General features: G+C 63.2%; 165 protein-coding genes, 4 tRNA genes and 3 pseudogenes (1 of these 172 only partly in view). 89 read left to right on the top strand and 83 right to left on the bottom strand.

Features of this window, described 5'->3' with window-relative positions; all coding sequences use genetic code 11:
- Positions 1-13: 13 nt before the first annotated feature.
- Both ACIPZ5_RS14435 and ACIPZ5_RS14430 read right to left on the bottom strand, forming a co-directional pair.
- Positions 14-90: transfer RNA gene (locus tag ACIPZ5_RS14435), tRNA-Met, on the bottom strand.
- 137 nt (positions 91-227) lie between these two features.
- Positions 228-304 (bottom strand) — tRNA-Met (locus tag ACIPZ5_RS14430).
- 208 nt (positions 305-512) lie between these two features.
- On the opposite strand from ACIPZ5_RS14430, the gene dinB reads away from it, so the two are divergent.
- Positions 513-1,571: a DNA polymerase IV gene (dinB, locus tag ACIPZ5_RS14425; protein ID WP_165837361.1), complete on the top strand. Its 1,059-nt coding sequence runs from the start codon at positions 513-515 to the stop codon at positions 1,569-1,571.
- Positions 1,572-1,603: 32 nt separating this feature from the next.
- Here the strand turns inward: dinB and ACIPZ5_RS14420 are convergent, their stop codons facing one another.
- The 3 genes from ACIPZ5_RS14420 to ACIPZ5_RS14410 form a co-directional block, all read right to left on the bottom strand.
- A complete protein-coding gene (locus ACIPZ5_RS14420; protein WP_261942999.1) occupies positions 1,604-2,557 on the bottom strand; it encodes a hypothetical protein in 954 nt (317 codons plus the stop codon).
- A 20-nt stretch (positions 2,558-2,577) separates the two neighbouring features.
- A complete protein-coding gene (locus ACIPZ5_RS14415) occupies positions 2,578-4,293 on the bottom strand; it encodes a proline--tRNA ligase (protein WP_261943000.1) in 1,716 nt (571 codons plus the stop codon).
- A gap of 160 nt (positions 4,294-4,453) precedes the next feature.
- Entirely contained in the window at positions 4,454-5,728 is a 1,275-nt protein-coding gene (locus ACIPZ5_RS14410) for an OprD family porin (protein ID WP_400809295.1), read from the bottom strand.
- 739 nt (positions 5,729-6,467) lie between these two features.
- On the opposite strand from ACIPZ5_RS14410, the gene ACIPZ5_RS14405 reads away from it, so the two are divergent.
- Both ACIPZ5_RS14405 and ACIPZ5_RS14400 read left to right on the top strand, forming a co-directional pair.
- Positions 6,468-6,887 carry an HIT family protein gene (locus ACIPZ5_RS14405; protein WP_400809292.1) on the top strand — a complete coding sequence of 140 codons (420 nt, stop codon included), beginning with the start codon at positions 6,468-6,470 and terminating at the stop codon, positions 6,885-6,887.
- 1 nt (position 6,888) lies between these two features.
- Complete coding sequence (locus ACIPZ5_RS14400; protein ID WP_261943003.1) at positions 6,889-7,095, top strand: SlyX family protein; 207 nt, start codon at positions 6,889-6,891, stop codon at positions 7,093-7,095.
- A 39-nt stretch (positions 7,096-7,134) separates the two neighbouring features.
- On the opposite strand, the gene ACIPZ5_RS14395 is transcribed toward ACIPZ5_RS14400, so the two are convergent.
- Complete coding sequence (locus ACIPZ5_RS14395; RefSeq protein WP_343598626.1) at positions 7,135-7,728, bottom strand: cold-shock protein; 594 nt, start codon at positions 7,726-7,728, stop codon at positions 7,135-7,137.
- Positions 7,729-8,005: 277 nt separating this feature from the next.
- On the opposite strand from ACIPZ5_RS14395, the gene ACIPZ5_RS14390 reads away from it, so the two are divergent.
- The 18 genes from ACIPZ5_RS14390 (at position 8,006) to ACIPZ5_RS14305 (ending at position 21,557) form a co-directional block, all read left to right on the top strand.
- Entirely contained in the window at positions 8,006-8,479 is a 474-nt protein-coding gene (locus ACIPZ5_RS14390; RefSeq protein ID WP_261943004.1) for a Dps family protein, read from the top strand.
- A 150-nt stretch (positions 8,480-8,629) separates the two neighbouring features.
- A complete protein-coding gene (locus ACIPZ5_RS14385) occupies positions 8,630-8,956 on the top strand; it encodes a ribbon-helix-helix domain-containing protein (protein ID WP_313712051.1) in 327 nt (108 codons plus the stop codon).
- A 92-nt stretch (positions 8,957-9,048) separates the two neighbouring features.
- Entirely contained in the window at positions 9,049-9,270 is a 222-nt protein-coding gene (locus tag ACIPZ5_RS14380; RefSeq protein WP_060478852.1) for an FmdB family zinc ribbon protein, read from the top strand.
- A 94-nt stretch (positions 9,271-9,364) separates the two neighbouring features.
- Positions 9,365-11,140: an aspartate--tRNA ligase gene (gene aspS / locus ACIPZ5_RS14375; RefSeq protein WP_343598627.1), complete on the top strand. Its 1,776-nt coding sequence runs from the start codon at positions 9,365-9,367 to the stop codon at positions 11,138-11,140.
- A 109-nt stretch (positions 11,141-11,249) separates the two neighbouring features.
- Entirely contained in the window at positions 11,250-11,996 is a 747-nt protein-coding gene (locus ACIPZ5_RS14370) for a YebC/PmpR family DNA-binding transcriptional regulator (protein WP_261943007.1), read from the top strand.
- 140 nt (positions 11,997-12,136) lie between these two features.
- Positions 12,137-12,661, top strand: coding sequence for a crossover junction endodeoxyribonuclease RuvC (gene ruvC / locus ACIPZ5_RS14365; protein WP_343598628.1), 525 nt, complete (start codon positions 12,137-12,139; stop codon positions 12,659-12,661).
- 109 nt (positions 12,662-12,770) lie between these two features.
- On the top strand, positions 12,771-13,388 hold the full coding sequence (ruvA, locus tag ACIPZ5_RS14360) for a Holliday junction branch migration protein RuvA (RefSeq protein ID WP_027919956.1): 618 nt from the start codon (positions 12,771-12,773) through the stop codon (positions 13,386-13,388).
- Positions 13,385-14,431, top strand: coding sequence for a Holliday junction branch migration DNA helicase RuvB (gene ruvB, locus ACIPZ5_RS14355; RefSeq protein WP_085675673.1), 1,047 nt, complete (start codon positions 13,385-13,387; stop codon positions 14,429-14,431). The genes ruvA and ruvB overlap by 4 nt, the downstream gene beginning before the upstream one ends.
- 124 nt (positions 14,432-14,555) lie before the next feature.
- Complete coding sequence (gene ybgC, locus ACIPZ5_RS14350; RefSeq protein ID WP_343598629.1) at positions 14,556-15,008, top strand: tol-pal system-associated acyl-CoA thioesterase; 453 nt, start codon at positions 14,556-14,558, stop codon at positions 15,006-15,008.
- 2 nt (positions 15,009-15,010) lie between these two features.
- Positions 15,011-15,706, top strand: a complete 696-nt coding sequence (gene tolQ, locus ACIPZ5_RS14345) for a protein TolQ (protein WP_054883398.1) — start codon at positions 15,011-15,013, stop codon at positions 15,704-15,706.
- Positions 15,707-15,720: 14 nt separating this feature from the next.
- Positions 15,721-16,173, top strand: coding sequence for a protein TolR (gene tolR / locus ACIPZ5_RS14340; RefSeq protein ID WP_008090221.1), 453 nt, complete (start codon positions 15,721-15,723; stop codon positions 16,171-16,173).
- Positions 16,173-17,249, top strand: coding sequence for a cell envelope integrity protein TolA (tolA, locus tag ACIPZ5_RS14335; protein WP_085675676.1), 1,077 nt, complete (start codon positions 16,173-16,175; stop codon positions 17,247-17,249). Before tolR ends, tolA begins: the two co-directional genes overlap by 1 nt.
- Positions 17,250-17,266: 17 nt before the next feature.
- Positions 17,267-18,547 carry a Tol-Pal system beta propeller repeat protein TolB gene (gene tolB / locus ACIPZ5_RS14330; RefSeq protein WP_152955760.1) on the top strand — a complete coding sequence of 427 codons (1,281 nt, stop codon included), beginning with the start codon at positions 17,267-17,269 and terminating at the stop codon, positions 18,545-18,547.
- A gap of 55 nt (positions 18,548-18,602) precedes the next feature.
- The gene (pal, locus tag ACIPZ5_RS14325) at positions 18,603-19,100 is read left to right on the top strand and encodes a peptidoglycan-associated lipoprotein Pal (protein WP_023381906.1); all 498 of its coding nucleotides are present in this window, start codon (positions 18,603-18,605) and stop codon (positions 19,098-19,100) included.
- A gap of 6 nt (positions 19,101-19,106) precedes the next feature.
- Complete coding sequence (gene ybgF, locus ACIPZ5_RS14320) at positions 19,107-19,922, top strand: tol-pal system protein YbgF (protein WP_110637196.1); 816 nt, start codon at positions 19,107-19,109, stop codon at positions 19,920-19,922.
- Positions 19,923-20,081: 159 nt separating this feature from the next.
- Positions 20,082-20,729 (top strand): 7-carboxy-7-deazaguanine synthase QueE, encoded by a 648-nt coding sequence (gene queE / locus ACIPZ5_RS14315; protein WP_261943010.1) that lies wholly within the window; start codon positions 20,082-20,084, stop codon positions 20,727-20,729.
- 16 nt (positions 20,730-20,745) lie between these two features.
- Positions 20,746-21,420 (top strand): 7-cyano-7-deazaguanine synthase QueC, encoded by a 675-nt coding sequence (gene queC, locus ACIPZ5_RS14310; RefSeq protein WP_343598631.1) that lies wholly within the window; start codon positions 20,746-20,748, stop codon positions 21,418-21,420.
- 61 nt (positions 21,421-21,481) lie between these two features.
- Positions 21,482-21,557: transfer RNA gene (locus ACIPZ5_RS14305), tRNA-Lys, on the top strand.
- Positions 21,558-21,648: 91 nt separating this feature from the next.
- Here ACIPZ5_RS14305 and ACIPZ5_RS14300 read toward each other — a convergent pair.
- The 4 genes and pseudogenes from ACIPZ5_RS14300 to ACIPZ5_RS14285 all read right to left on the bottom strand — a co-directional run bounded on the left by ACIPZ5_RS14300 (position 21,649) and on the right by ACIPZ5_RS14285 (position 26,240).
- A complete protein-coding gene (locus tag ACIPZ5_RS14300; RefSeq protein ID WP_261943012.1) occupies positions 21,649-22,608 on the bottom strand; it encodes a cation diffusion facilitator family transporter in 960 nt (319 codons plus the stop codon).
- A 146-nt stretch (positions 22,609-22,754) separates the two neighbouring features.
- A pseudogene (locus tag ACIPZ5_RS14295) lies at positions 22,755-23,291 on the bottom strand (methyl-accepting chemotaxis protein); the annotation flags it as partial.
- A gap of 321 nt (positions 23,292-23,612) precedes the next feature.
- Positions 23,613-24,602 (bottom strand): annotated as a pseudogene (locus ACIPZ5_RS14290) (HAMP domain-containing protein); the annotation flags it as partial.
- Between the two features lie 285 nt (positions 24,603-24,887).
- Positions 24,888-26,240 (bottom strand): APC family permease, encoded by a 1,353-nt coding sequence (locus ACIPZ5_RS14285; protein WP_261943014.1) that lies wholly within the window; start codon positions 26,238-26,240, stop codon positions 24,888-24,890.
- A gap of 475 nt (positions 26,241-26,715) precedes the next feature.
- Here ACIPZ5_RS14285 and ACIPZ5_RS14280 point away from each other — a divergent pair, with 475 nt between their 5' ends.
- On the top strand, positions 26,716-28,227 hold the full coding sequence (locus ACIPZ5_RS14280) for a YdgA family protein (protein WP_400809281.1): 1,512 nt from the start codon (positions 26,716-26,718) through the stop codon (positions 28,225-28,227).
- A gap of 234 nt (positions 28,228-28,461) precedes the next feature.
- Positions 28,462-29,520, top strand: coding sequence for a quinolinate synthase NadA (gene nadA, locus ACIPZ5_RS14275; protein WP_261943016.1), 1,059 nt, complete (start codon positions 28,462-28,464; stop codon positions 29,518-29,520).
- Between the two features lie 90 nt (positions 29,521-29,610).
- Here nadA and ACIPZ5_RS14270 read toward each other — a convergent pair whose 3' ends face one another.
- Complete coding sequence (locus tag ACIPZ5_RS14270) at positions 29,611-31,047, bottom strand: M48 family metalloprotease (RefSeq protein ID WP_400809279.1); 1,437 nt, start codon at positions 31,045-31,047, stop codon at positions 29,611-29,613.
- Positions 31,048-31,165: 118 nt separating this feature from the next.
- On the opposite strand from ACIPZ5_RS14270, the gene ACIPZ5_RS14265 reads away from it, so the two are divergent.
- Both ACIPZ5_RS14265 and ACIPZ5_RS14260 read left to right on the top strand, forming a co-directional pair.
- On the top strand, positions 31,166-31,405 hold the full coding sequence (locus ACIPZ5_RS14265) for a sulfurtransferase TusA family protein (protein WP_012273752.1): 240 nt from the start codon (positions 31,166-31,168) through the stop codon (positions 31,403-31,405).
- A 19-nt stretch (positions 31,406-31,424) separates the two neighbouring features.
- Entirely contained in the window at positions 31,425-32,495 is a 1,071-nt protein-coding gene (locus tag ACIPZ5_RS14260; RefSeq protein WP_085675684.1) for an AI-2E family transporter, read from the top strand.
- A 34-nt stretch (positions 32,496-32,529) separates the two neighbouring features.
- Here the strand turns inward: ACIPZ5_RS14260 and ACIPZ5_RS14255 are convergent, their stop codons facing one another.
- Together ACIPZ5_RS14255 and ACIPZ5_RS14250 are read right to left on the bottom strand one after the other, a co-directional pair.
- Positions 32,530-33,003 (bottom strand): peroxiredoxin, encoded by a 474-nt coding sequence (locus ACIPZ5_RS14255; RefSeq protein WP_152954046.1) that lies wholly within the window; start codon positions 33,001-33,003, stop codon positions 32,530-32,532.
- An 11-nt stretch (positions 33,004-33,014) separates the two neighbouring features.
- Entirely contained in the window at positions 33,015-33,575 is a 561-nt protein-coding gene (locus ACIPZ5_RS14250) for a glycine cleavage system protein R (RefSeq protein ID WP_013973793.1), read from the bottom strand.
- 260 nt (positions 33,576-33,835) lie between these two features.
- On the opposite strand from ACIPZ5_RS14250, the gene dapA reads away from it, so the two are divergent.
- From dapA to ACIPZ5_RS14225, 5 genes are all read left to right on the top strand, one after another.
- On the top strand, positions 33,836-34,723 hold the full coding sequence (dapA, locus tag ACIPZ5_RS14245; RefSeq protein WP_261943020.1) for a 4-hydroxy-tetrahydrodipicolinate synthase: 888 nt from the start codon (positions 33,836-33,838) through the stop codon (positions 34,721-34,723).
- 15 nt (positions 34,724-34,738) lie between these two features.
- Positions 34,739-35,857 carry an outer membrane protein assembly factor BamC gene (gene bamC / locus ACIPZ5_RS14240; protein ID WP_079229333.1) on the top strand — a complete coding sequence of 373 codons (1,119 nt, stop codon included), beginning with the start codon at positions 34,739-34,741 and terminating at the stop codon, positions 35,855-35,857.
- Positions 35,858-36,616, top strand: a complete 759-nt coding sequence (locus ACIPZ5_RS14235) for an MBL fold metallo-hydrolase (RefSeq protein WP_343598635.1) — start codon at positions 35,858-35,860, stop codon at positions 36,614-36,616. It abuts the gene before it with no gap.
- Between the two features lie 29 nt (positions 36,617-36,645).
- On the top strand, positions 36,646-37,356 hold the full coding sequence (purC, locus tag ACIPZ5_RS14230) for a phosphoribosylaminoimidazolesuccinocarboxamide synthase (protein ID WP_003254733.1): 711 nt from the start codon (positions 36,646-36,648) through the stop codon (positions 37,354-37,356).
- Between the two features lie 91 nt (positions 37,357-37,447).
- Positions 37,448-37,537, top strand: a tRNA-Ser gene (locus tag ACIPZ5_RS14225).
- Positions 37,538-37,608: 71 nt separating this feature from the next.
- Here the strand turns inward: ACIPZ5_RS14225 and ACIPZ5_RS14220 are convergent.
- From ACIPZ5_RS14220 to ACIPZ5_RS14210, 3 genes and pseudogenes are all read right to left on the bottom strand, one after another.
- Positions 37,609-39,360, bottom strand: coding sequence for a hypothetical protein (locus tag ACIPZ5_RS14220; RefSeq protein WP_343598636.1), 1,752 nt, complete (start codon positions 39,358-39,360; stop codon positions 37,609-37,611).
- 473 nt (positions 39,361-39,833) lie between these two features.
- A complete protein-coding gene (locus tag ACIPZ5_RS14215) occupies positions 39,834-40,283 on the bottom strand; it encodes a DUF2846 domain-containing protein (protein ID WP_400809273.1) in 450 nt (149 codons plus the stop codon).
- Between the two features lie 125 nt (positions 40,284-40,408).
- Positions 40,409-40,531 (bottom strand): annotated as a pseudogene (locus ACIPZ5_RS14210) (lysine transporter LysE); the annotation flags it as partial.
- A 291-nt stretch (positions 40,532-40,822) separates the two neighbouring features.
- Here ACIPZ5_RS14210 and mqo point away from each other — a divergent pair.
- Positions 40,823-42,460: a malate dehydrogenase (quinone) gene (gene mqo / locus ACIPZ5_RS14205; protein ID WP_400809271.1), complete on the top strand. Its 1,638-nt coding sequence runs from the start codon at positions 40,823-40,825 to the stop codon at positions 42,458-42,460.
- 49 nt (positions 42,461-42,509) lie between these two features.
- Here the strand turns inward: mqo and ACIPZ5_RS14200 are convergent, their stop codons facing one another.
- From ACIPZ5_RS14200 to ACIPZ5_RS14180, 5 genes are read right to left on the bottom strand one after another with little or no spacing between them, the layout of a single operon-like run.
- Positions 42,510-42,953 carry a hypothetical protein gene (locus ACIPZ5_RS14200; protein WP_261943025.1) on the bottom strand — a complete coding sequence of 148 codons (444 nt, stop codon included), beginning with the start codon at positions 42,951-42,953 and terminating at the stop codon, positions 42,510-42,512.
- Positions 42,954-42,979: 26 nt separating this feature from the next.
- Complete coding sequence (locus ACIPZ5_RS14195) at positions 42,980-43,300, bottom strand: AzlD domain-containing protein (protein ID WP_261943026.1); 321 nt, start codon at positions 43,298-43,300, stop codon at positions 42,980-42,982.
- Positions 43,279-43,980: an AzlC family ABC transporter permease gene (locus ACIPZ5_RS14190; RefSeq protein ID WP_261943027.1), complete on the bottom strand. Its 702-nt coding sequence runs from the start codon at positions 43,978-43,980 to the stop codon at positions 43,279-43,281. The genes ACIPZ5_RS14195 and ACIPZ5_RS14190 overlap by 22 nt, the downstream gene beginning before the upstream one ends.
- Positions 43,977-44,459 carry a GNAT family N-acetyltransferase gene (locus tag ACIPZ5_RS14185; RefSeq protein ID WP_261943028.1) on the bottom strand — a complete coding sequence of 161 codons (483 nt, stop codon included), beginning with the start codon at positions 44,457-44,459 and terminating at the stop codon, positions 43,977-43,979. Before ACIPZ5_RS14185 ends, ACIPZ5_RS14190 begins: the two co-directional genes overlap by 4 nt.
- Positions 44,443-45,189 (bottom strand): 2OG-Fe dioxygenase family protein, encoded by a 747-nt coding sequence (locus ACIPZ5_RS14180; protein WP_261943029.1) that lies wholly within the window; start codon positions 45,187-45,189, stop codon positions 44,443-44,445. Before ACIPZ5_RS14180 ends, ACIPZ5_RS14185 begins: the two co-directional genes overlap by 17 nt.
- A gap of 202 nt (positions 45,190-45,391) precedes the next feature.
- Between ACIPZ5_RS14180 and ACIPZ5_RS14175 the strand changes: the two genes are divergently transcribed.
- Positions 45,392-46,261: a LysR family transcriptional regulator gene (locus tag ACIPZ5_RS14175; protein WP_343598640.1), complete on the top strand. Its 870-nt coding sequence runs from the start codon at positions 45,392-45,394 to the stop codon at positions 46,259-46,261.
- A gap of 129 nt (positions 46,262-46,390) precedes the next feature.
- On the opposite strand, the gene ACIPZ5_RS14170 is transcribed toward ACIPZ5_RS14175, so the two are convergent.
- Positions 46,391-46,726 carry a helix-turn-helix domain-containing protein gene (locus ACIPZ5_RS14170; protein ID WP_343598641.1) on the bottom strand — a complete coding sequence of 112 codons (336 nt, stop codon included), beginning with the start codon at positions 46,724-46,726 and terminating at the stop codon, positions 46,391-46,393.
- A 51-nt stretch (positions 46,727-46,777) separates the two neighbouring features.
- Here ACIPZ5_RS14170 and xenA point away from each other — a divergent pair, with 51 nt between their 5' ends.
- Positions 46,778-47,869, top strand: a complete 1,092-nt coding sequence (gene xenA, locus ACIPZ5_RS14165) for a xenobiotic reductase XenA (RefSeq protein WP_343598642.1) — start codon at positions 46,778-46,780, stop codon at positions 47,867-47,869.
- 278 nt (positions 47,870-48,147) lie between these two features.
- On the opposite strand, the gene ACIPZ5_RS14160 is transcribed toward xenA, so the two are convergent.
- From ACIPZ5_RS14160 to ACIPZ5_RS14140, 5 genes are all read right to left on the bottom strand, one after another.
- On the bottom strand, positions 48,148-49,395 hold the full coding sequence (locus ACIPZ5_RS14160) for an NAD(P)/FAD-dependent oxidoreductase (RefSeq protein ID WP_400809265.1): 1,248 nt from the start codon (positions 49,393-49,395) through the stop codon (positions 48,148-48,150).
- A 2-nt stretch (positions 49,396-49,397) separates the two neighbouring features.
- Complete coding sequence (locus ACIPZ5_RS14155) at positions 49,398-50,975, bottom strand: aldehyde dehydrogenase (NADP(+)) (RefSeq protein ID WP_400809263.1); 1,578 nt, start codon at positions 50,973-50,975, stop codon at positions 49,398-49,400.
- A 148-nt stretch (positions 50,976-51,123) separates the two neighbouring features.
- Positions 51,124-52,071, bottom strand: a complete 948-nt coding sequence (locus ACIPZ5_RS14150) for a dihydrodipicolinate synthase family protein (RefSeq protein WP_261943037.1) — start codon at positions 52,069-52,071, stop codon at positions 51,124-51,126.
- 43 nt (positions 52,072-52,114) lie between these two features.
- The gene (locus ACIPZ5_RS14145) at positions 52,115-53,041 is read right to left on the bottom strand and encodes a 4-hydroxyproline epimerase (RefSeq protein ID WP_400809261.1); all 927 of its coding nucleotides are present in this window, start codon (positions 53,039-53,041) and stop codon (positions 52,115-52,117) included.
- A gap of 23 nt (positions 53,042-53,064) precedes the next feature.
- Entirely contained in the window at positions 53,065-54,678 is a 1,614-nt protein-coding gene (locus ACIPZ5_RS14140; RefSeq protein WP_085675714.1) for an APC family permease, read from the bottom strand.
- 379 nt (positions 54,679-55,057) lie between these two features.
- Here ACIPZ5_RS14140 and ACIPZ5_RS14135 point away from each other — a divergent pair, with 379 nt between their 5' ends.
- Entirely contained in the window at positions 55,058-55,840 is a 783-nt protein-coding gene (locus ACIPZ5_RS14135) for an AraC family transcriptional regulator (RefSeq protein WP_261943040.1), read from the top strand.
- On the opposite strand, the gene ACIPZ5_RS14130 is transcribed toward ACIPZ5_RS14135, so the two are convergent.
- On the bottom strand, positions 55,828-56,715 hold the full coding sequence (locus ACIPZ5_RS14130; protein ID WP_400809257.1) for a LysR family transcriptional regulator: 888 nt from the start codon (positions 56,713-56,715) through the stop codon (positions 55,828-55,830). The two genes, ACIPZ5_RS14135 and ACIPZ5_RS14130, sit on opposite strands and share 13 nt — an antisense overlap.
- A 140-nt stretch (positions 56,716-56,855) precedes the next feature.
- On the opposite strand from ACIPZ5_RS14130, the gene moaB reads away from it, so the two are divergent.
- Positions 56,856-57,395 carry a molybdenum cofactor biosynthesis protein B gene (gene moaB, locus ACIPZ5_RS14125; protein ID WP_261943041.1) on the top strand — a complete coding sequence of 180 codons (540 nt, stop codon included), beginning with the start codon at positions 56,856-56,858 and terminating at the stop codon, positions 57,393-57,395.
- Positions 57,396-57,497: 102 nt separating this feature from the next.
- Here the strand turns inward: moaB and ACIPZ5_RS14120 are convergent, their stop codons facing one another.
- Together ACIPZ5_RS14120 and moaA are read right to left on the bottom strand one after the other, a co-directional pair.
- The gene (locus ACIPZ5_RS14120) at positions 57,498-58,397 is read right to left on the bottom strand and encodes a bestrophin family protein (protein ID WP_400809254.1); all 900 of its coding nucleotides are present in this window, start codon (positions 58,395-58,397) and stop codon (positions 57,498-57,500) included.
- 20 nt (positions 58,398-58,417) lie between these two features.
- Entirely contained in the window at positions 58,418-59,422 is a 1,005-nt protein-coding gene (moaA, locus tag ACIPZ5_RS14115; RefSeq protein WP_343598649.1) for a GTP 3',8-cyclase MoaA, read from the bottom strand.
- A 294-nt stretch (positions 59,423-59,716) separates the two neighbouring features.
- On the opposite strand from moaA, the gene ACIPZ5_RS14110 reads away from it, so the two are divergent.
- Positions 59,717-62,047 carry an FdhF/YdeP family oxidoreductase gene (locus ACIPZ5_RS14110; RefSeq protein ID WP_400809251.1) on the top strand — a complete coding sequence of 777 codons (2,331 nt, stop codon included), beginning with the start codon at positions 59,717-59,719 and terminating at the stop codon, positions 62,045-62,047.
- A 121-nt stretch (positions 62,048-62,168) separates the two neighbouring features.
- Here the strand turns inward: ACIPZ5_RS14110 and ACIPZ5_RS14105 are convergent, their stop codons facing one another.
- Positions 62,169-62,630, bottom strand: coding sequence for an Lrp/AsnC family transcriptional regulator (locus ACIPZ5_RS14105; RefSeq protein ID WP_261943045.1), 462 nt, complete (start codon positions 62,628-62,630; stop codon positions 62,169-62,171).
- A gap of 125 nt (positions 62,631-62,755) precedes the next feature.
- On the opposite strand from ACIPZ5_RS14105, the gene ACIPZ5_RS14100 reads away from it, so the two are divergent.
- Entirely contained in the window at positions 62,756-63,940 is a 1,185-nt protein-coding gene (locus ACIPZ5_RS14100) for a trans-sulfuration enzyme family protein (protein WP_400809248.1), read from the top strand.
- Positions 63,941-64,045: 105 nt separating this feature from the next.
- On the opposite strand, the gene ACIPZ5_RS14095 is transcribed toward ACIPZ5_RS14100, so the two are convergent.
- On the bottom strand, positions 64,046-64,282 hold the full coding sequence (locus tag ACIPZ5_RS14095) for a YdcH family protein (protein WP_400809246.1): 237 nt from the start codon (positions 64,280-64,282) through the stop codon (positions 64,046-64,048).
- A gap of 117 nt (positions 64,283-64,399) precedes the next feature.
- Between ACIPZ5_RS14095 and ACIPZ5_RS14090 the strand changes: the two genes are divergently transcribed.
- The 5 genes from ACIPZ5_RS14090 (at position 64,400) to ACIPZ5_RS14070 (ending at position 69,016) form a co-directional block, all read left to right on the top strand.
- Positions 64,400-64,765, top strand: a complete 366-nt coding sequence (locus ACIPZ5_RS14090; RefSeq protein WP_261943047.1) for a 5-carboxymethyl-2-hydroxymuconate Delta-isomerase — start codon at positions 64,400-64,402, stop codon at positions 64,763-64,765.
- A gap of 165 nt (positions 64,766-64,930) precedes the next feature.
- Positions 64,931-66,568, top strand: a complete 1,638-nt coding sequence (locus ACIPZ5_RS14085) for a phosphoethanolamine--lipid A transferase (protein ID WP_343598653.1) — start codon at positions 64,931-64,933, stop codon at positions 66,566-66,568.
- 89 nt (positions 66,569-66,657) lie between these two features.
- Positions 66,658-67,791, top strand: a complete 1,134-nt coding sequence (gene rnd, locus ACIPZ5_RS14080; protein ID WP_400809242.1) for a ribonuclease D — start codon at positions 66,658-66,660, stop codon at positions 67,789-67,791.
- Positions 67,788-68,081: a YcgL domain-containing protein gene (locus tag ACIPZ5_RS14075; RefSeq protein ID WP_261943050.1), complete on the top strand. Its 294-nt coding sequence runs from the start codon at positions 67,788-67,790 to the stop codon at positions 68,079-68,081. The genes rnd and ACIPZ5_RS14075 overlap by 4 nt, the downstream gene beginning before the upstream one ends.
- Before the next feature lie 2 nt (positions 68,082-68,083).
- Positions 68,084-69,016 carry a D-2-hydroxyacid dehydrogenase gene (locus ACIPZ5_RS14070; protein ID WP_400809238.1) on the top strand — a complete coding sequence of 311 codons (933 nt, stop codon included), beginning with the start codon at positions 68,084-68,086 and terminating at the stop codon, positions 69,014-69,016.
- Positions 69,017-69,127: 111 nt separating this feature from the next.
- On the opposite strand, the gene ACIPZ5_RS14065 is transcribed toward ACIPZ5_RS14070, so the two are convergent.
- The gene (locus tag ACIPZ5_RS14065; RefSeq protein ID WP_176507849.1) at positions 69,128-69,721 is read right to left on the bottom strand and encodes a nitroreductase family protein; all 594 of its coding nucleotides are present in this window, start codon (positions 69,719-69,721) and stop codon (positions 69,128-69,130) included.
- A 146-nt stretch (positions 69,722-69,867) separates the two neighbouring features.
- On the opposite strand from ACIPZ5_RS14065, the gene ACIPZ5_RS14060 reads away from it, so the two are divergent.
- Both ACIPZ5_RS14060 and ACIPZ5_RS14055 read left to right on the top strand, forming a co-directional pair.
- Positions 69,868-70,317 (top strand): YcgN family cysteine cluster protein, encoded by a 450-nt coding sequence (locus ACIPZ5_RS14060; protein ID WP_060510309.1) that lies wholly within the window; start codon positions 69,868-69,870, stop codon positions 70,315-70,317.
- A gap of 39 nt (positions 70,318-70,356) precedes the next feature.
- Positions 70,357-71,565: a hypothetical protein gene (locus ACIPZ5_RS14055; RefSeq protein ID WP_400809235.1), complete on the top strand. Its 1,209-nt coding sequence runs from the start codon at positions 70,357-70,359 to the stop codon at positions 71,563-71,565.
- A gap of 115 nt (positions 71,566-71,680) precedes the next feature.
- On the opposite strand, the gene ACIPZ5_RS14050 is transcribed toward ACIPZ5_RS14055, so the two are convergent.
- From ACIPZ5_RS14050 to ACIPZ5_RS14040, 3 genes are all read right to left on the bottom strand, one after another.
- On the bottom strand, positions 71,681-72,022 hold the full coding sequence (locus ACIPZ5_RS14050) for a DUF2892 domain-containing protein (RefSeq protein ID WP_400809232.1): 342 nt from the start codon (positions 72,020-72,022) through the stop codon (positions 71,681-71,683).
- Between the two features lie 368 nt (positions 72,023-72,390).
- Positions 72,391-72,861, bottom strand: coding sequence for an RNA methyltransferase (locus tag ACIPZ5_RS14045; protein ID WP_085675738.1), 471 nt, complete (start codon positions 72,859-72,861; stop codon positions 72,391-72,393).
- 74 nt (positions 72,862-72,935) lie between these two features.
- Positions 72,936-73,307, bottom strand: a complete 372-nt coding sequence (locus ACIPZ5_RS14040) for a YajD family HNH nuclease (RefSeq protein WP_023381762.1) — start codon at positions 73,305-73,307, stop codon at positions 72,936-72,938.
- 132 nt (positions 73,308-73,439) lie between these two features.
- On the opposite strand from ACIPZ5_RS14040, the gene ACIPZ5_RS14035 reads away from it, so the two are divergent.
- A complete protein-coding gene (locus tag ACIPZ5_RS14035; protein ID WP_400809230.1) occupies positions 73,440-73,718 on the top strand; it encodes a hypothetical protein in 279 nt (92 codons plus the stop codon).
- A 363-nt stretch (positions 73,719-74,081) separates the two neighbouring features.
- On the opposite strand, the gene ACIPZ5_RS14030 is transcribed toward ACIPZ5_RS14035, so the two are convergent.
- Positions 74,082-76,124: a S9 family peptidase gene (locus ACIPZ5_RS14030; protein WP_400809228.1), complete on the bottom strand. Its 2,043-nt coding sequence runs from the start codon at positions 76,122-76,124 to the stop codon at positions 74,082-74,084.
- 91 nt (positions 76,125-76,215) lie between these two features.
- Here ACIPZ5_RS14030 and ACIPZ5_RS14025 point away from each other — a divergent pair, with 91 nt between their 5' ends.
- Genes ACIPZ5_RS14025 through ACIPZ5_RS14015 form a run of 3 tightly spaced genes read left to right on the top strand, consistent with a single transcriptional unit; the run spans position 76,216 to position 78,038 of the window.
- Entirely contained in the window at positions 76,216-76,716 is a 501-nt protein-coding gene (locus ACIPZ5_RS14025) for an MFS transporter (RefSeq protein WP_400809225.1), read from the top strand.
- Positions 76,717-76,730: 14 nt separating this feature from the next.
- On the top strand, positions 76,731-77,504 hold the full coding sequence (locus tag ACIPZ5_RS14020; RefSeq protein WP_343599148.1) for a class II glutamine amidotransferase: 774 nt from the start codon (positions 76,731-76,733) through the stop codon (positions 77,502-77,504).
- A 9-nt stretch (positions 77,505-77,513) separates the two neighbouring features.
- Positions 77,514-78,038 carry a DUF2937 family protein gene (locus ACIPZ5_RS14015; protein WP_343599150.1) on the top strand — a complete coding sequence of 175 codons (525 nt, stop codon included), beginning with the start codon at positions 77,514-77,516 and terminating at the stop codon, positions 78,036-78,038.
- A 134-nt stretch (positions 78,039-78,172) separates the two neighbouring features.
- On the opposite strand, the gene ACIPZ5_RS14010 is transcribed toward ACIPZ5_RS14015, so the two are convergent.
- Entirely contained in the window at positions 78,173-79,084 is a 912-nt protein-coding gene (locus ACIPZ5_RS14010) for a LysR family transcriptional regulator (protein ID WP_313713120.1), read from the bottom strand.
- 129 nt (positions 79,085-79,213) lie between these two features.
- On the opposite strand from ACIPZ5_RS14010, the gene ACIPZ5_RS14005 reads away from it, so the two are divergent.
- Genes ACIPZ5_RS14005 through ACIPZ5_RS13990 form a run of 4 tightly spaced genes read left to right on the top strand, consistent with a single transcriptional unit; the run spans position 79,214 to position 82,886 of the window.
- Complete coding sequence (locus ACIPZ5_RS14005) at positions 79,214-80,500, top strand: MFS transporter (protein WP_027918667.1); 1,287 nt, start codon at positions 79,214-79,216, stop codon at positions 80,498-80,500.
- 9 nt (positions 80,501-80,509) lie between these two features.
- Positions 80,510-81,289: a 5-oxoprolinase subunit PxpA gene (locus ACIPZ5_RS14000; RefSeq protein ID WP_085675746.1), complete on the top strand. Its 780-nt coding sequence runs from the start codon at positions 80,510-80,512 to the stop codon at positions 81,287-81,289.
- Complete coding sequence (pxpB, locus tag ACIPZ5_RS13995; protein WP_343599154.1) at positions 81,286-81,972, top strand: 5-oxoprolinase subunit PxpB; 687 nt, start codon at positions 81,286-81,288, stop codon at positions 81,970-81,972. Before ACIPZ5_RS14000 ends, pxpB begins: the two co-directional genes overlap by 4 nt.
- Positions 81,969-82,886: a biotin-dependent carboxyltransferase family protein gene (locus ACIPZ5_RS13990; RefSeq protein WP_400809220.1), complete on the top strand. Its 918-nt coding sequence runs from the start codon at positions 81,969-81,971 to the stop codon at positions 82,884-82,886. Before pxpB ends, ACIPZ5_RS13990 begins: the two co-directional genes overlap by 4 nt.
- 160 nt (positions 82,887-83,046) lie before the next feature.
- On the opposite strand, the gene ACIPZ5_RS13985 is transcribed toward ACIPZ5_RS13990, so the two are convergent.
- The 3 genes from ACIPZ5_RS13985 to ACIPZ5_RS13975 form a co-directional block, all read right to left on the bottom strand.
- On the bottom strand, positions 83,047-84,225 hold the full coding sequence (locus ACIPZ5_RS13985) for a VWA domain-containing protein (protein ID WP_343599158.1): 1,179 nt from the start codon (positions 84,223-84,225) through the stop codon (positions 83,047-83,049).
- A 13-nt stretch (positions 84,226-84,238) separates the two neighbouring features.
- Positions 84,239-85,084, bottom strand: a complete 846-nt coding sequence (locus ACIPZ5_RS13980; RefSeq protein WP_023629931.1) for a MoxR family ATPase — start codon at positions 85,082-85,084, stop codon at positions 84,239-84,241.
- 227 nt (positions 85,085-85,311) lie between these two features.
- Positions 85,312-86,385, bottom strand: a complete 1,074-nt coding sequence (locus ACIPZ5_RS13975) for a DUF748 domain-containing protein (protein WP_261943066.1) — start codon at positions 86,383-86,385, stop codon at positions 85,312-85,314.
- Positions 86,386-86,519: 134 nt separating this feature from the next.
- On the opposite strand from ACIPZ5_RS13975, the gene cysK reads away from it, so the two are divergent.
- The 4 genes from cysK (at position 86,520) to ACIPZ5_RS13955 (ending at position 89,930) form a co-directional block, all read left to right on the top strand.
- Positions 86,520-87,494 carry a cysteine synthase A gene (gene cysK, locus ACIPZ5_RS13970; protein WP_261943067.1) on the top strand — a complete coding sequence of 325 codons (975 nt, stop codon included), beginning with the start codon at positions 86,520-86,522 and terminating at the stop codon, positions 87,492-87,494.
- Positions 87,495-87,666: 172 nt separating this feature from the next.
- Positions 87,667-88,602, top strand: a complete 936-nt coding sequence (locus ACIPZ5_RS13965) for an aspartyl/asparaginyl beta-hydroxylase domain-containing protein (protein WP_343599164.1) — start codon at positions 87,667-87,669, stop codon at positions 88,600-88,602.
- 165 nt (positions 88,603-88,767) lie between these two features.
- The gene (locus tag ACIPZ5_RS13960; RefSeq protein ID WP_177408485.1) at positions 88,768-88,932 is read left to right on the top strand and encodes a hypothetical protein; all 165 of its coding nucleotides are present in this window, start codon (positions 88,768-88,770) and stop codon (positions 88,930-88,932) included.
- A gap of 116 nt (positions 88,933-89,048) precedes the next feature.
- The gene (locus ACIPZ5_RS13955) at positions 89,049-89,930 is read left to right on the top strand and encodes a DMT family transporter (protein WP_343599166.1); all 882 of its coding nucleotides are present in this window, start codon (positions 89,049-89,051) and stop codon (positions 89,928-89,930) included.
- Between the two features lie 3 nt (positions 89,931-89,933).
- Here the strand turns inward: ACIPZ5_RS13955 and ACIPZ5_RS13950 are convergent, their stop codons facing one another.
- The 18 genes from ACIPZ5_RS13950 to ACIPZ5_RS13865 form a co-directional block, all read right to left on the bottom strand.
- Positions 89,934-90,392, bottom strand: coding sequence for a DUF4265 domain-containing protein (locus ACIPZ5_RS13950; RefSeq protein ID WP_400809213.1), 459 nt, complete (start codon positions 90,390-90,392; stop codon positions 89,934-89,936).
- Positions 90,393-90,485: 93 nt separating this feature from the next.
- On the bottom strand, positions 90,486-91,715 hold the full coding sequence (locus ACIPZ5_RS13945) for a hypothetical protein (protein WP_400809211.1): 1,230 nt from the start codon (positions 91,713-91,715) through the stop codon (positions 90,486-90,488).
- 248 nt (positions 91,716-91,963) lie between these two features.
- Positions 91,964-92,923: a PDR/VanB family oxidoreductase gene (locus ACIPZ5_RS13940; protein ID WP_400809209.1), complete on the bottom strand. Its 960-nt coding sequence runs from the start codon at positions 92,921-92,923 to the stop codon at positions 91,964-91,966.
- Between the two features lie 8 nt (positions 92,924-92,931).
- Entirely contained in the window at positions 92,932-93,966 is a 1,035-nt protein-coding gene (locus ACIPZ5_RS13935; RefSeq protein WP_343599174.1) for an aromatic ring-hydroxylating dioxygenase subunit alpha, read from the bottom strand.
- A 20-nt stretch (positions 93,967-93,986) separates the two neighbouring features.
- Positions 93,987-94,214, bottom strand: a complete 228-nt coding sequence (locus ACIPZ5_RS13930) for a recombinase-like helix-turn-helix domain-containing protein (protein ID WP_400809206.1) — start codon at positions 94,212-94,214, stop codon at positions 93,987-93,989.
- A 10-nt stretch (positions 94,215-94,224) separates the two neighbouring features.
- Positions 94,225-95,193: a VOC family protein gene (locus ACIPZ5_RS13925; protein WP_400809203.1), complete on the bottom strand. Its 969-nt coding sequence runs from the start codon at positions 95,191-95,193 to the stop codon at positions 94,225-94,227.
- Complete coding sequence (locus tag ACIPZ5_RS13920; protein ID WP_400809201.1) at positions 95,190-96,680, bottom strand: aldehyde dehydrogenase; 1,491 nt, start codon at positions 96,678-96,680, stop codon at positions 95,190-95,192. The genes ACIPZ5_RS13925 and ACIPZ5_RS13920 overlap by 4 nt, the downstream gene beginning before the upstream one ends.
- 9 nt (positions 96,681-96,689) lie before the next feature.
- Positions 96,690-97,493 carry an aspartate dehydrogenase gene (locus tag ACIPZ5_RS13915; RefSeq protein ID WP_400809199.1) on the bottom strand — a complete coding sequence of 268 codons (804 nt, stop codon included), beginning with the start codon at positions 97,491-97,493 and terminating at the stop codon, positions 96,690-96,692.
- Between the two features lie 10 nt (positions 97,494-97,503).
- On the bottom strand, positions 97,504-99,189 hold the full coding sequence (locus tag ACIPZ5_RS13910; RefSeq protein ID WP_400809196.1) for a thiamine pyrophosphate-binding protein: 1,686 nt from the start codon (positions 99,187-99,189) through the stop codon (positions 97,504-97,506).
- The gene (locus ACIPZ5_RS13905) at positions 99,182-99,979 is read right to left on the bottom strand and encodes an SDR family oxidoreductase (RefSeq protein ID WP_400809193.1); all 798 of its coding nucleotides are present in this window, start codon (positions 99,977-99,979) and stop codon (positions 99,182-99,184) included. Before ACIPZ5_RS13905 ends, ACIPZ5_RS13910 begins: the two co-directional genes overlap by 8 nt.
- Before the next feature lie 2 nt (positions 99,980-99,981).
- A complete protein-coding gene (locus ACIPZ5_RS13900) occupies positions 99,982-100,803 on the bottom strand; it encodes an IclR family transcriptional regulator (protein ID WP_343599188.1) in 822 nt (273 codons plus the stop codon).
- Complete coding sequence (locus tag ACIPZ5_RS13895) at positions 100,800-101,651, bottom strand: alpha/beta fold hydrolase (RefSeq protein ID WP_400809190.1); 852 nt, start codon at positions 101,649-101,651, stop codon at positions 100,800-100,802. Before ACIPZ5_RS13895 ends, ACIPZ5_RS13900 begins: the two co-directional genes overlap by 4 nt.
- 4 nt (positions 101,652-101,655) lie before the next feature.
- Positions 101,656-102,195, bottom strand: a complete 540-nt coding sequence (locus tag ACIPZ5_RS13890) for a cupin domain-containing protein (protein WP_343599192.1) — start codon at positions 102,193-102,195, stop codon at positions 101,656-101,658.
- 15 nt (positions 102,196-102,210) lie between these two features.
- The gene (locus ACIPZ5_RS13885; protein ID WP_400809187.1) at positions 102,211-102,972 is read right to left on the bottom strand and encodes an SDR family oxidoreductase; all 762 of its coding nucleotides are present in this window, start codon (positions 102,970-102,972) and stop codon (positions 102,211-102,213) included.
- Positions 102,972-103,745 (bottom strand): ABC transporter permease, encoded by a 774-nt coding sequence (locus tag ACIPZ5_RS13880; RefSeq protein WP_343599196.1) that lies wholly within the window; start codon positions 103,743-103,745, stop codon positions 102,972-102,974. Before ACIPZ5_RS13880 ends, ACIPZ5_RS13885 begins: the two co-directional genes overlap by 1 nt.
- A 14-nt stretch (positions 103,746-103,759) precedes the next feature.
- Entirely contained in the window at positions 103,760-104,752 is a 993-nt protein-coding gene (locus tag ACIPZ5_RS13875) for an ABC transporter substrate-binding protein (RefSeq protein WP_343599198.1), read from the bottom strand.
- Positions 104,753-104,781: 29 nt separating this feature from the next.
- A complete protein-coding gene (locus ACIPZ5_RS13870) occupies positions 104,782-105,618 on the bottom strand; it encodes an ABC transporter ATP-binding protein (protein ID WP_343599284.1) in 837 nt (278 codons plus the stop codon).
- 308 nt (positions 105,619-105,926) lie between these two features.
- A complete protein-coding gene (locus ACIPZ5_RS13865; RefSeq protein WP_343599200.1) occupies positions 105,927-106,829 on the bottom strand; it encodes a DMT family transporter in 903 nt (300 codons plus the stop codon).
- 240 nt (positions 106,830-107,069) lie between these two features.
- Here ACIPZ5_RS13865 and aceK point away from each other — a divergent pair, with 240 nt between their 5' ends.
- Positions 107,070-108,785 carry a bifunctional isocitrate dehydrogenase kinase/phosphatase gene (gene aceK / locus ACIPZ5_RS13860; RefSeq protein ID WP_400809183.1) on the top strand — a complete coding sequence of 572 codons (1,716 nt, stop codon included), beginning with the start codon at positions 107,070-107,072 and terminating at the stop codon, positions 108,783-108,785.
- A 48-nt stretch (positions 108,786-108,833) separates the two neighbouring features.
- On the opposite strand, the gene ACIPZ5_RS13855 is transcribed toward aceK, so the two are convergent.
- Both ACIPZ5_RS13855 and ACIPZ5_RS13850 read right to left on the bottom strand, forming a co-directional pair.
- Complete coding sequence (locus ACIPZ5_RS13855) at positions 108,834-109,190, bottom strand: hypothetical protein (RefSeq protein WP_400809180.1); 357 nt, start codon at positions 109,188-109,190, stop codon at positions 108,834-108,836.
- Between the two features lie 127 nt (positions 109,191-109,317).
- Positions 109,318-110,187, bottom strand: coding sequence for a DUF6279 family lipoprotein (locus ACIPZ5_RS13850; protein WP_400809177.1), 870 nt, complete (start codon positions 110,185-110,187; stop codon positions 109,318-109,320).
- A gap of 130 nt (positions 110,188-110,317) precedes the next feature.
- On the opposite strand from ACIPZ5_RS13850, the gene ACIPZ5_RS13845 reads away from it, so the two are divergent.
- Positions 110,318-111,154: a S1 RNA-binding domain-containing protein gene (locus ACIPZ5_RS13845; RefSeq protein WP_261943074.1), complete on the top strand. Its 837-nt coding sequence runs from the start codon at positions 110,318-110,320 to the stop codon at positions 111,152-111,154.
- Here the strand turns inward: ACIPZ5_RS13845 and ACIPZ5_RS13840 are convergent, their stop codons facing one another.
- Both ACIPZ5_RS13840 and ACIPZ5_RS13835 read right to left on the bottom strand, forming a co-directional pair.
- Positions 111,155-111,535 (bottom strand): hypothetical protein, encoded by a 381-nt coding sequence (locus ACIPZ5_RS13840; protein ID WP_060510375.1) that lies wholly within the window; start codon positions 111,533-111,535, stop codon positions 111,155-111,157.
- A gap of 174 nt (positions 111,536-111,709) precedes the next feature.
- The gene (locus ACIPZ5_RS13835; RefSeq protein ID WP_400809174.1) at positions 111,710-113,179 is read right to left on the bottom strand and encodes a nitrous oxide reductase family maturation protein NosD; all 1,470 of its coding nucleotides are present in this window, start codon (positions 113,177-113,179) and stop codon (positions 111,710-111,712) included.
- Between the two features lie 245 nt (positions 113,180-113,424).
- Here ACIPZ5_RS13835 and ACIPZ5_RS13830 point away from each other — a divergent pair, with 245 nt between their 5' ends.
- The 3 genes from ACIPZ5_RS13830 to def all read left to right on the top strand — a co-directional run bounded on the left by ACIPZ5_RS13830 (position 113,425) and on the right by def (position 115,238).
- Positions 113,425-113,604, top strand: coding sequence for a CsbD family protein (locus ACIPZ5_RS13830; RefSeq protein ID WP_261943076.1), 180 nt, complete (start codon positions 113,425-113,427; stop codon positions 113,602-113,604).
- Positions 113,605-113,751: 147 nt separating this feature from the next.
- A complete protein-coding gene (locus ACIPZ5_RS13825; protein WP_261943077.1) occupies positions 113,752-114,705 on the top strand; it encodes a YihY/virulence factor BrkB family protein in 954 nt (317 codons plus the stop codon).
- Positions 114,702-115,238 (top strand): peptide deformylase, encoded by a 537-nt coding sequence (gene def / locus ACIPZ5_RS13820; protein ID WP_261943078.1) that lies wholly within the window; start codon positions 114,702-114,704, stop codon positions 115,236-115,238. Before ACIPZ5_RS13825 ends, def begins: the two co-directional genes overlap by 4 nt.
- On the opposite strand, the gene ACIPZ5_RS13815 is transcribed toward def, so the two are convergent.
- Entirely contained in the window at positions 115,193-115,642 is a 450-nt protein-coding gene (locus ACIPZ5_RS13815) for a GNAT family N-acetyltransferase (RefSeq protein ID WP_400809171.1), read from the bottom strand. The two genes, def and ACIPZ5_RS13815, sit on opposite strands and share 46 nt — an antisense overlap.
- 275 nt (positions 115,643-115,917) lie before the next feature.
- On the opposite strand from ACIPZ5_RS13815, the gene ACIPZ5_RS13810 reads away from it, so the two are divergent.
- Positions 115,918-116,175 (top strand): DUF2790 domain-containing protein, encoded by a 258-nt coding sequence (locus ACIPZ5_RS13810; RefSeq protein ID WP_054885703.1) that lies wholly within the window; start codon positions 115,918-115,920, stop codon positions 116,173-116,175.
- A gap of 65 nt (positions 116,176-116,240) precedes the next feature.
- On the opposite strand, the gene ACIPZ5_RS13805 is transcribed toward ACIPZ5_RS13810, so the two are convergent.
- Positions 116,241-117,602 (bottom strand): PLP-dependent aminotransferase family protein, encoded by a 1,362-nt coding sequence (locus ACIPZ5_RS13805; RefSeq protein WP_400809169.1) that lies wholly within the window; start codon positions 117,600-117,602, stop codon positions 116,241-116,243.
- A 76-nt stretch (positions 117,603-117,678) separates the two neighbouring features.
- Between ACIPZ5_RS13805 and ACIPZ5_RS13800 the strand changes: the two genes are divergently transcribed.
- From ACIPZ5_RS13800 to ACIPZ5_RS13765, 8 genes are all read left to right on the top strand, one after another.
- Positions 117,679-118,644 (top strand): threonine dehydratase, encoded by a 966-nt coding sequence (locus ACIPZ5_RS13800; RefSeq protein WP_400809167.1) that lies wholly within the window; start codon positions 117,679-117,681, stop codon positions 118,642-118,644.
- A gap of 47 nt (positions 118,645-118,691) precedes the next feature.
- The gene (locus tag ACIPZ5_RS13795) at positions 118,692-118,946 is read left to right on the top strand and encodes a type II toxin-antitoxin system HicA family toxin (RefSeq protein ID WP_400809165.1); all 255 of its coding nucleotides are present in this window, start codon (positions 118,692-118,694) and stop codon (positions 118,944-118,946) included.
- Entirely contained in the window at positions 118,943-119,275 is a 333-nt protein-coding gene (locus tag ACIPZ5_RS13790) for a type II toxin-antitoxin system HicB family antitoxin (RefSeq protein ID WP_054885700.1), read from the top strand. Before ACIPZ5_RS13795 ends, ACIPZ5_RS13790 begins: the two co-directional genes overlap by 4 nt.
- A 74-nt stretch (positions 119,276-119,349) precedes the next feature.
- Positions 119,350-119,988, top strand: coding sequence for a LysE family translocator (locus ACIPZ5_RS13785; RefSeq protein ID WP_400809163.1), 639 nt, complete (start codon positions 119,350-119,352; stop codon positions 119,986-119,988).
- 138 nt (positions 119,989-120,126) lie between these two features.
- Positions 120,127-120,552 carry a nuclear transport factor 2 family protein gene (locus ACIPZ5_RS13780; protein ID WP_261943083.1) on the top strand — a complete coding sequence of 142 codons (426 nt, stop codon included), beginning with the start codon at positions 120,127-120,129 and terminating at the stop codon, positions 120,550-120,552.
- A gap of 43 nt (positions 120,553-120,595) precedes the next feature.
- Entirely contained in the window at positions 120,596-120,940 is a 345-nt protein-coding gene (locus ACIPZ5_RS13775; protein WP_261943084.1) for a YciI family protein, read from the top strand.
- A gap of 21 nt (positions 120,941-120,961) precedes the next feature.
- On the top strand, positions 120,962-121,447 hold the full coding sequence (locus tag ACIPZ5_RS13770) for an SRPBCC family protein (RefSeq protein WP_400809159.1): 486 nt from the start codon (positions 120,962-120,964) through the stop codon (positions 121,445-121,447).
- Entirely contained in the window at positions 121,447-122,685 is a 1,239-nt protein-coding gene (locus ACIPZ5_RS13765) for an RNA polymerase sigma factor (protein WP_400809157.1), read from the top strand. Before ACIPZ5_RS13770 ends, ACIPZ5_RS13765 begins: the two co-directional genes overlap by 1 nt.
- A 114-nt stretch (positions 122,686-122,799) precedes the next feature.
- Here the strand turns inward: ACIPZ5_RS13765 and ACIPZ5_RS13760 are convergent, their stop codons facing one another.
- The gene (locus tag ACIPZ5_RS13760) at positions 122,800-123,270 is read right to left on the bottom strand and encodes a MaoC family dehydratase (protein WP_313713095.1); all 471 of its coding nucleotides are present in this window, start codon (positions 123,268-123,270) and stop codon (positions 122,800-122,802) included.
- Positions 123,271-123,303: 33 nt separating this feature from the next.
- Positions 123,304-124,248, bottom strand: coding sequence for a lysophospholipase (locus ACIPZ5_RS13755; RefSeq protein ID WP_400809154.1), 945 nt, complete (start codon positions 124,246-124,248; stop codon positions 123,304-123,306).
- 212 nt (positions 124,249-124,460) lie between these two features.
- On the opposite strand from ACIPZ5_RS13755, the gene fadD2 reads away from it, so the two are divergent.
- Both fadD2 and fadD1 read left to right on the top strand, forming a co-directional pair.
- Positions 124,461-126,149 (top strand): long-chain-fatty-acid--CoA ligase FadD2, encoded by a 1,689-nt coding sequence (gene fadD2, locus ACIPZ5_RS13750; protein ID WP_400809151.1) that lies wholly within the window; start codon positions 124,461-124,463, stop codon positions 126,147-126,149.
- A 343-nt stretch (positions 126,150-126,492) separates the two neighbouring features.
- Complete coding sequence (gene fadD1, locus ACIPZ5_RS13745; protein WP_261943090.1) at positions 126,493-128,190, top strand: long-chain-fatty-acid--CoA ligase FadD1; 1,698 nt, start codon at positions 126,493-126,495, stop codon at positions 128,188-128,190.
- A 50-nt stretch (positions 128,191-128,240) separates the two neighbouring features.
- Here fadD1 and ACIPZ5_RS13740 read toward each other — a convergent pair whose 3' ends face one another.
- The 3 genes from ACIPZ5_RS13740 to ACIPZ5_RS13730 form a co-directional block, all read right to left on the bottom strand.
- Positions 128,241-129,548 carry an NAD(P)/FAD-dependent oxidoreductase gene (locus ACIPZ5_RS13740; RefSeq protein WP_400809148.1) on the bottom strand — a complete coding sequence of 436 codons (1,308 nt, stop codon included), beginning with the start codon at positions 129,546-129,548 and terminating at the stop codon, positions 128,241-128,243.
- A 30-nt stretch (positions 129,549-129,578) separates the two neighbouring features.
- Positions 129,579-130,943 carry a glutamine synthetase family protein gene (locus ACIPZ5_RS13735; protein ID WP_400809369.1) on the bottom strand — a complete coding sequence of 455 codons (1,365 nt, stop codon included), beginning with the start codon at positions 130,941-130,943 and terminating at the stop codon, positions 129,579-129,581.
- An 83-nt stretch (positions 130,944-131,026) separates the two neighbouring features.
- Positions 131,027-131,191 carry a hypothetical protein gene (locus ACIPZ5_RS13730; protein WP_400809146.1) on the bottom strand — a complete coding sequence of 55 codons (165 nt, stop codon included), beginning with the start codon at positions 131,189-131,191 and terminating at the stop codon, positions 131,027-131,029.
- Positions 131,192-131,475: 284 nt separating this feature from the next.
- On the opposite strand from ACIPZ5_RS13730, the gene hrpA reads away from it, so the two are divergent.
- Positions 131,476-135,381: an ATP-dependent RNA helicase HrpA gene (hrpA, locus tag ACIPZ5_RS13725; protein WP_400809143.1), complete on the top strand. Its 3,906-nt coding sequence runs from the start codon at positions 131,476-131,478 to the stop codon at positions 135,379-135,381.
- Positions 135,382-135,599: 218 nt separating this feature from the next.
- Entirely contained in the window at positions 135,600-136,721 is a 1,122-nt protein-coding gene (locus ACIPZ5_RS13720) for a beta-ketoacyl-ACP synthase III (protein ID WP_261943094.1), read from the top strand.
- Positions 136,722-136,924: 203 nt separating this feature from the next.
- Here the strand turns inward: ACIPZ5_RS13720 and ACIPZ5_RS13715 are convergent, their stop codons facing one another.
- Positions 136,925-138,169: a putative porin gene (locus tag ACIPZ5_RS13715; RefSeq protein WP_261943095.1), complete on the bottom strand. Its 1,245-nt coding sequence runs from the start codon at positions 138,167-138,169 to the stop codon at positions 136,925-136,927.
- Positions 138,170-138,430: 261 nt separating this feature from the next.
- Between ACIPZ5_RS13715 and ACIPZ5_RS13710 the strand changes: the two genes are divergently transcribed.
- Complete coding sequence (locus tag ACIPZ5_RS13710; RefSeq protein ID WP_400809139.1) at positions 138,431-139,558, top strand: GNAT family N-acetyltransferase; 1,128 nt, start codon at positions 138,431-138,433, stop codon at positions 139,556-139,558.
- A 124-nt stretch (positions 139,559-139,682) separates the two neighbouring features.
- On the opposite strand, the gene ACIPZ5_RS13705 is transcribed toward ACIPZ5_RS13710, so the two are convergent.
- From ACIPZ5_RS13705 to ACIPZ5_RS13690, 4 genes are all read right to left on the bottom strand, one after another.
- Positions 139,683-141,515, bottom strand: coding sequence for an ABC transporter ATP-binding protein (locus ACIPZ5_RS13705; RefSeq protein WP_261943097.1), 1,833 nt, complete (start codon positions 141,513-141,515; stop codon positions 139,683-139,685).
- 62 nt (positions 141,516-141,577) lie between these two features.
- Complete coding sequence (locus tag ACIPZ5_RS13700) at positions 141,578-142,135, bottom strand: peptidylprolyl isomerase (protein ID WP_261943098.1); 558 nt, start codon at positions 142,133-142,135, stop codon at positions 141,578-141,580.
- Entirely contained in the window at positions 142,129-142,941 is an 813-nt protein-coding gene (locus ACIPZ5_RS13695) for an alpha/beta fold hydrolase (RefSeq protein ID WP_400809135.1), read from the bottom strand. Before ACIPZ5_RS13695 ends, ACIPZ5_RS13700 begins: the two co-directional genes overlap by 7 nt.
- Positions 142,942-142,954: 13 nt before the next feature.
- Positions 142,955-143,878, bottom strand: a complete 924-nt coding sequence (locus tag ACIPZ5_RS13690) for a LysR family transcriptional regulator (protein ID WP_261943100.1) — start codon at positions 143,876-143,878, stop codon at positions 142,955-142,957.
- 48 nt (positions 143,879-143,926) lie between these two features.
- Here ACIPZ5_RS13690 and ACIPZ5_RS13685 point away from each other — a divergent pair, with 48 nt between their 5' ends.
- From ACIPZ5_RS13685 to ACIPZ5_RS13665, 5 genes are all read left to right on the top strand, one after another.
- Positions 143,927-144,241, top strand: a complete 315-nt coding sequence (locus ACIPZ5_RS13685; RefSeq protein WP_152953954.1) for a 3-phosphoglycerate kinase — start codon at positions 143,927-143,929, stop codon at positions 144,239-144,241.
- Between the two features lie 110 nt (positions 144,242-144,351).
- Entirely contained in the window at positions 144,352-144,951 is a 600-nt protein-coding gene (locus ACIPZ5_RS13680) for an FMN-dependent NADH-azoreductase (protein ID WP_400809131.1), read from the top strand.
- Positions 144,952-145,235: 284 nt separating this feature from the next.
- Complete coding sequence (locus ACIPZ5_RS13675) at positions 145,236-146,111, top strand: carboxylate/amino acid/amine transporter (protein WP_400809128.1); 876 nt, start codon at positions 145,236-145,238, stop codon at positions 146,109-146,111.
- 1 nt (position 146,112) lies between these two features.
- Positions 146,113-147,048, top strand: coding sequence for an AEC family transporter (locus ACIPZ5_RS13670; protein ID WP_400809126.1), 936 nt, complete (start codon positions 146,113-146,115; stop codon positions 147,046-147,048).
- 331 nt (positions 147,049-147,379) lie between these two features.
- Entirely contained in the window at positions 147,380-148,741 is a 1,362-nt protein-coding gene (locus ACIPZ5_RS13665; protein ID WP_261943103.1) for a cytosine permease, read from the top strand.
- Between the two features lie 53 nt (positions 148,742-148,794).
- On the opposite strand, the gene ACIPZ5_RS13660 is transcribed toward ACIPZ5_RS13665, so the two are convergent.
- Positions 148,795-150,096, bottom strand: coding sequence for a mechanosensitive ion channel family protein (locus tag ACIPZ5_RS13660; protein ID WP_400809123.1), 1,302 nt, complete (start codon positions 150,094-150,096; stop codon positions 148,795-148,797).
- A gap of 106 nt (positions 150,097-150,202) precedes the next feature.
- Here ACIPZ5_RS13660 and ACIPZ5_RS13655 point away from each other — a divergent pair, with 106 nt between their 5' ends.
- Positions 150,203-151,564 (top strand): DEAD/DEAH box helicase, encoded by a 1,362-nt coding sequence (locus tag ACIPZ5_RS13655; protein ID WP_261943105.1) that lies wholly within the window; start codon positions 150,203-150,205, stop codon positions 151,562-151,564.
- Positions 151,565-151,629: 65 nt separating this feature from the next.
- Here the strand turns inward: ACIPZ5_RS13655 and ACIPZ5_RS13650 are convergent, their stop codons facing one another.
- Entirely contained in the window at positions 151,630-151,902 is a 273-nt protein-coding gene (locus tag ACIPZ5_RS13650) for a hypothetical protein (protein WP_343599262.1), read from the bottom strand.
- 247 nt (positions 151,903-152,149) lie between these two features.
- Here ACIPZ5_RS13650 and ACIPZ5_RS13645 point away from each other — a divergent pair, with 247 nt between their 5' ends.
- Positions 152,150-152,545: a transcriptional regulator gene (locus ACIPZ5_RS13645; protein WP_261943108.1), complete on the top strand. Its 396-nt coding sequence runs from the start codon at positions 152,150-152,152 to the stop codon at positions 152,543-152,545.
- 106 nt (positions 152,546-152,651) lie between these two features.
- Entirely contained in the window at positions 152,652-153,578 is a 927-nt protein-coding gene (locus ACIPZ5_RS13640; protein WP_313711308.1) for a DMT family transporter, read from the top strand.
- Between the two features lie 67 nt (positions 153,579-153,645).
- On the opposite strand, the gene ACIPZ5_RS13635 is transcribed toward ACIPZ5_RS13640, so the two are convergent.
- Positions 153,646-154,815 (bottom strand): MFS transporter, encoded by a 1,170-nt coding sequence (locus tag ACIPZ5_RS13635; RefSeq protein ID WP_261943110.1) that lies wholly within the window; start codon positions 154,813-154,815, stop codon positions 153,646-153,648.
- 106 nt (positions 154,816-154,921) lie between these two features.
- Here ACIPZ5_RS13635 and ACIPZ5_RS13630 point away from each other — a divergent pair, with 106 nt between their 5' ends.
- Both ACIPZ5_RS13630 and ACIPZ5_RS13625 read left to right on the top strand, forming a co-directional pair.
- On the top strand, positions 154,922-155,815 hold the full coding sequence (locus ACIPZ5_RS13630; protein WP_343599270.1) for a putrescine utilization regulator PtrR: 894 nt from the start codon (positions 154,922-154,924) through the stop codon (positions 155,813-155,815).
- Between the two features lie 124 nt (positions 155,816-155,939).
- Positions 155,940-156,068 carry a PA1414 family protein gene (locus ACIPZ5_RS13625; RefSeq protein ID WP_308451135.1) on the top strand — a complete coding sequence of 43 codons (129 nt, stop codon included), beginning with the start codon at positions 155,940-155,942 and terminating at the stop codon, positions 156,066-156,068.
- Positions 156,069-156,244: 176 nt separating this feature from the next.
- On the opposite strand, the gene ACIPZ5_RS13620 is transcribed toward ACIPZ5_RS13625, so the two are convergent.
- Both ACIPZ5_RS13620 and speB read right to left on the bottom strand, forming a co-directional pair.
- Positions 156,245-157,624: a sodium:solute symporter gene (locus tag ACIPZ5_RS13620; RefSeq protein WP_261943112.1), complete on the bottom strand. Its 1,380-nt coding sequence runs from the start codon at positions 157,622-157,624 to the stop codon at positions 156,245-156,247.
- A 286-nt stretch (positions 157,625-157,910) separates the two neighbouring features.
- Positions 157,911-158,861 carry an agmatinase gene (gene speB, locus ACIPZ5_RS13615; RefSeq protein WP_261943113.1) on the bottom strand — a complete coding sequence of 317 codons (951 nt, stop codon included), beginning with the start codon at positions 158,859-158,861 and terminating at the stop codon, positions 157,911-157,913.
- 225 nt (positions 158,862-159,086) lie between these two features.
- Here speB and ACIPZ5_RS13610 point away from each other — a divergent pair, with 225 nt between their 5' ends.
- The 3 genes from ACIPZ5_RS13610 (at position 159,087) to ACIPZ5_RS13600 (ending at position 162,430) form a co-directional block, all read left to right on the top strand.
- Positions 159,087-159,980 carry a LysR family transcriptional regulator gene (locus ACIPZ5_RS13610; protein ID WP_027918723.1) on the top strand — a complete coding sequence of 298 codons (894 nt, stop codon included), beginning with the start codon at positions 159,087-159,089 and terminating at the stop codon, positions 159,978-159,980.
- A 124-nt stretch (positions 159,981-160,104) separates the two neighbouring features.
- The gene (locus ACIPZ5_RS13605) at positions 160,105-161,670 is read left to right on the top strand and encodes a methyl-accepting chemotaxis protein (RefSeq protein WP_400809116.1); all 1,566 of its coding nucleotides are present in this window, start codon (positions 160,105-160,107) and stop codon (positions 161,668-161,670) included.
- A gap of 163 nt (positions 161,671-161,833) precedes the next feature.
- Positions 161,834-162,430: a tRNA-uridine aminocarboxypropyltransferase gene (locus tag ACIPZ5_RS13600; RefSeq protein WP_400809114.1), complete on the top strand. Its 597-nt coding sequence runs from the start codon at positions 161,834-161,836 to the stop codon at positions 162,428-162,430.
- Positions 162,431-162,787: 357 nt separating this feature from the next.
- Here ACIPZ5_RS13600 and ACIPZ5_RS13595 read toward each other — a convergent pair whose 3' ends face one another.
- The 3 genes from ACIPZ5_RS13595 to ACIPZ5_RS13585 form a co-directional block, all read right to left on the bottom strand.
- Positions 162,788-164,140, bottom strand: a complete 1,353-nt coding sequence (locus tag ACIPZ5_RS13595; RefSeq protein WP_313711318.1) for an HlyD family type I secretion periplasmic adaptor subunit — start codon at positions 164,138-164,140, stop codon at positions 162,788-162,790.
- A 58-nt stretch (positions 164,141-164,198) separates the two neighbouring features.
- Positions 164,199-166,334, bottom strand: a complete 2,136-nt coding sequence (locus ACIPZ5_RS13590; protein ID WP_400809367.1) for a type I secretion system permease/ATPase — start codon at positions 166,332-166,334, stop codon at positions 164,199-164,201.
- A gap of 75 nt (positions 166,335-166,409) precedes the next feature.
- Complete coding sequence (locus ACIPZ5_RS13585; protein ID WP_261943117.1) at positions 166,410-167,783, bottom strand: TolC family outer membrane protein; 1,374 nt, start codon at positions 167,781-167,783, stop codon at positions 166,410-166,412.
- Positions 167,784-168,250: 467 nt separating this feature from the next.
- On the opposite strand from ACIPZ5_RS13585, the gene ACIPZ5_RS13580 reads away from it, so the two are divergent.
- Positions 168,251-172,398 carry the 5' portion of a retention module-containing protein gene (locus ACIPZ5_RS13580; RefSeq protein ID WP_400809112.1) on the top strand. The gene runs 3,724 nt beyond the window's last position, so only the first 4,148 of its 7,872 coding nucleotides appear in the window; its start codon is at positions 168,251-168,253; its stop codon lies beyond the right edge, outside the window.

The raw sequence follows: 172,398 nt of genomic DNA, 5'->3' as shown, positions 1-172,398 counted from the left end.
CTTTTCTCGAATCTGGTTGCGGGAGCCGGATTTGAACCGACGACCTTCGGGTTATGAGCCCGACGAGCTACCAGGCTGCTCCATCCCGCGCCTGTGGGATCGAATTCTACAGCGTAAGCTGTGAGTGTCAAGCGCTACTTGTTGATTTTTCTTGATTTTTCTTTTGCCGGTTAAAATCGAGACAAAAGAAAAATGCCACTGCGTTAACAGTGGCCTTTTCTCGAATCTGGTTGCGGGAGCCGGATTTGAACCGACGACCTTCGGGTTATGAGCCCGACGAGCTACCAGGCTGCTCCATCCCGCGCCTGTGAGATCGAATTCTACGGGTTTTCCTACCCATGTCAAGCTATATCGTGAAAAACCCTTTTTCGTTCAATCCCTTAGCGTCTATGCCTGGCTGCGGCTCAGGCGCGACGGGGCTTACAGGCCGATTATCGAAGCAGGCTGTCTCAGCGTCAGCAGCATGCGCTACTATCTGTATGAATTTACAGTGGTGGCCGTCATCAATGTCCTTGCGCAAGATCATCCACATCGACTGCGATTGCTTTTACGCCGCGATCGAGATGCGTGACGACCCGCGTCTGGCCGGTCGCCCCATGGCGGTGGGCGGTTCCCCGGATCGTCGCGGGGTGATTGCCACCTGCAATTATGAGGCGCGAGCCTATGGCGTGCGTTCAGCCATGTCGTCCCGGCATGCCCTCAAGCTTTGCCCTGACCTTGAGATCGTCAAGCCTCGCTTCGAAGCCTATCGGGAAGCATCACGGGAAATTCATGCGATTTTTCGTGACTACACCGAGTTGATCGAGCCGTTGTCACTGGATGAAGCGTATCTGGATGTCAGTGAAAGCCAGTGGTATGCCGGTAGCGCCACTCGCATCGCCGAGGACATTCGCCGGCGGGTTGCACGCACGCTGCATATCACGGTCTCTGCGGGGGTTGCGCCGAACAAGTTTCTGGCCAAGATCGCCAGCGACTGGCGTAAGCCAAACGGCATATTCGTGATTACCCCGGAGCAGGTCGAGGCCTTCGTTGCGGCCTTGCCGGTGGCCAAGCTGCATGGTGTGGGCAAGGTGACTGCGGACAAGTTGAACCGCCTGGGCATCGATACCTGTCTCGACTTGCGGGAGTGGTCGCGGCTGGCGTTGGCGCGCGAATTCGGCAGTTTTGGCGAGCGGCTCTGGGGCTTGGCACGGGGGATTGATGAGCGTGCGGTTCACAACGATAGCCGCAGGCAGTCGGTGAGCGTTGAAAACACCTATGACAACGACCTGCCAGACCTGGCCAGTTGCCTTGAACGTTTGCCTGAACTGCTCGAAAGCCTCAATGAGCGAATTGCCCGGATGGACAGCAGTTACCGCCCGGACAAACCATTCGTCAAGGTCAAGTTCCATGACTTCAGCCAGACGACCATGGAACAGGCGGGGGCGGGCAGGGACCTGGAAAGCTACCGTCAGTTGCTGCGCCAGGCGTTTGCCCGGGGTGGCAAGCCGGTGCGCTTGCTGGGGGTGGGGGTGAGGCTGCGGGATCTGCGCGGGGCGCACGAGCAGTTGGAGCTGTTTCCCGGCAATTGAAAAGGGGCCGCATGACGGCCCCTTCTTTATATCTACTGCACGCCAGGGTCAGCGACCAACCGGCCAGTGGCCTTGGTCAGTGCTGACAGGAATTCCTGTTGCAGCTCCGGATCGTTGCGGGTCAGCTCGATCAGGCTCTGCTCCATCTCGCTGGCTTCCTCCTCAAGGCCCAGCTCGGACAGGCGCTTGACCCTGTGCACCCACTGGCCGACGTCGTCATCTTCGAGGTCATCGAAGATCAGCTCATGGGCCTCACGCAGCTTGTTGCGCAAGGTGGCGCTGACCAGCAGGCTGGCATCGCCACGCACGCCGTTGTCCTCGTCGACAACCTGCATGTGCAGGGTACCGACGTGGTTCAGGTGCTGTTCCGAGAACGGGCTGTCCAGCAGGTTCAGGCGCAGCACGCCGTTCCTGTCGGTGGTCAGCTCGTGGGTCATCTTGCCAGCCTTGACTTCGACCAGTCGCTCGCTCCAGGGCACGCTGGTGAACTCTTCGCGCTTGTCCTTCTGCACTTCGCTGATGCCCGCCAGGTTCTGCTGGGCGCGGCCATTGGACGGCGTGTTCATGAATGGGTTGAGGCCATCCACGCCATAGCTGAGCCAGTCGTGGGTCATGCTCTGCGGCAGGTTGCCGAGGGCGAACACGTTGACCACGTTGGCGCCAATCCCGGCCACCACGGCTACCGCGCCCAGCGGGATCTCGTAGATCTCCCGCCACGGCTGGTAAGGGGTGTAGCGGTCATAGCGGCGGGTGACCTCGTATTCGGTGACCTCGAAACGCTTCTGCTCATGGATGCGCACACGCCGTTGCGGAAGCTCCATCACCTTCGGCTCGCCGACATCGATCTGCAGGGTGTGTTCGAGCAGCTTGCGCTCGACGCGCTCCTCATGATCGCTGCGCTGGGACATCTGGTTGGCGCAACCGCTGGCGAGCAGGGCGCCGCATAGTGCGGCGCCCCCCAGGGTAAAGGTACTTCGCTTGGACATGATTACTCGTGCATTGATTATCAGCGGCGAACGCGGGCCTGCAGGAAGGACAGCACTTCATTGAGCGGCAGCTGTTGGGCCTCCTGCTCGGTGCGGTGCTTGTACTCCAGATTGCCGTCGGCCAGGCCGCGGTCGCTGACGACGATGCGGTGTGGAATGCCGATCAGCTCCATGTCGGCGAACTTGATGCCGGGGCTGGTCTTCTTGTCGCGGTCGTCCAGCAGGACCTCGTAGCCGGCAGCGGTCAGCTCGGCGTAGAGCTTGTCGGTTGCCTCGCGCACCACGTCAGTTTCGTAACGCAGTGGTACCAGGGCAATCTGGAACGGTGCCAGGGCGTCGTTCCAGATGATGCCTTTGTCGTCGTAGCTCTGCTCGATGGCGGCGGCGACCACGCGGGACACACCAATGCCGTAGCAGCCCATGGACAGGGTGACCGGCTTGCCGTTCTCACCCAGGACCTGGCACTTGAGTGCCTCGCTGTACTTGGTGCCGAGCTGGAAGATATGGCCGACTTCGATGCCACGCTTGATCACCAGGGTGCCCTGGCCGTCCGGGCTTGGGTCGCCTTCGACGACATTGCGCAGGTCGGCAACCTGTGGAACCGGCAGGTCACGCTCCCAGTTCACGCCGAAGTAGTGCTTGTCGTCGATGTTGGCACCGATGCCGAAGTCGCTCATCAGGGCAACCGAGCGATCGATCACGATTTCCAGTGGCAGGTTCAGCGGGCCGAGCGAACCGGCACCGGCACCAATGGCTTCGCGCAGCTCGGCGTCGGTGGCCATGACCAGCGGATCGGCGACCTGTTCCAGCTTGGCGGCCTTGATTTCGTTGAGTTCGTGGTCGCCACGGACGATCAGGGCGACCAGCTTGCCCTCTTCGGCGCCGCGCACGATCAGAGTCTTGACGGTCTTCTCGATCGCCAGGCCGTGGTTTTCCACCAGTTGGGCGATGGTCTTGGCATCCGGGGTGTCGACCAGGCGCAGTTGCTCGGTAGGCGCAGGGCGTACCGTTTCACGCGGGATGGCTTCGGCCTTCTCGATATTGGCGGCGTAGTCGGAGCTGTCGCTGAAGATCACGTCGTCCTCGCCCGACTCGGCCAGGACGTGGAATTCGTGGGAGTAGCTGCCACCGATGGAGCCGGTATCAGCCTGCACTGGGCGGAAGTCCAGGCCCAGGCGAGTGAAAATGTTGGTGTACGCCTGGTGCATGCGGTCGTAGGTTTCCTGCAGGGAAGCCTGGTCGGCATGGAAGGAGTAGGCGTCTTTCATGATGAATTCGCGGCCGCGCATCAGGCCGAAGCGTGGGCGAATCTCGTCACGGAATTTGGTCTGGATCTGGTACATGTTGAGCGGCAGCTGTTTATAGCTGGACAGCTCGTTGCGGGCCAGGTCGGTGATGACTTCTTCGTGGGTCGGGCCGACGCAGAAGTCACGCTGGTGGCGGTCTTTCAGGCGCAGCAGCTCAGGACCGTACTGTTCCCAGCGGCCGGATTCCTGCCACAGCTCGGCAGGCTGGATGCTTGGCATCAGCACTTCCAGGGCGCCGGCGGCGTTCATTTCCTCGCGCACAACGTTCTCGACCTTGCGCATTACCCGCAGGCCCATCGGCAGCCAGGTGTACAGGCCGGAAGCCAGTTTGCGGATCATGCCGGCACGCAGCATGAGCTGATGGCTGATGACCACTGCGTCGGCAGGGGTTTCTTTCTGGGTGGCGAGCAAATATTGACTGGTGCGCATGGTTAGCCGTGTCGATTGCCTAAGACGTTGAAATAGCCCCGCATTGTACGGGGGCGAAACGAAGGCGTACAGAATGCCCCAGGGCGTGGCCGTTGTCAGCCAAGAAAAAGCCCGGCAAGTGTGCCGGGCTTTTTCAGGTGCGGGGCACTGCAAGCCAGGCTTACAGAATGCTCAGCGGGTACTCGACGATCAGGCGCAGTTCGTCGATCGAGCTCGAACCGTAGTAGACGCCATCGCTGGAGCGGTAGGTGGCCTGGCGAACGCGGAAGCTCAGGTCCTTGGCCGGGCCTTGCTGCAGCACGTACTTGATGTCCACGTCGCGTTCCCATTCCTTGCCATTGCTGGTGGAAGCGGTGTTGGCATCGCTACCACGCACGTAACGGGTCATGAAGGTCAGGCCAGGTACACCGAACTCGGCGAAGTTCAGGTCGTAGCGAGCCTGCCAGGATTTCTCGTCTTCGGCGTTGAAGTCGGAGCGGGCCACGGAGTTGGCCAGGAAGATGGTACCGCCACCGTCCACGCCATAACCGTAGTCGCCGTCACCGTGGACTTTCTGGTAGGCCAGGGTGAAGGTGTGTGCGCCGATGTTGTAGGCGCCCGACAGGCTGTAGGCCTGGTTGTCGAGCTTGGTCACGCCATCTTTCTCGGCGCGCTGCAGGCCTTGGCCATCGCTCTTGGTATCATAGATGTTGAAGTCGAACACCAGACCTTGTTTGTCCGAGAGCGGCAGCGCCCAGTTCAGGTTGGCGTAGTACTTGCGCCAGTAGTCTTCGACTTTGGAGTAGTACAGGCTGGTGGACAGGTTGTTGGTGAAGGCGTAGGTGCCGCCGATGACGTCGGCCTGCTTCAGGTGCAGGCTGTCATGGAAGGTCTGGGACTGGGCATTCAGCGCGGTGAAGTGACCGGCGTTGAGGGTCAGACCCTTGATTTCGTTGCTGGTGATCAGCGCGCCTTGAGCTACTTCTGGCAGCAGGCGGCTGTCATCGGTCGCAAGCACTGGCAGGGCAGTGAACTGGTCGCCGACTTTCAGCACGGTATCGGAGATGCGCAGTTTGACCGCGCCGCCGCCTTCGGAGAACTCGTCCTGCGCACGGCCGTCGGCGTCAGTCGGGAACTGGCCGGTGCTGTGGCGGCCTTTACCGCTGTCCAGTTTCAGGCCGAGCATGCCGATGGCATCGACGCCCACGCCGACTACGCCTTGGGTGAAGCCCGACTCGTAAGTGCCGAGGAAGCCGAGGCCGGTTTCTTCAACGCGGCTCTGGGTGCCTGGCTCGTTGTTACGGAAGTCGCGGCTGAAGTACAGCATGCGAGTCTTGACGTTCAGCTTGCTGTCTTCGAGGAAACCCTTGGATTCGTCCTGGGACGAGGCCACTGCCATCTGCGAGGTCCCTGCCGCAACGGCCAGGGCGATCATGCTCCACTTCATCACGCGCATCGTGATTTGCTCCTTTGGTTTTTAGGAAGAGTACCGCTGCGCCCAAGTCTTTTAGTTATATGGGGCAGCTCTTTCTTGTTATGTCGGCGGAAATGTATAGCACGCTGACTGTTCTTGGCGATATGGCAAAAATCATCCTTACGGGAACTTTATTGCCATGTCGCTTTCAGGTATTTCCATGTCGCAAATCACGTTCCGGTTAACCGGTTCGTACAACACCAGCGCTGTTCCATTGCCGTAACGGTTCTGTAACTACAGATTCCGCCTGCGGAAACTCCCTGGTGTATCCAATGTCGCTGTTGTTATTTGTCGCGTCACCCGGTTAATGCAGGTGTCGTGCCGACTTGGCGTGAAGGGAATGCAACAAGCGTGCTCAAAATTAACAACGGTTTATGAAATTTTCACAAAGCCTGCTGCCAGAGGTCGGAAAGTGCCGAAAATACGGGGCGGGACTTGTCTGATGGTGTGCCAGCTTCAATGCGCAGCTTAAAAGAAAAAGCTGCCATAAAAGTCAATGTGTTACCGACAACTGTTGATCCTGAGTCATTGATGTGGGTAGAAGCGTAGTGCTGCTTACTTTTGTGGCCTCATTTTGGTGCGAAAAGTAGCGCTGTGTTACCGCCGTTGTGCAAGGCGAAAGGAATCATGAGCTTAAAGCGTGCAGTGGAACGGCTGGCGCATGCTGGAGCGGGCGAAGCAGGGTATCCTTGGTGCATATGGTTATTGTTGGAGATTGATCGTGTTTGATATGGATTCGCGTTTGCAACAGGATTCCCTGGTGCTGGGTGACTTTCCGCTGTGCCGTCTGCTGCTCAGCAAGGACGCCAATTACCCGTGGTTCATCCTGGTGCCCAAGCGCGCAGGCGTTAGCGAGTTGTTCGACCTGAGCCAGGAAGACCAGGCGCAGCTGTGGAAAGAAACCACCTATCTGGCCGAAGCGCTCAAGCGCGAGTTCGCGGCTGACAAGATGAACGTTGCCACGCTGGGTAACGTGGTCAGTCAGATGCACATGCATGTGATCGTTCGCCACCAGGGTGATCCTGCATGGCCAGCGCCTGTCTGGGGCAAGGTGCCGGCTGTCGGCTACGCAGCGGGGCAGGTGGATGCCATTCGTCAGCGTATGCGTGAACTGCTGACTCACGATTACCAGGAGGCCTGACATGTCGCCGGAGTCGCGCATCATCGAGCTGGAAACCCGTCAGGCGTTCCAGGACGATACGATCCAGTCGCTGAATGATGTGGTGGTCGAGCAGGGTCGGGTCATCGAGCGCCTGCAGCTGCAGATGGCCGAGCTGATCAAGCGTTATGAAGAAATGGTCGGGCAGTACGGCAGTGAAGGGGAAGAGGCGCCGCCGCCTCATTACTGACAAGTGGCCGCCCTGGGGTTGCCCCAGGGCGGCGCAGGGTCAACGGCGGTTCACCGCGACCACGTCTTCGGCCTGCAGGCCTTTGTCGCGGTGCATCACCGAGAACTCCACGCGCTGGCCTTCGACCAGAATGCGGTGGCCCTCGCCGCGGATGGCGCGGAAGTGGACGAAGATGTCGTCGCCCGAATCGCGGGAAATGAAACCGAAGCCCTTGGAGGTGTTGAACCACTTCACGGTGCCGGTATCACGCTTGCCGGCTTCCAGTGGCGCACCTTGGCTGGCGCGAGCCTTCTTGACGCTGCGGGCGAAGCCGGCCACCAGGTGCAGGGCGACGGCCAGCGCGGCGCAGACCAGTGCCGCCAGGTTGCCCATTTCCGGGCGTGCCAGCAGGGTCAGGGTCTGCAGGACCACCGCCACTACCAGCAGGGCGCAGGCCAGGTATTGCAGCTGTTGCCGCGTACCGCGGTAATACAGTGGCACGACTGGGGCCAGCAGCAGGTTAAGCAGGCCGAGCAGGGCCAGATAGACCGCGTCGGGTTGCTGCAGGAAGGGTGTAGCATCGGGTTTGAGACTGGGCAGGAGCGATAGCAGCAAAGCCGCAACGCCCGTCACCAGATGGACGATCTTGAACATGGGTTGGCTCACAGTTGATAAGGCCGATCACAGGAAGAGCTGGCGGCACGGTGCGCATGAGGTGTAGAGCGCGAACACGTGGAGGCCAGCCTATGCACCCGGCAATGACAATCCGCACGGGTGGCACCGTGCCTATTTAACAGCAAAGGCGGGGGCTTCTCAAACCGCGGGCAGCACGCGCCGATGGCTTGCCCTGTGTCAGGGGCGCGTTGCGCCATGTACTGATACAGTGTGTCGGGCCCGCTTGATCATCAAGCCATATGGAAAGGGGAACTTCATGGCAATCGATATCGGTATCAATGAAGAAGATCGCAAGTCCATCGTCGAAGGGCTATCCCGCCTGTTGTCGGATACCTACGTGCTGTATCTGAAAACCCACAACTTCCACTGGAACGTCACTGGTCCGTCGTTTCGCACCCTGCACCTGATGTTCGAGGAGCAGTACAACGAACTGGCGCTGGCGGTCGACTCGATCGCCGAGCGAATACGCGCGCTGGGCTTTCCGGCGCCGGGCTCGTATGCCTTCTATGCGCGACATTCCTCGATCAAGGAGGAGGAGGGCGTTCCACACGCAGACGAGATGATCCGCCAGTTGGTGCAGGGGCAAGAAGCCGTGGTGCGCACAGCCCGCAGCATCTTCCCAGTGGTGGAAAAGGTCAGCGATGAACCGACCGCTGATCTGCTGACCCAGCGCATGCAGGTGCATGAAAAGACAGCCTGGATGCTGCGAGTGCTGCTCGACGGTAATTGATCGGCTAATCGCGTAGGACTTGTCCGAAGGCCCGGCTGAATCCGTTCCAGCCGGGCCCTTTCGTTTGTGCAGGAAGGCTTTGCCGCTGCTTTGGGCGCCTCGCTCAGCGCTTCATTGAGCCCCAGTTGATTGAACTGAGGAAGTGGCGCGATGCAAGCAATCAAGCGTGCAGTGAGAGTGGGGCACTGGCCTGGCAAGCAGTGCATAGACCCGTTCAAGGCCGATTTCGACATGTTGCAGACTCAGCCCGTATCGCGTTCGGTGCGGTTGAATGGTTTTTCCACTTGCCTGCGCCTTGAGGCGGTGTATTGGGGTATCCTCGAGCAGATTGCCGCAGCGAACCAGTGTTCGGTCAGCGCCGTGCTGTCCTATGTCGATCGCGAAGTGCACCTGCGTCAGGGCGGGGTGCGCAACTTCAGCGGGCTGATCCGGGTGATCTGTGTTGCCTGGTTGCGTGATCCTCCGGGCGCACGCTGATCGCCCGGCGGGCTGCGCAGTGTCGGTTAACCATATATAATCCCGCTTTTTGCTGCCCCGGCAGCCAGCGTTGTGGTTGACGAGAGACGTTCATGCCCCTTTATGACTATCAATGTGCTTCCTGCGATCACCGGATGGAGGTGCTGCAGAAGATCAGCGCCTCGCCGCTGACCGACTGCCCGGCCTGTCAGGCGCCGGCATTGAAGAAACTGCTGTCGGTCCCCGGTTTCCGCCTGAGTGGCAACGGCTGGTACGAAACCGACTTCAAGACCGGGGCGAAAAAGAACCTGGCCGGCGGCGACAAGGCCGACTGAGTTGAATTGCAGTAGCCGGGTCTTGCAGTATTAGCCCTTCGGGCGGCCAAGGCCTCTAACGAACACACGAATCACGAGAAGCGAAACCACCATCATGATGCGCAGCCATTATTGCGGCCAACTGAACGAGAGCCTGGACGGCCAGGAAGTCACCCTTTGCGGCTGGGTCCATCGTCGCCGCGACCACGGCGGGGTGATCTTCCTCGACATCCGTGACCGCGAAGGCATGGCCCAGGTCGTGTTCGACCCGGATCGCGCCGAAACCTTCGCCGCCGCCGACCGCGTGCGCAGCGAGTACGTCGTGCAGATCACCGGCAAGGTGCGCAAGCGCCCGGAAGGCGCAGTGAACGCCAACATGGCGTCCGGCGCCATCGAGATCCTCGGCTACCAGCTGAACGTGCTCAACGAAGCGGAAACCCCGCCGTTCCCGCTGAACGAATACTCCGACGTCGGCGAGGAAACCCGCCTGCGCTACCGCTTCATCGACCTGCGTCGTCCGGAAATGGCCGACAAGCTGCGCCTGCGTTCGCGCATCACCAGCAGCATCCGTCGCTTCCTCGATGAAAACGGCTTCCTCGACGTCGAAACCCCGATCCTTACCCGTGCCACGCCGGAAGGCGCACGTGACTACCTGGTGCCGAGCCGTACCCACGCAGGCAGCTTCTTCGCCTTGCCGCAGTCGCCTCAGCTGTTCAAGCAGCTGCTAATGGTTGCCGGTTTCGACCGCTACTACCAGATCGCCAAGTGCTTCCGCGACGAAGACCTGCGTGCAGACCGCCAGCCGGAATTCACCCAGATCGACATCGAGACCAGCTTCCTCGACGAAGCCGAGATCATGGGCCTCACCGAGAGCATGATCCGCAAGCTGTTCAAGGAAGTGCTGGATCTGGAATTCGGCGAATTCCCGCACATGACCTTCGAAGAGGCCATGCGCCGCTACGGTTCCGACAAGCCTGACCTGCGTATCCCGCTGGAACTGGTCGACGTTGCCGACCAGCTGAAAGATGTCGACTTCAAGGTCTTCGCCGGCCCGGCCAACGATCCGAAGTGCCGCGTCACCGCCCTGCGCCTGCCAGGCGGCGCCAGCATGCCGCGCAGCAAGATCGACGAGTACACCAAGTTCGTCGGCATCTACGGTGCCAAGGGCCTGGCCTACATCAAGGTCAATGAGCGCGCCAAGGGCGTCGAAGGCCTGCAGTCGCCGATCGTCAAGAACATCCCTGAGGCCAACCTCAACACCATCCTCGACCGCGTAGGCGCTGTCGACGGTGACATCGTGTTCTTCGGTGCCGACAAGTTCAAGGTCGTCAGCGAAGCCCTGGGCGCGCTGCGTATCCGCCTGGGCCACGACTTCGAGCTGCTGACCTGCGAGTGGGCGCCGATGTGGGTCGTCGACTTCCCGATGTTCGAAGAAAACGAAGACGGCAGCTTCACCGCGCTGCACCACCCGTTCACGGCGCCGAAGTGCACCCCGGAAGAGCTTGAGGCCAACCCGGCCACGGCCCTGTCCCGTGCTTACGACATGGTCCTGAACGGTACCGAGCTCGGTGGCGGTTCGATCCGTATTCACCGCAAGGAGATGCAGCAAGCGGTATTCCGCCTGCTGGGCATCGAAGCGGCGGAACAGGAAGAGAAGTTCGGCTTCCTGCTCGACGCCCTGAAGTTCGGTGCACCGCCTCACGGTGGCCTGGCCTTCGGCCTGGACCGTCTGGTCATGCTGATGACCGGCGCCCAGTCGATCCGTGAAGTGATCGCCTTCCCGAAAACCCAGAGCGCCGCGTGCGTGATGACCCAGGCTCCTGGCATGGTCGACGCCAAGGCCCTGCGCGAGCTGCACATTCGTCTGCGCGAGCAGACCAAGGTCGAGTAATCGACCCCGGGCGCATCCCGGCGGGTGCGCCCCGGCGCTTCGGCGCAGTATTCCCATGTTCCGCCCTTCGGGGCGGAACCTGTTTCTGTTTCAAGGATTCGGAGTCGTTATGGCTGGTCATTCCAAGTGGGCGAACATCAAGCACCGCAAAGAGCGCCAGGATGCCAAGAGAGGCAAGATCTTCACCAAGTGGATCCGTGAGCTGACCGTCGCAGCCAAGCAAGGGGGCGCCGATCCAGGCTCCAACCCGCGCCTGCGTCTCGCGTTGGACAAGGCCCTGGGCGCCAACATGAGCCGCGACATCATCGATCGCGCCGTAGCCCGTGGTGCTGGCACCAACGAAAGCGACAACGTCGAAGAGCTCAGCTACGAAGGCTATGGTCCGGGTGGCGTGGCGATCATGGTCGAGGCCATGACCGACAACCGCAACCGGACCGCTGCCGCCGTGCGCCATGCCTTCACCAAGTGTGGTGGCAACCTCGGTACTGACGGCTCGGTAGCCTACCTGTTCGAGCGCAAGGGGCAGATCAGCTTCGCCCCGGGCATCGAGGAAGACGCCCTGATGGAAGCCGCGATGGAGGCCGATGCCGACGACGTGGTGGCCAACGACGATGGTTCGTTCGACGTTTTCACCTCGTTCAACAGCTTCTATGCCGTGCGTAACGCACTGGAAGAAGCTGGCTTCAAGGCCGCTGACGCGGAAATCGTCATGCAGCCGACCACCAGCGCCGAACTGGATCAGGAGGGCGCCGAGAAGGTGCTCAAGCTGATCGACATGCTCGAAGACCTGGATGATGTGCAGAACGTCTACTCCAATGCACAGATCTCCGACGAGATCATGGAAAAACTCGGCTAAGATTTTGCGCTTGGCTTACAGGGCCTATTCGCGGGCAAGCCCGCTCCCACAGGTATTGCGCCGGTTTCAAATGTGGTGCGGTCCCTGTGGGAGCGGGCTTGCCCGCGAATAGGCCGGTACATTTTGAACACGCAGGCGCTATGACTCTGATTCTTGGTATCGACCCCGGCTCGCGCATCACCGGCTACGGTGTGGTCCGCCAGACCGCTCGTGGTTGCGAGTACGTGGCGTCGGGCTGCATCCGCACTGGCAGTGGCGAGTTGCCCGAGCGGTTGCAGATCGTTTTTCGCGGTGTCAGCGATATCATCGCACAGCACGGCCCGGTGACCATGGGCATCGAGCGGGTGTTCATGGCGCGCAATGCCGACTCCGCGCTCAAGCTCGGCCAGGCTCGCGGCGCAGCCATCGTTGCTGCAGCCGAAGCCGGCCTGGAAATCGCTGAATACAGCGCCAGTCAGGTCAAGCAGGCTGTCGCCGGCAGCGGCGGGGCAAATAAGGAACAGGTGATGTTGATGGTGATGCACCTGCTCAAGTTGACCCAGAAGCCGCAGATCGACGCCTCCGACGCCCTGGCCATCGCCCTGTGCCATGCCCACACCCGGTCCAGCCTGGTGCCGCACGGCCTGTCCACGGCGCGGCGGCGTGGTGGCCGCTTGCGTCTGTAAGCGCTTCATGCGCTGATACACATTTTGTTCGGGTGAAACGTTCACCCGGTACATTTGCTGATAGGGTTGAGCGGTCTTCGACCAGCTCCCCGAGAGGAAGGATCGGAACGTGATTGGACGTTTGCGCGGCACCCTGGCGGAAAAACAGCCGCCGCACCTGATTATCGACGTCAACGGCGTGGGCTACGAGCTGGAAGTGCCGATGACCACCCTGTACCGCCTGCCCAAGGTCGGCGAGCCGGTGACTGTGCACACTCATCTGGTGGTGCGCGAGGATGCCCACCTGCTCTACGGCTTTGCCGAGAAGCGCGAGCGCGAGCTGTTCCGCGAGCTGATCCGCCTGAATGGCGTGGGGCCGAAGCTGGCGCTGGCGCTGATGTCCGGCCTGGAAGTGGACGAGCTGGTGCGCTGCGTGCAAGCCCAGGACGCCTCGGTTCTGGTGCGCGTGCCCGGTGTCGGCAAGAAAACCGCCGAGCGCCTGCTGGTCGAGCTGAAGGACCGCTTCAAGGCCTGGGAAACCTCCCCGGCCATGTTCACCCTGGTCTCCGATGGCCCACTGCCGGTGGCCAGCGAGTCTTCCGCCGAAGCCGATGCGGTCAGCGCTCTGGTGTCCTTGGGCTACAAGCCGCAGGAAGCGAGCAAGGCAATCGCCGCGATCAAGGACAAGGCCGGCCTGAGCAGCGAAGAGCTCATTCGTCGCAGCCTTAAAGGGATGATTACCAAGTGATCGAAGCCGACCGCCTGATCGCCGCCAATGGCCGCGACCGTGAAGAAGTCCAGGACCGTGCGATCCGCCCGTTGCGCCTGGACGAGTACATCGGCCAGCCGGTGGTGCGCGAGCAGATGGCGCTGTTCATCCAGGCGGCACGAGGGCGCGGTGAGTCGCTCGACCACACGCTGATCTTCGGCCCGCCCGGGCTGGGCAAGACCACCCTGGCCAATATCATCGCCCAGGAAATGGGCGTATCGGTCAAGAGTACTTCGGGGCCGATCCTCGAGCGGCCGGGCGACCTGGCGGCGATGCTGACCAACCTCGAACCGCACGACGTGCTGTTCATCGATGAAATTCACCGCTTGTCACCGGTAGTCGAGGAGGTGCTGTATCCGGCGATGGAGGACTTCCAGCTCGACATCATGATCGGCGAAGGCCCTGCGGCCCGGTCGATCAAGCTCGACCTGCCGCCGTTCACCCTGGTCGGCGCCACCACCCGCGCCGGGATGCTCACCAACCCGTTGCGTGACCGCTTCGGTATCGTCCAGCGCCTGGAGTTCTACAGCGACAAGGACCTGGCGACCATCGTCAGTCGTTCGGCCAACATTCTTGGCCTGGCCATCGAGGACCACGGCGCCTACGAGATCGCCCGTCGTGCCCGCGGCACGCCACGAATCGCCAACCGCCTGCTGCGCCGCGTGCGCGACTATGCCGAGGTACGCGGCAAGGGCCAGATCACCAAGGCCGTGGCCGACATGGCGCTGAACCTGCTGGACGTCGATGAACGCGGTTTCGACCATTCCGACCGCCGCCTGCTGTTGACCATGATCGAGAAGTTCGACGGGGGGCCGGTGGGCGTGGACAACCTGGCTGCGGCCATCAGCGAAGAGCGCCATACCATCGAGGATGTGCTCGAGCCCTACCTGATCCAGCAGGGGTACATCATGCGCACGCCGCGCGGTCGCGTGGTTACCCGGCACGCCTACCTGCACTTTGGCTTGAATGTGCCCGGCAGCCTGGGCGGTGCGGGTGAATTTTCCGAGCCAGGCGATGAATGACAGATCAAAACCGGCTTTTCGTGGTCCTACCGCTGGCATGCCGATGGCGCGCTGGCAATTCGACATTAATGAAGAAAAACAGTTGCCGCTGCGGATTGGCAAGCTGAGGAGTAAGCACTAGAGTATGCGCGCGCAAAATGGCCTGGAACCGTTCGCACACCGTTGTCGTGTCTATTACGAGGATACCGATGCCGGTGGTGTGGTGTATTACGTCAATTACCTGAAATTCATGGAGCGCGCGCGCACCGAGCGCCTGCGGCATCTGGGTTTTTCCCAGGCGCAACTGGCCGAGGACAACCTGCTGTTCGTGGTTCACTCCAGCGAGGCCCGCTATCACGCGCCGGCACGCCTGGACGACCAGCTGAGGGTTACCGCGCAAGTACTTGAACTCAATCGCGCCAGCTTGCGCTTCGTGCAGCAGGTCTGGCGGGAAAAGGATGAAACGCTGCTCTGCGAGGGGCAGTTCCTGGTGGCCGCCGTGCGCGCCGACACTTTCAAACCCCGAGCCATACCCCCGGAGCTGCGCGACGCCTTTGTGGCGGACGGCTCGGGTAATCAATCGAACGCAGGAGAATAAGCGTGGAAGCTAACGTCGTCGACCATACCTCCATGTGGAGTCTGGTCAGCAATGCCAGCGTGGTGGTACAGCTGGTAATGCTGACCCTGGTGGCCGCCTCGGTCACCTCATGGATCATGATCTTCCAGCGCAGCACCATGCTGCGCGCCGGTCGTCGTGCGCTGGATGCCTTCGAGGAGCGCTTCTGGTCGGGTATCGACCTGTCCAAGCTGTATCGTCAGGCGGGCAGCAACCCGGACCCGGATTCCGGTGTGGAGCAGGTCTTCCGTGCCGGCTTCAAGGAGTTCTCGCGCCTGCGCCAGCAGCAGGGTGTAGACCCGGACGCGGTCATGGAGGGCGTGGCGCGTGCGATGCGCGTGGCCATCTCGCGTGAAGAAGAAAAACTCGAGCAGAGCCTGCCGTTCCTCGCCACCGTCGGTTCGACCAGTCCGTACATCGGCCTGTTCGGTACCGTATGGGGCATCATGAACTCGTTCCGCGGCCTGGCCAGTGCCCAGCAAGCCACCCTGGCCACCGTTGCCCCAGGTATCGCCGAGGCGCTGGTCGCCACCGCCATCGGCCTGTTCGCGGCTATCCCGGCGGTCATTGCCTACAACCGTTTTGCGGCGCGTAGCGAAGTGCTGATCGGCCGTTACTACACCTTCGCCGACGAGTTCCAGGCGATCCTGCACCGTAAAGTGCACACCAGCGAAGAGTAATCAGGTAGAAGCCCATGGCCCGAGTTCGCCACAAACGCAAGCCCGTCGCCGAGATGAACGTGGTGCCCTACATCGACGTGATGCTGGTGCTGCTGGTCATCTTCATGGTGACGGCGCCCATGCTCAACCAGGGCGTGAAGGTCGACCTGCCCAAGGTTTCCAGCGAAGCCTTGCCGCAGGACAACAACGTCCAGATCCTCACCATCTCCATAAAGGCCGACAAGACCTACTACTGGAACCTCGGCAGCGAAGTCGATACCGACAAGCAGATGGACAAGGCCATGACCTTGCCGGACATGACCAGCGCAGTGACCAAAATCATTGCCGCCGGTCGCGACCAGGGCAAGCAGACCCAGGTCTTCATTCGTGGCGACAAGGCTGTCGACTACGGCGCCGTCATGGGCGCCATGGGCGGGTTGCAGAAGGCCGGTGTCGGTAACGTTGGCCTGATTACCGAGGCGCCCTGATGCAACAGCGAGAGCCATCCGCCTCGGAAAGCTACTTCTGGCCCAGTGTCTGGGCCATCGGCCTGCATGTGCTGGTGTTCGCGCTGCTGTTCGTCAGCTTTGCCATGACACCTGAACTGCCGCCTTCCAAGCCGATCGTTCAGGCTACCCTGTATCAGCTCAAGTCGAAGAGCCAGGCGACCACCCAGACCAATCAGAAGATTGCCGGGGAAGCGAAGAAAACCGCCTCGCGCCAGACCGAAGTCGAGCAGTTGGAGCAGAAGAAGGTCGAGCAGGAGGCCATCAAGGCCGCGGAACAAAAGAAAGCCGACGCCGCTCAAAAGGCTGAAGAAGCACGCGAAGCCGCCGAGGCCAAGAAGGCCGAGGAAGCTGCGAAGGCTGCCGAAGCCAAGAAAGCCGCCGAGTCCAAGAAAGCCGAAGAGGCGAAGAAGGCCGCCGAGAAGCAGCAGGCGGACATCGCCAAGAAGAAGGCCGAGGAAGAGGCGAAGAAGCAGGCCGAGGAAGAAGCCAAGAAAAAGGCAGCCGAGGAGGCCAAGAAGCAGGCCGCCGAGGACGCGAAGAAAAAAGCAGCCGAGGACGCCAAGAAGAAAGCGGCGGCCGAGGAAGCGAAGAAGAAGGCAGCTGAAGAGGCCAAGAAAAAGGCCGCTGCAGATGCTCAGAAGAAGAAAGCACAGGAAGCGGCCCGCAAGTCGGCGGAAGACAAGAAAGCCCAGGCCCTGGCCGAGCTGTTGTCCGACACCACTGAGCGGCAGCAGGCCTTGGCTGACGAGCAGGGTGACCAGGTGGCCGGCGACTTCGACGACCTGATCCGTATGCGCGCGGCCGAGGGTTGGGCGCGTCCGCCTTCCGCGCGTAAAGGCATGACGGTGACCCTGCAGGTCAACATGTTGCCGGATGGCACCGTCACCGGTGTCAGCGTGATCAAGTCCAGTGGCGACGGTCCGTTCGACAGTTCGGCGGTGGCTGCAGTGAAGAACATTGGTCGTTTGACCGAGATGCAGGGTATGAAGCCGAGCGATTTCAACCGATATCGTTCGTTCAAGATGACATTTACACCTGAGGATCTAGCGTTGTGATTAAACTCCTTCGAGGAATGCTGGTCATGCTCTGCTGCGTGGCTGGCATGGCCATGGCAGAGGAAAAGAACATCCTGGTCACCAGCGGCAGCGATCGGGCCACGCCCATCGCGGTAGTGCCGTTCGGTCTGCAGGGTGGCAGCGTGCTGCCAGAAGACATGGCCGACATCATCGGCAACGACCTGCGCAACTCGGGCTACTATTCGCCGATTCCGCGCCAGAACATGATCAGCCAGCCTACCCAGGCCAGCGAAGTCATCTTCCGTGACTGGAAAGCGCTGGGTGCCCAGTACGTGATGGTCGGCAGCATCGTGCCGTCGGGCGGTCGCCTGCAGGTGCAGTACGCGCTGTTCAACGTCGCCACCGAGCAGCAAGTGCTGACCGGCAGCGTGGCGGGCAGCACCGACCAGCTGCGCGACATGGCGCACTACATTGCCGACCAGTCGTTCGAAAAGCTCACTGGCATCAAGGGTGCGTTCTCGACCCGCATGCTGTACGTGACGGCCGAGCGCTTCTCCACCAACAACACCCGCTACACCCTGCAGCGTTCGGACTACGACGGTGCCCGTGCGGTGACCCTGCTGCAGTCGCGTGAGCCGATCCTGTCGCCACGCTTCGCGCCAGATGGCAAGCGTATCGCCTACGTTTCGTTCGAGCAGAAGCGCCCGCGCATCTTCGTGCAGAACATCGATACCGGCCGCCGCGAGCAGGTGACCAACTTCGAGGGCCTGAACGGCGCACCTGCCTGGTCGCCTGATGGTTCGCGCCTGGCGTTCGTGCTGTCCAAGGACGGCAACCCGGACATCTACGTGATGAACGTGGCCTCGCGCCAGATCAGCCGCGTTACCGCTGGCCCGGGCATCAACACCGAACCGTTCTGGGGCAAGGATGGCAACACCCTGTACTTCACCTCCGACCGTGGCGGCAAGCCACAGATCTACAAGCAGTCGGTCAGCGGTGGTGGTGCCGAGCGTGTGACGTTCGTGGGTAACTACAACGCCAACCCGAAACTGTCTGCGGACGAAAAGACCCTGGTGATGATCCATCGCCAGCAAGGTTTCACCAACTTCAAAGTGGCGGCACAGGACTTGCAGCGCGGAAGTGTAAAGATTCTCTCGGAAACGAGTCTTGATGAGTCGCCCACTGTTGCGCCTAACGGCACCATGCTAATCTACGCCACCCGCCAGCAGGGCCGGGGAGTCTTGATGCTCGTGTCGCTTAACGGCCGTGTGAGGCTCCCACTTCCTACCGCTCAAGGCGAAGTCAGAGAACCGTCCTGGTCCCCTTACCTGAACTGATTGCGGCGTAATACGTTTTTGCTTAACACACTGGGGTTTCATTAGGAGTTTCACGATGGAAATGCTGAAGTTTGGTAAATTTGCTGCGCTGGCTCTGGCCATGGCCGTAGCTGTAGGTTGCTCCTCGAAAGGCGGTGACAACGCTGGTGAAGGCGCTGTTGACCCGAACGCTGGCTACGGTGCCAACACTGGCGCTGTTGACGGCTCCCTGAGCGAAGAAGCTGCCCTGCGCGCAATCACCACCTTCTACTTCGAATACGACAGCTCGGACCTGAAGCCAGAAGCCATGCGCGCTCTGGACGTTCACGCCAAGGACCTGAAGGCCAACGGCAACCGTGTTGTTCTGGAAGGCAACACCGACGAGCGCGGCACCCGCGAGTACAACATGGCTCTGGGTGAGCGTCGTGCGAAAGCCGTTCAGCGCTACCTGGTTCTGCAGGGCGTTTCCCCTGCTCAGCTGGAACTGGTCTCCTACGGCGAAGAGCGTCCAGTTGCCACCGGCAACGACGAGCAGTCCTGGGCTCAGAACCGTCGCGTAGAACTGCGTAAGTAAGTTCTTATGCGTATGTGCCGTCGTGCTGTAACCGTCCTCGCACTCAGCCTTCCGCTTTCGGCGTGGGCTGCGGTTCCTGTAGTTGATGACAACGGGGGTGCTTACCCACCTTCCGGTTATGGCACGAGCGGCGCCTATGCCGGCGCAGGGGCTTCGACCCCTGCCTCGGCACAGGGCCAGCTGTTCATGCAGCTGCAACAGATGCAGGATCAACTTTCCCGTCAGCAAGGCATCATCGAAGAGCTGCAAAACGATGTGTCGCGCATGAAGCAGGAAAACCTGGAGCGTTACCAGGATCTTGATCGTCGCATCAACAGTGGTGGCGCGCCTGCCGCGACCCCCGACAATTCCTCCACCGGTGGTGCATCCAATGCCGCCGCCGGTGCAGCAGCAGGCGCCGCTGGCGCTGCTGCACAACAACCGGCCGCCAGCAGCGAGCCTGGTGATCCGGCGAAAGAAAAGCTCTATTACGACGCCGCTTTCGACCAGATCAAGCAGAAGGACTTCGATAAGGCCAGCCAGGCGTTCAACGCCTTCCTGCGCAAGTACCCGAACAGCCAGTACGCCGGCAACGCCCAGTACTGGTTGGGTGAGGTGAACCTGGCCAAGGGCGACCTGCCAGCCGCCAGCCAGGCATTCGCCCAGGTCAGCCAGAAGTACCCCAAGCACAGCAAGGTGCCAGATTCGCTGTACAAACTGGCTGACGTCGAGCGCCGCATGGGCCACACCGACAAGGTCAAGGGCATCCTGCAACAGGTCATCACCCAGTACCCCGGCACCTCCGCCGCGCAACTGGCGCAACGCGACCTGCAGAAGCTCTAAGTTGTACCTATGCAAGAAACCCGCGCCTGTCGCGGGTTTTTTCGTTAGAATCACTGCCCTTTTTTTATAAACACGCTGTAGCGGATAACGCCATGTCGAGTCCGCGACAGTGCCTGACGGAGGCGGACAGCCTGTTTAGCTGTCACGCCCGTGGCGAGCATGCAAGACACATTACGCATCACCGAAGTCTTTTACTCTTTGCAGGGTGAAACACGAACGGCTGGGCTGCCCACGGTTTTCGTGCGCCTGACCGGTTGCCCCCTGCGCTGCCAGTATTGCGACAGCGCCTACGCCTTCACCGGCGGCACCCTGCGCACCCTCGATTCGATCCTTGAGCAGGTGGCCGGCTTCAAGCCGCGTTACGTCTGCGTCACCGGCGGCGAGCCCTTGGCCCAGCCGAACGCCTTGCCGCTGCTGCAGCGCCTGTGCGATGCCGGCTACGAGGTCTCGCTGGAAACCAGCGGCGCTCTCGATATTTCAGGCACCGATGTGCGCGTCAGCCGTGTGGTCGACCTCAAGACCCCAGGGTCGGAAGAGTCGCACCGCAACCGCTACGAGAACATCGAGCAGCTGACCCGCAACGACCAGGTCAAGTTCGTCATCTGTTCCCGCGAGGACTACGACTGGGCGGTGTCCAAGCTGATCCAGTACAACCTGGCCGAACGCGCTGGCGAGGTGCTGTTCTCGCCCAGCCATCATCAGGTGAGCGCCACCGACCTGGCCGACTGGATCGTCGCCGACAACCTGCCCGTGCGCTTCCAGCTGCAGCTGCACAAGCTGCTGTGGAACGACGAACCCGGACGTTGATTGAGGAGTGAAAGAGATGACTGAGAAACGCGCGGTAATCCTGCTGTCTGGCGGCCTCGATTCGGCCACGGTCGTAGCCATGGCCAAGGCCGAAGGCTACAGCTGCTACACCATGAGCTTCGACTACGGCCAGCGCCATCGTGCCGAGCTGAATGCCGCTGCCCGCGTCGCCCGCGACCTGGGCGTGGTCGAGCACAAGGTCATTGGCCTCAACCTCGATGGCATTGGCGGCTCGGCCCTGACCGACAGCAGCATCGATGTGCCGGAGACTCCGGGCGAGGGCATTCCGGTGACCTACGTGCCGGCCCGCAACACCGTGTTCCTCTCGCTGGCGCTGGGTTGGGCGGAAGTGCTGGAAGCCCGTGACATCTTCATCGGCGTCAACGCCGTGGACTATTCCGGCTACCCGGATTGCCGCCCGGAGTTCGTCGAGGCGTTCGAGCGCATGGCCAACCTGGCCACCAAGGCTGGCGTCGAAGGGCAGGGTTTCCGCATCCAGGCGCCGCTGCAGAACATGAGCAAGGCGCAGATCGTGCAGGCGGGTATCGCCCGCGGCGTGGACTACAGCCTGACGGTTTCCTGCTATCAGGCCAACGATGAAGGCCAGGCGTGCGGCAAATGCGACAGTTGCCGCTTGCGCGCTGATGGTTTCAAGGCGGCAGGTGTGCAAGACCCGACTCGGTACTTTTGACAAAAGGTTGGCTCAGGTATTGATTTCCCGTTAGAAATCAGTATTATACGCGCCATCCAACGGGTCGTTAGCTCAGTTGGTAGAGCAGTTGGCTTTTAACCAATTGGTCGTAGGTTCGAATCCTACACGACCCACCATATGCAGCAAGGCAAAGCCCGCTACCAGAAATGGTCGCGGGCTTTGTCGTTTATGGCTGGCTGGTAAGGGCGCGCAGGGCGCCCCTCCTGATTATTCAGCCCACTCAGGATCCCCGGTAAACACCACGGTAATCCAGCGATCCGGCCCTTCGCCGCCTACCGCGTCGCCGATCTCATTGCGCCACGCATCCCATTCATCGATGGTCTTCGCAGCCATGGTCTTCGGCACGATGAAATACAGCTCGATCTCCCGCGAGCGCCCGACCTTGGCCACATAGGCCCTGTACGATTGCAGACCGTGGCGCGCCACGAATGCGCGCGCCACTTCGTCCACGTGCAGCTTCAGGTCGCCAGGTGTCACCAGGAAGATTTCCGACAACGCCTGGCGCACGACCGACAGCGGCAGCGGAATGATCACCAGGCACACCAATGCCAGTACTGCCGGGTCGATGTACGGCGATACCCACTCCCATTGCGTGCCCTGCACCGCGTAGCCGAAGCAGAAGGCAATCAACAGGGCGGCGGTGATGCTGGCCGACATCACCCAGCCTTTCACGTCCATGCGCACGAAGTCCGACTTCAGTTTGCGGTTGGCGCGGTTCTCGACCACGGCGATGGTGGCGCAGGCGATCACGGTCAGCAGCGCGTAGACCATGGCGATGCCGAACTCCAGGTGCCGGCCGCCTTGCAGCAGGCTGCTGACGGCGTTGATCAACGCGTAGATGGCGACGCCGCTGAGCAGGATGCCATTGAGTGCCAGCACCATCGGTTCCAGGTGCCAGAAGCCCATGGTGAAGCGCTCACGCAGCTTGCGCGAGAGTTGCAGGCTGGTGGCGTGCGAAGTGATCAGTTTGACCACCACCAGCGACAGGCCGCTCATGCTGGCGTCGACCAGCGAATAGACACCGTCGAAGACGATCGAGAACGAGCCGGAGGCCAGGCCGAAGCCGATGCCGATGGTGGCGATGAACAGGGTGACGGCGATCGAGGTGCGTAACAGGCCCTGTTCGCTCGTTATATCGAAGAAAGAAGATCGGGGTGTGGTTTGCATAACTTGAACTCAGTGTGACGATTTTGCTTTTTGGGGCCTGTGCCGGCCTCTTCGCGGGAAAGCCCGCTCCCACAGAGATATCACAAGCCTCAAGTGCTGCACGGTACCTGTGGGAGCGGGCTTGCCCGCGAAGAAGCCCTTACAGGCTAGACGCGAAACTGTTCCATCAATGCCTGTTGCTGGTTGGCCAACCGATTGAGGGCCTGGCTGATCCGTGCCGACTCATCGGCCTGGCCCGATAGCGACTCGGTCACGTCGCGAATCCCGGCCACGTTGCGGTTCACTTCCTCGGCCACCGCACTCTGCTCCTCAGCTGCCGAGGCAATCTGCAGGTTCATGTCGCTGATCACCGCCACGGCCTCGCCAATGCGCTCCAGCGCCGGCAGCGCCTGCTCCATGCGGGTGGCGCTGGCCTGGGCCTGGCGCTGGCCTTCATGCATGGCGCCGACCACGTCCTGGGTGCCTTGCTGCAGCCCTTCGATCACCTGGCGAATCTCTTCCACCGACACTTGCGTGCGCTGGGCCAGGCTGCGCACTTCGTCGGCGACCACGGCAAAGCCACGCCCGGCCTCGCCTGCGCGGGCGGCTTCGATGGCGGCGTTGAGTGCCAGCAGGTTGGTCTGCTCGGCAATCGCGCGGATCACGTCCAGCACCGAGCCGATCTGCTCGCTGCGCTGCTCCAGCGCGCGGGCCTCGTCCATGGCGACGTCCATGCCGGTTGCCAGCTGGTCGATGGTCTGGCGGGTACTGGCGATCAGCTGCAGGCCCTCACGGCTGGCCTGGTCGGCACCGCGTGCGGCCTGAGCCGCCTGTGCAGCGTTGTGGGCAACGTCCTGGGCGGTGGCGCTCATTTCGTTGGCGGCGGTGGCGACCTGTTCGATTTCCCGCTGCTGCTGTTGCATGCCATTGCTGGTCTGGCTGGCGATGGCGGCGGACTGGTCGGCGGTGCCGCGGGCCTCGAGCAGTGAGCCTTTGACCTGGGCGATCACCGGCTGCAGCTTGTCGAGGAAGCGGTTGAACCAGCCTGTCAGCTGGCCCAGTTCGTCCTGGCGGGCGTAGTCCAGGCGACGAGTCAGGTCGCCTTCGCCGCTGGCGATGTCTTCCAGGCGGGCGGCCACGGCGAGGATTGGCCGGGTAACGCCTCGGGCGGTCAGCCAGACCAGCAGCAGGCCGATGATCGCGGCGCCCAGGCCGATCAGCAGGCTGGTCAGGTTGGCGCTCTGGTTATGGGTATCCAGGCGCTGGTTGAGGGCCAAGGCTGGCGCTTGCAGCACTGCTTCCGGCAGTTCCAGTTGCACCTGCCAGGCGGTGGCGCCAGGAATGGGCGCGAACGGGCGTGTTACGCGCAGCATGCCCTGGTCTACCGCCTTGTCCAGCGGCTGGCCCAGCTTGCTGGCGTCACGACTGTGCCCGGCGAGCAGGCCGGCTGCGCTGACTATGCTGACCTGGCCTTGACCGTCGAACAGTTCCTGGCGGCCGTCCAGGCTCAGTTGCTGGAGGTTGTCCAGGCCAATGTCCAGGCCGACCACGCCGACGACCTTGCCGTTTTCCAGCAGCGGCAGGGCGATGCTGGTCATCAGCACCTGGTGACCATTGACCTCGTCGAGGTAGGGCTCGAGCATGCAGGCCCTGGCGGTTTCCTGCGGGCAGGTCAGCCAGCGATTCTTGGCCTGGCCATTGGTGCCGGGGCTGTTGTCGCCCAGCATCGACTCGGGCATCGCTTCCAGCTCCAGGGTGCCTGGGCGGGGTTGCGACCAGTACAGCGAGAAACGTCCGCTGTCGTTGCTGCCGCTGGTCTCCTGGCCAATGAACTGATTGTCCTGGTGGTCGAGTGCATTGGGCTGGAACACCAGGTACAGGCCGATCACGTCCGGGTTGCCGGCGAGGCTGGCGTGGGCCTGGCGGGTCAGTTCGCCACGCAGGTCGCTGACGCCCTTGGCCTTGAGCGCCTGCACCAGGCGGGCGAAGCCGTTGCCGTACTGGTAGGCGTCCATGAAGTAGCGCTGGATGCGCAGTGCCTGGGTTTCGGCGTGGGCCTGCAGGCGCAGGCGAGCACTGTGTTCGAGCATTTCGGAGCTGGCCTGGTTGACCAGCGCCGCGCTACGCCGCGACTGGGTCAGTGAGCTGGCGACCAGCAGGGCGACGATGGCCAGCAGGCACAGGCCGGTAAGCAGGGTGATCTTCCACTGGATGGAGAGGCGGCGCAGCGGCATGAGGACTTTCCTTATCGTTCAACAACAACGCCCGCGTTCAGGCGCGGGCGTTGTCGGTGGCTGGAGTCAATCAGCGACGTAGTTCGGTGGCGAGACCCGGAAGGCCTTGGTCAGCCAGGCCAGGTGCAGCAGCCCCGCCAGTGCCCAGAGGCCGCCGAAGATCAACGAATGCTCGTTCAGGTCAAGCCAGAGCTTGGCGATGATGCAGAAACCAATGGTCGGCAGGGCCAGGTACTTCACTTTGTTGGCCAGCCCCTGGCGATTGCCCTCACGCAGGTAGCAGTGACTGATCACCGACAGGTTGACGAAGCTGAAGGCTACCAGCGCGCCGAAGTTGATGATCGAGGTGGCGGTGACCAGGTCGAAGAAGATGGCCGAGAGGGCGATCACGCCGACCACGGCAATGTTCACGATCGGGGTCTTGTAGCGCGGATGCAGGCGGGCGAACACGCCGCTCGGGATCACATTGTCGCGGCCCATGACGTACAGCAGGCGCGACACGCTGGTCTGCGAGGCCAGGCCCGAGGCGATGGTGTTGATCACCGTGCAGGCGATGAAGATCGACTGGAACAGCTTGCCGCCGACATACAGGGCGATTTCCGGCAGCGCGGCTTCTGGGTCATGGAAGCGTGCGTTGGTCGGGAAGTAGGCCTGCATGAAGTACGACACGCCGATGAATACCACGCCGCCGATCAGGGCGGTGAGGAAGATCGCCCGCGGAATGATTTTGCCCGGATCCTTGGTTTCTTCGGACAGGCAGGTGACGGCGTCGAAGCCCAGGAACGAGAAGCACAGGATGGTTGCGCCGGCAGCCAGGGCGCTGAGCTGGGTCTGCGAGTCGGCGAACGGGGTCAGGCTCCAGGAGGTTCCCAGTCCCTCGCCCTGGTCCAGGCCGCGGATGCACAGGTAGATGAACACCGACATGATCATCAACTGCACAACCACGAACAGCAGGTTGAAATGCGCCACCAGGTTGATGCTGCGCATGTTGATCAGGCTGATCAGAGTAACGAAGCCAGCCACCCACATCCACGCCGGCACCTCGGGGAACATGGCCGAGAGGTAGAGCTTGGCGAGCAAGGCGTTGACCATGGGCAGCAAGAGGTAATCAAGCAGCGAAGACCAGCCGACCAGGAAGCCCACGTGCGGGTTGATGGCGCGTTGGGTATAGGTGTAGGCGGAACCGGACTGAGGGAAGCGGCGTACCAGCGTGCCGTAGCTCACGGCCGTGAACAGAACGCCGGCCAGGGCCAGCAGGTAGGCGCTGGGAACGTGGCCGGAGGTAACGCCGGACACGATGCCGAAAGTGTCGAACACGGTCATTGGCGTGAGGTACGCCAGACCGATGATGACCACGTGCCAGAGGCGCAGGGATTTACGGAATTGGCCGTTGCCGGTGGCGTTGTGGTCAGGCTGCATGCTGGTGTGGCTCCATGTTGTTCACCTTTTTTGTTTGGAGCAGAGATAGGCGCGGGCTAGGCGCCGACTTCAGGCCGGCAGTGCCGTGGCGAGGAGGTTGAAGCGTGCGGGCAGGGGCATCCGAGCATCATGACGGCGCGACTTTTTCTTCTTCGTGGATCGGGCGCTGGGCGAGGTGGTGAAAATAAAAAACGATTGGTAGGGAGGCGTCAAGTTAAACATGACAAGATGTTGCGAAATTGAAATATTTATCGGTTAAACGGCCTGAATGTTCGGTTTTTGCGCGTTTTTTTGCGGTTTCGATCGACTTGAATGTTCGTAAAAATTAACGATGGCCCTGATTGTCGGACAATTCCCAAATCCAGCCTTTCTGCCTTGACGTGGTCACCAGGTTTCATGGCGATGATATCCTTTTGCACCCCTTGCAGCCGATTGGCTGCAAAACTGCCCATATGGACATCGATCGGTTCTATTCATGAAGAAATCAGTAGGCATCCTTTCCGGCCTGGCCATCGCCATCGCCGTCGTGACCACCGCTGGCGCCTGGTACACCGGCAAGCAACTGCCTGGGGAGCTGGATAACGCCGTCAGCCGCAGCAACCAACAGCTCAAGAAAGCGCTGACCAACTATGGCGGCAGCATGACCGTCGAGCTGGTCTCGCTCGATCAGCATTTCTTCAGCAGCACTGCGCAGTACCGGCTCAAGGCCAAGGACATCAACCTCGGTCATGGCGAAGTGGTCAGTTTCGACCTCGGCATGACCGACCAGATCGAGCACGGCCCGTTCCCCTGGTCGCGGGTCAAGGCGCTGAAACTGGTGCCGGTGCTGGCGACGAGCAGCAGCAGCCTGCAGAAGGATGACCTCACTGCGCCGTGGTTCGCTGCGGCAGGCGAGCAGTCGCCTATCCGTGCGCATACCAGCCTGGGCTTTTCGGGCAACGTCGACAGCACCATCACCGTGGCGCCGCTCAAGCGCACTGAGGCCGATGGCAGCAGCCTGGACTTCTCGGGAATGTCGCTGCAGGTCAGTGGCGATCAGGAAGGCAAGGCGTCGAAGTTCCATGGCAGCGCCGATCGCTTCGTGATCAAGCTGGTCGGCGAGGACCACCCGCCGGCCACCCTCGAACTCTCGGGCCTGAAGGTCGGCGGCAACCTGGCGGCCAGCAAGCATGACGCCGTGTACGTCGGCAATGTCGACCTGCTGCTGGCCGAGGCCAAGGCGACCTTGGGTGACAAGCAGCAGGTGCTGGTGCTCAAGGGCCTTGAGCAGAACGTGCTGCAGACCCTGGATGGCCCGGATACCGTAGGTGGCCGCGTGGATTACCGGGTGGCGGACATCACCTGGGACGGCCGCGCAGTCGGTAACGCGCAGATGGGGGTGAGCATCAAGTCGCTCAATGCCCCGGCCTTGCAGTCGCTGTCGAAGTGGTACCAGGCCCACCTGCCGGAATTCGAGGCTGCCCAGGCTGCCGGCCAGCCGGTGCCGGAAATCCAGATGGATGAGGCGGAAAAAGCCAGGTTCCATGGCGACCTGCAACAATTGCTGGCTTCCAAGCCCAAGCTGGCGATCGAGAATCTGGCGTTGCGCACCGCCAATGGTGAGAGCCGTTTCGACTTGTCGATGGATTTTGCCAGCCCGTCCTCGTTCGACTTGCCGCCTGACCAGCTGAGCAGGCAGCTGATCACCGAGGTGAAAAGCAAACTGTCGTTGTCCAAGCCGATGATCGGTGACCTGGCGACGTTGCAGGCGCTACTCGATGGGCAGAGCGATGCCCAGGCGATTGCCGCGCAATCGAGCCAGGCCGGGGAGATGGTCGGCATGATGGCGCTGCAAAGCGGCATGGCCACCGTGCAGGGCAACGATGTGGTATCGAGCCTGCACTATGCCGATGGCATGGTTGACTTCAATGGCAAGAAAATGACCGTCGAAGAGTTCGCCATGCTGCTGGCGGCGCATTTTGCCGCGATGCAGCCACAGGAAGGCTGACCTTGCGAGGGGCGCCGGCCTGTTCGCGAGGTTGTCCGCGAAAAGGCCGGCGCCGGCTCTACAAAAACCACTTTAGAATTCCCTTGATTGTCTGTAGCCTTCGGCGTCCGATAATAATCCGCGCCCGCAGAGGGCCGTGGCGGCTTGCCTGCCGTCCGGCATCCTTAGCCGATCTGCCAGGGCCGGGTGATACACTCGATTTGACGCGCACGCGCGCCTGCAGGTCCAGCGATCATGACCCAGATTTCCGAACGCCTTTTGGTTCAGGCTCACCTTGACGCCAAGCAGCCCAACCCGCTGACCGCCGAGCAGGAGGCCGAATACCGTGCGGCCATTGCTGCCGAGCTGAAAGCGCAGAACGCCGTGCTGGTGGCTCACTACTACTGCGACCCGGTCATCCAGGCGCTGGCCGAAGAGACCGGCGGTTGCGTGTCCGACTCGCTGGAAATGGCCCGTTTCGGCAAGAACCACCCGGCCCAGACGGTGATCGTCGCCGGCGTGCGTTTCATGGGCGAAACCGCCAAGATCCTCACCCCTGAAAAGCGCGTGCTGATGCCGACCCTGGAGGCTACCTGCTCGCTCGACCTGGGCTGCCCGGTCGAAGAGTTCTCGGCCTTCTGCGACCAGCACCCGGAGCGCACCGTGGTGGTCTATGCCAACACCTCCGCCGCCGTGAAGGCGCGGGCCGACTGGGTCGTGACGTCGAGCTGCGCGCTGGAAATCGTCGAAAGCCTGATGGACAACGGTGAGACCATCATCTGGGGGCCAGACCAGCACCTGGGTCGTTACATTCAGAAGCAGACCGGTGCCGACATGCTGCTGTGGGACGGTGCCTGCATCGTTCACGAAGAGTTCAAGTCGCGCCAGCTGGCCGACATGAAGGCGCTGTATCCGGATGCTGCGATCCTGGTGCACCCGGAGTCACCGGAAGCAGTGATCGAGCTGGCCGACGCAGTGGGCTCCACCAGCCAGCTGATCAAGGCGGCGCAGACCCTGCCGAACAAGACCTTCATCGTCGCTACCGACCGCGGCATCTTCTACAAGATGCAGCAGCTGTGCCCGGACAAGGAATTCGTCGAAGCACCCACCGCCGGCAATGGCGCGGCGTGCCGCAGCTGCGCGCACTGCCCGTGGATGGCGATGAATACCCTGGAGCGGGTGCTCGACTGCCTGCGTAACGGCAGCAATGAAATCTTCGTCGACCCGGCGCTGGTGCCCAAGGCGATCAAGCCGCTGAACCGTATGCTGGACTTTACTCAGGCCGCTCGCCTGAAGCTCTCCGGTAACGCCTGACGCTAGACCGAGTGGTCCTCTTCGCGGGTAAACCCGCTCCTACAGGGGAATGCGATCCCTCTGGGAGCGGGTTTACCCGCGAAGAGGGCATCAGCGTCCCATCATTTCCTGAACCATGCGCCGCTGCTCCATGATCTCGCGCTGGCGCTGGTCGATCTGCGAAGCCAGCGGGAAGTTACTGCCCGCCCGACGTTTGGCGTAATCCAGCTGCTGGATCGCCTGGTCGAAATCCCCCACCAGCGTGAAGTATTCCGCGCGCGCCCGATGCAGGCCGATGGTGTTGCCTGACAACCCGCGCACTTCAGCCATGTCGTACCACACGTCCGGGTCGTCCGGCCGGCTCTTGAGCAGGTCGTCCAGCACCTTCTCGGCAGCGGCCGGCTTGTTCTGCTTCACCAGCAGGTCGGCACGCACCTGTTTCAGCGGATAGTTGCCCGGGTAAAGCCCCTGCATGCGCTCGGCGCGCTGCTGCGCATCGGCCAGGCGATTGTTGGTGATGTCCAGGTCAATCTGCGCGAGGTTGTAGGTGATGTCGTTGGGCGCCTTGGCCAGCAACGGCTTTAGGTTCTCCCGCGCTTCATTGAGCTGGCCGCCCTTGATCTGCGCCAGGGCCAGGCCATAGCGCGCAGCGTCCAGTTTCGGGTCTTCGTCGAGCTGGGCGCGGAAGCGCTTGGCCGCCAGGCCCGGCGTGCCCTCGTAGGTGAGTGCCACGCGGGCGCGGATCAGCTGGTAGCGCTGGCTGTCTTCGACACCGCCTTTGGGCGCCTGCTCGGCACGGTTGCGGGTGTCGGCGATACGCGATTCGGTTACCGGGTGAGTCAGCAGGAATTCTGGTGGTTTGGCGTCATAGCGGTACTGGCGCGCCAGGCGTTCGAACATGGTCGGCATGTTGCGCGGATCGTAGCCGGCCTTTTCCAGGTTCTGGATGCCGACGCGGTCAGCCTCTTGCTCGTTCTGCCGCGAGAAGCGCCGTTGCTCCTGGATCGCCGCAGCCTGGGTGCCGGCGATCATGCCAATGCCGGCATCGCCCGCGCCGCCTGCCGCCAGTACGATACCGGCCAGCAGTGCAGCCATCATCGGCAGCTGCATGCGCTGCTGGGCCTCGACGCCCCGGGCGAAGTGGCGTTGCGACAAGTGCGCCAGTTCGTGCGCCAGTACCGAGGCGTATTCACCTTCGGTCTGCGCGTTGAGGAACAGGCCGCCGTTGACCCCGACGATGCCGCCAGGCGCGGCAAAGGCGTTGAGCTCGCGGCTGTCGATGAGGATGAATTCCAGGCGCCGGTCCTGCAGCTGGCTGGTTTCGGCCAGGCGGTAGACGGTGGTTTCAACGTAGTCCTTGAGCTGCGGGTCGTTCAGCTGATTGACCTGGCCACGCAGCAGGCTCAGCCAGGCGCGACCGAGGTCGTGCTCCTGTTTTGGCGAGACGATCGCGGAGCTGGCATCGCCCAGTGACGGCAGGTCGTCGGCATGGCCGGGAAGGGCCATCAGGCAGGCCAGCGCCAGCAGGGTGGGGCGCAGTAGATTCATGCAGAAGCTCGCGTCGATCAAAAAGCCTTACTGTAGCCGGGTCGCGCGGAGCCGACCAGTGGCGGTATGCTACCGAGCTTTTCCCACGACTGTTCGCCCCGCTCTGGAGACGCGCCCGATGAGTGACACCCTGACCTGCGACGCCGAACTCGACGCCAGCGGGCTGAATTGCCCGCTGCCGCTGTTGAAGGCAAAGATGGAACTCAACCGCCTGGCCAGCGGGGCGGTACTGAAGGTGATTGCCACCGATGCGGGTTCGCAGCGCGACTTCCGCACTTTCGCCCAACTTGCCGGTCATACCCTGCTGCAAGAAACGGCCGAGGCCGGTACCTACACCTACTGGCTACGCAAGGCCTGAGCCAACCCAAGGATCGTCAATGTTCAAAGTGCTTCGCGACTGGATAGAGCGCTACTTCTCCGATGAGGAAGCAGTGGTGCTGGCGGTCTTGCTGTTCCTGGCCTTCACCGCGGTACTCACCCTCGGCGGCATGCTGGCGCCGGTGTTGGCGGGCATGGTCCTGGCGTTCCTGATGCAGGGCCTGGTCAACGCCCTGGAGCGCGTGCGGGTGCCGACCCGGCTGGCGGTGATGCTGGTTTTCGCCCTGTTCATGGGGGCGCTGGCGGTGTTCATGCTGGTGCTGGTGCCGCTGCTCTGGCATCAGCTGATCACGTTGTTCAACGAACTACCGGGGATGCTTGGCAAATGGCAGTCGCTGTTGCTGCTGCTGCCCGAGCGTTATCCGCACCTGGTGTCGGACGAGCAGGTGCTGCACGCGATCGAGTCGGTACGGGGTGAAATCGGCAAGTTTGGCCAATGGGCGCTGACCTTCTCGCTGTCGAGCCTGCCGCTGCTGGTCAACGCGATGATCTACCTGGTGCTGGTGCCGATCCTGGTGTTCTTCTTCCTCAAGGATCGCGAGCTGATCGGGCGCTGGGTCAGTGGCTACCTGCCGCGTCAGCGCACGTTGCTGAACCGGGTGGGCAGCGAGATGAACCGGCAGATCGCCAACTACATTCGTGGCAAGGGCATCGAGATCCTGATCTGCGGCATTGCCACCTACATCGCCTTCATAAGCCTGGGGCTCAATTACGCCGCGCTGCTGGCCCTGCTGGTGGGGTTGTCGGTGGTGGTGCCCTATGTGGGTGCAGTGGTGGTGACCGTGCCGGTGACGCTGATCGCGCTGTTCCAGTGGGGCTGGGGCGACCAGTTCATCTTCCTGATGACGGTGTACGCGATCATCCAGGCGCTGGATGGCAACGTACTGGTGCCGCTGCTGTTCTCCGAGGCGGTGAGCCTGCACCCGGTGGCGATCATCTGCGCGGTGTTGCTGTTTGGCGGCTTGTGGGGCTTCTGGGGGATCTTCTTCGCGATCCCGCTGGCGACCTTGATCAAGGCCGTGCTGGATGCCTGGCCCAGGCAGGAACCAAGCGTTTCACCGATGCTTTGATGTAGTTGGGGCTGCAAGGCAGCCCCAATCAATCTCAAGCCTTGTTCAGGGCCTGGGCTGCCGCCAGCACGGCATCCACATGCCCGGGCACTTTCACCCCGCGCCATTCCTGGCGCAGCACACCGTCCTTGTCGATCAGGAAGGTGCTGCGGTCGACGCCCATGTATTCCTTGCCATACAGCTTCTTCAGCTTGATCACGTCGAACAGCTGGCACAGGGCCTCGTCCTTGTCACTGATCAGCTCGAACGGGAAGGCCTGCTTGGCCTTGAAGTTTTCGTGCGACTTGATGCCATCGCGCGACACACCGAACACCACGGTGTTGGCGGCGGCAAAGGCGTCATGCTGGTCGCGGAAACCCTGGCCTTCGGTGGTGCAGCCCGGGGTGCTGTCCTTCGGGTAGAAGTACACCACCACCTGCTGGCCCTTGAGCTCGGCCAGGCTGACGGTCTGGCCGCTGGTGGCCTGGGCCTGGAAGTCGGCGACGGGTTGGTCGAGTGCTACAGCCATGGTCGGTTTCCTTACATGGGGTTTTGTGGACGCCATGGCTCGATCAGGGCGTCGAGGTTCAGGGCGTCGGCGAAGTCCAGGAACTGGTCGCGCAGCCAGCTGATCTGCGTGCCGGCCGGCAGGATCACGGTGAACTGGGCGTTGAGCATGCTGCTGCCGGTCTGCGGCGCCAGGTAGGTGTCGCAGGTCATGGCTTCGAGCTCGACGCGGTGGTCGAGGAAGAACTGGCACAGCTCGTTGATGATGTCCGGGCGATAGGCGGCGCTGACATAGGCCACGTAGGGCAGGGCCTGCGGGCGCACCTCCTGGTCGGCGCTGCGCACCACGTCGAGGGTCAGGCCGTGTTTTTTGCCCAGGCCCGGCAGCATGGCTTCGAGGCGGGCCAGGGCATCCCAGCTGCCGCCTACCTGCAGCACCAGGGCGCTGGTCTCGCCGTGGCGGCTCAGGCGCGAGGTGACCACCGCGCAGCGGTTTTCGAAGGCGGCGCGGCTGAGGACGTTGGCCAGCTCCATGGGGTTCGGGCCCAGGGCGCTGATGACAAGGAATTGTTCGCGGACGGTGGGGGTGGACATGCAGCATTCCTAAAGCGATGAGCGGTCGGTGCAGGACGTGCGAAAGCCTCCTGTCGGCAGGGCCCGGGGCTCGCATGCGAGGACGTGGACGCTGGCCGCGGAGCAGGGTCGACGGCCCGGCGGGCCGCGCTGCACCGATCAAAGGGTCAAGGGTAGCGAAATAAGGCGCCGAGGGGAATGCTCCGCCCGCCTGCTTCGCTTGTGCAAGGCCGATGCCCCCAGTACCATTACCGCTCTCTTTTTCCGGCAGGAGCAGTTACATGATTGCGGGCAGTATGGTGGCGTTGGTCACACCCATGGATGCACAAGGGCGTCTGGACTGGGTCAGCCTCGACAAACTTGTAGACTTCCACCTGGAAAACGGCACCCACGCGATCGTCGCAGTCGGCACCACCGGTGAGTCGGCCACGCTGGATGTCGAAGAGCACATCCTGGTCATCAAGCACGTGGTCGAGCGCGTCAAGCGCAGCAAAAAGCCGATCCCGGTGATCGCCGGCACCGGTGCGAACTCCACCACCGAAGCCGTGCACCTGACCCAGAACGCCAAGAATGCTGGCGCCGATGCGTGCCTGCTGGTAGTGCCGTACTACAACAAGCCGACCCAGGAAGGCCTGTACCAGCACTTCAAGCACATCGCCGAAGCCGTCGACATTCCGCAGATCCTCTACAACGTGCCTGGTCGCACGTCCTGCGACATGCAGGCCGACACCGTGATCCGCCTGTCGAAGGTCAAGAACATCATCGGCATCAAGGAAGCCACCGGCGACCTGGTCCGCGCCAAGGCCATCCTTGACGGCGTCGACAAGGACTTCATCGTCCTGTCCGGCGACGACCCGACCGCCGTCGAGCTGATCCTGATGGGCGGCAAGGGCAACATTTCGGTCACCGCCAACGTCGCCCCGCGCGAAATGGCCGACCTGTGCGAGGCCGCCCTTGAGGGCAATGCCGAGAAGGCCCGCGCAATCAACGAAAAACTCATGCCACTGCACAAAGACCTGTTCTGCGAAGCCAACCCGATCCCTGTGAAGTGGGCGCTGGTGGAAATGGGCCTGATGCACAAAGGCATTCGCCTGCCGCTGACCTGGCTGAGCGAAGGTTGCCACGAAAAAGTCCGTACTGCCTTGCGCCAGTCCGGCGTACTGGTTTAAGAGGAAGTACACCGCATGAAGCGACTGGCTGGTCTTTCCGCGCTCGCCCTGATCATCTCCAGCACCAGTGGGTGTGGCTGGTTGTGGGGCGAGGATGGCTATTTCCGCGACCGCGGCAGCGATTACCTGCAGGCGCACCCGACTGCGCCGATGCAGTTGCCGCCGGACGCCGGCAACGTCAAGCGCCTTGACCCGTTGCTGCCGATCCCGCGCAACGTCGCCGACGATCGTGCCACTGGCGAGTTCGAAGTGCCGCGTCCGCAACCCCTGACCGCCGGCGCCGAAGCCAGCGATTACACCTTGCAGCGCAGCGGCAGCAGCCGTTGGGTACTGGCCCAGCACTCGCCCGCCGAAGTGTGGCCGGTGGCTCACCAGTTCTTCGAGGACAATGGCTTCCGCATTGCCGAAGAGCGCCCGCAGACCGGTGAATTCAACACCACCTGGCAGCGTTTCGACGAACTGTCGGCATCGCTCGGCCAGCGCCTGTCGAGCACTGCCAGCAGTGGCGACAGCGAAGTGCGCGTACGCGTGCGCATCGAGCCCGGCGTGCAGCGCAACACCTCCGAGGTGTACATCGTCAGCGTCGAGCGCCCGGCCGGCAGCACCGCCGACACCGCGTTCCCGTCCACTTCGGCCAACACCGGCGCCGATGCGCTGCTGGTCGACGAAATGCTTGCCAGCATGAGCCGCAGCGCCGAGAAGGGCGGTTCGGTATCGTTGCTGGCTGCGCGTGACTTCGACGCCCCTAGCCGTGTCAGCCTGAGCGAAGACGGCAGCGGCAACCCGGTGCTGTTCCTCGGCTCGGACCTGGACCGTGCCTGGTCCGGCGTGGGCCGTGCCCTGGAGCAGGGCGGCGAGTGGCGTGTCGAGGACATCAACCGCAGCCTGGGCCTGTACTACATCAACCTGTCGGAAAAGCCTGAAGACAAGCAGAACGAACCTGGCTTCTTCAGCCGCATGTTCGGCAGCGCACCGACCAAGGAAGAGCGTGAAGCCCGTGCCGAGCGTTACCAGGTACGTCTGAGCAAGGTCGGCGAGAGCGTGCAGGTCACCGTCGAGAAGAACATCAACACCGTGGCCCCGGCCGATGTCGCCCGTCGCGTGCTGAGCGCCATTCAGGACCACCTGGGCTAAGTGCGTTTCGCGGTACTCGGAAGCGGCAGCCAGGGAAATGGCACGCTGATCGCCAGTGGTGACACGTTCATCCTGGTCGATTGCGGGTTTTCCCTGCGTGAAACCGAGCGGCGCCTGGCGCTGCTCGGGGTCTCGGCGGCGCAACTGAGCGCGGTGCTGGTAACCCACGAACATGCCGACCACGTGCATGGGGTGGGGTTGCTGTCGCGGCGCTACAATGTACCGGTCTACCTCAGCCAAGGCACATTGCGCGGCATGCGCAAGCCGGTGGAGGTGGCCGGTTTTCTCGCTTGTGGCCAGCGGCTGCAGATCGGCGCCCTGGAAGTGAGCGCGGCACGGGTTGAGCATGACGCCTACGAGCCGCTGCAGTATGTGATCAGCGACGGGCAGCGGCGATTTGGCATGCTCACCGACCTGGGTTCGTACGATGCGCTGCTGCTCGAGCGCTACCAAGGCCTGGACGCACTGCTGATCGAAGCCAACCACTGCCGTGACCTGCTCGCGCGCGGTCACTACCCGGCCTTCCTGAAGCAGCGGGTAGGTGGCATGCAAGGGCATTTGAACAACCACCAGGCTGCGCGCCTGGTGCAAGAGTTGGGCTGGAACAACCTGCAGCACCTGGTGCTGGCCCACCTCAGCAGCAAGAACAACCTGCCACACTTGGCCCGCCAGTGCTTCGTCGACACCCTCGGGTGCGACCCGGACTGGCTCCAGGTGGCGAATCAGGAACACGGGCTCGACTGGCGCGAAATCGCCTAGCCCAACACCTCAGCAAGCGGAGCCCAATCATGGAAAAACGCGAAGAACTTTACCGCGGCAAGGCCAAATCGGTTTACAAGACCGACGACGCCGACCGCTTGATCCTGCTGTTCCGTAACGACACTTCGGCGTTCGACGGCAAGCGCATCGAACAGCTCGACCGTAAAGGCATGGTGAACAACAAGTTCAACGCCTTCATCATGCAGAAGCTCGAAGAAGCCGGCGTGCCGACTCAGTTCGACAAGCTGCTGGGCGACAACGAGTGCCTGGTGAAGAAGCTGGACATGATCCCGGTCGAGTGCGTGGTGCGCAACTACGCCGCCGGCAGCCTGGTCAAGCGCCTGGGCGTGGAGGAGGGCATCAAGCTGGAGCCATCCACCTTCGAGCTGTTCCTGAAGAACGACGAGAAGGGCGACCCGTTCATCAACGAATCCCACGTTGTCGCCTTCGGCTGGGGCACCGCCGAGCAACTGGTCGAGATGAAGAAGCTGTCGCTGAAGGTCAACGAAGTGCTGAGCAAGCTGTTCGATGACGCCGGCCTGCTGCTGGTCGACTTCAAGCTGGAATTCGGCGTATTCCACGGCCAGATCGTCCTGGGTGACGAGTTCAGCCCGGACGGCTGCCGCCTGTGGGACAAAGAAACCCGCAAGAAGATGGACAAGGACCGTTTCCGTCAGGGCCTGGGCGACGTGATCGAAGCCTACGAAGAAGTTGCCAAACGCCTGGGCGTGCCGCTGTAAGCTGCGCGTTCACGCAAGCGCCTGATACCACGCGATTTTTTTTGAAAAAAGGTTTGCCTTTTAAAAAATCGCTGGTATGATGCGCGGCATTGGAGAGATGCCGGAGTGGTCGAACGGGACGGATTCGAAATCCGTTGTACTGGCAACAGTACCTAGGGTTCAAATCCCTATCTCTCCGCCATACAAGATGAAGCCCCGCAGATTAACGTCTGCGGGGCTTTTTCGTTTCTGGCGTGTGCCGACCGTTTCAACTCACCAGGGGGTTGGCTCCAGCGCACCGACACCGCTGGGGGTGGTGCTGCCTTCGCCATTGCGCAGGAACGGCAGGTGCCAGAAGTCATTGGGCACGATCTCGTCCCCTGGCTTGACGTTTTCCGGGAAGATGAACTCGAACACCGGTGCCACGTACTGCCCGGCAGTCAGCCCGTTGGCCACGGTCAGGCGGCTGGCGTTCTGCAGGCAGCTGTCGACCCCGGGTTGTGCCAGGGTGTTGGTGGGCACGCAGAGGGAGCGAGCCATTACCCGCAGGGTACGGCTGGGTTGGCTGAGCAGGCCGGTCGGTGCCTTGGACGCACGCAGCCGCGCGCGTTGTGGCTGGGCCCCGACGTTTTGCGTGGTGATCCCGCCAGAAGCACCGGCACAGGTAGCCGCCAGCACGGTGGCAGGGTCACATTCGCCGGTCATTTCAAACGGCGTGATCCAGCGGTTGCGTTGTACGCCAGTGGCGGGGTCGACATCGATCAGGTAGATGTCCACCGGGGTCTTGACGTCGGTAGTCTCGGCTTCCAGGAAGATGCGGTCCTGGGTTTCCTGAGCGGCACCGTTTACCGCAACCAAGGCCGGGTCAGCCGTGCCGACGCCGAACTCGCCAATGGCCAGGTAGCTGGGCTGACTGCCCGGCTGGGTGTAGATGCCGAGGTTGGCCTCGATGGTGTGGGCGGAGATGAAGTCCGGCACTCCCGCGGTGGTCGATTTGAACAGCGTCCCGGAGTAGGTGATGAAGTCGCCGACTTCGAACGGTACCTGTTGCGTCGGGTCCGGGTCGGTCGCGGTGCGGGTCGGGTCACTGAAGCGCTTCATGACGAATTGGCTGCAATACAACTGGCCTGCCTTCGGCGGTGTCAGTTCACCCGATGCAGGCAGCGCCACGCCGGCCTGGGCAAAATTGCGGCAGTTGTTGGTGGTGGTCGGGGTAACCACTTTTGGCCGGTTTTTCTGTGGGCACAGCGGGTCGTCACCGGTACGCGGCACGCACATCGGGTAACCCGTTGCCGAGTGGATGGTCGGGTTGGCGTCATCCACCGAGAAGCGCGGGTCGGGGCTCTGGGCCCGACCGAAACGCCCGTTGGGGTCATTGATCTGCAAGACGGTCGGTTGCGGCGAGTTGGTACTCGTCACTTCTATATTGCCTGTGGTCAGGTCAATCCTGCTGATATAGCCACTGCCGACCTGGGCCGATTGCTGGGAGACGAAGATCAGCCCGGCAATTTGTTTGCCGGCGACTGTATTGCCGACAACATGCACTTCAAAAGAAGGGTAGGTAGCCGGTAGTTGTTTGAGGCCCAGGGGGCCGCCGTGTACGAACTCAGCCCAGGTGAGTGTATTGGCGGGCATCTGGATGACCGAGTTGCAGGGCACGGTAATGGTTGTGCCATTGACCACAACGGTGCCGCCCAAACGGTTCGGGTTGCTCGTGTTGGGGCAGTTGCTGTTGCTGCTGTCGACCGTCATGTCCTGAATGAAGCCGGTGATGTCGAAGCCATGAATGGCCAAGGGGTCGACAAAGATCGGATCAGGCAATGTAGGCGTAGTGAAGGGTGACGGGGTCCCCTTGACCGGCTTGTCGGTCCCGCCCTTGGCCCAGGCATCGCCAGGCCCGGCAATACTCAAGGCCAGTGCGGCGACTACTGCCCCGGCAAGCAGTGCCGGGCGAGCGAAGCGCGTGCTGAGCCGCGTTTGAGCGGGGACTGCTGCTGACGTCTTGATTCCTGCAGATGTGCTCATAATGGTCTCCGAAATGCTGCCAGCCTCGTTGCAAGCATTCGATCTACCGATAGAGGGCTCGTGTTGCACGAACGCCTGTGCAATAACTACGGAGCGATACGGATATCGAATAACCGGCTCGACATGGAATTCCGAGTCAGGGGATTTCCATCGATCTCGAGCGGCGATGTACTGGCCGGTTCCGGACATGGTCGCGAGAGGGAGTTCCTTGAGCCATAACGGTCAAAGCACGTGTTGTGCCAGTGCCAGGTTGGAAAGGCGACCCGCGTAAAACTGTTACCAATTGTAAAAAATATATTCACAACGCCTGTGTTCACGAACTGGGCAACCCAGTTCTGGGGGCGCAACACCAGAATTGGGTGATGGGGGAAATGTAAGGTGACGTATCTTGCAACTCCCCGGATTCAAGGCGTCAGGCAATAAAAAAGCCCCTGGGAACTATCAGTTTCCAGGGGCTTTTTCTGCTGTTTTGTTTACAGCGAGGTAGCCAGTGTGCACTTCTGCAGGTCGGCCTGACCTTCGGCTTCCGGGACCACTTCCAGCTTCGCGCCACCCACGAACACGCCGACCTTGATCGACTGGCGCACGTAGTAGTTCTTGCCACCTACAGCCATCAGCTCGATCACGTTGTCGCTGAACTCCGATTCGGTGCCGATCTTGTGGCTGCCGGGGGTGATCAGTTTGTGGAAGTAGACCTTGTTCGCTGTTTCGCCAATCACCTTGCCGTCCACCGTGACGGACTTTTTCAGGCCTTTGCCGGCGAAGCTGTCGCGGTAGATGTACAGCCCGGCCTGGTCGGCAGGCGGTGCGGCGAAGGTCTTGAGCGCGGCATCAGCTTCGGCCGATTCCATTGGTACAGATGCGCAGCCGGCCATAACAGCAAAACCGGTGGCTACGGCGAGCATCTTCAAGCGGGTGAGCATGGACAGTCCTTTCGGTTGATTGAATGCGCAGACGAGAAGCTCCACTTCTCAATGGTGTCATTATGCCACAACCTGCATGTCCGAATCCTTGATTGGCCGTTGGATCGGCAATTGAACGGCTGGTCTCAGCGCATTGCTGCCAGCTTGATGCCGAAGCACAGGCAAGCTCCCGCCACCCGCTCGAACAGATTGGCAATCCGCAGATTGGCGCGCATGCGCTCGGTCAGTAGATGCGTCGGTACCACGGCGGTGGTCAGTGCGAAAAAGGCTTCATCAGGATAGATGTTCCCCCGGCGTGACAACCTGCCGCTGGGGCAAATTGCCTACTTGACCTGGGGTTCATCAATTTGTTTGTGCTGGCATTTCGGTTACAATCGCCGAAACGATTCAGCCTTGTCGGTCAATTCGACAAAAGCCTGAGTCGTTTTCTGGTTCTCTGGCTGCTGAACAATCATCTACAACAAGCCTGCGCTGAAGAACAAGGAATACTCTGGGCCAGCCACAGGCCCAACCTCCGTTCTACTGACTGGAATTGATCAATGTTCAAGAAAGCTGGCAAGACCTTGCTGGGTCTGGCTGTCGCTGCGAGCTTCATGCAAGCGCACGCCGCAGAAACCAAGAAAGTCGATGTGCTGCTGGTCGGCGGCGGCATCATGAGCTCCACCCTGGCCGTGTGGCTGCACGAGCTGGAGCCAAGCTGGTCGATGGAAATGGTCGAGCGCCTGGACGGCGTCGCCGAAGAAAGCTCCAACGGCTGGAACAACGCCGGTACCGGCCACTCCGCGCTGGCCGAGCTGAACTACACCCCGGAAGACAAAGACGGCAACGTCAACATCTCCAAGGCCATCGAAATCAACGAAGCCTTCCAGATCTCCCGCCAGTTCTGGTCGTGGCAGGTTCGTCAGGGCGTGCTGAAGAACCCGCACTCGTTCATCAACACCACCCCGCACATGAGCTTCGTCTGGGGCGATGACAACATCAAGTTCCTCAAGAAGCGTTACGACGCGCTGCAGGCCAGCCCGCTGTTCCGCCCGATGCAGTACTCCGAGGACCACACGCAGATCGCCAAGTGGGTCCCGCTGATGATGGAAGGCCGTGACCCGAACCAGAAGCTGGCGGTCACCTGGACGCCCATCGGCACCGACGTCAACTTCGGCGAAATCACCCGCCAGTTCGTTGGCCACCTGCAGACCCAGAAAGGCTTCGAGCTGAAGCTGTCCAGCGAAGTGCAGGACATCACCCGCAACGAAGACGGCTCCTGGCACGTCGAGTACAAGAACCTCAAGGATGGGACCGAGTCGGCCACCGACGCCAAGTTCCTGTTCATCGGTGCCGGCGGCGGCGCGCTGAAGCTGCTGCAGAAGTCGGGCATTCCTGAAGCCAAGGAATACGCAGGCTTCCCAGTGGGCGGTTCGTTCCTGGTAACCGAGAACCCGACCGTGGCCATGCAGCACATGGCCAAGGCCTACGGCATCGCCTCGACCGGTGCGCCACCCATGTCGGTACCGCACCTGGACACCCGTGTGCTGGACGGCAAGCGCGTGATCCTGTTTGGCCCATTCGCTACCTTCTCGACCAAGTTCCTGAAGAACGGTTCGTACCTGGACCTGCTGAGCAGCACCACCACCCACAACGTGTGGCCGATGACCAAGGTCGGTATCGACCAGTACCCACTGGTCGAGTACCTCGCCGGTCAGCTGATGCTGTCGGATGACGACCGCTTCGAAGCCCTGCGCACCTACTTCCCGAACGCCAAGAAGGAAGACTGGAAGCTGTGGCAGGCCGGTCAGCGTGTGCAGATCATCAAGCGTGACGAAGAGAAGGGCGGCGTACTGAAGCTGGGCACCGAAGTGGTGGCTTCCCAGGACCGCACTATCGCTGGCCTGCTGGGCGCCTCGCCAGGTGCCTCGACCGCCGCGCCGATCATGCTGAACGTGCTGGAAACCGTGTTCAAGGAAAAGGTCGCTACCCCTGAGTGGCAGGCCAAGATCAAGGAAATCGTACCAAGCTACGGTACCAAGCTGAACGATTCGGCAGCGGCCACCCAGAAAGAGTGGAACTACACCGCTGAGGTGCTGCAGCTGGAGAAGCCACCGGTGATCGACGACAGCGTCGGTACCACCGTTGCGCCGAGCAAGCCGGTTGAAAGCAAACCCGAGAACGACATGGCGCTTTGATCAGGCGATGTGTGTGAGAAAAAGCCACGGGTGACCCCCGTGGCTTTTTTTATGGCTGTTTCGGCATGTCGCTGTCGATGGCAAGCTCCTGCAGCACCTCGGTCAGGTTGAGGTCTACAGCCAGTGCCAGAAAACTCACGCCACCCTCGTCACTGACGGGGAACACTTTCGCCTCGGTGGCCGCCCTGAGCACCACCTGATCGCCGTGCATGACGTGCAGTTCCGTACCATCGGCCATTTCCAGCTTCAAGCTTCCCGAAGTGGCGAACAGCAGCAGGTCGTTGTCCGTGCTCAAGTGCGCAGCTGCATGCAGGTGGCGGTACTCGGCGATCCAGCCATCGCGCAAGAACGTCTTGCTCAAGGCATAGGCCAGTGAGCACTCCAGCGACAGGTCAGCCATTTCATCGATCACCCGGTCACGTGGAACCTTGGGCATCAGGCGGGAAAATTCACTCAGGTTGGTCAGGGTGACTTTCCGGCGAGCAAGGCTCATAGCGGTTTCCTTTTCACATCCGGGCCTCAAGCCAACAGCGTGATCGCCACGTGTCCGGCAACGCCGGCACACACGCTGTAGATCAGGCTTCTCGACCAGAGGGCGACGATGACCACCGGAATGGCTGCCAGCAAGTCGGCATTCAGGCCCAGCAGCGAACCATCCTTGGCTACCAGCAGGGCCGGTACGGTGATGCTGGCGATGATTGCCACCGGCAGGTATTCAATGACGTCATTGAACAGCTTGGGGGACTTCTCCATCTTCAACAGAAACGGTGTCGCGCGGGTCAGGTAGGTGATGGCAGCCATCAGCATCACCGCTGCGATCAGGTAGTTCTTTTCAGGCATAACCCGGCTCCACAGCCTACGGCGGTTGCGATGAATACGTTCAGGGGCGAGGGCGCAAACATGTTCAGCAGGCACGTGGTAACGATCACCACCAAAGCGATGATGGCTTTGGTGAAGGTGCTGCACAGCGATATCAGCACGAAGATCATCATGGCGGTCAGGGCATAGTCCAGCTTGAACTGGGAAAACCGGTTCAATGCATCCGAGGCCACCGCACCAAACACCGCACCGGCGATCCAGCTGGCATGGCAATAGGTATTGAACTGCAGCAGATAACCAGGCGAGGTCGGCCTGCCGTTTTCCAGGCGTTGGCTGTGGAAGGCGAAGGACTCATCGGTCAGGCCGAACGCGTACAGCAACTTCTGCGGTTTGCTGATCGGCAGTTGTGCGCTGCGTTTGGACATGTACATCGCCATCAGCATGTGCCGCGAATTGATCAGCAAGGTCGACAAGGCAATGGTGATCAGCGGCGCGCTGCTGGTCATCAGTGCCAGGGCGGCAAACTGCGCTGCCCCGGCGTAGACGAACAGGCACATGGCGGCCGGCAGCCACAAGGGCAGGCCGGCGTTGATGCACATGACACCGAACACGAAGCTGACGACGAAATAGCCGGTGACGATCGGCAGGGCGTCGACCAGGCTTTCCTTGCGCGAGGTGGTCAGCAACACCGACGAGGTCACAGGTCGACCTCGCAGGTGATTTCACCACGGGTTTGCAGGAAGCCTTGTTTCTGCCAGAAGCTCAGTGCGTTGACGTTGTCCTCTTCAACGAACAGAAACACCCGGCGAATACCGTGCTGGCGGAAGTCGCTGAGAATCGAATTGGCCAGTGAGGTGCCGATCCTGCTCTGGCGATAGTCCGGCGCCACCGCCATGTGGTTGATGGTACCCCGGGTGCCCATCAAGCCCCCTGCGACCGCGCCGACGATGCTGCCGGTCTGGTTCTCGGCCACGTAGCAATAGGTGTGCTCGGTGCCGAGCAGTCCCTTGAGCAGCCCTTCGTCCTGCCAGTCGCAGAACGAGGTCTCCTCGAAGCGGCGGAAGAAATCGACAATCTTGCGGGCCTGGAAGGGCGTGGCTTTCTTGATGCTCAGGCCATTGATGTGTTCGGCCGGGAACAACTTCGGCGTCGTACCGATGTAACTAGTCGATAATGTCATGCTCGCTGCCCGGTCGAGAGAAGGAAATCGCGATGATCTGCCGATAGCCCATTTCAGAGTTACTCGGGTTGATCGCCGGCGTGACGTAGTGCTGCAATTCGCGATCGAGGAAGTACGTGGTGTCGAGAATATTCAGGTAAGTGCCGGAATCGATCACATTCGACTGTTTATCGTAGATCTTGCTGGTGGCACCCTCGACGTTGTGACGGCCCCAGAAGTGCACGCCGCTGAACGGATAACCGTCGCAGTGAATACCTTCTGGGGTGATTTCGATTTGCGCCCCTGGTTTGATCTCGATACGGATCTGGTGCACCTGGCATTGCCAGTTGACCGTGTGCAGCTCTTTGGGCAGCACGGCTTTATAAACGTCGAAATCCAGGCGGATCAGCGAACGGAGTATCGGTGAGTTGAAGACGTCGGCGGAAATGTCATCGAAATGGCGCGCCATGCCGCCGACATAGTTGTTGTGCGCCTCCGATTGTTCATAGGCACGGTGATTGAGCTGGCACAGCTCACCGGTGACCGGGTTGAAGTCGAAGTCACTGTAACGGCGGTAGCGGGTGCCTTTTTCAGCCTGGCCGTAATAACGGTCGATCCCCATCGTTTCCCAACTTTTGGAAAACTCGACAAACTCTTTGAAACCGCCGTTCAACGTATAATCACTGCCCATGACGTTGACCGTCTTGTTTTGTCGCAGGGCAGCATCGATGTTTCTGTTAAGTGTCAGCATGGCCATCTCTTCTTATTTAAAGCTGGCGAAAATCTAACAGTTGGATTGCGCGCCGAAACTTCACTTTTTTTTGACGTGCCTCAACCGTTGCTTGCTACCCGGCCGGCGTGCACCGTTAGTGGGCAGACAGTGCCGGCCGTTGTGCGTTATCCTCGTGGCTTTCGTAGGCGGTCTGCGTCAGCGGAATGGGGAGGGAGATTGAATGGACATCAAGGTGCTCAAAAACATCGTGAACGTCGCCCGAACGGGGTCGATCACCGATGCGGCCGAACAGGTGCACGTCACGGTCCAGGCCTTGGCCGCTCAGTTGAAAAAGCTCGAAGATCATTGCGGCTTCAAGTTGTTCGACCGGACCAACAAAGGGGTATCACTGACCCAGGAAGGCGTGGGTATCCTGCCGCATGTCCTGGAAATCGTGCGTTCTTCCGAGCGCATGCAGCTGAAGATCAATCAGTTGCGCCAGAGCCGCAACCAGCGCCTGCCGTTGCGCGTTGCCTTGAACAGCACGCTGTCGATGGAAATCAATCAGCAGATCATGGCAGGCGTGGTCAGCAAGTTGTCAGGCTACAACCCAATCTTCAGTTGCTCGGAATCGCCCGACAACCTGACGAAGCTGGCCAAGGACGAAGCGGATATGGTGGTGGTGCTGGGCGACAGTGTCCCCGAGAACTATCATTCGGTGCCGCTCAAGGGCTTGCGCATCGAAGTCGTCGCCTCGTCATCCAGCAATGACCGTTCAGCGCCCTGTGCGGTGATCAAGCCGTTGCCCGAGTGCCCCTATTCCTCGATCTTCTCCCGCTTCGCCGAGCGCCGGCCCGGCATGCTGGAGGCTGCAACCGTGTTCCACTCCGGCAGTGAGATCGTCAGTGTTTCCATGATCAAGAGCTTTGGCGGCGTGGGTGTGCTGTCGCGTGCAGTTGCCGAAGCCAACGAACTGTTCATCTGGCCTGGCTTCTCTGATTTTCTCGATGTGTATCTGATCATGAAAGAACCATGGATCATCGAAGAAGAGTTCACGCTGTTCGGCGCGGTACCCACACCCATTCGCAGCTTTGACGCCATCAGCGCCTGACGAACCGCCGCTCCCACAAGGGTTGCATTGGCTTCAAGAGCAACGCCGAACCTGTGGGAGCATTTCTATAATCTGGCGCGATCCCTGTGGGAGCGGGCTTGCCCGCGAAGAGGCCGGTACAGGTAAAGATCAGCTCTGCCTTAGAATGCAGTCGAGCAACCCTGGAAACCGCTCTGCCAGCATTTCGCTGCGCAGCGAATTCATGTGGGTGGTCCCGACATTGCGGGTATGCACCAACCCCGCATCACGCAACACGCGAAAATGGTGCGACATGCTCGACTTCGGCCGCCCGCCATCGAGCTCGCCGCAGCTGGCCTCGGCCACGCCGGCCAGGTGGCGGACGATGCCCAGGCGCACCGGGTCGCTCAGTGCATAGAGCACACGCTCGAGAATCAGGTCTTCAGGATTGGGATGTTGGTAGGCTCGCATGACCGACATGATAACGGGGGTTTCATTAATTGCCATAGTTCGATTATGATCGAACTATCGTATTCAGATGATCCTCGGAGTTTGCCCATGTCTGCCCTGTTCCAACCTTACTCCCTCAAAGATGTCACCTTGCGCAACCGCATCGCCATTCCACCGATGTGCCAGTACATGGCCGAGGACGGCCTGATCAACGACTGGCACCAGGTGCATTACGCTGGCCTGGCCCGTGGCGGCGCCGGCCTGCTGGTGGTCGAGGCCACCGCCGTGGCGCCGGAAGGGCGCATCACCCCCGGCTGTGCCGGGATCTGGAGCGACGCCCATGCCAAGGCCTTTGTGCCGGTGGTGAAGGCGATCAAGGCAGCAGGCTCGGTGCCGGGCATCCAGATTGCCCACGCCGGGCGCAAAGCCAGCGCCAACCGCCCATGGGAAGGTGACGACCACATCGCTGCCGACGATGCTCGCGGCTGGGAAACCATCGCCCCGTCGGCTGTCGCCTTTGGCGCGCACCTGCCGAAGGCACCGCGCGAGATGAGCCTGGACGACATTGCCCGGGTGAAACAGGATTTCGTCGACGCCGCGCGCCGTGCGCGTGATGCCGGCTTCGAGTGGATCGAGCTGCACTTTGCCCATGGCTACCTGGGGCAGAGCTTCTTCTCCGAGCATTCCAACCAGCGCACCGATGCGTACGGTGGCAGCTTCGAGAACCGCAGCCGCTTCCTGCTGGAAACCCTGGCAGCGGTGCGTGAGGTGTGGCCGGAAAACCTGCCGCTGACCGCGCGCTTCGGTGTGCTGGAGTATGACGGTCGTGATCAGCAGACCCTGGATGAGTCCATCGAGTTGGCGCGCATGTTCAAGGCCGGTGGCCTGGACCTGCTGAGCGTCAGCGTTGGCTTCACCATTCCTGAAACCAACATCCCATGGGGCCCGGCGTTCATGGGGCCGATTGCCGAGCGCGTGCGTCGTGAGGCGGGCCTTCCGGTGACGTCGGCGTGGGGCTTTGGTACGCCGCAGCTGGCTGAGGCGGCCTTGCAGGCCAATCAGCTGGATCTGGTATCGGTTGGCCGTGCGCACCTGGCCGACCCGCATTGGGCGTACTTCGCGGCCAAGGAACTGGGTGTGGAGAAGGCCTCCTGGACCTTGCCGGCACCTTATGCACACTGGCTCGAGCGTTATCGCTGAGTCGAAAAGGGGGCCGCTATGCGACCCATTCGCGGGACAAGCCCGCTCCCACAGGTATGAGTGGCTCTCACGGCCTGCGCTGCACCTGTGGGAGCAACTGTCTTGTGCTGCTTGTGCCGGCCTCTTCGCGGGTGAACCCGCTCCCACAGGTTCAATGCTTACCTCGAGGCATGCGCAATCCCTGTGGGAGCAACTGTCTTGCTCAGTTTCTAGAATCTGGCGCGATCCCTGTGGGAGCGGGCTTGTCCCGCGAATGGGCTGCACAGCAGCCCCTGAACTCAAAAACGATCTAACTGGTATGCCGCCGTCTCAGGGCCAGCCGACTGTTGCGCCAAGTGCCCCACCCATTCCGCCGTCACCGCCGCCTGGGTCAGCCCCAGATGCTGATGTCCGAACGCCAACAGCACGCGGCCATCGCACACCCGATCGATCACCGGCAACGAGTCCGGCAACGATGGCCTGAAGCCCATCCAGGGCGTAGCGCCTTCAACACTCAGTTCCTGCTGGAACAGCCCTTTGCTCAACCGGTGTAACTGCCACGCCCGCTGCATGCTCGGCGGCGCATCGAGCCCTGCGAATTCCACCGTGCCGGCCAGGCGCAGCCCATCAGCCATGGGCGTCATGATGAACTTGCGCTCCAGCGAGGTGACCGCGAACGGCAAGCGCTGCTGCTCCTGCGGCAGCATCAGGTGATAACCGCGCTCAGTGTCCAGGGGTACCTGCTTGCCGGTCAGCGCCGCCGTCAACTGCGCAGAATGTGCGCCGCAGCTGAGCAACACCTGGCGCGCCTGGAACGTCCCCTGGTCACTGGCCAGGCTGACCCCGTTGCCGTGCAGTTGCCCACCCGCAACCCGCGCCTGGACGAAACGCACACCGCTGGCCCTGGCAGCCTCGAACAATGCGCAGACCACCCGGTACGGGTTGATGAAGTGCCCGGTACGCGGGAAGAACAAGCCACCCAGCAGCGCAGGGTTGAGCTGCGGTGCTGCCTCGCGCACGCTTTCGGCCGACCAGAAATCCACCTCCACGTTCTGCTGCTGCATGCGCGCCTGCAAGGCTTGCAGCGCCTGGCGCGACTCGGGCCGTTCGAACACCAGCAGCGAGCCATCTTCCTTGAACAGCTCGCTGCGCCCGATCGAGCCGAGCAAGCGCTGCCAGGCTCCCAGGCTGCCTTCGTTCAGCGCGCGGATACCGGCCACGCTGCGCTGGAACGGCGCCGGGCGCAGGTTGAGCAGCAGCCGGGTGAACCAAGGCATGGCCTTGGGCAGGTACTTCCAGTCCAGGCGCAGCGGGCCCATCGGGTCGAGCAGCATGCGCGGCAGGCGCTTGAGGATCGACAGGTCGGCAATGGGGAACACCTGCTCGGTGGCCAGGTGCCCGGCATTGCCGTAGGAGGCACCATGGCCGGGCGGCTGGTGGTCGAGCAGCAGCACCCGTCGGCCCTGGCGGGCCAGTTGCAGGGCGCAGGCAACGCCAACGATGCCTGCGCCCACCACGGCGATATCGGTTTCAGGGGCGTCGACCATGCTCAACCTTCCCGTTTACCGTCAAGCAAGCGCCGCAGCTGCAGCGGGTTGCCGCGCTGGAGCGCCTGTGGCAGCAGGGCATCGGGGAAGTCCTGGTAGCACACCGGGCGCAGGAAACGCAGGATGGCTGCGGTGCCGACCGAGGTGGTGCGGGCGTCGGAAGTGGCCGGGAACGGCCCGCCGTGGACCATCGCATCGCACACTTCGACACCGGTCGGCCAGCCGTTGACCAGAATGCGCCCGGCCTTGCGTTCCAGGGTCGGCAGCAGGGCGCGGGCGCTGTCGACGTCGGCATCGTCCAGCTGCAGCGTGGCGGTCAGCTGCCCCTCAAGGTGCTCGGCCACCTGGCGGACCTGCGCGTCGCTGGCGCAGGCCACCACCAGCGAAGCCGCGCCAAACACTTCGGCCTGCAACGCCGGGTCGCTGAGAAACGCTTCGGCCTGGGTCACGAACAGCTGCGCCTGGCACTGGTTCGGCCCTTGTTGTGCCTGCCCGCTGGCGGCAACGCTTGCGTTGGCGTTGCTGGCCAGGGCTGCAGTGCCAGCGGCATAGGCGCTGAAAATGCCTGGGGTGAGCATGGTCTGCGCGGCGGCCTGGCGCACTTGCTCACTGGCCGCGTCGATGAAGCGCTGCAGTGCCGGCCCCTGGCGGGCAATCACCAGCCCGGGGTTGGTGCAGAACTGCCCGGCGCCCTGGGTCAGCGAGGCAACGAAGCCTTGCGCCAACGCTTCGGCACGGGCCTGCAGCGCTGCATCGAAGAGGAACACCGGGTTGATCGAGCTCATCTCGGCGTAGACCGGAATCGGCTCTGGGCGCGCCTGGGCGGCTTGGCACAAGGCAATGCCACCGCTGCGCGAGCCGGTGAAACCGACCGCCTTGATGCGCGGGTCGCTGACCAGGGCAATGCCGACTTCACGGCCGGCGCCGTACAGCAGCGAGAACACGCCTTCCGGCAGGCCGCAGTGTTTGACGGCACGGGCCACGGCCTGGCCGACCAGTTCGCTGGTGCCGGGGTGCGCGGCGTGGGCCTTGACCACAACCGGGCAACCGGCGGCCAGCGCCGAGGCGGTGTCGCCGCCGGCGACCGAGAAGGCCAGGGGGAAGTTGCTGGCACCGAACACCGCCACCGGGCCCAGGGCCACCTGGCGTTGGCGCAGGTCGGCACGCGGCAGCGGCTGGCGCTCAGGCTGGGCGTGGTCGACCCGCACATCCAGCCATTCGCCACTGCGGACCACGCGGGCAAAGATGCGCAATTGCATGCAGGTGCGGCCACGCTCGCCCTGGATGCGCGCCTTGGGCAGGCCGCTTTCGGCCACGGCGCGGTCGACCAGGGCATCGCCCAGTGCTTCGATTTCGCTGGCGATGGTTTCGAGGAAACGGGCGCGTTGCTCCAGCGAGGTTTCCCGGAAGCTGTCGAACGCCGCCCAAGCCAGAGCGCAGGCCTGGGCCACGTGTTCGCCGGTGCCGCCGGCGTAGGCGGGTTCGAGGACCTGGTTGGTGGCCGGGTCGATGGCGCGGATCGCATCGCGGCTGCCGGGCACGGCAGACTGGCCGATCAGCAGGTTGCCTGTCAGGGTCATGGGGCGTCCTTTGGAATTGAATTCAGATGCTCAAAATGTCGAGGCTGTGGGAGCGGGCTTGCCCGCGAACACCGGCAAAGCCGGTGCCAGGCCCCGCGGTGACTGATTCGCGGGCAAGCCCGCTCCCACACGGAATGTGTTTCCGATCTCAGGCCAGGTTCTGCTCGGCCGACCAGCTGGCGTACCACTTGCGGAACAGCGCGTACTGCTGCTCGGCGTAGTTGCGCTGGGCGTCGGTCAGCACGTCGGTTTCGTTGAAGTGCAGGCGGTACTCGGTGTCGCCGTTGAGCACCATCAGGTGCTTGTAGTACAGCACCAGGTCGCAGCCTTCATCGAACGACGACAGCACCGCCAGCGCAGCCTCCAGCTCACGCGCCAGGCGGCGGGCCTTGGCGTCTCCCTTGGCGGCCTGCTTGCTCAGGCTTACCAGCTGCAGCACTTCACGCGGCAGGGCGTTGCCGATGCCGGTGATCGCACCGGTGGCGGCGCAGTTGACGAAGCCATGTACCACCTGGGTATCGACGCCGACCATCAGGGTCACGTCGTTATCCTGGGAGGTGATGTGCTCGGCGGCGTAGCGCAAGTCGGCGCCACCGCCGAATTCCTTGAAGCCGATCAGGTTAGGGAATTCGCGGCGCAGTTCGAAGAACAGGTCGGCGCGGGTGGCGAAGCCGTAGTAAGGGCTGTTGTAGATCACCGCCGGCAGCTTCGGCGCAGCCGCGAGAATTGCCGAGAAGTGGTGTTTCTGGGCAATCAGCGAAGCTCCGCGGCTGAGCACGCGGGGGATGACCATCAGGCCGGCGGCGCCGACCTTGGCCGCGTGGGCAGCGTGGGCCACGGCTTCGCGGGTATTCACCGCGCCGGTGCCGACGATGGTCGGGATGCCAGCGGCCACCAGGCGGGCCACGCCTTCCTGGCGCTCGGCTTCGGTCAGCAGCGGCCAGTCGCCCATCGAGCCGCAGTAGACCACGGCGCTCATGCCGGCCTCGATCAGCTCGCGGCCTTTGCGCACCAGGGCGTCGAAGTCCGGCTTGCGTTCGGCGGTGCAGGGGGTCATGAGGGCGGGCATGGTGCCGGTGAAGATGTTGTCAGTCATTGTTGTCACTCCTGGCGATATTCAGTGGTTTAAGAAGCCGGGTTCAGATGCCCCAGGCGAATGGATCCTGTTCGTCGATCAGCAGGGTGCTGTCGGCGGTCATGTAGGCGCGGCCGGTGATGAATGGGCGAATGCGTTCGCCGTCGCGTTCGTAGCGGCCATGGAACTGGCTGCCGGTGATGCTGGCCTGGACCCAGGTCTGGCCTTCTTCGAGCTTGCCGTCGGCGGCCAGGCAGGCCAGCTTGGCGCTGGTGCCGGTGCCGCAGGGCGAGCGGTCGTAGGCCTTGCCGGGGCACATCACGAAGTTGCGGCTGTCGGCATTGGCGTCGTCGGCGAACAGCTCGACATGGTCGATCGGCGCTCCGTTTTCGCCGCTGATGCCTTGGGCTTCGAGGGCCTTGAGCATGGCCCAGGTGTACTCGGTGAGGGCTTCGCGGTTGTCCAGTTCGATGCGCTGGCCGTGCTCGGCTACCAGGAAGAACCAGTTGCCGCCCCAGGCGATGTCGCCGCGCACCACGCCGTGGCCGGGCACGTCCACCGCCACTTGCTGGCGGAAGCGGTAGGACGGCACGTTGCCCACGGTAATGGCGCCGTCTTCATGCAGGGTGGCGCTGACCTGGCCGACCGGCGTGTCGATCTTGTGCACGCCAGGCTCGATCAGGCCCAGGTGCCGCAGCGAGGCGACCAGGCCGATGGTGCCGTGGCCGCACATGTTCAGGTAGCCGGCGTTGTTGAAGAAGATCACCCCGCAGGTGGCGTCGGCCGAGACCGGTGGGCAATACAGCGCGCCGACCAGCACATCGTTGCCGCGTGGCTCCAGCAGGCAGGCACGGCGCCATTGATCGTGCCGCTCGCGCAGTTCGTCGCGCTGTTCGGCCATGCTGCGCCCGTGCAGTTGCGGGAAGCCTTTCATCACCAGGCGGGTCGGTTCGCCGCCGGTATGTGAGTCGATGACGTGAATCTGTTTCATGGGCGTGTCCATTGCTTGAAGGGTCAGGAGGCGACGGCGGCGGGGCGGCCGGTATAGGTTTCAGCGCTGGCTTCGCTTTCATCATCCCCTTCCAGGCGCACCAGGTGGGCTGGCACGCCGGTGGCGGCGCCCCAGTAGTAGATGCCCAGGGCGCAGGCGGCCACGGCCAGGGTGTCGAACGGGTGACCGAGCACGCCCAGGCCGCCGAAGCTGCCCAGCCAGGACAACAGGATGGTCACGGCGTAGAAGCCGATCAGCCAGGCCGACGAACGTACTTGCTGGGCCAGCGACAAGTGCTGGGTCGGGACGAAGCGGCCGCACAGCAGGTACAGCACGAACATCACAATCTGCAGGGCCAGCAGCCAGGACACGGTGTTCCAGCCCGACCAGTAGACGATCAGCGCGGCGATGATGAACGACAGTGGGCCGAGCACGCCCATGCCCTTGACCCGGAACGGGCGCGGCATGTCCGGCGCATTGCGGCGCAGGGCGGCGACGGTGACCGGGGCCACGGCGTAGCTCAGTACCAGGGCCGCGGACACCACGTTGATCAGCGCTTCCCAGGAAGGAAACGGCAAGGTCCAGAACACCGACAGGCCAAAGGTCAGCCACAACGCCGGGCGCGGGATGCCGGACTCGGCGTCGATGCGGGTGAAGTACTTGAAGAAGGTGCCAGTCTGCGCCCAGCCATAGACCACGCGCGGCGTGGCGTTCATGTAGATGTTGCCGCAACCGCTGGGCGAGATCACCGCGTCGGCCACCACCAGGTAGGCCAGCCAGCCGACCCCCAGGGCCAGGGCGATGTCACGGTAGGGCAGGGCCAGTTCCTTGGTCACCGCAGCCCAGCCGTTGGCGAGCATCTCGGTCGGCACGCTGCCGAGGAAGGCCAGTTGCAGCAGCGCATAGATCGCGGTGGACAGCAGCACCGAAAGGATCAGCGCGATCGGGATGGTGCGCTGCGGGTTCTTCACCTCGCTGGCCACCGAAATGATCGGCGTCAGCCCCAGGTAGGCGAAGATGATGCCACCGGCCGACACCGCCATTTCCACGCCGGACAGGCCGAACGGGGCAAAACCCTGGACTTCGAAGTTCTCCGGCTTGAAGAAGCTGAACAACACGCCGATCACCAACAGCGGCACGATGAACTTGAACACGCTGACCAGGTTGTTGGCCTTGGCGAAGGTCTTCACGCTGCGGTAGTTGAGGAAGAAGAACAGCCCCAGCAAGGCGAACTGCACCAGCCAGCCGAGCACGGTCGGGTCGCTGGAGCCGACCTTGGTCAGCCCGGGGAACCAGGCTGCGGCGTACTGGCGCGAGGCGACCACTTCGATGGCGATCAGGCTGGAAAAGGCGATCAGGGTGATGAAGCCCATCAGGTAGCCGAGCAGCGGGCCGTGCGAGTACACCGGGTAGCGCACCACGCCACCGGCACGCGGCAGGGCGGCGCCGAGTTCGCAGTAGACGATGCCCAGCAGCAGCACGGCGAAACCGCCGAGGAACCAGGAGAGGATGCCGGCCGGGCCGGCGATGGCCGAGACGTGGCTGGCGGCGAACAGCCAGCCGGAGCCGAAGATGGCACCGAGGCCGATGAAGGTGAGGTCGAGCAATGACAGCTGTTTCTTGAATTTGCCTGACATGGGTGCGCCTTTTTGTAGGTTTTGGATAGGCAGGTCTGATGTCACGTGATGCGGCTTGTTACGGCCGCGCTGTTGTAGGTGTTGGGCGGCTTGCGTGGGGCATAGAGTGGACCCGAACGGGGCAGGGGTTCTTGATGGTTTTCTGCAGGGTGGAAGACGAAATCGGCACAGTTGCAGAAAAGGCTGGCGGCTGCATGACCTCGATAGGTAGGCTGCAGGCCTTGCTGTATAAGGCTTTTAGAGATTCATGGGCATTGATGGCCCTTTCGCGGGGCAAGCCCGCTCCCACAGGCTTACTACAATCCCAGAGTCTTGCGCGGTAGTTGTGGGAGCGGGCTTGCCCGCGAAGAGGCCAGTGCAGCCAATAGAGATTGCCCCGATGACCGATACCCCCCTGGCAACCCTGTACCAGTCCCTCGACCAGCACCGTCCGGCCACCCTGGAGGCCCTGCTGGCCGGTGTGTCGTTGCTGCTGCCGATCCTCGATGCCATCCCCAATGCCGCCATCTTCATCAAGGACCCGGCCGCCCGCTATGTGCTGGCCAACAACACCCTGGTCCAGCGCTGTGGTCTCAAGCGCCTGCAGCCGCTGCTGGGCAAGACCAGCGCCGAAGTGTTCCCGGCGCAACTGGGCCCCGGCTACACCGAGCAGGATCGCCGGGTACTCAAGGACGGCCTGGTGCTGCAAGACCAGCTCGAACTGCACCTGTACGGCAGCCGAGAGCCGGGCTGGTGCCTGACCCACAAGCGCCCGCTGCGCAACCCGGACGGCGAGATCATCGGCCTGGTGGGCATTTCCGTCGACCTGCAGTCAGCCGCCGACACCCACCCCGCCTACCAGCGCCTGGCTGCGGTGGACGAGCATATCCGCCGCCATTTCCACCAGCCGATCAGCATGAGTGAGCTGACCCGCATCGCTGGCATTTCCGTGGCGCAGCTGGAGCGTTACTGCAAGCGGGTGTTCCACCTCACGCCGCGGCAGATGATTCACAAGGCACGCCTTGAACACGCGCACCGGCTGCTGCATTCCGATTTGCCGATCACCGAGGTGGCGCTGCGCTGCGGCTACACCGACCACAGCGCGTTCAGCCGCCAGTTCAAGCAACTGACGGGCTTTACCCCCCGCCAGTACCGCCAGGCGACGGCGGATCAGGCCGGCTGAAACAGCAGCCTGGCTTCGTCGAAGCACTGCTCGGCAATCGCCGAACGTGGCTCGCTGCGGCGCAGCAGCAGGCCGACCGGGCTGTGGATGCTGGCGTCGGCGATGGGGAGGATGCGCATGTGTTCGCTGAGGTCTTCCAGGCCGCAGCCCAGTGGCATGATCGCGCAGCACACGCCGGTGTTGATGGCCTGCACCAGCTGGAAGGTCGAGTCGCTTTCCAGCACGGCATTGGGCTCAAGGCCGCGGCTGCGAAAGCTCAGGTCCAGTGACTGGCGGTAGTGCATGCCTTTGCTCAGCAGGCCCAGTGGAATATCGCCAAGCTCGTCCCAGCGCAGGCTGTCGACATCGAACTGGAAGTGCTGGGTGTCGAACAGCAGGCCCATGGTGGTGGTGCCCAGCTCGATCACTTCGAAGAAGTTGGCGTTGACCTGGTCGAGGTAGCAGATACCCAGGTCGAGCTGGTTGCGGCTCAGGCCATCCATGATCTGCTCGGTGCTGTGCGAGCTGAGCTGAAACTGCAGTTCGGGGTATTTCTCGCGCAGCGGCAGCAGCAGGTGCATGGGGTTGAAGCTGGCCAGCGGCACAGTGCCCAGGCGCAGGCTGCCGACCACCTGGCCTCGGCAACTGGCGGCCTCCGCCTGCAGGCCGTCATGGGCGGCGAGCAGGGTGCGGGCCCAGGCCAGGATGCGTTCGCCGGCTTCGGTGAAACCCTCGAAGCGCTGGCCGCGCTTGACCAGCACCAGGTCCAGTTCGTCCTCCAGGTTGCGCAAGCGCATGGACAGGGTCGGCTGGGTGATATGGCACAGCGCCGCAGCCTGGCCGAAGTGGCGGGTCTGGTCGAGGGCGATGAGGAACTTGAGCTGCTTGATGTCCATGGAAGTGCCTGGAGTCTGGTTGTGCAGACCTTAACCCACGTCTGCGATAGATGTCATTGATCGGCCGGTTCGCCATTTCGATTGGACGCTGCTTGGGCTTGCCTCTAGCGTGACGACAATGCCATTCAAGGAGCTTCACCGTGCGCGTCCAACCCGATGCGGTTTTCGTACCGCTGAACATCGCCGTGCTGACTGTCAGCGACACCCGTACCTACGACAACGACACCTCCGGCGAGCTGCTGGCCAGCCGCTCGGTGGAAGTTGGCCACCGCCTGGTGGCGCGGGCGCTGCTCAAGGACGACCTGTACAAGATTCGCGCCCAGGTGGCGGCCTGGATCGCCGATGACGACGTGCAGGTGGTGCTGATCACCGGCGGTACCGGCTTTACCGGGCGTGACAGCACGCCGGAGGCAGTGCAGTGCCTGCTGGACCGGAGTGTCGATGGCTTTGGCGAACTGTTCCGCGCCTTGTCCATTCTCGATATCGGCAGCTCGACCGTGCAGAGCAGGGCACTGGCGGGGATTTCCAACGGCACCCTGGTGTGCTGCCTGCCCGGCTCGACCGGCGCTTGCCGTACTGCCTGGGAAGGCATTTTGGTGGAGCAGCTGGATGCGCGGCACCGGCCCTGTAATTTCGTCAAGCATCTGAAGCCTATCGAAGCCTGCGAAAGCCGCGGGTAGCCAGCACTGGCCCTTTCGCGGGCAAGCCCGCTCCCACAGGATTGTGCGTAACCTGAGGCCTGTGCTGTACCTGTGGGAGCGGGTTTACCCGCGAAAGGGCCATCAGCTCAACACAAAGTCCACCGGCAGCAATACCGGCGGCAGCGGCTCCACCCCCAGGGCCCCCAGCACATCCCGCTCCACCGTGCGCACCATGGCATCCATCGGCAGGTCGTTCTCATCCCGCCCGAACGGGTCCTCCAGCTCGTTGCCGATCGCATCCAGGCCAAAGAAGGTGTAACCGACAATGGTGGTGAACAGCGGTGCCAGCCAGCCCAGCGGCTCGGCCAGGGCAAAGGGCAGCAGCAGGCAGAAGATGTAGATGGTGCGGTGCAGCAGCAAGGTATAGGGGAACGGCAGCGGTGAGCCCTTGATCCGCTCGCAGGTGGCCTGCACTTCGGTCAACCCGGCCAGGCGCTGCTCCAGCAGGGTGTAGAGCCACTCGCTGATCTGCCCGTGCTCGGCCAGCCGCGAGCAGTGGCTGCCGATGTCACGCAGGATGCCATCGCACACATTGTGCGCGGCCACCGGGGTGGCCTCGTTCAGCCATGGACGCGTGGCGTTCTCTTCGCTTTCGTTGCGCAACCGCGCATTCAGCCCATGGGCAAAACCACACAGGCTGCGCAGTAGCTCGGCGCGCAGTTTCTCGTCGGCGATCACCCCACTTTCACGCACGAACGAGCGGGTCTCGATGATCAGCTTGCCCCAGGCCTTGCGCCCCTCCCACCAACGGTCGTAGCAGGCGTTGTTGCGAAAGCTCATGAAGATCGACAGCGACAGGCCAAGCAAGGTGAAGGGCGTGGCGCTGACCGGATAGAAGAATGCCGGAAAATGCCGCTCGATCAGCACGATCAGCGCGGCCAGCAAGGTGACCATCAGGCAGCGCAGGGCAATGCGCTTGACGATCGAGCCCTTGAGGGTGAACAGCACGCGCAGCACATCGGGGCGGGGGTGGACGATCATGGCAATCCAGAGGCGGGCGCTTAGCCGCCGGTCATGTTCATGAAGCGCAGGATCTGCACCTCACCGCCGACTTCGAAATGATGGCGGTAGGGCTTGAGGTGCAGCGAGTCGCGGATGGCCTTTTCCAGCCGCGCAGCATCGCCGGGGTGGGCGCGCAGCACCTGCTTGAGGTCCATCGAGTGTTCGTTGCCCAGACACAGCAGCAGGCGGCCTTCGACCGTCAGGCGCACGCGGTTGCAGGTGGCGCAGAAATTGTGGCTGTGCGGTGAGATGAAGCCGACGCGGGTGTGTGCGGCTTCGGCCAGGCGCCAGTAGCGCGCCGGGCCCTGGGAGGACTCGGTGGACTCGATCAGGGTGAAGTGCTCGGCCAGGCGCTCACGCACTTCGTCGCTGGAGCAGAACGACTCGCCGCGCTGGTGCTCGTTGATCACCCCTAGCGGCATTTCCTCGATGAAGGTGATGTCCAGCTCGCGGTCGATGGCGAAGCGCACCAGGTCGACCAGCTCGTGATCGTTGCGGCCCTTGAGCACCACGCAGTTGAGCTTGGTGCGCTGGAAGCCGGCCTGGCGTGCGGCGTCGATGCCGGCGATCACCTGGTTCAGGTCGCCGGTGCGGGTGAGTTGCTTGAAACGCTCGGCATCGAGGCTGTCGAGGCTGATGTTCAGACGCGTGACGCCGGCGTCGAACAGCGGCTGGGCCAGGCGCCCGAGCTGCGAGCCATTGCTGGTCATGCACAGTTCGCGCAGGCCGGGCAGGGCGGCGATGCGCCCGCACAGGTCGACGATGCCCTGGCGCACCAGCGGCTCGCCGCCGGTCAGGCGGATCTTGCGGGTGCCCAGCGCAACGAAGCGCTCGGCCACCTGGAACAGTTCTTCGAGGCTGAGGATCTGCTGGCGCGGCAGGAACTGCATGTCTTCAGCCATGCAGTACACGCAACGGAAGTCGCAGCGGTCCGTGACCGACATACGCAGGTAGTCGATTTTCCGGTTGAAGCCGTCGATCAGGGCCCGGCTGTTCTGTTCCACGTTGGCACTCGAAAGGAAGTGGGGGCTACAGGATCCAAGCTATAGCCTGTGGCCAGCCCCGTCAAATTGCTTTCCCCGACCGATTCATCAATGTCCTCTATCGGTTGGCGCAGGGGGGGTAGCGCCTGGGAGATCGAGCGCCGCGCGGGCGGCGCTCGATCTCCCAGGCGCTGAAAATTCCAGTCAAACTCTCATGATCGAAACCACTTATCACGCCGTAAGATCTTTCGATTAGACGTGCTTCCTTGCGCTCCATAGGCTGAAAAAAAGCATCGAAGCGTGAGGATTGACCGCATGAGCCAGGACCAACACATCAGGGACTACAAGGGCCCCGCCGCCGGCTGGGGCGCGCTGAAGAGCGTGACCAAGAGCTGGCTGGGCAGCGACAATGCCTTCAAGAACCTGCGGGCCATGCTCAAGACCAACCAGAACGGCGGCTTCGACTGCCCGGGCTGCGCCTGGGGCGAGTCGCCGGAAAGCGACATGGTCAAGTTCTGCGAGAACGGCGCCAAGGCGGTGAACTGGGAAGCCACCGGCCGCTCGGTGGACCCGGCGTTCTTCGCCAGGTACAGCGTCAGCGCGTTGCTCGACCAGACCGACTACTGGCTCGAATATCAAGGCCGCCTGACCCACCCGATGCGCTACGACGCCGCCACTGACCACTATGTCGAAACCACCTGGCAAGAGGCGTTCGAGCTGATCGCCCAGCACCTGCGCGCGCTCGCCTCGCCTGATGAGGCCGAGTTCTATACCTCGGGCCGGGCCAGCAACGAGGCGGCGTTCCTCTACCAGCTGTTCGTCCGCGCCTACGGCACCAACAACTTCCCCGATTGCTCGAACATGTGCCACGAAGCCAGCGGCGCCGGCATGTCGGAAACCCTCGGGGTGGGCAAGGGCACCGTGGTGTTCCACGACCTGGAGCTGGCCGACGCGATCTTCGTCATCGGCCAGAACCCCGGTACCAACCACCCGCGCATGCTCGAACCGCTGCGCGAGGCGGTCAAGCGTGGTGCCCAGGTGGTGTGCTTCAACCCGCTCAAGGAGCGTGGCCTGGAACGCTTCCAGCACCCGCAGCACCCGTTCGAGATGCTCAGCAATGGCTCCGAACCGACCACCAGTGCCTACTTCCGCCCGGCCCTGGGCGGCGACATGGCAGCCATGCGCGGCATCGCCAAGTTCCTCCTGCAGTGGGAGCGTGAGGCCCAGGCCAAGGGCGAGCCGGCGGTGTTCGACCATGCCTTCATCGCCGAGCACACCAGCGGCGTCGATGACTACCTGGCAGCGGTGGATGCCACCTCCTGGGAGCACATCGTCAAGCAGTCGGGCCTGACCCTGGCCGAGATCGAACTGGCCGCGCGCATGTACCGCAAGGCCGAACGGGTGATCATGTGCTGGGCCATGGGAGTCACCCAGCATCGCCATTCGGTGCCGACCGTGCAGGAAATCGTCAACCTGCAGCTGCTGCGCGGCAACGTCGGCAAGCCCGGTGCCGGCCTTTCACCGGTGCGCGGCCACAGTAACGTGCAAGGTGACCGCACCATGGGGATCGACGAGAAGCCCAGGGCGGCTCTGCTCGACGCCATCGAGAAACGCTTCAAGTTCCGGGTGCCACGCGCCCATGGGCACAACGCGGTGCTGGCGATCAAGGCCATGGAAGAGGGGCAGGCCAAGGTGTTCATCGGCCTGGGCGGCAACTTCGCCCAAGCCACTCCGGATACCCCGCGCACCCACGCGGCGCTGCGCAACTGCGCGCTGACCGTGCAGATCTCCACCAAGCTCAACCGCTCGCACCTGGTCACCGGCCGCGATGCCCTGATTCTGCCGTGCCTGGGTCGTACCGAGATCGACCTGCAAGCCGAAGGGCCGCAAGGCGTGACCGTGGAAGATACCTTCAGCATGGTGCACATCTCCAACGGCCAGCTGCGCCCGCGTTCGCCGCACATGCGCTCGGAGCCGTGGATCATCGCCGGCATGGCCAAGGCCACCTTGGGCAACCAACCGATCGACTGGGAATACGCAGTGGCCGACTACAGCCGCATTCGCAGCATGATCGCCGACGTTATCCCAGGCTTTGCCAATTTCAACCAGCGCCTGCAGCACCCCGGCGGTTTCCACCTGGGCAACCACGCGGCCGACCGCAACTTCCGCACGGCCACTGGCAAGGCACGGTTCATGCCCCATGCGCTGCCTGAGGAACTGGTCAACGCCAAGGTGCTGGCGCGGGGTGACAAGCCGGACCTGATCCTGCAGACCATGCGTTCGCACGACCAGTACAACACCACGCTGTACGGGCTCGATGACCGTTATCGCGGGGTATTCGGCCTGCGCGAGGTGGTGTTCGTCAGCGAGGCGGACATCCGTCGCCTGGGCTTCGAGCCGGGCGAGCACGTGGACCTGGTGTCGCTGTGGGAGGATGGCGTGGAGCGGCGGGTGTCGGGCTTCCGCCTGGTGCCCTATGACATTCCCGATGGCCAGGCAGCGGCGTATTACCCGGAGACCAACCCGCTGGTGCCGCTGGAGAGTTATGGCGAAGGGACTTACACGCCGACTTCCAAGTTCATCGCGATCAAGCTGGAGAAGGCCAAGGCCGGGAACCGGATCGAAGCGGTGCTCGCTGCGGATTGATAAGCTGCCTGGGCCGGCCGCTTTCGCGGGACAAGCCCGCTCCCACAGGTTCACCACAGCATTCAAGATTTGCCAGGTACCTGTGGGCGCGGGCTTGTCCCGCGAAGAATCCAGCGCCGATTCAGGATCGATGTACTGGAAAGGCCGTGGTGTACTTCATCTGCTCCATGGCGAAACTGGAGGTGATGTTCGACAGCCCCTCGGTGCTGTTGATCAGCTTCTTGTAGAACCGGTCATAGGCTGCGATATCGCCTACCACCACCCGTAGCATGTAGTCCCAGTCCCCGGACATGCGATAGACCTCCATCACCTCCTCGAACCCCGTGACCGTGCTGGCGAACTGCTCCAGCCAGGCGCTGTCGTGGCGTTGGGTCTTGAGCTGGACGAACACGGTCAGTCCCAGCCCCAGACGTTCGGGGTCGAGCAGGGCGACACGGCCGAGGATGTAGCCGTCTTCCTCCAGGCGTTTGACCCGCTTCCAGCACGGCGTGGTCGACAGGTTGACCGCTTCGGCCAGGTCCTTGAGCGAGATCGAGGCGTCGCGCTGCAGCAGGGTGAGGATGTGTTGGTCGAAACTGTCCATGGCAAGGTCAAACCATCGAGAAGAATTTTCTCCAGATTACCCCAGGCCTAGGAAAATTTCCTGAATCGGCCCGGCATTGCCGCCGCGCCAGGTTGTTGCCATAGTTGCAGGCTTGAATCCTGCCAATGGGCCCGACCATGTCCGAAAAGCCGCGTAATTTCGCCACCCGTACCATCCACGCCGGCGAGCAGTTCAGCGTTGCCGATAACGCTATCTTTGCGCCCATCTACACCGCCAGTTCCTATATCAAGCGCAGCCTTGACGATAACCCTGAGTATGCCTACAGCCGCGTCGGAAACCCGACCCGGCATGCCTACGAAAGCTGTGTTGCCGCGCTGGAGGAGGGGGTGGGTGCGGTGGCCTGTGCTTCTGGTGTGAATGCCACCGCCACGGTGCTGGAACTGCTGTCAAAGGACGCCCACGTGGTGGTGATGAATGGTGTTTATGGTGGCACCTTCCGCATCCTCGAAGACTACCGCGGGCGTACCTCGGGCCTTACCACCACGTATGTCGACCTCAATGACATCGCAGCGGTGGCGGCAGCGATCAAGCCAGAGACCCAGCTGATCTGGATCGAGTCACCGACCAACCCGTTGCTGCACCTGGTGGACATCAAGGCGGTCTGCGACCTGGCCCGTGCCCGCGGCATCCTCACCTGCATCGACAACACCTTCTGCTCACCGTGGAACCAGCGGCCGATCACCCTCGGCGTGGATCTGGTGATGCACTCGGCGAGCAAGTACATCGGCGGCCATTCGGATCTCACCGGCGGCGTGGTAGTGGCCGCCAACGACGACCTGCTGGCGCGCCTGCGCAAGATCAGCATGGCGGTCGGGGCGATCCAGGGGCCCTTCGATTGCTACCTGGCCCTGCGCGGGTTGAAGACCCTGGATGTGCGCATGGAGCGCCAATGCGCCAACGCGCTGCAAGTGGCGCGCTTCCTTGAAGGCCACCCGCAGGTCGAGCAGGTGTTTTACCCGGGCCTGGAAAGCCATCCGCAACATGAATTGTGCAAGCGCCAGATGCGTGCAGGTGGGGCAGTGGTGGCGATGAAGGTCAAGGGTGCCGACCGCGCCGCGCTCAACCGCCTGGTCGAGGCCTTGCAGATCTTCGTGCTGGCCGACTCGCTGGGTGGGGTGGAGAGCATGATCAACCACTCCTGGAGCATGTCGCACAACTCGTTGAGCCCGGCGCAGAAGGGCGAGATGGGGATCAGCGAGAACCTGCTGCGGTTGTCGGTGGGGATCGAGGATTACCGTGACCTGATCGAAGACCTGGATGGCGCACTGAAGGCTGCAGCTGCTGTGTGAAGGTTGCTGGCCTCATCGCGGCTGAAGCCGCTCCTACAGGTTATGCGCAGATCCTGTAGGAGCGGCTTTAGCCGCGATGAGGCCGGTGAATTCAATAAAGGGTTGTCAGGCCTTGGGCGGATGGATGATCCGCTCGATCTTGTCCTTGATCAGCAGCCTTTCCTTGCGCAGGCGGTTGACCGCCTCGTCGTTGGTGCCATTGGCCTCGGCGGCCAGCACTTCCTTGTCCTTGGTGTTGTATTCCTTGTGCAGCTTGTGAAGGTCCTGATCCTTGTCAATGAGTGCCTGGAATGCGTCAGCGGTAATGTGCAGGTCAGCGAGCAGATCATGCGGAACTGGCATTTCTTCACCTCTGTCAGGGTTGTCGGTAAGGTCCTGACCTTTGAGGATAGCCGCCTTTGCGCAGGTGGGGGACTGGGGTAGGCTGTCGCATCCTTACCTGTGCCTGGAACCTGCGCCATGCCTCATCTGAACCTGGAATACAGCGACAACCTGTGTGATCTGAATGTCGATGTCCTGCTGCTGCGCCTGAACCACGCCCTGGTCGGCAGTGGCCAGTTCGCCGACGAGGCCGACATCAAGAGCCGGGCCCAGGCCTTCAAGCAGTACCGGGTGGGTACCGCGCCAGGTGAGCGGGCCTTCGCCCATGTGCGCCTGGCGATACTCAGTGGCCGCTCGCCAGAAGTGAAGCAGCAGTTGTCCGGCAGCTTGCTCGAGGTGCTGCGCGACGCCATCCCGGCCCAGGCCGGCGTGGACATCCAGCTGTGCGTCGAAGTGCTCGATATCGACCGCGAACCCTATGCCAAGCAGCGCCTGCCTGGCTGAACGGCTGCTGAATGAAGTTAATTTAATGTAAAAAAATGCATCGGCTTACGAATTTGTTACCGTCTTTTTCACGAAAAATTGATGGTACGCTTTCTAGAGTTCCGCGACTTTCCCACGGAGCCATCAGGCCTGGGGGTTGATAATTACTCTTGATTGCGAATGCCGATGCTCAATTTCAAATCCCTGCGGACTGAATGGGTCACGCTGTTGGCCAGCGTTTACCTGCTGGTCGGTCTCAACATGTTCCTCTGGGAGCACCTTCAAGAGGTGGTGCCCGCTGGTTTGTCGGGGCTTTGGCTGAGTCTGGCATTCGCCGTACTGATGTTGTTCGCGTTCAACCTGGTGTTGACGCTGTTCGCCTTCCGTTATGTATTGAAACCGCTATTGATCGTGTTGTTCTTGAGTGGTGCGAGTGCCGCTTACTTCATGAACCAGTACGGCGTACTCATTGATGCCGGCATGTTCCGCAACATGGCCGAAACCAATGTTGCGGAAGTGCGCGATCTGATGTCGTTCAAGTTCGCGGCTTATATTCTGCTGCTTGGCGTATTGCCGTCGGTCCTGCTGTGGAAAGCGCAGATCGCCTACCGCCCGTGGCACCGCGAACTGCTGGGCAAGCTGGTGGTCAGCGGTGCCTGCGTGGTGGCCCTGGGCTCGGTGGCCCTGGTCAATTACCAAGGGCTGTCGTCGTTGTTTCGCAACCACCACGAACTGCGCCTGATGCTCACCCCGAGCAACGTCGTCGGCGCGACCATCGGTTATGTCAACGAGCGCGTCGGTACCGCCGCGCGACCCTTCCAGAATTATGGCGAAGATGCCAAGCGCGATACGGCCTGGCAGAAGCATGAGCGCAAATCGCTGACCGTGCTGGTGGTGGGCGAAAGTGCGCGGGCCGATCACTTCGGTGTGCTGGGTTATGACCGTGATACCACCCCTAACCTGGCCAGGCAGCAGGGCCTGCTGAGCTTCTCCGATGTGCATTCCTGCGGTACTGAAACCGCCGTTTCGGTGCCGTGCATGTTCTCCGGCATGAAGCGCAAGGAATACGACGCCCGTGTGGCGAAGAACCGCGAAGGGCTGCTGGACATCCTCCAGCGTGCCGGCCTGGCCGTGCAGTGGCGCGACAACCAGTCGGGTTGCAAAGGCACCTGCGACCGCGTGCAGTTCATCGATGTCAGCAACCTCAAGGACCCGCAGCTGTGCGCCAGCGGTGAATGCCATGACGAAATCCTGCTGCAAGGCCTGGGCGAGCTGATCGACAACCTCGACAAGGACACCGTGCTGGTGCTGCACCAGATGGGCAGCCACGGCCCCGAGTACTTCAAGCGCTACCCCGAAGGGAGCGAGCGCTTCACCCCGGTGTGCCAGAGCAATGCGCTGAACCAGTGCAGCGAGCAGGAAATCATCAACGGCTACGACAACACCCTGGCCTACACTGACAAGGTATTGTCCTCGCTGATCGACACCCTGCGCAGCAAGCAGGACAAGGTCGACACGGCGATGATCTACCTGTCCGACCATGGCGAGTCGCTGGGCGAGTACAACCTGTTCCTGCACGGCACGCCTTATGCCATCGCCCCCGAGCAGCAAAAGCACGTGCCGCTGCTGACCTGGTTCTCCGACAGCTACAAGGCGGATTTCGGCATCGACACCGACTGCCTGGCCAAACTCAGCGATGCACCGCTGTCGCAGGACAACCTGTTCCACTCGATGCTGGGTTTGCTGCAGGTGCACACCGAGGTCTACCAGCAGTCGCTGGACATGTTTGCCAGCTGCCGGCCGTGGTTGACTGCCCAGCGCTGAGGCCGTTCATCTAATCCAGGGATGGCGCAGGTTTCACCAGCAGGGCCCGCGCCGTATATACTGCGCGCCAATGTTTGTGGGAGAGCCTTGTGGCCATCGAAATTCACTGGATCCGTGACGACCAGACCCTGGCCGAATACTGCCGCAAGTGGCGCGCATTACCCTTCGTGGCGCTCGACACCGAATTCATGCGGGTCGACACCTTCTACCCGAAAGCCGGCCTGGTCCAGGTGGGTGACGGGCAGCGGGCTTTCCTCATCGACCCGCTGCTGATCGGCGACTGGCAGCCGCTGGGCGAACTGCTCGACGACAGCAGCGTGGTCAAGGTGCTGCACGCCTGCAGCGAAGACCTCGAAGTACTGCTGCGCCTGACCGGCAAGCTGCCGCAACCGTTGTTCGACACCCAGTTGGCCGCCGGCTACCTGAACCTGGGTTTCTCCATGGGCTATTCGCGCCTGGTGCAGGAGGTGCTGGGCATCGAGCTGCCAAAGGGCGAAACCCGTTCCGACTGGCTGCAGCGCCCGCTGTCGGAAACCCAGGTCAGCTACGCCGCCGAAGATGCCGTGCACCTGGCCGAACTGTTCGAAGCCTTGCGGCCACGCCTGGCCGGCGACAAGTACGCCTGGGTGCTTGACGACGGTGCCGAGCTGGTCGCCGCGCTGCGCCGTGAAGTAGAACCCGAGACCTTGTATCGCGACGTCAAGCTCGCCTGGAAGCTGGGCCGCCAGCAGTTGGCGGTGCTGCGCGAACTGTGCGCGTGGCGCGAGCGAGAAGCCCGTAGCCGTGATGTGCCGCGCAACCGCATCCTCAAGGAACACTCGCTGTGGCCCATCGCCAAGAGCCAGCCGGATAACCTTTCGGCCCTGGCCAAGATTGAAGAAATGCACCCGCGCACCATCCGCCAGGACGGCGCCGCCTTGCTCGAGCTGATCAAGCGCGCCGCCAGCCTGCCGTCCGAGCAATGGCCGCAGCCGCTGCCTGAGCCGCTGCCGATCGAAGCCGCCGGCATCCTCAAGCGCCTGCGCGCCATCGGCCAGGCCGAAGGCAAACGGCTGGGCATCGCCCCAGAACTGATGCTGCGCAAGAAAGCCCTGGAAGCCCTGCTCAAGAGCGGCTACCCCAACGGCCCCTACCAACTGCCCGATTCGCTGCGCGGCTGGCGCCGTGAGCGGATGGGCCAGGCCCTGCTGGACGACCTCGCAGGCGCCGGAGACAAGCAATGAAACGTATCTGCTCGATCTATAAGAGCCCACGCAAGAACGAGATGTACCTCTACGTGCTCAAGGCCGATGGCCTGGAGCGCGTGCCCGAGGGCCTGCTGCCGTTCTTCGGTACCCCGAAGCATGCCTTCGACCTGGTGTTGACCCCGGAGCGCCAACTGGCCCGCGAGGACATCACCAAGGTGCTGGAAAACCTCGATAGCCAGGGTTATCACTTGCAGATGCCACCGGCCGAGGACGAGTACATCGAGCACTTGCCTGAAGAGCTGCTGCGCCGTAACGACCCGGTCTGATCATGCGTGTACTGATCGCTGAGCATGATCATGCTCGATACACCGAGCTATTGCGTGACGCTGCACCGCAGCTGGAAATCCTGACCAGCGGCGACTCCGCCGAACTGGCCCGCCAGGCACCGCACTGCCCGGTCTGGCTGGGTCAGCCGGACCTGCTGGCGAGCCTGCTGCGCCAGGGGCACAAGCCGCAGTGGATGCAATCGACCTGGGCCGGCATCACGCCGTTGCTGGCCGAGGGCCTGCCGCGTGACTACCGCCTGACCCGCGCCGTGGGCATCTTTGGCCAGGTGATGGCCGAGTACATGCTGACCTACATGCTCGGCCACGAGCGTGAAGTGCTGTCACGCCTGGTCAGCCAGGTCGAGCGACGCTGGGATGACCGCCCGGGGCGCAGCCTGGAAGGGCGCAAGGTGCTGATCGTCGGCACCGGAGATATCGGCCAGCGCGTGGCCGAGTTTCTCGTGCCGTTTGGCGTGAGCCTTTACGGCATCGCCAGCAATGCCCGCGAGCAGGCACCGTTCGTCGAGGTGGCAGGGCTGGCGGATTTGCCGCGCCTGGTCGGGCAGGTGGATTACGTGCTCAACCTGCTGCCGGACACGCCGGCAACCCATGACTTGTATGACGCGGCGCTATTTCGCTGTTTCCAGCCCACGGCGCTGTTCATCAATGCCGGGCGCGGTGCGGCGGTGGTCGATGCCGACCTGGTCGAGGCGTTGAAGGAGGGGCATCTGGCCGGGGCGGTGATCGACGTGTGCCGGCAGGAGCCGCTGCCGCAACGGCATCCGTTCTGGACCGCCTGGGGGTTGCTGTTGACCGGGCACAGCTCGGCGCCGACCTCGCCCGCGGCGATGGTGCGGCTGTTTGCCGAGAATGTGCGGGCGTATGCAGAAGGGCAGGGGTTGCGCGGCGAAGTCGACTTCGCCCGGGGCTACTGACTTCGTTAGCCTGAACTGGCCTCTTCGCGGGCACGCCCGCTCCCACAGGGACAGCGCAGTCCTTGTAGGAGCGGATTTATCCGCGAGAGGCCGGCACAGCCAACACCAGGCCTACAGGCTGAAATCACCCTCAGCAGCCAACTCGCTCAGCGGCCGGCGCGGGCTCGGCACTTCACGGGCCTGCAGCGCTTCGTCCAGGCTGGCCTTGTCGCCCAGCTTGCCGATCGCCACCATGGCATGCAGCTCATAGCCTTCCGGAATCTTCAGTTCCTGGCGCGCCAGTGCCTGGTCGAAGCCGGCCATGCCGTGGGTGTGCCAGCCGCTGATGCTGGCCTGCAGCGCCAGGTGGCCCCAGGCGGAACCGGTGTCGAAGGTGTGCCACAGCGCGGGCTTTTCTTCGCTGGCGCCCGGCGCGGCGAAGGTGGTCTTGGAAATGATCAGCACCAGCGCCGATGCCTGCTGGGCCCAGCTGCGGTTGAAAGGCACCAGCAGGCTCAGGTAACGCTCCCAGTTCGGTGTGTCGCGGCGTGCATAAAGGAAGCGCCAAGGCTGCGAGTTGTAGGCCGACGGCGCCCAGCGTGCCGCTTCGAGGAAGCTCAGCAGGGTCTCTTCGCTGATCGGTTCGGCCGTGAAGGCGCGTGGTGACCAGCGGTTGATGAACTGTTCGTTGATGGCGTAATCGGCAATACGGGGGGTGGCACTCATGGCTGCTCCTGCAAGTGGATGGCAAAGCATGCACGCTACTGCGTCCACCTGGCACTGACAAGCGGTCTGGCGTTGCCGAAGGCCAGGCTCTAGACTGGCGCCGCCGCGCGCCGCGGCCTGAAAGATGACTGCAGGAAACCCGTGTGATGATCGCTGACAGCGCGCCGTTCTGGCGGCGCAAGACCCTCGAACAACTCAGCCCGCAAGAGTGGGAGTCGCTGTGTGACGGCTGCGGCCTGTGCTGCCTGCAAAAGCTCGAGGACGAAGACGACAACAGCGTCTATTACACGCGCATCGCCTGCAAGTTGCTGGACCTCGATACCTGCCAGTGCAGCGACTACCCCAACCGCTTCGCCCATGTGCCGGACTGCATTCAGCTCACCCCGGGCAAGGCCGACCAGTTCAAATGGCTGCCGAGCACCTGTGGTTACCGCCTGGTCAGCGAGGGCAAGGACCTGCCCGAGTGGCACCATCTGGTCTGCGGTGACCGCAAGCAGGTGCATGAACAGCGCATTTCGCAATCGGGGCGTATGCTCAGTGAACATGATGTGGACGAAGACGACTGGGAAGACCATCTGATTTTCCGCGCCAGCTGAACGGCGCCCCGTCGCCTCTGAGGAACAAGGAGTTTCGGTATGCGTTGCCAGTGGTTGTTGCTCCTCGGCCTTGTGGCCTGTTTGCCGGCCTGGGCGAAAAAAGTCGACCTTGATTACCAGGTGCGCCTGTTGCCTGCCAACGGCCAGGCCGAAGTGCGCCTGACCTTGGCTGAAGGCAGTGCCGTGCGCAGCCTGGATTTCGACCTGGGCAAGGTAGGCGCCTACAGTGGCTTCCAGGCCGATGGCCAATGGCAGCAGCAGGGCGAACGCGGCGTATGGCACCCGGCGACGGGCAAGACCAGCCTCAGCTACCGGGTCAAGCTGGACCAGAAACTGCGCAGCGGTGCCTACTCCACACGCATCACCCCGCACTGGGCGCTGTTCCTGGGGGATCAGCTGGTTCCGCCGGCACGTCTTGATCAGCAGGACGGTACCGAGTTGGTGGCACGTTTGACTGTCGACTTGCCTGAAGGCTGGAAGAGCATCGAAACGTCCTGGCCACGCATCGGCAAGGACAAGTTCCGTATCGACAACGTCTCTCGCCTGTTCGACCGCCCGACCGGCTGGATGCTTGCGGGCGATCTTGGCAGCCGCCGTGCCCGCCTCGGCGAGACCGACATTACCGTGGCCGCGCCCGTGGGGCAGGGCATGCGGCGGATGGATAGCCTGACCCTGCTGACCTTCGTCTGGCCGCAACTGCAGGCAGTGTTCCCGCGCAACCCGGCCAAACTGCTGCTGGTGGGCGCCCGTGATGGCATGTGGCGTGGGTCAACGGCGGCGGACGCTTCGATCTACCTGCACAGCAGCCGGCCGATGGTCAGCGAGAATGGCAGCAGCCCGCTGTTGCGCGAGCTGGTGCAGCTGTTTGCGCAGATTCGTGTACGCGACAACAGCGACTGGCTGGGGCAGGGCCTGACCGAGTACTACGCCACCGAGTTGCTGCGCCGTGCTGGAGGCATCAGCGACGACCGCTACGAGGTGTGGCAGGCGCGCCTGCAGAAGCTGGGCGGCAAGGTCACCCAGCTGCGCGCCGAGCACGCCAGCCCGGCGCAGGTGGCCCGAGGGGTGATGTTGTTGCAGGCGCTGGACAAGGAGATCCGCATCCATACCCAGGCCAAGCGCTCGCTGGACGACGTGACCCGGGCGCTGATGCGCCTGCCCAGCGTGAGTACCGAAGAGTTCGTGCAGATCAGCGAGAACGTGTTGGGGCGCCAGTCCGACGTACTGCAGAGCAAGGCCCTGCGCTAGCCTGGCGGTTCGACGCCTCGATAAACCCGCTCCCACAAGGCTACGGTGACCCTGTGGGAGCGGGTTTATCGAGGCGTCGAACCGCCGCGAAGAGGCCAGTACAGGCAGAGCAGAATCAACTGCCGGTCAATGGGTCCTTCCCGGTCACCGTCACCCCGCGGGTAGCCGCCTCGGCGCTGGCCCTGAGTACCTCCAGCTCCGCCGCACTGCGCTGTATGTCCGAACGCAAGCGGTGGTACTCCTGGCGATGCTTGAGCCACCAGGCCTTGGTCGAGCAATGCCCGCTGATCCCGCGGGCCACCGCCAGGCCGCCTGCCACCATCTGCAACAGGCCGATCAGGCCGCCGCGGCGCAGCCCCTTGCTGAACATCAGCGCCCCACCGGCCAGTGAGCCGACGCGTTCCAGGCCATGGACATTGTGCTCCCGCGACCCCGGGGTGGAATGGATATCGAGCATGGCAAGTCCTCCTTGTGGAATGTAAGCAGCTGACCCGTTGCCTGGCGTGGCCGTTCAGTCGGTATGTCGAGCGGTCCATTTTTGCCGGTAGGGTTCTGCCATGCGGTTTTGCCTGGGGCGAGGTCTGGTCTGCTCAACTGCTTGGCATCGGCAGGCAACTGAAGCGGGCTGACGCAGGATCAACCTGGCCTCGCCGCCTGGGCGCAGCGGTCGGCAAGTCGCGTTTCGAGCAGGTCAAGTCGCACCTGGAATACGCTGCCGAGCAGAAACTCAGCATTGTTCAGGGGTGAGATCGAGCAAGACCGGTGCTGTTCTGACGGAGCTCAGCACCTGGCCGTCCTTGTACCTTGGGTGCAAGGACGGCCTTTTTATTTGAACTTGGGGCCCGAACGGGTATTCAGCCCCTTGGCCATGCGGTCATACAGCACCACGTTCACCGTCGCAGCCAGGTTCATGCAGCCTTCGGTGGGGATATAGATGGTTTCCTCGCACCAGCCGCGCACGTCCTCGCTCAACGAGCCATCCTCGGGCCCGAAGATATAGATCGCCCGGTCCGGGTGAGTGTATTCAGGCAGCGGCCGCGCGCCGTCGACCAGCTCCACCGCCACTGGCGTGCAACCCAGGGGAATGATGCGTTGCAGGTCGTCGATGCCGATCAGCGGAATGTCGTAGTGCACCCGCTTGGTGTCGGTGACGAAGTCACGTGCGCGCTCATAGCGCTTGCCGGTGTAGAACACCGAGTTGACGCCGTAGCAACCCGCTGCGCGCATCACCGAACCGACGTTCTCCGCAGACTTGGGGTTGAACAGGCCGATGCAGCTGTACCGTTTGTTTGCCACGTGCCGGGGCCCTTCGCGAAAAAAAGAGCGCGATTATACGGGCTTGCCGGCAGCAGCGGGTGTTGCAGTGACAGTCAGTCCTTTTTCAGCATGCCCGCCAGCCCGGCGAACGGGTTGTGGGTGGCCTTGGCGATGCTCGGGGTGCTGGTCGAGCCTTCGCTGAAGTACTGCTGGTCGGTGTAGCGCGAGTGCTCGTTGTCGTGGCAGTACAGGCACAGCAGCTCCCAGTTGGAGCCGTCCTGCGGGTTGTTGTCGTGGTTGTGGTCACGGTGGTGCACGGTCAGCTCGCTCAGGCGCTTGCCAGAGAACTCGCGGGCGCAGCGGCCGCACACGTGCGGGTACATTTTCAGGGCTTTGTCGCGGTAGCCCATCTCCTTGTCGCGCTTGGCGTCGGCGAGGATGCGGTCGAGGCGGGCGGTGGCGGCGGAGGTGGAAGCCGAACTCATGGAGTTTCCTTTGTTCTGATCAGGCAGATGACGGTTATGCCATTGAGTCTAGCGCGCTTGCGGGGCAGGCGGACAGGCGAAAACTTCAATATCGGCGTAGCCTGTAGAGAGGTTCCCGACAGGAGGTTGCTGATGTACCACGCGATCCTCGCCGCGCTGCTTGTAGCCGCCGTGCCCCTGGCCGACGCGGCGGGCACGCCACCTCGGCTGAACACCCCGGTACCCGGTGCACCCGGCACGCCGACGCCCACGCCTTACCCGCAGATTACCCCGAGCACGCCGCCCAAGGCCTACGACAGTACACCGGGCGCGCCGCTGCTGCCGCCGATGCCGGTGCCAGGGCCGCCGAAGGACCAGGATTTGCCTGGTTTGCGCCAGGAAACTGCGAAGCCGCCGGCGCAGGATGATTAGGGTGAAGGTATGTCAGGAGATGGTGTGAGGGCGTCCATGTGCCTGCCACAACATTTGCAGCGCCTGTGAGATCGAGCGCCGCCCGCGCGGCGCTTCGCGGGGCAAGCCCGCTCCCACAGTCTGTTTCGGGCCAGTTACTCCTGTGAAATCTCCACTGTCCGCCTTGTTTGTTCCATTCGACATCGAAGGTATCGCAGAGGCCACACACAATTATCTAGTCATGCACCATGGCAGGCGCCGGTACTTGCACAGGACAGATTGGCCCGAAACAGACTGTGGGAGCGGGCTTGCCCCGCGAAGCGCCGCGCGGGCGGCGCTCGGTCTCACAGGCGCAGAAAACCTAACGGCGAACGCTTCCAGCCCTCACATCACCCCCAACTCCCCAAACACGAACGCATACTCCAGCGCCACATCGCGCAGCCCCTGGTACCGCCCGCTCATCCCACCATGCCCGGCGCCCATTTCGGTCTTGAGCAGCAGCAGGTTGTCGTCGGTCTTGCGCGTGCGCAAACGGGCCACCCACTTGGCTGCCTCCCAGTACTGCACGCGGCTGTCGTTGTAGCCGGCGACCACCAGCATCGCCGGGTACGCCTGGGCGCTGACATTCTCATAGGGCGCATAGGCCTTGATGCGTGCGTATACCTCGGGCTCCTCGGGGTTGCCCCACTCGTCGTACTCGGTGACGGTCAGCGGCAGCTCGGGGTCGAGCATGGTGTTGAGCACGTCGACGAACGGGACCTCGGCGATGGCGCAGCGGAACAGTTCAGGGCGCAGGTTGAGCACCGCGCCTATCAGCAGGCCGCCGGCGCTGCCGCCGCTGATGGCCAGGCGCTCTGGCGCGGTCACACCCTGGGCGATCAGGTGCTCGGCGCAGGCGATGAAGTCGCTGAAGGTGTTGTGCTTGTGTTCCTGCTTGCCGGCGCGGTACCAGGCTTCACCCAGCTCGCCACCGCCGCGCACATGGGCAATGGCGAAGGCCACGCCGCGTTGCAGCAGGCTCAGGCGGGCGTGGGAGAACCACGGGTCGAGGCTTTCACCGTAGGCGCCGTAACCGTAAAGGTAGAGCGGCACGGTCTTGTTCAGGTCTTCGCGACGGCGCACCAGGCTGATCGGCACCTGGGTGCCGTCCGGCGCAGTGGCCCAGAGGCGCTGGCTGACGTAGTCGTCGGCGTCGAACTGGCCGAGCACCGGGGTCTGCTTGAGGACTTCCTGGGCGCCTGTGGCCAGCTCCAGCTGGCGAACCTGGGCCGGGCGGTTGAGTGCTTCGTAGCGCAGGCGCACGCGGCGGCTGGCGAACTCCAGGCTGTCCTGCACGTACAGGCTGTAGGCCGCATCGGGCAATTCGACCCGGTAAGGCGCCAGCCCTTGCGGGCGTACTTCGATGATCGGCAGGCCGCCTTCACGCAGGCTCAGGGTCAGCGCGTCGGCATTCAGGCTCAGGCCTTCGAGCATGATGTCGTCGCGGTGCGGCACCAGCACTTGCCACTGGTCGCGGCTTGGCACCGGGGTAACCGGGGCGTGGTACAGGGCGAAGTTGATGCCATGCTGGTTGCTACGGATGAACCAGCGCCACTGGCCATCGAGTAGGCCGTGGTCAGGGAAATACTCGTGGCCTTCGACCCGTGCCGCCAGGCAGGTGAACGCCGCCTGTGGCGTTTCGGCGTCGAGCACCCAGGCCTCGCTGGTGGTCTTGCTGTTGAGCAGCAGCACCAGTTGGCGCTCGGAACTGGTGCGGTAGCAGTGCAGGAAGAAACGGCCGTCGGCCTCTTCGAACACGGTGCTGGCGTCAGCCTCGCCCAGGGTGAAACGGCGCAGGCGCCACGGGCGGTGGGTATCGTCCAGCTCGGCGAAGAACAGCGTCTGGCTGTCGTTGGCCCAGGTCATGCTGCCGTCGCAGTCCTCGAAGGGCAGGGTGGTCAGGTTGCCGTTGCTCAGGTCCTTGACGTACAGGGTGTAGATCTCGTCGCCGCTGGTGTCGAGGCTGTAGGCCAGCAGGCGGTGGTCGGGGCTGACATTGAACGTGCCCAGCGACAGGAACCCGCCGTTGGCCAGGATGTTGGGGTCGAGCAGCAGTTGTTCCTGGCTTTCATCGACCGTGTTGGAGTCGTCCGCCGGGCGCGGGCAGCGGTAGTGGCGCGGGTACTCGTCGCCTGCGGTGGTGCGGGTGTAGTAAAGATATGGGCCCCAAGGCGAGGGCAGCGACAGGTCGGTTTCGAGGATGCGGCCCTTGATCTCTTCGAACAGCTGCTCGCGCAGCGGCGCCTGCTCGGCCAGGCAGGCCTCCTGATAGGCGTTTTCCGCCTGCAGGTAATCGAGCACTTGCGGGGTGTCGCGCTGTTGCAGCCAGGCATAGGGATCGGTGGCCTGGTCCTGGCGGGCAATGGGGGGCTGGGGCTTGGTTGGCATCGGGGATCTCTTGACCGGGACAGGGAGACGCTGTCTGCGCCCTGAAAAGTGTTTATCATAGGCATCTCTTTGCCTGGCTTGCACGAACACCATGATCGAGAACGACTACACCTTCGCCTGGGGCCTCTACGCTGTCGCCGCGCTGGGCTGCCTGCTGGTGGGCTTCAAACTCACCGGCTGGATGTGGCGCTGGCTGCGTGAACCCCTGCGGGTGATCCTGGCGGTGCTGCTGCTGACGCCGACCATCGTCGACCCGGTCAAGGACAGCTTCGCCCCGGCGATCGCCATCACCGCCCTGGACCTGGCCTTCAAGGTCGGCAACAACGCCTGGCGGGCTATTTCCGATTTCGCCATGTACGGCATGATCGCCTTCGCCTTGTACCTCGTCTTCGTGCTGATCCGCTGGCCGCTGGAAAAGCGCGCCCGCGAGCGCCGTGCGCAGGCCGAAGCCGCCGCCCAGCGCCGTGCGGTCGAGGACAATGCCGTCATGGCTGGTGCGCCAATGGCTGCCGAGCGCCATGACCGTTACCGCGACGACCTGCCCCCTGCCGCACCGAGCGGCGGCCGTGGCCGGGTCGAGCCACGCCTGTAAGCGGAGACACCACCATGTGTGAACTGCTGGGCATGAGTGCCAACGTCCCCACCGACATCGTCTTCAGCTTCACCGGCCTGATGCAGCGTGGCGGGCGCACCGGCCCGCACCGCGACGGCTGGGGCATCGGTTTTTACGAGGGGCGCGGCCTGCGCCTGTTCCAGGACCCGGCTGCGAGCAGCGAGTCGGAAGTTGCCAACCTGGTGCAGCGCTATCCGATCAAGAGCGAAGTGGTGATCGGCCATATTCGCCAGGCCAACGTCGGCCGCGTGTGCCTGTCCAACACGCACCCGTTCGTCCGCGAAATGTGGGGCCGCAACTGGTGCTTCGCGCACAACGGCCAGCTCGGCGACTTCAAGGGTGAAGCGACGTTCTATAGGCCGGTGGGCGATACCGACAGCGAGGCAGCCTTCTGCGACTTGCTCAACCGCATCCGCGCGGCTTTCCCCGAGCCGGTCGAGGTCAAACAGCTGCTGCCGGTGCTGGTCGAGGCCTGTGCCGGGTATCGCAGCAAGGGCGTGTTCAATTGCCTGCTCAGCGACGGCGACTGGCTGTTCTGCTTCTGCTCGACCAAGCTGGTTCACATTACCCGGCGTGCGCCGTTTGGTGCTGCCCGCTTGAAGGATGTCGACCTGATCGTCGATTTTCACACCGAAACCACCCCCAATGACGTGGTCACGGTCATCGCCACCGAGGCCTTGACCGAGAACGAGACCTGGCGGCGCTACGAGCCAGGCCAATGGGGCCTGTGGCGGCACGGCGAGTGCGTTGCACAAGGCCAGAGCTAAGGACGCTGCATGTTCAGAAGTTACCTGCGGTTGCTGCTGTTCACCTTCGGCCTGTTGGCCGGTATCCAGGTGCCTGGGCTGGTCAAGGACTACAGCCAGCGGGCCGAGGCGCACCTGTTCGAATCGCGCCAGGCGCTGGATGGTTTCAAGCAGACAGCCGAGCGCTTCTTCAATGGCGATCTGCAGGCCCTGGTGCGGCATTACCGGACCAGTGACGACCCGGTGTTCCTCAGCGATGCCAACAGCATCGAGAGCCTGCTGATTCGCAATCAGCTGCTGGAAGACGAATGGCAGGCGCTGCAAGGGTCGTGGGTGAGCCGCACCTGGCATGTGCTGGTGCAGCCGGATCCACAGCTGCGCGAAGAGACGCTCAAGGGCTACAGCTACCAGATCCTGTTGGTGCCTGAGGCGATTGGCTGGGGCGTCGGGGCCGGCTTTATCCTGGCCTTCGTGGTCGAGAGCCTGTTGCTCGGGATCGGCTGGGTGATCCTTGGCGGGCGGCGGCGTGGAGCGGTGAAAGAGAGCTGGCGCTGATTCCTCTGGTGTCTGTACTGGCCTCTTCGCGGGTAAACCCGCTCCCACAGGGTGATCGCCACCCTTGAGGCCTGTGCCGTACCTGTGGGAGCGGGTTTACCCGCGAAAGGGCCGGCATTGGAGACGTAGAACTGTCAGACCAGCACTATCCGCTGCCCGCCCACATCCCGCGCATACCGCTCCAGCACCTGCCGGCACACGCCAACTACCTCGTCCACCAACGCCACCCCGGTCTGCCAGGCCACCACCAGCTCCAGGCTCGGAGGTGGCTGCAAGCCTTCCAGCAGCACCAGCTCACCGCGGCTCAACTCTGCATCCACCAACGCCGGTGGCAAGGCGCCAATGCCGAAACCATCACGCAGCAGCCGGGTAATCGCTGCCACCGAGTTCACGCAGTTCAACCGCGGCGCCTCTGCCCCGGCACCCTGCAACAGGCTGAGCACCTCCTGGTGCGGCCGCGAGTTCTTCGAGAAGGTGACAATCCGCTCGCGGCCCAACTCGGCCAGCGAGGCGAAGTCGCGGTGGTACACGGAACCGGCCGCCACCACCCAGCCCATGGGGTAGCGCGCCAGGTCCTGGCTGCGGATCGATTGTTCGCGCAGCAGGTCGGTCTGCAGGATCACGTCCAGGAACCCCTTCTGCAGCTGCTCGCGCAGGTTCAGCGCGGTGTCGGCGACCAGTTCGATCTCCACCTGCGGGTAACGCTCGGTCAGCTCTGCCACCAGTGCGCTCATCCAGGTGTGGATCACTGTGTCCATCACCCCGACGCGAATGCGCCCGACCTTGGCCCGGTCGCTGTCCAGCGATTGCTTCATGGCCTTGGCCGTGTCGAGCATGCGTTCGGCGTACTCCAGCACTTTGCTGCCCTCCGGCGTCAGGCTGACACCGCGGGAGTCGCGCAGCAGCAGTTTCACCCCAAGGTCGGCCTCCAGCGCGGCAATGCGGCTGGACACCGAGGCCTGGGTGGTGAACAGCTTCTCTGCGGTGAGGCGGAAGCTCTTGAGCCGGGCGACCCAGACGAAGGTTTCGAGGAAGCGAAGGTTCATGATCAGTTTTTCTTGTTCCAGACCGGCGGTTTTTCTCGTTGGACTCAGGCGGCACGGGCTCTGAACATGGCACTCAGGCCGCGACGCCCGACGTCGCCCATAAAACAATACCAACAAGCCGAGGCAAGCATGAACCCAAGCGGCGTGCAGCAGCAGGTGCAATCCCCTCCTTCGACCGGGCCGTTCGCCTGGTACCGCGACATCGACCAACAGCAACGGCGCACATTCTGGAGCTGCAAGATCGGCTATGGCCTGGACGGCATGGACACCCAGATGCTCAGCTTCGTCATCCCGACGCTGATCATGCTGTGGGGCATCAGCACTGCCGAAGCCGGGCTGATCCATACCAGCACGCTGATCGCCTCGGCCGTCGGTGGCTGGGTCGCCGGCATCCTCTCCGACCGCATTGGCCGTGTGCGTACCCTGCAGCTGACGGTGCTGTGGTTCGCCTTCTTCACCTTCCTCTGCGGCTTTGCCCAGAACTATGAACAACTGTTGATCGCCCGCACCCTCATGGGCTTCGGTTTCGGTGGTGAATGGACCGCCGGCGCGGTGCTGATCGGCGAGGTCATCCGTGCCCAGGACCGCGGCAAGGCGGTGGGCATGGTGCAGTCGGGCTGGGCCATCGGCTGGGGCCTGACGGCGATCCTGTATGCGCTGCTGTTCTCCTGGTTGCCGCCGGAGCAAGCCTGGCGCGCGCTGTTCCTGCTCGGCCTGGTGCCGGCGATCTTCGTGATCTTCGTCCGCCGGCTGGTCAAGGACCCGGAGGTGTATCGCCAGGCCAAGGCCGGGGAAAGCGCCGAAGCGCCGTCGCATTTCTACGAGATTTTCGCCCCCGGCATGCTCTGGACCACCGTGCGCGCCTCGTTGCTGACCACCGGTGCGCTGGGTGGCTACTACGCCATCACCTCGTGGCTGCCGACCTTCCTCAAGAACGAGCGCGGCCTGAGCGTGCTCGGCACTGGCGGCTACCTGGCCATGGTGATCATCGGTTCGTACATCGGCTATGTGGTCAGCGCGTACCTGTCCGACCTGCTGGGGCGCAAGAAGAACTTCATCCTGTTCGCCGTGGGCTCGTTCATCATCGTGCTGTTGTACACGCAGATGCCGGTCAGCGATGGCGTGATGCTGTGGCTCGGTTTCCCGCTGGGTTTCTTCGCCTCGGGCATCTTCAGCGGCATGGGCGCGTTCCTTACCGAACTGTTCCCGACCCGGGTACGTGGCTCGGGGCAGGGCTTCTGCTACAACATCGGCAAGGTCATCGCCGCCCTGTTCCCGCTGCTGATCGGCCTGCTCGGCGAGAAGATCCCCCTGGGCCTGGGCATCGGCGTGTTCTCGGCGGTGTCCTATGGCGTGGTGATCGTGGCGGCGCTGAGCCTGCCGGAAACACGCGGCAAACAACTTCAGGCGCGCTAAGGTAGGCCTATGAACATCGACACGGGAGCACGTCAGGTGAAACCCCTGCTACTCAATTGCGACATGGGCGAGAGTTACGGCAGCTGGCGCATGGGCCTGGATGCCGAGGTAATGCCCTATATCGACTGCGCCAACATCGCCTGCGGCTACCACGCCGGTGACCCGAGCATCATGCGCCGCACGGTGGCCATGGCGCTGGAGCACGGCGTGACCATCGGTGCGCACCCGGCCTATCCGGACCTGGTCGGCTTCGGCCGCCGCTCCATGGCCTGCAGCCCTGAAGAGATCCGCGACCTGCTGCATTACCAGATCGGCGCCCTGGATGGCATCTGCAAGGTACTCGGCGGCCGTGTGGCCTATGTGAAGCCCCACGGCGCGTTGTACAACGACATGATGGCCGACCCGCTCAAGCTGCGCACCGTGCTGGAAGCCGTGGCGGCCTATGGCAGCGGCCTGCCGCTGATGCTCATGGCCACTGCCGACAACAGTGCGGCCCAGGCCCTGGGCGATGAAATCGGCGTGCCGCTGTGGTTCGAGGCTTTCGCCGACCGCGCCTACACCGCCAGCGGCCACCTGGTCTCGCGGCGCCTGCCAGGCGCGGTGCACCATGACCCGGCGCGGGTTGTCGAACAGGCCCTGCGCCTGGCCCGTGGCGAAACCCTGGTAGCGGATGATGGCAGCGCGCTGAAGCTGGCAGCCAGCACTGTCTGCGTGCATGGCGACAACGACAGTTCGGTGGCGGCCGTGCGGCAGATCCGCCAGGCCCTTGATGCGCTGGAGGCGCGATGAAGCTGCGTATCGAAGTCGTGGCCATCGATAGCCTGATGGTGCGCCTGTTCGACCGCATCGACGAAGCCAACATGCCGTGGATGCTCGCCGCCAGCCAGCGCCTGAGTGCGGCGTTCGGCGTGCATCTGGTGGATCTGGTGCCGTCCTACACCACGCTGATGTTGCAGTCTGACCTGCCGCCAGGCGAGGCGAGGGCGCTGATCGGCCAGGCGCTGGATGGCTTGCAGCCGGATACTGGCAGCGCTGGGCGGCGCCATGAAATCCCGGTGTGGTACGACGCCAGCGTCGGCCCGGAACTGCCCGTGCTGGCGGCGCGCAGCGGGCTGAGCGAAGCCGAGGTGATCCGCCTGCACAGCGAACGCGACTACCCGGTGTTCGCGCTTGGCTTCGCCCCCGGCTTCGGCTTCATGGGGCTGGTCGACGAGCGCCTGGCCAGCCCGCGCCTGAGTACCCCGCGCAAGCGCGTGGCAGCGGGCAGTGTCGGTATCGCCGAACGCCAGACGGCGGCTTACCCGGCGATGTCGCCAGGTGGCTGGAACCTGATCGGGCGCACCCCGGTGCGCCTTTTCGATCGCCAACGTGAGGGCTACAGCCTGCTGCAGCCGGGCGACCGGGTGCGCTTCGTGGCGGTGTCGCGGGCCGAGTTCGTGGCCTTGGGCGGTGATGTGGAGGTGCAGGCATGAAGCAGTTGAAGATCGAGGCCAGCACCGCATTGTGCCAGTTGCAGGACGCCGGGCGCTTTGGCGTGCGCCACCTGGGTGTGACCCAGGGCGGGGCGCTGGACTGGGTGGCGATGCATTGGGCCAACTGGCTGCTGGGTAACCCGCTGGGGGCGCCAGTGGTCGAGGTGGCACTGGGTGGTTTTACCTTGGTGGCCGAGCAGGATTGCGTACTGGCGCTGGCCGGGGCAGACCTGGAGGCACGGGTGGATGATCAGCCACTGCTGCCATGGCGCAGCTTCAGCTTGGCCAAAGGGCAGCGCTTGACCCTGAAGCAGCCAAAGCAAGGTGTGCGGGCGTATCTGGCAGCGCCGGGCGGGTTTCTCGGTGAACATGTGCTGGGCAGCTGCGCCACGGTCGTGCGCGAGGAGCTGGGGGGTATCGATGGGCGAGGCAAGGCACTTGAGAAAGGTCAGAGCCTGACGTTTGTTGGCGATTCACCGGCCCTGCGCGAGGTGCCTGCGACCTTGCGTCCGAGCTATGCGCAAAAACCTGTGCTCGACCTGGTGATAGGCGCGCAGATCGGTGACTTCAGCGGGACCAGCCTGTTCGAGGCGTTCAACCGTGACTGGGCGCTGGACAGCCGCGCCGATCGCATGGGCATCCGCCTGCTGGGGCCGCAGCTGGTGTACCAGGGCGCGCCGATGATTTCCGAAGGGATCCCGCTGGGCGCGGTGCAGGTACCGCCGGACGGGCAGCCGATCGTGTTGCTCAATGATCGGCAGACCATCGGCGGCTATCCGCGGCTGGGGGCGTTGACGCCGTTGGCGTTGGCGCAGCTGGCGCAGTGCATGCCAGGGGCGCTGGTGCGGTTCAGGGCGGTAGTGCAGGAAGAGGCCTGGCGCGAGCTGCAGGCATTCCTGGACCGTTTGTTGTAAGGCTACCGGCCCTTTCGCGGGACAAGCCCGCTCCCACAGGCTTACTGACAGCCCAAGGAAGTCACTGTTCCTGTGCTTCCCCAGGGTTACTCAGAGCTCAGGCAAATCAGTATTCCCGTGGGAGCGGGCTTGTCCCGCGAAGAGGCCAGTGCAAGCAATATCACTTGGACAGGTAACGCATCCCGTCCTCCAACCCCTGCAAGGTCAGCGGGTACATCTTGTCCTCGATCAGGTCCCGCACCAGGTGGGTCGATGCGGTGTAGTCCCAGGCCTGCTTGGGATACGGGTTGATCCAGATGATCTTCCTGAACTTCTCCTTGAAGCGCTGCATCCACACATACCCGGCCTCTTCGTTCCAGTGCTCGACACTGCCGCCTGGCTGGGTGATCTCGTACGGCGCCATCGCCGCATCGCCGACGAACACCACCTTGTAGTCATCGCCGTACTTGTGCAGCAGGTCAAAGGTGGAGAAGCGCTCCGAGGTGCGGCGCAGGTTGTTCTTCCACACCGATTCGTACACGAAGTTGTGGAAGTAGTAGTACTCCAGGTGCTTGAACTCGGTCTTGCAGGCCGAAAACAGTTCTTCGCAGACCTTGATGTGGGCGTCCATCGAGCCGCCGATGTCGAACAGCAACAGCAACTTCACCGTGTTGCGCCGCTCCGGGCGCATCTGGATGTTCAGCAGCCCGGCGTCACGCGCCGTGTGGTCGATGGTGCCGTCGATGTCCAGCTCTTCGGCGGCGCCTTCGCGGGCGAACTTGCGCAGGCGGCGCAGGGCCAGCTTGATGTTGCGCGTGCCCAGTTCGACCTGGTCGTCGAGGTTCTTGTACTCGCGCTGGTCCCAGACCTTGACCGCCTTGCCCTGGCGCTTGCCGGCCTCGCCGACGCGAATGCCTTCGGGATTGAAACCACCCGAGCCAAACGGGCTGGTGCCACCGGTGCCGATCCACTTGTTGCCGCCAGCGTGGCGTTCTTTCTGCTCTTCAAGGCGCTTCTTGAATTCCTCGATGAGCTTGTCCAGGCCGCCCAGGGACTGGATCTGTGCCCGTTCTTCGTCGCTCAGCGAACGCTCGAACTCCTTGCGCAGCCATTCATCGGGAATCAGCGCCTCGATGTGCTGGTCGAGGTTTTCCAGGCCCTTGAAGTAGGCGGCGAAGGCGCGGTCGAACTTGTCGAAGTGGCGCTCGTCCTTCACCAGGATGGCGCGGGCCAGGTAGTAGAACGCGTCCATGTCGGCGAACACCACGCCTTTTTGCAGGGCGTGGTGCAGGTCGAGCAGTTCGCGCACCGAAACCGGCACCTTGGCCGCGCGCATTTCATTGAACAGGTTGAGCAGCATGGCCCGGCTCCTGTCAGCGGTTGCCGCGCCGGCTCATGAAAGCCAGGCGCTCGAGCAGTGTCACGTCCTGCTCGTTCTTTACCAGGGCACCTGCCAGCGGCGGGATGGCCTTGGTCGGGTCGCGTTCGCGCAGCACGGCTTCGCCGATGTTGTCGGCCATCAGCAGCTTGAGCCAGTCGACCAGTTCGGAGGTGGAGGGCTTTTTCTTCAGGCCCGGCACCTTGCGCACGTCGAAGAACACGTCCAGTGCCTCGCTGACCAGCGACTGGCTGATGTTCGGGTAGTGCACATCGACGATCTGCTGCAGGGTGGCGCGGTCGGGGAAGGCGATGTAGTGGAAGAAGCAGCGGCGCAGGAAGGCGTCGGGCAGCTCTTTTTCATTGTTGGAGGTGATGATGATGATCGGGCGCTGCTTGGCCTTGATGGTCTCGTCGATTTCGTAGACGTAGAACTCCATCTTGTCGAGTTCCTGCAGCAGGTCGTTGGGGAACTCGATGTCGGCCTTGTCGATCTCGTCGATCAGCAGGATCACCCGCTCGTCGGCCTCGAAGGCCTCCCACAGCTTGCCTTTCTTCAGGTAGTTGCGTACGTCGTGGACCTTGTCCACGCCCAGCTGCGAATCGCGCAGGCGGCTGACTGCGTCGTACTCGTAGAGGCCCTGGTGGGCCTTGGTGGTGGACTTGATATGCCAGGTGATCAGGCGCGCGCCGAACGAGGCGGCGAGCTGCTCGGCGAGCATGGTCTTGCCGGTGCCAGGCTCGCCCTTGACCAGCAGCGGGCGTTCGAGGGTGATGGCCGCGTTGACCGCCAGTTTCAGGTCGTCTGTGGCAACGTAGTCGCGGGTGCCTTCGAACTTCATGGTTTATTCCTCTGCGGGGTGCCTGTGCCGGCCTCTTCGCGGGCAAGCCCGCTCCCACAGGTACTCCACAGATTCAAGCCTGTGGTGGTCCTGTGGGAGCGGGCTTGCCCGCGAAGAGGCCAGTACAGACAACACATGTTTGTGATTTGCCACCGACTATAACGCGGGCCTCTGCAGCTGGAAACGCAGACCGGGTATTCAGTCCCTGAATGGCCCGTCACGCCAGTTCAGTCGGACTTGGGTGGTGGCTGCTCGTAGCGTGCATTGAATGCCTGGATGAAGCCGTTGCGCAGAATCTGCAGAAACGCTTCGAAACCGCTGATGTTCTGTTGGTGCACGCTGCCGCTGAGCTCCACGCGGGTGGCGAACTGGTTTTTCGGCTGGTTCTTCAGCACTGTCTCGCTGGCCCCCACCAGCGCCTCCCAGATCGAGCGGAAGAGGTTCTTGTTCTTGTTCTCCACGTCCTGCTGCCAGTCGAATACGTCGACATCGCGCAATAACGGCTTGATGTAGCCATGCAGCCGGCCTTCCTCGGCCTGGGCTTCGATGACCAGGTCGCCGTGCCCGGCATTGAAATCGAACTTGCCATAGGCGCTGGCGAAGTCATTGAGCCGGCGCAATTCGATGCCAGTGGCGCGCAACCGGAACTCGAAATCATCGAAGTCGCTGAACGGGTCAAAGGTGGCGCGGCTTTCCACCTTGGCGTCTGAGGCTATCAGCGCAGTCCCGTCGAAACTTGCATCGCGTCGGCCTTTTTCGTCGCGCACATTGGTCAGGTTGCGGATATCGGCGTTCAGTTGCGTGGCTTTGAGGTCGACCGGTGGCTTGGAGTTGAAATTGCGAAAGGTCAACGTGCCGTTGTCGACGTGCACTTCGTTGAGGGTGATCGGCAGGAGCTTGTCCAGCTGCTGGCGCCAGTCGGTGCCCTGGCCAGTCTGCGAGGCCTGCTTGCTGCCGCCGTCGACGAAGTTGAGTACGGGGCGGGTGAACGCCACCTTGGCCACCACGGCCTTGTCATGGATCAGCGAATGCCAGCTCACCGACAGGTCGATCAACGGTGCTTCAAGGAACGGAACCGGCACCTTGCCGGTAGATTTGACGATTTTCAGGCCGTTGATCTGGTAGGCGCCGCGCCACCAGGCCAAGTCGACATCGGCCACCTGGCCGCGGTACTCGCCCATGTGGGCAAGCTTGTCGTTCAGGTAATCGCGCACCAGGTAGGGCAGGGCCAGCTGCAAGGCCACCAGTAGCACGATCAGGCTGGCCAGGCCGATCAGCGGCCAGCGATAGCGAGCTTTCATCGCGAGGCTCTCCGCGGCGGGTTGCACGGTTGACCGCAAGCAAAGCCTGGGAGTTCGAACAGGCTTTACTGGCCACCGGGGCAGGCTTACCCTTTAAGTCTTTCCTGTTGTTTCTCATGTTCAAGGACCCTGCCATGAGCCGTATCTTTGCCGACAACGCCCACTCCATCGGCAACACGCCGCTGGTGCAGATCAACCGCATCGCCCCGCGTGGGGTGACCATCCTGGCCAAGATCGAAGGGCGCAACCCGGGCTACTCGGTCAAGTGCCGGATCGGCGCGAACATGGTCTGGGACGCCGAGAGCAGCGGCAAACTCAAGCCGGGCATGACCATCGTCGAGCCGACTTCGGGCAACACCGGTATCGGCCTGGCGTTCGTCGCCGCCGCCCGTGGCTACAAGCTGATCCTGACCATGCCGGCTTCGATGAGCCTGGAGCGCCGCAAGGTGCTCAAGGCACTGGGGGCGGAGCTGGTGCTGACCGAGCCGGCCAAGGGCATGAAGGGCGCCATCGAGAAGGCCAATGAAATCGTCGCCTCCGACCCTGCTCGGTATTTCCAGCCGGGGCAGTTCGAGAACCCGGCCAACCCGGCCATCCACGAAAAGACCACCGGGCCAGAGATCTGGAACGACACCGACGGCGCGGTCGACGTGCTGGTTGCCGGCGTTGGCACCGGCGGCACCATTACCGGCGTGTCGCGCTACATCAAGCACACCCAGGGCAAGGCGATCCTGTCGGTGGCGGTCGAACCGGTGGCTTCGCCGCTGATCAGCCAGACCCTGGCCGGTGAAGAACTCAAGCCCAGCCCGCACAAGATCCAGGGCATTGGCGCCGGTTTCGTGCCGAAAAACCTCGACCTGTCGATCGTCGACCAGGTCGAGACCGTGACCGACGAAGAATCCAAGGCCATGGCCATTCGCCTGATGCAGGAAGAAGGCATCCTCTGCGGCATTTCCTGTGGCGCGGCCATGGCAGCCGCGGTGCGCCTGGCCGAAAAGCCGGAAATGCAAGGTAAGACCATCGTCGTAATCCTGCCTGACTCGGGCGAGCGTTATCTGTCCAGCATGCTGTTCAGCGACCTGTTCAGCGAGCAGGAAAACCAGCAGTAATCAGCCTTGCCGCTGATCCGGCGCAACATTCGGCGGCCTGGTTTATTGCAAAATCTTCATGAGAGAGATCCTGCCCTGGTTGTTTTTACCGGGGCGGGATGGGTTTATGATGGCCGGATGATTTTTCTGGGAGCAGGCAGCGCTGGCCTGCGTCCCATCCAAGGAGTGTTGCATGACCTTTTCCTTCCTCGCCAAGGCAGGTGTGCTGCTGGTGTTCTTCGGCAGCGTGCTCTACGTGCACCTGCGCGGCAAGGCGCGCCTGCCGGTACTGCGCCAGTTCGTCAACCATTCGGCGCTGTTTGCCCCTTATAACAGCCTGATGTACCTGTTCTCCGGCGTGCCGTCCAAGCCTTACCTGGACCGCCAGCGCTTCCCCGAGCTGGACGTGCTCAAGGACAACTGGCAGGTGATCCGCGAGGAGGCCATGCGCCTGTTCGACGAGGGCTACATCCGTGCCGCCGAAAAGGACAACGACGCCGGCTTCGGCTCGTTCTTCAAGAAAGGCTGGAAGCGCTTCTACCTGAAGTGGTACGACAAGCCGCTGCCGTCTGCCGAAGCCCTGTGCCCGAAAACCGTCGAGCTGGTCAGCAGCATTCCCAACGTCAAGGGTGCGATGTTCGCCCTGCTGCCCGGTGGCAGCCACCTGAACCCGCACCGCGACCCGTTTGCCGGCTCGCTGCGCTACCACCTGGGCCTGTCGACCCCCAACTCCGATGCCTGCCGCATCTACGTCGATGGTGAGGAATACGCCTGGCGTGATGGCGAGGACGTGATGTTCGACGAGACATATGTGCACTGGGTCAAGAACGAGACCGACATGACCCGGGTGATCCTGTTCTGCGACATCGAACGCCCGCTCAGCAGCTCGCTGATGACCCGCATCAACCGCAAGGTCAGTGCTTTCCTCGGCCGCGCCACCGCGCCGCAGAACACCGATGACGAGCGTGTGGGCGGCATCAACCAGGCGTATGCCTGGAGCAAGCGCTTCAGCAACAAGATCAGCACCCGCGTGAAGCAGTTCAAGCGCGCAAACCCCAAGGCCTACCGCATCTTGCGGCCGGTGCTGGCGGTGGTGGTGGCTTACGTGCTGTACCGCTGGTTGTTCTGATAGCAGGCCCGGCCTCTTCGCGGGCAAGCCCGCTCCCACAGGTACTGCACTGGTCTCAGGGTCTGTGGGAGCGGGCTTGCCCGCGAAGAGGCCGGAACAGGCTATTGCCCAACCCAGGATTCACCGCTATATTCCGAAACACTTCTCTTCCCTGAAGACCCGATCATGCCAGCCATCCCTTCCACCACAAGCTTTGCCATCGCGCCAGTCGCGGGCATGGTCGTGCGTGGCAGCCAGCAGCCGGCCATGATCAGTCACTACCCACCACCACCTGTCAGTGGCGTCGTAGGCGGCGTAGCTCCGCCTCCTTGCGTGGTCGTGCTGGGCTGATCGGCTTCCGGCCGCATCCCTACGCACTCGCAACCTACTGAACACGGTCGGCACCTTCCCTCGCTGAAGTTCACGCCCGCCGTCTGGCTTTTTTGCCTTATATCAGGTGGCAATACATGTCTGTCTTCAACAAAGCATCCGTGGCCTCGGCGGCCACCACCAGCCTGTTCGTCCTGCTCTGGAGCAGTGGCGCGATCGTTTCCAAACTCGGCCTCGCTCATGCCAGCCCCTTCGCCTTCCTGCTGCTGCGTTCGGCGCTGGCCCTGAGCGGCCTGCTGCTGATCGGCCCGTGGCTCGGCCTGCGCTGGCCGCGCAGCAGGGGGGCGATCCTGCGTGCCCTGGGTACTGGCTGCGTGCTGCTCGGCGCCTACCAGATCTTCTACCTGCTGGCACTCAACACCCACGTCACCCCCGGCGTGATGGCCACGGTGATGGGCGTGCAACCGATCCTCACCGTGGTGCTGATGGAGCGCCAGCGCTCCTGGAGCCGCCTGTTCGGCCTGGGCCTGGGGCTTGGCGGGCTGGTGATGGTGGTCTACCAGGGCATCAACCTCGGCGGGGTCTCGTTGCTCGGCATGCTGTTCGCCCTGCTGGCGCTGGCCAGCATGACCTTCGGTTCGATCCTGCAGAAGCGCATCACCGACAACCCCATGGGCACGCTGCCGTTGCAGTACATCGCTGGCTTCGCCATGTGTGCGTTGTTCGCGCCGCTGCAACCGTTGCAGGTGCAATGGACGGGCGGCTTTGTCGGCGCGCTGCTGTGGATGGGGCTGGTGGTGTCGTTGCTGGCCACGTTGCTGCTGTACCGGCTGATCGCCAAGGGCAACCTGGTCAATGTCACCAGCCTGTTCTACCTGGTGCCGGCAGTGACCGCGGTGATGGACTTGCTGATCTTCGGCAACCGCTTGGCACCGCTGAGCCTGCTGGGCATGGGGCTGATCGTGGTCGGCCTGTTGTTCGTGTTCCGCAAGCCGGCTACGCGACTGGCCGAGGCGTAGGCCCTAGCGGAACTCTTCGGGGATGGTGTGGCGCAACACACCTTCCTCGAAGTCCAGGATGCCGGCTTCGCGCTGGGTCAGCAGGTAATAGAGCAAGGTGTCGAGGGTACGCGATGGCGGCACTTCGACGGCCAGCATCCGTACGGCCGGTTCGGCGTGGCATGGGCAGCCGAATTCTTCGAGCGCGGCACGCACGGGTTCGACCTCGGCGGCGTGCTTGACCCGAATGCGCAAGACCGAGGCGCCGCCGCTCTGTTGCAGGGCCTGGAACCAGATCTGTTCACCGTCCTGGGTGGTGCTGATGAGGTCACCGGGAGCGATGCCGTAGGCATAGAAGGGCGTACTGTCGACCTGGTAGCCGCTGGCGGTGCGCTTCGCCCAGAGGCCTTCGACCGAGGCTGGCGGGTAGCCATTGGCGTCTTGCTCCAGGCGCCAGAGCACGATCTTGTAGTCGGAGGGCATGGTCTGGGTTCAGCTGCGAAAGGCCGGCCATGGTAATGCCCTTCGTGCAGGTTGTCTGTACCGGCTTGGCCGCCGGTACAGCCATCATCCACCTCAGAAGTAATAGCCGATGTTGATATTGGTCCGGTAGTACCAGTCATTGCTGCCCAGCGAACGGGTGCTGGTCCACCCGGTGCCGTTCTCCGCCCCACCGAACGGGTTGGCGTTGCGCGCCCAGGTCAGGTCGACCCAGGCCATGATCGGCATCGCCAGGAACTGCATGCCCACCGTGAACATCTGCGAGTCGTCCCAGTCGCGCTTGTCCTTCATCATCCGGCTGTAGTCGGTATACAGCTTGACCTTCTTCAACTGCCCCAGACCCGGTGTGTACACGTCGTAACCGACGTTGAGCGCGGCGATGGTCGCCTTGGCAGCGATCAGGTAGGCCGGGGTCAGGCCGTTGCCGCCCATCAGCACGGCATCGTCGCTGACGTCGGCCGGGTTGCGTGGGTCGTATTCATAGCGGATGGCCTGGCTGGTGACAGTCCAGTTGCCGCGGTTGACCAAGGCATGCACACCCGCCGCCCAGTAGTCGCCACTGTCGTGGGTGGTAGCGTTGTACAACTCGGCGCCGGCCAGGGAGGCGCCGAGTTCGGTCTTCCAACCTTCGCCAGTGAAGGTGCGGGCGACCCGGGCGTTGACCTGGTTGCGCTTTTCGTTGTCCTGGCGCGACTGGGTGACGGCCACCGCGTTGTCGTCCAGGTCGCTGAAGCGGCCGACTTCCGGCGAGTAGCGGATGCCCGTGGGCAGCATGCGCGGGAAGTAGCCCAGCTGCAGGTCCCAGTCGCGGTCCTTGTAGCTGTATTTGAGGCCCGTGCCGGCGCTGACGCCATAACCCATGAAGAACGGGATGTGGTAGCTCCAGCCGAATTGCGGATACGGCTCCAGGCCGAATGGCTTGAACGGGGCACCCAATTGCAGGTTGGATTGCGCATCGATGCGGTAGCCGACGAAACCGCGGTCGATGGCACGTTTGCCGTCGTCCTGGAACCAGTAGCCTGCGTCGGCGAACAGTTGGCGGTGGCGGGCCTGGACGTCGAGGCGGAAGGTGTCGAAGAGCAAACGGCCGTTGTTTTCGGTGGTGTCCCAGTGCTCGTCGCGGTAATTGACCCGCAGGGCGCCGCCGATGTCCAGGCTGCTCTGGCCGTCATCGCTGCGCCAGGCGATGTGCGGGACGGGCTTGGGTGTGCTGGGCGGCTGGTCGGGGGCCGCCGGGCCGGGCTCGGCGGCCAGGGTGGTGCAACTGGAAACGAGCAGACCGAGGGTGATCAGGTATCTGTTCATGCTGTGCCCTGCAAGGTTGGGGCAGTTTTCGCAGGCAGCAGCGGGCCCTCACCGCCTTGAAGGGGTGTTTTTTGAGGGATAGCTGGCTAAACGCGAAAACTGAGGGTGGTTTTATTCTTCTGGTTTTTGTTGTGTCTGTACCGGCCTATTCGCGGGTAAACCCGCTCCCACAGGGGCACCACAGATTCTGCGTACTGCGCAGTACCTGTGGGAGCGGTTTTACCCGCGAAAGGGCCCTTACAGGCAGATCAGAGGTCGAGCACCAAACGTCGGCTCTTGCAGCCCGACACGCACACCATCATCGAGCCATTGGCCGCCCGCTCGGCCTTGGTCAGCACGCCGTCGCGGTGGTCGATATCGCCTTCCAGCACCCGTGTTTCGCACGAACCGCACACGCCCTCGCGGCAGCTGTAATCGATATCGCAACCGGCTTCGAGCAGCACGTCCAGCAGGTTAAGCCCAGGCTCGACATTGAGCGTCTTGCCGCTCTTGCTCAAGGTGACGCTGTAGCTGGCCAAGGCATCGTCGGCTGCTGCCACTTCCACTGCGCTAAAGCGCTCGATATGCGCATGCGCGTACCCCAGCTGCTCGCACACCGCCTCGAACGCATCGAGCATCGGTGTCGGCCCGCAACAGTAGAAGTGCGTGTCGCTGCTGCGGCCCGCCAGGTAATGCGCCAGGTCCGGCAGCGAGCCCTTCTCGTCGTTGAAGTGGTACAGCACCTTTGCTCCCAGTCCAGCCAATGGCTCGAGCAACGCCGCCTCGCGACGCGAGCGGGCGCAGTAGATGAGCTCGGCCGAGCGCCCCAGCGCCAGCAACTGGCGGAACATGCAGTAGATCGGCGTGATGCCGATACCGCCGGCCACCAGCACGCTGTGGCTGGCGCGGGTGTCGAGGGCGAAGTGGTTGCGCGGCTGCGAAATGGTCAGCTGCGTGCCCACCCGCAGCTGCTCGTGGACATAGCGCGAGCCACCGCGGCTGCTGCGGTCGCGCAGGATGCCGACCACGTAGCGCCCCTTATCGCTGGGCGAATTGAGCAACGAATAGCTGCGCACCAGGCCGTTGGGCAGGTGCAGGTCGATATGCGCGCCGGCCTCGAACGGGGCGAACACGGTATCGCCCCAGGGCCGCAGTTCGACGCTGATGATGCCATCGGCTTCATGGCGCAGGGTGTGTACCAGCGCGCTGACTGTGGATGCATTGGCCATCGCTCACCTCAGGGCAGTTGTTTGGCTTCGATCAGGGCCAGTTGTTCCTTGGCCTTGCCTTTCAGGTAGCGGCGCAGGCGCACCACGCCGAGGTCATGCTGGTACAGGTTTTCGCGCTGGTTGGCGTCTGCTTCCATGAACTCCAGCAGCACCCGGTCCTGCTCCAGCACTGCCCAGTGGCGTGCTTCCAGTCGGTTCTTGTAGAGGAAGCGCCAGGTATCGCGCTGCCAGCCGGTCAGTGGCCGCGCGCGCCAGTGGAATACTGCCGCCAGCGCGCGGCTGCTGGGCGTGTAACTGCCGATGATGGTGAAGTTGCCACCTGGGCCGCCGGTCTTGGGGTAGGGGATTTCCAGCCGCAGCCAGTGGCAGCCGTTGTCGAGGAACTCGGTCCAGTCGAAGTTGACACCGCGCTGGCCTTCCTTCTCGAAGAAGAAGCCCTGTTCGGTGTCGCGGGTGACGAACCTGGCAGTGGCTTCGCCCTCGCTCATCGAGTGCGACATCTTGTGCAGGTAGGTGCCGTGCATCGGGTCCATGACGTTGTCGAGCACGTAGCGATAGTCGCCTTTCCATTCGGTGTAGCAGAGGAAGCTGCTCCATTCGGGCGAGGTCAGCTGCTCGGGCAGTACCAGCTCGGGCGGCGTGTCCAGGTGTGGGTCGGTGGCGTTGAACAAAAAGATCGCCCCGGCTGCCTCGCGGGTATGGAACATCCGCGTCGGGCGGCTGCCTTCGAGCTTGCAACCCGGGCTGCCGGGCACCTTGGTGACGGTGCCGTCGCAGCGTACCTCGACACCGTGGTACGGGCACTGCAGACGATCGCCCAGCACTGGGCCCTGGGATAGCGGCGCGCCGCGGTGCGGGCAGTGGTCCTCGAGGGCGTGGACGCTGCCATCGTTGTCGCGCCACAGGGCGATCTTGTAGCCCAGGCGACGGATCGACAGCGGTCGGTCGGTCAGCAACTGCGACGGCAGTACTGGGAACCAGAGGTCTTTCAGGCCATTGGCCAGATGCTGTTCAACAGGGTCGACGGTTACGTGCATGTTCATCTTGTTCTACCTCCAGCGGGTCACTCGCCCAGCCGTGCCATCAGGGTTTTGAAAGCGTCTTCGGTCCACTCGCCGCTGGTCAGCGGGCAAGGCGGGCCGGCCAGGTTGAGGTGGGCGAGCAGTTCGCCCAGCTCGCTTACGCCATTGCCGTAGGCGCGCTCGATCGAGTCGCCCAGCAGGTCTTCGAAGGGGGTGTTGGGCCGCTTGCGCGCCTGGTGGGGCTGCAGGTAAACCTCATTGCTACTCATGGGGTGGTCCTCAATTGTTCTTTGGTTTGTCGGTGAGGAATTTGCCTTGCGGCGCTTGAGCGTGCTGTTGGCGCCGGGTATTGCCGTCGATGCCGCCAGCGATCGCCCATTCGGCGAACACCGTCGGCCCGGGTTCGAATTCGCGCGGCTGCCAGTCGCCCGTGAGCTGGTCTTCGTCGGCGTAGTACTCCACCAACGCGCCCGCCGGATTCTTGAAGTACCAGAAAAAGGCCGACGACACCGGGTGGCGGCCCGGGCCGATCTCGGTGGCCCAGCCGCAGCGCGAGATGTGCATGCCGCCGCCGAACACTTCGTGGAGGTCGCGCACGGTGAAGGCCACATGGTTGAGCCCGGCGCGCGGGGCCGGTAGCTGCAGCATGAACAGGTCGTGATGGCCACCTTCCTCGGCCGTGCGCAGGAAGGCACCGCGGTTGGGGTAGCGGTCCGAGGCCTGGAAGCCGAAACGCTCGTGGTAGAAGGCCTCGCAGGCGTTGACGTCGGTCACGAAGAACACCACGTGGCCGACTTCTATGGGCGTGGCGCGCTCGTACACCGGCGCCGGCTTGTTGATCCGGCCCTTGGTCTGCCAAGTGTTGTGGCCGCTGCACTCGAGTTCCAGCGGACGCTTGCGGGTGACCTGCAGGCGGATCGCAAGGCCGTTGGGGTCGGTGCAACCGATACGACCATTGCCTTCGACAAAACCCGGGTCGTCGGCAATGCGCTGGCTGTACAGCGCAAGGTCGGCCTGGCTCTCCACGCCCCAGACCACTTCACGCACGGTCGAGCCCGGTTCGATCGCCGGCGGCAGGCCGGGCTTGTCGATGGCGGCCAGGATCACGCGGCAGCCGTTGAGGGTTTCGAAGACGATCTGGTCCTCGGCGGCGCTGACCTGGGTCAGGCCCCAGTCGCTGAAGAAGCGTGCGCTGCTGGCCAGGTCCTCCACGCCGTAGGTGACTTCATCGATGCCCAGTACGCTCATTGCCCTGCCTCCACGCTGGCCCAGGCCAGCGGTTGTTCGTTCATGCCCCAGTAGAGGCTTTTCTGTTCCATGTACTGCAGGATGCCCAGGCGGCCCTTCTCGCGGCCAAGGCCGCTGTCGCGCCAGCCGCCGAATGGGGTCGAGATGGAAAATTGCTTGTAGGTGTTGATCCACACCGTGCCGGCCTGCAGCTTGCGGCCCAGCGCCCAGGCGCGTTTGTAGTCGCGGCTCCAGATCCCGGCGGCGAGGGCATACAGGCTGTCGTTGGCCTGCTCGATCAGTTGTTCCTCGCTGTCGAAGGGCATTGCCACCAGCACCGGGCCGAAGATTTCCTCCTGGCACACCTGCTGCTGGTTGGCCAAGCCCTCGAGAATGGTCGGTGGGTAGAAGTACCCCTGGTCGAACATCCCGCCGCTGGGGCGTTGGCCGCCCAGGCGCAGGCGGCCGCCTTCGGCAAGTCCGAGGGCGACGTAGCGCTCCACCGATTCGCGGTGCGCAGCGCTGATCAGCGGGCCCATCTGCGTGCGCTCGTCCGCCGGGTCGCCCAGGCGCAGCTGCGCGGCGGCAGCGCACAGGCGCGCCATGAACGGCTCATACAGGGTGCGCGCGACGAACAGACGGGAGCCAGCGATGCAGGCCTCGCCCGAGGAACTGAAGATGCCATACAGCACCCCGGCCACGGCGTGGTCCAGGTCGGCGTCGTCGAGCACGATGGTCGGTGACTTGCCGCCTAGCTCCAGCGACACCGGCATCATCTTGTCGGCGGCGATATGGGCGATGTGCTTGCCGGTACTGGTGCCGCCGGTGAACGACACACGCTTGACCAGTGGATGACGGGTCAGCGCATCGCCAAGCAGCGAACCCTTGCCTGGCAGCACACTGATCAGCCCCTTGGGCAGGCCCGCGTCCTCGCAGATGCGCGCCAGCTGCAGGGCCAGCAGCGGGGTGATTTCCGCCGGCTTGATCACCACGGCGTTGCCGGCTGCCAGGGCCGGAGCAACCTTCTGTGCTTCGCTGGCGATCGGTGAGTTCCAAGGCGTGATCGCCGCCACCACGCCCATCGGCTCGTACACGCTCATGCTGACGAAATCGCCGCGTGACGGGGTGATGGTCTCTTCCATGGTTTCGCAGGCTGCCGCAAAAAACTGGAAAGTGCCGGCGGCGCTGGCCACCAGGGCGCGGGTCTCGGCGATCGGCTTGCCGTTGTCCTGGCGTTGCAGTTGCGCCAGCTCTTCGGCGCGTTCGCGGATCAGCCCGGCGATGCGCTGCAGCACAGTGGCGCGCTCATGGGGTTTGCGCTGGGCCCAGCCGCTGTGCAGGAAGGCCTGGTGGGCGCCCTGCACGGCGGCTTCGACGTCGTCCAGGCTGGCAGCGTTGAGCCAGGCTACGGGTTCGCCTGTCGCCGGGTAGCAGGTGGCATAGCGTGCACCGCCGCCCAGGCGCCAGGTGCCGGCGATGCAGAGGGGTAGAGTCTGTTCCGGAATCATGGCGTTCCCCTAGATGGATATGGCATGGGCGTGGTTGCCCAAGGCGCGAACCACGCTATAGACGGTCAGCGCTGAGGTTTTCGGGTTGGCCAACAGCGGCTTGCCGTGCAGGCTAATTTCGAAGCCGCCGAAGGTGCCGCAGGCCTTGACCTGGTGCACGTTCTCTTCGCCGTGCGGGTCGGCGACCAGCGTCACCCAGGTGCGATCCAGGCCGAGCCCGGCCAGCGACAGGGTGGCGGCGACGTTGGCATTCTTCGGGTACAGGCGGGCGGCTTCGCGGGCACTGCCCTGGAAGATCACCGTGGCCTCGCGCAAGCTGTCGAGGGTACAGACCTGCTCGGCCGGCGTGCCCTTCCACGCTCGTGCCGGCTTGCGACCGGTGTATTCCACGGTGTCGAGGCCGCCGACCTTGGCGGCCGACAGCGCATCGATGCCGCCGATGGCCCCGGGCAGCAGCTCGATGCGGGTACTGCCGAGCGCCGCCGCCGCTTCCAGGCGCTCGACCAGTCCCGGTTCGGACAACGCCCCGACCGACACCACCAGGCACGGGATGCCGCGCCGGAGCGCCGGCAGCACGTGCTCCTCGATGGCACGGTGGCCGGCGCACTCCAGCAGCAGGTCGGGGCGGGCCCCGGCCGGCAATGCGGTCAGCACCTGCGGTGGTCGGCGCAGGCGGGCCAGGCGCTGGTTGACCAGCGCTTCCGATCCCGGCGAGGTGATGACTGTGTCGACCTGCAACTGCCGATCGTGCTCGAGCAGTTCCAGCACGGCCACGCCGATGGCGCCGCAGCCGATCATGGTGATATGCAGCATGGGCAGGTCCTCAGGCGGCTGTGGCTTTCTGCGAGCGGGTTTCGCTGTTGGGCGGGCCGGCGAAACGAGTGGCGAACGGGCCGACGCTGAGCATGTCGACTTCCAGCAGGAACGGCCCGTCACTGCCCAGCGCGCCCTTGAGTACCGGGCCGAAGTCATTGAGATGGCGCACCAGGGTGTGGCGCAGGCCCAGCGATTCGGCGAGCTTGCCGTAGTCGGGGGTGTGCAGTTCGACGTAGGCGTGGCGGGCACCGTAGATGGCGTCCTGGATGTTGCGGATCACGCCATAGCGCTGGTCGTTCATCAGCAGGATCACCAGGTTGGCTTTTTCCTGCACCAGGGTCGCCAGTTCGCCCAGGTTGAGGATGAAACCGCCGTCGCCGGCCAGGGCGAACACCTTGCGCCCCGGCGCAGTCTCGGCAGCGGCGATGGCGGCGCCGATGCCCATGGCAAGGCCTTGGCCGATGCCGCCACCGAGGGCGTGCACGCCGGCCTGTGGGTGGTACAGGTTGAGCAGGCGGTTGCCCCAGATACTGTTGGACAGCGTCACGTCGCGGACCCAGGTGAAGTTGCGGCCAGTCTGCGCTTGCAACTGTTCGACCATTGCCGAGTACGGGCCGAGGTCGGCCACCAGCTGTTTGCGCGATTCGGCGCGCACGGCCTTGAGCGCGGTCATGAAGGCCGGATCGATGTTCAGGCGGCCCTGCAGGCGGTCGGCCAGGCCTTCCAGAGCCAGGGCGGCGTCACCGCAAATGAACAGATCGCTGGGATAGCTGCGGCCTTCGATGGCTGGGTTGGCGTCGATACGCAGCGTGGTGCGTGGCAGCTTCAGGGCGTACTTGAACGTTTCGTTGCTGCGCAGGCGCGAGCCGGCCACCACCAGCGCGTCGCAGGTCTGCATGAAGCCTTCGACCAGCTTGTTCTGCGAGAAGGCACCCAGGCAGCGCTCGTCGTCTTCGTTGACCACGCCTCGACCCTGGGTCGAGGTGATCACGCCGACCCCCATCTCCAGCAGGCGCTTGACCTGCGCCCCGGCATGCCGGGCTCCGCCACCGAGCCAGAGCAGCGGACGGGTGGCGCTGGCCAGGCGCTCGGCGACCAGGTCCAGCGCCTCCGGTGACGGGGCTGCGACCGGGATCGGCAGCGGCGACAGATCAGCGGGCATTGCAATCAGCGCCGACTGGATATCGATCGGGATCTCCACGCTGACCGGGCCGGTGGGCGCGGTGAGGGCGGTCTGCACGGCCAGCTTCAGGGTGCTCAGCGCGGTTTCCACGCTGCGCACGCGGAACGCCGCCTTGGACACCGCCTTGAGCATGGTCAGCTGGTCGCGGGCCTCGTGGATGTAGGCCAGTTCCTGGTCCAGATACGGTGTTTCGATCTGCCCGGTAATGTGCAGCAGCGGGGTGCCGGCGGTGAGAGCCTCGACCATGGCCCCGGCGGCGTTGCCAGCGGCGGTGCCGGTGGAGGTCAGGCACACGCCCAGGCCGCCGACGCTGCGGGCGTAGGCATCGGCCATGTTGGTGGCACCCGCTTCGCCGCGGGCCATGACGAAGCGGATGTTGCCGCGCACGGCGAAGGCGTCGAGGATTGGCATGTTGTGGATCGAGATCACGCCGAATGCGGCCTTGACCTCACACTGTTCGAGGAAAGCGGTGATCACGGCACCGACGGTGACGGTGTTTTCGTTACGCATGGCGGGACAAGCCTCCAGAAACATCGATATGAGTGCCAGTGGTGTAGGACGACAACGGTGAGGCGAGGAACAGGATGGCCTGGGCGGCTTCTTTGGGCAGGCCCAGGCGGCCCAGCGGGATCTGCTTGCGGCGGGCCAGCTGGGCGGTCCATTGCGCCCAGTCCAGGGCGCGTTCTTCGCGGGCCTCGAAGCGCCGGCGCCACTGCCCGGACTCGACCAGGCCAATGAGGATGCCGTTGACCCGGATGCCCTGTTCGGCGAACTCGAAGGCCATTGAACGCACCAGGTTTTTCAGCCCGGCGCGGGCCGCCGAGGTGGCCACCATGTGCGGTTCGGGCTGGCTGGCCAGCAGCGAGTTGACGCAGACGATCGATGCCCCGGGTTGCCCCTGCAACTGGGGCTTGAAGGCGCGCACCGGGTGGATCACCGAGAAGAACTTCAGCTGCAGCTCTTCGCTCCAGGCGGCGTCGCTGGTGTCGGCGAAGGTCGATACGCGGCCTTGTCCGGCGTTGTTGATCAGCACCCGCGCCGGCCCCAGTGCGGCCAAGCTGGCGGCGGCGAACGCTTGCACGGCATCGGCGTCGAGCACATCGCACACCTGGGCCAGCAGCCGAGCCTCGGGGAAGCGCTGGCGCAGGCTGGTTTCGGCGCTGCGCAGGCGGTCCGTATCGCGGCCGCAGAATGCCACGCGGGCACCGGCTTCGAGCAGCAGTTCGACGCAGGCCAGGCCAATGCCGGAGGAGCCACCGGTGACGATGGCGGTGCTGTCGTTCAGTGGGTAGAGGTTCATGCTCAATCCCTCATCAGCGCGGTGACTTGACCCGCACCGGGCCGGTAGTTCAGCAAGCGGGACAGCTCATCGGCGCTGCCGCGCACCTGGCCCAGCAAGCTGTCGAAATTGATGTGGCCGACCTGCGCGGTGGGGATGGTCAGGCCCAGCGCCGCAGTGACCCGGCCACTGGCATCGCGCACCGGCGCGGCCAAGGTGGAAATGGTCGATTCGAAGAAGCCTTCGCCGTGGACATAACCGCGCAGGCGGTCGGCCTGAACCAGGTCGAACAGTTCCAGCACGGTTTTCGGCGTGCTGGGCGAGTGCCGCTCCAGGTGCTCTTCGGGGTACAGTTCGCGCAACTCGGCCAGGCTCAGGTCGGCCAGAAGCACGCGCCCCAGCACCGTGGCGTGCGCCGGCAGGCGGGTGCCGACGGTTACCGCGCTGGAAAACACTGACGGCGGCGAGACCTTGGCCACGTACACGATCGAGCGGCCGTCGCGCACCACCAGGTTGCTTGGGTAGTTGAGGTGGTCGCACAGCCGCGCCAGAATCGGCTGGCCCAGTTCGGTCAGCTCAAGCGATGCCAGGTACTCGAAGCCCAGGCGCAGCACCGACATGCCCAGGCGGTACTCATTGCCGCTGCGGGTGACGAAACCCATGGTTTCCAGGGTGCTCAGCAAGCGGAAGATGGTCGAGCGCGGCAGCGCCAGGCGGCGGGCCAGCTCAGGGGCGGTCAGGGTGCGGTTCTGCCGGCTGAATTCGCACAGCAGCAACAGGCCGCGCTCAAGACCTGGCACGGTGTAGCGGTCCTGGTTGTCCTTCATGGCATCCGTATCGTTCATTGCACGCTACCTGTGAAAGAGGTGTCCAGTGCCCGGGCCAGGCGCCCGGTCACCGTCTCGGGTTGTTCGATGGCGCAGGCATGGCCGGCACCGTGGATCAGCTGGAATGGCGCAGCGAAGGCCTGGGCCAGTGCCCGACAGGCGTCTGCCGGGGTGATGCTGTCAGCACTGCCGCAGTGCACCTGGCAGTTGACCTGCGGGGGGCTGTAGCGCAGCAGGTCGTCGCCACACAGCAGTTCGATGGCTTGGCGGTAGCCTGGCGGGTTGAGCTGTGCCATGTTCCAACGCACCCAGGCCAGGGCGCTGCTGCTGGCGCTGGCGGAAACCAGGTGGGCGCTGCGGTTTTCGGCAAGTTGCGCGATACCCAGGGTGGCCAGATCGTGCAGGCGCTTGTCGCGCACGACCTGGCCCTGCTCGGGCCGGGCGCCGTAACCGCGTGCCGGGCTCAACAGCACCAGTTCGCTGACCCGCTGTGGTTGGGCCTGGGCGAAGGCCGCGGCAGTCAGCGCTCCCAGCGAATGGCCGACCAGCACGCAGCGCTCGACCTGCAGCGCGTCGAGCAAGCTGGCCAGGCGCGCGGCGTAGTCAGTGGCGCGGGGGCTGACCATCGGCAACGGCGCGGACTGGCCATAGCCTGGAGCATCCCAGGCAATCACCCGGGCCCGCTCGCACAGGCCCAGGGCAACCTGCAACCAGCTCGCAGCGCCCGAGCCGATGCCGTGCAGCAGCACAATCGCCTCGCCCTTGCCGGCTTCGCGGATCGCCTGCCGGGCGCCGCCCAGCTGCAGCAGGCGTTCGCCGAACTGCCGCTGGAGCTGGCTGAGCAAGCTGTCGGTGAGCCCTTGCATAGGCTTACCCGCGCTTGATCGAGGCCAGCGGGTGGGCTGGCGGGTAGGTGGGGGTAACTGGCTTCTTGGCGCCGAGCATCACGCACATCAATGCGTCTTCGTCGCCGATGTTGATCTCTTCGCGGTATACCCCCGGTGGCACTGAAATCAGGTCGCGGTCGGTGAGGATGGTCTCGAAGCGCTCGCCATCCTTCTCGATCACCACCTTGAGCTTGCCGCGCAGCACGAAGAACACTTCCTCGACGTCAGTGTGCAGGTGGGGCGGGCCTTCATGGCCGGCGGGGATGACCATGGTGGAAAAGGTGAAGTGCTCCGAGGGAATGGTGTTCATATCACTGCCGACGCCGGTGCCTCCGGTGCCCACGTAGCGCATCTGCGCGCGGCGGAACTTGGGGTCGTAGTCGGCCTGGAACTTCAACGCGTCCCAGTCGTAACGGCGGGATTCATAGCGGGCAATGCGCGTCTGCATCCACTCGGCGAGGTCGGAACCTGCCGGTTGTTCCCAGGTTTTCGGCGTTTGTTGTTCTACGGAAAGATCGGTCATGGCGGTCTCCTTTGCTCAGGGCATGACGAACCCGCCGTTTACCGGCAGGGTTTGTCCAGTGATGAAGCGCGACAGGTCGGAAAGGGCGAACAGAACCGCCCCACTGACGTCATCGGGCAGTTGTGGGCGCTGGATGGCCCGTTGGTCGATGTACAGGCGGTGGCGGGCTTCAGGCACGTAGGCGGTGGCTTCAACCTGCACCAGCCCGGGGGCGACGGCATTGGCAGTGATGTTGTCGCCACCTAGCTCGCGGGCCAGGCTGCGGGTCATGGCGATGATGGCGCCCTTGCTGGCGACATAGGCCAGCAGGTTCGGCGCGCCCCACAGCGGTGTGTCCGAGGCCAGGTTGACGATCGCTCCGCGGCCGCTCTCGCGCAGTGCGGGCAGGGCGGCGCGGGTCATCAGCCAGGTGCCGCGCACATTCACCTGCATCACCTGGTCCCAGGTCTCGATGTCCAGTTCTTCGCAGCGCTTGCCGCCGGAGTTGGTGATCGAGGCGTTGTTGACCAGGCCGTCCAGGCCGCCCAGGCGTTCGACGGTGCGTTCGATGCAGCGGGTGATCGAGGCCGGGTCAGCCAGGTCGAGGCTGACCCCGCTGACGTCAAGGCTCTGGGCGCTCAGTTCGCAGGCAGCCTGCTGCACGCGGCCGGCGAGGATGTCGGCGATCACCACCCGGGCACCGGCCTGGGCGATTGCCTGGGCAAAGGCATAGCCCAGGCCACGGGCACCACCGGTGACCAGCACTCGGCGGCCTGCGAGGAAGTTGTTGAAGGTCATCACGAAGTACTCAGCATGGCTTTGGGGAGGTAGTGCAGCACGCGTTTCTCGGCCCAGACCACGGCGCCGTAAGCCAGCACGCCGATAAGGGTGAGCATGACGATCGCCACGAACACGCCGGCGGTGTTGCCCTGGCCCTCGGCGTCCACCAGCAGGAAGCCAAGGCCCTGGTTGCCGCCGACCAGTTCGCCGACGGTGACCCCGATCACCGCCAGGGTCGAGGCGATGCGCAGGCCCGAGAACAGTGCAGCCATGGCCGAGGGGAACTCCACCAGGCGGAAGATCTGCCAGCGGCTGGCATTCATGGTGCGCACCAGGTTGATCATGTCTGGGTCGACAGTACGGATGGCCGAGAGCACGTTGATCATCACCGGGAAGAACACGATGAGGATGGCAATGAGGATCTTCGGGTAGATGGTGTAGCCCAGCCACATCACGAACAATGGAGCGAACGCCACCTTGGGCGCGATCTGCAAGGCCAGGATATAGGGCGAGAGCATGGCTTCGGCCGATGGTGACAGGCCCAGGGCAACGCCGATAGACACGCCGAGCAAGGCGCCGAGGGCGAAGCCGACAATGATCTCGAAGGCGGTGATCAGGGTATGTTCGAGCAGGCCGCTGCCATGCCACATCAGTGTGCTTTCTTCGACCACGCGACTGAGCGGTGGCATGACGAACTCGGGCATGCCGAGCAGACGAGGGCCCCATTGCCAGAGCAACAGGAACAGCGCGAGCAGGGCAAGGCTGCCCAGCAGTGAGGAGTTGTTTTTCATCAGGCGTTACCTTGTTATCTGGCCGCAGTCTGGGTGTCGATGAACTGGTTGCTGTAGAGCTCCTCGAGCGGCGACTCGCGGGGCACGATGCCTTCGCTGACGTAGAACCTGCGCACGGCGTCCAGGCGCGCCGGGTCGATGCGCCCGGGCACTGGCTGGCCGGCGTAGACATATTCGACGTACAGGCGCAGGGTCTTTTCCAGCGAGGCCTCCTTGCCGGCGTAGGCCGGTACCGCGCGGGCGAAAGTGGCGGCGGCAGCCTTGGGGTCGTCGACGATGTCCTTGAGGCCGCGCAGGGTGGCCTGGACCACGCCGCGCACCACTTGCGGGTGGTGCTCGATGGCATCGTCCGAGGCCAGGATCGCCTGGGCCATGCTCTCGAACACCTGGTCGCGGGGTATCAACTGGTACTTGAGCCCGGCTTCCTCGGCATTGATGACCCAGTCCGGCACCCCGGCCATGGCCTGGGCCTTGTTGGCCGAGAACAGCTGCCACACCCCCGATGGGCCGGCGGCCTGGATGTCGACGTCGTCCTTGCTCAAGCCGGCCTTGCGCAGCGAAGCGAGCAGGGCGTAATAGGTGGTGTCGGAATACGACATCACCGTCAGGGTCTTGCCTTTGAGGGCCTTGATATCGTGGATGTCGGCACTGGCGTTGGTGGCGATCATGGTCACTCCGCCGCCGCCGAGCACGGCCACGGTTCGTACCGGAATGCCGTTGGGGCGGACGATGATCGGAGTGTCGCCGATGGCGCCGCCGACCAGCGCGTTGCCGGCGCCAATCTGCTTGGCCACGTCCACGCCACCCTTGGCGGCGATGAAGGTCAGGTCGAGGTCCTGGGCCTGGTAGTAGCCCTTTTCCTTGGCGATGATCCACGGCGCAAAGGCCGGCAGGCTGGGCGGCGCCGGCAGCAGGTAGGTGACCTTGGTCGGCTCGGCCTGGGCCTGCAGGGCGAAGGCCAGGCCCAGGGCGGTGAGGGCGAGGCGTTTGAAAGGTGTATTGAACATGCTGACTCCCGGAAGGTAGTGAACGTCGATCAATGCAGTTCGTGGTCGGCGCCAACGTGCAACAGGTCCATCAGGCGCCCGGCCAGCGGGCCGATTTCCGGCAGCTTGCGGCGTTCGAGGGGGTTGTCGCGGTGGGGCAGGTCGATCTCGATTTCCTCGATGATCGTGCCGGGGCGGGGGCTCATGACCAGCAGGCGGTCGGACAGGGCGATGGCCTCGACCAGGTCATGGGTGATGAACAGCGCGGTCTTCTTTTCTTCGAACAACATGCGCGCCAGGTCCTGCTGGAGGATCATCTTGGTCTGTGCATCCAAGGCCGAGAACGGCTCGTCGAGGAACAGCACCTGTGGGTCGATGGCCAGGGTGCGGGCCAAGGCGGCGCGCTGACGCATGCCGCCGGAAAGCTGGAAAGGGTAGTGGTCGGCAAAGCCTTGCAAGTGGCAGCGTTCGAGCAGGTCTGTGGCGATGACCTTGCGATCGCTGGCCGGCATGCCCTGGATCTCCAGGCCCAGTTCGACGTTGCGGCGGATGCTGCGCCATGGCATCAGCAGGTCCTTCTGCAGCATGAAGGCCACCTTGGGCACCGGGCCGACGACCTGTTCGCCGCCGACCAGCACCTCGCCTTCGCTGGGGCGATACAGGCCCGAGCCCATGTTGAGGATGGTGCTCTTGCCGCAGCCGGAAGGACCGATTATCGACACCACTTCGCCACGGCGGATCTGGAAGTTTACCCCGCGAATCGCGAAGGGGGCTTGACGCTGGCCTTTGGCCGCAAAGGCCTTGCCGACATTGCGGAACTCGATTTCGGTGGGCGCCTGTGCATCGCAAGGGCGAGGCGTACTCCACTGGGGGGCGATTGCGTACATCTCTTTCACAGCCATGGGATCAACTCGCTGGTCTGTTTTATAGGTGATACGCCGTTTAGTGCATGAACAATGCCAGTTAAAACTTTTCCTTCATTTAAATAAAAAGTCGTTATTAATTAGTTAGTTAAAATGAATTGGCAAAAAATGACTTGTTTTATATATGAAACAAGGTTTTTTATATGGCACGTAAATGCCCATTCACGGCGCAGTGAAGTGGGCCGTGCTAGGGAACAGGGCAATTTGGGGTAACGCGGGTGGGGGGCGGTTTCACAGGTGAAACCGCCGCTGAGGGCGAGGGAGCAGGCCTGTCAGCGCGGCGACTGCTTGGCGGGCAAACCCCCTCCCGCAGGGCGCAGCACCATCCATAACGCCAGGCCGATCAGCAGTCCGCCATACAGGTGCGCCATCGAAAGCGGCTCGTCCAGCAACCAGGCACCCCACACTACACCGAACACCGGGATCAGGAAGGTCACGGTGCTGGCCTTGACCGGGCCAATCTCGGCCAGCAGGCGGAAGTACAGGATGTAGGCGAAGGCGGTGCACAGCAGGCCCAGGCCCAGCAGCGACAGCCATACCTGCCAGCCGCCCCAGCTCGCCGGTGGCTGGGTCAGGGCGCTCCATGCGAACAGCGGGCTCATCAGCAAGGTGGCGCCGAGCATGCTGCCCAGGGCTGAGAGGCGGCTGTCCAGGCCGCTGATCCAGCGCCGTGCGAGGAAACCGGCAAAGCCGTAGCAGGTGGTGGCCGCCAGGCAGGCCAGGGCACCTTGCACCAGGGCCATGTCCAGTGCCACCGGGCCGGCGCCGCTGAGGATGCCGACGCCGAACAGGCCGAGGAAGATGCCGCCGAGCTTGGGCAGGGTCATGGCCTCGCGGAAGAACAGCGCGCCGATCAGTACGCCCATCAGCGGTGTGGTGGCATTGAAAATGGCTGAATAGCCGGCGGGCAGCACCTGCGCGGCCACCGAATAGAAGGTGGCCGGGATGCCTGAGTTGATCATGCCCAGCACCAGGCAGGCACCGAGCTTGCCGTCGAAGTTCCAGCGCACACGGGTGGCGGCAAGAATGGCGATCAGGCCCAGGCAGGCGATGGAGACGCGCAAGAACGCGGTGGGAATGGTACCCAGCTGCGGGGCGATGATGCGCATGAACAGGAAACTCGCCCCCCAGACAGCGGCAAGGGTCAGCAGGCGGGCTAGGGCGATCGGGCTCACAACGGTCTCCGGGTACAGGTCAGGGCGCGAGTGTACGTGACTGGCGTGGGCGATTCTTGTGCTTTCTTGCGCTGTAAACCTGTACCGGCCTCTTCGCGGGTAAACCCGCTCCCACGGGAATGTCACTGCCTTCAAGCACGGCGCAGAGCCTGTGGGAGCGGCGGTGCGGCGATCCGACTTGCCCGCGAAGAGGCCAGTACAGGCTAAGCTCTTTATCTCACCAGGTGTGAGGTTCATCGCATGACCCAGCATTGGCCAGCCGGCGAGATCGCCCGGATGATCCTCGACGGCTTTGACGATTATCGCGAACATTTTCGCCGCATCACCCTGGGCGCTCGTGAGCGCTTCGAGCAGGCGCGCTGGCAAGAGATTCAGCAGGCTGCTGCGGTGCGTATCAACCTTTATGAACATAAGGTCGGCGAGGTCAACGGCTGGCTGCGTGATGGTTTCGACGCAGACGTGCTGCTGGATGTGGAACAGTGGCCGCTGGTGAAAAACGCCTACATCCGCCTGATCGATCCCCGCCTCGACGACGAGTTGGCGGAGACCTGGTACAACTCGCTGTTCTGCAGCCTGTTCAGCCATGACCAGATCAGCGATGGCTGCATGTTCATCCACACCACCCGGCCTTCGATCCGCGCCCATGAGCGCGCTGCGCAGACTCGCACCTACAGGCTCGGTGCCGGCCTGAAAAGCCTGCTGCGGTCGATCTTTGCCGATTACCCGTTCGGTGCGCCCTATGGCGACCTGGAAAGGGACCTCACGCGGCTCGAGGAGCAATTGCGCGAATGCCTGCCGGACTGGGTGTGCAAGGACCCGGCCCTGGCCGTGGAGCTGTTCGTGCCGGTGCTTTACCGCAACAAGGGCGCCTACCTGGTCGGGCGCCTGTACAACAGCGACGAGCAGTGGCCGCTGGTGATTGCCCTGCTGCACCGCGAAGGCCATGGCATCGAGGCCGATGCCTTGATCACCGACGAGGCCGAGGTATCGATCATCTTCTCGTTCACGCGCTCGTACTTCATGGCGGACGTGCCGGTGCCAGGGGACTTCGTCAACTTCCTCAAGCGCATCCTGCCGGGCAAGCACATTGCCGAGCTGTACACCTCGATCGGCTTCTACAAGCAGGGCAAGTCGGAGTTCTACCGCGCCTTGATCAACCACCTGGCCAGCAGCGACGACCGCTTTGTCATGGCCCCCGGGGTGCGCGGCATGGTCATGAGCGTGTTCACCCTGCCGGGCTTCAACACGGTATTCAAGATCATCAAGGACCGCTTCTCGCCATCCAAGACCGTCGACCGCGCCACCGTGATCGACAAATACCGGCTGGTGAAAAGTGTCGACCGGGTGGGGCGCATGGCCGATACCCAGGAATTTGCCGATTTCCGCTTCCCACGCAGCAAATTCGAGCCCGAGTGCCTGGCCGAGTTGCTGGAGGTGGCGCCCTCGACCGTGGCGCTGGAAGGCGACACGGTGCTGGTCCGCCACTGCTGGACCGAGCGGCGCATGACCCCGCTCAACCTGTACCTGGAACAGGCCAGCGAAGGGCAGGTGCTCGAAGCGCTGGAGGACTACGGGCTGGCCATCAAGCAACTGGCAGCGGCGAACATCTTTCCCGGTGACATGCTGCTGAAGAACTTCGGCGTCACCCGGCATGGGCGGGTGGTGTTCTACGACTATGACGAGATCAGCTTCCTGACCGAGGTGAACTTCCGGCACATTCCGCCGCCGCGTTACCCGGAGGACGAGATGTCGGGCGAGCCGTGGTACTCGATCGGGCCGCACGACGTGTTTCCCGAGGAGTTCCCGCCGTTCCTGTTTGCCGATATCGGCCAGCGGCGGCTGTTCAGCCGCTTGCACGGGGAGTTGTATGACGCGGACTACTGGAAGGGGCTGCAGGCGGCGATCCGCGAGGGCAAGGTGATCGACGTGTTTCCGTATCGGCGCAAAGGGCGTTAGGTACGGGCGAGCGTCCGCGCCCGCCTGCATGCCCCGCCCTTCAGGCGTTCACAGCAACCTGAGCACGAGGTTGGCGCCTGCCTTGAGATACTCGACTTGCGCCATCAGCGCGTCGCGGACAATGGCTTCACCGGTATCGGTGAGCTTGGCTCTCTTGGCTTGAAGTGCCGTCAGTTGCAACAGCTGCATGGTGACATCCATGGAATTCATGTAGGCCGTCAAGGTGCTGTTACGCGTGCCGAAGAGCGTTATCAGCTTCTCTATGCGCCTGTCCGCTTCGTCGCGAACATTCTCATACTCTTTTATCGATACGGCGCCGTCCGAATGGACGCTTTTCAGCAAGTCTTCAAGCGTGCCCGAAATAAATGCCGCGTGTTCGTTCCCGGTAGTTGTTCCTGCGTTCATGCACCTGATCCTTCTGAGGGTTGAAGAGCCATGGTCCGGGTGGCCGGGCCACGCCTCACAGCATGGGGGAGCCAACAGCCAGCATGGGCTACATATGTAGCGACTTTGACCCGGAAACGGTGATCGTTCAGGCCGGTGCTCCCTTCAGGCACTTGAGCTCACTGAAGTCGGTACGTACCTTGGCCAGCCGCTCTTGCAGGAACTGGCGCTGCACCGGTGTACTCAGGTGCATCAGGTCGATCAACAGGCTGCGCGTCTGCTGTTCGCTATTCAGATACGCCGCCCGATACTCCGGCGTCCACAGGCTTTCCTTGTGTTGCAGGAGTGTTGCCAGGCGCGGCTCGAAACTGGCGTCGTTGCGCTGGTTCATGGCCAGCATCAGCTGCTGCTGCCAGTGCTGGCGGTTGGCGATCCACTGGCGGTTCTGGTCACCCAGCGCTTGCGACCAGGCCTGCACCCGTTGGCGCTGGGCCGTATTGAGCTCACCGAACCAGTTGTTCAGGCGTTTTTCCATGCGCTCACTGCGCCGAGCGACCTGTTTGGCCAAGGGTGTGTCGACATATTCCTTTTGCCGCTCGCTGATATCGTCGCGCAAGGCATCGCGCATCTGCGCTACCTGCCGATCGCTCATGCCGCGCAGCAGTTCGGTGGCCGAGGGCGTGATTTCTGCTGCCACCCGGCCGATGGCCTGGCGCGCTTCGACGGTACGTTGCTGCAGGGCCTGGTCGGTCACCTGGTCTTCGGCAACCATGTCGCGCACCCGGTCGAGCCAGTCGAGGTAGCCAGGTAGTTGGGTTTTGCAGTGCCAGGCCAGGTGCTGCTTGAGCCGTTCGTCGAGCAATGCTTTCTGTTCACGGTTCATCGCCAGGTAGTCGCCCAGCGACCAGGGCACCAGGCGGTCGAGGTTGCGATAGGCCAGGTCGATGCGGTTGCAGGCCGCCAGTGCCACGGTGCAGGCAATGGCGATGAGCAGGGCTTTGGACAGGCGTACAGGCATGTGCAGGTCCTGGCTGTGACTGGCCATTGGATAGACGCACGGGGGCCAGCGCGGTTCCGCCCAATCAGTGATCGGGCAGCGCAGTGGCTTCAGGTGTAGAATAGCCGCCTTGTCTTGAGGAACATCGGAAATGGCTCTGCTTGGGCGTTACAACAGTTTGCAAATCGTGAAACACGTGGAATTCGGCCTGTACCTGGACGGCGGGGCCGACGGCGAAATCCTGCTGCCCGGGCGCTACATCCCGAAAGACGCCGAAACCGAGGTCGACGACTGGCTGAACGTGTTCATTTACCTGGACAGCGAAGACCAGCTGATTGCCACCACCGAGAAGCCCAAGGTGCAGGTCGGCGAGTTCGCCAGCCTCAAGGTCAAGGACATCAACGGTGCCGGTATCTTCCTCGACTGGGGCCTGTCCAAGGACCTGCTGATGCCGTATTCGGAAGAATCACGCCAACTGAAGATCGGCGACTACTGCGTGGTGCACGCCTACCTCGACAAGCGTACCCGGCGCATCACCGCTACCTCGCGCCTGGACCGCTACCTCGACCGCACCCCGGCCGACTACCAGGTTGGCCAGCCCGTCCAGCTGCTGGTGGCCGGTGAGACACCGATGGGCTTCAAGGCCATCATCAACAACCGCCACTGGGGCCTGATCCACAAGAACGAGGTGTTCAAGTTCCTGCGTTCGGGCATGCATGTGGATGGCTTCATCAAGGAAGTGCGCCATGACGGCAAGATCGCCCTGAGCCTGCAGCCGGTCGGCCAGGCGCTGGGCGACGACCTGCAGGCGCGCATCATGGCGCGCCTGGAGGCCGATGGTGGGGTGCTGGCGGTGAGCGACAAGAGCGCTCCGGAAGTGATCAGCCAGATGTTCAACGTCAGCAAGGGCAACTTCAAGAAGGCCATTGGTGGGTTGTTCAAGCAGGGCCGCATCGTCATCCATGACGATCGCATCGAGAAGGTCTGATCAGGCCTGTACGAAGGTCCGGAAGTCCAGCTGCTCGCCACCGGGGCGTGTGTCGCGCAGCAGCGAGTCGCGGTCGGCGCTCAGGGCCAGGCTGATGGTCGAGCGGCGCTTGCCGGGGTTGCGCACTTCCATCTGCTCCTGGTGAGCACGGAGGAAGTTGACCGGCACCTTCAGGTGCTGCAGCTCGTCGCTTTCCGGGGTGTGCAGCAGCAGGTTGACCCAGTCGGGCTGGCCTTTGCGCAGCAGTGCCACCGGCACCTCGAACCACCACAGGTTGCGCTTGCGGTCGAGGATGGCGAACAGGGTGTTGGCGCTGGTCAGCACCGGGTTGGCCAGGGCCTGGTTGCGGCGGGCGATGGCAGCGGGTTTGTCGAGTTTCATGCAGGTTCCTGCGGGTTGACGCTAGATTAGGGCTGCATTGTGAGGGGTGGCACCAGGCCTAGCAAGGTTTACAGGCCTCTTCGCGGGCAAGCCCGCTCCCCCAGGAATGTCATCGCCCTCAGGCTATGTGATATCCCTGTGGGAGCGGGCTTGCCCGCGAAGAGGCCATCAGCCCTAGCGGCTGACCGGCAGGCTCAACTCGGAAGTGGCCCCATCCGCAGTGGTCACCGTCGCAGTGAAACTCCTCAACTGGCCGATGTTCTCCAGCACCTGAGCAAACCTTGCCTTCCCTTGCGCATCGCTATTGACCAACAACTCTCCCAGATACTGCTCCGCCTCGGCCCCATTTGCCAGGGCATTGCCAAACACCTCGATACGCAACAGGCTCGACACCGGCCCCTGCACCTCGCCACGCAACACGTTGCCGTCCAGCGCGATCAGGTGTGGCGCCTGCTGGTTGTGGTTGGGCAACGGCTGGCATGGCTTGGGCTCGCCCTTGGCATCGCAGATGATCGCCTGGTCCTTTTTCGGCAAATCCGCGCCGACCCCGCGCGAACCCACGTACAGCGCGTGGGCCTGGGCCGGCACGCCAAAGACGATGGCACCGGTACGCTGGTTCGGCACGCATGAACCACCGGCCTCACAACGGCGGATGTCCTGGCTGTTGCCCCAAATGCGGTTGCCGCTCAGGCGCGTGGTGGTGACATCCGGCTCCGGGCGTAGGGCCACGCCTATGCGGTTGCCATGGATCAGGTTGCCGTCGAGGATGTTGCCTTCGCCGGTGACGCTGACGCCGATCGAGTTGCCGCTGAAGGTGTTGGCGCCGAGGTAGTTGCGCTTGCCCCAGTTGATCTGCAGGCCGTCGGAGTAGTTCTCGAAGCGGTTGCGCACCACGCTGTTGTCATTGCCCAGCAGAATTTCGATGCCCTGGGACGGTTCAGGGTTGGCCGGGGTGGACCGGAACAGGTTGTCGGCCACCAGGTTGAAGGCCGCGCCGCGGGTCAGTTCAAGGCCATCGCCGTTGTCGATCAGCTGGTTGCGCAGCACCTTGTTGTTGATCGTGGTGGTGGCAGTCGGGTTGCCCGCACCGTCATCACCCGTGAGCATGATGCCGGCGCCGCCTTTGTTGGCGACGATGCGGTTGTCTTCGATGACGTTGCCGCTGGCGCGGTTGACCAGGATGCCGATGCAGAAGTTGCGCACTTCCAGGCCACTCAGGTGCACGCCCTGGGTATCACGCAGCACCAGCCCTGGTTTGGTGGTGGTGCGTACGTTGGTGCCGAACTGGCCGGGCAGGGCGCCAGGGCAGGTGCGCACGCCCTGGTCCTTGATGTAGCCCGAGCCGTCGATGGCGATGTACTGGCCGTCACGGGCCCAGGGCAGGCCGGTGATCTGCACCGGGCCTTTGATTTCCGGCAGCGCGCGGGTCGGGCGAATCACGTAGGGCGGCTTGCCAACCGCAGCGATCTCGATGCGGTAGTGGCCGGGGTTCTGGTTGCTGGTTTCGATGGCCCAGCGCAGGGTGCCGGGTTGGCCATCGTCGGTATAACGCTCGACTTTGAGGGTTTCGCTGGCCGGTGCAGCGGCCAGGGCAGGCAAGGGCAACAACGGCAGCATGGCCGCGAACAGGGGCATCAGACGCATGGGTGCGGGTTTCCGGAAACTGTTGTTCTTGTACGCTGGCAACCTGCTTGGGGTTGCCGTTTGCCGGCGATTCTAGGGGAGCACGCAGGGCTTGGGCAGCGCGCCAGGGCCGATTTGGTGCGGTATTCGCCCGAAGAATCACCGCTTGGCTTGAACTCGGCAAATTGATTGAAACTCTTGCCAACGGCGCTTGGTCCACCGTCTGTCGACACGGTCCCCGTGTCTCCATTTGCAGGAGATTTGCCATGAGCGGCACCAAAGACAAAGCGAAAGGCCTGGCCAATGAAGCGGTCGGCAACATCAAACAGGGCGTCGGCAAGGTGACCGGCAACGACAAGCTGCAGGCCGAGGGCAAGGCCCAGGAACTGAAGGGCGAGGCGCAGCAGATCAAAGGCAATGTGAAGGATGCGGTGAAAAAGCCTTGATCTGAAAAATGGCCTGTTTCTGCCTCTGTGCGAGGCAGGAACAGGTGTAGGCATTTTCTTCTTCCAAGGCTGGGAGCAGTACACCACCGGTGTGGTCTATTAGACTTACCCGTTGTACTCAAGAATCAAGCGGCGAAAGGAGACGCTATGATTTTCCCCGACCTGCGCGGCCTGCCCCTGCACCGCGTGCTGGTGCGCACCGTCAAGGAATTCCTCGACGACGAGATGTCGACCTATGCATCGGCACTGGCCTACCAGATGCTGTTCTCGCTGTTCCCCTTCATCCTGTTTTTGATCGCCCTGATTGGTTTCCTGCACCTGCCGGATTTCTTTTCATGGCTGCGCTTGCAATCCGAACTGGTGCTCCCGCCCCAGGCGCTGGAGCAGGTAAATCCGGTGATCGACCAGTTGCAACAGTCCAAGGGTGGGCTGTTGTCGGTGGGTATCGTGATCGCGCTGTGGACCGCCTCGGCCGGTGTGCGCCTGATGATGAGTGCGATGAACGCCGCCTATGACGTGCCCGAAGGGCGCCCGGTGTGGAAGCGCATCCCACTGTCGATCTTCTATACCGTCGGTATCGCCGGCATGTTGCTGGTGGCGGCAGCGCTGATGGTGCTAGGGCCACAGGTGATGGAGTGGATCGCGGCACAGGTGGGCATGCAGGAGGTCATCGTCACGGTGTGGACGATCTTGCGTTGGCCGGCCATTGTCATTCTGTTGATGGTGGCGGTAGCGCTCATCTATTACGTGATGCCGGACGTGAAGCAGAAGTTTCGCTTCATCACCCCCGGTTCGGTGCTGGCGGTAGTAGTATGGATCATCGCCTCCCTGGGCTTTGCCTACTACGTCAAGACCTTTGCCGACTACAACGCCATGTATGGCAGCATCGGTGCGATCATCGTGCTGTTGCTGTACTTCTACATCTCTGCCGCCGTGCTGTTGCTGGGCGCTGAGATGAACGCGGTGATCGAGCACATGTCGAGCGAGGGCAAGGACCCGGGCGAGAAGGATTTCAAGGGCGCCAAACCCCAGGGAACCATCACCGTGCTCGGCCATGAACACCCGGTCGAGCCTGAACCGACCGAGCCGAACCCGCGATGATCCGTGACATTCTCAAGATGGGCGACGAGCGCCTGCTGCGCATTGCCCCACCGGTGCCTGAACATCTGATCGGCAGCAGCGAACTGCAGCAGTTGATCGACGATATGTTCGAAACCATGCACCACGTCGGTGGCGTGGGGCTGGCCGCGCCGCAGATCGGTATCGACCTGCAGCTGGTGATTTTCGGTTTCGAGCGCAGCGAGCGTTACCCGGATGCCGAGCCGGTGCCGCAAACCATTCTGCTCAACCCGGTGATCACCCCGCTGACCACTGAGATCGAGGACGGTTGGGAGGGTTGCCTGTCGGTGCCCGGCCTGCGTGGGGTGGTGCCGCGCTTCAAGCACATCAGCTACGAAGGCATCGACCCGCAGGGCAATCCGATCAACCGCTTCGCTGACGGCTTCCATGCCCGGGTGGTACAGCACGAGTGCGACCACCTGATCGGCCGCTTGTACCCCTCGCGCATCCAGGACTTTGCCCGGTTCGGCTACACCGATGTGTTGTTCCCGGGGCTGGATGACCGCGACGACTGATACCGCACCATGGCCAGCAGGCTTTTGCTGCGCTGGTAGCGATGCAGGCGCGAGGCCAAGGCTTCAGGCAACTGCGCAGTGATGCCGAAGCCGAGGCGCTGGTAGTAGGCCGTGAGGTCGGGGTGGCAGAACAGCCAGGTCGGGCCACTGTGGCCGGCCAGCGCCGCCGCGACCAACTGCGTGGCCACGCCACACTTGCGCGCTTGCGGGGCGACGAACAGGCCGGTAAGCCAGTGGCCGTCGGCGACGGCACTGAGGCAGAGGCCGGCTACGATCCCGTCACGGCGTGCCACCCACAATTCACCATCATTGGCTGCGCGCATGCGCGAACCCTGCTGTTTGTAGAAGTGTTCGAGCAATCGACGCTCGGGGCCGGTGAGCAGGGCGCAGTGCAGGGCAGTCATGGGGATACCTGAAGCGGTTGGCTCTGGCTCGGTGATTCCAGGCCATCGAGCCGTTTCGTCTTGTCGCAGATTGTTGCAAATCCTGCAAGGGTGAATGTCCGAGTTCAGGGTTCAACTATTCCCGGCCAGGAGTAGAATTTTACACATCCCCCCTGGCAGTAGATGAAGCGGGATCGGTACTTCGTGTCATCTTCGTAGTTGATGACAACTTCTCCGCGCCATTGACGGCATCAGAAGTCACTCGATCAGCTGGATTGCTTTGAAGGTCAACCCCCATGAAACCATTACTGATTCTTGCTTTGGTCGGTATGTCCTCGTTCGCCCTCGCCGATGAGGCCAAACCGGTCTCCAGCGAGCCTGTGGCCCAGCAGTACGACTATTCCATGAACCTCGACATCAAACGGGTGATCAACCTGTCGACCATCCCCAATGTCTGTGAAGTGGTGCCTGCGACCATGACCTATGAAGACCATCATGGCCAGGTGCATACCATTCAGTACCGGGCAATGGGTGAAGGTTGCCAGCAGGGTTGATAGCCCAACGTCAGCGGCCTCTTCGCGTTTAGCCGTCGCGAAGAAGCTGCTTTCGTCCGCCCGGTTCATCGCCCCGACAGTACCTGCCGTACTACCTCCAGGCCTTGTTTCAGTTCCGCCCGGCTACCGGCTGCCGACAGGCTGATGCGCACGGCCTGCACCTCGGTCGCGCCAATGGCAAACACACTGGCCGGAACAACTTCCACACCTTGCTCGCGGCATTGCTTTACCACCGCCTCGGCCCCCTGCGGCGTGCCCAGCCACGCGTGGGGCGAAGGCTGGCCGGTATTGTGCAGTCCATCACCCAGCAGCCTGCGTGCCAGGCGCCAGCGCTCGGTAATTTCCGTTTTCTGCCAGGCGAGGCGCTGCGCAGCTGTGCCGTCTTCGATCCATTGGCAAGCGATCTCCAGGCTCAGAGGCGACACCGGCCAGTGGCTGGCCTTGGCATGCGGGTCAACCTGAGCCAGCAGCTTCTGGCTGGCCGCAATCCATCCCAATCGCAAACCAGCAGCCACCGTCTTGGACAGGCTGTTGATGTAAACCGCCTGATCGCCTAGAAGTGGATAGAGCGGCGGCTGGTCGCTGAATGCGCCATACACATCATCCTCGATCACCAATAGCCCCAGACGTTTGACTACCTCGGCAATTGCCGCGCGGCGCGCATCCTCCATGCAGGCACCAGTGGGGTTGTGCAGGGTCGGTGTGGTCACCAGCACGCGAGCACCACTGGCGCGCGCCACACGGTCCAGGTCATCGGGCCGCAGGCCTTGGTTGTCCAGTGCCACACCATGCACGGGCAGCCGCAGTTGCCGACAGGCCGCCTTGATACCCGGTGCGGTCAGGGCCTCGAGCATGACCGGCTCACCCGCCTGACAGAACGACTGCAGCACCAATACCAGCGCTTGCTGGGCTCCACCACACAGCAACAGCTCGTCCGCTGACAGGGCCAGGCCGCGGTTGGCCACCCATTGGGCGCCGCGAATCCGCCCTAGCAGCAACTGCTCGGGGCCCAGGTAATGATCGAGCAAGTTGCTATCGGGGCGTTGCAGCAGGCTGCGCAAGCTGTCGTGCAAATCATGGTTGTGCGGATCGGCCACCGGAACGTTGGTCGACAGGTCGATCAGCGGGCGTTGCCCGTCGTGATGCTTGAGGCGAAACAAGGTCGCTTCCTTGCTGCCCGCCAGCACGTAAGTGCCGCGGCCCACTTCGCCAGCCACCAGGTGGCGAGCGGCAGCTTCGCGGTAGGCCTGCTGGGTGGTACTGGGGTTGAGGCCCAGTTTCCAGGCCAGCCGACGTTGCGGAGGCAGGCGATCACCGACCTTGAGTGCGCCGCTTTCGATGGCGTTGGCAATTGCATCGACCAAGGCGAGATAGCGGGGTTGGTCATCGTCGACCAGCTGCGGGATCCACACGATATTGCTACCCATGCAATATAAGGTTTTACCCATACAATGCCCGGCGCTTAGGATCGGATCAACCACCTACCGAAGAGGGATGATCGCCATGTTCGACCTTGCTGCCCTGCGCGAAGCTGCCGATTTCGTACACCAGCACGTTCCACCGACGCCACAGCGCACCTGGCCGCTTCTGGCAGAGCGGGTGGGCTGCAAGCTATGGGTCAAGCACGAAAACCACGCGCCTACCGGCGCCTTCAAGGTGCGCGGCGGGTTGGTCTATGTGCGTTCGCTGCTGGCCGCTGGCAAGCCCCCGCGGGGCCTGGTTACCGCCACCCGTGGCAACCACGGCCAGAGCATGGCTCTGGCCGCGAGCCAGGCCGGTGTGCCGCTGGTGATCGTGGTGCCCGAGGGCAATTCGAAAGAGAAGAACGCAGCCATGCGCGCGCTTGGCGCCGAACTGGTGGAGCACGGTGTCGACTTCGACGTGGCCCGCGAAGAGGCGGCCCGCCTGGCGGAGGAACTGGGTTATGACATGGTGCCATCGTTCCACCCTGAGCTGGTGCGCGGGGTAGCTACCTATGCCCTGGAGCTGTTCGAGGCTGTGGGCGAGCTGGATTGCGTGTACGTGCCGATCGGCATGGGCTCGGGCATCTGCGGGCTGATCCAGGCACGCAACCTGTTGGGGCTGAAGACCGAGATCGTCGGCGTGGTCTCCAGTGCGGCCGATGCCTACGCACAGAGTTTCGAGCTGGGTCGCATCGTAACCACGGCTACCGCCGATACCTTTGCCGATGGTATGGCCTGCCGGGTACCGCACCCGGATGCCTTTGCCCTCGTGCGCGAGCATGCCGCGCGGATCGTGCGGGTCACCGACAGCGAAGTGGCAGAGGCCATGCGCATGTATCACGAAACCACCCATAACACGGCTGAAGGTGCTGGCGCTGCGGCGCTGGCGGCGTTGCTGCAGGAGCGCAAGCGCCAGGCAGGCAAGCGCGTGGCAGTGGTGCTGAGCGGGGCCAACGTGGATCGCGAGCGTTATGCGCAGGTGCTGGATGGTACTGAAAAATCCTGAATGAATATCGGGGAATAAGTGCTATCTTATTTTGATAGCATTTTCCGATGAACACTCGATACCGAAAAATTTACGACGCTATCTTCAGGACGCCCACTACGGCCTCGTTGGCGTTTTCCGAGGTCGAAGCCCTGGTGCTTCACCTCGGCGGGCAAGTGCTGGAACGGCATGGCTCCAGGGTCAAGCTGATGCTTGGCGGCCAGAGCTGGAGGTGCCATCGCCCCCATCCTGGCAAAGAAGCCAAACGGTATCAGATTGAAGAAGCCCGCGAATTCTTGCTGCGGGCAGGAGTCAGCCTATGAGTTGCATGCGCTACAAGGGCTATGCCGCCCGTATCGAATACGATGAGCGTGACGACATTTTTGTTGGCCGTGTGCTGGGCATGCGCGACATCATCAGTTTCCACGCAAGCTCTGTGCCCGAGTTACATGAAGCCTTCCGCGAGGCGCTGGAAGATTACCTGGCCGACTGCGCGGAGCAGGGCATCACCCCGGAGAAACCTGCGTCAGGCAAGGTCATGCTGCGCATTCGTCCAGAGGTGCATGCGGCTGCCAGCGTTGCCGCCCGCGCGGCAGGCAAAAGCCTTAACCAGTGGGCAGATGAGGTGTTCGAGCAGGCGGCGCTGGCTTGATTGAACACCCTTCCATCCCATGACCGCTCGTGGCAGGCTCTACGGCGCCTGATTGCGCTGACTGCGAGTGTTCAATGCCTTTTACCAACGGTTTCTTCCTCAGCCTGTCGTTGTGCCTCGACATCGGCGTGGCCAACATCGCCATGATCACCCTGGCCATGCAGCGCGGTTTCCTCCAGGGCTTCTGGCTCGGGCTGGGGACCTGCGTGGGCGACCTGATCTACGCCATTGCGGCGCTCGCCGGCATGACCGTGTTGCTGCAGTTCGAAAGCGTTCGCTGGACCTTGTGGCTTGGCGGTTCGGTGTTGCTGGTGTGGTTCGCCATCAAGATGCTGCTGGCCGCCTGGCGTGGCGGGCACATGGATGCCAGTGCGCAAGTGGTGGTGGAGTCGGGCTGGCGCGAGTTTCTGCGGGGTGTATTTCTGGCCATGTCGTCGCCCAGCGCCATCCTCTGGTTCGCTGCTGTCGGTGGCGTGCTGATTTCCCGCTCCGGCGGTGGCAGCTTGTTGGATGCCGGGCTGTTCCTGGGCGGCTTCTTCGCTGCCGGGCTGGTCTGGTGCATGAGCCTGTGCGGCATCGCCAGCCACGGCGGGCGCTTGCTCGGGGACCGGCTGCTGACGTGGTCGTACCTGTTGTCGGCGGCGATTTTCTGCTACTTCGCGGTGTATGTGATTGTCTCGGGTTACCGTGAATTCATTGTCGCCGGCATTTAGGTTGCGGTGGTGGTCATGCATCTCTCACGGAAAACTTTCATAAGTCCTGTCGAATTATCCGGCTACCGTTCGACCATGAGCTGAAGGTACAAGACAACCCTGTACCGAAACGCTCATGAGCGATCGGAGGAACACCCGATGAACACGGCAGCCGAAAACGAAATCCGTCAGCTTATCGACCGCTGGATGCAGGCCGTACGCGACCGTGACATCCCCGCCATCACCGCACCGTACGCCGACGACATCGTCGCCTTCGATGCCATTCAGTCACTACAATTCAAGGGCAAGGCCGCCTACCAGGCGCATTGGGAAATGTGCATGAGCATGTGCCCCGGGCCCATGGTCTTCGAACTCGCCCAACTGACCGTGCACGCTGACGGTGACCTGGGCCTGGCCCACTGGCTGAACCGCTGCGGCCCTGGGGCCGACGAGAGCCAGTGCGGCTTCATGCGTGCCACCGTCGGTTACCGCAAGTCTGGCGGCCAGTGGCAGGTGATTCACGAACACTGGTCGGCACCGTTCGACATGCAAACCCAGAAAGCACTGTTCGATCTCAAGCCTTGAACGGCTATCGCCAAATGCACGTTGCCAACGCCTGGAGACGACCATGAAATACCTGTGCCTGGTCTATTGTGACGAAGGGCTGCTGCATAGCCTGCCGGACAGCCCGGAAGACGCCGAATGCATGGCCTACGCCGAATCGCTGCAGAGCGCCGGGCGGATCATCGCTGCGGAGGCGCTGAAAACCGTGCAGACCGCTACCACCGTGCGCGTGCGCGCCGGGCGAATGAGCATTACCGATGGCCCGTTCGCCGAAACCAAAGAGCAGCTCGCCGGCTTTTACCTGGTCGATGCCCGTGACCTCAACGAGGCGCTGAACATCGCCAAGGGCATTCCGGCGGCACGGGTCGGCAGCGTGGAAGTGCGGCCGGTGCGCGAACTGCAACCCTGACAGCAATGGAGAACAACAAGAATGACCCTTGTCGAACCCACGCCTGCGCAGCACGAACTATCCATCAGCCGCTTGATCGATGCCCCGCCTGCCAAGGTGTTCCGAGCCTGGACCGAGCCCGCATGGCTGATGCAGTGGTGGGGACCGCACGGCATGACCACCCCGGAATGCGAGATGCAGCTGTGGGTCGGGGGCCTTTTCCGTACCCTCATGCGGGCCCCGGATGGCTCCGAGTATCCGACCCAGGGCGTGTTCCTGGAAATTGCCGCACCGCGCCGGCTGGTGTTCACCGATGCCTTCGGGCCGGGTTGGGTGCCGTCGGGCAAAGCCTTCATGACAGCGGTGATCAGCTTTGACGAAGAAAACGGCAAGACCCGCTATACCGCACGAGCCTGGCACTGGAATGCAGCCGATAGCCGCGCCCATGAAGAAATGGGTTTCCATCAGGGCTGGGGAGAAAGCCTGGACCGCCTGGTGGAGGTCGTGACCCAGCGGATGCCTGACTGATGGCGGAGCTGGCGCAGGTACGTGCCGAAGTCGAAGCGGTATATCGGCGTGATTCGCGGCGGATCCTGGCGACGCTGATCCGCCTGCTGGGGGATTTCGACCTGGCCGAGGAGGCCATGCACGATGCCTTTTTCATTGCCGTCGAGCGCTGGCAGCGCGATGGCATCCCCGACAACCCGCGGGCCTGGCTGGTCTCGACCGGGCGTTTCAAGGCCATTGACGCATTGCGTCGGCGTGCTCGCTTCGACCGCTCCCAGGCCGAGCTGATCATGCTGATCGAAGGCCAGGGGCAGGACCCCAGTGAAGAAGAGTTGCTCGCCGACGACCGTCTGCGGCTGATCTTCACCTGCTGCCACCCGGCCCTGGCGGCCGATGCCCAGGTGCCGCTGACCCTGCGCGAAGTCTGCGACCTGACCACCGAACAGATCGCCCGGGCGTTTCTGCAAAGCCCGTCGACCATTGCCCAGCGCATCGTGCGGGCCAAGGCCAAGATCCGCGACGCCGGTATTCCTTATCAGGTCCCCGAGCTGCACGAACTGCCCGAGCGCCTGGAAAGTGTGCTGCGGGTGATCTACCTGGTGTTCAACGAAGGTTACTCGGCGTCCTCGGGCGAGGTGTTGCTGCAGCAGGAGCTGAGCGACGAGGCGATCCGCCTGGGGCGCCTGCTGGTTCAACTGTTGCCGGACGCCGAAGCGGTGGGTTTGCTGGCACTGATGTTGTTGCAGGCCTCGCGCCAGCGTGCGCGCAGCGATGCCGAAGGCAACCTCATACTGCTTGACCAGCAGGACCGCAGCCTGTGGGACCGCGCGCTGATTACCGAAGGCTGCGAGCTGGTGCGCCTGGCGTTGGCCAGCCGAACCTTTGGTGCCTACACCGTGCAGGCGGCGATCGCGGCGGTGCATGCCGAGGCGGCCACCGCGCAAGAGACCGACTGGGCAGAGATCGTCGGGCTGTACGATGTGCTGCATAGGCACTGGCCGTCAGCCGTCGTGGCGCTCAACCGGGCGGTGGCGCTGGCCAAGCGTGACGGGGCACAGGCTGGCTTGGTGGCGGTGGAGGCGATTCTGGCGACCGGGGAGCTGCGCGACTATCACCTGGCGCATGCGGCGCGGGCCCAGTTGCATCAAGAGCTGGGGAATGTTGATGAGGCGCGGGTGGCCTGGCAGCAGGCGCTGTCGCTGACCCATCAGGCGCCTGAGCGGCGGCATATCGAAAGGCGTTTGCGTGAACTGATGTAGCGGCTTTGCCGGCCCATTCGCGGGCGAGCCCGCTCCCACAGGTACAGCACAGTATTCAGGAACTGCGCGAATTCTGTGGGAGCGGGCTTGCCCGCGAAGAGTCCAGCGCTTTTATCAGCTGGCGACGAAGTTCGGCGGCGATACCAGTTCGACGGTCTGCTGTTTGCGCGGTGCCAGGATCTCGGCCACGCCCTCGACCACCAGTTCATCGTTCTGGTTGTACACGTTGGTGGCGATACGCACCTTGAACTTCGGCAGCTTCTCGAGGATTTCCAGGCGCACGGTCAGGGTGTCGCCGATTTTCACAGGCTTCTGGAAGCTCATCTGCTGGCCCAGGTAGATGGTGCCAGGGCCAGGCAGGGTGCAGGCCACTGCGGCGCTGATCAGCGCACCGCTGAACATGCCGTGGGCGATGCGCTCCTTGAACATGCTCTTGGCGGCGAATTCGGCATCCAGGTGCACGGGGTTGTGGTCACCGGACATCGCGGCGAACAGCTGGATGTCGCGTTCTTCGACAGACTTTTCGTAACTGGCTTTCTGGCCGACTTCCAAAGCTTCGTAAGGCGTGTTGGTGACCTGGGTCATTGGCGATTCCTTGATAGGCGGACGAGGCCGATATCATTCACTGCGAGCAGGGCGGCCAAGGGCCAGTGCCTGCTCAAGCCATGCGAGGATATCGGCGGTGACCTCGTCCCGATTGATTTCGTTTAGCACTTCATGCCGCGCCTCAGGATAGACGCGCAGCTGTACATGTCGATTGCCGGTCGCGCGCAGGGCGTCGGCCAGATGGGTGAGACGCTTGCCGGCACTCACCGGATCACATTCGCCGCCAATCACCAGCATCGGCAGGTTCGGGTCGATCTGCGCAAGGTTGCGCGCCTGGCTGATCTGCGCCAACCCCTGCAGCAGGTCGAGCCACAGCTGGTTGCTACAGCGAAAGCCACACAGCGGGTCGTTGACGTACTTGTCCACTTCCGCCGGGTCACGGCTGAGCCAGTCGAAAGCCGTGCGGTTGGGCTTGAAGGCGTGGTTGAACGAGCCGAACGACAGCCACTCGATCAGTGCGCTCTTGCCCAGTGGCCCCTGGCGCCAGGCTTCCAGGCGCGCAATCAGGCGTGCCACCCGGTACAGCGCAGCGGGCTGGAAGTTGGAACCACTGAGAATCGCCCCGTGCAGGCTGCCGCTGTGGTGCGTGAGGTAGGCCTGGGCAATATAGCTGCCCATGCTGTGGCCAAACAGAAACAGCGGGGTGCAAGGGAACTGCTGGCCGATGTGCTGGGCCAGCAGGCCAAGGTCGTTGAGCACGGCATTCCAGCCATGTTGCCGGGCGAAAAGGCCGAGGCTGCCATGCTCGGCGGTGCGCCCGTGGCCGCGCAGGTCGGGCGCCAGCAGGGCGTAGCCGGCATCGCTGAGGGCCTGGCCCAGGCGCTGGTAGCGCCCGCCATGCTCGGCCATGCCATGCGCCAGCAGCACCACAGCCTTGACCGGTGTGGCCGGCAGCCATTGGTGCACGTAGAGCTGGCAATGCTCGCTGGCAGGCAACCAGAAGGCGTCATGGGGCATGGCGATTCCTTTGCGCGAAGGTTACCCGCACAGTGTATGCACAACCGGCCGAATTGCAGGAAGGGCACAAATAAGATTCACAATGTTAATGGCGGCACTTGGCGTATATGCCACCTCGGGCTTACCTGCTAACGTCGGTTCAACGCCTTTTTTTGCCGTCAGGCAGACAGGGCAAGGAATCCGCGCGAGCTCAGGCAGAGGAACAATAATAAATGCAAGCCGACTTCTGGAATGACAAACGCCCCGAGGGCGTGCCTTCCTCCATCGACATCCACGCATACGCTTCGGTCGTCGAGGTGTTCGAGCGCTCCTGCAAGCGTTTCGCCGAGCGCCCGGCGTTCAGCAACCTCGGCGTGACCCTGAGCTACGCCGAGCTGGAGCGCCATTCGGCCGCCTTCGCCGCCTGGCTGCAGCAGCACACCGACCTCAAACCGGGTGACCGCATCGCGGTGCAGATGCCCAACGTTCTGCAGTATCCCATTGCCGTGTTCGGCGCCCTGCGCGCCGGGCTGATCGTGGTCAACACCAACCCGCTGTATACCGAGCGCGAGATGCGTCACCAGTTCAAGGATGCCGGGGCCCGCGCCCTGGTGTACCTGAACATGTTCGGCAAACGCGTGCAGGAGGTGCTGCCCGATACCGGTATCGAGTACCTGATCGAGGCGAAGATGGGCGACCTGCTGCCCGCGGCCAAGGGCTGGCTGGTCAACACCGTGGTCGACAAACTGAAGAAAATGGTCCCGGCCTATCACCTGCCACAGGCCATCGCGTTCAAGCAGGTATTGCGCGAAGGCCGCAGCCTGGCACACAAGCCGGTGCCACTCGCCCTCGACGACATCGCCGTGCTGCAGTACACCGGGGGCACCACGGGCCTGGCCAAGGGGGCCATGCTCACGCACGGCAACCTGGTGGCCAACATGCTGCAGGTGCTGGCCTGTTTCTCCCAGCACGGTCCGGACGGGCAGCGGCTGATCAAGGAAGGCCAGGAGGTAATGATTGCGCCGCTGCCGCTTTATCACATCTATGCCTTCACCGCGAACTGCATGTGCATGATGGTTACCGGCAACCACAACGTGCTGATCACCAACCCGCGCGACATCTCGGGCTTCATCAAGGAGCTGGGCAAGTGGCGTTTTTCGGCGCTGTTGGGGTTGAACACCTTGTTCGTCGCGCTGATGGATCATCCCGGCTTCCGTCAGCTGGACTTTTCGGCACTGAAAGTCACCAACTCCGGCGGCACGGCACTGGTCAAGGCTACTGCCGAGCGGTGGGAAGCGCTCACCGGCTGCCGCATCGTCGAGGGCTATGGCCTGACCGAGACCTCACCGGTGGCCAGTACCAATCCCTACGGCCAGTTGGCGCGACTGGGCACCGTGGGCATTCCTGTGGCGGGCACGGCATTCAAGGTCATCGACGACGACGGCAACGAGCTGCCACTGGGGGAGCGAGGCGAGTTGTGCATCAAGGGCCCGCAGGTGATGAAGGGCTACTGGCAGCAACCGGAGGCCACGGCGCAGGCGCTGGATGCCGAGGGCTGGTTCAAGACCGGCGATATCGCGGTGATCGACCCGGACGGCTTCACCCGCATCGTCGACCGCAAGAAGGACATGATCATCGTCTCCGGTTTCAATGTGTACCCCAACGAAATCGAAGATGTGGTGATGGGCCATCCGCAGGTGGCCAACTGCGCGGCCATCGGCGTGCCCGATGAGCGTTCGGGGGAGGCGGTGAAGCTGTTCGTGGTGGCGCGTGAGGGTGGGGTGAGCGTCGAAGATCTGAAGGCCTACTGCAAGGCCAACTTCACCGGCTACAAGGTGCCCAAGCACATCGTGGTGCGCGAGTCGCTGCCGATGACACCGGTGGGCAAGATCCTGCGGCGCGAATTGCGCGACATCGCCTGATATCGGGTTTGCTTTTTCGCGGGGCAAGCCCGCTCCCCCAGAAGGATTGTGCATGACCTGTGGGAGCGGGCTTGCCCCGCGGATGCTTCAAGGTGCTCTAACAGGCTGCTTGCAGCCCGATTTGCGACATTTTGGTCAAATACTCTAAAAATGACTTGTATCGTTCATTGAGTCATTTTTGTGACTATGAGGCCGGTATTGGCCCCTAGGCGACCCCATTTAAAGCTGTTACTCTCGGGCCGCTTTCAGATGATCAGGTTTGCAACGAACCCTCATCACATATCAATAATAAACGCATCGACGCGTGAATCGAACTTCGCTGTTGCTGAAGGAGTGGGCTTCCATGATCGAAAATTTTTGGAAGGATAAATACCCAGCCGGGATTACGGCGGAAATCAATCCTGACGAATTCCCCAATATCCAGGCGGTACTCAAGCAATCCTGCCAACGCTTTGCCAATAAACCGGCCTTTAGCAACCTGGGCAAGACTATCACCTATGGCGAGCTCTACGCGCTGTCTGGCGCTTTCGCGGCCTGGCTGCAGCAGCACACCGACCTCAAGCCAGGTGACCGCATTGCCGTCCAGCTGCCCAATGTCCTGCAATACCCGGTAGCGGTATTTGGTGCAATGCGCGCCGGCCTGATCGTGGTCAACACCAATCCGCTGTACACCGTGCGGGAAATGGAGCACCAGTTCAACGATTCCGGTGCCAAGGCCTTGGTGTGCCTGGCCAACATGGCGCACCTGGCCGAGAAGGTGGTGCCCAAGACCCAGGTCAAGCACGTCATCGTCACTGAAGTGGCCGACTTGCTGCCACCGCTCAAGCGCCTGCTCATCAACAGCGTGATCAAGTACGTGAAGAAGATGGTGCCGGCCTACAACCTGCCGCGTGCCGTACGCTTCAACGATACCTTGGCGCTGGGCAAGGGCCAACCGGTCACCGAAGCCAACCCGCAAGCCAACGACGTGGCCGTGCTGCAGTACACCGGTGGTACCACCGGCGTGGCCAAGGGCGCGATGCTGACCCACCGCAACCTGGTGGCCAACATGCTGCAGTGCCGGGCGCTGATGGGCTCGAACCTGCAGGAAGGCTGCGAGATCCTCATCACTCCGCTGCCGCTGTATCACATCTATGCCTTTACCTTCCATTGCATGGCGATGATGCTGATCGGCAACCACAACGTGCTGATCAGCAACCCCCGCGACCTGCCGGCAATGGTCAAGGAACTGAGCAAGTGGAAGTTCAGTGGTTTCGTCGGCCTCAACACGCTGTTCGTTGCGCTGTGCAACAACGAGGCATTCCGCGCCCTGGACTTCTCGGCGTTGAAGATCACCTTGTCCGGCGGCATGGCCCTGCAGTTGAGCGTGGCCGAGCGCTGGAAGAGCGTCACCGGCTGCGCCATCTGCGAAGGCTACGGCATGACCGAGACCAGCCCGGTGGCGGCGGTGAACCCGGCCGAGGCCAACCAGGTGGGTACCATCGGCATCCCGGTGCCATCGACGCTGTGCAAGGTCATCGACGATGCCGGCAACGAGCTGGCGCTTGGCGAAACCGGTGAGCTGTGCGTCAAGGGGCCGCAGGTGATGAAGGGCTATTGGCAGCGTGAAGACGCCACCCACGAGATCCTCGACAGCGAGGGCTGGCTGAAGACCGGCGACATCGCGCTGATCCAGCCTGATGGCTACATGCGCATTGTCGACCGCAAGAAGGACATGATCCTGGTCTCGGGCTTCAACGTGTACCCCAACGAGCTGGAAGACGTGCTCGCCGCCTTGCCGGGCGTGCTGCAGTGCGCAGCCATCGGTGTGCCGGACGAGAAGTCGGGTGAAGTGATCAAGGTGTTCATCGTGGTCAAGCCGGGCATGACCTTGACCAAGGAGCAGGTGATGGAGCACATGCGTGCCAACGTCACGGGCTACAAGGTGCCGCGTTACATCGAGTTCCGCGATGCCTTGCCGACCACCAACGTCGGCAAGATCCTGCGCCGTGAACTGCGCGATGAAGAGCTGAAGAAGCAGGGGCTGAAGAAGATCGCCTGATCGACCTTACTGGCCTTTTCGCGGGCTTGCCCGCGAATGGGCCTTTAGCGTCAGCGCAGTTTTTCCAGCATCTGGTAGTACCACATCCCCGCCGCCAGCAGCGGATTGCCCAGCAAGTCCCCCATCGGCACCCGCACGTGCTTGCACTGCGCGAAGGTGTCGAACTTCTCCAGCGTTCCCGTCAGTGCCTCGGCCATGATCTCGCCCATGATGTGGCTGGTGGCGATGCCGTGCCCGGAATAGCCCTGGCAGTACCAGACGTTGTCCGACAGCTTGCCCAGTTGCGGAATGCGGTTGACCACGATGCCCATCGCGCAGCTCCACTGGAACTCGATCGGCACGCCCTTGAGCGCCGGGAAGGTACGCTCGATGCAGGGGCGCAGCTCGCCTTCGATATCACGCGAATCCTTGCCCGAGTAGTTTGCGCCGCCGCCGAACAGCAAGCGCTTGTCAGCGGTCAGGCGGTAGTAGTCGAGCACGAAGCGGCAGTCGTATACCGCCAGGTCCTGCGGGTTGATCTGCTGCGCCAGTTCGCCCAGCGGGGCGGTGGTGACGATGCCGCCCATGGCCGGGAAGATCTTGCCCTTGAGCTGGCGTTTTTCCAGCTTGTGGTAGACGTCGCCGGCGAGCATCACCTGGCGCGCTTCGACCCGGCCGTGGGCGGTGACCACCGCCGGGCGTGGGCCGTGGACGATGTCCAGCACTTCGGAGTTCTCGAAGATCAGCGCACCCAGGCTGTGGGCGGCGCGGGCTTCGCCCAGGCAAAGGTTGAGCGGGTGCAGGTGCAGGTTGCGCAGGTTCTTCAGTGCGCCCAGGTACAGCGGGCTCTGCAGGTGCCCGGCCACGCCGTCGCGGTCGAGCAGTTGCACCTGGTCACCCATGCCGCGGCGTTCGGCCTCGGCCTGGAAGCTGCGCAGCTCTTGCATGTGCGAGGGTTTCATCGCTGCATGCAGATGGCCGCGCTTGAGGTCGCAGTCGATGCCATAGCGCTCGACCCGCTGTTCGATGACCTGGTGCCCACGCCAGCGCAGGTGCCAGATGAAATCATCGACCTCGGCGCCCAGGTGGTTGCGCATCTGCGTGCGCATGGCCTCGTCACCCGACAGGCTGCCGGTGACCTGGCCGCCGTTGCGGCCGCTGGCACCCCAACCGATACGGTTGGTCTCGACGATCGCCACCTTCAGGCCGCGCTCGGCCAGTTCCACTGCGGTGGCCACGCCGGTGAAGCCGCCGCCGATGATGGCGACGTCGACCTGCACCGTGCCCTTGAGCTGCGGGTACTCGGTGTGGTCGTTCAGCGAGGCGCTGTAATAGGACGGCGCGCGCTGGGCCGGGCCATTGTTCAATGCTGCGTTCATGGGTGTTCCTTGTTCTGAATGGGGTAAGGCTCAGGCCTGGTGCAGGTACCAGCGCCAGTCCTGTTCGCTGACTTCGGCCATGAACTGGCGATACTCGGCGCGCTTGACCTTCAGGTAGACGCCGAGAAACGCCTCGCCGAGCGCTTCGCGCGCCCAGTGCGAGCGCTCCAGTGCGTCGAGTGCGGTCAGCCAGTCGGTGGGCAGGTGCTCGGTGGCCTGGGCATAGCCGTTGCCTTCGACCGGCGCACCGGGGTCGAGCTGTTCGCGGATGCCGCGATGGCTGGCGGCCAGAATGGCAGCGGCAGCCAGGTACGGGTTGGCATCGGCGCCACAGATGCGGTGCTCGACATGCCGGCTGTTGGCCGGGCCGCCGGGCACGCGCAGGCTGACGGTGCGGTTGTCGACGCCCCAGGTCGGTGCCAATGGTGCATAGCTGTTGGCCTGGAAGCGGCGGAACGAGTTGGCGTTGGGGCAGAACAGCAGCAGCGATTCATGCAGGTGGCGGAGCATGCCGGCCACCGCCTGGCGCAGCAGTGGGGTGCCGGCCGGATCGGTGCTGGCGAACAGGTTGTTGCCAGCGCTGTCGGCAAGGCTCAGGTGCATGTGCATGCCGGTGCCGGCCAGTTGCGCGAACGGCTTGGCCATGAAGCAGGCCTGCATGCCATGGGCATGGGCCACGCCCTTGACCAGGCGCTTGTAGCGCACGGCCTGGTCCATCGCCTGCAGCGCATCGCCATGTTCCAGGGTGATTTCCACCTGGCCGGGCGCGTATTCGGAAATCGCCGTGCGGGCAGGGATGCCCTGGGCCTTGCAGGCAGCGTAGAGGTCGGCAAGGAAGGGTTCGATCTGCTCCAGCTCGCGCAGGCCGTAGACCTGGGTGCTGCGCGGGCGCCCGCCGTCGTTGTCCAGCGCCGGTTGTGGGCGGCCCTGGGCATCGCGCTTCTGGTCGAGCAGGTAGAACTCCAGCTCGCAGGCCATCACCGGGTGGTAACCATCGGCATTGAGCGCCTCGATGGTACGCAGCAGCACATGGCGCGGGTCGGCGACGCTGGCCGGCAGGCCTTCGCTGGGGTGCATGCTGACCTGCACCGCCGCAGTCGGCACCCGGCGCCAGGGCAGGCGTACCAGGCTGCCATCCAGTGGGTAGGCGCGGCAGTCGATGTCACCGACATCCCAGACCAGGCCGGAGTTTTCCACGTCGTCGCCATTGAGGGTCAGGCCGAGGATGGTGCTGGGGAGCGGGCGGCCGCTCTGGTACACCGCCAGCAGTTCCTCGCGGTGTAGCAACTTGCCACGTGGCACGCCGTTGGCGTCGAGGATGAACAGTTCGAACAGTTCGATATCGGGGTTTTCTGCCAGGAAACGGCTGGCGTGCTCTACAGGTGCAAAGTGCATGATGGATTGGCTCACAGGCGCACGGGACCGGCGCACGGGCGCGGTCCACTGGAATCAAACGGCCGGGCTGCGGCCGAGTTGGGTCACAACGGCGTGAGCGAGAAATCCGGTGGGCGTGCGTGGCGGCAGTGCCACAGCGCCCAGAAGGCGAGGATGACATGGACCAGCGGATTTTCACCGGCGCGGGACCGGGCCTTCGCTGGCGAAGGACGGGACGACGGTGGGGCGATGGTCTGGACGGGAGTCATGCCTTTGATACTCACATGCGGCGTAAGGTTGATTAAAGCAGTGAATGGCAACGTTCACATCGCTCCTGGCTAAACATTCCTGCTGCTTGTGCCGGCGCTTTCGCGGGCAAGCCCGCTCCCACAGGTACCCCACAAAGCTCAAGCTTGATGCAATCCTGTGGGAGCGGGTTTACCCGCGAAAGGGCCGGCACAGGCAGCAGAGAACCGGCAAATCTGCGACAATCGCGCATCCTACGAATGCCGATCATGAAAAAGCAGGCCCACCTGCATCACTAAAAAGCCCCATGACTGACCAAGCCATCGACAAACTGCTGCAAAACCTCGACCACGCCATGATCGCCGAGCGCCATCGCTTGCGCCGGCAGTTGCATGAACTGCGCAAGCGCCCCGACGAGGCGAAGCTGGCGCAGTGGGTGGAAAAGGTCCAGGCATCCTGCGCCCAGGTCACCGCACGCCAGAACAGCGTGCCGCAGATCCACTACGACGACAGCCTGCCGATCGCTGCCAAGCGTGACGAGATCAAGAAGGCCCTGGCAGAACACCAGGTGCTGGTGATCGCCGGCGAAACCGGTTCGGGCAAGACCACCCAGTTGCCGAAGATCTGCCTGGAGCTGGGCCGCGGCAGCCATGGCCTGATTGCCCATACCCAGCCGCGGCGTATCGCCGCGCGCAGTGTCGCTGCCCGGGTTGCCGAAGAGCTCGGCACGCCGCTGGGTGGGCTGGTCGGCTACCAGGTGCGTTTCGAAGACCAGAGCGACGCCAACACCCTGGTCAAGCTGATGACCGACGGTATCCTCCTGGCCGAAACCCAGCACGACCGTTTTCTCGAACGCTACGACACCATCATCGTCGACGAAGCCCACGAGCGCAGCCTCAACATCGACTTCCTGCTCGGCTACCTGAAGACCCTGCTGCACCGCCGGCCAGACCTGAAGCTGATCATCACGTCGGCGACCATCGACCTGGAGCGGTTCTCCAAGCACTTCGACAATGCCCCGATCATCGAGGTGTCCGGGCGTACCTTCCCGGTGGAAACCTGGTACCGCCCGCTGACCAGCGAACAGGACGAGGAGGGCAACCAGGTCGAGGACGACCTCACCGTCGACCAGGCGATCCTTGCCACCCTCGACGAGATTGCCCAGCACGAACGCAGCGTGGGCAAAGGCCCCGGCGATGTGCTGGTGTTCCTCCCGGGTGAGCGGGAAATCCGCGATGCCGCAGAGATCCTGCGCAAGGCGCAGTTGCGCCACACCGAGATCCTGCCGCTGTACGCGCGCCTGTCGCCGGCCGAGCAGCAGCGTATTTTCCAGTCTCACGTCGGGCGCCGGGTGGTGCTGGCCACCAACGTTGCGGAAACCTCGCTGACCGTACCCGGCATCCGTTACGTGATCGACACCGGCACCGCGCGCATCAGCCGCTACAGCTACCGCGCCAAGGTCCAGCGCTTGCCGATCGAGGCGATTTCGCAGGCCAGTGCCAACCAGCGCAAAGGCCGTTGCGGCCGGGTCGAGCCGGGTATCTGCATTCGCTTGTACAGCGAAGAAGACTTCAATGGCCGGCCGGCATTTACCGACCCCGAGATCCTGCGCACCAACTTGGCAGCGGTGATCCTGCAGATGCTGCACCTGCGCTTGGGGGCGATCGACGCCTTCCCGTTCATCGAGCCGCCGGATGGCAAGGCCATCAGCGACGGTTTCAACCTGCTGCAGGAGCTGTCGGCGGTCAACCGCGAGAACCAGCTGACGCCAATCGGCCGCCAGCTGGCGCGCTTGCCGATCGACCCACGGTTGGGCCGCATGCTGCTCGAAGGTGCGCGCCAGGGCAGCCTGCAGGAAGTGCTGATCGTCACCAGTGCGCTGTCGGTGCAGGACCCGCGCGAGCGCCCGCCGGAGCGCCAGCAGGCTGCCGACCAGGCCCATGCGCAGTGGAAGGACGGCGATACCGACTTCGCCGCGCTGGTCAATTTGTGGCGGGGTTTTGAAGAGCAGCGCCAGGCGCTTACCGCCAGTCCGCTGCGCAACTGGTGCCGCAAGAATTTCTTGAACTACCTGCGCCTGCGTGAGTGGCGCGATGCCCATCGCCAGTTGTCGCTGATCTGCCGCGAGCTGCAGTTGGCGGTCAACAAAGAGCCGTCCGACTACCACAAGGTGCACAAGGCGATCCTCAGCGGCCTGCTCAGCCAGATCGGGCAAAAGACCGAAGAAGGTGATTACCAGGGTGCCCGCCAGCGGCGCTTCTGGGTGCATCCTTCTTCCGGCATCGGCCGCAAGCGCCCGCAGTGGGTGATGGCCGCCGAGCTGGTGGAAACCACCAAGCTGTATGCGCGCATGGTCGCCAAGATCGAGCCTGACTGGATCGAGCCGCTGGCGACCCACCTGATCAAGAAGAACCACTTCGAACCGCACTGGGAAAAGAAGCGTGGGCAGGTGGTGGCCTATGAGCAGATCACCTTGTATGGCCTGATCCTGGTCGGCCGCCGCCCGGTGCACTATGGCCCGATCGACCCGGTTGCCTCGCGGGAAATCTTCATTCGCGAAGGCCTGGTTGGCGGTGAAATCCAGTCGCGGGCCAAGTGCCTGGCCGCGAACAAGCGCCTGCTCGAAGAGCTCGACGAACTGGAGGCCAAGGCCCGTCGGCGTGACATTCTCGCCGATGAAGAAACCCTGTACGCCTTTTACGAAGCACGCTTGCCGGCGGAAATCCATCAGACCGCGACCTTCGACGCCTGGTACCGCATGAACAGCCAGAAGGATCCGAATCTGCTGATCATGCGCGAGGAAGACGTGTTGGCCCGCGAGGCCAGCGAAGTCACCGCGGCGCAGTACCCCGACAGCCTGCAGGTCGGCGAGCTGCGCCTGCCGCTGACCTACCACTTCGAGCCGGGCCACCCGCGTGACGGCGTGACCGTACGCGTGCCGGCACCGTTGCTGCCCAGCCTGCCGGGCGAACGGCTGGAGTGGCTGGTGCCAGGCCTGCTGGAAGCCAAGTGCGTGGCGCTGGTGCGCAACCTGCCCAAGGCCCTGCGCAAGAACTTCGTGCCGGTGCCGGACTTCGTCAAGGCCTCGCTGGCGCGCATGACCTTCGGCCAGGGTGCGCTGCCCCAGGCGCTGGGCCAGGAACTGTTGCGCATGACCGGCGCGCGGGTTTCCGATGAGGCCTGGGCCGAGTCGGTCAACCTGGTCGAAGGCCACCTGCGAATGAACATCGAAGTGGTCGATGGCCAGGGCAAGTTCCTTGGCGAAGGCCGTGACCTGGCCGAGCTGACCGCGCGCTTTGCTGCTGCCAGCCAGGCCGCTTTGGCCGTGCCGCGTACCGAGAAGAGCGAGCAACCGGTGCAGGCCAAGGCCTTCAGCGAGGTCAAGCAGACCGCCCAGCAGAAGATCGCCGGCCTGTCGATGACCGTGTACCCGGCGCTGGTGGAAGAAAACGGCACTGTGCGCGAAGGGCGTTTCTCGACCCAGGCCGAAGCCGAGTTCCAGCACCGTCGCGCCCTGCAGCGCCTGCTGCTGCAGCAGTTGGCGGAGCCGGCCAAGTTCCTGCGCGGCAAGCTGCCGGGGCTGACCGAGCTGGGGCTGCTGTACCGCGAGCTGGGCCGGATCGAGGCGCTGGTGGAGGATATTCTGCTGGCGAGCCTCGACAGCTGCATCCTTGACGGTGAAGCGACCTTGCCGCGTGACGGTGCCGCCCTGGCCGGGCTGGCCGAGCGCAAGCGTGGCAGCTGGGCCGAGCACGCCGAACGTCTGGCCCGGCAGACACTGGAAGTGCTCAAGCTGTGGCACGGCCTGCAGAAGCGCTTCAAGGGCAAGATCGACCTGAGCCAGGCGGTGGCGCTGAACGACATCAAGCAGCAGTTGGCCAACCTGGTCTATCCGGGCTTTGTGCGCGAGACCCCGGCAGCCTGGTTCAAGGAGTTGCCACGTTACCTCAAGGCGGTGGAGTTGCGCCTCGAGAAGCTGGGCGGCCAGGTGCAGAAGGACCGGGTCTGGAGCGGCGAGCTGGGCAACCTGTGGGCGCAGTACAAGGCTCGGGCCGACAAGCATGCCCAGGAAGGCAAGCGCGATGAGCAGCTGACCCTGTACCGCTGGTTGCTGGAGGAGTATCGGGTATCGCTGTTTGCCCAGCAGTTGGGTACAAAAGTGCCGATTTCCGACAAGCGATTGAGCAAGCAGTGGAGCCAGGTGGAAGGCTAACTTCCTTGATTTGTGGCACACTTCAGTGAATTTGGGGGCCGCTTTGCGGCCCATCGCGGATCAATCCGCTCCTACAGGGATAGCAGCGTCCTGTTGGAGCGGATTCATCCGCGATCGAGGGCGCAGCCCTCGTCGTGAAATTGGTACTAAAGTGCCATTATTCTGTCATATTCCCAGCCAGCGCCCCGTGGCGATGGCCTTTGAGCAGAGGATCGATCGTGCATAACGTCGTGATCAGCGGCACCGGCCTGTATACCCCGGCCCAGAGCATTTCCAACGATGAACTGGTGGCCTCCTTCAATGCCTGGTCGCAGCAGTACAACCAGGACAACGCTGCTGCCATCGAGCGTGGCGAACTCGAAGCAGCTCCCGTGTCCGACGCCGCCTTCATCGAAAAGGCCTCGGGCATCAAGAGCCGTTTCGTCATGGACAAGGCCGGCATCCTCGACCCGCAACGCATGAAGCCGCGCCTGCCGGAGCGTTCCAACGACGAGCAGTCGATCCTCTGCGAAATGGGCGTGGCCGCTGCGCGCCAGGCGCTGGAACGCGCGGGGCGCACCCCGGCGGATGTCGACGGGGTGATCGTCGCCTGCTCCAACCTGCAGCGCCCATACCCGGCCATCGCCATCGAAGTGCAGCAGGCGCTGGGCATCCAGGGGTTTGCCTTCGACATGAACGTAGCCTGTTCGTCGGCCACTTTCGGCATCCAGACCGCCGCCAACAGTGTGGCCCTGGGGCAGGCGCGTGCGGTGCTGATGGTCAACCCGGAGGTGTGCACCGGCCACCTTAACTTCCGTGACCGTGACAGCCACTTCATTTTTGGTGATGCCGCTACCGCGGTGCTGATCGAGCGTGCCGAGCAGGCCACTTCGGCGCACCAGTTCGACATCGTCAGCAGCAAGTTGTGGACCGAGTTCTCCAACAACATCCGTAACAACTTCGGCTTCCTCAACCGTGCGGCGGAAGAGGGCGAGGGCGCGGCGGACAAGTTGTTCATCCAGGAAGGCCGCAAGGTGTTCCGCGAGGTCTGCCCGAAGGTGGCCGAGTTGATCGGTGAGCACCTGCAGGAAAACGGGCTGCAACCAAGCGATGTGAAACGCTTCTGGCTGCACCAGGCCAACCTGAGCATGAACCACCTGATCGTCAAGAAGCTGCTGGGGCGTGAGGTGAGCGAGGAAGAGGCACCGGTGATTCTCGACCGCTATGCCAACACCAGCTCGGCCGGGTCGGTGATTGCCTTCCACCTGTACCAGGATGATCTGGCCAAAGGGTCGCTTGGCGTGCTGAGCTCGTTTGGTGCAGGTTATTCGATTGGTAGCGTGATTCTGCGCAAGCGCTGAGTTTTGTAGAGACTGTACCGGCCTCTTCGCGGGTAAACCCGCTCCCACAGGTACGCCACGGTTAACAAGTCCTGTGGAGTACCTGTGGGAGCGGGTTTACCCGCGAAGGGGCCGGGTGCATTTCTGGCAGGCATAAAAGAGGCGGGAAATACCGGATGGGGTCGGTATTTCCCGCCTCAGCGTGAAGCAGAGGAGCTTGCAGCTTAGAACTTGGCTTCCAGGTCCACCTGCAGGGTGTCGACGTCAGCATCGCTGTTCGGCAGGTTGGAGTAGTCGGTCTTGGCCATCATGTAGGCCGCGCCGAGGGCGAAGTTCTTGTCGATTTCGTAACCGACCTTGAACTTGTGACCGCGGGAACCGGTGAAGCCGTTACCGAAGTCAGAGTCGGTGAACAGGCTGACCACACCGTTACGCTGTACGTCGCGGTAGTTGTAGTCCAGGCTCCAGGCACCGATCTTCGACTTCAGGCCCGCCAGCCAGGCGGTGTCCTTGCCATCGGTGCTCTCGGTGTTCTTGACGTACTGGCCGTATGCCGACAGCGGGATGGCGAAGCCAGTGAAGTCGAGCTGGCCGAAGCCTTCAACCAGGTTGAACTCGTCGGTGGTGTTGCCCAGCGAACGCAGCGCCGCCGAGGCCTTGTCGTTGTCGTAGCCGTAGAGGCTGGCACCGACAGTGACCTTGACGGTGTCAGCCGCGTTGAACTTGGTACCCAGCTGGGCAGCGTACAGCTGTGCGTCGTGCTTGAACTGCACGCCGTCGCCGTCGACGTTGTCCTTCAGGTTGTAGTGACCGATGCTGCCGAACACTTCGGCCGGGCCGGCGTTGGTCTTGTAGGTGACAGCCACGCCTTCCGGGTTGATGTCGCTGTCCCAGATAATGTCGCCCATGCTCACCCAAGGCTGCATCATCTTGCCGCCGATCAGGTGCAGGTTAGGGACGGCAGTCGGGTGCCAGTCGAGGTAGGCCAGGTCGACCCACAGCGATTTCTTCTCGAAGTAGTTGTCCAGGCTCTGGTTGGTCGAGCGGGCATCGGCGCTGCTGCCGGTGGCCACACGCACGCCGGCGTCGACCTGCGGGTTGATCTCGCTGTAGAAGCCGACGCGGGCACGCACGCGCTCGCGGTCCTGGTTGCCACTGCGGGAGATCGGGTTGTCGACGTTGACGTCTTCGTAACGCAGGCGCACATCACCCTTGATCTGGGTCTTGGCGGCCCATGCCACTTTTTGTTCGAAAGCGCTCATACGTTCGGACTGAGCTTTCTGGTCGGCCTTTTCCTTGGTTTCTTTTGCCAGGTCGCCCTGCAGTTCGTTGTACTGCGCCTGGTTGATCGAGCCGTTGGCGCGGAGCATTTCGAGCAGCTTGGCGTCGACAGCAGCACTGGCCGGAGTACTCAGAGCCAGCATCATGCCGGTGAGGCTCACTCCGGTAAGTGTAGAAACAAGACGCATAAGGTTCTCCCTACTAAAAAGATTTGGGGAGGCTCAGCGCCCGCCCCCATGTTGGCATGTCTTCGGAAAGGGCCTGACTAGACAGGTTCTGGGGTTCCGGAAAACAGGCGCAAGTATTGCGGGGGCCAATGACAGAATAATGTCTAATTAGTGGCACTGCGGTTAAGTAATCGAGAATGAAAGACGAAACAGGCCGATCCTCATTTGAGCCACGGGCCTCTGTTCGCCGATACTGATGGCCTTGCACAGCGAGTCGAAAACGTGACCAGTCTCTACAGCCTTGCCCATCTGCGTGACCTGCCAGCGGCGACCTGGGATGCCCTGGTCCCCCCTGGCCAACCGTTCCTGCGCCATGCCTTTCTCAGTGCCATGGAAGACAGCGGCAGCGTTGCGCCCAACACTGGCTGGGCCGCCGAACACCTGGTGCTGGAGCGCGACGGGCAGGTACGTGCGCTGCTGCCGGCTTATCGCAAATGGCATTCGTATGGCGAGTACGTGTTCGACCACGGTTGGGCCGATGCCTGCGAGCGTGCCGGCATCGCCTATTACCCCAAGTTGCTCGGTGCCGTGCCGTTCAGCCCGGTCAGCGGGCCGCGCCTGCTGGCGGCCGACCCGGCCGACGCACTGCTGGTGTTGCAGGCGTTGCCGGAATACCTGGGCAAGGGCGGGTTGTCCGGAGCGCACATCAATTTCACCGACGCCCAGCTGGATGCGCAGATGGCCGGCCTGCCGGGCTGGATGGAGCGCCTGGGCTGCCAGTTCCATTGGCGCAATCATGGCTACCGTGACTTCCAGGACTTTCTCGACAGCCTCAGCTCACGCAAACGCAAGCAGATGCGCAAGGAACGTGAGCAAGTGGCGGGGCACGGCATCGATTTTCGCTGGTATCGCGGTGATGAACTGGATGAGGTGCAGTGGGATTTCGTTTTCCTCTGTTACGCCAACACCTATGCGGTGCGCAGGCGCGCGCCTTACCTGACCCGGGAATTTTTCAGCCTGCTGGCCGAGCGCATGCCCGAGGCGGTGCGGGTGGTGATGGCGCGTCAGGGTGGGCGTGATGTGGCGATGGCCTTGAGCCTGGTTGGGGGCGATAGCCTGTTTGGTCGCTATTGGGGCTGCCTCGATGAGTTCGACCGGCTGCATTTCGAGACCTGCTTCTACCAGGGCATGGACTTTGCGATTACCGAAGGGTTGCAGCGTTTCGACGCCGGGGCACAGGGCGAGCACAAATTGATTCGTGGGTTCGAGCCAGTGCTGACGCGGTCGTGGCACTACCTGCTGCACCCGGGGTTGCGGCGGGCGGTGGAGGATTTTCTGATGCAGGAGCGGGCGGGGGTGATGGGGTATGCCGAGGAGGCCAGAGGGATGCTGCCTTACCGCAAGGATTGAGATCTTTACTGCTTGTGCCGGCCTCTTCGCGGGGCAAGCCCGCTCCCACAGGCACCTCACATTCCTCAATATTGAAGTAATCCTGTGGGAGCGGGCTTGCCCCGCGAAGAGGCCAGTACAGGACTCAGTCGACCCCGACAAACCCCCCGGTCTGGTGATGCCACAAACGGGCATACAGCCCTTGCTGCTCCAGCAGCTCACTATGGCTGCCACTTTCGACGATCCGCCCTTTGTCCAGCACCACCAGGCGGTCCATCCGGGCGATGGTCGACAGCCGGTGGGCGATGGCGATCACCGTCTTGCCTTGCATCAGCGTCTCCAGGCTTTCCTGAATGGCCGCCTCGACCTCCGAGTCCAGTGCCGACGTGGCTTCGTCCATGATCAGGATCGGGGCATTCTTCAGCAGCACCCGGGCAATCGCGATGCGCTGGCGCTGGCCGCCAGACAATTTCACACCACGCTCGCCGACATGGGCATCGAAGCCGGTGCGGCCCTGGGCATCCGACAACTGCGGAATGAACTCGTCGGCCCGTGCCCGGCGCACGGCCTCGTGCAGCGCCGCTTCACTGGCGCCAGGGCGGCCGTACAGCAGGTTGTCGCGGATCGAGCGGTGCAGCAGCGAGGTGTCCTGGGTGATCATGCCGATCTGTGCGCGCAGGCTGGCCTGGCTGACCTCGGCGATGTCCTGGCCGTCGATCAGGATGCGCCCGCCTTGCACGTCGTACAGGCGCAGCAGCAAGTTGACCAGGGTCGACTTGCCGGCGCCGGACGGGCCGATCAGGCCGATCTTCTCGCCCGGGCGGATGTCCAGGTTCAGCCCTTCGATCACGTTGGCGGCCTTGCCGTAGTGGAAGTCCACGTCGTCGAAGCGTACGGCACCGCGGCTGACCTTGAGTGGCGGCGCCTGGGGCTTGTCGGTGACGGTAACCGGCTGGGCGATGGTCTGCAGGCCGTCCTGGACCATGCCGATGTTCTCGAAGATGCCGTTGACCACCCACATGATCCAGCCCGACATGTTGACGATGCGGATCACCAGGCCGGTGGCCAGGGCAATGGCACCGACGGTGATCAGCGACTGGCTCCACAGCCACAGCGCCAAGCCGGTGGTGGTGACGACCAGCAGGCCGTTGAGGGTGGTGATGACCACGTCCATGCTGGTGACCACGCGCGCTGCCAGCTGGGTTTTCTCGGTCTGTTCGCGGATCGCTTCGCGGGCGTACTGCTGTTCATAGTCGGTATGGGCGAACAGCTTGAGGGTGGCGATGTTGGTGTAGCCATCGACGATCCGCCCCATCAGCTTGGAGCGGGCATCGGAGGAAATCACCGAACGTTCCTTCACCCGCGGCACAAAGTAGTACAGCGCGGCGATGTAGCCGATGATCCACAGCAGCAGCGGCAGCATCAGGCGCCAGTCGGCCTCGGCAAACAGCACCAGCGAGGTGATGGCGTAGATCAGCACATGCCACAGCGCATCCACCGCCTGCACCGCGGAGTCGCGCAGCGAGTTGCCGGTCTGCATGATGCGCTGGGCGATGCGCCCGGCGAAGTCGCTCTGGAAGAAGTTCAGGCTCTGCTTGAGCACATAGGTGTGGTTCTGCCAGCGGATCAGGCTGGTCATGCCGGGGTTGATGGTCTGGTGCACCAGCAGGTCGTGCAGGCCGAAGAACACCGGCCGCAGCAGCAGGATCACCACCAGCATCCAGATCAGTTCGCCGCTGTGTTCGCTGAAGAAATTGGCATTGGGCGTGCCCTGGGCCAGGTCGATGATGCGGCTCAGGTAGCTGAACATCGCCACTTCGATCAGCGAGGCGAACAGGCCGACCACCAACAGGGCGAGAAAGCTGGGCCAGACCTGGCGCAGGTAGTACAGGTAGAACGGCCAGACCTGGCCGGGCGGCGACTCGCTGGGCGCGTCGCGGAAGATGTCGATCAGTTGCTCGAAACGGCGGTACAGCATGGGTGACAAGACTCCTGTGCTACCCGACCCTGGAAGGTTTCACGTCCCTGTGAAACCTGCGGTCAGTCGATGCGTTTGGCGGACTTGATGTACACCGGGTCGGCCGGCACATCGCGCATGCCTTTCTTGACGGTGGTTGGCGAATTGACGATCTGGTCGACCACTTCCATGCCCTTGGTCACTTTGCCGAACACGGCGTAACCGGCGTCGCGGCCCGGGTTGAGGAAGTCGTTGTCGGCGACGTTGATGAAGAACTGGCTGGTGGCCGAGTTCGGGTTGGAGGTGCGCGCCATCGACAGCGTGCCACGGGTGTTCTGCAGGCCGTTGCTGGCCTCGTTCTTGATCGGTGCCTGGGTGTCTTTCTGCACCATCTGGTCAGTGAAGCCGCCGCCCTGGACCATGAAGCCCGGAATCACCCGGTGGAAGATGGTGTTGTTGTAGAAGCCGCTGTCTACGTACTGCAGGAAGTTCTTGGTACTGACCGGTGCCTTCTCGGCGTTGAGCTCGATTTCGACCTGGCCGAAGCTGGTGTCCAGCAGTACGTGCGGGGTCTTGTCGGAGGCCATGACGCTGGTGGCGAAGGCGACCGAGCAGGCGGTGAGCAGGAGTTTTTTCAGCATGGGCTCAATGATCCTTGAGAGGTGGAAGCGGCTGCAAGGAACTGCAGCAGGGTCTGGTTGAAGACCTCGGGTTGATCGAGGGGCGTAGCGTGCCGGGAATCGTCGATGACCACCAGCCTGGCGTGGGGCATCAGGGCGACGTAGCGTTCTTTAAGGTGTATCGGGGTGTAATCGTGGTCGGCGGCAATCACCAGCGTGGGACAGCGAATTTGCCCGATGCGTTCCTGCACGCCCCAGTCGACGATGGCATCGAAGCTCTTGAGGTAGGCGCGTTTGTCATTGCGTGCCCAGCGTTCGGCCATCTTCTTGCGCAGTTCGGCTTGCCCCGGTTTGGGGAACAGCCGTGCGGCCAGGCCCTGGCCGACCGTCTCGACGCTGAGGATGCGCGCCAGTCCCCAGCGCTTGAGCCACCACAACCAGTCGCTGCGGGTTCGGCGCTTGACCTCGGGGGCGCTGTTGACGATGCACAGGCTGCGCAGCCAGTGCGGGTGATCGACCGCGAACTGGAAACCGACCATGCCACCCATGGACAGGCCGACGAAGTGCACCGGGCCGGTCTGCAGGTGTTCGAGCAGGGCCAGCAGGTCTGCGCTGAAGGTGGCGATCTGGTAACCGTCGCGGGGCTTGTCGGAACGGCCGTGGCCGCGGATGTCCATGAGGATCACCCGGTAGTGGCGGCTCAGTTCGGGTACCTGCAGCTCCCAGTCCTGGCTGCTGGAACCCAGGCCGTGCAGCAGGACCAGGGGCTCGCCCTGGCCATATTCCTGATAATGCAGCGAGCATCCTTCATGTTCGAAATAGGCCATGGGCGCGGTCCTCTCAAGCTTGTGGGGGGGCTGCGAAGGGCACGTCCAGTGGCGCAGTGTCGAAATTGCGCAGCAGGTCGATGAGAATCTGCGTAGCCGGGCCCAAGGTCTTCTCTTTGCTCGAATAAAGGTAGAACAGTGGGTGACGGCTGCCACCCTGATCGAGCGGCAGCGGCTTCAGCACGCCGTCGTGCAGCTCGCGTTCGATCATGTGCCGTGGCAACCAGGCAAAGCCCAGGCCGCTGCCGACGAAGGTGGCGGCAGTGCCCAGGCTGCCGACCGTCCAGCGCTGCTCGGCGCCGAGCCAGCCGACATCGCGCGGCTGGGCGCGACCGGAGTCGCGGATCACCACCTGCAACTGGCTTTCCAGGTCCTGGAAGGTGATCTCCCGGCCCAGCCGGTGCAGGCTGTGCTCGGGGTGGGCGACAGCGACGAACTCCACCGAGCTCAGTTCGCTGCCCAGGTAGCCGCCGATGCTGTAGCTGCTGATGGCCAGGTCGGCGATGCCTTCGTGCATCACTTCCTCGACGCCGGACAGCACCTCCTCACGCAGGCGCACCCGGCAACCGCGGCTCTGCGGCATGAACGCGGCCAGGGCGCGCACCAGGCGGGCACTGGGGTAGGCCGCATCGACCACCAGGCGTACCTCGGCTTCCCAGCCTTGCTCCATGTGATGCGCCAGGTCTTCCAGCTGGCTGGCCTGCTTGACCAGGTGCCGCGAACGGCGCAGCAACACGTTGCCGGCCTCGGTCAGCACGGCCTTGCGGCCATCGATGCGCAACAGCGGCACACCCAGTTGCTCCTGCATGCGCGCCACGGTGTAGCTGACCGAAGACTGCGAACGGTGCAGGGCTTCGGCGGCCTGGGCAAACCCGCCATGGTCGACCACTGCCTGCAGGGTCCGCCATTGATCCAGGGTCACGCGCGGCGCTTTCATGTTTGGCTCCTGTTGTCCTAAGCTGCGCTCTTTCAAGGAGAGCGCCCCATGAAGAAATGTTGTGCGGCAATACTGATGTGCCTGCCCCTTGGGGCCATGGCTTACCCCATCGACGTGGAGAAGGACCTGACCGGGGTCAAGCTGGACTACACCACCTACGACACTGCCTACGATATCGGTTCCATTACCCTGAACAACTATGGGCAAGTGCCGGCGGCCTGCAAGGTGACTTTCCGCAACGGGCCCGAGGCGCCGCGGGTGCGCCGGGTCAACGTGCCGGCCGGTAAAAGCGTCGATGTGACGGCCAATTTCAATCGGCAGATCATCAAGCTGCGTATCGCGCTGGACTGCAAAGCGCAATAAAACTGATTAATCGATAGATTGAACCCACTTTTTACGCTTTTTTATCGATAGGTCAAGCCTTAATCTCACCTCCATCGAATCGCAACCCTATTTGCCGATGGAGGCACCCCATGTCCCGCGTACTGATCATCGAAAGCAGCGCCCGCCAGCAGGATTCCGTTTCCCGTCAACTGACCCGTGATTTCATCCAGCAGTGGCAGGCGGCGCACCCGGCCGACGCGATCACCGTACGTGACCTGGCGGTGAACCCGGTGCCGCACCTGGATGCCAACCTGCTCGGTGGCTGGATGAAGCCTGAAGAACAGCGCAGCGCCGCTGAACTGGAGGCCCTGGCCCGTTCCAACGAGCTGACCGATGAAGTGCTGGCTGCCGATGTGCTGGTGCTGGCTGCGCCAATGTACAACTTCACCATCCCCAGCACCCTCAAGGCCTGGCTGGACCACGTGCTGCGTGCCGGCATCACCTTCAAGTACACCCCGACCGGCCCGCAAGGCCTGCTCACTGGCAAGCGCGCCATCGTGCTGACCGCCCGCGGCGGCATCCATGCCGGTGCCACCAGCGACCATCAGGAACCGTACCTGCGCCAGGTGATGGCCTTCATCGGTATTCACGATGTCGACTTCATCCACGCCGAAGGCCTGAACATGAGCGGCGAGTTCCACGAGAAAGGCCTGAACCAGGCCAAGGCCAGGCTGGCTGCGGTGGCCTGAGGGTCAACGAATTCCCATCCCTGACACCTGTTTTTGCTCCTTTGGGTGTACCTGCCCGGCCTGATGGCCGGGCTTTTTTATGCCTGGGATTTTGTGGTTGCCTGTACCGGCCCTTTCGCGGGCAAGCCCGCTCCCACAGGTACAGCGCAAGATCTGAATCCGGTGATATCCCTGTGGGAGCGGGCTTGCCCGCGAAGAGGCCGCTACAGCCCCCACATTCCTCATGGTTGAACTCACTTGCCGCAACCCGCTAAGGTCGCGCCCTTGATCCACGAGAGGCAACCATGGGCTACCTGATAATCGTCGCGCTGATCCAGGCGTTTTCCTTCAGCCTGATCGGCGAGTACCTGGCCGGGCACGTCGACAGCTACTTCGCCGTGCTCGCGCGCGTGGTGCTGGCGGGCCTGGTGTTCCTGCCACTGACCCGCTGGCGCCAGGTGGAGCCGCGCTTCCTGCGCTCGATGTTGCTGATCGGCGCGCTGCAATACGGCATCACCTACGTCTGCCTGTACTTGAGCTTCCGCGTGCTGACCGTGCCGGAAGTGCTGCTGTTCACCATCCTCACGCCGTTGCATGTGACCTTGATCGAGGACGCCCTGAACCGGCGCTTCAACCCCTGGGCGCTGCTCGCGGCCCTGGTGGCGGTGGCGGGGGCGGGCGTGATCCGTTTCGACAGCATCAGTGGTGACTTCTTCATCGGCTTCCTGTTGCTGCAGCTGGCCAACTTCACCTACGCCGCCGGCCAGGTGCTGTACCGTCACCTGGTTGCCCGCCACCCAAGCAACCTGCCGCACTACAAGCGTTTCGGCTACTTCTACCTGGGTGCGTTGATCGTGGTGCTGCCGGCGTTCCTGCTATTCGGCAACGCCCAGCACCTGCCGACCACCAACGTGCAATGGCTGGTGCTGCTGTTCCTGGGCCTGTGCCCTACGGCGCTGGGGTTGTACTGGTGGAACAAAGGCGCCTGCCTGGTTTCGGGCGCTACGCTGGCGGTGATGAACAACCTGCATGTGCCGGTGGGGCTGCTACTGAACCTGCTGATCTGGAACCGCGACGAACCGCTTGGCCGGTTGCTGCTCGGTGGCGCGATCATCCTCGCGTCGGTATGGCTGAGCCGCCTGGGCATCCGCGTCACGTCGCCAGCGGCTGGCAAGGCCTGACATGCACACCATCTTCGTCATCGTCGCGCCGATCTTCGCCCTGATCCTCGTCGGCTTCCTGTGCCGCAAGACAGACAAACTGGGTGACAAGGCCGCCGCCGAGATCAACAAGATGGTGGTCTGGCTGTGCCTGCCGGCGTTGCTGTTCAAGGTCACCGCCACGGCAACCTGGAGCGAGATCTGGCACCCAGGGTTCATCGTCGCCTTCGGCGCCGGTGCGCTGGCGATGTTCGTCGTGACCCTGGCCTGGCGCCTGCGCAGCGGCCACGGCTTGGTGGCGGCGAGCATCGACGGGCTCAGTGCCGGCTATGCCAATACCGGCTACATCGGCATCCCGCTGTGCCTGCTGCTGTTCGGCCAGCCGGGGCTGCAGCCGGCGCTGATCTCGTCATTGATCGTGGTCTGCCTGGTGTTCGCGATTTCCCTGATGCTGATCGAGATCGGCCTGCAGGAGGAGCGGCAGATCGGCCGCGCCATTTTGCTGGTGAGCAAGGCGCTGGCGAAGAATCCGCTGGTGATCTCGCCCCTGGCGGGGGCGGGGTGGGCCATGAGCGGTCTGGGGCTGGCCGAGCCGGTGATGCATTTTCTTGACATGCTGGCCTTGGCGACCACGCCTTGCGCGTTGATCTCGCTGGGGGCATTTCTGGCCGAGAAACGCGCCGGTTCGCAGGCAAGCCCGTGGCCGCTGGTGGCGCTGAAGCTGGTCGGGCAACCGGCGCTGACTTGGGTATTGGCGTTCAAGGTGTTCAGCCTGCCGACCATGTGGGCTGCGTCGGCGGTGCTGCTGGCGGCGCTGCCGACCGGTACTGGGCCGTTCATGCTGGCAGAGTATTACAACCGCGAGGCGGGGCTTATTTCACGGACAATCCTGTTGTCGACCGTGGCGTCGTTGGTGACCCTGACCGGGCTGCTATACGTGCTGGGGTATGCGGGGTAGCTGCCGGCCTCTTCGCGGGTAAACCCGCCCCCACGGGATCTGCGCAGGCCTGAGGGCCGCGCGGCACCTGTGGGAGCGGTTTTACCCGCGAATGGGCTGCAAAGCAGCCCCGGGCTATCTCAGCCAATTTGCTTATCTGGAACCAGCCCGAGCCACTGACAGGCTGCTCATCGGCGGAACGGTGATCCTGGCGTCGGTGTGTATGAGCCGCCTGGGCAGCCTGACGTTATCAAGCAAGGCATGACGCAGCTAGCTAAGGCGCGTTCGTTAATGAGCCCAAACCCCGCCGGTGCCTACCCGATAATCATGAAAATGAAATCGGGAGACCGGCGTGAAGCTAGAAACGCGAAGTATCGAATTCGTCCCACACGCTGAGCGTTATGGCACGCCCAAACGATTGTTCACCGTCTGGTTCAGCTCCAACTTCCAGATAACCGCATTGATGGTCGGCACCCTGGGCGCTGCGTCGGGGCTGAGTTTCGGCTGGACCTTGCTGGGCTTGTTGGTCGGTAACCTGATCGGCACCGTGTTCATGGCCGCGCACTCCGCCCAAGGGCCACACCTGGGCGTGCCACAGATGATCCAGAGCCGCGCCCAGTTCGGTGTCCATGGTGCGGCGCTGCCTTTGCTGGTGATGGTTACCGCCGCTGTACTGTTCCTTGCCGCCAGCGGCGTGCTGATGCGCAATGCCGTGCAGGCGCTGGTGCCCATGAGCAATGACCAGGCCATCGTGGTGGTCGGCGTGCTGACCTTCATCATCGGCTTTGTCGGTTACGAACTGATCCACCGCCTGGGGGCGTGGATGAGCCTGCTGTCGACCTTGGTCTTTGCCGGCGCCCTGGTGCTGATCCTGCTGCACCCCGGCGACCTAACAGGCACAGCGGCAGTAAGCACGGGCTTTTCATTCACCGCCTTCAACCTGATCGTGGCCCAGGCCGCCTCGTGGACGCTCGGATATGGCCCCTATGTGGCCGATTATTCGCGGTACCTCCCAGCCAACGTCAACCCTCGCGCCACCTTCTGGGCCACCTATTGCGGTTGTGCGCTGGGTTCCTTCGCCATGATGGCATTGGGCGCGCTGGTGGCCGTGGAATTACCTTCGGCACTGGGGCATGACCCTGCGACCGCCATTGCCGGCTTGTTTGGCCCCTGGGCGCCGTTGGCACTGGCTGTGATTGCGTTGGGGGTGATCCAGTACAACGTGTTGTGCCTGTACAGCGCCTACATGTCGTCGGTCACCATCTTCGGCGCCTTCAAGACCATCAGGCGTGTGAGCGCAACTGCCAAGGCACTGGTGATGGCTGGCCTGACCGCAGCGGCAACGCTGATCGCCATCGCGACCCAATACAATTTCGATACGTTCTTTGCCGACATCCTGATCGGCCAGCTTTACCTGTTGATTCCATGGAGCGCGATCAACCTGGTGGATTACTACTGGGTGTGCCGAGGCCAGTATGACGTGGGGGCACTGTATGACGCCAAGGGGCGTTACGGCTGCTTCAATCGTCGAAGCCTGGCGGTGTATGCCGTAGCGATCATCGGGACCATCCCGTTCATGAAGCTGTCGTTCTACACGGGCTTCGTGGCCGAGTGGCTGGGGGCAGACATCAGCTGGGCGATGGGGCTGATCCTGGCTGGTGCGCTCTACTGCATGGTCCACGCCCGCGAAAGCAAACCGCTTCTGGCAAGCTAGGTATCTGACTCGGCCTTGAAAGGGGAAGGGGCTGCAACGCAGCCCCGGCAATCTCAAACCTCGTTCATTTCTTCAAGGCGACGCGGCATCGGCTCTGGTACCGCGCGCCCAGCCAACCCCACCCGCATGTCATTGCCACTCGGCTGCTGGTACAGGCTCAAGCCAAACTCCGGCAGCACCGCCAGCAGGTAATCGAAGATATCCCCCTGGATCCGCTCGTACTCCGCCCACGCCGTGGTGGTGGTAAAGCAGTAGATCTCCAGCGGCACGCCCTCGGCGGTGGTCTGCATCTGCCGCACCATGCAGGTCATGTTGGGATGCACGTTGGGGTGGTTCTTCAGGTAGGCCAGGGCAAACGCGCGGAAGGTGCCGATGTTGGTCAGCTTGCGGCGGTTGGCCGACAGTTCCGCCACTGGCCCCATTGCCTCGTTCCAGCGTTGCAGTTCCTGGCGCTTGCCGGCCAGATAGTCGCCAAGCAGGCTCACCTGGCTCAGGCGCCGCTCTTCATCATGGGTCAGAAAACGTACGCCCGCCGCGTCGATGAACAGGCTGCGCTTGATGCGTCGCCCGCCGGACTGCTGCATGCCGCGGTAGTTGCGGAACGACTCGCTCATCAGGCGCCAGGTCGGGATCGAGACGATGGTCTTGTCGAAGTTCTGTACCTTGACCGTGTGCAAGGTGATATCGACCACATCGCCATCGGCGCCGACCTGCGGCATCTCGATCCAGTCGCCCACGTGCAGCATGTCGTTGCTGGTCAGCTGCACGCTGGCGACGAACGACAGCAGCGTGTCCTTGTACACCAACAGCAGCACCGCCGACATCGCACCCAGGCCCGACAGCAGCAGCAGCGGCGAACGGTCGATCAGGGTGGCGACGATGACGATCGAGGCGAAGATCCACAGCATCATCTTGGCCAGTTGCACGTAACCCTTGATCGAGCGGGTGCGGGCGTGTTCGGTGCGGGCGTAGATGTCCAGCAGGGCATCGAGCAGGCACGACAGGGCCATGGTCATGAACAGCAGGGTGAAGGCCAGGGCGACATTGCCGAGGAAGTGCTGGGCGGTGTCGGACAGTTCCGGCACCAGCTTCAGGCCGAACTGGATCACCAGCGACGGGATGGTCTGGGCCAGGCGGTGGAACACCTTGTTATGGCGCAGGTCGTCGAGCCACTTCAGCGCCGCCTGCCGGGCCAGCAGGCGCGCGCTGTGCAGCACCAGAAAGCGCGCCAGGCGGCCGAGGACCAGGGAAATCAGTAGCAGCACGGCCAGGCCGATGGCGGCGTGGAGCAGTGGATGTTGGTCGAGGGTGCCCCACAGGTCGAGGCTGTCACGCCAGATGCGTTGGATGTCCATAAGCTTGTAAACCGGTCTATTGCAGCGAAACGAAGCGCCATTAGAGCGCGGATGGCGAGAAAGTTGCTAAAAGAAATTCGGCTAAGGCGGCAGAAAACGTTACCCTATGCAACTGAATTTCCCGCACTTGCCTGAGGTTACCTCCGTGTTCTCCCAATTCGCCCTGCACGAACGCCTGCTTAAAGCCGTGGCCGAGCTTAAATTTGTCGAGCCAACCCCGGTGCAGGCCGCGGCCATCCCCCTGGCCCTGCAAGGGCGCGACCTGCGCGTGACCGCGCAGACGGGCAGCGGCAAGACCGCGGCGTTCGTCCTGCCGCTGCTCAACCGCCTGGTCGACCTGAAAGGCGGGCGGGTAGAGATCCGCTCGTTGATCCTGCTGCCGACCCGCGAACTGGCCCAGCAGACTCTCAAGCAAGTGCAACTGTTCTCGCAGTTCACCTACATCAAGGCGGGCCTGGTCACCGGCGGTGAAGACTTCAAGGAACAGGCCGCCATGCTGCGCAAGGTGCCGGACGTGCTGATCGGCACCCCGGGCCGCCTGCTCGAGCATCTCAACGCCGGCAACCTCGACCTGTCCCACGTGCAAGTGATGATCCTCGACGAAGCCGACCGCATGCTCGACATGGGCTTCGCCGAAGACATGGAGCGCCTGTGCAAGGAGTGCGAGAACCGCGAGCAGACCCTGCTGTTCTCCGCCACCACCGGCGGCGCGGCCCTGCGCGACATCATCGGCAAGGTCCTGAAAGACCCTGAGCACCTGATGCTCAACAGCGTCTCGCAGCTGGCCGAGGGCACCCGCCAGCAGATCATCACCGCCGACCACGACCAGCACAAAGAGCAGATCGTGCAGTGGCTGCTGGCCAACGAGACCTTCGACAAGGCGATCATCTTCACCAACACCCGTGCCCTGGCCGACCGCATCTACGGCCACCTGGTGGCCAAGGACGTGAAAGCCTTCGTGCTGCACGGCGAGAAGGACCAGAAGGACCGCAAGCTGGCCATCGAGCGCTTCAAGCAGGGCAGCTCCAAGGTACTGGTGGCCACCGACGTGGCGGCCCGTGGCCTGGACATCGACGGCCTGGACCTGGTGATCAACTTCGACATGCCACGCAGCGGCGACGAGTACGTGCACCGCGTGGGCCGTACCGGCCGTGCCGGTGGTGAAGGCCTGGCGATCTCGCTGATCACCCACAATGACTGGAACCTGATGTCCAGCATCGAGCGCTACCTCAAGCAGCAGTTCGAGCGCCGGGTGATCAAGGAAGTGAAGGGCACCTACAGCGGGCCGAAGAAGGTCAAGGCCTCGGGCAAGGCGGTGGGCGCCAAGAAGAAGAAGGTCGACAAGAAGACTGGCGAGAAAAAGGCTGCTGCCAAGCGCAAGCCGACCGCCAAGCCACGGCCGAATGCGCCGCTGGCCAGCTCCGATGGCCTGGCGCCGCTGAAGAAGCGCAAGCCGGCAGCTGAGTAATATTCGATAGCGGTGCTGGCTTCTTCGCGTAGAACCGCCGCGAAGAGGCCAGCACCGGCTATTACCTATTCAGCCTTTTTCTCCGCCTGTTTCAGCTCCTTGATCCGCTTGTCGATCAACTGACACTTGTCGGGCAAGTCCTTGCTTGCCGTCCCCAGCTCCATCCCCTGGAGCTCATCATTGATCTCCTTGGCCTTCTGCGGGTTCTGCTCGGTCAGCTGACTGACCAATCCGGCCAGCTCTTCACGTTTCTCTGTCGCTTCTTCCGGCGTGCAGGCCCAGGCGGGCAGGGCACAGCACAGGGCGGTGGCACAGGCGATGCGCAGCAGCGGTTTCATCCTTTCTACCTCCGGCGGGGGGGATGCCCGGTGGAGGCGCTTGCCGGACGGTTAGTTCAGCGGCAACGACCGGTGGCTATACGACCGCTTGGCTCAGCTGGGCGATGATGAAATCGAGCTGACCGATATCCCTTTACTCGGCGACGATTTTTTCCGCAATCAAGCCCTGAGATCTTTCGGAACGCCTGCGCCCATCAACAGGTCCCAACCTGTGTACCCCCTTCGTCCACAGCAGGAGGCCATCTCCATGAGCAGCACCTACGACTGGGACCTGATCGAGCGTTTGCTGCACGAAGTGCAGAACGGCGCCGGTCACAGCTTCACGCCACGCCCCTATGCCGAGCAGCATGCTGCGGCGCTGGCCGCCAAAGGCCAGCAGGTGGGCGACCTGGACCACCTCAAGACCCGTGCCTGCGAATACGAAAAGCTGCTGTTCGAGCGCGGCTTCATCGAGAGCCGGCCGCAAGAGGATGGCGGCAATGGCGAGAATTTCGTGCTCACCGAGCGTGGTTCGCGGCTGTTGAGCCTGATCGACAGCAGCATTCCGGGCTTCGAGCACCCGCGTCAGGTGCTGGATGAGCAGGAAGACGGGCTGGACGAGAATACCTTCGACCAGGTGTCGGCCAAGGCGCAGATCGCTTGAGGTCGTTTTGAGGCTGGCAAGGGCGTGCCGGGAAACCCGATAATCGGTACTCCTTGAAGACTGCCGAGCCATTGCCCATGCCCCCGACTACCCAAAAGGCCCGCCCATGAGCGCGGCCCGCAAGAACCCCGATGCCTTTGCCTTCCAGGTAATGCTGGGGCTGTGCCTGATCTGGGGCTGCCAGCAGGTGCTGATCAAGACCGCGGCGGTGGATATCGCACCGGTGATGCAAGCCGCCCTGCGTAACTGCATTGCCGCGCTGCTGGTGGGCGCGATGATCTGCTGGCGTGGCGGCTGGGAACAGCTGGGCACTACCTGGCGAGCAGGGCTGCTGGCCGGTGGCTTGTTCGGGCTGGAGTTTCTGTTCATCGCCGAGGGGCTGAAGCTGACCTCGGCGGCGCACATGTCGGTGTTCCTCTATACCGCGCCAGTGTTCACGGCGCTGGGCCTGCACTTCATGTTGCCCAGCGAACGGCTGCGGTTGTTGCAGTGGCTGGGTATCTTGCTGGCCTTTGCCGGGATTGCGATGGCATTTGCGGGGGGGCTGTCGTTCGCCGAAATGGATGGGCGCATGCTGCTGGGCGATGCCTTTGGCGTGCTCGCCGGGCTGGCCTGGGGTGCGACCACGGTGGTGGTGCGTGGTTCGCGCCTGTCGGAGGCACCGGCGACCCTGACCCTGTTCTATCAGTTGGCGGTGGGGTTTGCCGGTTTGCTGTTGATCGCCCTGGTCAGCGGGCAGATTGGCGATGTGAGATTGACGCCGCTGGCGGTGGGCAGCGTGCTGTTCCAGGGGATCGTTGTGTCGTTCATCAGCTACCTGACCTGGTTCTGGCTGTTGCGCAAGTACCTGGCTTCCAACCTGGCGGTGTTTTCGTTCATCACGCCCTTGTTCGGGGTCACCTTTGGCGTTGTGCTGTTGGGTGAGCCGTTGAGCCTGAATTTCGTGGTTGGGGCGGTGATGGTGCTGCTGGGCGTGATTCTGGTGAGTGCCGAGCCTTGGGTGAAGCAGCAATTGCGCAGGTTTGTGGGGTAGAGTTTGCCAGTACCGGCCCTTTCGCGGGCTTGCCCGCGAAAGGGCCGGTACTGAAAACCTCTGAACTTCAGGCTATTCGGGTTGCTGCCTGGCAACCCTGACGGCTTCGTACGCTGGTCAAGATCAGCACGCCTGCCACTCCAAATCCCGCCGCAGCCAGCACCAGCGCCGGCTGCAGGCTCCCGCTGTAATGGTTGCTCAGCGCTGCCAGCAGCGGCCCACTCAACTGCCCGAGGGCAAAGCACGCGGTCAGCAGCCCGGCATTGCGCTGCGTGGCATGCGGTGCCAGTTCCCGCGAGCGCTGCATCACCAGTTGCATGCACGCCAGGAATGGCCCGCCGCACAGCACCACACCCAGTGCCAGGCCAACACCCCCGCCCATCAGGCAGGCCAGGACCCCCAAGCCTTGCAACCACAGGGTCAGCGTCAGCCAGGCCGAAGTGCGGCCCGTCCGGCGCAGGCTCACCAGCACCACACCGAGTGCCGCCGCCAGGCCGAACGCTGGCCAGAACAGGTCAGCCATCCAGTTGCCGCCGAACTGCTGGTTGGCCATCTGCGACAGGAAGGTGGCCGGCAGGATGTAGCCCACACCGTACAAGGCATAGACCAGGCCCAGGCGGCCGATGCCGACGCTGCGGGTCGGCCCCGGCTGCGAGGCGGCGGGTACCACGGCAGGTTGCAGCGCGCGAGGCAGCCAGGGGCGTACAGCCAGCAGCATGACCAGCGCCGCAACGGCATAGACCAGCCACAGTGCCGCCGAACCCAGCCCCAGCAGATGCGCGACCAGTGCCAGCAAACCGGTCAGCGCAATGCCCACTCCAGGCCCGGCGAACACCAGTGCCCCGAGGCGCTGACGGTTGTGGGCATTGGCCACTTGCTGGCTGAGGCTGGTGATCATCACCAGCACCCAGGCACTGGCCACGCCGGTACCGAAGCGCAGCAGCAGGTGGCTCCAGAATCCGTCCGCAGCCCAGGAGGCCAGGGTCAGCAGCACGCACAACCACAGGCCACCGTGCAGGCGCAGTTTTACCTGGTTAGGCCGGCGGGCGTACATGGCGTCCACGGCGCCGAGGAAGTAACCCAGGTAATTGGCTGCCGCGACCAGCCCGGCGGCGGTGAGGTCGAACTGGCCTTCGGCGATCAGTTGTGGCAATTGCGGAGTGAGGGCAAAGCGGCCGATGCCCATGGCCATCATCAGCGCCACGGCGCTGGCCAGCAGTTGTACGAACGGCGACATGAGGAATCTCCTGCGCGAATCAATGCGATGGATGGCAGGTTAGGGCGGATTGACTTTCAATAAAATTGAATAATGATGATCAAGTTGTTCTGTTTTGGAGAATTCAATGGAGTTCAGCCAACTGCGTATCTTCCAGGCCGTGGCCGAGGAAGGTTCGGTAACCCGCGCCGCCGAGCGCCTGCACCGGGTGCCGTCGAACCTGTCGACGCGATTGCGCCAGCTGGAGGAGCAACTGGGGGTGGAGCTGTTCCTGCGTGAGCGCCAGCGCCTGCAGTTGTCGCCCGCTGGCAAGGTGCTGCTCGATTACGCCAACCGCTTGGCGGCGCTGCGTGATGAAGCCGTGGCGGCGGTGCAGGGTGGGCAGCCGGCCGGCGATTTTGTGCTGGGCACCATGTACAGCACCGCCGCCATCCACTTGCCAGCGTTGTTGGCGCGCTACCACCAGCAATACCCGGCGGTGAACCTGCAGGTACAGGCGGCACCCAGCGGCGACCTGCTTGAAGGCTTGCTCAGCCATCGGCTGGATGCGGCGCTGGTGGACGGCCCGCCGAGCCTGGCCGGGCTGGATGGTGTGCCGCTGTGCGATGAAGTGCTGGTGCTGATCACCAGTCCCGAGCACCCGGCGGTGCGCAGTGCCAAGGACGTGGCGGGCAAGGCGGTGTTCACCTTCCGCCAGGGCTGTTCCTACCGGATGCGCCTGGAGGCCTGGTACGCCCATGACCACACGCCCATGGGGCGAGTGATGGAAATCGAGTCGTACCAGAGCATGCTGGCCTGCGTGATCGCGGGTGCAGGGGTGGCGTTGATGGCGCAATCGATGCTCGACAGCCTGCCTGGGCGTGACCGGGTTCGCGCCCACCGCTTGCAATCGCCATTCGATCACGCGGAAACCTGGCTGATGTGGCGCCAGGGCATGCGCGGGGCGAATTTGCAGGCCTGGATCGATTTGCAACAAAGCGAAACGATTAACCAGTCGTCGGAATGCGCCGTTTCCGCTTGATCCGCGTCAAGCTAGGCCATATCTGTAGGAACAAGAGCATGCGTAGTACAGGACATCGGACTATGATCTGTATGAAACATCGCAGGATTGAATTGCCGTGAGGCTGACCCGTCAAGGGGGCACTATGAAAAACCAAATGTTCAACTGGCTCCACGACCTGGCCGTCGCTTTGGGGCTGATTCCACCACCTTTGCAGCCGGTGCCGATCCCGACTGATGAAGAGCAGCGCCAGCGCCAGCCGCGTCGTCGCTGAAATGCAGAAGGCCGCAGCATCTGACCGATGCTGCGGCCTTTTTGTTTCTGCAAGATTTGTCTCGCCTGTGCGGGCCTCTTCGCGGGCAAGCCCGCTCCCACAGGGACCGCATGGCTTCAAGGCCTGTTGCGATCCTGTGGGAGCGGGCTTGCCCGCGAAGAACCTGATGCGATCGATCAGGCCAGCTTCACTTCACCCACCGGCTTGCGCGACAGCACGCTCACCAGCACGAAGCTCACCAGGCCAACCGCCAGGCTGTAGTAGATCGGCGTGTTGGCATCCAGCCCGTCCTTGAACATGAAGAACAGTGCGGTGGCAAAGCCCAGCGTCATGCTGGCGATGGCGCCGGAGGTGGTCGCACGCTTCCAGAAGATCGCACCGATCAGCGGGATCAGCATGCCGCCGACCAGCAGGTTGTAGGCCAGGGTCAGGGCGCTGATCACATCGTTCACTGCCAGGGCGATGGCCAACACCACCAGGCCGGTGATCAGGGTGAACAGGCGGCTGACGCCCAGGCTCGACTGCTTGCCGCCCCGCAGCTTGGGCAGCAGGTCTTCGGTCAGGGTGGTCGAGGCTGCCAGCAGGCCGGCACTGGCGGTGGACATCATGGCTGCCAGGGCCGCAGCCATCAGCAGGCCGCGAATGCCATCGGGCAGCTGGCCTTTGATCATCTCGGCAAACGCATTGTTCGGGTTGGCCAGGTCCGGCATCAGCACATGCGCGGACATGCCGATCAGGGCACAAGCCAGGCCGTACAGCACGCAGTACACACCTGCGGTGGTGCCGGCGCGCTGGCAGACCTTCTCGTCACGGGCAGTGAAGACCCGCTGCCAGATGTCCTGGCCGATCAGGATGCCGAAGAAGTAGATCAGGAAGTAGGTGATGATGGTGTCCCAGCCGATGGTGGTCCAGCTGAAGCTGGCCGCCGGCAGCTTGGCCACCAGGGTATCCCAGCCGCCGGCCTTGTACAGGCAGATCGGCAGCAGGATGAACATCAGGCCAACGGTCTTGATCACGAACTGGACGATGTCGGTGAGGGTCAGCGACCACATGCCACCGATGGTCGAATAGACCACCACCACGCCACCGCCAAGCAGCAGCGACGCCCAGAAGGGCAGGTCGAGCAGCACTTGCAGCACGGTTGCCATGGCCAGGGTCGAGGTGACGCCGATCATCAGCGCATAGGCCAGCATGATCGCCGCACTGGCCTGGCGGGCCATGGGGTTGTAACGGCGCTCCAGCACCTGGGTGACGGTGAAGATCTTCAGGCGCAGCAACGGCTTGGCGAGGAACAGGTTGAGGGCGATGATGCCAAGGCCCAGGGCGGCACACAGCCAGAAGCCAGAAATGCCGTGGACGTAGCCCAGGCGCACGGTGCCAACCGTGGACGCGCCGCCGAGCACGGTGGTGGCCATGGTGCCCATGTACAGGGTCGGGCCGAGGTTGCGCCCGGCCACGAGGTAGTCTTCGTGGGTTTTTGCGCGCCGCATGCCATACCAGCCCAGCCCGAGCATGCCGGCGGTATAGATCATTACAACAATGATGTCCAAGGCCATTGGGGGTCTCCCGATTATCTTTATTATGGCGAGATCGACCGCAAGGCGTGTTCACGGCGCCCGGCGGTCTTGTCTTGTGTTGGCGGGCCTCTATGGCCCTCCCTGATGGCTCCTGCCGGGATATAGCGGGCTTTGCACGAAAAGTGCCTGCGCGACGATCATGCTGCGTTGAAAACAGGCTCGGAATGCTCATTTACAACTTGTAAAGTCGGGCGCGACCCCGGCCGTTCCTCGCCTGTTTTCGCCTTGCCTGATCGCCGCTCGGCGACTTTTCGAGCAAACCTGATCAGCGACGCACGACGCCCGGCAGTACGCAGAGCATCTCGAACAGCAGGTTGGCGCCGAGCAGCGAGGTGTTGCCGGTGGTGTCGTAAGGCGGGGAGACTTCGACCAGGTCACAGCCGATCAGGTCCAGGCCGTGGCAGCCGCGAATGATCTCCATCGCCTGGATGGTGGTCAAGCCGCCGATTTCCGGGGTGCCGGTGCCTGGGGCCCAGGCCGGGTCGATGCCGTCGATGTCGAACGACAGGTACACCGGGCCACCGCCCACCTTTTCGCGCACTTCGGCCATCAGCGGTTCCAGCGACTTGTGCCAGCACTCTTCGGCCTGCACTACGCGAAAGCCCTGGCGGCGGCTCCAGTTGAAGTCGTCGGCGGTATAGCCCTGGGCACGCAGGCCGATCTGCACCACGCGGTCGCAATCGAGCAGGCCCTCTTCCACGGCGCGGCGGAAGGTGGTGCCGTGGGCGATCTTCTCGCCGAACATGTGGTCATTGACGTCGGCGTGGGCATCGATGTGCACCAGGCCGATCTTGCCGTGCTTCTTGTGCAGGGCCCGCAGGATCGGCAGGGTGATGGTGTGGTCGCCACCCAGGGTCAGCGGGATGACGTTGTGCTCGACGATCTCGTCGTAGGCTTCTTCGATGATGCGCACGGCGTCGAGCAGGTTGAAGGTGTTGATTGCCACGTCACCGATGTCAGCCACCGACAGCGAGTCGAACGGGGCGGCGCCGGTGGCCATGTTGTACGGGCGGATCATCACCGATTCGGCGCGGATCTGGCGTGGGCCGAAACGGGTGCCGGAGCGCAGCGAGGTGCCGATGTCCAGCGGTACGCCAATGAACGCGGCGTCCAGGCCTTCGGCTGTTTGCAGGTGGGGGAGACGGAGCATGGTCGCGATGCCGCCGAAACGCGGCATTTCGTTGCCGCCCAGTGGTTGGTGGAGAACTTTGTCCACGGTGGGCCTCATCAGTCGGTCGATTGTTCTGTTTGTTCGAACCTGTGCCGCCGCACGCCTTTGAAGTCTGGATATGCCGGCGGGCAGGGTCATTGCGGCCAAGTCTGCGCAAGGTAGTGCGTAGGAAGAATCGCTACCGGCAAATACTTACTTCAGGAATTTCTGAACTAAAGGCCGCAGGAGCGGTTAGACTGCGCGCACATACCGTTGCGGAACCGTTGCACCATGGCATCGACCTTGCCCGACCTGAAACTGCTGCGCATCTTCGTCAGCGTGGTACGCCACCAGGGGTTCGCCAATGCCCAGCGCGAGCTCAACCTGTCGACCTCGGCCATCAGTACCTACATGAGCCAGCTCGAAGGCGCCTTGGGTATCGTGTTGTGCCACCGCGGCCGCGGCGGCTTCAGCCTGACCAGCAAGGGTGAACTGTTCCACCAGGAGACGCTGCGCCTGCTGGCCGAGCTGGATGGTTTCGAGCAGTACGCCGCAGCGCTCAAGGGCGAGCTGCGCGGCACCCTCAACCTCGGTGTGATCGACTCCACGGTGGGCGATCGCGCGCTGCCACTGGCCGAAGTGATCGGCGCCTACAGCCAGGAGCACCCCGCCGTGCACCTGCACCTGTCGGTGTCCAGCCCTTACGAACTGCAGCTGGGTGTGCAGGACAACCGCCTGGACCTGGCCATTGGTGCGTTCTCCTCGCGCATGAGCGGCCTGCTCTACCAACCGCTGTACCGTGAGCAGCACTGGTTGTATTGCAGCAGCCGCCATCCGCTGTTCGCCGAGAGGCGCATCCCGGAACAGGTGGTGACCCAGCAGCGCATGGTCGGGCGCGGGTACTGGAGCCAGGCCGAGCTGGCCCGGCATGGCTTCAAGCACAGCGCGGCGACGGTTGAGAGCATGGAGGCGCAGCTGATCCTGATCCTCTCTGGTGCCTATATTGGCTACCTGCCCGAACACTATGCCCAGGCGTGGGCCGACAAGGGCGACCTGCGGGTGCTATCGCCGGCCACATTCGGCTATCAGGCGCCATTCTCGCTGATCATCCGTCGTGGCCGCAGCCGCGAGCCGCTGATTCAGACCTTCCGCGACCTGCTCAAAAGCCAGCTCTATGTGGGGTGAGGAGTGCAGCTCGTCGGAAAGTAGTCCATTTCCTACACGAGGCTGGCCGCTCCGGTGATGGCGTTCTGCTAAACCTCTAATTGCTGTGATGCCCTCCATCTATACGAGCAGGGACCGCCCCAAGATGCGCATGAATTTGCCCGTCACTGAGCATGAAAGAACTTTTTCCAGCGATCAGCGCCTGATCTCCACCACGGACCTCAACAGCCGCATCACCTATTGCAACGATGCCTTCGTGGCGATCAGTGGCTTCACCTATGACGAGCTGGTAGGCCAGCCGCACAATCTGGTGCGCCATCCCGACATGCCGCCGTCGGTATTCGGGCATATGTGGGAAACCATCAAGCAAGGCAAACCCTGGATGGGCGTGGTCAAGAACCGCGCCAAGAACGGCGATTACTACTGGGTCAGCGCCTATGTCACGGCGATCTACGAAAATGGCCGCATCAGCGGCTACGAGTCGGTGCGTTCGGTGCCGACCCGTGAGCAGATCCGCCGTGCCGAAGTGCTCTATGCGCGATTGCGCGGGGGCAAGTCGGCGGTGCCAGCGGCGGCCCGGCTGGGCCAGCTTCTGGGGCATGGCTGGCCACTGATCGGCGCGGGTCTGTTGTCCGCGGCCGGCTACCTGTGGCTGCCGACTTATGGGGCTCTGGGGGTGCTGATGGCCAGCCTGCTGGTGGCCTGGTACCTGATCGAGCATCAGCAGCACCAGGCAATCCGCCGCACGCTCGCGGAGCATCCAAAAGCGTTCACCAGCCCACTGGTGGCCCTGACCTACAGTGACAACCCTGGTCTGCGTGGCCAGCTCGACCTCGCCATCATCAGCGAAGAGGCACGCCTGCAAACCGCACTGACCCGCCTGGTGGATGCCGGCGTCGGCGTGAAGTCACGGGCCGCGCAATCGGCTGACCTGTCCGATGCCCAGGCGCAGATGCTCGACCGCCAGCGCAGCGAGACCGACCAGTCGGCCACGGCCATCGCGCAGATGGCGGCGACCATTCAGGAGGTCACCCACAATGTGCAGAGCACCGCCAACGCGGCCGGCGATGCCGACCAACTGGCCCAGCACGGCAGCGATCTGGCGCAGCAAAGCCTGAAGGCCATGGGCAGCATGAGCGAGGCGGTCAGCGATATCGGTCAGGCAGTCAATGCCCTTGCCGAGCAGACCCAGTCGATCGGCAGTGTGGTCGATGTGATCACCTCGATTGCCGAACAGACCAACCTGTTGGCGCTCAACGCAGCGATCGAGGCGGCGCGGGCGGGTGAACAGGGCAGGGGCTTTGCCGTGGTTGCCGACGAGGTGCGCTCGCTGGCCCGGCGTACGCGCGCTTCCACTGACGAGATCCACCAGATCATCGCCTCGCTGCGTGCCGGGGCCGAACGGGCGGTGAGCAGCGCCAGCCGTGGCGAGCAGATTTCGCGAGACAGCGTGCACAGCGTCGAGGCGGTGCAGACGGCGCTGGCCGGGATTGCCCAGGCAGTCAGCCGCATCACTGGCATGAGCCAGCAGATGGCCACGGCGTCAGAGCAGCAGAGCCATGTGGCCGAGGACATCAACCAACAGATCGTGCGGATTGCCCAGCTGTGCGACCAGTCGGCGGGGCAGGCCAAGCAAGGGGCCGAGATCAGCCAGGATCTGGAACGCATGGCCGAGTACCTGCATAGCCTGGCGGAGCGGTTCAACCGATAAGCCCGAGTTTTCAGGCCCATTCGCGGGGCAAGCCCGCTCCCACCGTTCAGCACTGCGCTTCAGACTGTGATGACCTGTGGGAGCGGGCTTGCCCCGCGAATGGCCCGCAAAGCGGGCCCAAAGTATCGGCATATGGCAAAATACTCCGCCAACGGAGACCCCCATGCCCAGACCCCGCTGCGAACGCTGCCAGCGCCCGCTCGACCATTGCCTCTGCCCACTGATACCCAGCCTCGACAGCCGCACCCGCGTGGTCCTGCTGCAGCACCCCAGTGAAACCGCCCATGCGCTGAATACCGCCCGCCTGGCCGCCTTGGGCCTGGTCAATGCCGAACTGCAGGTGGGGGAAGTGTTTGCTGACCTTGCCGAACTGTTGGCTACCCCAGGCTATCGGCCTGTGCTGCTGTTCCCAGGTGAGCAGGCCCAGGCGCTGGCTGCCTATGGTGAAACGGACGACCGGCCATTCCTGTTGATTGTTCCTGATGGCACCTGGCGCAAGGCACGCAAGCTCTTGTACCTGAACCCGCTTTTGGAAGCGCTGCCCAGGGTGACGCTGGCGCAGGTGGCGCCTTCGCGCTATCGGTTGCGCAAGGCGCCGGAGCCGGGAGCGGTGTCGACCATCGAGGCGGTGGTGCAGGCGTTGAACGTGCTGGAGCAGCCAGCGAGTTTCGATGAGCTGCTCCGGCCGTTCGAGGCATTGATAGAAGGGCAGATCAAGGCGATGGGTGTTGACGTGTTCGAGCGAAATCATGGTGGCTGATGCAGCACACCCTCCCGGTCATGAAATGTGAGATCCGGGTAGAGTTGAGCCTGAAGGTGCATGCCTCTACATTTTCAGCGCCTGTGAAATCGAGCGCCGCCCGCGCGGCGCATCGCGGATAAATCCGCTCCTGCATTTGTTGCAACGTACCAAACCTGTGACACCATGGTTGCCAGCCTTGGCGCATGACTTGAACCGTGCGAACCGGCTGACAACCATGGCCTTACAGGCATGGCCACGTTGCAACAAATGTAGGAGCGGATTTATCCGCGATGCGCCGCGCGGGCGGCGCTCGATTTCACAGGCGCAGAAAATCTCCCGACATGCACCTGCCCGCCCTCACGCAATCCAAACCAATCACCTTTCCCGCAATGCCTCGGTCCGCGCCTTGAGCACCGGCTTGAGCAGATAATCCAGCACACTCTTCTGCCCGGTGATGATATCCACCGTGGCCACCATCCCGGGGATGATCAGCAGCGGTTTGTTGTCTCCGCCCAGGTGGTTCTTCTCGGTCCGCACCTGGATCAGGTAGAACGCATTGCCCTTGTCATCGGTCACGGTGTCGGCGCTGATCAGCTCCAGCTTGGCCTTGAGCCCGCCGTAGATGGTGTAGTCGTAGGCACTGAACTTGACCATCGCCGGTTGCCCCGGGTGCAGGAAGGCTACGTCCTGCGGGCGCACCTTGGCCTCGATCAGCAGGTTGTCCTCGATCGGCACGATTTCCACCAGGTCGCTGCCCGGCTGCACCACGCCGCCAATGGTGTTGACCTTGAGCAGCTTGACGATGCCGCGCACGGGCGACACTACCGTCGTGCGGTTGACCCGGTCGTCGATGGCGATGCTGGTGGCGGTGATCTTGGACAGCTCGGTGCGCTTGTCATTGAGCTCCTTGGCCGCGTCCGAGCGGAAGCTTGCATCGGACTCTTCGATCTTGCTCTTGATCTCGGCGATCGCCGCCTCGGCGCGGGGGATGGCCAGGCTGGTGGCATTGAGCTGGCCGCGGGCTTCCACGGTGCGTTGCTTGAGGCGCAGGATCTCCACCGGGGAGATGGCGCCTTTGCTCACCAGCGGCGCCGACATGTCCGTCTCCTGCTGCAGCAGCGCCACGGCCGAGCGGTACTGATCGACCTTGGAACGGAACTCGGCCAGTTCCTGGTTCTTCTGCCGCAACTGTTCGTTGAGGGTCTGTTTTTCGCTGGCCAGGCGCCGTTGGCGCGAGCCGTACAGGGCGATCTCGTCGTCGGCGACCTGGGGCGCCTTGGCGCGCACTTCGTCCGAGAGCACGAACGGGCGCCCTTCGGCTTCTGCCGACAGGCGCTCGACCTGGGCGGTCAGGGCATAGCGGTCAGCCTCGCTTTCGCCCTTGTTGGACTTGAACCGGGTGTCGTCCAGGCGCAGCAGGGTGGCGCCTTTTTCGACCATCTGGCCTTCGCGCACGAAGATCTCGGTGACGATACCGCCTTCGAGGTTCTGCACCACCTGCACCTTGCTCGACGGGATCGCCTTGCCTTCACCGACCGTCACTTCGTCGAGCACCGCCAGGCTGGCCCAGACCAGCGCCACCAGCAGCAGCGCCGCGGCCAGCCACACGGTCAGGCGCGACAGGCGAGGCGAGTCCTGCAGGGTGGCACCGGCCAGTTCCGGCATGTAGTCGCGCTCGGCCCTTTTGTCGGTGCCATGGCTGCTGCGGATATTGTGGTTCAAGGACATGGCCCACCTCACTTTTCTCAGTGACAAGCCCGCTCCCACAGGGGTCGAGTATGTTGAGTCAAAGGGCCGAGCCGATACGGCCCTTGCGCAGGGCGTCGACCACCGCATCCTTCGGCCCGTCGGCGACGATCTTGCCGTTGTCCAGCACCACCAGCCGGTCCACCAGGCTGAGCATCGAGGTGCGGTGTGTGACCAGTAGCACGGTCTTGCCCGGCACCCAGCCCAGCAGGCGCTGGCGCAGTTGCTCTTCGCTGCTGTTGTCCATGTGGCTGGAGGGTTCGTCGAGGATCAGGATCGGTGGCTCCAGCAGCAGCGCACGGGCCAGCAGCACGGCCTGGCGCTGGCCACCGGAGAGCAACTGGCCACGCTCGCCCACCGGGCGGTCGAAACCGTTCGGGTGCTGCCGGGCCAGCTCGCTGACGCCGGTCAGTTCGGCCACTTCGAGCATGCGCGCATCGCTGATGTGGCGCGCGCCCAGGGTCAGGTTGTCGCGCAGGCTGCCGGCCAGCAGGGGCAGGTCATGGGCAACGTAGCCAATCTGGCTGCGCAAGTCGGCGATGTCCAGCTGGCGCAGGTCGAGGTTGTCCAGCAGTACCTGGCCCTCATCGGGGTGATGAAAACCCATCAACAGGCGCCCCAACGTGCTTTTGCCAGAGCCGCTGCGGCCGATGATGCCGATGCGCTCGCCGGGGGGGACGGCCAGTTGCACATCGTGCAGCGCCGGGCTGACCTGCCCTGGGTAGCGGAAGGTGACGTGGCTCAGCGCCAGCGCCCCCTTGAGCGTGGTGTGTTCAAGTGCCTGCTGGTCGGGCTGGCGCTCCTGGGGCAGGGCCATCAGGGCGTCGGTACTGCGCATGGTCAGCTGCGCCTGCTGGTAGCGGGTGATCAACCCGGCGATCTGGCCGAGCGGCGCGAGCACCCGGCTGCCAAGCATGTAGCTGGCGACCAGGGCACCGACGCTGAGGTTGCCGGCGATGATGCTATAGACCCCGGCAACGATGGTGGCCATGCCGCAGAATTGCTGGATGAACAGCGTGCCGTTGCTGGCCAGCGATGACAGGTTGCGGGCGTGGGCGTCGAGGCGGGCAATGGCGGCATTGGTGTGCTCCCACTGGTACTGGCGCTCGCTTTCGGCGCCACAGGCCTTGAGGGTTTCCAGGCCGCCCAGGGTTTCGATCAGCAGGGCCTGGCGCACGGCACCGAGGCTCAGGCTTTTCTGCACGGTGTCGCGCAGGCGGGCCTGGATGATCAAGGCAAAGCCCACCGCCAGCGGGAAGGCGATCAGCGGGATCAGCACCAGCCAGCCACCGAGCAGGCCGATCACCAGCAGCATCAGGGCCACGAAGGGCAGGTCGATGATGCTGGTCAGGGTGACCGCTGTGAGGAATTCACGCAGGCCCTGGAAGTCATGGATGCTCTGGGCGAAACCACCGATGGTGGCGGGCTTGGCTTTCATGGCCATGCCGGTGATGCGCTCGAACAGGGTGGCGGAGAGGATCAGGTCGGTTTTCTTGCCGGCCTGGTCCAGCAGGTGCGCGCGGACCATACGCAGCACCAGCTCGAAGGCGGTGCCGATGAACAGGCCGGCGACCAGCACCCACAAGGTCGATAGCGCCTGGTTGGGGACCACGCGGTCGTAGGTCTGCATGACGAACAGCGGCACCATCAGGCCAAGCAGGTTGATCAGCAGGCTGGCCAGCAGGGCGTCGCCATACAGCCAACGGGAATGGCGCAGGGTGTCGCGGAACCAGGCGTTGACCCGCGGCAGCAGCGGGGAGCGCACGTCTTCCAGGGTATGCCGCGGGCGGGCGAACAGGGCGTGGCCGCTGTAGGCCTGCTGCAGCGCTTCACGCTCGACCCATTGCTCGCCGCCTTCGGCCTCGCAGGGCAGGATCAGCGCACGGCCGTCATCGCCCCAGCGTTGCAACACCGCGCTGCGGCCATTGCCGAGCAACAGCAGCACAGGCAGGTTGAGCGCCGAGATGTCATCCAGCGCACGCTCCAGTACCCGCCCTTGCAGGCCAGCACGCGCCGCGGCCCGCGGCAGCAGATCGGCACCGAGACGCTGCTGGGCCAGGGGCAGGCCGCTGCACAGGCTGGCGCGGCTGGCCGGGCGGCCGTGCAGCCGGCACAGGATCAGCAGGCCATCGAGCAGTGGGTCATCGACATCCGGGCGCGGCTGCGCGCTTTGCATACTGGTCACGATGGCCTACTCCCGCCAGGGTGGATGGGTTGCTGTGCAGGCGATCCGTGCCAGTGTGCTCGACGCTCAGCGCATGTCGGGCAATCTGGCCTCGGTCCTGACCTCGTTGTTGGCGATAGCCTCCGGTGGTAGCGAAATGCGTTGCTTGTTCAGCAGTTCACCCATGGTCGCCAGCACCCGGTACATCGAGAATTCTTCGGTGTAACGCACTTCGGTGTAGCGGCGGTTGGCGTTGTACAGCTCGTTTTCGCTGTCGAGCACGTCGAGCAGGGTGCGCTGGCCAAGCCCGAACTGGTCCTGGTACGCCGCCCGTACGCGCTGGGTGGTTTCGGCGTACTCACGCGCGGTCGGGGTCTGCTTGCGGGCGTTGTTCATGGCGTTCCAGGACAGGCTGAGGTTCTCGGTCAGCTCGCGCAGCGCGTTGTTGCGGATGTCCAGGGCCTGGTTGATCTTGTGCGCATCGGATTGCAGCCGGGCTTTGTCACTGCCGCCACGGAAAAGGTTGTAACTGAGCTCGACGCCAGCTTGCCAGTCGTTGTTGCTGTGGCCTTTCTCGCCGCCGATGTTGTTGTTGGCGCCGGTGGCCAGCACGGCGTCCAGGCGCGGGTAGAACGGCGACTTGGCCACTTCGTACTGCTGTTCGGCGGCGTTGACGTCGGCCTGGGCCGACTTGAGATACGGGTTGTTCTGGCGCATGCCTTCGCGCGCTTGATCGAGGGTGGCGGGTATTTCCACCTTGATCGACTGCGGCCCTTCCAGCTCGTCAGGCACGCGGCCTACCACGCTGTAGAAGTTGGCTTCGGCATCGGCGAGGTCGACTTCGGCGGTATCCAGGTTGTTTTCTGCCAGGGCGCGACGGGCGCGGGACTGGTCGAGGTCGGCGGTGCTGCCAACGCCGCGTTCGCTGCGCAGGCCGATCTGGTCGTTGACGCGCAGGTGTGCCTGCAGGTTGTTCCTGGCAAGGTCCACCAACTCTCGACGCTTGAGCACTTCCAGGTACACCTCGACGGTACGCAAGGCTACATCTTGGGCGATGGCCTGGGTGTAGTAGGCCCGAGAAGTCGCCACTGCCTCGGTGCGGCCCACTTCATTGGCGGTGTTGAAGCCGTCGAAGATCATCTGCCGCAGGCGCAGTTCCGACTGTGTGTAGTTCAAGGTCTCCTTGTTGTGGTTGGTCGTGCCGTCCGGGTTGAGGCCACGGGTATTGAGGTTGTCCGAACGCTGGCGCCCATAACCTGCCACCAGGTCGACGGTCGGGTAGTAGCCACCACGAGCGAATTTGACGTCCTCATCGGCCGAAAGCTTGCTGTTGCGGTTGGAGCTGATCTGCGGGTGGTAGTCCACGGCACTCTGGATAGCTTCGTTGAGGGACATCGCCTCGACGTTCGTGCATGCCATGGCTACCAGCATTGCGCTGGCGAGGGGGGTTGGAACGCGCATGGGGCTACTTCTCCCTGGTCACAAAAAATCCTGCTTTTCGCCAATAAAATGACGATTTTTATAGTTCAAACCGTTTCATGTTTGTAACAACAGAGCTAAGAACATTTAACGCGCGAGCTAAGAAGATTTTTTCATAACGCCTATGCGAAAAAAAACTTATGCGGTCTATGCAAAGCAAGACATTGTTTCATCCAAGTGAATTCGCGAGCCGTTGCAAGGCGCGACTTTCAAGCACTTCTGTAAGGTCCAGTTTTTTTTCAGCTAAGGATGCGGAACGGATAGGTGAAAGTGGAATTTGGCGACAAAAAATTGGCATAAAATGATGGCCAACTTACATTACTACTATCGCCAAAGTAGTGCCTGAGAGAACGATTCTCACCGTTGAGATTTTTCGGACTCCCTGCCCACACCTGCCTACGCAATGCCATTGGCTGAAGTAGCCGATCAGTAAGGGGAGGCGTTCGCTCATGGCAAAGTTAATCGGTGTGGTCAGCAAGGTGATTGGTCAGGTCTACGCGGTTGCCAGCGATGGTAGTCGGCGCCCCCTGATCGAAGGCGACCGACTTTTCGCTGGCGAGCAACTGGAGACCGGTGCTGCAGGGGCCGTGGCGGTGCACCTGCAGAACGGTGCCGAGTTGACGCTGGGCCGCGATAGCCGCCTGGAGATGACGCCGGACCTGCTTGCCAGCCAGGCGCCCCATGGGCAGGGCCACGAGGCTGCGCCGAGCGACGCGCAATTGAGTGACGTAGAACGTATCCAGCGGGCTATTGCCGCTGGCGACGACCCGACCCAGAGCGCCGAGGCAACTGCCGCCGGGCCAGGCAGCGGCAGTGCTTCCGGGGCTGTGGGAGGGGGCCATAGTTTCGTCATGCTGAGTGAGGTGGGCGCCCGCGTCGATCCCGTGGTGGGCTTTCCGACGGCGGGTTTCAATGGCTTTCCCGAACTGGCCAACCGCGAAGTGGGCGGCCTTGACCCCAGCAATGGCAGTTCGCTCAACGGTCGTTCAGTTGGCGGCGGCGATGGCGGAACGGGGCCTGCAGAGCCTTCCACTCCGACGATCGATGAAAATCATCCCGTCACCTTGCTGGGGCTGGATATCGCCCCTGGTGAACTGAGCCTGAACGAGGCGAACCTGCCACTGGGCTCTGCCAGTGATGCGGCGGCCTTGACTCGGCAGGGCAGCTTTACCGTGGTGGCTCACGATGGCGTGTTCAATCTCAGTGTCGGTGGCATCAACGTGGTGACAGGCGGCGTGGTGACCGGCGTTGGCCAGTCGATCACCACCGGGCTGGGCAACATCCTGACGATTACCGGCTACAACTCAAGCACCGGCGAGGTGAGTTACACCTATACGCTCACTGCATCCGGGCAACATATCGAGAACGATGGAGCCAAGTCGCTGACCGAGCAGTTACCGGTCCTGGTCAGTGACAGTGACGGCGATGTCGCCCAAGGCTCGCTGGATGTGATCATCCACGATGATGCGCCACAGGCGTTCGATGATGGCAACGTGGTCAAGGCGACCGAACAGCAAGGCGAGCTGACTGGGAACGTGCTGACCAACGATGTCCAGGGTGCCGACCGTGTGGTGGGTGGCCCGGTCATCGCCGGTACTTACACTGGCACCTACGGCACGCTGGTCCTGGCCGCCGACGGTTCCTACACCTACACGCTCAACCCCAACGCCCCGGACTTCAAGAACCTGGGCGGTGGCGGCAATGGGGTGGAAAACTTCACCTACACGATCAAGGACGCCGACGGCGACACCAGCACGGCGACCCTGACGCTGAACATCAGCAACCTCAACGACCCGGTCACCCTCGATGGCCTGGACGTGCAGAACGGTGAGCTGACCGTTTACGAGAAGCACCTGAGCGACGGCACCGCACCAGACGCGAATGCACTGACCCAGCAAGGCACCTTCAAGGTTACCGCGCCGGATGTACTGCAAAGCCTGACCGTGGGCGGCATCGCAGTGGTCACTGGTGGCGTGGCCGCCGGTTTCCCGCAATCGGTGACCACAGCGCAAGGCAACACCCTGACCATCACCGGCTACAACCCGGGCACCGGGGTGGTGAGCTACAGCTACACGCTCACCGACAACGGCAGCCACCCAGACGGTGCAGGCAGCAACAGCATCAGCGAACACTTCGCTGTGGTTGCCAAGGATGTCGACGGCAGCACCGCCACCGGCAGCCTGGATGTGAACATTGTCGATGATGTGCCGAGGGCAGTGGATGACAGCAACGCTGTCACGGCGACCGAACAGCACACGGAACTGACCGGCAATGTGCTGACCAACGATGTCCAGGGTGCCGACCGCGTGGCGGGTGGCCCGGTCATCGCCGGTACTTACACTGGCACCTACGGCACGCTGGTCCTGGCCGCCGACGGTTCCTACACCTACACGCTCAACCCCAACGCCCCGGACTTCAAGAACCTGGGCGGTGGCGGCAATGGGGTGGAGAACTTCACCTACACGATCAAGGACGCCGACGGCGACACCAGCACGGCGACCCTGACGCTGAACATCAGCAACCTCAACGATCCGGTCACCCTCGATGGCCTGGACGTGCAAAACGGTGAGCTGACCGTCTACGAGAAGCACCTGAGCGACGGCACCGCGCCAGACGCGAATGCACTGACCCAGCAAGGCACCTTCAAGGTTACGGCGCCGGATGGCCTGCAAAGCCTGACCGTGGGCGGTATCGCAGTGGTCACTGGCGGCGTGGCCGCTGGCTTCCCGCAATCGGTGACCACACCGGAAGGCAACACTCTGACCATCACCGGCTACAACCCGAGCACCGGGGTGGTGAGCTACAGCTACACGCTGACCGACAACGGCAGCCACCCAGACGGTGCGGGCTACAACAGCATCAGCGAACACTTCGCAGTGGTTGCCAAGGATGTCGATGGCAGCACCGCCACCGGCAGCCTGGATGTGAACATCGTCGACGATGTGCCGCAGGCTGCGGCGGATTCCACCAGCGTCCTGGAAGGCGGTACTGCCACGGGCAATGTTCTCTGGAATGACAAGTTGGGTGCAGATCAGGCAGGAACCAGCAATGTCGTGGTCGGTGCACGTGCCGGCTCCGATACCTCGACCTCCGCCATCGGCAATCTCAGCACCGCAATCGCCGGCCAGTACGGCACCTTGACCATCGATGCGGCGGGTAACGCGATCTATCACGCCAACCCGAATGCGGTGCTGCCGCCAGGCGCCAGTGATGTATTCGTCTACACCATTCGCGACACTGACGGCGATGAGAGCACCACCACCATCACGATCAATGTGCAGGACTGCTCGCTCGTCGCAGGCCCGGTGGGCGGGGTAACGGTCCATGAAAGCGCGCTGGATGTTCATCAGGATGGCAACGACCTGGCCGCAGGTAGCGTTACCGGCAGCGACCCTGACTCGACGCGTGAAACCGCATCCGGCAGTCTGGCGGGCTCTGCCAGCGGCGGCGTCGGTGCCTTGACCTACAGCCTGGTGAGCGATGCCACCGGCCAGTACGGCCAACTCCACCTGAACGCCGACGGTACCTACACCTACACCCTGACCTCACCGGCCACCTCACCGGCCCACGCCAATGACGGCCCCAATACCGTCACCGAAACCTTCGCCTACCAGGTGAAAGATTCGCTCGGCAACTCGACCACCAGCACCATCGTCATCACCATCGTCGACGACGTGCCGCAAGCCCACAGCGATTACACCAGTGTGTACAAGGGCGACGAGGTGCGCGGCAATGTGCTGTACAACGACGTGGTCGGCGCTGATGTACGCAGCGACGGCAACTACGTGGTCGGCGTACGCGCCGGCAGCGATACTTCGACTTCGGCCATCGGCCAGCTGAACACCCAGGTGAATGGCCAGTACGGCTACCTGACCATCGACGAGAAGGGCAACGCGGTCTACCACTCCAACCCGGACGTGGTGTCGCCGCGCGATGCCGTCGACACCTTCGTCTACACCATCCGCGATGCCGATGGCGACGAAAGCACCACGACGATCACCATCAACGTGCACAACTCGCTGATGGCCTGCGCGGACCGCGATGTCACGGTGTACGAAAACGCCCTGGACCTGCACAAGGACGGCAACGACCTGGCCGCAGGCAGTGTCACCGGCAGCGACCCGGATTCGACCCGCGAAACCGCCAGCGGCACCCTGGTCGGCTCTGCCAGCGGCGGCGTCGGTGCATTGACCTACAGCCTGTTGAGCGATGCCACCGGACAGTACGGCCAACTCCACCTGAATGCCGACGGCACCTACACCTATACCCTGACCTCACCGGCCAACTCGCCGACCCATGCCAATGACGGCCCCAACACGGTCACCGAAACCTTCACCTACCAGGTGAAAGATTCGCTCGGCAACTCGACCACCAGCACCATCGTCATCACCATCGTCGACGACGTGCCGCAAGCCCACAGCGATTACACCAGTGTGTACAAGGGCGACGAGGTGCGCGGCAATGTGCTGTACAACGATGTGGTCGGCGCTGATGTGCGCAGCGACGGTAACTACGTAGTCGGCGTACGCGCTGGCAGCGATACTTCGACTTCGGCCATCGGCCAGCTGAACACCCAGGTGAATGGTCAGTACGGCTA

The sequence above is a fragment of the Pseudomonas sp. NPDC089428 genome, from assembly GCF_044749325.1.
In the GTDB taxonomy this organism is placed as follows: Bacteria; Pseudomonadota; Gammaproteobacteria; order Pseudomonadales; family Pseudomonadaceae; genus Aquipseudomonas.
This window is presented reverse-complemented; position numbering and strand designations above follow the sequence as displayed.

Excerpts from the sequence above, each read along its gene's own strand:
- ACIPZ5_RS14420 (WP_261942999.1), bottom strand. The coding sequence starts at position 2,557 with ATGTCCAAGCGAAGTACCTTTACCCTGGGGGGCGCCGCACTATGCGGC.
- ACIPZ5_RS14415 (WP_261943000.1), bottom strand. The coding sequence starts at position 4,293 with ATGCGCACCAGTCAATATTTGCTCGCCACCCAGAAAGAAACCCCTGCC.
- ACIPZ5_RS14410 (WP_400809295.1), bottom strand. The coding sequence starts at position 5,728 with ATGCGCGTGATGAAGTGGAGCATGATCGCCCTGGCCGTTGCGGCAGGG.
- ACIPZ5_RS14400 (WP_261943003.1), top strand. The coding sequence starts at position 6,889 with ATGTCGCCGGAGTCGCGCATCATCGAGCTGGAAACCCGTCAGGCGTTC.
- ACIPZ5_RS14395 (WP_343598626.1), bottom strand. The coding sequence starts at position 7,728 with ATGTTCAAGATCGTCCATCTGGTGACGGGCGTTGCGGCTTTGCTGCTA.
- ACIPZ5_RS14390 (WP_261943004.1), top strand. The coding sequence starts at position 8,006 with ATGGCAATCGATATCGGTATCAATGAAGAAGATCGCAAGTCCATCGTC.
- ACIPZ5_RS14385 (WP_313712051.1), top strand. The coding sequence starts at position 8,630 with ATGCAAGCAATCAAGCGTGCAGTGAGAGTGGGGCACTGGCCTGGCAAG.
- ACIPZ5_RS14380 (WP_060478852.1), top strand. The coding sequence starts at position 9,049 with ATGCCCCTTTATGACTATCAATGTGCTTCCTGCGATCACCGGATGGAG.
- aspS (WP_343598627.1), top strand. The coding sequence starts at position 9,365 with ATGATGCGCAGCCATTATTGCGGCCAACTGAACGAGAGCCTGGACGGC.
- ACIPZ5_RS14370 (WP_261943007.1), top strand. The coding sequence starts at position 11,250 with ATGGCTGGTCATTCCAAGTGGGCGAACATCAAGCACCGCAAAGAGCGC.
- ruvC (WP_343598628.1), top strand. The coding sequence starts at position 12,137 with ATGACTCTGATTCTTGGTATCGACCCCGGCTCGCGCATCACCGGCTAC.
- ybgC (WP_343598629.1), top strand. The coding sequence starts at position 14,556 with ATGCGCGCGCAAAATGGCCTGGAACCGTTCGCACACCGTTGTCGTGTC.
- tolR (WP_008090221.1), top strand. The coding sequence starts at position 15,721 with ATGGCCCGAGTTCGCCACAAACGCAAGCCCGTCGCCGAGATGAACGTG.
- tolA (WP_085675676.1), top strand. The coding sequence starts at position 16,173 with ATGCAACAGCGAGAGCCATCCGCCTCGGAAAGCTACTTCTGGCCCAGT.
- tolB (WP_152955760.1), top strand. The coding sequence starts at position 17,267 with ATGCTGGTCATGCTCTGCTGCGTGGCTGGCATGGCCATGGCAGAGGAA.
- pal (WP_023381906.1), top strand. The coding sequence starts at position 18,603 with ATGGAAATGCTGAAGTTTGGTAAATTTGCTGCGCTGGCTCTGGCCATG.
- ybgF (WP_110637196.1), top strand. The coding sequence starts at position 19,107 with ATGCGTATGTGCCGTCGTGCTGTAACCGTCCTCGCACTCAGCCTTCCG.
- queE (WP_261943010.1), top strand. The coding sequence starts at position 20,082 with ATGCAAGACACATTACGCATCACCGAAGTCTTTTACTCTTTGCAGGGT.
- queC (WP_343598631.1), top strand. The coding sequence starts at position 20,746 with ATGACTGAGAAACGCGCGGTAATCCTGCTGTCTGGCGGCCTCGATTCG.
- ACIPZ5_RS14300 (WP_261943012.1), bottom strand. The coding sequence starts at position 22,608 with ATGCAAACCACACCCCGATCTTCTTTCTTCGATATAACGAGCGAACAG.
- ACIPZ5_RS14285 (WP_261943014.1), bottom strand. The coding sequence starts at position 26,240 with ATGCAGCCTGACCACAACGCCACCGGCAACGGCCAATTCCGTAAATCC.
- ACIPZ5_RS14280 (WP_400809281.1), top strand. The coding sequence starts at position 26,716 with ATGAAGAAATCAGTAGGCATCCTTTCCGGCCTGGCCATCGCCATCGCC.
- nadA (WP_261943016.1), top strand. The coding sequence starts at position 28,462 with ATGACCCAGATTTCCGAACGCCTTTTGGTTCAGGCTCACCTTGACGCC.
- ACIPZ5_RS14270 (WP_400809279.1), bottom strand. The coding sequence starts at position 31,047 with ATGAATCTACTGCGCCCCACCCTGCTGGCGCTGGCCTGCCTGATGGCC.
- ACIPZ5_RS14265 (WP_012273752.1), top strand. The coding sequence starts at position 31,166 with ATGAGTGACACCCTGACCTGCGACGCCGAACTCGACGCCAGCGGGCTG.
- ACIPZ5_RS14260 (WP_085675684.1), top strand. The coding sequence starts at position 31,425 with ATGTTCAAAGTGCTTCGCGACTGGATAGAGCGCTACTTCTCCGATGAG.
- ACIPZ5_RS14255 (WP_152954046.1), bottom strand. The coding sequence starts at position 33,003 with ATGGCTGTAGCACTCGACCAACCCGTCGCCGACTTCCAGGCCCAGGCC.
- ACIPZ5_RS14250 (WP_013973793.1), bottom strand. The coding sequence starts at position 33,575 with ATGTCCACCCCCACCGTCCGCGAACAATTCCTTGTCATCAGCGCCCTG.
- dapA (WP_261943020.1), top strand. The coding sequence starts at position 33,836 with ATGATTGCGGGCAGTATGGTGGCGTTGGTCACACCCATGGATGCACAA.
- bamC (WP_079229333.1), top strand. The coding sequence starts at position 34,739 with ATGAAGCGACTGGCTGGTCTTTCCGCGCTCGCCCTGATCATCTCCAGC.
- purC (WP_003254733.1), top strand. The coding sequence starts at position 36,646 with ATGGAAAAACGCGAAGAACTTTACCGCGGCAAGGCCAAATCGGTTTAC.
- ACIPZ5_RS14220 (WP_343598636.1), bottom strand. The coding sequence starts at position 39,360 with ATGAGCACATCTGCAGGAATCAAGACGTCAGCAGCAGTCCCCGCTCAA.
- ACIPZ5_RS14215 (WP_400809273.1), bottom strand. The coding sequence starts at position 40,283 with ATGCTCACCCGCTTGAAGATGCTCGCCGTAGCCACCGGTTTTGCTGTT.
- mqo (WP_400809271.1), top strand. The coding sequence starts at position 40,823 with ATGTTCAAGAAAGCTGGCAAGACCTTGCTGGGTCTGGCTGTCGCTGCG.
- ACIPZ5_RS14200 (WP_261943025.1), bottom strand. The coding sequence starts at position 42,953 with ATGAGCCTTGCTCGCCGGAAAGTCACCCTGACCAACCTGAGTGAATTT.
- ACIPZ5_RS14195 (WP_261943026.1), bottom strand. The coding sequence starts at position 43,300 with ATGCCTGAAAAGAACTACCTGATCGCAGCGGTGATGCTGATGGCTGCC.
- ACIPZ5_RS14185 (WP_261943028.1), bottom strand. The coding sequence starts at position 44,459 with ATGACATTATCGACTAGTTACATCGGTACGACGCCGAAGTTGTTCCCG.
- ACIPZ5_RS14180 (WP_261943029.1), bottom strand. The coding sequence starts at position 45,189 with ATGCTGACACTTAACAGAAACATCGATGCTGCCCTGCGACAAAACAAG.
- ACIPZ5_RS14175 (WP_343598640.1), top strand. The coding sequence starts at position 45,392 with ATGGACATCAAGGTGCTCAAAAACATCGTGAACGTCGCCCGAACGGGG.
- ACIPZ5_RS14170 (WP_343598641.1), bottom strand. The coding sequence starts at position 46,726 with ATGGCAATTAATGAAACCCCCGTTATCATGTCGGTCATGCGAGCCTAC.
- xenA (WP_343598642.1), top strand. The coding sequence starts at position 46,778 with ATGTCTGCCCTGTTCCAACCTTACTCCCTCAAAGATGTCACCTTGCGC.
- ACIPZ5_RS14160 (WP_400809265.1), bottom strand. The coding sequence starts at position 49,395 with ATGGTCGACGCCCCTGAAACCGATATCGCCGTGGTGGGCGCAGGCATC.
- ACIPZ5_RS14155 (WP_400809263.1), bottom strand. The coding sequence starts at position 50,975 with ATGACCCTGACAGGCAACCTGCTGATCGGCCAGTCTGCCGTGCCCGGC.
- ACIPZ5_RS14150 (WP_261943037.1), bottom strand. The coding sequence starts at position 52,071 with ATGACTGACAACATCTTCACCGGCACCATGCCCGCCCTCATGACCCCC.
- ACIPZ5_RS14145 (WP_400809261.1), bottom strand. The coding sequence starts at position 53,041 with ATGAAACAGATTCACGTCATCGACTCACATACCGGCGGCGAACCGACC.
- ACIPZ5_RS14140 (WP_085675714.1), bottom strand. The coding sequence starts at position 54,678 with ATGTCAGGCAAATTCAAGAAACAGCTGTCATTGCTCGACCTCACCTTC.
- ACIPZ5_RS14135 (WP_261943040.1), top strand. The coding sequence starts at position 55,058 with ATGACCGATACCCCCCTGGCAACCCTGTACCAGTCCCTCGACCAGCAC.
- ACIPZ5_RS14130 (WP_400809257.1), bottom strand. The coding sequence starts at position 56,715 with ATGGACATCAAGCAGCTCAAGTTCCTCATCGCCCTCGACCAGACCCGC.
- ACIPZ5_RS14120 (WP_400809254.1), bottom strand. The coding sequence starts at position 58,397 with ATGATCGTCCACCCCCGCCCCGATGTGCTGCGCGTGCTGTTCACCCTC.
- ACIPZ5_RS14110 (WP_400809251.1), top strand. The coding sequence starts at position 59,717 with ATGAGCCAGGACCAACACATCAGGGACTACAAGGGCCCCGCCGCCGGC.
- ACIPZ5_RS14105 (WP_261943045.1), bottom strand. The coding sequence starts at position 62,630 with ATGGACAGTTTCGACCAACACATCCTCACCCTGCTGCAGCGCGACGCC.
- ACIPZ5_RS14100 (WP_400809248.1), top strand. The coding sequence starts at position 62,756 with ATGGGCCCGACCATGTCCGAAAAGCCGCGTAATTTCGCCACCCGTACC.
- ACIPZ5_RS14095 (WP_400809246.1), bottom strand. The coding sequence starts at position 64,282 with ATGCCAGTTCCGCATGATCTGCTCGCTGACCTGCACATTACCGCTGAC.
- ACIPZ5_RS14090 (WP_261943047.1), top strand. The coding sequence starts at position 64,400 with ATGCCTCATCTGAACCTGGAATACAGCGACAACCTGTGTGATCTGAAT.
- ACIPZ5_RS14085 (WP_343598653.1), top strand. The coding sequence starts at position 64,931 with ATGCTCAATTTCAAATCCCTGCGGACTGAATGGGTCACGCTGTTGGCC.
- ACIPZ5_RS14075 (WP_261943050.1), top strand. The coding sequence starts at position 67,788 with ATGAAACGTATCTGCTCGATCTATAAGAGCCCACGCAAGAACGAGATG.
- ACIPZ5_RS14070 (WP_400809238.1), top strand. The coding sequence starts at position 68,084 with ATGCGTGTACTGATCGCTGAGCATGATCATGCTCGATACACCGAGCTA.
- ACIPZ5_RS14065 (WP_176507849.1), bottom strand. The coding sequence starts at position 69,721 with ATGAGTGCCACCCCCCGTATTGCCGATTACGCCATCAACGAACAGTTC.
- ACIPZ5_RS14060 (WP_060510309.1), top strand. The coding sequence starts at position 69,868 with ATGATCGCTGACAGCGCGCCGTTCTGGCGGCGCAAGACCCTCGAACAA.
- ACIPZ5_RS14055 (WP_400809235.1), top strand. The coding sequence starts at position 70,357 with ATGCGTTGCCAGTGGTTGTTGCTCCTCGGCCTTGTGGCCTGTTTGCCG.
- ACIPZ5_RS14050 (WP_400809232.1), bottom strand. The coding sequence starts at position 72,022 with ATGCTCGATATCCATTCCACCCCGGGGTCGCGGGAGCACAATGTCCAT.
- ACIPZ5_RS14040 (WP_023381762.1), bottom strand. The coding sequence starts at position 73,307 with ATGAGTTCGGCTTCCACCTCCGCCGCCACCGCCCGCCTCGACCGCATC.
- ACIPZ5_RS14035 (WP_400809230.1), top strand. The coding sequence starts at position 73,440 with ATGTACCACGCGATCCTCGCCGCGCTGCTTGTAGCCGCCGTGCCCCTG.
- ACIPZ5_RS14030 (WP_400809228.1), bottom strand. The coding sequence starts at position 76,124 with ATGCCAACCAAGCCCCAGCCCCCCATTGCCCGCCAGGACCAGGCCACC.
- ACIPZ5_RS14025 (WP_400809225.1), top strand. The coding sequence starts at position 76,216 with ATGATCGAGAACGACTACACCTTCGCCTGGGGCCTCTACGCTGTCGCC.
- ACIPZ5_RS14020 (WP_343599148.1), top strand. The coding sequence starts at position 76,731 with ATGTGTGAACTGCTGGGCATGAGTGCCAACGTCCCCACCGACATCGTC.
- ACIPZ5_RS14015 (WP_343599150.1), top strand. The coding sequence starts at position 77,514 with ATGTTCAGAAGTTACCTGCGGTTGCTGCTGTTCACCTTCGGCCTGTTG.
- ACIPZ5_RS14010 (WP_313713120.1), bottom strand. The coding sequence starts at position 79,084 with ATGAACCTTCGCTTCCTCGAAACCTTCGTCTGGGTCGCCCGGCTCAAG.
- ACIPZ5_RS14005 (WP_027918667.1), top strand. The coding sequence starts at position 79,214 with ATGAACCCAAGCGGCGTGCAGCAGCAGGTGCAATCCCCTCCTTCGACC.
- ACIPZ5_RS14000 (WP_085675746.1), top strand. The coding sequence starts at position 80,510 with ATGAACATCGACACGGGAGCACGTCAGGTGAAACCCCTGCTACTCAAT.
- pxpB (WP_343599154.1), top strand. The coding sequence starts at position 81,286 with ATGAAGCTGCGTATCGAAGTCGTGGCCATCGATAGCCTGATGGTGCGC.
- ACIPZ5_RS13990 (WP_400809220.1), top strand. The coding sequence starts at position 81,969 with ATGAAGCAGTTGAAGATCGAGGCCAGCACCGCATTGTGCCAGTTGCAG.
- ACIPZ5_RS13985 (WP_343599158.1), bottom strand. The coding sequence starts at position 84,225 with ATGCTGCTCAACCTGTTCAATGAAATGCGCGCGGCCAAGGTGCCGGTT.
- ACIPZ5_RS13980 (WP_023629931.1), bottom strand. The coding sequence starts at position 85,084 with ATGAAGTTCGAAGGCACCCGCGACTACGTTGCCACAGACGACCTGAAA.
- ACIPZ5_RS13975 (WP_261943066.1), bottom strand. The coding sequence starts at position 86,385 with ATGAAAGCTCGCTATCGCTGGCCGCTGATCGGCCTGGCCAGCCTGATC.
- cysK (WP_261943067.1), top strand. The coding sequence starts at position 86,520 with ATGAGCCGTATCTTTGCCGACAACGCCCACTCCATCGGCAACACGCCG.
- ACIPZ5_RS13965 (WP_343599164.1), top strand. The coding sequence starts at position 87,667 with ATGACCTTTTCCTTCCTCGCCAAGGCAGGTGTGCTGCTGGTGTTCTTC.
- ACIPZ5_RS13960 (WP_177408485.1), top strand. The coding sequence starts at position 88,768 with ATGCCAGCCATCCCTTCCACCACAAGCTTTGCCATCGCGCCAGTCGCG.
- ACIPZ5_RS13955 (WP_343599166.1), top strand. The coding sequence starts at position 89,049 with ATGTCTGTCTTCAACAAAGCATCCGTGGCCTCGGCGGCCACCACCAGC.
- ACIPZ5_RS13950 (WP_400809213.1), bottom strand. The coding sequence starts at position 90,392 with ATGCCCTCCGACTACAAGATCGTGCTCTGGCGCCTGGAGCAAGACGCC.
- ACIPZ5_RS13945 (WP_400809211.1), bottom strand. The coding sequence starts at position 91,715 with ATGAACAGATACCTGATCACCCTCGGTCTGCTCGTTTCCAGTTGCACC.
- ACIPZ5_RS13940 (WP_400809209.1), bottom strand. The coding sequence starts at position 92,923 with ATGGCCAATGCATCCACAGTCAGCGCGCTGGTACACACCCTGCGCCAT.
- ACIPZ5_RS13935 (WP_343599174.1), bottom strand. The coding sequence starts at position 93,966 with ATGAACATGCACGTAACCGTCGACCCTGTTGAACAGCATCTGGCCAAT.
- ACIPZ5_RS13930 (WP_400809206.1), bottom strand. The coding sequence starts at position 94,214 with ATGAGTAGCAATGAGGTTTACCTGCAGCCCCACCAGGCGCGCAAGCGG.
- ACIPZ5_RS13925 (WP_400809203.1), bottom strand. The coding sequence starts at position 95,193 with ATGAGCGTACTGGGCATCGATGAAGTCACCTACGGCGTGGAGGACCTG.
- ACIPZ5_RS13920 (WP_400809201.1), bottom strand. The coding sequence starts at position 96,680 with ATGATTCCGGAACAGACTCTACCCCTCTGCATCGCCGGCACCTGGCGC.
- ACIPZ5_RS13915 (WP_400809199.1), bottom strand. The coding sequence starts at position 97,493 with ATGCTGCATATCACCATGATCGGCTGCGGCGCCATCGGCGTGGCCGTG.
- ACIPZ5_RS13910 (WP_400809196.1), bottom strand. The coding sequence starts at position 99,189 with ATGCGTAACGAAAACACCGTCACCGTCGGTGCCGTGATCACCGCTTTC.
- ACIPZ5_RS13905 (WP_400809193.1), bottom strand. The coding sequence starts at position 99,979 with ATGAACCTCTACCCACTGAACGACAGCACCGCCATCGTCACCGGTGGC.
- ACIPZ5_RS13900 (WP_343599188.1), bottom strand. The coding sequence starts at position 100,803 with ATGAACGATACGGATGCCATGAAGGACAACCAGGACCGCTACACCGTG.
- ACIPZ5_RS13895 (WP_400809190.1), bottom strand. The coding sequence starts at position 101,651 with ATGCAAGGGCTCACCGACAGCTTGCTCAGCCAGCTCCAGCGGCAGTTC.
- ACIPZ5_RS13890 (WP_343599192.1), bottom strand. The coding sequence starts at position 102,195 with ATGACCGATCTTTCCGTAGAACAACAAACGCCGAAAACCTGGGAACAA.
- ACIPZ5_RS13885 (WP_400809187.1), bottom strand. The coding sequence starts at position 102,972 with ATGACCTTCAACAACTTCCTCGCAGGCCGCCGAGTGCTGGTCACCGGT.
- ACIPZ5_RS13880 (WP_343599196.1), bottom strand. The coding sequence starts at position 103,745 with ATGAAAAACAACTCCTCACTGCTGGGCAGCCTTGCCCTGCTCGCGCTG.
- ACIPZ5_RS13875 (WP_343599198.1), bottom strand. The coding sequence starts at position 104,752 with ATGTTCAATACACCTTTCAAACGCCTCGCCCTCACCGCCCTGGGCCTG.
- ACIPZ5_RS13870 (WP_343599284.1), bottom strand. The coding sequence starts at position 105,618 with ATGTACGCAATCGCCCCCCAGTGGAGTACGCCTCGCCCTTGCGATGCA.
- aceK (WP_400809183.1), top strand. The coding sequence starts at position 107,070 with ATGACCCAGCATTGGCCAGCCGGCGAGATCGCCCGGATGATCCTCGAC.
- ACIPZ5_RS13855 (WP_400809180.1), bottom strand. The coding sequence starts at position 109,190 with ATGAACGCAGGAACAACTACCGGGAACGAACACGCGGCATTTATTTCG.
- ACIPZ5_RS13850 (WP_400809177.1), bottom strand. The coding sequence starts at position 110,187 with ATGCCTGTACGCCTGTCCAAAGCCCTGCTCATCGCCATTGCCTGCACC.
- ACIPZ5_RS13845 (WP_261943074.1), top strand. The coding sequence starts at position 110,318 with ATGGCTCTGCTTGGGCGTTACAACAGTTTGCAAATCGTGAAACACGTG.
- ACIPZ5_RS13840 (WP_060510375.1), bottom strand. The coding sequence starts at position 111,535 with ATGAAACTCGACAAACCCGCTGCCATCGCCCGCCGCAACCAGGCCCTG.
- ACIPZ5_RS13835 (WP_400809174.1), bottom strand. The coding sequence starts at position 113,179 with ATGCGTCTGATGCCCCTGTTCGCGGCCATGCTGCCGTTGTTGCCCTTG.
- ACIPZ5_RS13830 (WP_261943076.1), top strand. The coding sequence starts at position 113,425 with ATGAGCGGCACCAAAGACAAAGCGAAAGGCCTGGCCAATGAAGCGGTC.
- ACIPZ5_RS13825 (WP_261943077.1), top strand. The coding sequence starts at position 113,752 with ATGATTTTCCCCGACCTGCGCGGCCTGCCCCTGCACCGCGTGCTGGTG.
- def (WP_261943078.1), top strand. The coding sequence starts at position 114,702 with ATGATCCGTGACATTCTCAAGATGGGCGACGAGCGCCTGCTGCGCATT.
- ACIPZ5_RS13815 (WP_400809171.1), bottom strand. The coding sequence starts at position 115,642 with ATGACTGCCCTGCACTGCGCCCTGCTCACCGGCCCCGAGCGTCGATTG.
- ACIPZ5_RS13810 (WP_054885703.1), top strand. The coding sequence starts at position 115,918 with ATGAAACCATTACTGATTCTTGCTTTGGTCGGTATGTCCTCGTTCGCC.
- ACIPZ5_RS13805 (WP_400809169.1), bottom strand. The coding sequence starts at position 117,602 with ATGGGTAGCAATATCGTGTGGATCCCGCAGCTGGTCGACGATGACCAA.
- ACIPZ5_RS13800 (WP_400809167.1), top strand. The coding sequence starts at position 117,679 with ATGTTCGACCTTGCTGCCCTGCGCGAAGCTGCCGATTTCGTACACCAG.
- ACIPZ5_RS13795 (WP_400809165.1), top strand. The coding sequence starts at position 118,692 with ATGAACACTCGATACCGAAAAATTTACGACGCTATCTTCAGGACGCCC.
- ACIPZ5_RS13790 (WP_054885700.1), top strand. The coding sequence starts at position 118,943 with ATGAGTTGCATGCGCTACAAGGGCTATGCCGCCCGTATCGAATACGAT.
- ACIPZ5_RS13785 (WP_400809163.1), top strand. The coding sequence starts at position 119,350 with ATGCCTTTTACCAACGGTTTCTTCCTCAGCCTGTCGTTGTGCCTCGAC.
- ACIPZ5_RS13780 (WP_261943083.1), top strand. The coding sequence starts at position 120,127 with ATGAACACGGCAGCCGAAAACGAAATCCGTCAGCTTATCGACCGCTGG.
- ACIPZ5_RS13775 (WP_261943084.1), top strand. The coding sequence starts at position 120,596 with ATGAAATACCTGTGCCTGGTCTATTGTGACGAAGGGCTGCTGCATAGC.
- ACIPZ5_RS13770 (WP_400809159.1), top strand. The coding sequence starts at position 120,962 with ATGACCCTTGTCGAACCCACGCCTGCGCAGCACGAACTATCCATCAGC.
- ACIPZ5_RS13765 (WP_400809157.1), top strand. The coding sequence starts at position 121,447 with ATGGCGGAGCTGGCGCAGGTACGTGCCGAAGTCGAAGCGGTATATCGG.
- ACIPZ5_RS13760 (WP_313713095.1), bottom strand. The coding sequence starts at position 123,270 with ATGACCCAGGTCACCAACACGCCTTACGAAGCTTTGGAAGTCGGCCAG.
- ACIPZ5_RS13755 (WP_400809154.1), bottom strand. The coding sequence starts at position 124,248 with ATGCCCCATGACGCCTTCTGGTTGCCTGCCAGCGAGCATTGCCAGCTC.
- fadD2 (WP_400809151.1), top strand. The coding sequence starts at position 124,461 with ATGCAAGCCGACTTCTGGAATGACAAACGCCCCGAGGGCGTGCCTTCC.
- fadD1 (WP_261943090.1), top strand. The coding sequence starts at position 126,493 with ATGATCGAAAATTTTTGGAAGGATAAATACCCAGCCGGGATTACGGCG.
- ACIPZ5_RS13740 (WP_400809148.1), bottom strand. The coding sequence starts at position 129,548 with ATGAACGCAGCATTGAACAATGGCCCGGCCCAGCGCGCGCCGTCCTAT.
- ACIPZ5_RS13735 (WP_400809369.1), bottom strand. The coding sequence starts at position 130,943 with ATGCACTTTGCACCTGTAGAGCACGCCAGCCGTTTCCTGGCAGAAAAC.
- ACIPZ5_RS13730 (WP_400809146.1), bottom strand. The coding sequence starts at position 131,191 with ATGACTCCCGTCCAGACCATCGCCCCACCGTCGTCCCGTCCTTCGCCA.
- hrpA (WP_400809143.1), top strand. The coding sequence starts at position 131,476 with ATGACTGACCAAGCCATCGACAAACTGCTGCAAAACCTCGACCACGCC.
- ACIPZ5_RS13715 (WP_261943095.1), bottom strand. The coding sequence starts at position 138,169 with ATGCGTCTTGTTTCTACACTTACCGGAGTGAGCCTCACCGGCATGATG.
- ACIPZ5_RS13705 (WP_261943097.1), bottom strand. The coding sequence starts at position 141,515 with ATGCTGTACCGCCGTTTCGAGCAACTGATCGACATCTTCCGCGACGCG.
- ACIPZ5_RS13700 (WP_261943098.1), bottom strand. The coding sequence starts at position 142,135 with ATGCTGAAAAAACTCCTGCTCACCGCCTGCTCGGTCGCCTTCGCCACC.
- ACIPZ5_RS13695 (WP_400809135.1), bottom strand. The coding sequence starts at position 142,941 with ATGGCCTATTTCGAACATGAAGGATGCTCGCTGCATTATCAGGAATAT.
- ACIPZ5_RS13690 (WP_261943100.1), bottom strand. The coding sequence starts at position 143,878 with ATGAAAGCGCCGCGCGTGACCCTGGATCAATGGCGGACCCTGCAGGCA.
- ACIPZ5_RS13685 (WP_152953954.1), top strand. The coding sequence starts at position 143,927 with ATGAAGAAATGTTGTGCGGCAATACTGATGTGCCTGCCCCTTGGGGCC.
- ACIPZ5_RS13680 (WP_400809131.1), top strand. The coding sequence starts at position 144,352 with ATGTCCCGCGTACTGATCATCGAAAGCAGCGCCCGCCAGCAGGATTCC.
- ACIPZ5_RS13675 (WP_400809128.1), top strand. The coding sequence starts at position 145,236 with ATGGGCTACCTGATAATCGTCGCGCTGATCCAGGCGTTTTCCTTCAGC.
- ACIPZ5_RS13670 (WP_400809126.1), top strand. The coding sequence starts at position 146,113 with ATGCACACCATCTTCGTCATCGTCGCGCCGATCTTCGCCCTGATCCTC.
- ACIPZ5_RS13660 (WP_400809123.1), bottom strand. The coding sequence starts at position 150,096 with ATGGACATCCAACGCATCTGGCGTGACAGCCTCGACCTGTGGGGCACC.
- ACIPZ5_RS13655 (WP_261943105.1), top strand. The coding sequence starts at position 150,203 with ATGCAACTGAATTTCCCGCACTTGCCTGAGGTTACCTCCGTGTTCTCC.
- ACIPZ5_RS13650 (WP_343599262.1), bottom strand. The coding sequence starts at position 151,902 with ATGAAACCGCTGCTGCGCATCGCCTGTGCCACCGCCCTGTGCTGTGCC.
- ACIPZ5_RS13645 (WP_261943108.1), top strand. The coding sequence starts at position 152,150 with ATGAGCAGCACCTACGACTGGGACCTGATCGAGCGTTTGCTGCACGAA.
- ACIPZ5_RS13640 (WP_313711308.1), top strand. The coding sequence starts at position 152,652 with ATGAGCGCGGCCCGCAAGAACCCCGATGCCTTTGCCTTCCAGGTAATG.
- ACIPZ5_RS13635 (WP_261943110.1), bottom strand. The coding sequence starts at position 154,815 with ATGTCGCCGTTCGTACAACTGCTGGCCAGCGCCGTGGCGCTGATGATG.
- ACIPZ5_RS13630 (WP_343599270.1), top strand. The coding sequence starts at position 154,922 with ATGGAGTTCAGCCAACTGCGTATCTTCCAGGCCGTGGCCGAGGAAGGT.
- ACIPZ5_RS13625 (WP_308451135.1), top strand. The coding sequence starts at position 155,940 with ATGAAAAACCAAATGTTCAACTGGCTCCACGACCTGGCCGTCGCTTTG.
- ACIPZ5_RS13620 (WP_261943112.1), bottom strand. The coding sequence starts at position 157,624 with ATGGCCTTGGACATCATTGTTGTAATGATCTATACCGCCGGCATGCTC.
- ACIPZ5_RS13610 (WP_027918723.1), top strand. The coding sequence starts at position 159,087 with ATGGCATCGACCTTGCCCGACCTGAAACTGCTGCGCATCTTCGTCAGC.
- ACIPZ5_RS13605 (WP_400809116.1), top strand. The coding sequence starts at position 160,105 with ATGCGCATGAATTTGCCCGTCACTGAGCATGAAAGAACTTTTTCCAGC.
- ACIPZ5_RS13600 (WP_400809114.1), top strand. The coding sequence starts at position 161,834 with ATGCCCAGACCCCGCTGCGAACGCTGCCAGCGCCCGCTCGACCATTGC.
- ACIPZ5_RS13595 (WP_313711318.1), bottom strand. The coding sequence starts at position 164,140 with ATGTCCTTGAACCACAATATCCGCAGCAGCCATGGCACCGACAAAAGG.
- ACIPZ5_RS13590 (WP_400809367.1), bottom strand. The coding sequence starts at position 166,334 with ATGCAAAGCGCGCAGCCGCGCCCGGATGTCGATGACCCACTGCTCGAT.
- ACIPZ5_RS13585 (WP_261943117.1), bottom strand. The coding sequence starts at position 167,783 with ATGCGCGTTCCAACCCCCCTCGCCAGCGCAATGCTGGTAGCCATGGCA.